This is a genomic window from Methylocystis sp. IM3 (assembly GCF_038070105.1).
Classification (GTDB): domain Bacteria; phylum Pseudomonadota; class Alphaproteobacteria; order Rhizobiales; family Beijerinckiaceae; genus Methylocystis.
The window spans coordinates 1-225742 of record NZ_JBBPBZ010000002.1 but is presented as its reverse complement, the minus strand read 5'-3'; the positions used below and the strand labels follow the sequence as shown (position 1 = coordinate 225742).

Genomic DNA, 225742 nt, shown 5'->3' with positions numbered 1-225742 from the left:
CGAGGCGATCCGAGAGCGTCTGCGCGTCGATCGCGCCAACCACGGCGATCTTGAGATCCTTGCGGGCGAAGAGGCGCTCGCGCATCGCGATGAGGTCGGTGCGCGACAGCGTCTCGATCGAGGAGAGGTCGCCGCGCACCGGGCGCCCATAGGGATGTCCGGGAAAGGCCGCCTCGCGGAAGGCCTTCGCGGCCATGGCGTCGGGATCGTTGGCGTCGCGCTTCAACTCGGCGACGAGCTGGCTGCGCACCCGCGCCACATCCGGCTCGGCGAGATGCGCCTCGGTGAGCGCCAGTTTCAGAAGTTCGAAGGCCTTGTCGGCGTTCTTCGACAGGGTTTGCAGATGGCCCGAGATCGAGTCGCGGTCGGCGCCGAAACCCAGGTGGATCGCAAGCTCGTCGATGGCGCGGTGAAAGCCGCGCGCGTCATAGGGGCCCGCGCCTTCGTCGAGCACAGAGGCGAGCAGCGTGGCGAGGCCCGGCTTGTCGGCCGGGTCCTGCGCGGCGCCGCCCCGCATCGAGAACTCGAGCGCGACGAGCGGCACCGCGTAGCTCTCGACCAGCCAGGCGGTGATCCCGCCGGGCGTGACGACCTTCTGCACATGCTCGGCGCGGGAGGCCATGGAAACGGCGGGGGCGTGGGCGGTCATGAGGCTTCCTGTGGCGTTCCTGGAAATAAATCGGGCCGGCGGCGGCGCCGGCCCCTTGGCGTTCGGGCGTCAGGCGTCGGCCGGCAGAAGAAAACCGGTCACGGCGCGGCGCTTGTCGAGCCATTTGCGCGCCGCGGCGGTCACGTCGGCGGCCGTCACCGCCTCCATGCGCGCGGGCCAGGCGGCCACATCCTCGATGGTGAGCCCTGTCGCCAGCGCCTCGCCATACCAGCGGGCGAGAGAGGCCTGGCTGTCCTGCGCGTAAATGGCGTCGGCGACGAGTCGCGTCCGGGCGCGCCGCAGGTGCTCCTCGTCGATCGGCTGCTCCATGAACCGCGCGAGCACGCGGTCGATCGCTTCGTCGAGCTCCTCGAGCGACACGCCCGACGCCGGCGTCGCATAGACCCAGAGCCGCGTGTCGTCGACGGCCGAGCCGAGATAATAGGCGCCCGCGCCCACGGCGTATTTCTCCTCGACGACCAGAGTCTCATAGAGCGCGCTGGTCGCGCCGCCGCCGAGCATGTGGGCGAGCGTCTCGAGCGCCTCGGCCTCGCCGGGCGCGGCGGTCTTGTAGGAGGGAACAAGGAAGACCCGCTCATGGGCGGGCTGCTCCACCTTCTCGTCGCAGAGCGAGACCAGGCGATGCGCGCGATGCGGCGGCTCCTTGGTCCGGTTGCGCCGCGGCGGCTCGGAGCGGGCCGGGATCCGGCCGTAGGTCTCCCGAGCGAGACGCGCGACCTCTTCGGCGTCGATGTCGCCCGCGACGATGAGGATTGCATTCTCCGGCGTGTAGAAGCGGTCGTAATAGGCGAGCGCGTCTTCGCGATTGAGGCTCTCGATCTCGTGATTCCAGCCGATGATGGGCGTGCCATAGGGGTGATGGGCGTAGAGCGCCGCCTGCACCGCCTCGTCGAGCTGGGCGGAGGGGTCGTTGTCGGTGCGCATGCGACGCTCTTCCAGCACCACGTCGCGCTCCGGCGCGACCACCTCGTCGGTCAGCACGAGATTGGTCATGCGGTCGGCCTCGAACTGCATCAGCGTGCCGAGGTGCTCCTTGCCGATCCGCTGGAAATAGGCCGTGTAGTCATAGCTCGTGAAGGCGTTTTCCTGGCCGCCCAGTTCCGCCACGAGATTGGAGAATTCGCCCTGCGGATGGCTCTTCGTGCCCTTGAACATCAGATGTTCGAGGAAATGGGCGATCCCGGACTTCCCGATCGGGTCGTCGGCCGAGCCGTTCTTGTACCAGATCATATGGGTGACGACGGGCGTACGGGCGTCAGGGATGACCACCACCTCGAGACCGTTGTCGAGCCTGAAATGCGAAACCTCGGCGCCGGCGTGCGCCGAACCGCCGGCCGCGCCCGGGGTGAGCGAGACGGTCGGCGGCAGGGTGGAAAACGACATGGACGGGCCTTTCTGGCGGCGCCCGGCCGCCCGAACCAAAAACCTCGTCACTATATAGGCCGAAATCCCCGCGGCCGGAACTCAATCCTTGTCCTTGTCCGGATCCTTGAGAACGAAGCGCGGCATGCGGAACCAGGAATCGGACTCGCCGCTCGACTGGCCGCCGGATTGCTTGGCCTGCTGCGCGGGGGTCGTCGCGCCCGGCTGCGCCACCGGATCCTTGTCGTCCTTATTGCCGAAATAGCCGAGAGGGTTCCACCAGCTCGACTTCTTCGCCTCCGCATCAGGAACCTTGTTGAGGTCCATCGACGGGCGGCGGTAGCCCGACGGCGGCTCCGTGAGCATGCGACGGCTCGGCTCTTCCGACGAAAGAGCGACGTCGGACCGCTTCTTGAGCAGCACGCGCTGGAAGAAGCCGGGTTCGTCGTCCGTGCCGGGCGCGGCGTCGGGCCGGGGGCCGCGCATGCGTTCGAGGAGCCCCGGCTTTTTCTCCGGCGGGGGCGCGTTGGGAACGCGCGCGTAACGGTCCGTGCTCCGGTTGCGATTGGTCGTCGTGTCGCTCGGCCAGTCGGCCGGGCGGTCGACCTTGTCGCGCGGCGCCGGCAACTCGCCGATCTTGGGCGGCAGCACGAGCTTCGGACGCTCGCGGTAATCGATGGAGGCGGCGGTCGGGTCCGACGAATAGCCGAAAAGCTCCATGACTGCGCTGACGGTGGATTTGTCGTCGGCCGCCCTGGCCGCCCCGCCGCAGACCGCCACGAGGCCAGCCAGCGCGAAAGCGGCGCGGCGCCGGGATCGTGCGAGCTTCATCATTCGAACTCCTTGGCCAAAACGAAGACATTGGGCGGACGCTGGGCGCGCGTTTGCCTGGCCGCCTGTCAAAAAAGCACCATGAGCGCGCCTTGGTGGCGATTTAGTGGCGAAACCCTTCAGGCTGCGCTTTCGGCCGGGGGCGGCGGCGGGAAAATGCTCTCGAAGAGAAGCAGCGCCACCCCGGCCGTAATGGCGACGTCCGCCACGTTGAAGACGTAGTTGGCGAGCGGCCCGACGGGAAGCGTCGTGTGCAGGTAGAAGAAATCGGCCACCGCTCCGCGCGCGACCCGATCGAGCGCATTGCCCAGCGCGCCTCCGACGACGAGCCCGAGCGCGAGCGCCGTCAGGCGGCTTCGGGCGCGCCACATCCAGGCGAGAAGGACGGCGACGATGACCGCCTGTCCGGCGAGCAGCAGCGCCCGGCCGGCGCCCTCGTGGGCGGGAAAGAGCGAATAGGAAACGCCGTAGTTCCAGGAGAGCGTCACGTCGAGAAAGGGCGCGAGCGTCACCGGCGGCCGGGACTCGATGCCGAAGACATGCAACATCCAGAACTTGTGGGTCTGATCGACGAGAGCGGCGATGAAGGCGGCGGCGAGGCCGGTGGCGCGGGGGGAAGCGGAAAAGGACAAGGGCTCATTCTCTGGCGCGGGCGTTGGCGGGCATTCTAGCCCCTGCCGGGCCCGCCGGGCTAGCCATCCGGAGCAGCTTCAATCTTGACATCGGGCCCCGCCCAACATATCTGCGTGTCGCTGCTGGCACTCGTCGAAAGAGAGTGCCAACAATTTCGCTTATGGCTTGCGACGGGCGGAGGCTTTCGTCCGAAGCGCAGAAAAGGAAGACATTGCAATGGCGTTCCGTCCCCTGCACGACCGGATCGTGGTCAAGCGCATTGAAGGCGAGGAAAAGACCAAGGGCGGGATCATCATCCCCGACACCGCCAAGGAAAAGCCCCAGGAGGGCAAAGTGGTTGCGGTTGGCCCTGGCGGCCGCGACGAGAGCGGCAAGCTCGTTCCCCTCGACGTCAAGGCCGGCGACCGCGTCCTGTTCGGCAAGTGGTCCGGCACCGAGGTCAAGATCGACGGCGAAGACCTGTTGATCATGAAGGAAAGCGACATCCTGGGCATCGTCGAATAACTCGGCCCCGCCCTCAACGCTTTCTAATCCCCCATTCAGGAGTTTCACATGGCTGCCAAAGACGTCCGTTTCTCCACCGACGCCCGTGACCGCATTCTGCGCGGCGTCGACATTCTCGCCAACGCCGTGAAGGTCACGCTGGGTCCCAAGGGCCGCAACGTCGTGATCGAGAAGAGCTTCGGCGCGCCGCGCATCACCAAGGACGGCGTGACCGTCGCCAAGGAGATCGAGCTCGCCGACAAGTTCGAGAACCTCGGCGCCCAGCTCGTCCGTGAGGTCGCCTCCAAGCAGAACGACACCGCCGGCGACGGCACCACGACCGCGACCGTTCTCGCCGCCGCGATCGCCAAGGAAGGCTCGAAGGCCGTCGCCGCCGGCCTCAACCCGATGGATCTGAAGCGCGGCATCGACCTCGCCGTCGACGCCATCGTCGCCGACCTCAAGACGCACTCGAAGAAGGTCACCTCCAACGACGAGATCGCCCAGGTCGGCACCATCTCGGCGAATGGCGACCGCTTCATCGGCGAAGAGATCGCCAAGGCGATGCAGAAGGTCGGCAATGAGGGTGTGATCACGGTCGAGGAGGCCAAGAGCCTCGAGACCGAGACCGACATCGTCGAGGGCATGCAGTTCGATCGCGGCTATCTCTCGCCCTACTTCATCACCAACGCCGAGAAGATGATCGCCGAGCTCGACGACGCTTACATTCTCATCCACGAGAAGAAGCTGTCGACGCTGCAGCCGCTGCTGCCGATCCTCGAGGCCGTCGTCCAGACCGGCAAGCCGCTCGTCATCGTCGCCGAGGACATCGAGGGCGAGGCGCTCGCCACGCTCGTCGTCAACAAGCTGCGCGGCGGTCTGAAGATCGCGGCCGTGAAGGCGCCGGGCTTCGGCGACCGCCGCAAGGCCATGCTCGAGGACATTGCGATCCTCACCGGCGGCCAGATGATCGCCGAGGACCTCGGCATCAAGCTCGAGAACGTGACGCTTCCCATGCTCGGCCGCGCCAAGCGCGTGCGCATCGAGAAGGAGAACACCACGATCATCGACGGCGCCGGCGACAAGAAGGACATCGAGGCCCGTATCTCCCAGATCAAGGGCCAGATCGAGGAGACGACCTCGGACTACGACCGTGAGAAGCTCCAGGAGCGTCTCGCCAAGCTCGCGGGCGGCGTCGCGGTGATCCGCGTCGGCGGCGCGACGGAAGTCGAGGTGAAGGAGAAGAAGGATCGCGTCGACGACGCCCTCAACGCCACCCGCGCGGCGGTCGAGGAAGGCGTGTCGCCGGGCGGCGGCGTCGCTCTGCTGCGCGCCATCTCGGTGCTCGACGGCGTCAAGGTCGCCAACTCCGACCAGAAGACCGGCGTCGAGATCGTGCGCAAGGCGATCCAGGCTCCGGCCCGCCAGATCGTCGACAACGCCGGCGGCGACGGCGCGGTCGTGGTCGGCAAGCTGCTCGAGTCGAAGGACTACGGCTTCGGCTTCGACGCCCAGAAGGGCGAGTATGGCGATCTGATCAAGCTCGGCATCATCGACCCGACCAAGGTCGTGCGCACCGCGCTGCAGGACGCCGCGTCGATCGCCGGCCTGATCGTCACCACCGAGGCGACGATCACCGAGGCGCCGAAGAAGGAAACCGCGCCGGCGATGCCGGCGGGCGGCATGGGCGGCATGGACTTCTAAGTCCAAAGCCTCTCCAAACGTTTCGAAGCCCCGGAGAAATCCGGGGCTTTTTTCGTGGGGCCGAGGCGCTCCCGGCGCCGTCCGCATCAGCGACGAAAACGCGCGGCGGCGGGCGTTGCGGGATGGGCGCCGCTCGGTTAGCATCGGCCCTGCGCGCGGCGGTTCTGTTCGCGCGTTCAAACCTCGAGATCGGGAGACCAAGAGATGGCGAGCACTCGCGGGTCGGCGTCCACGGACGCGGACTGGGCCGAACATATGAAAACCTATAACGGCTTCCTGTGGCTGCTGAAATTTTCCGCGGCGGCCTCGGCGGTGACATTGCTCGGCCTCTTCCTCCTCTTCGCGCGGTAAACGCCAATCGCCCCTCACGCCTAGCCGTCAGGGGCCACCATGACGGCGACGGTTTTCGTTTTCAAAACCGGAGTTCGTCATGCGCATCGCCGTATTGGCCGAAACGGACAAAGCAGAGCCGCGTGTCGCGGCGACGCCAGAAACCGTCAAGAAATTCATCAGTCTCGGCGCAGAGGTCGCAGTCCAGTCGGGGGCCGGCGCCGGGGCTGGCTTTTCCGATGAGGACTATGCCGCCGCCGGCGCGACCATCGCGCCGAACGCCGCCGCGGCGCTCGCGGGCGCCGATATCGTGCTGCGCGTGCGGCGTCCGGCCGCCGCCGAACTCGCCGGCGCCAAGCCCAATCTCGCCGTCATCTGCATCATGGATCCCTTCGGGAACGAGGCCGCGCTCGCCGATCTCGCCCGCGCCGGGGCCATTTCCTTCGCCATGGAGTTCATGCCGCGCATCACCCGCGCGCAATCCATGGACGTTCTCTCCTCCCAGGCCAATCTCGCGGGCTATCGCGCGGTGATCGACGCTGCGGCCGAATATGGCCGCTCCTTCCCCATGATGATGACGGCGGCCGGCACCGTGCCCGCCGCCAAGGTCTTCATCATGGGCGTCGGCGTCGCGGGCCTTCAGGCCATCGCCACGGCGCGCCGCCTCGGCGCCATCGTCACGGCGACCGACGTGCGCCCGGCGACGAAGGAGCAGGTCGAATCGCTCGGCGCGAAATTCCTCGCCGTCGAGAACGAGGAGTTCCAGCAGGCGCAGACGGCCGGCGGCTACGCCAAGGAAATGTCGAAGGAGTATCAGGCGGCGCAGGCGCAACTGACCGCGAGTCACATCGCCAAGCAGGATGTCGTCATCACCACGGCGCTCATTCCAGGGCGTCCGGCGCCGCGCCTCGTCTCCGCCGACATGGTCCGCTCCATGCGCGCAGGCTCGGTCATCGTCGATCTCGCCGCCGAGCGCGGCGGCAATTGCGAATTGACGCGCCCCGGCGAGACCGTCGTCGAAAATGGCGTGAAGATTGTCGGCGCGCTCAATCTGCCGGGCCGGATGGCCCCGACGGCCTCGAGCCTCTACGCGAGAAACCTCCTCGCTTTCGTCGAGACGCTGATCTCGAAGGAGACAAAGCAGCTCGCCATCAATTGGGACGACGAACTCGTGAAAGCGACCGCGCTCACGCGCGACGGCGTCGTCGCCGACGAACGTTTCAAGAAGGCCTGAACCTCGAAACATCCATAAATCACGAGAGGCGTCGAACCATGACCGACTCTACGCAGCAATTGCTCGAAAAGGCGCGGGCCGCGGCCGAGGCCGCGAAACAGCTCGCCGATCAGGCGCAGCATTATTCCGAGGAGATCGCGCAGACGGCCGCCGCCGCCGCCTCGCATGGGCTGGGCGGCGGCGCCATCGACCCGGTCGTCTTTCGCCTCGCCATCTTCGCCCTCGCCGTCTTCGTCGGCTATTACGTCGTCTGGTCCGTGACCCCGGCGCTGCATACGCCGCTGATGTCCGTCACCAACGCCATTTCCTCCGTCATCGTGGTCGGCGCGCTTCTCTCGGTGGGCGTCGAAGCGGCGAGCGTCACGGACAGCGGCTCCGACTGGGCGCGATGGCTCGGCTTCATCGCCCTCGTGCTCGCTTGCGTGAACATCTTCGGCGGCTTCCTCGTCACCGAACGCATGCTCGCCATGTACAAGAAGAAGGGCTGACCGCCATGAGCGCGAATATCGCAGCCCTTCTCTATCTCGTCGCCGGCGTGCTGTTCATTCTGGCGCTGCGCGGCCTCTCCTCGCCAGCGACCTCACGCGAGGGCAACCGCTATGGCATGATCGGCATGGCGGTCGCCGTGGCGACGACGCTGCTCCTGCATCTGCCGCCCTTCGCGGGGCTCGTGCTGATCCTGATCGGCGCGGGGGCGGGCGGCGGCGTCGGCGCCTATGTGGCGCAGCGCGTGCCGATGACGGCGATGCCGGAGCTCGTCGCCTTCTTCCATTCGCTCGTCGGCCTCGCCGCCGTGCTGGTGGCGGGCAGCGCCTTTTTCGCGCCGCACGCCTTCGGCATCGGCGCGCCGGGCCATATCGAGGGCGGAAGCCTCTTCGAGATGTCGCTTGGCGCCTCGATCGGCGCGATCACCTTCACCGGCTCGATCATCGCCTTTCTGAAGCTCTCCGAGCGCATGAGCGGCAAGCCGATCCTGCTTCCCGAGCGCCACACGATCAACATCCTGCTCGGCGTGAGCCTGCTGGCGCTGATCCTGCTCTTCGTGACGACGGAATCGGGCTTCTGGCTGCTGTTGCTGATCCTCGTCTCCTTCATGCTCGGCGTCACGCTCATCATTCCGATCGGCGGCGCCGACATGCCGGTCGTCGTCTCCATGCTCAACTCCTATTCGGGCTGGGCGGCGGCGGGCATCGGCTTCACGCTCGGCAATCTGGCGCTGATCATCACGGGCGCGCTGGTCGGCTCGTCGGGCGCGATCCTCTCCTACATCATGTGCAAGGGCATGAACCGCAGCTTCATTTCCGTCATCCTCGGCGGCTTCGGCGGAGAGACGGTTGTCGGAGGCGGCGCCAAGGAGACGCGCAACGTCAAGCAGGGCTCGGCAGAAGACGCCGCCTATATCATGCAGAACGCCGGCAAGATCATCATCGTGCCGGGTTACGGCATGGCGGTGGCGCAGGCGCAGCACGCGCTGCGCGAAATGGCCGACCTTCTCAAAAAGGAGGGCGTCGAGGTCAGCTATGCGATCCACCCTGTCGCGGGCCGCATGCCGGGCCACATGAACGTGCTGCTCGCCGAAGCCAATGTTCCTTATGACGAGGTCTTCGAACTCGAGGACATCAATTCGGAATTCGGCCAGGCGGACGTGGCCTTCGTCATCGGCGCCAATGACGTGACCAATCCGGCGGCGAAGACCGACAAATCCTCGGCGATCTACGGCATGCCGATTCTCGATGTGGAGAAGGCGAAGACTGTTCTCTTCCTCAAGCGCGGCATGGGCTCCGGCTATGCGGGCGTGGAGAACGAACTCTTCTTCCGCCCCAATACGATGATGCTCTTCGGCGACGCCAAGAAGACCGTCGAGGCCATCGTCAAGGCGCTGTCGCACTAGAGAAAGAACGTTCCGCGCAAAAACAAAGGCCCGGGAGTTTTGCTCCCGGGCCTTTTTTATCGAGCCTCGGCGGCTCAATCCCAGTTGAAGGCCACCGGTTGGAACCAGCTCGCAACATCCGGCAGGCCGGCCTCGTCGCCCGTGAAGAAGATGCCGGGGGCGCCCTTCTTGTCCCGTCCATATTCATATTTCGCGGCGAAATAATAGGTGCGCTGCGGGAAGGGATGGAACAGGAAATATTTGTAGTTGTTGACGTTGTCGATGCCGAAGTCGAAGGAGAACCGGTCGCTCCATTTGTAGTTGATCTTGGTGTCGACGACGAAGAAGGGATCGAAGGCGAAATAGATCCCATAGGCGCGGTCGTTGTTGGCCATGGTGCGCCACAGCTTGCTCTGATAGCGCCCCGCGACCGTGAAGGACCAGCGATCGTCCGGCCGATAGGTGAGCGCGAGCGTGCCGCGCCAGTTCGGCACGTTGGGCACGTTCTTGCCGGCGACCGAGGTCGCCCAGGGAAGTTCGGCGTTGGCGGCGGTCGGGATCCAGGTCGGATTGGCGATGATGCGCGAGTTCAGCCAGGTCGCGCTGCCCAGAACCTCGAGCCCACGCAGAAGGACATTGTCCTTCTGGAACGCCACCTCGACGCCGCTGTTGCGAATGCGCTGCACATTGGTCGGCGTGGTGGCCTGAATCGCCGTGCCAGGGACGAGCGTCACCTGGCTGATGATGGCGTCGCGGGTCTGCTCGTCGAACAGGGAGACGCGCGCCGTGCCGTCCTTGCCGATCTTGCGTTCGAAGGCGAGCTCGGAGCTGATCACGTTTTCGGGGCGCAGATTGGGATTGGGGTTGGTCACCTGTCCGGTGTTCGTGAGCGTCGTCAGATTATAAAGCTCACGAACGGTCGGGAAGCGGTTGGCCATGCCGATCGAGCCCCTGACGGTCCAGTGATCGTCGTAGAAATATTCGAGCGAGCCCTTGGGCGAGAAGCGCGTGCTGTACTGGTTGGGCTGATAGATTGGCAGCCTCGTGCTGACCGCGCCGGTCAAAGCGGTGCCGAAGGCGTTGGTGTTGGCGCCCTGATTATAGCCGTTTGAAGCCTGCCACACCTCGCCGCGGATGCCCGCCGTGAATTTGAGATTGTCGCGCAGCATCATCGCGTCCTGCGTCCAGAGCGCCTGCGTGCGCGTCGTGCCCTGCGCGATCGAGGCGGCGGTTCCCGTGTTAGCGGCGAGCCCCGACGCCCAATTGTAGGTCAGCCAAACCGGGTTGTTGAGATGAAACTGGTCGCCGTGGACGCCGAAGCTGATGTCGTGGCCCTGCAACGGACCTTCCGGGGGACGCGCGATGCCCTTGGCGTCGAAGAGGGTCCAATAAGTGCCGGTAAAGACCGAGTCGCGGCCGTTGAGCGTATAGCCGGCCGGCGGCGTCGCCGAGAAGGGCGAGACCTGGTCGGACTGTAGGTAGGTGAAGTTCGACGCCGAAATCTCGAAGTCGAAAGGTCCGCCGCTATTCGATTTGATCGCGGCGGCGTTGACCATGATCTTTTCCTGCACCCGGTAATAGGCGCTGGCGAAGTTCTGCAGCACGGACGTGCCCAGAAAATTGGTCGTCGGCCCCCAATTGGCGCCATAGCCCGGAACCAGGAAGTTTTCCGGATAGGAGGCGCCGTCATTGGACCAGAAGGCGAAGGTATAAGTGCCCCGGATCGTATTGGTGAAGTCGTAGGCAAGCTTGAGCTTGGCGTTGACCTGATCGTTGTTGAGATTGCCGCCAGAGCCCAGCACGTTCGCGAAGGTTGTGCCGTAGACATTGCTCATGATGTATGAGCCGGGGATCAGCGACGGCGTCGTCGTATAGGTCAGCGGCTGCTGCGAGCCGCGCTGCCAGTTGCCGGAGACCGTGTAGGAGAAATCGCCGATCCTGTTGCCGACGAACATGCTCGTCACATTGTTGACGAGGCTCTTGTTCGTGCCCCAGAGCGAGAAGTCCTGCACCGACACGGTGTCCTTGACGGAGACTTCGAGCTTCTCCGGCATGCGCGTCGTGATTTTCAGCACGCCGCCCATGGAGTTGCCGGGATATTGCGCGGCGAAGGGGCCGTAGAGGAAGTCGACGCGGTCGATTTCCTCGGGCGCGACGAGGCCCCAGCGCGGGGCGCCGATGGTGTTGTCGTTGCCGATGAGCGCCGTGAGCAGAAGATCGTCCGCATAGACGAGGCTGCGCGCCGAGGAGGCGACGCCCCAGGTGCGGGTCTGGAGCACCGCCTGGGTGTCGCCGTTGTTGCGTTTGCGCACGAAGAGGCTCGGCATGTAGCGCACGGCGTCTTCCGTATCGACGATATTGACCTGACGCTCGATCTGCTGGCGCGTGACGCTCGCGACCGTATTGGGAAGCTGCCATTTTTCGACGAAGGCGGGGCGGCCGTCGGGGAGCGTCGGCGACCAGCGCGAGACGACCGGCGAGGGCGCGACCGGCGCCGCCGGCTCCGGGCTGACGACGGCGGGCTGGGCGACGGCCGGGCCTGCCGGGCGCGCCGGTCCGCGATGAGCGGCGGCGCGGCGCTGGCCGCCGACGTCGATGGTCGGCAGGGTATGGGTCGCCATGGCGGGCGTGAGAACGACGAAAGACAATGCGCCGGCGGAAACGCCGCGCAACAGGAAATGACGGGACATTTTACTGGAATCCTTCCTCGGGCGTCGCCGGGCGACGCGTCTGATCCGGCGCTTTTGCGCCTTGTGTTTCGGGAGTCAGACCGTGGAAGGGGGCGCGCGCGCGGGCGCGTTCAGATTGAAGAGGAAGCGCGGCTCGGGAACATCCCGCTCGACGAAGGCGACGCGCCAGTGGAAACGGATCGCCTGGGCGGAGAAATGCGGCGGCTCGGCCCCGATGATGCTGAAGCTCAGCTGGCAGAGCGAGCAGGAGCCGTGATCATGCGCGAGCGGCGCGCCGGCGGGGGCGTTTTCGACTGGAAAGGTCGCCGCATCTTGCGTCTGCACGGCCACGATTTGCCGATTGCAGAAGACATGATCGTCGCGCGCCGCCGCCGCGCCCCAGAAGGACGCGCCGAGCTGCGTCAGCAAGGCGACGCAGACAATCAGCGATGCGAGCAATCTTCTCCGCATGAGACGCGCTCAATTCAGATCCAAGCATAAGCCACACACGTAACGGCGGGCATGGTAACTGTGGTCCTGGATCATCGAATGACTAATACAGGATTACGGTTACGCACAGCGTCAACCTCGCGTAAGGTTACAGTCGTTACAAGCCGCCCCGCGTTGTCAAAAATGAAAAAATCACTTAAGAGACTTTTATGTCACAGTTGCGCCACATCAGCCGGAGCGTCCGCGCCGTGATCGCGATCATCGCGGCCTTTGCGCTGATGTTCAGCGTGTCGGCGTCCGGGGCGGCGGCGGCCGACGCAACAGACATCGTCCTGAAAAACAACAGCTCCGCGAGCGCCGGACTTTTCGCCTGCTTCAAGCGGCACATGACGCAACGCGCGGATTCGGGCGCCGAGAAAACGACGCAGGAGCAGGGTCCGGCGAAGCATCATTGCCCCTGTTGCCTTGCCGCGCATTCGGCGGCGGCCGTTCTGCCGCCACGGCTCGCGACGCCGGCGGCGCCTCTTCGCGCGCCGATTCGTTTCTGCCTTCTCGCGGCGACGGCGCATGAGCCGGAAAGCGTCGCCTTTCACGCCGCCCACGGCGCGCGCGCGCCGCCCGTCTAATTTGGAAGCCTTCCGATCGGCGCGCTGTTGTGCTGGCCCAGCGGGCGCATACGGTTACAATGCCGGTCAGAGACGCCTTTCGCGTCCCGTTCATACTGAAAATCAAAGGAAGACGCCTGCTGTCGCATCCTAGCGCGCGCGTCTCGATAGAAGAACGAGTAAGTTCCATGGATCATACGTCGCTTTCCCCGCTCGCCATGTTTCTCAACGCCGGCCCTGTCGGCAAGGTCGTCATGGCGTCGCTGCTGCTCGCCTCGATCTGGACCTGGGTGCTGATCGTCGAGGCCACCACCGCCGTCCTGCGCATCGGAAAGGCGGCGCGTGAGGCGCGCGCCGGCCGGCCGATCGGCGTGCTCGAGCCGGTCGCCGAGGCGGGCCGCGAGGCTTTCGCCCTCGACATTCCCGACGAGACCGTGGGCGACAAGCGCGAACGCGTCGCCGAAAACATGAGCCGCGCGGCGCGCGAGTTTCTCACCAAGGCGGAAGGCGGCCTGCCCAATCTCGCCGTGATCTCTTCCGTCGCGCCCTTCGTCGGCCTCTTCGGAACGGTGTGGGGCATCATGACGAGCTTCGCGGGCATCGCCCAGTCGCAGGACACGAGCCTCGCGGTGGTCGCGCCCGGCATCGCGGAGGCGCTTGCCGCCACGGCCTATGGCCTCGCCGCCGCCATTCCGGCCTCGGTCGGCTACAACCGCATCGGCGCCTCCTTCGCCCGCGCCGGCCAGCAGGTCGCCCATTACATCGAGGACGAGGCGCTGCGCATGACGAGCATCGGCGCGGCCAATCGCGCCCGCTCGCAGAAGGAGGCCGCATAAATGGGCCTCCCCACGCGCTTCAAGAACAATAACGACCTCTATCAGCCGCTCGCCGACATCAACGTCACGCCGCTCGTCGACGTGATGCTGGTGCTACTCATCATCTTCATGGTGACGGCGCCGCTGCTCGCCAAGGGCGTGAAGGTCAATCTGCCGCAAGCCAGCGCGGCGCAGCCGATCAATCAGAAGGACCCGATCGTCGTCACCGTCGGCAAGGACGGCAAGGTCTCGCTCGGCGCCGATCCGGTCTCCGAGGACGCGCTGATCGACGGCATCCGCGCCATGATGGGCGACGACCACACGCGCGTCGTGCATGTGCGCGGCGACACCGAGGCGGTCTATGGCGAAGTCGTCGCGGTCATGGACAAGCTCGCGACCAATGGCATCACCCATATCGCGATCATGACCAACTCGCGCAGCAAGACCGGCCCGTCCGTCAAATCCGCCGCGCCGGCTGCGGCCCCTGCCCCTGCGGGAGGAGCGGCGAAATGACCGATTTCGCTCTGTCGCCCGGGCTTGCCGGCAAGCGGGATCAGGAGCCGGCGGGTCCTCCGCCGGTCAACCCGCCCTGGCTGCGCCCCGTCGCCACCACCGCGATCGTCGCGGTCCATCTCGCCGTCTTCGCCGCCTTCCTCTTCGCGCCCGCGCCGAAGTCGATCTCGCTCGACTCCCTCACAATGGACCTGGTGCAGGAAGGCGACTTCATCGAGCAGGAAGAGGTGAGCGCCGCCGAGGACACGCCGCCCCCTGTCGCGGTCGAGCAGCCAGAACTCGCACTGCCGCCGCCGGTGGTGATGGCCCCTGACGCCATTCCGCTCGCCATGAAGAAAGAGGACGTCGAAAAGACCGAGCGCAAGCAGGAAGAGCAGAAACAGGTCGAGCGCGCCGAACAGCGGCGCGAGGCGCAGGCGCGGCGCCGCGCCGGCGCGCCCGACGCCGGCGGCGGCTCGGGGGCCTCCCAGGCGTCCTGCCTCGCCCATGTGGCGGCCTCGCTGCGGCAGCACACGCCGGGCTCGACGAGCCTCGGCCCCGGCACCGCCCATGTGACCTTCCAGGTCAATGCGGGCGGCGGCATTTCGGGGGTCTCGGCCTCCGGCTCGACGCCGGCCCATGCGGCGCTGGCGCGGCGGATCGTCTCCTCGTCGCGCGGGCCCGGAAACTGCGGCTCGGCTTTCGTGAGCCAGGCTTTCGCCTTTCACTAGACGTTTCGGCGGCGGGCCTCGATGAGCCCGCCGTCGTTCTTTTCGACGGAAAGCAGAACCCATGAACGCCATCACCCGCTGGCGCGTCGCGCTTTTGTGCGCGCTCGCCTTTGGCGGCGTGGCGCGCGCCGAGCCACAAAAACCGGCGCCACCCGCGACCGCGCCCAAACCCGCCGCAGCCTCGGCGCCCGCCGCAGCCCCGGCCCCCACCTCGGCCCAGCCCCCCGCTCCCGCGCCGTCTGCGGCGCAAAAGCCCGCGCAGCCACCGCAGCCGCAGGCGGCGCCGGGCGGCATGTCGGAGAGCAAATATCTCAGCCTGCTCTATGCCGAGATCGCCCGGCATACGCCGGAGGACAACGCCGCCGGTCCGGGCGAAGTGGCGGCGAGCTTCATCGTGGGGCCTGCCGGCAGGGTCACCAAGGTGACGATCGACCGGACCTCGAGCCCCGCCCATGCCGAGATCGTGAAGAAAATTCTATCCCAGGTCGTGACCCCGCCGCCTCCCGGCGGCTCGATGGATGTGGGCCAGACTTTCAAATTCCGCTGAAAAAAGAATCTCAAGGGAGAACGCCAGTGTTTCTTTCCCGCCTCCTTCTCGCCCGCCTCCTTCTCGCCGGCGCGGCTGCGATCGGCGCCACGGGCCTCGCGCTTGCCGAAGAACCCGCCGCCGCGTCCGGCGCCGCCCCGGCTCCCGCGGCCGACGCCAAATCCGCGCCCGCCGCGGCGCCGATGAGCCATCACGCCGCGCCCGCCTGCAGCGAGCCGAAACCGGCCTGCGCCATGACCGCCAATCCCGCCTTCGACAAGAAGGGGACGCTCTGGGTCGCCTTCGCGGTCGGCAAATCGGTCTATGTCGCGAGCTCCACCGACGGCGGCAAGAGCTTTTCGGCGCCGGCGACCGTCGCGACGATCGGCGACGGCGTCGTCGACTCGCATGGCGACGCGCGCCCCAAGATCGTCCCGCTCGCGGACGGGTCGCTGCTCGCAAGTTACACGACACGGCCCGACAAGCAGATGATCGGCACGATCTTCACGGCGCGCTCGACAGACGGCGGCAAGAGCTTCTCCGCGCCGCAGCCGATGCTGACCGAAGGCGGCCAGCGCTTCGAGACCTTCGTCGTGACGCCGAAGGGCCGCATTTATGCGGGCTGGCTGGACAAGACCAATCTCCTCAAGGCCAAGGCCGAGGGCAAGGAATTCGAAGGCAGCGGCGTCGCCTTCGGCTGGTCGGATGACCAGGGCCAGACTTTCGAGGGCAAGAAGATCCTGCTCGATCACGCCTGCGAATGCTGCCGCATGTCCTCGGCGCTCGATCGCGACGGCCTGCCGGTGTTCATGTGGCGGCAGGTGTTCGAGGGCAATGTCCGCGATCATTACGCCGCGAAACTCTCCGCCGACGGTAAGACTCTGTCGGGCGGGCGCGTTTCCGACGACGATTGGGCGATCAATTCCTGCCCGCATCACGGACCCGGCCTCGCCATCGACGCCAATGGCGTCTGGCACGCCGTCTGGTTCACCAAGGGCAAGAAGCGCCAGGGCCTCTTCTACGCGCAAAGCGCCGACGGCGGCAAAAGCTTCTCGGCGCCCGAGAAATTCGGCGACGACGCCAAGGCGCCGGGCCATCCCGTCGCCATCGCCGTCAAGGGCCGCCTCTATCGCGTCTGGAAGGAGTTCGACGGAACCGCGACGACCATCGCGATGCAGATGTCGCGCGACGGCGGCAAGAGCTGGAGCGCGCCAAAAGTCATTGCCGAGACCGCCGACGCCTCGGATCATCCCGAGCTCGTCGCCGACAAAAAGACCGCCTATCTCTCCTGGGTCACGCACAAGGAGGGCTATCGTCTGCTGCCGCTCCCGCGCGACGAAAAGAGCGCCGCGAAATGAGGCGAGTCATCCACGGATTGGCGCTCGCCGTGACGGCGCTTCTTGCGCTCGGCGCGCCGGGGGCGTCGGCGCTCGACTTCAGGCCCTATGGCCGCGGCGCCTTTGCGCAAATCGCGAAGGCCCATGCGGGCCGGCCGCTCATCATCCATTTCTGGTCGGTGACCTGCCCGCCCTGCCTCGCCGAACTGCCGCAATGGGCCAGAATGCTCGAGGCGCAGAAGGGCGTCGACATCCTCTTCGTGAATACGGACGGCGAGGAGGACCGCGCCCGCGCCGAAGCCCGGCTGGAGAAGGCCGGGCTCGGCAAGGCGACGCATTACGGTTTCTCCGACGATTTCGTGGAGAAGCTCTATTTCGAAGCGGATTCGTCCTGGCGCGGCGAACTGCCCTTCACCGCGCTCGTCTCCCCCGACGGCAAGGTGACGGCGGTGACCGGCGCCGTCGACGACCCGCTCGTCGTCAGCTGGCTGGAGAAGCGCGCCAGATAGCGCGCTTTCCTCACCGCGTCGCGCCGGGCTTCCACAAAACGTCGCCCGTCTCTCGGTTCACGAAGCGCGAGGCGACGAAGAGGAAATCCGAGAGGCGGTTCACATAGGCCAGCGCGGTCGGCGACAGATCCTCGCCCTCCGTCTCCATCAGAGTCACCATCACGCGCTCGGCGCGGCGGCAGATGGTGCGCGCCATGTGCAGATGCGCGGCGGCCGCCGTGCCGCCGGGCAGCACGAAAGAGCGCAGCGGCGCGAGATCGCCGTTGAGCGCGTCGATCTCCTTTTCCAGACGCTCCACCTGGGTGGGCAGGATCGCAAGCCGCATGGCGGGGTCGAGCGGCTTTTCCGGATCGTTGGGCGTCGCGAGTTCGGCGCCGAGATCGAAGAGATCGTTCTGGATGCGCTCGAGCATCTGGTCGAGCGGGGCGTCGCGCGGTTCGATCGCGAGGCGCGCGACGCCGATCGCGGCGTTGGTCTCGTCGATCGCGCCATAGGCCTCGACGCGAATGTCGTCCTTGCGCCGGCGCGCGCCGGTCGCGAGTGAGGTCGCACCCTTGTCGCCGCCACGGGTGTAAATTCTGTCGAGCTTGACCACGTCGTCAATGTCCCCGGAAGTAAAGCACCGTCAGCGCGATGGCGAGCGCCAGAAATTGCAGGCCGACGCGCCAGCGCATGAGCGTCTGCGAACGTTGCGGCGCGCCCTCGCCGCCGCGAAACATGTTGAAGAAGCCCGCGAGCAGCACGAGAAACACAGCCGCCGCGGCGATGAACACCAAAAGATTGGACATTGCGCCCCCTTGACGAGCCGCTTGCGGCGCCGGGCTCCCCATTGTTGTTTGCCTGCTTCGCGCCCAGGCCGCCGGCGCCGGAAGACGCGCCCTTCGCCGCGCGGGTCCTTCTCAGGCAAGTAGAGAAGCGCCCGCGCGAGAGCAAGGCGCTTTATCGCGTCAGCAGCCTTTGCAGATAGTCGAGCTCCTCCGCCGGGCGCTCGGGCTGGCCGAGACGGCGGCGCAGCTCCTCCTGCACGCGGTGGGCGCGCTGGGCGGGCGGCAATCCGAGCGGGTCATATTTCGCCCGCGTGCTCGCCTGCCCTCCGGAGGAGCGGCCGAGCGGATCGCGGCCCTTGCCATGGCGGGCGCGGCGACCCTTGCCCTGTCCCTGCTGCCCGTCTTCGCCGGTCTCGCCGTCCTGCCCGCCCTGCATCTGCTGGGCGAGCTTGCCGGCCCCCTTGCGCAGCGCCTCGACGGCGCGGCCCTGCGCCTCGACCGCCTTGCCGCGTCCCTCGCCGCCGGGACCGAGCGCCTGCTCGGCCTGTTTCATCGCCTTGCGGGCCTCGTCGAGATCTTCCCCCGCCTCGCCGGCCTCGTCCTTGAGCGCATCCTGCTCGCGTTCGAGCTTCTGGCGCAAGGCTTCCTGGCGGCGGCGTTCGGCCTGCGCCCCGGCGGCGCCCTGTTTCTGTTCCCCGGCGAGCGGCGCGCGCTCGTCCTCGAGCGGGGTCTTGAGCCCCTGGAAGGTCTCGTCGCGCAGCTGCTGCTCCTCGCGTGAGAGCTGGTCGAGTTCGCCGAGCGCGCGCTGCATCTCGCGCCGGCGCGCCTTGCGGGCGGCGCTCGCCGCCTCGCTCGCCTCGCCGGTCTGGGCGTTCTCCATGATGTCCTGCAAATCGTCGAGGAGCTTTTGCGCCTGCGCCATGTCGCCGGATTTCGCCGCCTGTTCGATCTCGTCGAGCATGGATTGCAGATCGTCGGCCGTGACGCTGTCGGGATCGTCCGAGGCCTCCTGCGACTGGCCCGGCTGGGGCCGCGCGCCGACCTGCTCGAGAAACTTCTCGAGCGCCGCGCGCAACTCCTGCGTGCGCTTGGCGATCTCCGCCTCGCCGTCGCCGCGCGCCATGGCCTCGCGGAGCGCCTGCTCGGCCGCGCGCAATTCGCGCTCGGCGTCGGACGCGCCGCCGTCCTCGATCTCCAGCGCCATGGCCCAGAGCATGTCGGCGACGCCGCGCAGCTCGTCGTCGGTGCGCCGCCCTTCGAGGCTGCGACGCGCCGCGCGCAGGCCGAGATGAACGCCGGCCGGCGTCTCGAACGCTTCCGGCGCGAGGGACAGCGCCTCCAGCGCGGCGCGCACATTGGCGCGCGCCTCCGGATCGAGCGCGAGAATGCGCCGCTGCTCGACGAGCGCGCGCGCGAGCGGCTTGACGAAGCGCCGCTGCGGCAGAACGATTTCCACGGGGTCCGCGACGCCCTCGGCGCCCGCCGCGTCCTTCGCAACGAGCCGCATCGCGACCGCCGCGCCGGCATAGGGGCTGTCGGCGAGATCGAGCGTGGCGCGGCCGTCGCCGAGGCCGCCGGCGCCCGCCGGCAGATCGAGCGGCAGGCGCGGCGGCTCGTAGAGCGCGCGGGCCGCGCTCCTGCGGCTGAAGATCGCCTCGGCGCTTACGACGCCGTAATCGTCGTCGAGCCGATAGGCGAGCGTCATGGTGCCGCGCGCATTGTTGCGCGGCTCTCCGTCCAGCGCGATCCGCGGCGGAAGGTCGGGAATGGGCTCGACGTCGAAACGGCGGCCGTCGGGGAGATCGAGGCGCGCCGCGCCCTCGAGCCTGTAGGCGCGCTCCCCCGCGCCCTGCTCTTCCGACGCCGCGAGCGCGCCATCGACCGAAACGGCGGCGTCCGCGGGCCTCAGGCGCAGCAGGGAATTCACGGGCGCCGTGACGGCGCCGCTCTCCTGCGCCAGCACGATCGGCGGGCGCCCCGTATAGGCCGGCGGCTCGAACCAGGCGTCGACGCGCTGCGACGGCGCCAGCCGATGCGCCGCCCGCCAGTCGAAGGCGGCGGCAAGCCGTGCGCCCTTCTCGTCGGCGGCGACGAAGGCCGCGGCGACCGCCGCGACCAGGGCAAAGGCGCGCAGCGCGTAAGGATCGCGCTCGGGCAGGCGCGGGCGCGGGGCGAGAACCGGCGTTTCGGTGAGAGCCGCCTCCAGCCGCCTGCGATGCAGGGCCCAGAGCGCCGCCGTCGCCGGATCGGCCGCGCCGGCCGCGAGCGTGTCGTCGAGCGAGGCGGCGGGTTTGAGCGGGCCCGCCGCCGCGTCGTCGAGCCGGGCAGCCGCCGCGCGGCGGCGCGGCCAGCCGCGCCCGATCTCGCGCGCGACGAGGAACAGGGCGGCGAATCCAAAGAGCGTCACCCCCGCCATGCGCGCTTCGAGGGGAGCCGCCCGCCACAGGCCGAGCCAGGAGAGGGTCAGGAAAAACAGGGCGAGCGTCGCTAGCGCCGCGGCGAGCCTGAGCAACCGCTCGCCGAGGATCGCCAGCGCCGAGCGGCGCAGCGCCAGATCCAGCGCGCTCCTTGGCGGCCGCGACTTCTTATCGGGGGAATCGTCCATTCGCGCTCCGGCGAGACGGAAATTTCCGTCAGGTACGGTTTCATCTGATTATACAGGGGAAAGGACGCGTGCGAAGCGCCAAATCGTGGCCATTCGCCTTTTGCGGAGCGGCGGGCTTAAATACGGCATGACGCGCTCCCGCCCTTTGCCCGACATCGTCTCCGAACCCTCGACCGACGCCGCCGCGCTCCCCGCCCCGGTGCGGGCGATCCGCGACAAGATTCTCGCGGCGCTGGAGAAGAACGACGTCGAGGCGCTGCGCATCCCCATCGACTGGAACGAGGTGCGCCCGCTCTTCGCCAGGAGCGGCGCCTTTCCGGCCGGAACCGACCCGATCGCGATTCTGAAGACACTGTCCTTCGACGGGGTCGGGCGGGAGACGGTCGACATCGCCCGCGCCATTCTCGCTGAGCCCTATGTGAAGGTCACGCGCGGCCCGGTGACGCTCTACGAATGGCCCGCTTTCGCCCGAAGGTCCGCGCCGGCGGCGACGCAAGAGGAGGCGCGCGCCCGCTGGGCCTGCGTGCGGTTTCGCGATCTCGCGCGCAGCAATGCGGAAAAACGGCCCCGCGCGACGCGCATCGGCGTCGCGTCGGATGGCGTGTGGCATTACTTCTGGAGCGAGGATTAAATCTCGCGCGGCTGCTCGTGGGGCTTTGCGTGGGAGCGACCTTCCTCCTCGGCGCGCTTCAGGGCCTCGGCTTCTTCCGTTTCGAGCGCGTGTTCGGCGTCCTTCGCGGCGCGCTCGACCTTGCCGCTCTCGACGAATTTGCGCTGCGCCTCGTTGTATTGCTTCGCGGCGGTCCGATTGCCTTCGCCCTCGTTGCGCGGCGCGTCGTTGGGAGTGCTCATGACCTCTCTCCTTCCGGAAGACTGCCTCATCTAGGGCGATTGCGCCCGCTGGCGACTGCGGCCCGCAGCGCCTGCCTGCCGCAAAAACGAAAGGAACAAGCAAACCGGCCTCGCGTTGCAGGGGGTGGCGATGGGGCTTTGGCGGACAGGGACCCAGGAGATCGCAATGACGAATATGCGCAAAATGCTCACGGCCGCCGTGGCGGCCGCCATGCTTGCCGGCACGATGACCGTTTCGACGCCTGCCGACGCCTGGGTGCGCTACGGCCGCGGTTGGGGTCCTGGCTGGGGTCATTATGGCTGGGCCGGCGGATGGCGCCCGGGCTGGGGCTATGGCCGCTGGGGCTATGGCGGCCGCTGGGGCTATGGCGGCGGCTGGGGCTATGGCGGCGCGGCGACGGCCGGCCTGCTCGGCGGTCTGGCGCTCGGCACGATCGCCGGCGCGGCGACCTATCCCGGCTATGGTTATTGGGGCTATGGCGGCGGCTATCCTGGCTATTATGGCGCGGCCTATCCCTCCTATGGCTATGGCTGCAGCTGCTGACCGCCTGACATAGATTAGCCTCCAGGGCTCGCGATAGATCTGCGGCCGCAGTCAGCGGCCGCAGACGAAGGACAAAAGATGACGCTTCGCTGGGTGTTCTTGGCGCCGCTGGCGGCGTCTCCCGCATTGGCCGGGTCGGTCGCCTCTCCCAACTGGAACGTCCCCAACAAGGATGTCGCGCTCCACTGCGCGCCGCTCGCTTACGAGATCCACTGCTCCATTTCGCGCCTGGCCAATCCCGAATACAGCTCCTTTTGCTTCTATGTGGCGAACGACGGCCGCTCCTATCCCATGAAGCGCGACTATCGTTTCGGCTTCGCCAATCCCATCGTCGCCCTCAAGGTGAACAACGGCCTGCGCATCACCGCCGAGCTGACGGAACTGAGAACCGGCGCCCGCGCGCGCTGTTCCGAGTAATCAGCTTCCGCGAGAGATCACAGCGCCGCCTGGAAGCGCACCGGGCGGCCGGTCGCGGGCGTGACGAGCTCGCCCTCCCACATCACCTTGGCGCCGCGCACGAAGGTTCCCACTGGCCAGCCCGTGACCTCCATGCCGTCGAAGGGGGTCCAGCCGACGCGCGAGGCGATCCAGTCGTTGCGGATGGTCTGCCGGCGCTTCAGATCGACGATGGTTAGGTCGGCGTCATAGCCTTTCGCGACGCGGCCCTTGCCGGCCATGCCGAAGAGGCGCAAGGGGCCGGCGCTGGTCAGATCGACGAAACGGGCGAGCGTCAGCTTGCCGGCGTTCACCGCGTCGAGCAGCAGCGGCACGAGGGTCTGCACGCCCGTCATGCCGGAGGGGCTTTTGGGATAGGGCTGCGCCTTCTCCTCCAGCGTATGGGGCGCGTGGTCGGAGCCGATCACGTCGACGACGCCCTGCCGCAGGCCCTCCCACAGCGCGTCGCGATGGCGCGCCTCGCGAACCGGCGGGTTCATCTGCGCCAGCGTCCCCATGCGCTTATAAGCCTCGGCGTCGAGCACCAGGTGATTGGGGGTGACTTCGACGCTCGCCAGATCCTTGTGCGCGGCGAGCAGCTCGATCTCCTCGGCGGTCGTCACATGCAGCACATGGATGAGCGCGCGCTTTTCCCGCGCGATGGCGAGCAGGCGCCGCGTCGAGCGCAGCGCAGTCTCGACGTCGCGCCACACCGGATGGCTCGACGGATCGCCCTCGACGCGCAGGCTCTTGCGTTCGTTGAGCCGCGCCTCGTCCTCGCTGTGGAAGGCGGCGCGCCGTCTCGTATGGGACAGCACCTCTGCGACGCCCGCGTCGTCGGCGATGAGCAGCGAGCCGGTCGAGGAGCCCATGAAGACCTTGATGCCGACGGCCCCCGGCAGGCGCTCCAGCTCGGCGAGATCCTTGGCGTTCTCATGCGTGCCGCCGACCCAGAAGGCGAAGTCGCAATGCATCCGGCTGGTCCCGCGCGCCACCTTGTCGGCGAGCTCGGCCGCGCCGGCCGTGAGCGGATTGGTGTTCGGCATTTCGAAAACCGCCGTCACGCCGCCCATGACCGCGCTGCGCGAGCCCGATTCGAGATCTTCCTTGTGAGAAAGTCCCGGCTCGCGAAAATGCACCTGCGTGTCGACGACGCCGGGCAGAATGTGCAGGCCCGTGCAATCGATCGTCTCACCCGCCGACGCGCGGGAGAGGTCGCCGATCTCGGCGATCTTGCCGTCGCGCACGCCCAGGTCGCGCCGCCCTTCCCCGTCCTGGTTGACGAGCACGCCGCCGGAGAGGATGACATCGAAACTTTGCGGCATGAATGGCGCCTCGCTTTTCGGAATTCGATCTAGATAAGCACAAGTCGGCGGCGCGCCAAGCATGCGCGGCGCGCGTTCCTGGGAAAAGAAAGACATGACGACGGCGATAGTGCTGGCGGACCGCGGCGTGATCGAGGTCTCGGGCGAGGACGCGGCCAAGTTCCTCCACAATCTCGTGACGAACGACGTCACGGGGCTCGCGCCCGGCGAGGCGCGCTTCGCCGCCCTGCTTACCCCGCAGGGTAAGATCATTTGCGATTTTCTCGTTTTCTCGCTCGGCGGGGACCGCTTTCTGCTCGACTGTCCGCTCTCGCTTGCGGCCGATCTCCTGAAACGGCTGAACATGTACAAGCTGCGCGCCAAAGTGGCGCTCGCCGATCGAAGCGACAGCCTCGACTCGATCGCCTTTCCCGTTGCGACGGCGCGTCCGCCGATCGAGGCGCTGGCGCTCGCGCCCGATCCGCGCGCGGCGGCGCTCGGCTGGCGGGCGATCGCCGAAAAGGGGAAAATCGCCGCATCCGGCGCCCGCGCGGAATACGAGGCCCGCCGCATCGAGGCCGGCGCGCCCGAGGGCGGCGTCGACTTCTCCTACGGCGACGCGTTTCCGCACGAGGCCGACATGGATCTCTTCGCGGGCCTCGATTTCACCAAGGGCTGCTATGTCGGCCAGGAGGTGGTGTCACGCATGAAGCACCGCGCTCAGGTGCGAAAGCGCGTCGTCCCCTACCGCGCCGCCGGCCCCGCGCCGGCGCCCGGAGAAGCGATCCGCGCCGGCGATCTCGACATCGGGGTCACCGGCTCGGCCATTGGCGGCGCGGGCCTCGCCCTCATCCGCCTCGACCGCCTCGCCGACGCGAAGGAGAAAGGCGACGCGCCCATGGCCGGCGGCGTCGCCCTCGATTTCACCCCGCCCTAGCTAGACCGTGGCGACCGCGGGACGCGGCGCGGGCTGGGGTCTCGCCGGCGGACGTCCCTTGAAGACGAATGTCTCGCGCGCCCGGTGATAGGCCGGGTCCGGCCCGAAGAAATTCGCCTTCATGCGCGCGAGCTCCTCGGCCCGATAGGCGGCGAGCGGTTTCGCGCGCTCGTCGCGCACGCGCCTTTCATGCTTGTCGCGTAAGAGAGTCCAGAAATCGGGCCGCCGCGCGATGTCGACCGCCCGCGCCGTCGCCTCGCGCTGGAACCCGTCGGGGTCGCCCGCCACGACCTCGTCCACGAAGCCGATCGAAAGGGCTTCGCGCGCGCCCATCGGCCGGCACGCTTCGGTCAGCTCCCGCGCGCGGGCCGCGCCGACCCGCTGCGGCAGGACATAGGTCCAGTATTCCGAGCCGTAGAGCCCGCCCATGCTGCGATAATGGGGATTGAGCACGACGCCCTCACGCGCCACGACGCGATCCGCCGCCAGCGCCAGGATCGCCCCGCCGGCGCCGGCGTTGCCGCAGATCGCGGCGACGACGACATGGGACATGGTGTTGAGAATTTCATGCAGGAGATCGTCGATGGCGTTGATGTTGCGCCAGGATTCGAGCGCCGGATCGGCGGCCGCCTCGATGACATTGAGATGGATGCCGTTGGAGAAGAAATCCTTGCCGCCATGCAGGACGATCGCCCGCGTCGGCCGGCTGCGCGCGAAGAGAAAAGTGTCGCGCAGCCGGTAGCATTGCTGCGTGCACATCGCGCCATTGTAGAAGTCGAAATGGATGTGGCCGACGTCGTCGCGCTCGACGTAGCGAATTTCCCGATAGCTCCTGTGCTCGCTCGCATCCACGACCGGAAGCACCGACTCCGGGACGCCAGAGAGAAGCGGCCCGAGAATCTGCGTCGCCGGCAGCTTGACGCCCGAAACCGGGCAGAACGCCTCCGCGCAAAAGGCGCAGCCATGCGCCGGCGTGAAGAAGCGGCAATCGGTCTCGGGCGCGCCGCTCTTGAGTTTCAGATGGCTGATCCAGACGGCGCCGTCGACCGTCGCCCGGCAGATGGCGCCGTCGCGCCTGGCGACGACCTCGCCCGGCGCCCCTTTCAGCCGGTCTTCGCCATGCACGCCGTAAAGAAAGACCGGCAGGCCGAAGAGTTCGTCCAGCACGCCTGGAGCGCTGTCCGCCGCACGGATTTTGCGCAGGACCGTATCCGTGCGGTCGCGCGACCAGTCGATTGCGCGGTCCTTCTGAGTCATGGTCGGCCGCAGGCGCCCGCGCGTCTCGGGCCGGGAATAATCGAGAGGCTCGGGCCGGAACGCGCCGGAGCGAAATTTCTCGACCGCCTCCAGCACGGCGGCCGCGGCGGCTTCCGTCACGGCGTTGCGGTAAAGGCTGCCCTTGGCGTCGGCGACCGGCGGGAGGGGAAATTCGCGAGTCGCCCAGATCGGCCCCGCGTCCATTTCGGCGACCGCCTGCAGCACGGTGACGCCCCAGCGTTTTTCCCCTTCCATGATCGCCCAGTCGAGCGAGGACGGCCCGCGGTCGCCCACGATCCCCGGATGCACGATCAGACAGACGCGGCGCCGCCAGATCGCCTCCGGCACGGCCGCCTTGAGCATGGGCGCGACGATCAGATCGGGAGTTTCCCGCTTGGCCGCGTCGAGCATGGCCGCCTCGCTCTCCGCAAGGGCGACCGAAATGGCGTGCCCCCGGTCGGTCAGATCGATCAGCAGGCGCTGGCTCAGGCTGTTGTGCGCCGAAGTCAAAAATAAAATACGCATGGCTACCCCCATGGCTCGATGAAACTTGATTGAAAGCGATCGCGATATTCGAGCGGCCCCACGTCCAGGTGGCGCTTGAAGGCCCGCCGCAGGCGTTCCGGTGTGGCGAAACCGCAGGCCTGCGCAATGGCGCTCAAGGGGAGGTTCGACTGTTCGAGCCGGCAGCGCGCTGCTTCGACCCGCGCGCGCTCGACGAAGCGCGCCGGCGTCATTCCCGTCTCGGCGAGAAAGCGGCGCGCGAAATTGCGCGGGCTCATCGCCGCGTGGTCGGCCAGCCGCTCGACGGTGAGATCGAGGTGACAGTTGGCGACGACCCAGGCCTTGAGCTCTGCGATGTCCCGCCCGCCGGCGTTCGCGTCTTCCAGAAAGGGACTGAATTGCGCCTGTCCGCCGGGGCGGCGCAGGAACACCACCATCAGGCCCGCCACCTGACGGGGAATCTCGCGCCCGAGGTCTTCCTCGATCAGCGTCAGCGCCAGATCGATCCCCGCCGTGATGCCCCCCGAGGTGTAGACGCCGCCGTCGCGCACGAAGATGCGGTTGGGCTCGACGCGGAGCTTGGGATAGGCGCTCGCCAGCGCGTCGCAATACAGCCAGTGGGTCGTGACCTTGCGATGGTCGAGAAGTCCGGCGCTCGCGAGGAGGAAAGCGCCGGTGCAGATCGACGCCAGCCGCCGCGTGCGCGTCGCCATGCGCTTGATCCAGTCGATCAGTTCGTCGTCGGCGCTCGCCGCCATGGCGCCTTCGCCGCCGACGACGACAAGCGTATCCAGCCCCTCGACAATGTCGCCGCACGCCCATGGCGCCGCGACCTCGAGGCCGCATTTGGCGGCGACCATGCCTTTCGCCGCGGCGATGACGATCGTCTCATAGCCCGGTTCGCTTTCACGTCCCTTCAGGCACAGAACCCGGTCGGCGTAGTAAAAAGCGTCAAGAGGACCGGAAAGATCAAGAATTTCGAAGTCGGCGAAGATCAGGAAACCGATCTTGCGAACGCGCCTCGCGCTGTCTGGGCGCCTCTCTCTGGAAAGCAGATTTCGGTCGAATGGAATGTTATCAAAAGACATGCGCCCATCTTGTCGCCTGCGACAAATACGCACAATGACAAAAAAACGATGGTTTCTGCCAAGAAATCGAGCGTCTCTTTACGCGCGACTACGGCCGCAGTCAGAATTTGTATTTTATGCCTGATAGATAGGGGCAGTCTTCGCCGACTTACCGGTGGAGGACGTCGAGCGCGACGTCGAGCGCCCGCACGACGCCGACATTGGCGAAGACGATCGCCGCGACCGCGGCCAGAACCATCACGACGTCTCGCGAAGAGAGGCTCTTGGCCCCTGGGGCCGAAGCGCGGCGGTCAAAAGGATCGTCCATAACCATCCCCAAAAATCCAGGTCGCGGCGGCGCTAGAGCCCGTATCTGACACCCGTGTGACGGAGGTCTCAAATCTCCGTCTATAACGCCCCACGAGCCGCTTTCGTTTCGCGGCGAAGCCCGATAAGTTCCGCCCGCGCCGGCGGATTGACGCCTCCAGAAGTTAATGTGGCGAAAACAAGACCGGTAGAGCCACCGGGCGTTTCGAGGGAAGGACCACAAGTGAGCGCAAGCGAAAACTCAGGCCGCGTGACGGCCAGCGTGAACACTCTCGCGGGCGAGATCGTCGACCGGCTGGTCGCGGGCGCCGGGCGGTACCGCGTCGCCGTCTCGCACGGCAGCCTCGGGGAGTTGCTCATCGACGCGGGCGCCAAGGCGGCGGGCGGGATCGACGCCGGCCTGCTGCTCACCGAAATCTGCATGGGCGGGCTCGGCAAGGTCACGCTGTCGCCGGCGCCGGGCGCCTCGAAATGGCCGTTCTGGCTGACGGTTTCGAGCAATGATCCGGTCGTCGCCTGCCTCGCCAGCCAATATGCCGGCTGGAGCCTCCAGCACGAGAAGTTCTTTGCGCTCGGCTCCGGCCCCGGCCGCGCCCAGGCGCGCGTCGAGAAGCTCTTCGAGGAGCTCTCCTACAAGGACCGCGCCGACCGCGTGACCATCGTGCTCGAATCCGGCTCGCCGCCGCCGCGGGAAGTCGTCGAGAAGGTGGCGTCGAAATCCGACGTCTCGCCCGACAAGGTCGCCTTCGTCTATGCGCCGACGCAGTCGCTCGCGGGCAGCGTGCAGGTCGTCGGGCGGGTGCTGGAAGTCGCGCTGCACAAGGCGCATGAGCTGCACTTCCCGCTGGAGAACATCGTCGACGGCGTGGCGACCGCGCCGCTCTCTCCCCCGCATCCCGATTTCGTACAGGCGATGGGCCGCACCAATGACGCCATCATCTACGCCGGCCGCGCCCATCTCTTCGTGAAAGGTCCGGCCTCGGCGGCCAAGGAGCTCGCCGAAAAGCTGCCGAGCAGCAATTCTCGCGACTACGGCCAGCCTTTCGCGGAAATCTTCAAGGCCTACAAGGGCGACTTCTACAAGATCGACGGCAGCCTGTTTTCGCCCGCCGAGGCGCTGGTCACCGCGGTCGAGACCGGCGAGACCTTCCGCGCCGGCCGGATCGACGAGGCGCTGCTCGACAAGTCCTTCGGAGGCTGAGGCGCGCGCCGCCTCCACTTCAGCGTCATGGCCGGGCGCGTCCCGGCCATATTCGCGCCCATCTGGAATTGAGATGTCTCCAACAGGCCGCGCCGCCGCGGGCGCCCGGAAAACTTTCGCGGGAGCGCGGCGCGGACCCTTCCGGCGCGCAACGCCGGGACAAGCCCGGCCATGACCACGCGCGCGAGAGGCGCCGCGCGGGAAAAGCCGCGCGTCGCCATTTTCACCGACAAGCTCGACTGGCATGTCGAGCACACGCTTTCGGCCTTTCGCGCGCTGGGCGCGGCCCCTGTCGCCGTGCGGCTCGCCGCCTGCCGCATCGACACGACCCGCCCCCACGCCCTCGCCATCCCCGGCTTCCACGGTCTGCCCGACCTCGCCGTGGTGCGGGCCATCGGCGACGGCTCGCTCGAAGCCATCACCATGCGGCTCGGCGTGCTGCATGCGCTGGAGGCGCTCGGCGTCCCCCTCGTCAATGGCGCGCGCGCCATCGAGCGCTGCACCGACAAGAGCATGGCGAGCTTCCTGCTCGCGAAGGCCGGCGTCCCCGCGCCCGAGACCTTCGCCACCCAGTCGCTGGCGCAGGCGCGCGCGATCGCAAGACGCGAATGCGCGCGCGGCCCGCTGGTGATGAAGCCGCTGTTCGGCGCTCAGGGCTGGGGCCTGCGGCTCGTCGAAACGGAAGGCGACATCCCCTCCCTCGAAGAGGCGCGCGGCGTCTTCTACCTCCAGCGCTTCGTCGGTCCGGCGCGGCCGCCTTACGAGGACATGCGTCTTCTCGTCTCGGGCGGCGAGATCGTCGCCGCGATGAAACGGCGCTCCAGCCACTGGATCACCAATGTCCGGCAGGGCGCGAAGCCCGTCGCCGTCACGCCGACCCCGGCGGAGCGCGAGATGGCGCTCGCCGCCGCGCAGGCGATGGGAACCTTCGTCGCGGGCGTCGATCTCATCGCCGACGCGCAAGGGCGGCCCATGGCGCTCGAAGTCAACAGCATGCCCGGCTGGAGCGGGCTGCAACGGATCACGCCCTTTTCGATCGCCGAGCGGCTCGCCGCGGATGCGTTGTCCTGTTGCGCCTCGCGTCCGTCCACTCTCCCCGCAGGAACAGGGTAGGCCGTGATGGAGCAAACCGTCGCGCACGCCTTCATCGCCGCCTGCGAGGCGGAGCTCGCCGCGCCCAAGCCCGGCAATGTCCATCATTTTGCGCCGGGCCATGGCATGGAGGCGGAGGATTTCATTCGTAGCGCCCGCGCCGCCGCGCCGCACATCGCCGCCATAGGCGCAAGCGTCGGCGCGCGCATCCTGGGCGCGGTCGAAGCGACCTGGGCGGCCGTCGGCCAGAACACCAATCTCGGCATCGTGCTGCTCTGCGCGCCGCTCGCCGAAGCGGCGCTGACCGCAAGGAGCGCCGATCTCGCGCGCGAGACTGCCCGCGTGCTGGCCGCGCTCGACGTCGCCGACGCGCAAGCCGCGTTTCACGCCATCCTGCGCGCCAATCCGGCGGGGCTCGGCGAAGCGGAGGCGCACGACGTTTCCGGCCCGGCGCAAACCACTTTGCTCGAAGCGATGCGCGCCGCCGCGCCGCGCGACCGCATCGGCTATCAATACGCCCACGACTTCGCCGATGTTTTCGGCCTGGGCCTGGCCGCGCTCGAGCGCGCCCGCGCGCGCGGCCACGACGCGCCGCGCGCGACGCTCGAAGTTTATCTCGCCTTTCTCGCCGCCTTCCCAGACAGCCACATCGCGCGCAAATATGGGGACCAGACGGCCCGCGCCGTCTGCGCGGAGGCGGCGCGCAGACGGCGCGCCATCGAAGCGGCGGCGCCCGAAGAAGCCTTTGCACTGGCCCTGGATTTCGACCGCGAATTGAAGGAAAGTCGTTTCAATCCAGGCACGAGCGCGGACCTGACCGTCGCAGTGCTTTTTGCAGATTCTCTCCGGTCCATCTTGGCAAGCGCGCGCAAAAATGGTTGAGTCCGCGCCGCGCGGGGCAGTCTCGCGGCTATCTGGCCAACCGGTCGGGCGAATTTCAACGGAGCCCGACGCCGAAAACGAAGGATAGGAGCGTCGTGGCGGCGTGGCGCGCGGCGCTTTGGGGGAACTCGAAAGGAAACGCACATGGCTTTGATCAACAAGATGCTGGTCGGCGAGTCGCTCGTCGGCGAGGGCAACGAAGTCGCTCACATCGACCTCATCATGGGTCCGCGCGGCTCGGCCGCCGAGCTGGCTTTCGCCAATGCGCTCGTCAACAACAAGGACGGCTTCACGACGCTGCTCGCGGTCGTTGCGCCGAACCTGCTCTGCAAGCCGAACACGATCCTCTTCAACAAGGTCACCATCAAGGGCGCCAAGCAGGCCGTCCAGATGTTCGGCCCGGCCCAGCACGGCGTCGCCAAGGCCGTTGCGGATTCGGTCGCCGAGGGCGTGATCCCGGTTTCGGAAGCCGACGACCTGTTCATCTCGGTCGGCGTGTTCATCCACTGGGACGCCAACGACGACAAGAAGATCCAGGACTACAACTATCAGGCCACGAAGGAAGCCATCGCCCGCGCCGTTCGCGGCGAGCCGAAGGCCTCCGAAGTCGTCGCCAAGCGCAACGAAGCCAAGCACCCCTTCGCTCCGAACTGATTTCGGGCGTAATCGCCTCGTTTCGACACTATCGGGGAGCCCTCGCCGGCTCCCCGTTCAGCCGTACAGGACGCTTCGCTGAAACTCGGGCGTCCGCATAACAGGTGAGGCTCCGCGCGTGCGCTGACAAAAAACGCCGCTGGACGCGAACAGCACCGGGAGGGATGGAAAAAATGGCTTCTTTCTTCGAGAAGATTCTTGGCGCGCTGTTTCCCAAGCCGTCGAGCGGTTTCGGCGGCTCCTCGAGCGCCAAGACGGGTGTCGGCGAGTCGCTCGTCGGCGACGGCAATGAGGTCGCCCACATCGACCTGATCATGGGTCCCCGTGGGTCGGCGGCGGAAAAGGCCTTCGCCAACGGTCTCGTCAACAATAAGGACGGCTTCACGACGCTGCTCGCGGTCATCGCGCCGAACCTGCTCGTCAAGCCCTACACCATGATGTTCAACAAGGTGACCATCAAGAACGCCAAGCAGGCCGTTCAGATGTTCGGCCCGGCGCAGCATGGCGTCGCCAAGGCCGTCGCCGATTCGGTCGCCGAGGGCGTGATTCCGCTCGAGAAGGCCGAAGACCTGTTCATCTGCGTCGGCGTCTTCATCCATTGGGACGCGAATGACGATCAGAAGATTCAAGACTTCAACTATCAGGCCACGAAGGAAGCCATCGCGCGCGCGATGAAGGGCGACCCCAAGGCCCAGCGCGTCGTCCAGGAGCGCGTCACCGCCAAGCATCCTTTCGCCGCCAACTGATCCGGCGAAAATTCGAAAACGGCAAAAGGGGAGCCCGCGCGGCTCCCCTTTTATTTTGCGCCCATGCGCGCGAGGGTCGCGGCGCTCAGCCGGCCGTCGTGCAGCGCCGTCGCGACGAGCGCGCCGGCCACGCCCGCCTGCTCCAGGGCGCGCAGATCGTCCAGGCTCCGCACGCCGCCGGCGGCATAGACGCGCCGCCCCTGCGCCCGCATGGCGATGTCGCGCAGTCGCGGCAGATCCGGCCCCTTGCCGACGCCGACGCGCGCCAGCGTCATGACAACGACGCGCTCGGGCCAGAGCGAAACGTCCGAGAGAAGGCGCGGGTCGCCGAGGAAGCCCGTCTCTGTGAAGTCGAGCGACAGAATGAAACGGGACCGATCTTCTTGCAAAGCGGCGTCCTCGACGCGTGCGAGCGTCTCGCTTCCCAGCACGACATCGACATTGGCGGGCAAGGTCGCTCCCGACTGTCTTGCCTCGCGAAATCCGCCGTCGAGCCATACGCGCGCCGGCGCGATTGTTTCCGCAACCTCGGCGATTGCCGCAAGATTGTTTCCTCGCCCCTCGATCGCATCCAGATCGGCGATATAAAGCGCGCCGAAGGGGTGAAGCGCCATCAGGCCACGCGCCACATCCGGCGGGTCGCTCGTGGGCGAGAGCGGCGTCGCGAGCGGTCGATAATCGGCGCGACGGCCAGCGACCGCCCGCACGGCGGCGCCTTTGCGAATATCGATGACGGGGACGATCTCCATGAGGCATTATAGAACCATGCTCATGCCGAAAAAAATGGCCGCCCGCCTTTCTGTCCTTCTCGCCGCGGCTCTTTGGGTCGGCTCCACGGCTGCACAGACGCCGCCGGCCGACTGGCCCTGCAAGCAGGTGCGCGTGCCGGAGATTGCGCTCGGCGGCGTCTGGACTGGCCCGTCGCTCGACAAGGAGCGTCACGACTGGCGCAACGACCCGGCCGTCGTCGATCTCGTCGCGCGTATCGCGCCGCGCCGCACGCCGTTGGAGGACGCCGAGAACAGCATCGCGGATTTTGCGAAAGCGTCGGGCGGAGATCGCAAGGCGCGCCTCACGCTTCTCTTCGCCGGGCTCTATGAACGCATGAATGACGAGCGGCGCGAGGTGGTGAACGGTCTCGACCGCTTTGGCCGCCGCCTGAAGGACATGGCCGAGAAGACGCGCGAGGAGACGCAGGCGTTTTACGATCTGCAGAACCGCAAGCCGCCCGAGCCGGAGGCGATCAAAAAGGCCGCCGAGGCGCTGCAATGGCGGGTGCGCCTCTTCGAGGAGCAGCGCAAGATGGCGACCTATGTCTGCGAGAGTCCCGCGCTGATCGAGCAACGATTCGGCGCGTTGGCGCGCGCGATCATGACGGCGATGGAGTAAGCGGCGGCGCGGGCGTAATCAGTCCCGAGGCGCGGGGCGCGCCTCCTCGAGCGGATGTTGCGCCGCCGCCCAGCCGTCCGTTCCTTCCGGGTACCAGAAGACGCGAGTGTAGCCGAGCGTCAGGGCGCGCCTGGCGGCGTTCCACGACATCCAGCAATCCGCGAGGCAATAAAACACGAGCCGCCGCGCTTTGTCGCCCCCGCTCGCCTTGGCGAGGCCTTTCTCGAGATAAGCCGCCGTGGCCTCGGAGAGGGCGCCATAGCCCGTGTCCGGCAGCCAGATGCTTCCGGGAATATCGAATCGCGGCTGCTCGCGCCAGACGACGTTTTTCGGAAGACCTTCGGGCTTGGGCGCCCGCGGCAGGGCGTCGACGAACGCCGCCGTCCTGGCGCGCCACAGATCGAAAGCTTTCGCCGTGTCGATGACTGTCGCGCCCGTGAGCGTCGCCGGCACGGGCGCGCGATAGGCCTCCATCCGGTAGCCTTCGGGCTCAGCCGGCCGCGCCGTTTGCGCCTCCGCCGACGCGGCGAGGAGCAGCGCGCCGGCCGCGAGCGGCGCGCGGATCACGGCGTCGGCCGGACCGGCTGGCCGGCCTCGTCGATCACGGGCACGCCATAATCGGCCAGAATCTTGTCGATCTCGGCCTTGTTCTGCGCGATCAGCGTATTGAGTTCGCGCTTCCAGTTCTGGTCGGAATGGCGCACGCCGAAGGCGATGCGGAACGCCATGCGCGCGCCGGGCGTTTCCGGGATCGGCGTCACGATGAGCTTGCCGCCTGACTTTTTGGCGTAATAGCCCGCGATCGGGCCCCAGAGCAGAGCGATGTCGATGTCGCCCTTTTCGAGATCCTGTGTCATCTGCGCCGTCGAGGATTCGACCCGCGTATCGACCATCAACGCATAGGGCTTCACCAGGCCGATCATCCCGTTCCTGGCCAGAATATTGCCGGGCGGCGTATTGGCGATGAGGCCGATGCGGCCTTTCTTGTCCTTCAGGCGCGGATCGTCGAGGTTCTGGACGCCGTCGAGGTCGGAGCCCGCGCGCGTCGCCATCACATAGGTAGTGCGATAATAGGGGTTCGTCGGCTGGACGAGATCATTGCCCTGTGGGATGCCGAGGATCACGTCGCAGAGATGCGCATTGAGCGTATTGCGCACGAAGCCCGTCGCCCCGGGATAAAAGGCGTAAGCCAGATCCTTCCCGAGCTTGCGGGCCAGCAGTTCGGCGATCTTGTTCTCGAAACCCTCGCCCTTTTCATTGGAGAACGGCAGGTTGTTCGGGTCGGCGCACACCCGCAGCACTTTCGGGTCGATGAGCTCGATACCCCCGGAGTTGTCGGCGCCCTTTGCGCCGGCGTCGGGGCCCATATGCTGCGCAAAGCCCGACGCCGCCGCGAAAAGGATCGCGGCGGCGCCGACTGAAGACAAGAGCGCGGCAAGCCCGCGCCGATGTTTCCGGGAGACGATCATGCGATCGGCCTCTTTGCATTTCCCCATGAGAGCGCCCCTTGTGGGCGCTCGGGCTGATTGCCGTTGATGCTTATACTTGGGCGGCCGGTTACTTGGCGGCCGGTTACTTGGCGGCCATGCAGTCGGCTTCGGCCTTCTTGAAGGCTTCCGGAGCCGGCTCCTTCTTCTCCGGGCGGCCCGGCTGGACGGCGCCGGTCGACAGCGCGCGCAGATACACATAAAGGTCGTCGATGTAGCAGACGGCGTTCTTGTTGTCGGCGAAGGCCGGCATGACGCTGTTGCCGTTCTGACGGCCGCCGATGACGATGCCGGCGAATTCGGCGTAGTTGAAGCGCTTGACCGATTCCTTCAGCGCCGGAGCGTAGGTCGAGCCGCCGCCGTTCGGGCCGTGGCAGACGTGGCATTCGGCGTGATAACGGCGATAGCCGGAGAAGGTGTACCAGTCCACCGCGCCGTCGGCCGAGATATTATAGGTGGGGTCGCCCTTGGCGTCGAAATACTTGCCGTCGACCGATTTGACGGCCTTGGGGTCGCCGGGCGCCTCGGCCAGGGCGGAAGTGCCCACAAAACTCATGACGCCCAGGGCCAGCGCCCCGAAAAGCGACGATCTCATCACTCTCTCCCTGTGTTCTTTTTCAGCTTCTAAAAGACAGCGCCCGGCGACGCCCTTCAAGTCGAGGGTTCGCCGAGCGCCATTTTTGTCGAGATGCCGACCCTGCGCTCTGCTTAGTTCGGCAGCGCGAAGACGGTCAGCACGCCGCCGAGCGCCGTGTAATTGGCGAGCGAGGCGTAGTTGCCGACGGCGCCGAGGCCCTCGTTCGACTTGGAGAGGCCGGCCGCAAGGCCGATGCCCGCCCAGCCGCCGACGCCCGACAGCACCGCCACATACTGCTTGCCGCCCGCCTCATAGGTGATCACATTGCCGATGATGCCCGACGGGGTCTTATACTTGTAGAGCTCCTTGCCGGTCTTGGTGTCGACCGCCTTCAGATACCCCTCGAGCGTCCCGTAGAAGGTCACGCCGCCGTCCGTCGACGTCGCGCCGCCCCAAACCGAGAACTGCTCCTTGTTCGACCACACGATCTTGCCGACCTTGGCGTCCCAGGCAATGAAATTGCCCGTGTTGTTCGTGCCGTCGCCCAGCACCTTGCCCGCCGGATACATCTCCAGCGTCGCGCCGACATAGGGCTGGCCCGCCGTGTAGCTCACGCGGAACGGCTCATAGTCCATGCAGACATGGTTCGTCGGCACCAGGAACAGGCCCGTCGCCGCGTCATAGGACGCCGGCTGCTGGTCCTTCGAACCCAGAGCCGCCGGGCAGACGTTCTGCGTGTTCGTGTCCTCGCCATTGTGCTGGGTCGAATATTTGTCCACGACCAGCGGACGGCCGTAGGTCTTCGACGACTTGTCCATGTCGACCTTGGTCGCCCAGTTCACCGCCGGATCATACTTCTCGGCGACGAGCAGGTCGCCGTTGGTGCGGTCGAGCGTATAGGCGAAGCCGTTGCGGTCGAAGTGGACGAGCGTCTTGACCGTCTTGCCGCCGATCGGCTGGTCGGCCAAAACCATCTCGTTGATGCCGTCATAGTCCCACTCGTCGTGGGGCGTCATCTGATAGAGCCACTTGGTCTTGCCGGTGTCGAGGTCGCGCGCCCAGATGGTCATCGACCAGCGATTGTCGCCGGGACGCTGCACCGGGTTCCAGGTCGAGGGATTGCCCGAGCCGTAGTAGACGAGGTTCAGCTCCGGATCGTAGCTGTACCAGCCCCAGGTGGTGCCGCCGCCCGTCTGCCACTGGTCGCCCTGCCACGTGCTGATGCCCGAGTCCTTGCCGACCGGCTGGCCGAGATGGGTGGTCTTGTCGGGGTCGATCAGCGTGTCGGCGTCGGGGCCCATGGAGTAGCCGCGCCACACCTGCTTGCCGTCCTTCACCGAATAGGCGGTGATGTGGCCGCGCACGCCGAACTCGCCGCCGGCGATGCCGACGAGCACCTTGTCCTTGAAGACATGCGGCGCGGCGGTGGAGGTCTGGCCCTTCGACGGATCGCCGTTCTTCACCGACCAGACGAGCTTGCCGGTCTTGGCGTCGAGCGCGACGAGGGTGGTGTCGGCCTGGGCGAGGAAGATCTTGCCGTCGCCATAGGCGAGGCCGCGGTTGACCGTGTCGCAGCACATGACCGGCACGACCGACGGGTCCTGCTTGGGCTCATACTTCCACAGGATCTTGTGGTCCGGGTCCTTCAGGTCGAGGGCGTAGACGATATTCGGGAAGGGCGTGTGCAGGAACATCACGTCGCCCACGACCAGCGGCGCGCCTTCGTGGCCGCGCAGCACGCCGGTCGAAAACTGCCAGGCGGGAGCCAGCTTGCCGACGTTCTCCGCGGTGATCTGCTTGAGGCCCGAGTGGCGGACGTTAGCGTAGTCGCCCGTCGGCGAGACCCACTGCTTCGCGTCTTTCTGGAGCGTCAGCAGCTCGTCGTCGGCGTTCGCGGCGCCGGCTGCAAACAGCGCAAGAATACCGACTGAACTCGACAACAACAGCTTATGCATGAGCTTTTCCTCCTGACGACGCCGCGGGGCGCTTTTTCTTCTTTGCGCCGCCTCCGACGTCGCGCCTCTCAAGGGCGCCTCGACATTGGGAAGGCGTTTTCCGTTTCGGTCCCGCGCCGCGCGTGCAAATATCACCCTGCGGCGGCGAGCTGCTCCCGGTTCCCTTCCGGAAGACATTTTTAACTCGGAAACGGCGGGATAATATGTCTTGACCGGAGGAATCGCAATCCAAAAAACGGAGGCGTCGGCGTAGAGCCGGACTGCCCGGAACACCCCATGAGAAACAATCTCTTGCGTCTTTTGGGCGTTATCGCCCCGCTGCTCTTGGCCGCTCCGCTCGCGGCGCAGGGGAGCGCGTTTCATCTCGGCGAGATCGCGCCGGGCGTCTATGCGCATCAGGGCGAAACGGCGCTCATGACGCAGGGCAATCTCGGCGGCATCGCCAATCTCGGGGCGATCGTCGGCGACGAGGCGGTCGCGGTGATCGACACCGGCGGCAGCCTGCTGGAAGGCAAGGATTTCCTCGCGGCGTTGCGTGAAAAGACGCAAAAGCCCATCCGCTACGTCATCAATACCCACGCCCACCCCGACCATGTCTTCGGCAATGGCGCCTTCGAGGGCGGGGGCGCGATCTTCGTCGGCCACAAGAACCTGCCGCGCGCCCTCGCCGCGCGGGGGCCGCATTATCTCTCGTCGTTCCGCGATGCGATGGGGGACGCGCTCGACGGCGTCACCATCGTCGCGCCGTCGCTCACCGTCGCGGACACATTGACCCTCGATCTGGGGAGCCGCCCGATCGAGCTCAGCGCCTGGCGCACCGCGCATAGCGAGGCGGACCTCACGGTTCTGGACAAGAAGACGGGCACGCTCTTCGCCGGCGATCTGCTCTTCCTTCAGCATGTGCCTGTGGTCGACGGGAGCCTGCTCGGTTTTCTCGAGGTCGCGGACAGGCTCGCGGCCATACCGGCCGAACGCGTCGTGCCGGGACACGGGCCCATGGTCGCGCCCTGGCCCAAGGCGCTCGACGACGAGAGGGCCTATCTGTCGCGCCTCACCGCCGATCTGCGGGCGGCGATCAAGAAGGGCGAAACGGTCAAGGACGCCGCCGCCGAGGCCGCCGCGGGAGAGAAGACGAAGTGGCGGCTCTTCGAGGATTACAACGCCCGCAACGCAACGGCCGGCTTTGCGGAGCTCGAATGGGAGTGACTTTGTCGCTCCATCGCGCGCCGCGCCGCGCTAATGTCGCGAAAAACGACCGGAGGAACTCATGACACGGACAGTTCGGTTGGCGCTCGGCGCCGCCTGCCTCGCGGCCGCGCTCGTTTCTTCGGCGCGCGCCGAAAACGCGCCCGATCCCTGGCCGGGGCTGGTCACGGACCTCTTCCAGGGCCGCGAGATCGTGAAAGCCGACGGGACGCTTTCGCTCGACGCGCCCACGCGCGCCGAGGACGCCGCGATCGTGCCCATGACCCTGCGTTTCGCCGACCCGGCGAAGGTGAGGATCGCCACGCTGGTCATCGACCAGAATCCCATGCCCATGGCGGCGAGCTTCACGCTCGGCGACGCGGCCGGCGTCGATTTCATCGAGACGCGGGTCAGGGTGAATTCCTACACCAATGTCCACGCCGTGGCGGAGACGCGCGACGGCGCGCTGCATTCCGAGGTCAAATTCGTCAAGGCCTCGGGCGGCTGCTCGGCGCCCGCCGGCAAGGACCCCGACGAAGCGCGCGCCAATATGGGCAAGATGAAATATCGTGAGTTCAAAAGCGCCGTCGCCGGCAAGCGCGAGGCGCAGATCCTGATCCGCCACCCCAATAATTCGGGCCTGCAAATGGATCAGATCACCCGCACGTACACGCCGGCCCATTATGTGGACGCGGTCGAGGTCTGGCAGGGAGACGCGCTGATTTTCAAGATGGAGGGCGGCATTTCGCTGTCCGAAGACCCGAGCTTCCGTTTCACCTATGCGCCCAATGGCGCGAAGATCCTTCGGGTCGTCGCCCGGGACAATCAGGGCGGATCCTTCAAGGCCGAATGGCCGATCGCCGACGCCTCATGACCAAGCCGTGAAAAAGGGGGCTGCCGCCCCCTTTTTTCGTTTCGCCCCACCCGAGACTTATCACCCGAGAATTGTGACCGCCGCGCAAAAGGCCAGCGGCAGCGAGGCGAGGGCGCAAATCGCCGTTACGCACGCAACTCTTTCCAACGCAGGCGCCTCGTGGCGCATTTTCCTGACCAACGCCATTTGACCAACTCCCCAAGCAAACGCTTCCCTTTTCGGCGCGCTCGTTCACGATGGCGCGCATCCGTTAACGCGCGACGGGGAATTTGGTTTCAATTTTAAAAGCCCGCCCGTTTTTCCAGGCTACGCTTGTCGGAGCCTGTGAGCGCCCTAAGCGCGGGCCAGGGCGCGCGCCGGCTGGCGGCTCATCGGGAGCGACGGGGGAGCGGGACGGCCGGTCTCGCTGAAGAGCTCCGCGAGTTTCTCGGTCATGGCGCCGCCGAGCTCCTCGGCGTCCACGATGGTGACGGCGCGGCGGTAGTAACGCGTCACGTCATGGCCGATGCCGATGGCGATGAGCTCCACGGGCGACCTCGTCTCGATGTCGTGGATCACCTGCCGCAGATGGCGCTCGAGATAATTGCCGGGATTGACCGAAAGCGTCGAATCGTCGACCGGCGCGCCATCGGAAATCATCATCAGGATACGCCGCTGTTCGCCGCGCGCGAGCAGGCGCCGGTGCGCCCAGTCGAGCGCCTCGCCGTCGATGTTCTCCTTGAGGAGCCCTTCGCGCATCATCAGCCCCAGATTGCGGCGCGCGCGCCGCCAGGGGGCGTCGGCCGCCTTGTAGATGATGTGGCGGATGTCGTTCAGGCGGCCGGGATTGGGCTTCTTGCCCTCGTTGATCCAGAGCTCGCGGGACTGGCCCCCCTTCCAGGCGCGGGTCGTGAAGCCCAGGATCTCGACCTTCACGCCGCAGCGCTCCAGCGTGCGGGCGAGAATGTCGGCGCAGGTCGCGGCCACGGTGATCGGGCGCCCGCGCATGGAGCCCGAATTGTCGAGCAGCAGCGTCACCACCGTATCGCGGAAATCGGTGTCCTTCTCCCGCTTGAAGGAGAGCGGCTGCTGGGGATCGATGATGATGCGCGGCAGGCGCGCCGGATCGAGCATGCCCTCTTCGAGGTCGAACTCCCAGGAGCGGCTCTGCTGCGCCATCAGGCGCCGCTGGAGCCGGTTCGCCAGGCGGCCGACGACCGAGGACAGATGCAGAAGCTGCTTGTCCAGATAGGCGCGAAGGCGGTCGAGCTCCTCCGCGTCGCACAGCTCCTCGGCCCGGACGGTCTCATCGAAGCGGGTGGTGTAGGCGTGATAATCGGAGCCCGAGCGGTCGGCCGCCGTCGTCGAGGGCCGGCGCGCGTCAGAGGCCTCCTCGAGATCGCTCGTATCCGCCTCCTCGGCGGATTCGCCATAGGGCGCCTCGGCCGATTCGCTTTCCCCTTCCTGGTCGGAATCCTCGGCGGCGAGAGAGGTCTCCATCTCGGCCTGCGTCTTGGCCTGGTCCTCTTCCTGCTTCTGCTCCTCGCTCTCGTCCGGGTTTTGCGGGGGCTCCTCCAGATTGTCCTCGGCCTCGGTCTCTTCCGGCGCCTCGGCCCCGGCCATGTCCAGATGAGACAGCAATTCGCGCACGATCTGGGCGAAATGCTTCTGGTTTTCGACGGCCCCGACGAGCCGGTCGAGATCGGCGCCGGCGCGCTCCTCGATCACGCCGCGCCAGAAATCCACGATCTTCGCGCCATGGGGCGGGGGCTCGAGTCCGGTGAGGCGCTCGCGCGCCATCAGCGCCAGCGCGTCTTCGAGCGGCGCGTCGGCGCGGCTCGCGATCTTTTCGGAATGGCTGCGCGTGTAGCGGTCCTCGAGCATCGCGCCGATATTGGCGGCGACGCCGGCCATGCGTCTGGCTCCGACCGATTCGACGCGGGCCTGCTCCAGGGCGTCGAAGGCGGAGCGCGCCTCCATCGTCTCGGGCGCATAGCGGCGATGCAGCGCATCATCGTGGCAGGCGAGGCGCAGAGCAATCGAATCGGCCTGCCCGCGCACGATCGCGGCCTCCTTCGGCGTGAGCTTGCGCGGCGGCTCCGTGAGCCGCGCCTTGGCGCCCTCCTCGCCCGTGACGAGCGAAGGGCGCTCGGACGCATAGGACACGTCGAGCTTGGGCGTTCTGGCCATGGCGCGCATGGCGCCGGCGACGGCCCGCTTGAAGGGCTCCTGCGGGGCTTCCTTGGGTGAGGCGGGGCGGCGGTTCGTCGGGGCGGGAGGCATTCGGCACTATATGCGCAAGCGCGGGTGAAGGAGCAAGTCGGAGGAAAGCCGGCCGCCGGGGCCGGCTTTCGGGATCGGAAGGCTTTAAAGCTTCTCGAGCGTCGATTCGGCGCTTGAGACCGTCGCGAGGCTCGAATTCTCCTCGACGTTGATCCATTGCACGACCCCGTCATTGACGACGGCCGAGAAACGCTTGCCGCGCACGCCGAGGCCGAATTCCATCAGATCGAGTTCGAGGCCCAGCGCCCGGGCGAAAACGCCGGAGCCGTCGGCGAGCCCGTCGATCTTGCCCGCGGCGCCACGGTCCTTCAGCCAGGCGTCGAGGGTGAAAACGTCATTGACCGCCGTCACGGCGACGGCGTCGACGCCCTTCGACTTGATCTCGTCGTATCTCTCGACGAAGCCGGGGAGGTGCTTGGCGTGGCAGGTGGGCGTGAAGGCGCCCGGAACCGAGAACAGCGCGATTTTGCGGCCCTTGAAATACTCTGCGGTCTTGACCGGCTCGGGGCCGTTCTTGCCCATGATGGTGACGGTGACGTCGGGAATTCTGTCGCCAGCTTTAATGGTCATGCCTGTCTCGCTTCTTTAGTGAGGGCGGAAAAATCTTTTCTTACTTAGCGCGTTTCGGGTCCTTGTCGCCTGGCAAAGTTGCAGCCTTGCGAACGTGGCCTTTGCCGCCGACGCTTACCCTGACGACTCATGCTGCTTGTGGCCCGTGCGGATGCAATGCAACATGGGGCCTGGCGGCTCGAAACGCGAGCCTGCGCTTCTTGGAGATTTCTGAAATGGCCAATACCGAAGGACCGGGAGGGCAGCCGCCCGCGGCTTGGGTCTGGAGCGAGTATCGCGGCGTCCTACCGGCGGGGACCGAATCGACCGCCCCCGCGAAAGCCGCCGCCTCGACGCCGGCGGTCGCCGGCGCGGCGCCCGCCGCTGGGAAACACGGCCTGATCGGCCTCGGCCTTGCCGTCGCCGTGATCGTCATCGCCGGGCTGACCTGGCTCTTCACGACAAGGACGGCCTCTGACCCCGCCCCCGAGGCCGCGCCGCCCGCCGCGACCGAGAGCGCGCCGCAAAAGAGCGAGGCTGCGCCGCCTGCGGCCGAGCCCACGCCCGCCGCCGCGGAAGCGCCTGCCCCGGCTGCCCCGGCGCCCGCCGCGGAAGCGCCCAAGGCCGCGCCGCCCGCCGCCGCGCATCCGGGCGCCGATCACGGCAAGAAAAAGAAGAAGCATCAGGGCTGAAGCGGCCCTTCCTCTCTCCCTCCCCCCTCTCGGGGAGGGATGAGCCGCCTCACGCGGCCATCGGGGCGCGGGTCAGCGCCCCGCCGCCTCGATGGCCTTCGTCACCAGCGCGCGGCCGTCGGCCGAATGCCAGGCCGCCGGGCCGTTCATCAGCCCGATCTGGCAGCCCTCGGGGTCGATCAGCATGGTGACGGGCAGGCCCAGCGCCTTGCCCGACTGCTTGAGTTCGAAAAAGAGATTGGCCTTCGGGTCGGCGTAGAGCGTGAGCGCCTTCACGCCCGTCTCCTCGAAGAATTTCTTCGGGCGGTCGAGGCGCGACGTGTCGATGTTCACCGTCACGACCTGGAATTTGTCCGACCCCAGCTCCGCCTGAAGCTTGTCGAGCTCCGGCATTTCCGCGCGGCAGGGCACGCACCATGTCGCCCAGGCGTTGAAGAGGAGCGTCTTGCCCCGGAAGGAGGCCAGCGTCACGGGCTTGCCCTCGGGATCGTTGAAGGAATAATCGGCAAGCTTTTCGGGCGTCTTCGCGATCGTCATGGCGGCGACCTCGCCCCTGGCGAGATCCTTCACGGCGTCGGCGACCTTGGCTGCGGCCGCGCAATCGGCGGCGCGGGCTTCCTTGCCGCTCGGCCCGCCCGCGTATAGAAACCCGGCGCCGGCCGCGGCAAATATGAAAGTCGCGAGGCGAGAGGCGGCGGGCTTTTTCATCAGGCGCAGGCTCCGGGGTAAAAATGACGAGCAAGATATGGGGCGGTCGCTTTCAGAGCGCAACCGACGCGGTTCTGGAGGCCATCAACGTCTCCATCGATTTCGACAAGCGTCTCGGCCCCCAGGACATACAGGGTTCGCTCGCCCATGTCGCCATGCTCGCCGAGCAGGGAATCGTCTCCAGGGAAGACGCCGCGAAGATCGCGCAGGGCCTGACGCAGATCGCGGGCGAGATCGAGCGGGGCGAATTCCGGTTCTCCCGCGCGCTCGAAGACATTCACATGAACGCCGAGTCGCGGCTCGCCGAACTCATCGGCCCGGCGGCCGGGCGCCTGCATACGGCGCGCTCGCGCAACGATCAGGTCGCGACGGACTTCCGTCTCTACATCCGTGACGAGATCGACGCGCTCGACGCCGGGCTCGCCGATCTCCAGCGCGCCCTCGCCGAACGCGCCCTCGCGGAAGCCGCGACCGTCATGCCGGGCTTCACCCATCTGCAAAGCGCCCAGCCGGTGACCTTCGGCCATCATCTTCTCGCCTATGTCGAGATGATCGGTCGCGATCGCGGGCGCTTCCGCGACGCGCGCGCGCGGCTCAACGAATGTCCGCTCGGCGCCGCGGCGCTCGCCGGCACCTCCTTCCCCATCGACCGCGCGATGACGGCGAAGGCGCTGCGTTTCGACCGGCCGACGGCCAATTCCCTCGACAGCGTCTCCGACCGCGACTTCGTGCTGGAAACCCTCTCGGCGGCGGCGATCTGCGCGACGCATCTCTCCCGCTTCGCCGAAGAGATCGTCCTGTGGTCGACGCCACAATTCGCCTTCATCTCGCTCTCCGACAAATTCACCACCGGCTCGTCGATCATGCCGCAGAAGCGCAATCCGGACGCGGCGGAGCTGGTGCGCGGCAAGTCGGGGCGCATCATCGGGGCGCTGCAGGCGCTGCTCATCGTCATGAAGGGCCTGCCGCTCGCTTATTCGAAGGACATGCAGGAAGACAAGGAAGGCGCGTTCGACGCGATCGATTCGCTCGCCCTCTGCGTCGCCGCCATGGCCGGCATGGTCCGCGACATGACGGTCGACCGCGCCCGCATGAAGGCGGCCGCCGGCGCCGGCTTCGCCACCGCGACCGACCTCGCCGACTGGCTCGTGCGCCGGCTGAACCTGCCCTTCCGCGAGGCCCATCACGTCACGGGCCGCGTCGTGGCGCTCGCCGAAGGACGCGGCGCGGGCCTCGAAGAGCTGACGCTCGCCGATCTCCAGAGCGTCGAGCCGCGCATCACGCAGGAGGTGTTCGAGGTGCTGGGCGTCGAGAAATCCGTCGAGAGCCGCGTGAGCTATGGCGGCACGGCGCCCGAGAATGTGCGCCGGCAGGCGCAGGGCTGGCTCGACCGTCTGACGGAGGAGAAATGAGCGAGGACGGACCGCGCCTCTCTCTCGCGACGCCGCCGCTCGCGGACGCGCGCGACTTTCTCCCCGCGCTCGAAAGCGCCCTTTCGGCCGGGGACGTGGCCTCGCTCCTCGTCCGCTTCGCCTCCGACGATCCGCGCCGGAACGAAGAAATCTTGCGCGCGCTGGCGGCGCCGGCGCAGGAAAAGGGCGTTGCGGTTCTGGCCGAAGGCGCCCCCACGGTCGCGCTGCGCGCCAAGGCGGACGGCGCGCAAATCCTCGGCGCCGGCGCGGCGCTCGCGGAGGCGGTCGAGAAGCTCTCGCCCAAACATATCGTCGGCGCGGGCGGTCTCGCGCTGCGCGACGACGCCATGCGCGCGGGCGAATTGGGCGTGGATTACGTTCTCTTCGACGACGCTGATCTCGCGGCGCTCCTCGAGCGCGTGACCTGGTGGGCGGAGCTGTTCAACACGCCCTGCGTCGCCCGCGCGGAAACGCTCGCCGCGGTCGCGCCGCTCGCCGAAGCAGGCGCCGATTTCGTGCTGCTCGACGACGCCGTCTGGACCGACAGTCGCGGCCCCGCGGCCGCGGTCGCCGAGGCGCTGGCCGCGCTGCGACAGGGAGAGCCGGACGCATGAGCGGGAACATGAAGCGCGCCGCCGCGACGGCGCTGGCGATCATGGGCCTTCTTGGCCCCGCGCAGGCGAAGGAAGCGGCGTCGCAGGCGCCCGCCGCCGCGGCCGGGGCGCGCGACCTCGCCTTCGGCGCCTATCAGCGCGGCGATTACAAGGCCGCCATGACCGAAGCGAAGAAGCGCGTCGACGCCAATCCGAAGGACGCCGCCGCCTTGACCCTGATCGGCCGGCTCTATCTCGAAGGCGCGGGCGTCAAGCGCGACATGAAGCAGGCGATGGACTGGTTCCGGCGCGGGGGCGACGCCGGCGACGCCGAGGCCGCCTATCTCTATGGCGTCGCGACGCTCGAAGGAATCGACGTCCCCAAGGACCGCGCCCGCGCGCGCCTCTATCTCGATAAGGCGGGCGCGCATGAACATGCGGCGGCGCTGCATCTTCTCGGCGAGATGTCGCTGGAAAACGACGGCAAGGATCCGGACTTCAAACAGGCCATGGATTTCTTCCGCCGCGCCTCGGCGGCGGGCAGCGCCGACGCCGATTATGCGCTCGGCGTGCTCTACAAGACCGGCAAGGGCGTCGAGAAGGACGATCACGAGGCCGCGATCTGGTTCCGGCGCGCGTCAGACGTGGGCCTCGCGCCGGCGATGGTCGAATACGCCATCATGCAGTTCAACGGGACAGGCGCGCCCCGCGACAAGGTCGCCGCGGTCGATCTCCTGCGCAAGGCGGCGCTGAAGGGCAACGCCGTGGCGCAGAACCGGCTGGCGCATCTTTACGCGGAAGGGATCGGCGTTCCGGTCGACCTCGCGCAGGCGAAGGAATGGCGCGACCGGGCAAAGGAGGCCGGACTTTCCGACCCCTCGCTCGATTTCCTCTCCAACGCCGCGCCGCAAAAACCCGCCGAACCGAAAGCCCCGCCGGCGCCCGCCACGACGAAATGACGAGGCCGAGAGGAAGCGCTGCGGCCCGGCGCATGGCGGCCTTTTTGCGCCGCTTCGTCAAGCCGCGTCTGGAAACGCTCATCCGGCGGGCGCAGCGCGTGCAGAGATTCTCGACGCGCGCTCTCCCGCCGCGGCGGGCGCCCTTCGCGCCGCATGTCGTCGGCGACTGGATCGAGGCCGACGGCGCGCCGCGCGCGACGCTCGTCTATCTTCACGGCGGCGGCTTCCTCGTCGGCTCGCCACGCGCCTTCCGCTACGTGTCGAAGAGCTTCGCCCGCGCGGGCTTCGATGTTTTCGCCCCCGCCTATCGCCTCGCCCCCGCCCATGTCTTCCCGGCCGCGCTCGACGATGTTTTCGAAGCCTATCGGGCGCTTGTCGGCGCGCGGCCGGGGCCAGTCGTTCTCGTCGGCGATTCGGCCGGCGGCGGGCTCGCGGTCGCGCTGATGCTGAAGGCGCGCGACGCCGGCCTGCCCCTGCCGAAGGCGGCGGCGCTGTTCTCGCCCTGGGTCGATCTCGCCGTAACCGGCGCCTCGATCCGGGAGAACGAGGACAAGGACGCGCTGTTCACGCGGCGCCTGATCCAGCTCGGCGCGCGCATGGCGCTCGGCCGGACGAGCGCGAAAAACCCGCTGGCCTCGCCGCTCTACGCCGATCTCTCCGGCCTGCCGCCGCTCCGCGTGCACGCCGCCGCCGACGAGGCGCTTCGGGACGACGCCGTCCGCCTCGTCGCCCGCGCCCGCGCGGCCGGGGTCGAGGCGGAGCTCGAGCTCTGGCCCGACGCGCCCCACGGCTTCGAGCTGATGAGCTTCCTCCCCGAGGCGCGAGACTCACGCCAGAAGGCAATCAATTTTCTGAAGCGGCGGCTCGGCGGGGCCTGATCAGCCCCAGGGGCCTTGCGGATCGAGCGGATGGCGGCCGTCGCGCGGCAGAAAGGCGTTTTCGGGCGCGCTCCCGTCCGGCGGCGGGAACTCCCCCGCCGCCTGGTCCTCCTCGACGGGGAACGCCTCGGCGGAAGGCTCGATCGCCACGTCCCGCCCGCCGGCGAAATCGACGAGGGCGCGCACGCGCTCGTCGACGGTCGGATGGGTGGAGAACCAGCCGGATTCCTGGACCCGCGCCGGGCTTTCGATGAAGAAGGCGTGCATCCGCGACGGCATGGCGGGCATGACGGCGTGGGCCTCGATCTTGCGCAGCGCCGAGATCATCGCGTCGGGGTTCTTGGTGAGCTCCACCGAGCCGGCGTCGGCGAGAAATTCGCGCGAGCGCGACAGGGCGAAGCGGATCAGCACGGAGGCGCCCCAGCTCAGCGCGATGATCAGCAGGGCGATCAACACCGCGAGCCCGGCGCCGCTCTCGCGCCGGTTGTCTTCGCGCTCGGGCGGCCGGTGCGGCGAGAAGCCGAAGGGGAAGTCCCAGCGCCGGATCGTCAGATCGGCCACGAAGGCGAAGATGCCCGCAAAGATCACCGCGACCACCATGAGCTGCACGTCGCGGTTGCGGATATGCGTCAGCTCATGGGCCAGCACCGCCTCGATCTCGGCGTCGGTGAGCGCGACGACGAGGCCGCGCGTCACCGCGATCCGATATTCGCCTTCCTTGAGCCCCGAGGCGTAGGCGTTGAGCGCGTCGCTTTCGAGGATCTGGAGGGCTGGAATCGGCACGCCGCGCGAGATGCAGAGATTTTCGAGAAGATTGTAGAGGCGCGGATTTTCCGCCCGCGACGCCGCGCGGGCGCCCGTGGCGAAATCGATCATGCGCTGGTGGAAGAGATAGGCGATGGCGAACCAGGCGCCCGCCGCGGCGATCCCGACCGGCCAGTTGTGGAGAAAGTCGTTTTCCGCCCGCGCCAGAATGACGTCGAAAGGCTCCTCCCCGGAGGCGACGGCCTCGTAGAGCAGCGAGAAGGAAAACATCAGCGCGAGCAGCAGCGCGACGAAACCCGCCAGCAGGAAAAGAGACCGCAGCCGGTTGGCGCGGATATGGGAGTAGAGGCCATAGGCTTTGAACATTGGCGCGCGTTTCCGCTTGGCGGGAGGGCTTAGATGGGCGTGGCGCGGCGTTCTTCACGCCCCTGCCCCGCGCCGGCGCGGGAAAGGGGCAAGGCCGCGGTCAGAACTGCACCTTCGGCGCCGCTTCGATCGCCTTCTGCTCGCCGGCGTCGAGGTTGAAATAGTCCATCGGCTCGAAGCCGAAACGCCCGGCGATCAGGAAACCGGGGAAGCCCTCGCGGGTCGCGTTGTATTCGGCCACCGTATTGTTGAGGAAGCGCCGCGCCGCCGCGATCTTGTTCTCGATGTCGGCGAGCTCGCTCTGGAGCTGCTGGAAATTCTGGTTGGCCTTGAGGTCCGGATAGGCTTCCGAGAGCGCGATGAGACGGGAGAGCGCGCCGGTCAGCGCCCCCTCGGCCGCGCCTTTCGCGTCCGGGCCGGCGGCCGCGACCGCGGCGTTTCTGGCGCGGACCACGTCGTCGAGCGTGGTTTTCTCGTGGGTGGCGTAGCCCTTCACCGTCTCCACCAGATTGGGGACGAGGTCGTGGCGCTGTTTCAACTGGACATTGATGTCGGAGAAGGCCTGCCGGGACCGCTGCCGCAGATTGACGAGCCCGTTGTAGACGCCGACGAGCCACAAGCCGACGGCCGCCGCGAGACCCAGAAACACCAGTAACGCCATCGATCGACCCTCCCCTCGGCCCGCCCCGCGCAACCGCCTGCGGACGAACGCGCCCATGTTAGCCGTCCCGGCCTCTCCGGCAAAGACGATCCATTTGACGGAAAGGCCGACCGCGCCTATCTCTTGGCGTAACGCGCCGCGCCCAATGAGCCGGCTTTTTCGCAAAATCCCGCGACGAACACTCGAAGAAACGACAATGGCCGTTTTGCCGATCATCACCCTCCCCGATCCGCGCCTGCGCAAGATCTCCGAGCTTGTCGAGCGCGTGGACGCCGAAATCGTGAAGCTTCTCGACGACATGCTCGAGACCATGTACGCGGCTCCCGGCATCGGGCTCGCCGCCATTCAGGTCGCGGTGGCGAAGCGCATCGTCGTCGTCGACATCGGCAAATCGGAGGAGGAGCGCGACCCGCTCTGCCTCGTCAATCCGGAGATCGTCTGGGCCTCGGAGGAGCTTTCCTCCTACAATGAGGGCTGCCTGTCGGTGCCGGATTATTTCGACGACGTGAAGCGCCCCGCCATGGTGCGCGTCCGCCATCTCGACCGCGAGGGAAAGACGCGGGAATTCGACGCGGTCGGCCTGCTGGCGACGGTCGTGCAGCATGAGCTCGAACACCTCGAGGGCGGGCTTTTCATCGACAATCTCTCGCGGCTCAAGCGCGAGCGCGTGGTGAAGAAATTCACCAAGGCCGCCCGCCTGGACGAGATCGTGGCGCAGCGCCGCGCCGAGGCCGCCCGCGAGACGGAAGAAGCCGGGGCCTGACGGTTGCGCCTGATTTTCATGGGCACGCCGGACTTTGCGACGGCGCTGCTGAAAGAGTTGTGCGCCCGCGGCCATGAGGTCGCGGCCGTCTATTCCCAGCCGCCGCGTCCGGCCGGCCGGGGCATGTCGGAAAAGAAATCCAGCGTCCACCAGTTCGCCGAGAGCCGGGGCTTTCCCGTGCGCACGCCGAAAAGCCTGCGCGGGACCGAGGAACAGGAGGCGTTCCGGGCGCTCGGCGCCGATGTGGCGGTGGTCGCGGCCTATGGGCTTTTGCTGCCGCAGGCGATCCTGGACGCGCCGAAGCATGGCTGCCTCAATCTGCATGGCTCACTGCTGCCGCGCTGGCGCGGCGCGGCGCCGATCCAGCGCGCCATCATGGCGGGCGACACGGAAACCGGCGTCGAGGTGATGAAGATGGACGCCGGGCTCGACACCGGCCCGGTGGCGCTGTCCGCGAAGACGCCCATCGGCCCCGACACGACCGCCGGAGAGCTTCACGACCGGCTCGCCGCGCTGGGCGCGCCGCTGATGGCGGAGGCGCTCGATCTGCTTTCGAAAGGCGAGCTGCGCTTCACGCCGCAACGCGAGGACGGCGCCTGTTACGCGCAGAAGATCGACAAGGCGGAGGCGCGCATCGACTGGCGCCGGCCGGCCTCCGAGCTGCACGACCACGTGCGCGGCCTCGCGCCCTTTCCGGGCGCCTTTTTCGAGGCCGATCTCGGCCATGGCGTCGAGCGGGTGAAAGTGCTGCGCACCAGGATCGAAGACGGCCGGGGCGCGCCGGGAACGGCGCTCGACGACGAAGGGCTCATCGCCTGCGGCGTCGGCGCGCTGCGCCTGCTGCGCGTCCAGCGCGCCGGCAAGGGCGAGATGGGCATGGAGGAATTCCTGCGCGGGCGCAGGCTCGCAAGGGGCGCCGTGCTGGCATGAGAGAGACGCCGCCCGCTCGCGCGTCGCGCCCGAAACGGCTGGCTCATCGCCGCTGATGCCGCGCTACGCCCTCACCATCGAATATGACGGCCTGCCTTTCGTCGGCTGGCAGCGGCAGGCCAATGGCCTTTCCGTGCAGCAGCGGCTGGAGGAGGCGGTCCTCGCCATCAATGGGGGGCGCGCGGTCATTCACGGCGCCGGCCGCACCGACGCCGGCGTCCATGCGCTGGGCCAGGTCGCCCATGTCGATCTCGTCCGCGCCTGGCGGGAGGATCGGCTGCGCGACGCGCTCAATGCGCATTTGAAGCCCGATCCCGTCGCCGTGCTCGCCGCGCGGGCGGTCGACGAGACCTTCCAGGCGCGCTTTTCCGCGATCCGCCGCCATTACCGCTATGTGATCGACAATCGCCGCGCGCCGCTGACCGTGACGCTCGGCCGCGCCTGGCACGTCAAGCGCCCGCTCGACGCCGAGGCCATGCACGACGCTGCGCAACGACTCGTCGGCCGCTTCGATTTCACGACCTTCCGCGCGTCGGAATGTCAGGCCAATTCGCCGATCCGCACGCTGGAACGCCTCGACGTGCGCCGCGAGGGCGACCGCATCGAAATCCTCACCTGCGCGCGATCCTTCCTGCACAATCAGGTGCGCTCCATGGCCGGTTCGCTCGAGCACGTCGGGACCGGCAAATGGACCGCCGACGATCTCGCGGAGGCTCTCGCGGCGAAAGACCGTGCGCGCTGCGGACAGGTCGCGCCGCCGCACGGTCTCTATCTCGTCGCCGTCGATTATTGAGCGGCGTCGCCAGCTGCCGGAGGCGTCGTTGCGGCGTCCTTCACGACGTCGTGCCTGGCGTATTTCGCTGCAATGGGCTTGGCGATCGCCCTCTGAAGCCTTGCCGATTTTTCTTTCGCCAGCGCGCCATGCAATGGAATGACGCTCGCTGACAGGACCGCGGCAAGGATTCCATTAACGCAAGGTTCATTGTGGATCATTAAAATCCCCTCTCGTAATCGCCCCCGCGCGCCGGCGAATCGATCCGGCTTGGCCCAGACCCATGACGCCGCGGAACGTAGGAGATGTTACGCCAAGCGATTGACCTCGCGGCGTTTTTATTGCGGCGGCTTTCCGGCGGGCGCCCATCCTGGGTTGAAATTCACGCCATGAAGTACTGAATAGTTGAACGCCGTCTCACTCCGGCTCGGCCCGGCCGGTGACCATCGGGCGCAGCAGGCCCTTGACGCGCACGGCCTGCGCGACATGCATGACGATGAAAAGAACCAGCGCCGCCATGGCGAAGAAATGCAGGCGCCGCGCGCCCTCATAGCCGCCCATGACCGCGGCGAGCTCCTGAAGCTGCACCGGCTTCCAGACGGCGAGGCCGGAGACGATGGCGGCGAGGACGGCGAGGATCGCGAACACATAGGCGATGCGCTGCATGGCGTTGTAGCGCCCCGGGGCGCGCGGGGCCGGGGCGCCGCGCATATCGCGCCAGGCGCCTGACGGCGAGAGCGGCAGCAGGCGGCGGCGGAAATGGCCGGTGAGCAGACCATAAAGCAGATAGGCGAGGAGATTGGCGCCGAGCAGCCACATGGCGGCGAAATGCCAGGCGAGCGCACCGGCGAGCCAGCCCCCGAGCGTCAGGCCTCTGGGGAATTCGAAGTCCCAGATCGGCGCGGCGTCGTAGATGCGCCAACCGCTCAGGATCATGACGATCACGGCGACCGCATTGATCCAGTGCAGGACCCGCAAGGCGAGCGGGTGGATGACGCTATCCTCTTTTTCGTTCACGGGCGGCTCCGCTTGCCCCGTCGTTGACAGCCCGGCGACGATCGCCCAAGACGGGCCGGGGATCGCCCAAGACGGGCCGGGGATCGGCCCGCCCTTGAGTTGTAAGGCGACGCATGCGCGTTTTCATCACCGGCACGGCCGGATTCATCGGCTTTCATCTCGCGCGGCGGCTGCTGGCGGCGGGTCATACGGTCGACGGATTCGACGGCCTGACGCCCTATTACGATCCGCGGCTCAAGGACGCGCGGCGCGAAATTCTTCTCCAGCACGAGAACTACCACGACAATATCGCCGTGCTGGAGGACATGGCCGCGCTCACCGACGCCGCCGAGCAGAGCGCCCCGGACGTGATCATTCACCTCGCCGCCCAGGCCGGCGTGCGCTACAGCCTCGAAAATCCGCGCGCCTATGTCGAGTCCAATCTCGTCGGAACGTTCAACGTCATGGAGATCGCGCGCCTTCTGAAGCCGCGCCACCTGCTCATCGCCTCGACGAGCTCCGTCTATGGCGCCAATCCGACGGTCCCCTTCTACGAGGACGACCGCACCGACCATCCGCTGACCCTCTACGCCGCGAGCAAAAAGGCGGGCGAAGCCATGGCGCATTCCTATGCGCATCTGTGGTCCATCCCGACCACCATGTTTCGTTTCTTCACGGTCTATGGCCCCTGGGGCCGGCCGGACATGGCGCCCTTGAAATTCCTCGACGCCATCGAGAGCGGGCGCGCAATCGACATCTACAATCACGGAAACATGTCGCGCGACTTCACCTATGTCGGCGATCTGGTCGAGGCCGTCTCGCGGCTGATCGACTGCGTTCCGCAGCGCGACGCGGGCGACGACTCGGTTTCGCCCGTCGCGCCCTGGCGCGTCGTGAACATCGGCGGCGGCGCGCCCGTCAAGCTTCTCGATTTCATCGACACGCTCGAAAAGGTCGTCGGCAGGACGGCGATCCGCAATTATCTCGACATGCAGAAAGGCGACGTGCCGCGCACCTTCGCCTCGGCCGATCTGCTCGAAAGGCTCACGGGCTACCGGCCTTGCACCCCGGTCGAAGAAGGCGTGACGGCGCTCGTCGAATGGTACCGGGATTATCGCGCGCGTTACGGACCGCTCCAGATGTGAGTTGCGAGCCTCGCTCCGGGGCGCTTTCCCCGCCCGGGGAAGGGAGCCCCGCCACGGCGAAGCCCGTCAAACCCACTCCGGCACATGGTCCATCGCGATCAGCTCCGACACGCTCGGACGCGGGCGGATGATCGCGAAACGGTCGCCATCGACCAGAACCTCCGGGATCAGCGGGCGGGTGTTGTAGGTCCCCGCCTGCACCGCGCCATAGGCGCCGGAGGTGAGGATGGCGAGAAGCTCGCCCGGAAGCGCCTCGGGCAATCTGCGGTCGAGCGCCAAATAGTCCCCCGTCTCGCAGACCGGGCCAACCACATCGGCGACGATCTCCTTTCGGCCGACCGGCTCACGCACCGGGATGATGTCGTGCCAGGCGTCGTAAAGCGTCGGTCGGACGAGATCGTTCATACCCGTATCGACGATGAGAAAGGTCTTGGCCTCGCCCTGCTTCACATAGATGACGCGCGTGACCAGCACGCCGGCGTTGCCGACGATGAGGCGGCCCGGCTCGAAGACGAGCTTGCAGCCGAGGCCCCCGAAACGCCGGCGCACGATCTCCGCGTAGCGCTCGGGATGATAGGACTGGGGATCGTCGCCCTCGTGATAGGGAATGCCGAGCCCGCCGCCGAGATCGACATGGGAAATGTCGTGGCCGTCGGCGCGGAGATCCGTCACCAGTTCGGCGAGAAGCGAAAAGGCTTCGTCGAAAGGCTCCAGATCCGTGAGCTGCGAGCCGATATGCATGTCGGCGCCGCAGATCCTGATCCCGGAAAGCCTGGCGGCGCGGGCATAGACCTCACGGGCGCGCGAGAGCGGGACGCCGAATTTGTTCTCCGCCTTGCCCGTCGAAATCTTCTTGTGGGTGCGCGCGTCGACATCCGGATTGACGCGTAAAGACACGGGCGCCGCCACGCCCCGCGCGCCGGCGATGCGTGAGATCGCCTCGAGCTCGGGCTCGGACTCGACATTGAAGCAGAAGATGTTGGCGTCGAGCGCTGCGGCGATCTCCTCATCCGTCTTGCCGACGCCGGAGAAGGTGATCTTCGAGCCCGGGACGCCGGCGGCGATCGCGCGGGCGAGTTCGCCGCCCGAGACCACGTCCATGCCCGCCCCCTCCTTCGCGAGGAGGCGCAGCACGGCCTGATTCGAATTGGCCTTCATCGCATAGCAGACGAGCGCCTCGAGCCCCTGAAAGGCCTCCGCGAAGACGCGGAAGTGCCGGCGGATCGTCGCCGCCGAATAGACATAGAAGGGCGTGCCCGCGGCCGCGGCGATGTCGGACACGGCGACGTCCTCGGCGTAGAGCGCGCCGCCGCGGTAATCGAAATGGCGCATGTGTTCAGAGCAGCGGATCGAGAGGGAAGGGATAGTCCGCAGGCGGGCGATTGCCGATCGTGCCGGGGATGGGCGGCGGCGGCGGGGCGGGAACGGCCTGCCCCGGCGCGGGCTTCGGACCGGTCCTGGCCTGCGCGGCCTCCTGCTGCGCCCGCAGCGCCGCGCCGCGCGCCTGAACGTCGGGCGGTAGCTCCAGCGGCCCGCGACGACCGCAGGCGGAAAGGCCGGCCGTGGCGGCGGCGAGCAGCAAGATCAGGCGAAGGCGAGGAGGCGTCACGGCGAGGTCCGGCTAACGATTGAAACGGCGGCACTATAGCGATCCGTCCGCAAAAGGCGAGAGCGGCGCCTCAGCTCGGCTTTCGCTCGAGAACTCGGAGGGCGACGCGCTTGGCGAATTCCCTGATCCGCCGCCGCGTCCTTTCGCGTCGCAGCGCGGAGCCGAAGCCCTTGTCGTCGAGCGACACGGCGAGGTCGGCGATGGCGATGCGCTCGGGCCACAGCCGGTCGATCATCGGGTGGTTCGCGATGGCGCAGGAGTCCGTCAAGTCGATCTCCGGCCGCGCCAGCTGAAGCTCGGTCAGCGCGAAGGCGAGTTGAACGCCCGGCGCCTGCGCCCGCAACGCCTCGTCATATGCGATCTTCCAGAAATAGCTGCGGTTCTGGCTTTCCAGCAGAATCCCCATGGCGACCGCCCGCCCGTCGAGACGCAGCGCCGCGACCCGGCACAGGCCCTCGGCCGACAGGAGGCGCGTCGCGCTGCGCAGGAAGGTCGCGAGCGACGGCTCGGAAAGAAAGGCGCCCCGCCCGGCCTTCCAGCCCGAGGCCTCCAGCGCCAGAAACTCCTCGACGGCGGCCCGGACTGCCCGAGGCGCGGCGACGATCTCGACCTCCACCCGCCCGGACTCGGCCAGGCGGCGCCGCATCCTGCCGATCTCGTTCAGCCGCTTGCGCCCCCCGGCCTGCGCGCATTTCTCCTCCGCCGAGCCGCCCGACAGCAGCGCCGCGCGGGCGTAGCTCTCCAGAGTTTCGACGCGCCGGCCCCCAAGTCGCGCGGCTTCAATCAGCGCCGCGTGAAACGCGCCGCCCGGCATGATGCGTGGAAAGAGCGCGGCCGCGGCCGGGCTCGACCGGGCGGCCCAATCCAGAAAGGCGGCGAGCGCCTCCGGCGCCTGCGCGCGATCGACGAGCGGCGTCGCCAGCGCGGCGAGTTCGCCGCGCCACAGACGAAGCAGCCCGCCTTCGCCGGCAACGCCCGATGGCGCGAGCGGAAAGACTGCGGCAAGCGCCCCCTGCCGATTTCGAACCGCGATGAAGCGAGGCCGGTCGTCGGCCGGCGAATGCTGCGCCACGGCGAGCGCGAAGCCCGGCTCGAAAAAGGGGTTGGGCTCGAGCGCGCGGGCGGCGAGGGCGGCCCATTCCGCCCGCGCCGCGTCCATCGTCTCGAATGGAAGCTCGACCACATGCAACGCAGGCGTTTCCGGCAAGGACCATGCTCCCGTGGGACGAAGAGAGGCGCGGGCGTCCCCGCCGCTCCCTCCAGGGAGCGCGCGGACAAGGCGTTTCGCGTGCGGATGTGGCGCGAAGGTCTTCGAAAATGCGCGGCCCTGTCCCATCTTGACCCCTTGGAGGCTCGAAATCGGGACGCCCCCCCAGCGGCGCGCCCGATTCTCTCCTCGGGTTCAAGGCGGGCGCCACCGGCTTTACCGCGCGCCGGCCGCATGTTTTGGTCGCTTACATGAAAAAAACTGCGCTTGTGCTCATCGCCAGCCTGCTCGCCGCCAGCTCGAGCGAGGCGGCGATGCGCATTTCCATCGACCTTTCGCGGCAGCGCCTGACCGCCATGCGCGACGGAGCCGAGACGGTCGTCTGGAAGATATCGAGCGGCCGCACCGGATATGAGACGCCGACGGGCCGTTACTCCGTCATGCGGATGGAGGCGGATCACTATTCGGATGAATATGATCAGGCGCCCATGCCCTATGCGATCTTCTTCTCTCCCCGCGGTCTCGCGATCCACGGCAGCTTCGAGCGCGGCCTCGGTCGTCCGCGCTCCCATGGCTGCGTCCGCCTTGCGGTCAACAACGCCCAGAAGCTCTTCGAATGGGTCGAGGCCCATGGCGGCGCGACGATCGAGATCACGGGCGAGACGCCGGCCGCCGCCAGCCGCCGCGCCTCTGTCCGGCGGCGCGCGCCGCAGCTCCAGCCGGAAGTTGAGGTGGATCAACTCTATCGCTACTGAACGGGCGCCAGCGTTGCGCGCCGGCCACAGTCCAACGGGAATCCGCCAACCTCCGGGGCTAAGCGTTTGCCGCGCGGGGAGCGAGCGGATATGCCTAGAATTTATGTAATTTGCGGACAGACGAGAGTAAGCCTTTGACGACATCGAAGACCCCCCTTCTCGATCGGCTTCCGACGCCCGAGGAGCTTCGCAAGCTTCAGCCGAACCAGCTCAAGCAGGTCGCAGAGGAACTGCGCCGCGAGACGATCGACGCCGTCTCGGTGACGGGCGGCCATCTGGGCGCGGGGCTCGGCGTGGTCGAGCTGACGGTCGCGCTGCATTATGTCTTCGATACGCCGCGCGACCGCATCATCTGGGACGTCGGCCATCAGACCTATCCGCACAAAATTCTGACCGGGCGGCGGGACCGCATCCGCACGCTGCGCATGGGCGGGGGCCTCTCGGGCTTCACCAAGCGCGCCGAAAGCGAATATGACGCCTTCGGCGCCGGCCATTCCTCGACCTCCATCTCGGCCGGCCTCGGCATGGCCGTGGCGCGCGATCTCGCGCACGGCGACAATCACGTCGTCGCCGTCATCGGCGACAGCTCCATGTCCGCCGGCATGGCCTATGAGGCGATGAACAACGCTGGCGCGCTGGATTCGCGCCTCATCGTCATCCTCAACGACAATGACATGTCGATTGCGCCGCCGACCGGCGCCATGTCCGCCTATCTGGCCCGCCTCGTCTCGGGCGGCGCCTATCGCTCGATCCGCGACGCCGCGAAGCAGCTCGCCTCGCATCTGCCGCGTTTTATCTACGACAAGGCGCGCAAGGCCGAGGAATTCTCGCGGAGCTTCATCACCGGCGGGACGATGTTCGAGGAGCTCGGCTTCTATTATGTCGGGCCGATCGACGGGCACAATCTCGACCATCTGCTGCCCGTGCTGACGAATGTCCGCGACAAGGACGACGGCCCGGTGCTGGTTCACGTCGTGACGCAGAAGGGCAAGGGCTACGCGCCGGCCGAAGCGGCCGACGACAAATATCACGGCGTCGTCAAATTCGACGTGGAGACGGGCAAGCAGTTCAAGCCCAAGGCCAACGCCCCGTCCTATACGGGCGTCTTCGCCAAGGCGCTGGTGGCCGAGGCCGAGCACGACGACAAGATCGTCGCCATCACGGCCGCCATGCCGTCGGGCACCGGCCTCGACGCTTTCGGCAAGCACTTCCCGCAGCGCACCTTCGACGTCGCCATCGCCGAACAGCACGCCGTGACCTTCGCGGCCGGCCTCGCCTGCGAGGGCTACAAGCCCTTCTGCGCGCTTTATTCCACCTTCCTGCAGCGCGGCTACGATCAGGTCGTGCACGATGTCGCGATCCAGCATCTGCCGGTCCGCTTCGCCATCGACCGCGCCGGTCTCGTCGGCGCGGACGGGCCGACCCACGCCGGCGCCTTCGACATCGCCTATCTCGGCTGCCTGCCGGGCATGGTGGTGATGGCCTGCGCCGACGAGGCGGAGCTCATGCATATGGTCGCGACCGCGGTCGCCTATGACGAAGGCCCGATCGCCTTCCGCTATCCGCGCGGCGAAGGCGTGGGCGTCGAGCTTCCCGAGCGGGGCGAGGTTCTCGAGATCGGCAAGGGCCGCATTCTGCGCGAGGGCTCGAAAGTGGCGCTGCTCTCGCTCGGGACCCGTCTCGCCGAGGCGCTCAAGGCCGCCGAGGAGCTCGAAAATTACGGGGTCTCGACGACGGTCGCCGACGCGCGCTTCGCCAAGCCCGTGGACCGCGAGCTGATCCGCCGCCTCGCCGCCAATCACGAAGTGCTGATCGCCATCGAGGAAGGCTCGATCGGCGGCTTCGGCGCGCAGGTCTTCCAGGCGCTCTCCGACGACGGCCTGCTCGACGGCGCGCGCGGCGCCTTCAAGTTCCGCAGCATGACCCTGCCCGACGCCTATATCGACCATGACAAGCACGAGATCATGATTGCCAGGGCGATGCTGGACGGCAAGGCGATGGTCGCCAAGGCGCTGGAGCTGCTCGGCGACGAGAAGGGCGCGGCGCGCGTGATGATCGCTTAAAAAGCGCGGTCACTCCACCTCGTTGCCGTCGATCCTCACCCGCGGATAGCGTTTCGCGCCGGGCCTGGCGAGATCGCCGGGCAGGAAATCCATGCCCGCCGCGGCGATCGCCGCCGCCTTGCGGGCATGGATGCGGTTGCGCAAGATGGCCGCCTCGCCGGCGCCCTCGCCAGTGGTGAAGACCACGCCGTAATCGACGCCCGAGATCTCATTGTCCTCCGCGCGCAGATTCTCGCGCCAGCCGCCAAGCGCGACGCCGATCCAGCCGGGCCCCACGATCCGGTTGCCCGCGACGACGGCGTTTTTCTCCACGAGGACGCCGGTCAGCCAGAGCATCTGCGGGCCGAAGGCCGGGTCCGGCCTGGTCGGGCGCATGCCCAGAATGACGTTTCCCGAAACCAGCGCGCCGTCGGTTCCGTGGTCGGCGTTGGCGACGGCGATGCCCGCGCCGGCGTTTTCGATCCGGTTGTCCCGGAAGGTCGCATTCTTCGCGCCATATTCGGCGTACATCGCCTTTTCGCCGAAATCCCGGCAGTCATTGCCGATCACCTCCACGAAGCGGCCCGCGTTGTTACGGACGGCGCTATAGGCGCAGCGGCTGATCCGGTTGCGCTCGATGCGCGCCGAGCCCACGCCCCAGACCAGAACGCCATTGCCATAGGGGCCATCGCCGCCCGAGCGGTTGTGAATGTCCTCGATCACATTGTCGCGCACCCGCGCGCCGTCGGTGCGGCCCGCGACCGTCGCATGCAAGACGACCCCATTGTCGCCGCAGGGGCCGATCCGGTTGCCGTCGATCACCATGCCGAGCCCGTCCGACGCGTAGAAACCGGCGCCCTTCGCGCGCAGGATGTGGTTCTGCGCGAAAACCCCGCCGCAGCGCGCCAGGCTGACGCCGCGCGCGGCGCTGTCCCGGATGACGCAGCCCCGGATGGCGAGTTCGACCACATCCGCAAAATCGAAAAGCCCGGTCTCGCGCGCGAGGGAGCCGCCCGCCCCGTCGAGAACGAGGCCCTCGAGCGTGATGCGCCGCGCCATCCGGCCCGAGAGCAGCGGACCGAGGCCCGACAGCGCGAGAATGGTGCGGCCGGGGACGCCCGTGAGAATCGCCCCGTCCGGCAGATCGAGCCCCATGAGGTCGATCCTCCCCGCCGGCAAGGCGACCGCCGCCCCCTTGCGCGCCGCCTCCCGCAGGCGCAGGGCGAGATCGGCGGTCCGCGCTTGCGCGACGGGGTCGGGACGGCCGAGCGCGGCGCCCGCCGCGCCGCAGAAGAGCAGGGTCCGGCGGGAGAGGGACGGAGCGCGGCGCAGCATGGCTGGAGCATGGCCATTGCCGCGCGCTGCGTCGAGGCCGGCCTCCCTTGAAGGTTAATCTCCGATCCGCCCCCCGGCGACGCTTCCTTCGGCATGGGAAAATGCTAGGAAGACGGCCGAATCCCGCCTCCTGCGAGAGAGGCGCAGCGGAATGAGTTCGATGTCCAAAGACGAAATGAAAACCAAGGTCGAAGCGCGCGCGCCGCGCGGGCTCGCGGACCGCGAGGCCGGCGAGCTCGCCGCCACGGGCCGGATGCTCGACGTAATCCGCTCGGTTTACGAGCTTTACGGCTTCGAGGCGCTGGAGACGCCGGCCATCGAATATACGGACGCGCTCGGCAAGTTCCTTCCCGATCAGGACCGGCCGAACGAGGGGGTCTTTTCCTTCCAGGACGACGACGAGCAATGGCTGTCGCTGCGCTATGACCTGACCGCGCCGCTCGCCCGGTTCGTCGCGCAGAATTACGACCGCATCCCGAAACCCTACCGCTCCTATCGCTGCGGCCATGTCTATCGCAACGAGAAGCCGGGGCCGGGCCGTTTTCGCCAGTTCATGCAGTTCGACGCCGATACGGTGGGGTCGGCCTCTCCTGCCGCCGACGCCGAAATCTGCATGATGGCGGCCGACGCGCTGGAGCGGCTCGGCATTGCGCGCGGCGACTATGTCATCAAGATCAACAGCCGCAAGGTGCTCGACGGCGTGATGCAGGCCGTCGGCCTCGCGGGCGAGGAAAACGCCGGGCGGCGTCTCGTCGTGCTGCGCGCCATCGACAAGCTCGACCGGCTCGGCCCCGACGGCGTGCGCCAACTCCTCGGCGAGGGCCGCAAGGACGAAAGCGGCGACTTCACGAAAGGCGCCGGGCTTTCGCTGCCGGCGATCGACACGATCATGTCCTTCAGCCTCGGCGGCCAATACAAGGACGGCGCGCCGGCCTTCGATCTCTTCGGCCTGCTCGGCAAGAGCGAGATCGGCGCGCAGGGGGCGGAGGAGCTTCTCGAAATCGAGGATCTCGCGCGCGACGCGGGCTTCGGGCCGGACCGCATCCGCATCGATCCTTCCGTGGTGCGCGGGCTCGAATATTACACCGGCCCGGTGTTCGAGGCCGACCTCACCTTCGAGACGCGCGACGAGAAGGGGCGCCCCGTGCGCTTTGGTTCGGTCGGCGGCGGCGGGCGCTATGACGGGCTCGTCGGACGCTTCCGCTCGGAGAATACGCCCGCGACAGGCTTCTCCATCGGGGTCTCGCGCCTCTTCGCCGCCCTGAAGCTCGTCGGCAGCCCGATCGTCACGGCGCGGCCGCATGTCGGACCCGTGGTCGTGCTCGTGCTCGACCGCGACCGTCTCGCCGATTACCAGCGCATGGTTGCGCAATTGCGCGGCGCGGGCGTCGCCGCCGAGCTTTATCTCGGCGGAGCCGGCATGAAGGCGCAGATGAAATACGCCGACCGCCGCAACGCCCCGCTCGTCGTGATCCAGGGCTCGGACGAGAAGGCGAACGGCGAGGTCCAGATCAAGGATCTCGTGGCCGGCGCGAGGGCCGCCGCCGCCATTTCGACCAATGAGGAATGGAAGGCGGCGCGGCCCGCGCAGATTTCCATTCCTGAAAGCGCGCTCGTCGAAGAGGTGGCGAAGGCGCTGGCGGCGCAGGGGGAAGAGGCTTAAAGCCTTCGCGGCTCCAGCTTCTTCTTGCGTCGCGCTTTCTACCGCCAAACCGGCTCCCACTTCGGCGGAAAGCGCTCTAAATGACGCCTGCCGGGGCGGCTGCGACAAAGCTGCGCGCTAGGCGCGGCGCGCCCTTCGCGATAGGTTCAGGAAAAGGACCTGTGAAAGGAAACGCGACATGCTCGGCGAGCCGCCCAAATCCATCGTCCACCCGACCGACCTTTCCTTTGCGAGTCAGGACGCCTTCGCCCATGCGCTGCGCATCGTCGTCGCGACGCAGGGCGTTTTGCACATGCTGCATATCGAGGACGCCGAGGAAGACGATCCCGACAACTGGAATCGCTTTCCCCATGTGCGCGAAACGCTGGCGCGCTGGCGGATGATCGAGCCCGGCGCCTCGCGCCGGGAGGCCGCCGAAAAGCTCGGCGTCAAATTCATCAAGGCGGCGGTCGAATCCGAATCGCCCGTGCATGGCGTCGCGGCCTATGTGCACCGCCATCTGTGCGACCTCATGGTGCTGATGACGCACAATCGCACCGGGCTCGAACGCTGGCTCGAGGAGTCGGTCGCCGAGGAGGCCGCGCGCGAGACCCGCATTCCGGCGCTGTTCCTGCGGGACGATCACAAGGGCTTCGTCGATCGGGAGACGGGCGCGATTTCGCTCAATACGGTGCTGATGCCGGTCGAGGCGAGCGTGCCGCCGCTCGACGCCTTCCGCCATATTGCGGATTTCGCCCATGCGCTGAATCCGGCCGCCGATGTGATGCTGCTGCATGTCGGCGAGGACCTGCCGATCTTCGACGGGCTGCTGCCGCACATCGAACTGCGGCAGGGGCCGGTGATCGAGACGATCCTCTCCTATGCCGGGGAAATCGGCGCCGACATGATCGCCATGCCGACGCAGGGCCGCCGCGGCCTGCTCGACGCGCTGCGCGGCTCGACGACCGAGCGCATCCTGCGCGACGCGCCCTGCCCGGTCTATGCCGTGCCGGCGACGTAAGGGACAGCCCCCCGCAGCACGGCTCCGCGAGGCGGGGCCGTCACGAGGGGGAACGGCGCTCTCACAGCGAGCGCTGGAATTTCAGCACGCCGCCCTTGAAGCCCTTGAGGATGAGATCGTCGCCCTTGACGTCCCAATAGGGGCCGGAGAGCAGAACGCCCCAAAGGTCGCGCTCGATCCCGGCGAGCGAGCCGTCGCACTGGCGCTCGTTGACCGCTGGCATGGCCCTGGGACCGAGGCGGTCGGGGCCGATGATGAAGACGCCCGACCAGGTCTTGCAGCCGGAAAAGCCATTGGCGCGGCCGGTCGAGTCGATGTTGATCCAGATCTCGACGGGCGGCGTCTTGCCGTTGATTTCCTTGAGGACGAAGTTGCGGTTGTGCGGAAAGGGCACATAGCGGGGAATGCCCCCCGTCTCCTTGCTCCCCTCCTCCTGTTGCGGCTGCTCCTGCGTCTGGCTCTGGTCGGCGGCGGGCTTGGCGGCCTTCTTCGCCTGCGCCGGCGCGATCGTCGCGGCGCCGAGCGCGAGGGCGAGAGCGAGGATCGAAAACGGCTTGTTCATTCTTCAGGTCTCCCCCTGCGCGCCTTTTTTCCCGCAATTCCCCGGCGGCGAGCGCGCGTGATCGATTAGTGCATAGAACCGCTTTTTGGCGTCAATTGGCCGCAAAAGCGGGCGGCGCGGCCGCGTCACAACATGCTGGGCAGCACGCGGTCGGGCGGGCGGTGCCCGTCCATGAAGGTCTTGATGTTGATGATCACCTTTTCGCCCATGTCGACGCGGCCCTCGATCGTGGCCGAGCCCATATGCGGCAGGAGCGTGACCTTGCCCGACTGTGCGAGCTTCAGGAGCTTGGGCGAGACCGCCGGCTCGTGCTCGAAGACGTCGAGACCCGCCCCCGCCATCTCATTGGCCTCGAGCATGCGCACGAGCGCGTTTTCATCGACGATCTCGCCGCGCGCGGTGTTCACGAGAATGGCGTGCGAGCGCAGATGCTTGAGGCGGCGCGCCGACAGGAGGTGATAGGTCGCGGGCGTGTGCGGGCAGTGGATCGACACGATGTCGACGCGCGCCAGCATCTGGTCGAGCGACTCCCAATAGGTCGCCTCGAGCTGCTCCTCGATCTCGGCCGCCGCGCGGCGGCGGTTGTGGTAGTGGATCGACAGGCCGAAGGCCTTGGCGCGGCGCGCCAGCGCCTGGCCGATGCGGCCCATGCCGACGATGCCGAGGCGCTTGCCGGTGATGCGATGGCCGAGCATCCAGGTCGGCGACCAGCCGGACCAGGAGCCCTCTGGAATGGCGCGCGCGCCCTCGACGAGGCGGCGCGCCACCGAGAGAATGAGCGCCATCGTCATGTCGGCGGTGTCTTCGGTCAGAACGCCCGGCGTATTGGTCACGGTGATGGAGCGGCCGAGCGCCGACGCCACGTCGATATTGTCGACGCCATTGCCGAAATTGGCGATCAGCTTCATCTGCTCGCCGGCCTGGGCGATCAGGCTCGAATCGATTCGGTCGGTGATGGTCGGCACCAGCACTTCCGCTGTGCGCATCGCCTCGGCGAGTTCGTCGTGGGTGAGCGGCCGGTCGCTCTCGTTGAGCCGCGTGTCGAACAATTCGCACATGCGGGTCTCGATCACTTCGGGCAGTCGGCGCGTCACCACGACGAGCGGCTTTTTCTTAGGCATGTTGCGCCTCGTCCCTTCGGCTCGCACTTTTTTGGCGAAAATCCATAAACTTCGCTACAAGCTGACCATCGCCCCGGGCCGGCGTCGGTCGGGAAAGCTTTCCCTCAACCCGGTCTTAACGACGATGGGCGACAAAACCAATACGCCGCCCGGCGCTGCGTTTTTCGTTTCCTAGCAGATGGCGGGCCAAAGACAAGACGAGCGGCACCTTCCACCATGCGGCAATCCGACAGCAAGATTTCGACCGGCCCCGGCGCGGCTCTGGGGCTCTTTTTGCTCATTTTCATGGCGTCGGCTCAGGCGCAGGAGCCGCAGAAGGGGCCGGTGAGCAATCTGCCCATTCCGCGCTACGTCAGCCTCAAATCCGACCGCGTGAATGTGCGCGAAGGGCCGAGCAAGGAGCATCCCACCGTCTGGATCTATCAGCGGGCCGGCCTGCCGGTGGAAATCACCGCGGAATTCGAGACCTGGCGCAAGATCCGCGATTCGGAAGGCTCGGAGGGCTGGGTGCTGCACTCGCTGCTGTCGGGCCGGCGCACCGCGCTGGTCGCGCCCTGGAAAAAGGAGCCGCAGACGCTCTTCGCCGCCGACCATGCAACGCCCGTCGCGAAGCTCGCTCCAAATGTCGTCGGCTCGCTGCGCGGCTGCGACGGCAAATGGTGCCGGCTCGCGAGCAAGGAGTTCGACGGCTACATGCAGCAGGAAAATCTCTGGGGCGTCTATCCGGGCGAGAAGGTGGAGTAGGGGCTCTCACCCCTCCTCCCGCCGCAGTCTCACCACCACGTCAACCCTGTCGATGCGCAGGCCCTTTGGCGGCGTCGGCAGATTGGCGACAGTGACAGTCGAGCCGGGGATGTCACGGAGCTCGCCGTCTTCCTCGATGAGGAAATGGTGATGGTCCCTGACATTGGTGTCGAAATAGACGCGCGCCCCGTCGACCGCGATCTCGCGCAACAGGCCCGCGTCGGTGAACTGGTGCAGCGTATTGTAGACGGTGGCGAGAGAGACCGAGAGATTGGCGGCCACGGCCTCGTCGAAGAGGCGCTCGGCCGTCACATGCCGGTCGCAGCCGCGAAAGAGAAGTTCCCCCAGGGCGAGGCGCTGGCGGGTTGGGCGCAGGCCGGCCGCGACGAGCGTCTCGTGGACGGATTTCTGGCGCTCCGGCACATCTTGCGGGAGCGGTCGATTGGCGAAGGCGTCCATGGTCGGGCGGCTCATATGCCTTATGATTTATTTGACCTATACCAAAAAGCCGCGCACATCTCAACTTGCTGCGGCTTTCGGCGCCAAGGCCTCGGCTCGGGGAAGCGGGCGCTTCCGGCGCGCCGCGGGCTATGTTACGGATCGTCGGCCCGTCGCGCCGCCTGCCGATCAGTTGGACAGCCGGACGCGAACGACAAGCGGGCGTCGCGCCCTCCAGTCAAAAGAGAGCGGCGCGGGGGGATGGAAGAGGGCTTCGTAGAAAGCTCCAGCGGAGGCGGTGAGACCATGAGCGAACGGCGCTCGTCATTCGGCTATGAGGATTTGTTGGCCTGCGGGCGCGAAGAGCTGTTCGGCCCCGGCAATGCGCAACTGCCGCTGCCGCCGATGCTGATGTTCGACCGCATCACGGAAATCTTCGAGGAGGGCGGCGAGCACGGCAAGGGCTATATGCGCGCCGAATTCGACATCAAGCCGAGCCTCTGGTTCTTCGATTGCCATTTCAAGGGCAATCCGGTCATGCCCGGCTGCCTCGGCCTCGACGCGGTGTGGCAGATGCTCGGCTTCTACCTCGCCTGGCTCGGCAATCCCGGCCGCGGCATGGCGCTCGGAGTCGGCGAGGTGAAATTCTCCGGCCAGGTGCGTCCGACGGCGAAGCTCGTCACCTATGGCGTCGATCTCAAGCGGGTTCGCACCGGCAAGCTCGTGCTCGGTCTCGCGGACGGCTGGGTCGCCGTGGACGGCGAGCGCATCTATGAGGCCAAGGATCTCAAGGTCGGCCTCGCCAACGCGGCCGCCTGAGAAGCGGCTTCGTCCTGCGAGACGCCGCCCTCTGGCGGCTCCCGAGGATGAGGCTGCAACAATTTCGACGGCGCTCGCGTCCTCGAAACGGGGACACAGCCGAGCCGCCGTCTCGACGGGCTCGGGAAACGCCCGACGCAGAAAGAGCGGCGCGCGGCCGCCGACAGGGGAGAGAAGGATGAGACGGGTCGTCGTCACCGGCATGGGCATCGTATCGTCGATCGGCAATACGACGCAGGAAGTGGTCGCCTCCCTGCGCGAGGCGAAGTCGGGCATCGTGCGCGCCGAGAAATACGCCGAACTCGGCTTCCGCTCGCAGGTGCACGGCATGCCGACCCTCGATCCCTCGACGGTCGTGGACCGCCGCGCCATGCGCTTCCACGCCACCGGCACGGCCTGGAACCATGTCGCCATGGACCAGGCGATCCGCGACGCGGGCCTCTCCGAGGCCGACATCTCCAATGAGCGCACCGGCATCATCATGGGCTCGGGCGGCCCCTCGACCAAGACGATCGTCGAGGCCGCGGACACCACCCGCACCAAGGGCCCCAAGCGCGTCGGCCCCTTCGCCGTGCCGAAATGCATGTCCTCGACCGCGTCGGCGACGCTGGCCGTGTGGTTCAAGATCAAGGGCGTGAACTATTCCATCTCCTCGGCCTGCGCGACCTCGAACCACTGCATCGGCAACGCCTATGAGATGATCCAATACGGCAAGCAGGACATGATCTTCGCGGGGGGCTGCGAGGAACTGGAATGGGAGCTTTCCGTGCTCTTCGACGCCATGGGCGCCATGTCCTCGGCCTATAACGACCGTCCGGCGACGGCCTCCCGCGCCTATGACAAGAACCGCGACGGCTTCGTGATCGCGGGCGGCGCGGGCGTGCTGGTGCTCGAGGAATATGAACACGCCAAGGCCCGCGGCGCGAAGATCTACGCCGAGATCGCCGGCTATGGCGCAACATCCGACGGCTTCGACATGGTCGCGCCCTCGGGCGAGGGCGCCGTGCGCTGCATGCGCCAGGCGCTCTCGACCGTCAAATGCCCGATCGACTACATCAACCCGCATGCGACGGCGACGCCGGTGGGCGACGCCAAGGAGATCGAGGCGCTGCGCGAGGTCTTCGGCCGCGGGGACAAATGCCCGCCAATCGCGGCGACCAAGTCCCTGACCGGCCATTCGCTCGGCGCGACTGGCGTGCAGGAGGCGATCTATTCGCTTCTGATGATGCAGAACGGCTTCATCTGCGAGAGCGCCAATATCGAGGAGCTCGATCCCGAGTTCGCCGACATGCCGATTCTGCGCCAGCGCCGCGACAATGTGAAACTCGGCGCCGTTCTCTCGAACTCCTTCGGCTTCGGCGGCACCAACGCCACGCTGGTCTTCAAGCATCCCGACGCCTGACGAAAAGCATGGCGCCGCGCCCTCACGAGGGCGCGCGCCTTTTCGTGTTGCGAAAATACCGACGCATTTGATGGGGGCGTCCTACGGAAGGATCGGGGCGCCCGCCCGATAGAGAAAGCTTGTGATGACGGTTGCGACTGGTTTGATGCAGGGAAAGCGCGGGCTCGTGATGGGCGTCGCCAATGATCACTCGATCGCCTATGGAATCGCCCGCGTGCTGGCGCGCCATGGCGCGACGCTCGCCTTCACCTATCAGGGCGAGGCGCTCGGCAAGCGCGTGAAGCCGCTCGCCGCCGAACTGGGCTCCGAGCTCGTCCTGCCTTGCGACGTCGAGGACTTATCGACGGTCGATGCGGTTTTTTCGAGGCTCGAACAGGAATGGGGCGAGATGGACTTCCTCGTCCATTCCATCGCCTATTCCGACAAGAGCGAATTGAAGGGCCTCTACGCCGACACCTCGCGCGAGAATTTCGTCCGCACCATGGTCATTTCCTGCTTCTCCTTCACGGAGGCGGCGAAGCGCGCCGCGGCGATGATGAAGAACGGCGGCTCCATGGTGACGGTGAGCTTCGGCGGCGGCACCCATGTCATGCCGAATTACAATGTGATGGGCGTCGCCAAGGCCGCGCTCGATTCCTCGGTGCGTTATCTCGCGGCCGATTACGGCTGGCGCGGCATTCGGGTCAACGCCATCTCGCCGGGGCCGGTCCGCACCATGGCGGGCGCGGGCATCACCGGCGCGCGCGCCATGGGCGCCTTCCAGAAGCAGCATTGCCCGCTGCGGCGAATGATCACGCTCGATGAAATCGGCGGCTCGGCGCTTTATTTCCTGTCCGAACTCTCCGGCGGCGTCACGGGCGAGATTCACATGGTCGACGCCGGCTACAACGTCATGCTGCAGCCGCGCCCGGAGGATTTGAACGGGGCGGACTGATTTTTGAGAGGTGCGATCGGATGAGACTGGCTTTTCTGTCGATACTGGCGCTTCTCCCCTGCGCGCTGACGCCCGGCCTTTCCTCGGCCATGGCCCAGAGCGCCGACCCAGCCGCCGGCGCGCGCCTCTCCGAAGCAGACTGCGCCGCCTGCCACGCCGTCGGCGCCGATCCTCACGCCAAGAGCCCCGATCCGAGGGCGCCGCGTTTTCTCGACGTCGCCAGAATGCCCTCGACGACGGAACTGTCGATCAAGGTCTTCCTGCGCTCATCGCACCGGAACATGCCGAATTTCCTCCTGTCGCCGGAGGAGATCGATTCGGTCGCGTCCTATATCCTCTCGCTGAAGAAGAAGTAGGCGCCAGATTGGACCTCTGCGCGCGCCGCAGTTGGATCAAGGGATCGTGAAATGAAGACTGTCGCAATGGCCGCCGCTGGTCTCTCCCTGCTTGCGACGCCGGTCCCCGCGCGAGAAAATCCTGACGCTTTTTTCGACTCGCGTGTGAAGCCGCATCTTGCGGCCTACACGTCCTGCGCCAGACAGCACCTCGTTCAGAGCGCTCGAAAAGATCCGGCGAATTCCTTCGACCGCATCGAGGAATCCTTGCGCCCGGCTTGCGGCGCAAACATCGATCGGGCTCGGGCCGCGCTTTTTGAAGCTGGCCTGAGCCGAAGCCACGCCAATCGCGTTATCCGGACGGCGTATGACGCCCTTCAGCCCGAGTTGCGCTCGCTCTACGAAAAGACCGCCGCGTCTGAGCGGGAGCGGCGCCTGCCGGCAAGGGGAGAAGCCCTGCGGCAGGAATCGAAAGACGCCAATGTCGCTGAGAGGCAGCAAGTCCTGGAGGTGGAGAAAGAGCGAGAAAAACTGCTCAAGGAGGCGGCGAGCCAGCATGACGAATGCATATCGGCTCAAATGAAGGAGATTGTCCCTTTCTCGAATGAAAACGCCGAGACGCTTGCGCAAGTCATCATCGGCAAGTGCGAACAGGCCGAGAAAAGGTCTATCAGCCTCGGGGTCGCATTTTACGGCGCGTCGCAACCCGACATGTCAAAGGGCGTCAAGGACGCAATCGAAGAGCGCAAGAAGCGTATCGTTTCCGACATCGTCACGTTCCGGGCGCATGCCGCAAAAGAGCTGATGAACCAGAAAGGCGCGCCGGAAGAAAGGAAATCCGGCAACGGCATTTGATTGCCGCTGGAGAGAGCGCCGCCGCTCGCCAGGGTATCGCCAATGTGATCGCCAAGGCGGTCTGGCGCTTTTGGCCCGCAAGTTCCGGAATCGAACTCTTGCCATCAAGTCCCGGCTTGACTCTTTCCGTCATGAGAACAAATATCGAACGTCTCCGGCGACAACGTCCGGGGCCGCTCTCCAATTTGGAAATTTCGAGGGACCGATGTCGCACGGCGGCGTTTCGGAACGCATCGGCTTTTTGCGCCGCCGCATCGCCGCCATCGAGGCGCGCGACGGCGCCGCGTCCGCGCTCCCTGCCGGGCGCCTTGCCGACCTGAGCGCCGACCTGAGCGCGATGGGCGGCGGCGGAGCGTCGCTCGACGCGCTGCTTTCGGCCGGTCATGGAAATTTGAGCGAAGCCCTCCCCGCCCGGGCGCCGGATGCGCCGGCGGCGGCGGCCTTCGCCCTCGCCATGGCGCTTCGGGCGCGCGCCGCGCGCGGAGGGGGCGCGCTGGTCTTCATTCTGGAGGATCTCGGCGCGCGGGAATTCGGCCTGCCCTATGGGCGCGGCCTGGCGCAGGCGGGGCTGGACCTTTCCGGCTTCGCCCTGATCCGGACGCGCCGGCCGCGCGACACCCTCTGGGCGATGGAGGAGGCGCTGATAAGCCCGGCCTGCGCGGCCGTCGTCGCCGAGACCTTCCTGACCCCGAAGCTCTACGACCTTTCCGCCTCGCGTCGGCTGCTGCTGGCCGCGCGGCGCGGCGGCGCCCTCGGCCTTCTGGCGCCGCTCGCGCCGGCGCAGGGGGCGCGTTTTTCCAGCGCCGCCGGCCTGCGCGTGGAAATCGCCGCGGCGCCCCCGCCGGTCCTTCCCGCGCGCCCGCCGCTCTCTCCCGCCGCGCCCTTCTCCTGGCGGCTGCGCCTCATCAAGGCGCGCGCCGGCCCCTGGGGCGCGATCGATCCGGCGCAATGGCGCGACATCGTCTACGACCCTGAAAGAGCAGCGTTCCATCATGCGTTTCCTGAGCGTTTTCCTTCCCCGGCTTTCGACCGACCGGCTGCTGCGCCGGCGCGCCGCCGCGCCTGAGGCCTTCGCCCTCTATGCGCGGGCGAAGGGCGCGGAGCGGCTGACCGCCGTCGACGCCGGGGCGCGGCGGCTCGGACTGCTGCCGGGCATGGCGGTCGCCGACGCCCGCGCCCGCTGCCCCGCGCTGGAACTGGCCGAGGCGGACCCCAAGGCCGACGCCGCGCTTCTCGACGCGCTCGCCGACTGGAGCCGCCGCTTCACCCCGCTCGCCGCGCCGGACGCGCCCGACGGCCTGCTGCTCGACGTGACGGGCGCCGCCCATCTCTTCGGCGGCGAGGCGGCGCTTCTCGACGAGACCGAGGCCCGGCTCGGGGCGCAGGGTTTTTGCGCGCGCGCGGCGATCGCGCCGGGGCCGGCGCTGGCCCGGGCGCTCGCGCGTTTCTCTAGTCTGCGGCGCGTCGACGACGCCGCCCCGCAGGACGAGATCGACCGCCTCGCCGCGGCGCTTCCCGTCGAGGCGCTGGGCCTCGGGACGGAAGCCGTCGCCGGGCTGCGTCGCGCCGGGCTGCGCCGGATCGGCGATCTGCTCGACCGCCCCCGCGCGCCGCTCGCGGCGCGGTTCGGGCAAGCGGCGCTGACGCGGCTCGACGCCCTGACCTGCCGCCTGCGCGATCCCATCCGCCCGCGCTTCGAGGCGCCCGCCTTCATCGCCGAGCGCCGCTTTCCCGATGGGCTGACGCGGCGCGAGGACATCGAGGCGACCTTGAAGCGCCTCGCCGCCGATCTGGCTCCGCTGCTCGAGCGCGCAGGCGTGGGGGCGCGGCGGCTCGAGGCGGTCTTCTACCGGGTCGACGGCGCGGTGAAGCGCCTCGTCGCCGGGACGAGCCGCCCGCTGCGCGATCCGCCCCGCCTCGCCGCCCTTCTCGCCGAGCGCCTCGCGGCGGCGGCGGAGGAAGACGGGCTCGACGCGGGCTATGGCTTCGACGTGCTGCGCCTCTGCGCCACGGAAGTGGAGGAGACGACGCCGCCGCAGACCGCCTTCGTCGCGCGGCGGGAGGAGACGGCGGACGCCGATCTCGGCGACCTCCTCGACCGATTGGGGGCGCGGCTCGGCCTGCGCCGGGTGCTGCGCCTGCACGCGGAGGCCGCGCATCTGCCGGAATTCGCGGTCGCCGCCCTGCCGGCCGCGCAGGGAGCGCCGGCCGCCTTCCCGCCGCAGGAGGCGCCGCGGCCGCTGCGGCTCTTCGAGCGTCCGGAGTCGATCGAGGCGGTCGCGCTGTTCCCCGACGGCCCGCCGCTCAAGTTCCGCTGGCGGCGCGTGCTGCATGAAGTCGTCGCCTTCGAGGGACCGGAGCGCATCGCCCCGCCCTGGTGGACCCTTGCCGACGCTGGCCCGACGCGCGACTATTTCCACGCGCAGGATCGGGAGGGCCATCTGTTCTGGCTGTTTCGGGAAGGGCTCTACGGGCGCGAGACGGAGCGTCCGCGCTGGTTCGTGCACGGCCTGTCGTGAGCGCGGCTTGACTCTGCCGGTTTCCCTTCCAAGCTAGAAGGGACTAATCGTCATGCCGGCGTCATCTTCGATGCGGATGGAGTTTTGGCGCGCCCGCCCGTCCGGCGGCCGTGCGAGTGAGCGTCAATGCAGGAAGAAGAGGATTTAGCGATTTCTTCCCGGTCCCGCCTGCCTGTCGTCGTACGGCGCAAGAGCTTCTTCGAGGCGCTTCAGGAGCGTCTGCCGCATGGCGCGACCCATGTTCTGGGCGCGCTCGCAAGCGTCGCCCTCTTCGCCGTCGCGGCCTATATCCTCGCCAATGTTCTGTCCAACATCCGCCTCGTCGACGTCCTCGACGCCGTGAAGAGCACCAGCGCCGGCCAGATTTTCGCCGCGCTCTTCTTCACCGCCCTCTCCTATGTCGCCCTCACCGGCTACGACGTCGCCGCCCTGCGCCAGATCCGCCACCGGGCCCCCTATCGCGTCACGGCGCTCGCCTCCTTCGCGAGCTACGCCATCGCCTTCAATCTGGGCTTTCCGATCGTCACCGGCGCGGCCGTCCGCTACTGGATCTATTCGCGGGTGCAGATGACGGCGCTGCAGGTCGCCAACATCACGGTCATCACCGGCGTGACCTTCTGGCTCGGCATGACCGCCGTGATCGGCTTCACCCTCGTCAGGGCCGCCGAGCCGCTCTCGGCCCTCGACCATCTGCCCGCCCCCCTGCATGTGGTGGTGGGCGTCCTGGTGCTGGCGGGGGTCGCGGGCTACTGCGCCTGGGTCGCGCTCGAGCCGCGCCGCATCCGCCTGCGCGGCCATGTGCTGGAATTGCCCGGCCCCGGCTCGACGCTGGCGCAGCTCGTCGTCGGCGCCGCCGATCTCTGCGCCGCCGCCGCCGCGCTCTATGTCCTGCTGCCGCAGGGCGTCGATCTGCAATTCGAAGCTTTTCTCGCCGTCTATGTGCTGGCCTGCATCCTCGGCGTCGTCAGCCATGCGCCGGGCGGCATCGGCGTTTTCGAGGCGACGATGCTGCACGCCTTGCCCGGCCCGTCGCAAGGCAGCGTGCTCGCCTCGCTGCTGCTGTTCCGCATCGTCTATTATTTCGTCCCTTTCATCGCGGCGCTGGCCGTGCTCGGCGCCGACGAGGGGCGGCGGCGCTGGGGCTCGCTGCGCGAGGCCGTGGCGCGCATCATCGAAGAACGCGCGCCCTGAAGCCCTGGGAGAACCGACCGCCCCATGCCGCAGCCCAAATGGCCCGCCGAGGACATGCTCGGCCCGGTGATCGACGCTTTGCCCGAGCCCGTCTTCGTCATCGACGCCGAGACGCACGCCCTCGCCTTCAACGCCGCGGCCCAGGCGCTGGCGCCGGCGCTGCGCGTCGGCGAGCCCCTGTCGCGCAGCCTGCGCTCGCCCGACATGCTGGACGCGGCGATGCGCGTCGCCGCGGGGGGCGAGGCCGAGAAAGCCGCCTGGACCGAGCGCCTGCCGGTCGAACGCTGGTTCGAGGCCCATATCGCGCCGGTGCGCTTCGAGGGCTTTCGCACGGCGGCGATGATCAGCCTGCGCGACCTCACGGAAGCGCATCGCGTCGAACGAATGCGCGTCGATTTCGTGGCCAACGCCAGCCATGAGCTGCGCACGCCGCTCGCCTCGCTGCTGGGCTTCGTGGAAACCTTGCAGGGGCCGGCGAAAAACGACGCCGCGGCGCGCGAGCGTTTTCTGGGCATCATGCGCGAACAGGCGCAGCGCATGGCCCGCCTCATCGACGATCTGCTCTCCCTCTCGCGCATCGAGCAGCACATGCATGTGCGCCCGGTGGAGGCGGTCGATTTCACCGTGCTCGTCGCCCATATCGTCGACACGCTCACCCCCATGGCGGAGGAAAACGGCGTTCCGCTCGCCCTCGATCTGGAGCAGAACGTGATCGCGCCCGGCGACCGGGACGAACTGGCGCGGATCGTCGAGAATCTGATCGAGAACGCGCTGAAATACGGGGCCTGCGAGAACGAGCCCCGGCCCGTTGAAATCTCGCTTGCGCGGCAGGGGGGGAGCGTCGTTTTTTCCGTGCGCGACCACGGGCCGGGCATCGCGCCCGAGCATCTGCCGCGCCTCACCGAACGCTTTTACCGGGTCGACGCCGGCAAGAGCCGCGCCAAGGGCGGCACGGGGCTCGGGCTCGCCATCGTCAAACATATCGTGCTGCGCCATCGCGGGCGGCTGTCCGTCGAGTCCACGCCAGGGGCGGGGGCGCTTTTCCGCGTCACCCTGCCGGCGTCCGAGAGCCCGACGGCGAGAACCCAATCAAGACACTGATTTTTATAAGAATCGATTGTCATATTTCTGAGATGCGAGTGTCACAAAACTCTCTTGCCCGGCCGTTAGAACCGCGGCCGTGACGGGCGCAGGTCAAGCGCCTCTCCTCTTTTTTCTCGAGCTGAAAGCGATCTCGAATGATCTCGACGTTTTTCACGCGCGCCGCCGCCGCGGCGACCGCGCTCGCGGCGATGGCGGGCGCGGCCCTTGCGCTGGACATTTCCGGCGCCGGCGCGACCTTCCCCTATCCGATCTACGCCAAATGGGCGGACACGTACAAGAATGAGACCGGCAACGGCCTGAATTATCAGTCGATCGGCTCCGGCGGCGGCATCAAGCAGATCAAGGCCCGCACCGTGACCTTCGGCGCCTCCGACCAGCCGCTCAAGCCCGAGGATCTCCAGGCCGCCAATCTCATCCAGTGGCCGCAGGTCATCGGCGGCATCGTGCCGGTCGTCAATCTGGAAGGCGTCCAGCCGGGCGAGCTCGTGCTCGACGGTCCGACCCTCGCCAAGATCTTCATGGGCGAAATCGCGAGCTGGGACGACGCGTCGATCAAGAAGCTCAATCCGAAGGCGAAGCTCGCCGCGACCCCGATCGTCGTGGTGCATCGCTCGGACGGCTCGGGCACGACCTTCAACTTCACCAACTATCTTTCCAAGGTCTCGCAGGACTGGAAGACCAAGGTCGGCGAGAATTCGGCCGTGGAATGGCCGGTCGGCGTCGGCGCCAAGGGCAATGAGGGCGTCGCCAACAATGTCGCCAACACCAAGGGCGCCGTCGGCTATGTCGAATACGCCTACGCCAAGCAGAACAAGCTGACCCACGCCAAGATGGTCAACGCCGCCGGCAAGGTGGTCGCGCCGGGCCTCGAGAGCTTCCAGTCCGCCGCCGCGAGCGCCGACTGGGCGAAGTCGCCGGGCTTCTACCAGATCATCACCAATGAGCCGGGCGCGAAGTCCTGGCCGATCTCGGCCGCGACCTTCATCCTGCTGCCCAAGGACCCCAAGGACGAGGCGGCCGCCGCAGAGGCCCTGAAGTTCTTCGGCTGGGCCTTCGCCCATGGCGGCAAGGCCGCCGAGGAGCTGGATTACATCCCGATGCCCAAGACCGTCGTCGAGCTCGTCAAGAAGAGCTGGGCCGAGGTGAAGGGCGCCGACGGCAAGCCGCTCGCGCACTGACGAGCCGCGCGCCGGAAGCGTTGCGGCCGGCGCGCAGGCGGTCCAAAACGAAGACCGCCTCGAAAAAAAGACGCCGGTTCGAACCGGAGCCGGCGTCGGGAGCATCTCATGACGACGACCGGGCCGACGGGAAACGAATCTGGAGCGGCAGACATGACGGAGATCGCAATCGAAACCCGCGTGACGCGCGTCGCGGACCGCGCCAGGGCGCTTTCCGCCATCGCCGTCGCCGATCGCCTGTTTCATCTGACGACCCGCACGGCCGCGATCGTCGTGCTGATCATTCTGGGCGGCGTGATCGTCTCCCTCATCCATGGCTCCTTGCCCGCCTTGCGGGCCTTTGGCCTCGGCTTCCTCACCTCCCAGGCCTGGAACCCCGTCACCGATAATTTCGGCGCCCTCCCCGCGATCTACGGCACGGTCGTCACCTCGCTCATCGCCATGCTGATCGCCGTGCCGGTCGGTCTCGGGATCGCGACCTTCCTCACAGAGCTCTGCCCGCATCCGCTGCGACGCCCGATCAGCGTCGCCATCGAGCTTCTCGCCGGCATTCCCTCGATCATCTACGGCATCTGGGGCCTCTTCGTCCTCGCGCCCTTCGTGCAGGCGCATGTGCAGCCGGGGCTGATCTCGCTGTTCAAGGACATTCCCGTCCTCTCCACCCTCTTCGCCGGCCCGCCCTATGGCATCGGCGTGCTGACGGCGGGCGTCATTCTCGCGGTGATGGTGCTGCCCTTCATCGCCTCCATTTCCCGCGACGTCTTCGCGACCGTCCCGCCCGTCCTCAAGGAGGCCGCGACCGGGATCGGCTGCACGACATCGGAAATGATGCGCCATGTGGTGCTGCCCTATACGCGCGTCGGCGTGATCGGCGGCGTGATGCTCGCGCTCGGCCGCGCGCTCGGCGAGACGATGGCGGTCACTTTCGTCATCGGCAACGCCCACAAGGTGTCGCCCTCCCTGCTCGCGCCGGGCACGACGATCTCCGCGACCATCGCCAATGAATTCACCGAGGCGGTGGGCGACGTCTATACCTCCGCCCTGATCGGGCTCGGCCTCATCCTCTTCATCATCACCTTCGTGGTGCTCGCCATCGCGCGTTACATGCTGATGCGCATCGAGCAGAAATCGGCCTGAAAGGAGCGCTCACGTCATGTCGCTTTACGCCAAGCGCCGCCGACGCAACGCCATGGCGACGAGTCTCGCCTGGGCGGCGGCGCTGTTCGGGCTCTCCTGGCTCTTTCTCATTCTCGGCGCCCTTCTCTATGAAGGTCTGCGCGGCCTCTCGCCCGCCGTCTTCACGCAGATGACCCCGCCGCCCGGCAGCCGGGGCGGCCTCATGAACGCGATCGGCGGTTCGCTGTCGATGACGGCGATCGGCGTCGCCATCGGCGCGCCGCTCGGAATGCTCGCGGGAACCTACATGGCCGAATATGGCCGCAAGACGAAGCTCGCGACGGTGGTGCGCTTCGTCAACGACATTCTGCTCAGCGCGCCGTCGATCGTCATCGGCCTCTTCGTCTATACGATCATCGTCGCGCCGATGGGGCATTTCTCGGGAATTGCAGGCGCCGTGGCGCTGTCGCTCATCGTCATTCCGGTCGTGCTGCGCACCACGGAAGACATGCTGCTGCTCGTCCCCGGCTCGCTGCGCGAGGCGGCGGCCGCCCTCGGCGCGCCGCGCGCCGTGATCATCTCGCGCGTCTCCTATCGCGCCGCCAAGGCGGGCATCGTGACGGGCGTGCTGCTCGCGGTCGCCCGCGTCTCCGGCGAAACGGCGCCGCTGCTCTTCACCGCGCTCAACAATCAGTTCTGGTCGAGCGACCTCAACGCCCCGATGGCGAGCCTGCCGGTCGTCATCTTCCAGTTCGCGCTCTCACCCTACAAGGACTGGCAGCAGCTCGCCTGGACAGGCGCGCTGCTCATCACCGCCGCCGTTCTCACCCTTTCGATCATCGCCCGCGCGCTGAGCGCCGGCCGCAGGAAGTCCTGACATGAACGCCGCCGCTCAAACGCACGCCCCGGCCCCGAAGGTTTCGGTCAAGGGCCTCGATTTCTTCTACGGCAAGACCCGCGCGCTCAAAGACATCTCGCTCACGCTCACGACGAACCGGGTCACCGCCTTCATCGGTCCCTCGGGCTGCGGCAAGTCCACGCTGCTGCGCGTCCTGAACCGCATGTACGATCTCTACCCCGGCCAGCGCGCCGAGGGCGAGGTGCTGCTCGACGGCGAGAACATCCTCGATCCGGCGGTGGACGTGAACGCGCTGCGCGCGCGCGTCGGCATGGTGTTCCAGAAGCCGACGCCCTTTCCGATGACGATCTACGAAAACATCGCCTTCGGCATCCGCCTCTACGAAAAGCTGCCGCGCGCCGAGATGGACGATCGCGTCGAGGCGGCGTTGCGCGGCGCGGCGCTCTGGGACGAGGTGAAGGACAAGCTGCACACGAGCGGCCTCGGCCTCTCGGGCGGCCAGCAGCAGCGCCTCTGCATCGCGCGCAGCGTCGCGGTGCAGCCCGAGGTAATCCTCTTCGACGAGCCCTGCTCGGCGCTCGATCCAATCTCCACCGCGAAAGTCGAGGAGCTGATCGAGGAGCTCGCCGCCGATTACACGATCGCCATCGTCACCCACAACATGCAGCAGGCGGTGCGCGTTTCGGATTATACGGCCTTCATGTATCTCGGCGAGCTTGTCGAATTCGGCGACACCGACGAGGTCTTCAACAAGCCGCGCGAGAAGCGCACGCAGGATTACATCACCGGCCGGTTCGGTTGAGGAAGGGAACGCGATGAGCGAACATATCGTCAAGTCCTACGACCGCGACCTCGAGGCGCTCGGCCGCCGGATTTCGGAAATGGGCGGCGTCGCCGAGAAGATGCTGGCCGAGGCCATGGACGCCTTGTCCATGCTCGACGTGGAGCTCGCCCGGCGCGTCGTCGCCAGCGACGCGCGTCTCGACATTCTCCAGCGCGAGATCGAGGAGAACGCCGTGCTCACCATCGCGCGGCGCCAGCCGCTGGCGATCGACCTGCGCGAATGCATCGCGGCGATCCGCATCTCCGGCGACATTGAGCGGATCGGCGACCTCGCCAAGAACATCGCCAAGCGCACGCTGAAAATTGCGACTGAGGCGCGGCTGCCGCGCGCCATCGTCGGCCTGCGGTCGATGCACGAAGTCGCCGCGACGCAGCTCAAGGACGCGCTCGACGCCTATGCGCTGCGCGACGTGGAGCGCGCCCGCGCGGTCTGGGAGAACGACGCCGATCTCGACGCGCTCGAGGACAGCGTGTTTCGCGACCTCCTGACCTTCATGATGGAAGACCCGCGCAACATTTCCTTCTGCACGCATCTTCTCTTCTGCTCGAAGAACCTCGAGCGCATCGGAGACCACACGACGAATATCTCCGAGACGGTCGTCTATCTCGTCACCGGCGAAGCCATGCCGATGGAGCGTCCGAAATCCCGCAGCGGCTCCCTCGACGCCTCCCTGGCCGGCCCGGAGCAAGACATTCCGCAATGAACGACGCCGCCAGCCAGACCATCGCCCGCGAGGCCCGCGGCGACCGCCCGCCGCGCATTCTCGTCGTCGAGGACGAGATCCCGCTCGCGACGCTCCTCGTCTACAATCTCGAAGCCGAAGGCTATCAGGTCGAGCATGTCGACAATGGCGACGAGGCGGAGCTTCGCATCGCGGAGTCGCCGCCCGATCTCCTGTTGCTCGACTGGATGCTGCCGGGCGTCTCGGGTCTCGAAATCTGCCGGCGCCTGCGCGCGCGGGACGTCGCGCGCGACATGCCGATCATCATGCTGACGGCGCGCGGCGAAGAAGGCGAACGCGTGCGCGGCCTGTCCGTCGGCGCCGACGACTATGTCGTAAAGCCCTTCTCCACGCCCGAGCTGATGGCCCGCGTGCGCGCGCTGCTGCGTCGCGCCCGCCCCGAGCGCGTCGCCTCGAAACTGACGGCCGGCGACATCGACCTCGACCGCGAGACGCGGCGCGTGCGCCGCTCCGGCCGCGAGATCCATCTCGGTCCCACCGAGTTCCGGCTGCTCGAATATCTCATGGAGAAGCCGGGCCGGGTCTTCACCCGCGCGCAGCTTCTCGACAGCGTCTGGGGCATGTCGGCCGAAATCGACGAGCGCACTGTCGACGTTCATGTGGGACGCCTGCGCAAGGCGCTCATCCGCGGACGCGAGAAAGATCCGATCCGCACGGTGCGCGGCTCGGGCTATTCCTTCGACGAGACCTTCGGACGGGAATGAGGGACGGCGCCGCCTGTCCCTCGCAAAGGCTCACGCGAAGCGCGGCGCCCTGATCTGGGCGCGACGGCGATCCTGCGCCGGCTGATAGGCGACGCGGGAGTGATGCGCGCAATAGGGACCGGCGCCGATCGGCGACTTCGCGCCGCAGAAGCGGAATTCCGGCGTCGTCGGATCGCCCATTGGCCAGCGACACATCGATTCCCGCAGCTCCATGAGCGTCACGCGCTCCGACAGGGGAATGACGACATCTTCAGGGGCGACGCGCGCGACGACCATGGCCTGCGGCGCATAGGCGAGAGCCACATTGCCGTGAACGGCATGGCCGCCGGCGCGGGGCGCCGCAGCGGCGACGATCTGCGCGGGCGCCGGTTGACGAGCAGCGGCTCCCTTCACCGCCGAGCGGGGACGCGGGGCGGCCGCCGTCTTGGCGCGCTCCGCGAGGCCGAGCCGATGAATCTTGCCGATGACCGCGTTGCGTGTGATGCCGGGTCCAAGCTCCGCCGCCACCTGGCTCGCGCTCAGGCCGTCGCCCCAAAGCTTGCGCAACAGCTCGACCCGTTCCTCGGTCCAAGACATTTTTGACCTCCAAGCGGTCTGTTCGAAGCGGCCGTCAACGGAATCGACTATCCGTCGCTGCGCCGGGACAACCGGCGTCGATGAGACCCGCGTCGAAAACTCGAGAAGCGCCATGCGGGCGAAAAACGCGTCCCGCATCGGCAAAAACTGACGGTCCTTTTGAATCACGGGCGCGAGTCGCTGGCAAGCAGATGGGGGCGTTCTCAACAGGGTTTCGTGCGCTTTCCGGCGCGGGTGAGTCGCTGGAGCCACACCTGCAAGGCGTTTTTCACAAAGAGTTCGCCTGTGAAAGTCTACAGCGCGGCCGATCCAGGCGGCCTCGCGCCCCCGTGGCGGGATTTGACCGAAGGCGCTTGCGCGCATAGAATAAAGACTACAGTTTGCCGCCCTCAAAAAGGGCGGCGCTTTGTTTTTGGGGTCCGGCCGCGGGCCGCTCCCGTGGGCTTGGAGCTTGGTTTTGACTTCTGCGCTCTATCCGACCTATGCGCGGGCCGACATCGCCTTCACGCGGGGCGAAGGCGCCTGGCTTTTCGCCGAGAATGGCGACCGTTACCTGGATTTCGCCTCCGGCGTCGCGGTGCTCTCGCTTGGGCACGAGCATCCGCATCTCGTCGCGACGCTGAAGGCCGCGGCCGAAAAGCCCTGGCACGTCTCCAATCTCTTTCGCATTCCGCAGGCCGAGCGCCTCGCCGAGCGCCTCGTCGCGGCGACCTTCGCGGATGTGGTCTTCTTCGCCAATTCCGGCGCCGAGGCCGTCGAATGCGCGATCAAGACGGCGCGCAAATTTCACGCCGCCAATGGTGCGCCGGAACGCTACCGGCTCATTACCTTCGAGGGCGCCTTTCACGGCCGCACGCTCGCAACCATCGCCGCCGGCGGCAATCCGAAATATCTCGAAGGATTCGGCCCGCCGGTCGAGGGCTTCGACCAGCTTCCCTTCGCCGATCTCGACGCGGTCGAGGCCGCGATTACGGAAGAGACCGCCGGCGTGCTGCTCGAACCCATCCAGGGCGAGGGCGGGCTGCGCGTCTTCCCCGCCGAATTCCTGCGCGGCCTGCGCAGGCTGTGCGATGCGCGCGGCCTGCTTCTGGTTCTCGACGAGGTCCAGTGCGGCGTCGGCCGCACCGGCAAATTCCTCGCCTGCGAACATGCGGGCGTGACGCCGGATGTCGTTGCGCTCGCCAAGGGGCTCGGCGGCGGCTTCCCGCTCGGCGCCTGTCTCGCCACGCGCGACGCCGCCAAGGGCATGACGCTCGGCTCCCATGGCTCGACCTTCGGCGGCAATCCGCTGGCGGCGGCCGTCGGCGGCGCCGTGCTCGACGTGGTGCTGGCCGAGGGATTCCTTGAGCGCGTCGCGCGCCTCGGCGGGCTGCTGCGCCAGCGCCTCGCCGAACTCCACGACCGCCACCCCGACATCATCGAGACCGTGCGCGGCGAGGGGCTGATGTTCGGCCTCAAGACGCGCGGCCCCAATGGGGATTTCGCCGCCGCCGCCCGCGCGGAAGGGCTTCTCACCGTGCTTGCAGGCGACAATGTCGTGCGGCTCCTGCCGCCGCTGATCATCGACGAGAACGACATCCTCGAGGCGGCGGCGCGCCTCGACCGCGCCTGCGCGCGCCTTTCGGCGCCCGCCAAGCAGCTGGGAGCGGCCTGATGACCGCGCATATGAACGCGTCCGCCAAAAAGGCGCCGGCGAAGAACGCACAAACGGACACCGCGCCGAGCGGGACGCGGCCGCGCCATTTTCTCGACATCTGCGATTTCACCCGGGAGGAGCTGCGCAGCATCCTCGATCTCGCCCGTTCGCTGAAGGCGAAGCGCGTCAAGGGCGCGCCGCCCGCCGAGCGCCCGCTCGCCGGCAAATATCTGGCGATGATCTTCGACAAGCCCTCGACGCGGACCCGCGTCTCCTTCGACATCGCCATGCGCGACCTCGGCGGCGAGTCGATCATGCTGACGGGCGGCGAGATGCAGCTCGGCCGCGGCGAGAGCATCGCCGACACGGCGCGGGTGCTGTCGCGTTTCGCCGATGCGGTCATGATCCGCATTCTCTCGCACGACGATCTCGAGGAGCTCGCGCGCTTCGCCGCCATTCCCGTCATCAACGGCCTGACCAAGCGCTCGCATCCCTGCCAGATCATGGCGGACCTCCTGACCTTCGAGGAGCGGCTCGGGCCGATCGAGGGGCGCAGCGTGGCCTGGGTCGGCGACTCCAACAATGTGCTGGCGAGCTGGGTGCACGCCGCGGCGCGCTTCGGCTTTTCCATCAATGTGGCGACGCCCGCCGAACTCGCGCCGCCGCAGAGCCTCATCGACTGGGCGAAGGCCGAAGGCGCGGCGCTCACTGTGATGCGCGACCCGCGCGACGCCGTCGACGGCGCGCAGGCGGTCGTCACCGACTGCTGGGTCTCCATGGGCGACGCCGACGAGGACTTCCGCCGCCGCGTTCTCGCGCCATATCAGGTGAACGCCAAACTCATGCGCGCCGCCGCCAAGGACGCTGTCTTCATGCATTGCCTGCCCGCCCATCGCGGCGAGGAAGTCACCGACGAGGTGATGGACGGCCCGCAATCCGTCGTCTTCGACGAGGCCGAAAACCGCCTGCACGCGCAAAAGGGCGTGCTCGCCTGGTGTCTCGCGCCGGGTCTCGCCTGATGCAGGAGACGCCGAGCCGGCTGGTGTCCAAGGAGGCGCGGGACGACCGCGTCACGCCATTTGCCGTCGAGGCGCTGGATCTGCGCGGTCGCCTCGTGCGGCTCGGCCCGACGGCGGACGCCATCCTCTCCCATTACGACTATCCCCCGCAGGTCGCGCGGCTGCTGGGCGAGGCGCTGGCGCTCGCGGCGCTGCTCGGCTCGATCCTGGAGTCGCATGGCCGCTTCCAGCTCCAGACCCGCAGCGACGGCCCGGTCGACATGCTCGTCGTCGACTATGACGCGCCGGGGAAGCTGCGCGGCTTCGCCCGCTTCGACGCCGCGCGCCTCGCCGAGGTCCAGGATCCCGCGCCCGCGGCGCTGCTCGGGCGCGGCCATCTGGCGCTCACGATCGAGCGCGAGGAGGACGCCGCCCGCTATCAGGGCGTGGTCCCGCTCGAAGGCGAGAGCCTCGCGGAGGCGGCGCATATGTATTTCCGCCAGTCTGAGCAGATCCCCTCTTTCGTGCGCCTGGCCGTGGGCGAGGTCGTGACGCCGCAGGGCCGGAGCTGGCGCGCCGGCGGGCTCCTGCTGCAATATCTGCCGGTCGCCGGCGCCCGCCGCCCGGACCTGCCGGCAGGGGATGCGCCCGAAAGCAATGCCCCGGAGAGCGACGGGCAGGCCGATGAGGAAGACGACGCCTGGCTCGAGGGTCAGGCGCTCGCCGCCACCCTCGAAGACCATGAGCTGGTGGACCCCTCGCTCTCGGGCGAGCGGCTGCTGTTCCGCCTCTTTCACGAGCGCGGCGTCAAGGTTTTCACGGAGCGGCCGGTGGAGGAGTTCTGCCGCTGCTCCACTGAGCGCATCGAGCGTCTCCTGAAGAGCTTCACCGACGAGGAGCGGGCCGACATGGTCGGCGACGACGGCCGCATCGGCGTCACCTGCGAATTCTGCGCGACCTTCCGCAGCTTCGATCCCATAGAGCTCGACTGACGCCTGAAGGTCTCGCTTTCCACCGCTGAACCGGTACCCGCTTCGGCGGACAGCGAGCGCTCTAAGCGCCGCCCTCCCCAGGCGGAATGCTCTTGCATGTGCAGGCGCCGGCGCCCCGGCACGGAGAAAGCGGCGGCGGTCCGTCGAGGGCCTGCGCGCCGCGCGCCGCCGCCGCCTTCAGGCCGCAATCGCCGCAGCGGCATTGCGCGATCGAGGCGAGCGCCGTCGCGACGCCCGCGCGGATGACCGCGCGCCCCTTGTCGTCACGCACGTGGATGAAGGCGCCGGGACGGGCGCCGAAGCGCAGCGCCAGCGCTTCGACATGACACCAGAGCGCCGAGGCGAAGGGCACGTCGATGCGCTCGGAAAGAACCGGCGCCTCGCCGGGAACGGAATATTCAAAAGTGAAAAAAGTCATTCATAACCTTCGCAAATCACTGAGCCGCATATAGAGCACAGAACGGGCCGGATGTAATTCTGCAACGCAGCAAAGGAGTTTTGCGCCCGCGCCCTCACGGCCTTCGCGCGCTGTCCGCCGAAGCGGGAACCGGTTCGGCGGTAGAAAGCGACCGAACAATAAGCTGACGCATCCATCCGATTCCATCGGATCGGAAAAGGCTCTAGAAGCTGAGCCGACGCGACCAGGGCGCAGGCGCGCGCCCCGAGAGGAGGGTCAGACCCCATGCAGCCGCCCGAATTCGTCTTCCCGCCCCCGCCCCGCGCCGCCGTGGCCGTCGCCGGGGACGCCCGTCTCTTTCCGGTGCGCCGCATCTTCTGCGTGGCGCTGAACTATGCCGAGCACGCGCGCGAGATGGGCAAGGAGCCGGGGGCCGAACCGCCCTTCTTCTTCTCCAAGCCCGCCGACGCCGTCGTGGCGGACGGCGCGACGATCCCCTTCCCCAGCCTGACGCGCAATCTCCACCACGAAATCGAGCTGGTGGCGGCCCTGTGCGCGGGCGGCGCCGACATCCCCGCCGAGCGCGCGCTCGATTGCGTCTATGGCTACGCCGCCGGGATCGACCTCACGCGCCGCGACCTGCAAAGCGCGGCGCGCAACGCCGGCCGGCCCTGGGACATGTCCAAGGGCTTCGACAATTCCGCCCCCATCGGCGCGATCCGGCCGGCCTCGGCGATCGGCCATCCGACACGCGGGCGCATCGCGCTCTCGGTGAACGGCGCGCCCCGCCAGCAGGGCGATCTCTCGGACATGATCTTGAGCGTGCCGCACATCATCGCCGCGCTGTCCCGCGAGGTCGCGCTCGCGGCGGGCGATCTCATCTTCACCGGCACGCCGCCGGGCGTCGGCGCGCTCGCGCCCGGCGACGCGGCCGAGGGGGAGATCGAGGGCGTCGGCGCCGTCCGCGTCACGCTGGCGCGTTGACCGAGGTTGCGCGCCGAGGGCAAAGGCGGCTATTGGCAGTCCCGTTGAACCCGCCGGGAGACGCGCGGCGCATGCCCCACATCACCGCCTTTGCGCCGCCGCCCCGGCGCGCGAGCGCCGCGACATGACCGAACCGGTCGATCTCGACCCCGAAGACTGGGAGGCGTTTCGCGCCGAGAGCCATCGCGCGCTCGATTCCATGATCGATTATCTGCGCGGCCTGCGCAGCCGCCCGGTCTGGACGGCGCCGACCGAGGAGGCGAAGGCGCGCTTCAACCGCGAACTCCCGGCCGAGGGTCGCGCCTTTCCCGCCGTGCTCGAGGATTTCGACCGCTACATCAAGCCCTTCGCCACCGGCAACATTCATCCCATGTTCATGGGCTGGGTGCAGGGGGCGGGCACGCCCGTCGGCATGATCGCCGAAATGCTCGCCGCCGGCATGAACTCGAACTGCGGCGGGCGCAATCACATCGCCATCGACGTCGAGCGCCAGATCGCCCGATGGATGGCCGAGGCCTTCGGCTTCCCCAGGGACGCCTCCGGCATTTTCGTCACCGGCGCCTCCATGGCCAATTTCCTGTCGCTGCTCGTCGCCCGCGACCAGGCCTATGGCGACCGCGACGTGCGGCTCAACGGGCTCTGCGCCCAGAGCGGCCAGCTCATCGCCTACGCCTCCCGCGAGGCGCATAATTGCGTGCGGCAGGCCATGGAGCTCGCGGGCCTCGGCGCGCGGCATTTGCGGCTCATTCCGTCGGACGACAACCGCCGCATGAAGGTGAGCGCGCTGCGCCACGCCATCGCCGCAGATCGCGCGGCGGGCTTCCGGCCCTTCCTCGTCGTCGGCACGGCGGGGACGGTGGATGCGGGCGCGGTCGATCCGCTCGACCGCCTCGCCGACGTGGCCCACACCGAAGACATGTGGTTCCATGTCGACGGCGCCTTCGGGGCGCTGGCCGCCCTATCGCCGAAGCTCAAGCCGCTCGTCAAGGGGCTGGAGCGGGCCGACAGCATCGCCTTCGACTTCCACAAATGGCTGCATGTGCCCTATGACGCGGGCTTTTTCCTCGTCCGCGACCCTAAGGCCCACAAGCGCGCCTTCGCCGCCGACGCCGCCTATCTGTCGCGCGCCCCGCGTGGGCTCGCCGTCGGCGACACCTGGCCCTGCGACCTCGGCGCCGACCTCTCGCGTGGTTTTCGGGCGCTCAAGACCTGGATGACGATCGAGACCTTCGGGACGAAGAAGCTCGCCGCCTGCATGGAGCAATGCTGCCGCATGGCGAAGCGGCTCGAGAACTGGATCGAGACGTCGGAAAATTTCGTGATGCGCGCGCCGGTCGCGCTCAACATCGTCTGTTTCGGCGTGAGAGGGGACGACGACGGCTCGCTCGCCCGCGAGATCGTGATGGAGCTGCACGAGCGCGGCGAGGCCGCCCCGTCGCTCACCATTCTCGACGGCGTCCCGGCGATCCGCGCGGCGATCATCAATCACCGCACCCATGAGGAGGACATCGACGCCATGACGCTCTTCCTCGAGGCGGCGCTGCGCCGCGCCCGCAAGGAGCCCCACGACTTCGGCGCGCTCGTCGAGCCGCACGGGCCGGGGAAGACAAGGCTGTCGGAGGATTGAGGGCGGCCGCCACTCAGAGGCAAGCCACTGCCTTCTCTCCACGGTGGGAATGGCCGGGCGAGGATTCCGCAATCTCCCCGAGACGCCTCGGCGTGGATGGCCGGGACGAGCCCGGCCATGACGGACCGGGGAGATGTCGCAAAGGGGACAACCGACCCGCGCTCCTTTGCCCAAATCCTCGTTGCCGCGCCGTCGATTAATCGTCTCAGATGATGGCCCATTCACTGTGGCGCTTTAGCTACGGTGTTTCGGAATCTGATTGGCCTGGAGGCAGGCCTCTTGATTGATCTGGTTCTTTGCACCTGAATCTTGACAGTTGATCGCCTTTAGCGGAACCACTTATGCTGACTAGAATAGGGATTTGGGGCCTCAGTTTATCGCTGGCCGCCTGCGCTGGCGCACAAGTAACGCGCACATCGAAAAACACATTGCTGTCGCTACGTCATCACGGGCGGGATGGCGCAGAACAACGTGAGTGTTACGCAACTGCCAGGACAGTACAACACCTACGGAACCGCCTCTTACGGTGGTGGTTTCGGCGCTTATCAATCTCGAACCAGCTACACGCCGGGGCCGACGGTCGTGTCTGGCAGCCATGACAAGTCACTGACATTGGTGATGTTCAATCCCGGCGATCCGGGTTTTGACGCCGCGATCGACGCCAGGAAGAACTCGGCCAAGATTGGGCTGAGCTAGTTAAGTCAGGGGTCCATACATGTTTGTAGAGAAGAGGTCGCCATGACGCGCGAGACCTGGACCGCCTGCCAATTGATTTCCCCGCTGGACGCCCTCGACGCGGGGAGCTTCGAGAAAGCGTCAGCCATCTGACATGGTGGCGCACTGACATGGTGGCGCAAGGAACGAACCTTGCTTCCCTCTGCGCGACCATCGATCGCACGAGGACGCCCATGCCCCTCTACGCCTATGCCTGCGACGCCTGCGAGGCCGAATTCGAGCTTCTGGTGCGCGCGACCGACACGCCGGAATGCCCCGCCTGCGGGTCGCGCGACCTCACCCGGCAGGTCTCGCGCATCTGCAAGGAGATCAAATATCCCGCCATCGCCCGCTCCTGGCGCCGGCGCGCGGCGGCCGAGGGCGATCTCTCCAATTTCAGCAAGGCGGAACGCGCAAAACGATAGGCTCAGGCCGAGGCCTTTTGCGTCTTCTTTCCGGCGGCTTGCGCCGCGAGCCGCTCCTTGGCCTTTTTGACGACGCGCGCCTTCTCAGCCTCGGAGAGCTGCGACCAGGCCCCGATCTCGGCGCGCGAGCGGCCGCATCCGACGCAAACAGCCTCGGCGTTGAGCGTGCAAATCTTGTTGCAGGGACTTTGAACCATCGGCGCCCTCTCTCACGCCAGATGGCCGGGCGGGGGCGCGACTGTCAACCTCGCCCTCGACGCGGCGCGCAAAGGCGCCATAGTGACGGGATCAAGGAAAGGTCCCGCACGTGCTCACCCTCGCCGATTTTCGCGCCTCGGTTCAGGCCAGCGCCCCGCCGGCCGTCTCGGCTCCGCTGCGGGCGCTCTGGTTCGACGCCAAGGGCGATTGGGTCGCCGCGCACAAATGCGTGGATGTGCGCGACGACAAGGACAGCATGTGGGTCCACGCGTATCTCCATCGCAAGGAAGGCGATCTGTCGAATGCGCGCTACTGGTACGCGCGCGCCGGGCGCCCGCCGCGAGAGGCGTCGCTCGATCAGGAATGGGCGGACATCGCGACGGCGCTCCTGGCCGCCTTGCCCTGAAGGGAGACGCCATGACCCGCGTCGCATTTCTTTGCCTTGCCGTGCTCGCCGCGGCGCCCGCCCGCGCCTATGACGCGCCCTCGAAGGAAGACGTCGGCGCCGTCGCCGCCTGCCTGACGCTCGTGCGGGAAAATCAAAAGAAGGCGGGCGTCGAGAAGGAGGAGACGCCGGGACCCGCCGGACGTCTGGCGGCGGCCGCGCGGTCGGCGCCCCTCGATCCGACGAGCTGCGTCGGCGTTCTCGTGACGGCCTGCACGCAGAAGGAAGGGACCTCCAACGGCGCGCAGAGCGGCTGCGCGGAGCGCGAGGGCGCCGTGTGGGACCAGCGGCTCAACGCCGCCTATCGCAGGGCGCTCGACCATATGGAGAAAGAGGGCGCGGATAATCTGCGCAAGACGCAGCGCGCCTGGATCGCGCTGCGCGACGTCCGCTGCCAACAGGCCTGGGCGGCCTATCACGGCTCCATGGCCGGCCCCATCCAGGCCTGGTGCGAGATGGAGCTCACCGCGCGACAGGCGCTCTGGGTGGATTCGTGGAGCGAGTAGTTTTTGCGCAGCAAAATCTCGCCGCCGCGCGCGAATTGCTGCGCAGCAATTTCGGCTTTTCCGGTTTCCTCCCGGGTCAGGCCGAACCCGTTTCGGCGGTGCTCGCGGGCCGCGACGTGCTCGCCGTCATGCCGACGGGCTCGGGCAAATCCCTGCTCTATCAGCTCCCCGCCGCGGCGCAGCCCGGCCTCGTCGTCGTCGCCTCGCCGCTCATCGCGCTGATGCGCGACCAGTTGCGGGCGCTCGGCGACAGAGGCGTTCCCGCCGTGGCGCTGCATTCGGCGCAGGACGACGCCGAGGCCATGGCCGCTTTTGACGCCGTCTCGACGGGGCGGGCGCGCCTCCTCTACGCCGCGCCGGAGCGGCTGGCGCGAGAGGGGACGCAGAATTTGCTGCGCAAAAACCGCGTCAGCCTCTTCGCCGTGGACGAGGCGCATTGCGTCTCGCACTGGGGCCACGAGTTCCGCCCGGATTATCTCGAACTCGGCGCCATCGCCAAGAAGCTCGGCGCCCCCGTCCTCGCCGTCACCGCCACCGCCGGGCCGCGCACGCGCGAGGATATTCGCCGCCTGCTGTTCGCGCGCGAGCCCGAGATTTTCGTGCGCTCCTTCGCGCGGGCGAATCTCTCCCTCTCCTTCGCGCGCAAGCAGAAGGGGCTCGACCAGATCCGCCGCTTCATCGGCCGGGAGCGAGAAAGCGGGATCGTCTATTGCGGCTCGCGCCGCATGGCCGACGCGCTGGCGGCCGACCTCTCCCGCCTCGGCCTCGACGCGCTCCCCTATCATGCGGGCCTCGACGCCTGGACCCGCGCCGCGCATCAGGACGCCTTCTTCGCCCGCAAAGGAGTCGTCATGGTCGCGACCATCGCCTTCGGCATGGGCGTCGACAAGCCGGACGTGCGCTTCATCGCCCACGCCGATCTGCCGGGCTCGATCGAGGGCTACTATCAGGAGATCGGCCGCGCCGGCCGCGACGGCGCCCCGGCGCGGGCGCTCGCCCTCTACGACCCGCGCGAGCTCGCCCTGCGCTGGCGGACGCCGCGCGCCGTGGAGGATGAGCGGGCCGCGGGCGATTACGCGCGCCGCGGCGCCATGGCGCGGCTCTGTGCGACGGCGGGCTGCCGGTTTCAGGCCCTGCTCGCGGAATTCGGCGAAGCGAGCGGCCCCTGCGGCGCCTGCGACCATTGCCGGGGCGGGCCGCTCGCCTGGCCGCGCCGGCTCTCCGCCCGCGCGCTCGGCTGGCGCGCGGCGGCGGAAAGCCGGCTGCTGGATGTCTGGGGCGAGGGCCTCGGGGAGGCGGAGGAGGAGCCCGGCGCGCCGCCGGCGCCCGCCGTCGCTCCCCCTCCGGCGCAGGATGGTCCGCTCACGGTCGCCGAAATGCGGCTGCTGCGCGCGCTTCAGGCGGAACGGCTGACGATCGCCAGACGCCTGGGCGCGCCGCCGCGAGCCGTCGTCTCCGACGCGACCCTGCGCGCCCTCGCGCGCGCGAAGCCCGACCGCATCGACCACCCGCTCTTTGCGGACGTGCGCGAAGCCGGCGGATTTCTGGCTCTGATTGCGAACGACGGCCAAGCCTGATTTTTCTGTTGCGCGCGGGAGCGCGCGGGCGGGCGCGTCGTCGATCCATGGCGGGGGGGAGAGCCCGACCGACCCAAGCCGCGCGCGGCCATTTCCTGTTGCGCCCCGACCGGCTATGACGGGGCTCGGCAAAGGACATCCTCGACAAGATGAAAGACGACATACAACGGCCGCCCGCCGAAATGCGGCAGGTCATGGTGGGGCTCGGCCTCGCCATGCTGCTCTCGGCCATGGACCAGACCATCGTCGTCACCGCTTTGCCGACGATCGGCGTCGACCTCGGCGCGCCGCAAAATCTCCCCTGGATCGTCACCGCCTATCTCGTCGCCGCGACGGTCGTCACGCCGCTCTACGGCAAATTCGCGGATGTCTACGGGCGCCGCATCGTGCTGCTCGTGGGCGTCGCGACCTTCATCGTGGGCTCCGTCGCCTGCGCGCTCGCGCCGAGCATCGCCGCGCTCGCCGCCGCGCGTCTCGTGCAGGGCCTTGGCGGCGGCGGGCTGATCGCGCTGGCGCAAACCATCGTCGCCGATCTCGTCTCCCCGCTGGAGCGCGGCCGCTACCAGACCTATTTCGCCGCCGTCTTCGTCACCTCGAGCGTCGCGGGGCCGGCGCTCGGCGGGTTTTTTGCGCAATATCTGCACTGGTCGCTGATCTTCTGGATCAATCTGCCGCTCGGCCTCGCCGCGCTTCTCATCACCAATGCGCGGCTCAAGCGCCTGCCCGAGCGGCGCCATCCGCATCGCGTCGACTATCCGGGCGCGGCCTGCCTCGTCGTCGCCTCTGGCGCGCTGGTTCTGGCGCTGGGCTGGGGCGGGACGCGCTTCCCCTGGGCCTCGGCGCCGATTCTGGCGCTCCTCGCCCTCTCCGCCCTGTTCTGGACGCTCTTCGCCTGGCGCACCCGCACGGCGGAGGAGCCGCTCATCCCCATGCGCATCCTGAGCCTGCGCATCGTGCGCGACGCCATCGCCTCGAGCGCGCTCGGCCTCGGCGGCTTCGTGGGGCTCTCCGTCGTCATGCCCATCTATTACGAGGTGGCGGTCGGGCTCAGCGCCCACGACTCCGGCCTCGTCCTCATCCCGCTGATGATCGCCACGGTCGCGGGGGCGACCCTCTCGGGCCGGCTGATGGGCGCCGTCGCCCATTACAAGGTCATGCCGCTCATCGGACTGGGCGCCGGGGCGCTCGCCGCCGCCCTGGCCGCCTGGAAGATCGACAGCGTCTCTTTCGTGACGCTCAACGCCTTGCTGTTCGTCGTGAATTTCGGCGTCGGCGCGATGCTGCCGGTCGCCACCGTCTCGGTGCAGAACGCCGTGCAGGCCCGCGATCTGGGCACGGCGACGGCGACGACGCAATTCTTCCGCCAGCTCGGCTCGGCCGTGGTCGTGGCGCTTTTCGGGGCGCTGGCGCTCGGCGGCGGCCGCGCCGCTTATATAGAGGAAGCGCGGCTTTCGCCCGATGAGCTCCTGCGGCTTTCCGCGAGCTTCCGGCTGGTTTTCGCGGCGCTTTCGGTCGCCATGGCGGTCTCCTTCCTGTTCATGGCGCGCATGGAGGAGCGGCCGCTGCGTGGCGAGCGGCGCCACTGACCTATCTTTGTCGAAACGCGCCTTGTGCGCGTGGCACGGAATTTCCTAGAAAGGCGCGCTTTCGCCTTTCCGTCTTCAAGGACCTTTCCCATGACATCCGTCGATAGTTTCAAATCCCGCCAGAAGCTCGTCGTGGGGGACAAGACCTATGATTATTTCTCGCTGACGGCGGCGGAGGAGAACGGCCTGCCGGGCGTCTCGCGCCTGCCCTATTCGCTCAAGGTCGTGCTCGAAAACCTGCTGCGCAACGAGGATGGCCGCTGGGTCACGAAGGACACGATCCTCTCCTTCGCCAATTGGCTGACCGAGAAGGGCAAGACCGAGCGCGAGATCGCCTTCAGCCCGGCCCGCGTGCTGATGCAGGACTTCACCGGCGTCCCGGCCGTGGTCGATCTCGCGGCCATGCGCGACGCTTTCGTGGCGCTCGGCGGAAATCCGCAGAAGATCAACCCGCTGGTGCCGGTCGATCTCGTCATCGACCATTCGGTGATCGTCGACGAATTCGGAACCCCGAAAGCCTTCGCCCACAACGTCGATCTCGAATATGAGCGCAACGGCGAACGCTACCGCTTCCTCAAATGGGGCCAGTCGGCCTTCGACAATTTCCGCGTCGTGCCGCCGGGCACGGGCATCTGCCATCAGGTCAATCTCGAATATCTCGCCCAGACGGTCTGGACCCGGACCGAGACGGCCGATGGCGGCAGCGTCGAGGTCGCCTATCCGGACACGCTCGTCGGCACGGATTCGCACACCACCATGGTCAACGGCCTCGCCGTGCTCGGCTGGGGCGTCGGCGGCATCGAGGCGGAGGCGGCCATGCTCGGCCAGCCGCTCTCCATGCTCGCGCCGGAAGTCGTCGGCTTCAAGCTGACGGGCGCGCCGAAGGAGGGCGTAACGGCGACCGACGTGGTGCTCACCGTCACGCAAATGCTGCGCAAGAAGGGCGTCGTCGGCAAATTCGTCGAATTCTACGGCGAGGGCCTCAACCACCTCTCGCTCGCCGACCGCGCGACCATCGCCAATATGGCGCCGGAATATGGCGCGACCTGCGGCTTCTTCCCCATCGACGCCGAAACGCTCGCCTATCTCAATACGTCGGGCCGCGCCGCCGAGCGCATCGCGCTGATCGAGGCCTATGCGCAGGCGCAGGGCATGTTGCGCAGCGCCGCCTCGCCGGACCCCGAATTCACCGACACGCTCGCGCTCGATCTGGCAGATGTGACGCCGTCTCTCGCCGGGCCGAAGCGCCCTGAGGGGCGCGTGCCGCTCGAAGACATGGGCCGGACCTTCGAGACCGCGCTCGCCGGCGAATACAAGAAGGACGGCGGGCTCGGCCCGCGCCACAAGGTCGAGGGGACGAATTACGACCTCGGCCATGGCGACGTGGTGATCGCCGCCATCACCTCCTGCACCAACACCTCCAATCCGAGCGTGCTGATCGGCGCGGGCCTGCTCGCCCGCAACGCCGTCGCCAGGGGGCTGAAGGTCAAGCCCTGGGTCAAGACCTCGCTCGCGCCGGGAAGCCAGGTCGTCGGCCAGTATCTCGAACGCTCGGGCCTGCAGAAGTCGCTCGACGAACTGGGCTTCAATCTCGTGGGCTTCGGCTGCACCACCTGCATCGGCAATTCCGGCCCGCTGCCCGCGCCGATCTCGAAGACCATCAACGACCACGATCTCGTCGCCGCCTCGGTCCTCTCGGGGAACCGCAATTTCGAGGGGCGCGTCAATCCGGACGTGCAGGCGAATTATCTCGCCTCGCCGCCGCTCGTCGTCGCCTTCGCCATCGCGGGGACGGTCGCGATCGATCTGACGAAGGAGCCGCTGGGGACGGGATCGGACGGCAAGCCCGTCTTCCTGCGCGACATCTGGCCCCAGAACGCCGAGATCGACAGCTTCATTCGCGAGAATGTGACGCGCGACCTCTTCCGCTCGACCTACGCCAATGTCTTCGCCGGCGACGAACACTGGCGCGCGGTCGCGGCGCCCACGGGCGAGACCTACGGCTGGGACGACAAATCGACCTATGTGCGCAATCCGCCCTATTTCGTCGGCCTGACCAAAGAGCCCAAGCCGGTGAAGGACATTGTCGGCGCGCGCATTCTCGCGCTCTTCGGCGACAAGATCACCACCGACCATATTTCGCCGGCGGGGTCGATCAAGGCCTCGTCGCCGGCTGGCAAATGGCTGATCGAGCATGGAGTCGCGCCCGCCGATTTCAATCAATACGGCACGCGCCGCGGCAATCACGAAGTGATGATGCGCGGCACCTTCGCCAATATCCGCATCAAGAATCACATGATGAAGGGCGCCGACGGCGTCGTGCCGGAAGGGGGTCTGACCAAATATTACCCCGGCGGCGAGACGCTTTCGATCTACGACGCCGCCATGCGCTACCAGAAGGACGGCGCGCCGCTCGTCGTCTTCGCGGGGGCCGAATATGGCAATGGCTCGTCGCGCGACTGGGCGGCCAAGGGCACGGCGCTTCTCGGCGTGCGCGCGGTGATCGCCCAGAGCTTCGAGCGCATCCACCGCTCCAATCTCGTCGGCATGGGCGTTCTGCCCCTGACCTTCGAGACGGGGACGAATTGGTCGACGCTCGGCCTCACCGGCGAGGAGACGGTCGCCATCCGCGGATTGGAGTCGGGCCTCGCGCCCCGTCAGACGCTGGTTGCGGAAATCACCTTCCCGGACGGGAGTGTGGTCCGCACGCCGCTGCTGCTGCGCATCGATACGCTCGACGAACTGGAATACTTCCGCAACGGCGGCATTCTGCCTTACGTCCTGCGACATCTTGCCTCGTAACGCGCCAGTCCGGCGCGTTGACGGCCCAGCTTCCATGCGACATCTTCGTGACGCTCGAGCGTGAGCTCCCGCGCCGCCGACCGCGGTGGCGCATGCAGGCGGCGCAAGAAGCAAAACAAGAAAATTTGAGAAGATAGAGGGAACCTCAGGATGAAGAAATTCTCCATCGTCACGGCGATCGCTCTCCTTGCGGCGATGACCGCCCCGGCCTTCGCGAGCTGCGACACCCATGCGGAAGACGATCAGGCGGTCTGCGCGTCGAAGTGCGAAGACGCCTATCTGAAGGATCAGCAGGGCTGGACCGCCGACATGTCGAAAGTCAAGGAAAGCAAGAAAGCCTGTGACGAGAAGTGCGGCTGCCCGCAGAACTCGAAGGGCCTCTGAGGTCCTCGAACCTCTTCCAGACGCACTCCGGACGATGGGGCGCGCATCATGCGCGCCCCTATTTTTTTGTTCGGGCCTCAAGGCGCCAGGAGCGCGGCGCGCCCTGCCGCAAGCGACGGCCGGGCGCTGTTTCCAAATGAAATCAACGTCGGGCAACTGGATGCCGATGCGCCCCGCGCTGGCCCCTCGCCCCTCGCGCAGACTGGCCTGCGATTGACACAGGGCTTTTCTTCCCCCATCGTTCGCCCGCTTCGCGCGTCATGAGGGGCCGTTACTGTTTTCGGCGGGAGGGTTCTACGCCAGCGCAAGCAAACGCCTTAAAATTTGTGAAGAAGAGGAAGCGTCAAGATGAACAAATTCGCCTTTGTTGCGGCGGCGGCCCTGATTGCCGGCATGATGACCCCGGCTTTCGCTGACTGCGACACCCGCAAGGCCGATGACGACAAGCAGGCTGCGGCGGCGTCCAAGTGCTATGACGAGTATCTTGCCCGTTCGCAGAATTACGGCGCCAACAAGACCGAGCTCCGCGCCGCTTTCGAGGCCTGCAACGAGAAGGCCGGCTGCTCGCAGAACAACAGCCTGCTGAAGTAAGTCGAGCCGCGGCTTCGCCTCTCCGGAGAGGCCCAGACGAACAGGGCGCGCATTGATTGCGCGCCCCTATTTTTTACTGCGAATAGACGTTGCCGTCCGGACCCTTCCAGCCTTTGGGGTCCTCGTAGAAACGGTATTCCTCGTCGAAGAGCACGGTCTCGCCCGGCGCGACATATTGCCGGCCCTTGGGATCGGAGTTGCGCGGCGCGGTGACATAATGCTTGCTCGGCGAGCATCCTTCCTTGAACGCGCCGGCGTCGTCCGGCTTGCAGTCGAGATTGGCGCCGTCCGGGAACTGGACTTTGGCGTTGAAGAAAATCTCGTAGCCCTTTTCGCCGGTCGCGTGCATCTCCAGCCGCTCGGCCATGGTCTGCTTGAATTCGACCAGCTTGCCCGGCTTGTCGAAGCGCTGCTTGAGGAGATTTTCGAAAATCTGTTTGGCGTGATCCTCGGTGGGATCGCAGCCAAACATGCAATAGGCCTGCGCCGGACCGGCGAGCGGCGCCGCGGCGAGCGTTACGGCCAGAAATTTCAAGAACGCGCCTCGCATTGGGTTTCCTCTTGTGTTGGCGTCGCCTTTTCAAGGGCGATTGGCGCGGGAGAGTAAAACGCTTCGCGGTAAAAGTCTTCAGCGGCCGGCGTCGGGCGTGTCGATCCCGCCCCAGAGTCCCCTGACCTGCTCGAAATGGATGGCGGGATCATAGGGCGCACCGTCGAGCGCCAGCGTCTCGATCGAGAGCCGGCCCATGGCGGAGAGCACCGCATAGGAGGCGACGACTCTTTCACGCTGGGCAAAGAGCAGGCCGATGCGGGCGTTGAGCAGCTCCTGCTGGGCGTTGAGAATGTCGAGCGTCGTGCGCTGGCCCGCCTTGGCCTCCTCCCGCACGCCGTAAAGGGCGCGCTCCGCGGCGGCGATTTGCGCCTGCGCGGCGCTGATCTGGGTTTTGGCCGCCTGCAACGCCCCCCAATTGGCGCGAACGAGCGCGATGACGTCGGCGCGCGCCACTTCGGCGTCGAGGCGTCTCTGCCCCGCGACTTCCTTGGCCTCGCGCACCTGTGAGGAGGTGAGGCCGCCTTCGTAGAGCGGCACGTTGAGGCGCCCGCCGACATAGGCGCCGATGTTGCGATTGTAGATGCCCGACGTGTCCGTCTGGGTGAAGACATTGCCGACGACGGAAAGCCTCGGCATGAAATCCGCTTCGATCACCTTGATGTCGAGATCCGCAGCGTCGGCGTCATGCAGCGCCGCGAGAATGACGGGATGCTCCGCTTGCGCGATGCGCTCGACCTCCTCGCGCGTTTTCGGGAGGAGCCTGTCGACGGGCGCGCCGGGCGTGAGTTTCTTCGGCTCGTCGCCGATCGTCTGTCGATAGGCGCCGATCGCCGCGTCGAGCGCCGCGCGCGCCTGGCTGACGAGCGATTGCCCCGCGGCGAGGCGCGCTTCCGCCTGCGCGATGTCGGTCAGGGTGATCTGCCCGGCGAGATAGCGTTCGCGTGTCTGGCGCAGCTGTTCGCCGAGAACCGCGACATTGTTTTCCTGCAATCTCAGCGCCGCCGTATCGCGCAATACGTTCATATAGGCCGAGACGGCGTTGAACAGGACGCGCTGCTCGGTCAATCGCAGCCGCGCGCGCCCGGCGAAAACATTCGTCTCCGCCATGCGGCTGGCGTTCATCGTCTTGAATCCGTCGAAGACCGGCTGCTCGACGCTGAAATTCGCCGAGCGCGGAACGCTTCCGCCGCTCTGAATGCTCTTGACCGGTCCCTGCAGGGTCGAGTCCGTCAGCGGGATGTCCAGCTGCTTCGTGACCATCCGGTTTTCCTGCACGCCGAGAAAGGCCCCGGCGTTGGTGCGCGGCCGCATTCCCGAGAGCGCCTGCGGCACTTTCTCGTCGAGCGCGCGGACGCCGGCGCGGTTCGAATTGATGACCGGGCTCATATTGTAGGCGCGCGTGAGCGCGCCATTCAGCGTCTCGGCGCGCAGGCCGGGCGCGACGGCGCAAAAGGCCAGAAGAAGGGCGCCGCGCGCGCGTCTCAAGCGGCCTCCCTTTCCCGCGCCGCCGCGAGGGACGCCTGATCCTCGCCGAAGAAGGCGTAAAGCGCCGGCAGCACGATGAGGGTGAGCAGCGTCGCGCTGATCAGGCCGCCGATGACGACGGTGGCGATCGGCCGCTGCACTTCCGCCCCCGTCGATGTCGCAAGCGCCATGGGCACGAAGCCGAGCGAGGCGACGAGCGCGGTCATGACGACCGGGCGCAGACGCGTCATGGCGCCGCGGAAGATCGCCTCGCGCTCCGGCACGCCGCTCACCATCAGCTGATGGATATAGGTGCGCATGACGAGGCCGTTCAGCACGGCGACGCCGGAAAGCGCGATGAAGCCCACGGCCGCCGAGACCGACATGGGCATGCCGCGCAGCCACAGCGCCAGCACGCCGCCGACGAGCGCGAGCGGCACGGCCGTGAACACGAGAAGCGCGTCGCGCGCCGAGCCAAGCGCCGAATAGAGCAGCAAGAAGATCATGAAGAAGCAGATCGGCACCACGATCATCAGCCGCGCGCGCGCGGCCGCGAGGTTCTCGAACTGCCCGCCCCATTCGATCCAGTAACCCGGGGGGATATGCACTTTGGCGTCGACCCTGGCGCGCGCCTCGTTGACGACCGAGGCGATGTCGCGCCCGCGCACATTGGCGGAGACCACGACGCGCCGCTTGCCGTTCTCGCGCGAAATCTGGTTCTGGCCGTCGACCGTCGAGAAGCTCGCGACCTGTTTGAGCTGCACGGTCGAGATCCGCCCCTGCGCGTCCGGCGGCAGCGAAACGGGAATGGTTTCGAGCGCGCCCGCGTCCTCGCGCAGATTGTCGCGCAGGCGCACGAAGATCGGGAAACGCCGGTCGCCCTCGAAGATCATGCCGGCGGGCTCGCCGCCGATGGCCGCGCCGATCGTATCCTGCACGGCGCCGAGGCTCAGCCCGTAGCGGGCGATGGCGCCCTTGTCGACCTTGATGTCGAGAACCGGCAGGCCGGTCACCTGCTCGACCTTCACGTCGGTCGCCCCCGGCGTCGCGCGCAGGATCGCGGCGATCTGATTGGCGGCCTTCAGCATGGCGTCGAAGTCCTCGCCGAAGACCTTGACGGCGATGTCGCCGCGCACGCCTGCGAGCAATTCGTTGAAGCGCAGCTGGATCGGCTGCGAAAATTCATAGGCGTTGCCGGGAAGATCCGCGATCTTCTCCGAAATGTCGTCGATGAGCTTGTCCTTGGAGAGATGCGGATCGGGCCACTCTTTCTCCGGCTTCAGCATGATGAAAGTGTCGGTCAGATTGGGCGGCATGGGGTCGGTGGCGATATCCGCCGTGCCGGTCTTGGAGAAGACGTAATCCACCTGCGGCAGCTTGCGGATCGTGTTTTCGAGATCGAGCTGCATCGACTGTGATTGAGTGAGCGAGGCGCTCGGAATGCGATTCGCCTGCATGGCGAGGTTCTTCTCGTCGAGCTTCGGAATGAACTCCTGGCCGAGGTTCATGTAGAGGAGAACGGCGAAGACGAAGGAGCCCGCGCCGATCGCCATCACCTTCAGCGGCGCGTCCATCGCCCAGCGCAGCAGCGGCTCATAGCCCCGCTTCAGGGCGAGCACGATCCTGTTCTCCCCCTCCTCGCCCTGGCCCGACACGAAGAGCGCGATCATCGCCGGGAAGAAGGTCAGCGAGAGGAGAAATTCGGACAGAAGCGCGATGATGACCGTCATCGCCATGGGATGGAACATCTTCCCCTCGACCCCGGAGAAGCTCAGGATCGGCAGATAGACGAGGATGATGATCGACTGCCCGTAGACGGTGGGGCGGCGCATCTCCACCGCCGAATCGATCACCGTATCGAGCCGCTCGTCGGTCGTGAGCGGGCGCCCGGCGGCGTGCTGGCGCTCGGAGAGGCGACGCAGGCTGTTTTCTGCGACGATGATCGCGCCGTCGGCGATGAGGCCGAAATCGAGCGCGCCGAGGCTCATCAGATTGGCGCTGATCTTGAAGACATACATGCCGATCGCGAGGAACAGCATGGTGACGGGAATGACCGTCGCCGTCACCACCGCCGCCCGGAAATTCCCGAGCATGACGAAGAGCACGAGAATGACGAGCGCCGCGCCCTCGATCAGATTCTTGGCGACCGTCTTGATCGTTGCGTCGACGAGCAGCGTGCGGTTGAGGATCGTCTTGATCTCGACGCCCGGCGGCAGCGATCTGGCGATGACCTGCATCCTCTCGTCGACGGCGGCCGAGACGGTGCGGCTGTTGGCGCCGATCAGCATCAGCGCCGTGCCGATGACGACTTCCTCGCCGTTCATGCTCGCCGATCCGGTGCGCAGCTCCTTGCCGATGGAGACGGCGGCGATGTCGCGCACCCGAACGGGCACGCCGCCGCGCGTCGTCGCGACGACATTGCCGATGTCGTCCACCGTCTCGAGCCGCCCGCCGCTGCGAACGACGAGCCCCTCGCCGTTGCGCTCCACATAGCCGGCGCCGCGGCTCACATTGTTGCGCTGGATCGTCGCCGCGAGATCGCCGAAGGAGAGGCCGAGCGACATGAGTTTCGCCGGGTCCGGCTGCACATGGTACTGGCGCACATAGCCGCCGAGCGAATCGACGCCGGCGACGCCCGGCACGGTGCGCAGCTGCGGGCGGATGATCCAGTCCTGCACCGTGCGCAGATAGGACTCCTGCTCGACCTGCGTGCGCAGCATCATGCCTTCGGGCGTGAGATAGGCGCCGTCCTTCTGCCAGCCGGGCTCGCCGGGCGGACTCAGCTTGTGCGGCTCCTTGAAGCGCACGCTCCACATGTAGATTTCGGACAGGCCGGTCGCGATCGGCCCGAGGCGCAATTCGACGCTCGGCGGAAAATCCTCGCGCGCCTGGCCGATGCGCTCATTGACCTGCTGGCGCGCGAAATAAATGTCGACGCCGTCGGAGAAGACCGCCGTCACCTGCGCGAAGCCGTTGCGCGACAGGGAGCGCGTATAGTCGAGGCCCGGAATGCCGGCGAGCGCGTTCTCGATTGGATAGGTGACCTGTTTCTCCATCTCGAAGGCGGAGAGCGCCGGCGCGCGGGCGTTGATCTGCACCTGATTGTTGGTGATGTCCGGAACGGCGTCGATCGGAAGATGCGCGAGCGCATAAAGGCCGAACGCTCCGACGAGCGCGACCAGCAGGACGACCAGCCAGCGGCTGTGGACCGAAAAGGCGATGATCCGCTGCATCATGGGCGGGGCCCCGTCACTCCTCGGGAATTTCGCTCTTGCCGGCTTCGGCCTTGAGCACGAAACTGTTGGCGACAGCGATCGTCTCGCCGGCCTTGAGGCCCTTGACGATCTCCACCGAACGCTCGTCGCCGTCGCCAAGCTCCACGACGCGCTTCTCGAAGCCGTCTTTCACACGCACGAAAACCGTCGGCTCATTGTGGACGAGCTGAACGGCGGCGCGGGGAACGAGCACTTTCACCGGGCTCTGCTCGATGGCGATTTCGGCGTTGAGCAGAACGCCCGGCCGCAGGGCGCCATCCGGATTTTTGAAGGCGGCGATCACATGGCCGGTGCGCGTCTCTGGCGTGATCATGGCGTTGATTACCCGTACGGCGCCCTCGAAAGCGCGCCCGTCGGCGCCCTTGACCACGACCGGCTGGCCGACCCGCACTTCCGCAAGATTCGCGACGGGGACCGCGAGCTCCACCTCCACCTCCGACAGATCGGCCAGAGCATAGAGCTGGCTTTCAGCCGTCACCGGCAGGCCGATATTGGCGAGACGCTCGATGACGCGGCCCTTGATCGGCGCGCGAATCTCTTTTTCCCGCAGACGGGAGACGGGCTGCGAGGGAAGCGCGGCGATCTCGCTTTCGGAAAGATCCAGCGCTGCGAGCTTGCCGCGGGCGAGATCGAGCCTGAGCCGCGCCTCGGTATAGGTCGCCTTGGCCTTGAGGAAGAGCTGCTCCGCCGTGATCTTTTTCTCGAAGAGCCCCTTCTCGCGCTGATAGAGCTGCGACTGAAGCTCGTAATTCGTCATCGCCGCCAGATATTCGCTCTTGGCGTCCGCAACCTCGCGCGAATCGATGATCGCCACCGTCTCGCCCTTCTGCGCCTCGTCTCCGAGCTTCTTGCGCATCTCGGCGACGACGCCCGCGACCTTCGCCGCGACTCGGGCGAGATGATCCGGATCGGGCTTGACGGCGGCCGGCGCGACGATCTGGCGCCTGATCACGCCCGGCCCCGCCTTGGCCACGCCGATCTTCGCGGCCTCGATCTGCGCCGGCGTGAGCGGGATCACCCCTTCTTGCGCGGGCGCGGCGTTTTCGGCCGGCGCCGTCCCGGCCGGCGCGCCGGAGCCGTGAAATCTGGCGATCAGACCGGGCAGCGTCGCGCCCGCGGCGAGGCTCGCCACAACCGCGACAAGAAAGAGAAGCGTGCGTGACATTTTCAGCGGACGGGCTCCATGGCGCGGCGGCGCTTGCCCTTGAGGATGGTTAACACCGCCCCGGACGCGAAGCCATCGGGACGGGCGCGCGACAGAGGCTTATCCCCATCGTTGCATCGGCGTCTGTCTTAACAAGACCGACCCGCCGCGTCCATGGTCGCCACAGCGCCGCGCTTGCGACAAAGTCACACAGAATCAGACAGTAAAGCAAAAGAGCCCGGCGTTTCCGCCGGGCTCTCGAATCGCGCCATGCGCGGTTTTCAGTATTTGGCCAGAACCGGCGCGCTCGAGCCGAACGGATTGAAGTGCCAGTTCACGCCGGCGCGGACCGAGTTGAAGCGGGTGGACACGCGGTTCTGCGCAACCAGGACGGGTCCATTGGCCGGAATCGTGGAGATGCCGGCGATGTTGAGATTCGTCGAGCCAAGGTCCGTGTAGAGATACTCGACCTTCAGCGACCAGGCCGGGAAGGCCATCGGGGTCCACTCCACGCCGCCGCCCGCGGTCCAGCCGGTCGAGGTGTTGTCGTAGACGCCATTGCCGACCACGGAGGCGGTGCCGAGGGCGCCGACGTTGAAGCTATCCACGACGCTGACCGTCCGGTTCACGCCACCATAGGCGAAACCGCCCGTGCCGTAGACCATCAGATTCGGCCAGGACGGCAACGTCACGCCGACGCGGCCGCGAACCGTGCCCCACCAGTCGAGATAGTGGGCCGCATTGACGGCAATCGTATGCGTGCCGAAGAAGGGGTCGCCGATCGCCGCGCCGCCAGCGTTGCGGGAGTTGATGTCGGCCGCCTGGATGTCGGCCTCCACGCCCACGACGAGCCAGGGCGAGAACTGGTAGTTGTAGCCAATCTGGCCGCCGCCCGTCACGCCGTTGATGTTCGACGAGTTGGTGATCGCGGCGCCGGTCGGGATGACGCCCGGCAGGCCCCAGGCTCCGCCGTCGGACAGATAGCCCCAGCCGGTCGAGCTGGTGCCGCTCGCGCCGAAGCCGTAGCCGATGTTCACACCGCCGTAGAGGCCGGTCCAGCTGAAGGCCGGCGGCGGGGGAACGAAGGCCGGCGGCGGGGCCTTGCGGGAGGGGAGATCGGCCGCGATCGCAGAGCCGGCGACGAGAGCCAGCGCGACGCCGGCGAGAAGAGCAGATTTGGCCATTTTGACCCCCTGAGTCCCTTGAAACTTCACTTCGGTCCGGCGCAGGGCCGTCCCGCTGTCCCGAAAAGACTTACGGCCGGAGGTCGAAGGCGGTCAACGGAAAGGCGGCCTGATCAAGCCTTGTGCATTGCGTTTGCCGGCGCGCGTGACAAATGCGCAACAGATCAATCGGCTGAGCCCCGCGGAAAGCCTATTTACTGTTGCGTTCGCGCCGCAGTCTCTCCCAATAGTCGAGCCGCCTGGCCAGCTCGCGCTCGAATCCGCGCTCGACCGGCCGGTAAAAAGACTGGCGTTTCAGTGATTCGGGCCAGTAGCTCTGTCCCGAGAACGCGTCGGGCGCGTCGTGGTCATATTCGTAGCCCTCGCCATAGCCCTCCTCGCGCATCAGTTTCGTCGGCGCGTTGAGAATGATTCTCGGCGGCATGAGCGAACCCTTCTCCTGCGCGAGCCGCCGGGCCTTCTTGTAGGCCACATAAGCCGCGTTGGATTTGGGCGCGGTCGCCACATAGATGACCGCCTGCGCGAGGGCGAGCTCCCCTTCCGGCGAGCCGAGAAAATCGTAGGCGTCCTTTGCGGCGTTGGCGACGACGAGCGCCTGCGGATCGGCGAGGCCGATGTCCTCCACCGCCATGCGGACGAGTCGCCTTGCGAGAAACAGCGGATCCTCGCCCGCGTCGAGCATGCGCGCGAAATAATAGAGCGCGGCGTCGGGATCGGAGCCGCGCACGCATTTATGCAGCGCGCTGATCAGATTGTAATGACCCTCCTGCGCCTTGTCGTAGATCGGCGCGCGGCGCTGCACGATCTCGGCCAGCGCCGCGCGGTCGAAGACCTCGCCTTCCCGCGCCGCCCGCCAGATTTCTTCCGCGAGGGTCAGCGCCGCGCGGCCGTCTCCGTCCGCCATGGCGACGAGCGCGGCGCGGGCGTCGGCGTCGAGCGGCAGGGTCTTTCCTTCCGTCGCCTCGGCGCGCGCGAGAAGCTTCTCGATCGCGGCGGCGTCGAGGGGTCTGAACGTCATCACCCTGGCGCGCGAAAGCAGCGCGGCGTTCAGTTCGAAGGACGGATTCTCCGTGGTCGCGCCGATCAGCGTGATGGTGCCGTCCTCCATCACGGGCAGAAAACTGTCCTGCTGCGCGCGATTGAAGCGATGGATCTCGTCGACGAAGAGCAGCGTGCCCCGGCCCGCCGCGCGGCGCGCGCGCGCGGCTTCGAAGGTTTTCTTGAGATCGGCGACGCCGGAGAAGATCGCGGAGATTTGAACGAAAGCGAGGTCGGTCTCATGCGCGAGCAGACGCGCGACCGTCGTCTTGCCCGAGCCCGGCGGCCCCCAGAGGATGAGCGAGCCCAGCGCGCCGCCGCGCACGAGCCGCATCAGCGCGCCGTCGGGTCCGAGCAGATGGTCCTGCCCGACGACCTCGTCGAGGCGCGTCGGGCGCAGGCGGTCTGCGAGCGGCCGGGGCGCGTTTCTGTCGAGTCCGGCGGCTTCGAAGAGGTCGGTCATCGTCGGCTCGAGCCCATGAAACGCAATAATTGGAGACGTTTACTAATGATTACCACCTCGACGGCGCAATAATCAAAGATTACCCTTCTACAAGTAAATGATTCGGCTTGTTTCTTTTGCGTATCGCCGAAAACTTCGTTCAGTTTCGGCCTCGGGGCGCCAGGCCCGCGCAGGCGACAAACGGGTGCACTTCTCATGCGAACCATAGCTTTCGTTACGCAAAAGGGCGGCGCCGGCAAGAGCACGCTCGCGAGCGGCGTCGCCGTCGCCGCGCGCGCGGCGGGCGAGCGCGTCTTCGTCATCGACCTCGATCCGCTGCAGACGCTCGCCACCTGGGCGCGCTCGCGCGAAACCGCCGACCTCGGCGTGGAGCACGTGCCGCCCGGAAAACTCTCCAAGGCCATCGCCGCGCTCGAGAAGAAGGGCGTCACGCTTCTCGTGCTCGACGCGCCCGGCCAGGACGGCGAGGAGTCGGCCGCGGCGATTCGCGCCGCCGATCTCTGCATCATCCCCGCGCGCCCCAACGCCTTCGACCTCTGGGCCAGCGAGAAGACCCGCGCGCAGGTGAAGGAAGCAGGGTGCGACTACGCCTTCCTGCTCAACCAATGTCCGCCGTCGCAGCAAAGCGCGCGCGTCGATCTCGGCGTCAAGGCGCTGGAGGCGATCGGCGGCCTTCTGGCGCCCCTCGTTTCGGCCCGCGTCGATTATCAGGAGGCGGCGCGGCTCGGCCTCGGCGTCACGGAATACAATCCCGAGGGCGTCGCCGCGCAGGAGATGAAGGAACTCTGGGGCTCGATCAAGCGCCGCCTGAAACGCGCCGGCGCCAAGCCCGCGCCGAAAGCGAAGCCCGTAGAAAAGGACGCGCCGGCGCCGAAAGCGCAGGCGGCCGCAAAGTCCAAAGAGGCGCTGAAAGGCGCCGCCAGAAAAGCCGCGAAGGCCGCTTGAACCGGTCCGTCTGAGGCGAGGCCGCGCGAATCCGCGCGGCTGTCGCCCTCACCCGATCTCCACGATCCTGGCGCCGTGGTGCATGACCTCGACCCCGTCGCCGACGCTCTTGCCCATCAGCGCCTGCGCGAGCGGCGCGACATAGGGAATGAGCCCCTGCGCGGGATCGGCCTCGTCCTCGCCAACGAGCCGGAAGATGCGCGTCTCCCCGCCCTCGAGCTCCACGACGACACGATGGCCGAAGCGGACGTGGGAATGATCCGCGATCGGCCGAACCACCTCGGCGCTGGCGCGACGCGCCGCCCAGTAGCGTATATCGCGCTGCGCAATGGCGAGCGCATGGTTGTCGTCCGCGGCGGTCGCCCGTTCGACTTCGACATGGAGACGCGTGAGCGCGTCGTCGATCTGCTGCAAGCCTTCCGGCGTCACTAGATTGCGATGCGGACTCACCGGCCGATCGGGGAGATCCTCGCGGGGGTTGTCGTCTTCCTGTTCCTTCGTGAAAGCCGAACTCATGACCTCTACCTTTGGCGCCGCGCGGGCAAGAAAAAGCACACGGCCCCGCCGGGCCGAGCGCCGGTCATTACAACCGAGGCCGGCGCGAAAGTCGAGGATGCACACGCCGCGCCGCGACTCGCGGCGTCCGGCCGCCGGTTTCAGGGCATTTCGATGACGACGCGCCCTCTGATCTTTCCCGTCACGATCGAGCGCGCCCGCTCCAGCGCCTGATCGAAGGGGATAATTTCACACATGGCGTCGATCATCGCCGTGTCGAGACCGGCCGCGATACGCGCCCAGGCGGCGCGGCGCAGTTCGATCCTCGGCCGCACGCTCTCGACCCCGAGAAGCGACACGCCGCGCAGGATGAAGGGCGCGACGCTCGCCGGCAGATCCATGCCGCCGACATTGCCGCAGGCGGCGATGGCGCCGTCGAACCGGGTCTGCGACAGCAGATTGGCCAGCGTGACGCCGCCGACCGTATCGACGCCCGCGGCGAAGCGCTGCGGTTGCAGGGCCTTGCCGGGCGCCGAAAAATCGTCGCGGGAGAGGACTTCGGCGGCGCCAATGGATTTGAGGTAGGCCGCTTCGGCGGCGTGTCCGGTGATCGCCGCGACGCGCCATCCGGCCTGCGCGAGCAGGGCCACCGCGAAGGAGCCGACGCCGCCGGAGGCGCCCGAAACGACCGCGGGCCCGTCGGCAGGCGTCAGACCATGGCCCTCGAGCGCCAGCACGCAGAACATGGCGGTGAGGCCCGCTGTGCCCACCGCCATGGCGCGCGGCGGCGTGAGCGGCGCCGGCAGCTTCACCAGCCAATCGCCGGAAAGACGCGCCCTTTGCGCAAAGCCCCCGTAATGGGCTTCCCCCAGGCCGCAGCCCGTCGCCGCCACCACGTCGCCCACTGCGAAGCCCGGATGCGCGGCGCGCGTCACGCGCCCGACGAGATCGACGCCCGGCACCATGGGAAAGCGGCGCACGACCGGCCCCTTTCCGGTCACCGCGAGCCCGTCCTTGTAGTTGATGGCGGAGTAGAGCACGTCGAGATCGACGTCGCCCTCCATCAGCGCGTCGTCGCACATCTGAACGTAAGCAGCCTCGTAACCTTGCGAATTCTTGTCAACTCTGATCGCTCTAAACGAACTCATCCACTGATCCTTTCCTCCGCCCGTCGATCATTTTGTCCAGGCTGTTTTCAGACGCGCCGCGCGCAACCGGCCTCGAGCCGCCTGCGCCTTAGTCTGGAATGCGGGCCGCCTAAACTTGGGGTTGTTGGCGAGACCGCAGATGCTCATCAATCAAAACATGGAAAGATTCAGTCTCGCGGCCGGGAGGCGGGAATTTATCCTCCCTCAAATCTTGCTGGCCCGAAAAATCTGAGATAATTTAAGAAGTAATCTTCACTCGTTCGACGAAGCCCGTTCGGGATTCGCACCGCGCGGGCGCCGGCGGCGGTTACGCTCTGGTTGAAGATCGCCGTATCCCCGAGTTTCTTCGACGTCAACCCGCATGCAAACAGGCGCCTCAATGACCCTCAACAACAATATCGAGCTCGCAGCCGATATCGTCTCCGCCTATGTGAGTAATAATTCCGTGCCCGCCGGCGAATTGCCCAGCCTGATCAGCGAAGTCTACAACGCCCTGCTGCGGGTGGGCTCCGGCGCTCCCGTGGCGCCGGCCGAGCCGCCGAAACCCGCGGTGCCCGTCAAGCGGTCTGTCAATAACGACTACGTCATCTGTCTCGAGGACGGCAAGAAGTTCAAGTCGCTCAAGCGCCATCTGCGCACGCAGTACGGCCTGTCGCCCGAAGAGTACCGCGAAAAATGGGGGCTGCCGGCCGATTATCCGATGGTTGCGCCCAATTACGCCAAGGCGCGCTCCAATCTCGCAAAGCAGATGGGCCTCGGCCAGCAGCGCCGCCGCCGCGGCAAATAAAACGCGCACCCCGACAGGAAAAAACCCGCGACCCTTCGGGGTTCGCGGGTTTTTCGCGGTCTTTGCGCGCTCCCGCAGGAGCGCGCGGGCAGGGCGAGCGATCAGCCTTCGTCGTCGGTCTCTATGTCGCCGTCGATGAGGCCGGAAACGTCGTCGTCCTCGCCTTCCTCCGCCTCGAGGAAGGTGTCGTCGTCCGCATCGTCGCCGACGAGTTCCACATCGTCCTCGACGTCGATCGTCTCGGCGGCGTTTTCGCTCTCTTCGACCTCGTCGAGCGACACCGTGTCGACGCCCTCCTTCTCGACCTCGGTCTCTTCCTCCTCGACGCGGCCGGGGGCGCGGGCGAGGGCGGCGACCTGGAAGATCGTCCCGCATTTCGGGCAGACGATCGGGTCCTTGTTGAGATCGTAGAATTTCGTCGCGCAGGACTGGCATTGGCGCTTGGCGCCGAGTTGGGGTTTGGCCACGGTTCGTTGATCCCTCGAGAAAAGAAGCAGCGTCGGAACGCGCGCCTGAAGATGACCGTCGGGCGCTCGGGTTAGTTGGCTCCGGCGGCGCTGTCAAATGGATAAATGCGCTTTTCGCGGGCCCCCGATAGGCCATTGCAAAGCGCCGCGCGGCTTGGCATAGAAAAGGACGTGCGGGTGTAGCTCAATGGTAGAGCAGCAGCCTTCCAAGCTGAATACGAGGGTTCGATTCCCTTCACCCGCTCCAACAGTCTCCTTCAGCCATTGAGTCCGCGCCGTTTTTTCTGCGCCGCCGATGGCGCGCGGATCAGCGCGCGCCTTTTTGTTTCATTGCCGCGAGCAAGGCTTCGCCGAGCCCGCCGGGGCCGCCCGCGGGCTTGCCCCCCTGCGGGGCTTTCTGGGCGCCGCGCGGGCCGCCGGCGTCGCGGCCCTTGCCCGCGCCCTGCCCGCCCCGCGCCTGCTGGCCGGGCGCGTCGTCGAGCCGCATGGTGAGCGAAATGCGCTTGCGGGGCGCATCCACCTCCATGACCTTGACCCTCACGATGTCGCCCGGCTTCACCACGCTGCGCGGATCCTTGACGAATTCCTTGGAGAGCGCCGAAATGTGGACGAGGCCGTCCTGGTGCACGCCGATGTCGACGAAGGCGCCGAAGGCCGCGACATTGGTCACGACGCCTTCGAGCACCATGCCGGGCTTGAGATCGTTCAGCGTCTCGACGCCCTCCTGGAAGGTCGCGGTCTTGAAGGCGGGGCGCGGGTCGCGGCCGGGCTTCTCGAGCTCGGCGAGCACGTCGGTCACGGTCGGAACGCCGAAGGTCTCGTCGGCGAATTGCGCCGGCCGGAGCTTGCGCAGTTCCGCCGCATTGCCGATCAGCGAGCGGATGTCGGTTTTGGCCGCCTGGAGAATGCGCCGCACCAGCGGATAAGCCTCGGGATGCACGCCCGAGCGGTCGAGCGGATCGTCGCCATCGATGATGCGCAGGAAGCCCGCGCTCTGTTCGAACGCCTTGGGGCCGAGGCGCGGCACCTCCTTGAGCGCGGCGCGGGTGCGGAACGGCCCATTGGCGTCGCGATGGGCGACGATATTGGAGGCGAGCGTCTCGCCGAGGCCCGAGACGCGCGCGAGCAGCGGCGCCGAGGCCGTGTTCACGTCGACGCCCACGGCGTTCACGCAGTCCTCGACGACGGCGTCGAGCGCGCGAGAGAGCTTCGTCTCGGATACGTCGTGCTGATATTGGCCGACGCCGATCGATTTCGGCTCGATCTTCACGAGTTCGGCGAGCGGGTCCTGCAGACGGCGCGCGATCGAGGCGGCGCCGCGCAGCGACACGTCGAGATCGGGCAATTCTCTCGAAGCGTATTCCGATGCAGAATAGACCGAGGCGCCCGCCTCCGAGACGACGATCTTGGTGAGCTTCAGCTCGGGAAATTTCGACATCAGCTCGCCCGCGAGCTTGTCCGTCTCGCGCGACGCCGTGCCATTGCCGATGGCGACGAGCTCGATCTTGTGCTCGCGGGCGAGGCGCGCGAGCGTCGCGAGCGATTCGTCCCAGCGCCGCTGCGGCTCGTGCGGATAGATTGCGGTCGTCGAGACAATCTTGCCGGTGGCGTCGATCACCGCGACCTTCACGCCCGTGCGGAAACCGGGATCGAGCCCGATCGTCGGCCGCGCGCCGGCCGGCGCGGCGAGCAGGAGATCGCGCAGATTCTCCGCAAAGACGCGGATCGCCTCCTCCTCGGCGACGCGCCACAGCCTCGCGCGGGCGTCGACGGCAAGATGCAGCTCGATCTTGGTGCGCCAGGCCCAGCGCGCCGTATCGAGCAGCCATTTGTCGCCCGGCCGGCCGCGATCCTCGATCTGATAGCGCCGCGCGATCCGGCTCTCGTAGCCGCCGACGCTGGGCTCCGTCTCCGGCGCGAGTTCGAGCTCCAGCATTTCTTCCTTTTCGCCGCGGAAGAGCGCGAGGATGCGATGCGACGGCAATTTGGCGATCGGCTGCGAGAATTCGAAATAATCCGAGTATTTCGCGCCCGCCGCCTCCTTGCCCGCGCGGGGCTTCGATTTCAGCACGGCCTGCGACCAGTGCGTCTCGCGCAAGGCGCCGATGAGATCCGCGTCTTCCGCGAATCGCTCGACGAGAATGGCGCGCGCGCCCTCGAGCGCCGCCTCTACCGTCGCCACATTCTTTTCGGCGTCCACAAAGGGCGCGGCCTGCGCTTTGGGATCTTTCTCCGGCGAGGCGAGAAGCGCGTCGGCGAGCGGCGCGAGGCCGGCTTCGATCGCAATCTGCGCCTTGGTGCGGCGCTTGGGCTTGAAAGGCAGATAAATGTCTTCGAGGCGGGCCTTGTTGTCGGCCTCCATGATGACGCGACGCAGCGCGTCGTCGAGCTTCCCCTGCGAGTCGATCGACTCGAGGATCGCCTTGCGCCGCTCCTCGAGCTCCCGCAGATAGCGCAGCCGCTCCTCGAGCTTGCGCAATTGCACATCGTCGAGCTGGCCGGTGGCCTCCTTGCGGTATCGCGCGATGAAGGGAACCGTCGAACCGCCGTCGAGCAGGCCGATCGCCGCCTCCACCTGCCAGGGTTTCGCCGCAAGCTCGCCGCTCAGCCGCTCGACGATCGATGTCATTTCAATCCTCTCTCCAGTAAGGGAGCGAGGCTTTTAGCCAAGCGCGGGGGCGAAAGTCAAAGAGCCGCCGACGCTCCGCACAAGGAGGGCGCCCGTTTTTCAAAGACGCCCCTTGCGTGTCCCGGGCGACGCCAAAATGACCGATTCGACGCGATCACTTCTTGCGATCGTCGAGAAGCGGATGATCCGGCCAACATCTGCGCGTCTCGACCGTCAGCGGGGCGGGACCATCGCCGACAGAGATCAGCCAGGGCAGGACTTTTTCTTCCCGCGCCAGGTAATTCGTCGGAAACGCAAACCCGTCGGTTTTGCGCCAGGCCGTCATCATGTTGCAATCGCTGACGCCATAAGCCCCGCTGAAAGCGTTCTTGAGTTCGAGCAGGGGAGTGGCCGCCGAGATGAGAACGAGCGACGAGATCAGCGTCGGAAAGGCGCTGTTGTCGCGCGGCGTCAGGACGGCAATCCGCGCAAAGCTGAAAGCGAGCAGGAACAGCGCCGGGATCGACGCGCGCATGGCGAAGTCGTTGCTAGGCCCGAAACTATAAAGCGGGATGACGAGCAACAGCACGAGGGCGAGCACGAGCGGGCCCCGGTCAGGGCCGGCGATTTTCCGCCACGCATAGACGAGGACGGCCGCCTGCGGAATTTCCACGAACACGAACGAGAAATAGGTCCGGAGGAATCCGTCGCGGAACGCCAGCCATTCATGCGGAACGGCGCCTGCGTCCATCACGAGATAGAGCGCGACGGGCGCAAAGCAGAGGCCCGCCATCGCTGCAAGGACCATCTCGGCCGTCAAGAACCCGCGCCCCGGCGCGCGCAGCGCCAGCCAGGCGACGAACGGCGCCGCCCCCAGCATGGCGAGCGGCGACCAGAGGAGCAAGGGAAGGCAGGCGGCGAGGAGCGCCGAAAAGGCGATCTCGCCGCGCACGTGGAGAAGGACGATGAGCGCAAACCACCAGCCTGGCGCCATATGGTTCGGCACCCAGAAAAGCTGCGTGACGAAACTCGAATATTGTAAGGGGACCGGAGAAAAATAAGCGCTCCACCACTCGATATGGGAGAAGATCTTGAAAGGCTCGCCCTTGGCCGCCTCCACCGCCTCGGCGGCTAGGACGCCGAGAATATCGAGACCGCTGAACATGACCATGAGGAGGATGAACGGCGCCTTGCGGACTTCGGCGAGAGTCGAGGTCAAATACAGTATCGCGCCGACGATGACGGCGTTTTGCGCGAGCAGCGCGAGATGGGCCGCATAAAGGCCGAACATGCGCCCGACGACGGCCGGCGAGAGATACATCCCCAGCGGCGCCCGCAAGAGATAATCCTGGTCTCCGTATCGATAGATAACTTTCGTTCCGTTGCGAACGAGATCGGCGAGCACGGCGTCGCGAATGAGCCAGTCCGCCGTGCTGTAGAAGAAATGGCCTTCTCCGCCCAGGAGACAGAGCCCCACTCCCCCGGCGAGACAAAAGGCCAGCGAAACCGCGTCGACCGAGGCGCCGAGAACGCGGCTCTCCCGCGTCCCGCGCCACAGCAGCGCGAACGCGCCCGCCGAGGCGGCGACGACGATTACGCCCGGCAAGGGACGCAGCGCCGTGGCGAAAAGCAGGTTCGGCAGCAGGAAAAGAAAAGAAGCGAACAGAAAGACGTGGTAATTGCAGAGCGCGCCGAGCCGCAGCCGCGCAAGCCCGGCTCCACGCGATGGAACGGCAGGCGTCGCCTCTTGGAGAAACGTCGACTTCATAACCTTCCGCCTCCTTTAAAAATTGATCCTCTCGCGCTCGAAGACGACAGGCTTGCGCCGCACCTGCGCATAGATCGCAAGCACATATTCGGCGAGTACGCCGAGGGAGAAGAGTTGCACGCCGCCAAAGAAGAAGACCGCGGTGATGATCGTCATGACCCCCGGCGCGGCCATGCTGCGGTAATAGATCACGCCCAGCACCAGATTGAGGAAAGCATATCCGAGCGAAGCCGCCGCGATGGCGAAACCGAGGAACAGCAAGAGCCGCAGCGGCGCGAGCGTATTCGTGACGAGTCCGTTCATGCCCTGGTCGACGAGGCTCCCCAGCGAGTTGCCCGAAATCCCCCGGCGACGCTCCACCCATTTATAAGGGACGCCCACCGATTTGAACCCGCATTCGAAGGTCATCATCCGCATGAACGGATAGGCGTCTTCGATCTTTCGCATCGCCTCGACGACCTTGCGGTCGACGAGCTGAAAATCGCCGACGCCCGGCGGAAGCCGATGTTCCGAAAGGCCCGTGAGAAGCCGGTAATAAAGACGCCGCACTCCGCGCATCGTCGCGTTTTCCTCACGAATGCTGCAGACGCCATATACGACTTCGACGCCCTGCGCCCAAATCGACACGAGCTGCGGGATAATTTCGGGCGGGTCCTGCATGTCAGCGGGAAAGAACAGCAGCACGGCGTCGCCCGTCGCCGCCATCACGCCATTGTAGTTGGAGCGCATGGCGCCGAAGTTGCGCGCATTGAGAATGACCTTCACATCCTTGTCTGTCTCGGCAATCTCGCGCAAAATATCTGCAGTAGCGTCACTCGAGTCGTTGTCGCAAAAGACGTGCTCGCGCCGATAGTCTTTCAACTCCTTATCGAAGAGTTCGCGGATCGCCGCATGGCAGTCGCGAATGTTGACTTCCTCGTTGTAGCAGGGCGTGACGATCGAGATTGTTTTCATGTCTGACGGACTCCCTCCCTGTCGGGGAAGACGAGGGCGCGATTGAGCGCGTAGGACAAGAGGACGCAAGGCGGGGTCAGGAGCGCCTGCGCGGGGGCCGCCGCGAGGCCAAGACTTGAGGCGGCCTCGAGCAGCCCCGCATTGGCGACGAAAACAGCGCCATAGACGGCGCCGAAGCGCCACAGACGCGCCGCCTCGGCGCTTTTGAAGACGATGCGGCCCGTCGTGAAGAAATTGAAGACCACGCCGATCACGGTCGCGATCGCCAGCGCTGCGGTCGGCGCGCAGCCAATGTAAAGCAGCATATAAAACACGCTGTAGCCGAAGATCGTGTTGCCGGACCCCACCAGAAGAAAACGCGCGAAGGGCAGACGCCAGACGTGGGCGCCCCATCTCTCGAGGGTCGACGCCTTCTTCCGCATGTCAGCCGCCGAGGGCAAGGGCGTCGACGCCCGGATGCCGAGTCGGGTCGAGAAAGACGTAGGTGGTCTCACGCGTATCGTCGTCGACCCGTTCGATGGGCGTAAGCGTCGTTTCCGAGACGCCGTAGCAACGGTAGCCGAGCGCTCCGAAGAGATCGAGAACGTCGTTGGGATGATAGCCAAAGGCTGCCGACCATTTGCGCAGCAACTCGATGACCACCGCGGGACGGAAGCGCGCGAGCGATTTCTCGCCGCCTTTCAAGACGCGCAATTCGGCGCCCTCTACGTCACATTTCAGAAAATCGAGCCGCGTAATCGCGTGATCCTCGACGAACTGGTCGAGCGTGGTGAAATGGCAGGAAAAGCGTCGGCCGCCCTCGCCCGGATGGAGCTCGTTGAGCGAAGCGGCGGGAGAACCGGAGACCGCTGGCACGAACATGTCGAAGTCGCCGGGAGCGTCGGACAGGCCGTCGCCGATGGGCGCGACCCGCGCGCCGGCGCGGTTGCGGGAAAGATTGGCGACAAGGCGCGCATATGTCGTCGGCACGGGCTCGAATGCATAAACGCGCGCCTGCGGCTCCTGCTGGGCGATATGGAGGCTGTACCAGCCGATATTCGCGCCGATATCGAACACGACCTTCGCGCCCTGCGCGAGGCGCAGGATCAGGGCGCGCTCGAAGGTCTCGTATCCGCCCTGCGCGAGGACGATGTTGGGGGCCTCGCGCAGGGCCTGCGGGTCCAGCGTGAAGGCCAGGCCGTTATGCAAGGTCGCCGAGAGGCCGGAAGGCTCGATGGCCACCGCGGCGATCTCCGTTCCCTGTAATACGGATGCATGTTGCGCCAGCAGCGCATGCCGTTCGGCGAAATGCCTCCACAGATCGAGCCGGTCGAGAGCGCCGCTCTCGAAGGCGCGACGCCAGTCGATCGGCGTCTCCGGCGCGATGACGCGGGAAAGGGTTTGGGCAGTCATGCGCTGGCTCCGAGGCCGCCTCGGTTGAAGATATCGCGATAAAGGTCGATCGTGCGGCGAAAGCCGGCGCCTATATCTGTCCTTGGCCGCCAGCCAAGTCGTTCGAGGCGCGTGACGTCGGGCGCCGAACGCGACACGCGACTCGTGAGATAGGCCTCGGGCGGCCGCGCAAGGCGGAGGTTCAGGCCGCGCTCGGGATAAAGCGCCGCCAGCATTGTCGCCAAATCCCGAATCGAGATGACGGCCTGCGGATTGCCGACGTTGTAGGCGCGGCCTTTCTCTCCCTTCAGCAGCAGCGTGAAGAAGGCCTGCGTCGCGTCTGCAAGGTAGCAGAAGGCGCGCTGCGCCGCGCCATCGCTGTTGAGAACGATGTCCCGGCCTTCCACGACATCGCGCACGAAATCCGCAAAGACGCGGCCGTCGTCGAGACGCATGCCGGGGCCATAAGTATGGAATGGCCGCGCAATCACACAGTCGAGCCCGTATTGCGCGCCATAAGCGACGCAGAGCGTTTCGCCCATTCGTTTGGCTTCGGCGTAGCAGGCGCGCAGCGCCGCCGGATCGAGACCGCCGAACAGATTTTCCGAAATCAGTTCTTCTTGAACTGCCCCATAAACTTCGGAACTGGAAAAATACAGGAAGCGCGACGCGCGCTTGCGTACGGCGAGATCGAGAAGGCGCTGCGCGCCGATCACATTGGGAAACGCCGTGCCGACAGGATCGGCGCCATAAAAGCGCGGACTCGCCTGGCTTGCCGCATGAATGATCACATCCACGGGGCCATCGATATCGAAAGGCGCGCAGACGTCCGCGATTCTGATCGAGAGGGCGGGATGAGCGAGATAGGCGGCGAAGCGCCGCAACGCATTCTCACGCGAACGCGCCAGCGCAATGACCTTCATCCCCGGCGCCCGACCGCCGGAGGCGAGCGTCAGAAGCGTTTCGATCATCGCCGCGGGCAGGAAGCCATTTGCGCCCGCAACGAGAATCGTGCGACCCGAAAGAGCGTCCCAGGGGAGATCGGCGGCGAGGATCGATGCAAGATCCTCGCGCCACAGCGGATGGCGCGAGAGCGCGGCGCCGTCGGGGATTGCTTCCTGCATGTCAGACCACCGCCCTCATGGTCGTCATCCGGCAAAAATCCTTGATCGAGTCGACCATGTAGCCGACATGTTCGCGCGTAAGACCGGGATAGACGCCGATCCAGAAGGTGCGGTCGACGACGATGTCGGCGTTCTTCAGATCTCCGCTCACACGGAAATTCCGCCCCTTCATGTAAGGCTGGCGCACGAGATTGCCGCCGAAGAGCAGGCGCGTGCCTATCTTCTTCTGGTTGAGATGGACGACGAGTGCGTCGCGCGTGAAAGGCGCGCCCTCGCGCAACGTCAGCGGAAAACCGAACCAGGAGGGCTCCGACCCGGCGGTCGCCTCGGGCAGGATGAAATATTCCTCGAGCCCGGCGAGACCGGCTTTCAACAAATCGAAATTGCGGCGGCGCGCAGCGATGAAGCCCTCGAGATGATCCATCTGCGCGAGGCCCACGGCCGCCTGCATGTCGGTGATCTTCAGATTGAAGCCGAGATGCGAATAGACATATTTGTGGTCGTAGCCTTTGGGCAGGTCGCCGAGACGCCACCCGAAACGCTTGTTGCAGCTGTTGTCGCGGCCGGGCTCGCAATAGCAATCGCGACCCCAGTCGCGAAAGGACTCCATGGCTTTCGCGAGGTGATTGTCATTGGTGAAAACCGCGCCCCCCTCGCCCATCGTGATGTGATGCGCCGGATAAAAGGAGAGCGTGCCGATGTCGCCGAAGGCGCCGACATGCCGGCCGTCGATCTTCGCGCCCAGCGCGTCGCAGCAGTCTTCGATCAGCCACAGGCCATGGCGCGCGCAGAGCGCCTTGATGGCGAGCGCATCGAAAGGATTGCCGAGCGTGTGAGCGACCATGATCGCTTTCGTCTTGGGGGGGATGGCCGCCTCGACCGCCTCCACGTCGATGTTATAGGTGGGGATGTCCACGTCGACGAAGACGGGAACCATGCCCCAGAGCAGGATCGGATTGATCGTCGTCGGAAAACCCGTGGCGCAGGTGACGACTTCGTCGCCCGGCTGCAAGGCGCGCTGTCGCAACGTGTGCGAGGTCAGAGCCGAAAAGGCGACGAGATTGGCGGACGATCCGGAATTGACGGTGAGGGCCTTTCGCGCGCAGACATAGCGCGCGAGCCGCGTCTCGAACTCGGCGTTGAAGCGTCCCGTCGTCAGCCAGAAGTCGAGCGCCGAATCCACGAGCGCCTGCATGTCGCGCGCGTCGAAGACGCGGCCCGACACCGGCGCGGCCGAGTGGCCGGGCGTGAAGACCGGCGTCGGATGCGCAAGGCGATGGTACTCGCCCACAAGATCGAGGATCTGTGCGCGCAGCGCCTCAGCCGGCGACGATGCGTTGGTCATATTCCTGGTCCCTGGAAGCTTCCGCGAAGGGAGAAGTGAGCCGCACGCGGCTCCCGAGATAGCGGTCGATCTGTTGCAGCGTCGTTTCCGCCATATCGGCGCCGCCGGCGAAGGCGCGATACCATTGCGCCGTCCATTGCGTCGCCCCGCGGAAATCGAGAAGCGGCGTCCATTGCAAAAGCTCGCGCGCCTTGGCGGCGTCGAGCCGCAGCAGCCGCGCCTCGTGCGGATGGTCGTCGCCATCGCGCTCCCATTGCGCGGGCGCGCCCCAGGCGGAAATGAAGTGCGTCAGCAGTTCCTCGACGCTGCGCTCGGACTCGGAGCCAGGGCCGAAATTGAACGCGCCGTCGAGACTTTCGCCCGCGCCGGGCGCCGGCGTCAGCGCCTTTTCGATGAGCGCCAGATAGCCCGAGAGCGGCTCCAGCGCATGCTGCCAGGGCCGCACCGCCTTGGGATTGCGCACCTTCAGCGTTCGGCCAGAGACAAAGGCGCGATAGGCGTCGGGCAGGATGCGGTCGGCCGCGAAATCGCCGCCCCCGATGACATTGCCGGCGCGCGCCGAGAGGATATGAACGCCCTTCGCGCGGCAGAAGCTGTCGCGATAGGCGGCGGCGACGAGCTCGGCGCAGGCCTTGCTGCTCGAATAGGGATCATGTCCGCCGAGCGCGTCGGTCTCGCGGTAGCCCCAGACCCAGTCGCGGTTCTCGTAGCATTTGTCGGTGGTGACGACGAGAACCAGCCGCACGCTCTCCACCCTGCGCGCGGCTTCGAGCACATGCGCCGTGCCCATGACATTGGCGGCGTAGGTCCCGATCGGATCGGCGTAGGAGTCGCGCACGAGCGGCTGCGCCGCCATGTGGATCACGATCTCCGGCGCCGCCGCCCGCATGGCCCGCGTCACCGAGTCCAGATCTCGCACGTCGCCACGCAGGTCTTCGATATGATCCGAGGCCTTGGACAGGGCGAAGAGACTGGGCCGCGTCGGCGGCTCCAGCGCATAGCCCGTCGCGCGCGCGTTGAGGCGCGAGAGCATCAGCGCGAGCCACGATCCTTTGAAGCCCGTGTGGCCGGTGACGAAGACGCGCCGGCCGAGCCAGAATGACGATGTAATCACCATATCTTCCACTTCGCGCGGCCGCAGTTCCATTCTTCCTCGAGGAAGAGCTTGTCGCGCAGCGTATCCATCGGCCGCCAGAAGCCCTTGTGCTCGAAAGCGCGCAATTCGTCGTGTTCGGCGAGCCATCTCGCCGGCTCGTGCTCCCATACGGTCTCGTCGCCTTCGATGAGACCTTCGACCTTCGGCGAGAGCAGGAAAAAGCCGCCGTTGACGAAGGCGCTTTCGGCGACGGGCTTTTCGGCGAAGGTCGTGACGCGGTCGCCTTGAAGCGTCATGGCGCCGAAGCGCATTTCGGGACGGACCGTCGCGACAGTCGCCATTTTTCCATGCGCGCGGTGAAAAGCGAGTTCGGCGGTCAGATCGATGTCGGCGACGCCGTCGCCATAGGTCAGCGCGAAAACCTCGTCATCCTTTATGTAATCGATGACACGCTTCAGGCGCCCGCCGGTCTGCGTGGTGTCGCCCGTGTCGACGAGCGTGACGCGCCAGGGCTCCGCGGCGCCGCGATGCACTTCCATCTCGCGCGTGCGCATGTCGAAGGTGACGTCCGACATGTGCAGGTAATAGTTGGAGAAGAACTCCTTGATGCAATAGCCCTTGTAGCCGAGGCACAGCACGAATTCGTTGAAACCGTGCGCCGAATAGATCTTCATGATGTGCCAGAGAATCGGACGGCCGCCGATCTCGACCATGGGTTTGGGACGCACCGACGTCTCCTCAGCGAGACGCGTGCCCAGCCCCCCCGTCAGCACCACTACTTTCATGTCTCGACCGTCCGCGGGCGCCGGAATGGCTCCGGCCGCCGCCGTCGCGCCGCAGGTATCACCGCGAGCTTGGCCTTTAGACTATGCGTCGAGAATGGTTAACGTTTGACTTAAGCGTAGGGGTGAGCGGCTCCGCCCCCGCGCCGACGCCGTTAAGGATCATGGCGCGCCGCGTGGCGCCCGACTCACCACGGGGCTCGGCCTCGCTCGGCAGGCCGAAAGCCCCCCGGCCTGCGCGCCTGTTCCAAAAAGAAACGACCGTTAATCGAAAGTCCGCAAGGCAGGCGGTCGCGCCTGCTGCATGGGCGCGGCGCCCGTCCATATCTTGGGCCGACCGATCGGCGGAGGCGCAAGATAAGGGGGAACGCCACGCCAATCTGGCGCGGTCAGCGATTCGTGCCGGCTCCGTTCCCGATCGGCGCCCATCCTTAACAGGCGCCCCGCCATCGGCCCTCTTGCCAGAATGGAAGACGGCCTCGCCCCCCATCCAACGAGGCGGCGCCGCCCGCGCGCCCGCGCGCGCGCCTCGACCGACAAGGGCTGGGGTCAAAAACGAAAAATAGCCCCTATATCTTGAGTGAACAGAGCATGATTCGCCGCGCGTGAGCGATTCGGCCGTGATTCGTTCGCCGGCTGTTCAAAAGGTAAAGTCGCGCGGCGGCGAAAGTTCCGTTATGAGACGGTAGGCGCGAAAGGGCCGCGCCGAGAGAAAAAGAGAAAAAGAAAAGAAGCGACAGGACTCATGGCGCCGCTCCCGCCGGGCGCCCGCGCCGCCGCCCATGGGGTGACGGCGGTGCTCGGCCCCACCAACACCGGAAAGACCCACCACGCCATCGAGCGCATGCTCTCCTTTCCGAGCGGCGCGATCGGCCTGCCGCTGCGGCTTCTGGCGCGCGAGGTCTACAGCCGCGTCGTGGCCAAGGCGGGCGCGGCCAATGTCGCGCTGATCACGGGCGAGGAGAAGATCAAGCCGCGCGCGCCCGCCTATTGGATTTCGACCGTCGAGGCCATGCCGCGCGACATCGAGGTCGATTTTCTGGCGATCGACGAGATTCAGCTCGCCGCCGATCTCGACCGCGGCCACATCTTCACCGACCGGCTGCTGCGCTGGCGCGGGCGCCAGGAGACGCTGCTGATCGGCGCCGGCACCATGGCGCAGATGATCGGCGAGCTGTTCCCCGGCGCGCCGATTTTCTCCCGCCCGCGCCTCTCGCGGCTGAGCTTCGCCGGCGACAAGAAAATTTCGCGCCTGCCGCCGCGCGCCGCCATCGTCGCCTTTTCGGCCGAGGAAGTTTACGCCATCGCCGAATGGATCAAGCGGGCGCGGGGCGGCGCCGCCGTGGTGCTCGGCGCCTTGAGCCCGAGGACGCGCAACGCCCAGGTCGAGCTCTTCCAGTCCGGCGACGTGGATTACATCGTCGCGACCGACGCCATCGGGATGGGCCTCAATCTCGACGTGGACCATGTCGCCTTCGCCTCGGACCGCAAATTCGACGGCTGGCGCTACCGCCGCCTCACGCCCGCGGAATTCGGCCAGATCGCCGGGCGCGCCGGCCGCCACATGAGCGACGGCGCCTTTGGCGCGACCGGACGCTGCCCGCCTTTCGAGGAAGAGCTGATCGAGGCGCTCGAGGATCACCGCTTCGATCCGGTTCAGCTTCTCCAGTGGCGCAACAGCGATCTGGATTTTTCCTCTCCGCGCGCCCTGATGAATTCCCTGGAGAAGACGCCGGACCATCCCCGCTTCACCCGCGCGCCCATCGCCGTGGACCAGCTCGCGCTCGAGGCCGCGAGCCGCGACGAGGTCGCGCAAAAAAACGCCAAGACGCCCGCCGACGTGGCGCGGCTCTGGGAAGCCTGCCAGATCCCCGATTACCGCAAGACCTCGCCGCAGGCCCACGCCGAGCTGGCGCTGACCGTTTTCAGCTACATCGCCCGCAAGGGAAAGATCCCTCCCGACTGGATGGCCAGGCAAATCGACGCCGTGGACCGGGTCGACGGCGACATCGACGCCCTCTCCTACCGGCTCGCCCAGGTGCGCACGGTGAGCTTCATCGCGAACCGTTCCGGCTGGCTCGACGACGCCGAGCATTGGCAGAGCGTCGCGCGTCGGGTAGAGGACAGCCTGTCCGACGCGCTGCATCACCGGTTGACGCAGCGTTTCGTCGATCGCCGCACCAGCGTGCTGATGCGCCGCCTGAGAGAGAATGCGATGCTCGAAGCCGAAATTAACGCCGCCGGCGACGTTCTGGTCGAAGGCCAGCATGTCGGAAGCCTTCAGGGTTTCCGCTTCACGCCGGACCCGGGCGCCGCGGGTGAAGCCGCCAGGGCCCTGAACGCCGCCGCCCAGAAGGCCCTCGCCGGCGAGTTCGAGGCGCGGGCGACCCGCGTCTTCGACGCGGTCGACGACGCTTTCGTCCTCGGCAATGACGGCGTCATCCGCTGGCTCGGCGAGCCAGTGGCCAAGATCGCGGCCGGTCCGGCCGTGCTCTCCCCCACGACCCGCATTCTGGCCGACGAGCAACTGACCGGCGCCGCGCTGGAGAAGGTGCAGACCCGCCTCGATCTCTGGCTGGCCCAGCATGTCAAGAAGCTGCTCGGCCCGCTCGAGCAGCTCGAGAAGGGCGAGGGCCTCGAGGGCGTGACGCGCGGCGTCGCCTTCCAGCTCGCCGAGGAGCTCGGCGTCCTCGACCGCGCCCGCGTCGCCAAGGAAGTTAAAAGCTTCTCGCAGGAGGACCGCGGCGCGCTGCGCAAGCTCGGCGTGCGCTTCGGCGCCTATCACATCTATCTGCCGCTGCTCCTGAAGCCCGCGCCGCGCACGCTGGCCTCGCTGCTCTGGGCCCTCCAGCACGGCGGGCTCGACAATGTGAAGGGGCTGGACGAGGTGCCGCATCTCGCGGCCTCCGGGCGCACCTCCTTCGCGGCCGACGCCTCGATCCACAAGGGCTTCTATCGCGCCGCGGGCTTCCGCGTCTGTGGCGAGCGCGTCGTGCGCGTCGACATTCTGGAGCGCCTTGCCGATCTGATTCGGCCGGCGATCGCCTACAAGCCGGGCGTCACCGCCGGCGAGCCGCCGGCCGGCGCGGCGGATGGCGAGGGCTTCGTCGTCACCGTGGCCATGACCTCGCTCACCGGCTGCTCGGGCGAGGCTTTCGCCTCCATCCTGAAATCGCTCGGCTACGCCGCGACCCAGCGGCCCGGCCCCGCAATCACCGCGACGCTGATCCCGGCCGCCTCGACCGAGCCGATCGCGCCGAAGCCGGCTGACGGCGAAGCCGAGGCCGCGCCCGAATCGCCCGCCGAAAGCGCGGTCGTCGAGACCCCGGCGCCGGAAGCGGAAACGACCGAAGCTCCGGTCGCCGCCGAGGCGGCGCCCGAAGCGACGGAAACCCAAGCGGCGGAAACCGAAGCGACGGAAACCGAAGCCGAAGCCGCCGCCCCTGTCGAGCCGGCCCCCGAGGAAGCGCCGGCGCTCATCGAGGTCTGGGCGGCTCAGCGCCACGCCCATGCCGGCGGACCCCGCCGCCACGGACCGCCGCCGCAGCGCCGCGAGGACGGCGCCGAGGGCGAGCGCCGGCCGCCGCGCCGCGACAATCGGCCGCGTCACGCCGAAGGAGGCGCGGGCGCCGAAGGCCCGGCCCGCGACGCCGGCAAGCCGCGCTTCGACAAGAACCGCGCGGAGCGGGGCGGCCCCCGAGACGAGCGCCGCGATGACCGCCGCCCGCGGCCGGGCGGGGCGCCCCCGGAGAAGCGCGCGCGCCAGCCCGACCCCGATTCGCCCTTCGCCAAGCTCGCCGCCCTCAAGGCGGAGCTCGAGAAAAAGGGCAAGGGCTGACGCCCGCGCCCTCGCTTGGTCAAATTCTCGCCAAGAAACGGGCCGAATGGGATCTCGTTGGCTGAAGCCGGGCGCGCGGGGGCGCGCCCGCCCGCCCATTGCACCGGGCCGGCTCCTTCCGCCGGCGTTTTCGAAAGCGAATCATCCGGCGCGATTGCGAAAAGCTGCGGCCGCGCCGCGGCCCCTGTCCGCGAATCGCCGAGACGGGCTGGAAAGGGACTTGAGATGAGAAAAATCCTGCCGGTCATCATGTGCGGCGGCTCGGGCACGCGGGTCTGGCCGGAATCGCGCGAGACCCTGCCTAAGCAGTTCATCCCGCTCGTCGGCGAACGCTCGACCTTCCAGACGACCATCGCCATGCTGGCCGACCCGGCTTTCGAGAAGCCGATCGTCATCTCCAACATGGACTATCGTTTCCTCATCGCCGACCAGCTCCGCCAGATCGGCGCCGAGGCCGACATCGTGCTCGAACCCTCGCGCCGGGATTCCGGTCCCGCCGTCGCGGTGGCCGCCGGCCTCGCCGCGCGGCGCGCGCCCGACACGGTCGTCGTCGTCCTCGCCGCCGACCATGTCGTGCGCGACCGCGCCGGACTGGCGGAACTGTGCAAGAAGGCCGGCGAAGCGGCGGCGCAAGGCTATATCGTCACGCTCGGCGTCAAGCCGGACCATCCGGCGACGGGCTACGGCTATCTGCGGCCCGGCGCGCCTCTTCAGGCGGGCGGCGAGGTGCTCAAGCTCGACGCCTTCGTCGAGAAGCCCGACCGCGAGACGGCGCAGCGCTACATCGAGGCCGGCTACTACTGGAACAGCGGCAATTTCATCTTCCGCGCCGATGTGATGCAGGGCGAGATCGCCCATTTCGAGCCCGCCATCGCCGACGCCGCCGAGGCGGCGATCGAGGGCGCGACGAGAGATCTCGGCGCCTGCGTGCTCAACGCCGAGGCCTTCGCCCGCGCGCCCAAGAAATCCATCGATTACGCCGTGATGGAAAAAACCGAAAAGGCGGCGCTCATTCCCGCCGACATCGGCTGGTCGGACGTGGGAACCTGGCGCGCGGTCTGGGAGCTTTCCGAGCGCGACGCCTTCGGCAATTCGGTGCGTGGCCAGGGCGTGGTCATGGATGCGACGAATGTCCATGTGCGCTCCGAGGACACGCTCACCACCGTCGTTGGCGTCAATGACGTGATCGTCGTCACGACGCAGGACGCGGTGCTCGTGCTCAATCACGAGCATGGCGACCGGGTGAAGCAGCTCGTCGACGAATTGAAAACGCAGAACCGCCGCGAGGCCGGGGCGCACAAGCGCATCTTCCGGCCCTGGGGCTATTATCAGTCGATCGACGAGGGCCAGCGCTATCAGGTGAAGCGCATCGTCGTGAAGCCCGGCGAGCGCCTGTCGCTGCAAAAGCACTTCCACCGCGCCGAGCACTGGATCGTGGTGCGCGGCACGGCCGAGGTCGGCCGCGACGAGGAGCTGCATCTCGTCCACGAGAACGAGTCGATCTATCTCCCCATCGGCTGCAAGCACCGCCTCACCAATCCGGGAAAGATCGATCTGGAGCTGATCGAGGTGCAGACCGGCTCCTATCTCGGCGAGGACGACATCGTCCGCTTCGAGGACGCCTATAACCGGGGGTAGACGCCCTTCGTCATGGCCGGGCTCGACCCGGCCATACAGGACTCGCCGCAGGCGGCCCGGCGTGGATGGCCGCGACACGCGCGGCCATGACGTTCAAGCATGTCTGAGACACTCGTCAAAATCTGCGGTCTCTCCTCTCCCGAGACGCTGCTCGCCGCCATCTCCGCCGGCGCCGATCTGGCGGGCTTCGTTTTCTTTGAAAAGAGCCCGCGCCACATCGACCTCGAAACCGCCCGGACGCTCGGGCGCCTGGCCGAGGGGCGCATATCGCGGGTGGCGCTCACCGTCGACGCCGGCGACGCCGCGCTCGAGGAGATCGTCGGCGCGCTCGCGCCCGACATGCTCCAGCTCCATGGGCGGGAAAGCCCGGCGCGCGTCGCCGACGTGAAGGCGCGCTTTTCCCTTCCGGTCATCAAGGCCGTGGGCGTCGCGACGGCGGAAGACGTCGCCAAGGCCGCGGCCTATGCGGATGTCGCCGACGTGCTGCTCTACGACGCCAAGTCCGCGCCCGACGCCGCCGTTCCGGGCGGGGCGGGCGTCGCCTTCGACTGGGATTTGCTGACCGGCGTCGACGGCCAAAACTGGATGCTTTCGGGAGGACTCGACGCGGCAAACGTCGCCGAGGCGCTGCGCCGCACGAGAGCGCCGGCCGTCGACGTGTCGTCGGGCGTCGAGCGCGAAAGAGGCGTCAAGGACGCCGAAAAGATCAGAGCCTTCGTCGACGCCGTGCGATCGCTTTGATTTGGAGCCCGAAGGCTCTAAAGGTTCTCGACAGAAAGAGTCGCGTCTTTCGCCCCTTCCCGGCCCTCCCCCGCTGTGCGGGAAAGGGGGCAGGATGTGGCCTTCATCGGCGCCGCGGATCGCGCGGGTCCCCTCACCCGCTTGCGGGGGAGGAAAGGGAGGGGCGAAGAGCCAAAGAGGAATCCGTCCCTTGACCAAGCCGCTTCCCAATTCCTTCCGCGCCGGCCCGGACGAGAACGGCCGCTTCGGCATTTTCGGCGGTCGCTTCGTCGCCGAGACCTTGATGCCGCTGGTGCTCGATCTCGAAGCCGCCTATGCGGAAGCCAGAAACGACCCCGCCTTCCATGAGGAGCTCCAAGGGCTCCACAAACATTATGTCGGGCGCCCCTCGCCGCTCTATTTCGCCGAGCGCATCACCGAGCATGTGCGCGAGAAGGCCGAGCCCGGCAAGGGCGCCAAGGTCTATTTCAAGCGCGACGAGCTCAACCACACCGGCGCGCACAAGATCAACAATGTGCTGGGCCAGATCCTGCTCGCCCGCCGCATGGGCAAGAAGCGCATCATCGCCGAGACGGGCGCCGGCCAGCATGGCGTCGCCACCGCCACCGCCTGCGCGCGCTTCGGCCTGCAATGCGTCGTCTATATGGGCGCGGTCGACGTCGAGCGTCAGAAGCCCAACGTCTTCCGCATGAAGATGCTCGGCGCCGAGGTCGTGCCCGTGCAGTCCGGCGCGCGCACGCTCAAGGACGCGATGAACGAGGCGCTGCGCGACTGGGTGACCAATGTCGCCGACACGTTCTATTGCATCGGCACGGCGGCGGGGCCGCATCCCTATCCGGCCATGGTGCGCGACTTCCAGTCGATCATCGGCAATGAAACCCGCGTCCAGATGCAGGAGATGGAGGGGCGCCTGCCCGATTCGCTCGTCGCCTGCATCGGCGGCGGCTCCAACGCCATCGGCCTGTTCCATCCCTTCCTCGACGATCCCTCGGTCGAGATTTACGGCGTCGAGGCCGCGGGCCACGGCATCAATGTGAAGAACGGCCACGCCGCCTCGCTCACCGGCGGCAAGCCCGGCGTTCTGCACGGAAACCGCACCTATCTGCTGATGGACGACGACGGCCAGATTCTCGAAGGCCATTCGATCTCGGCGGGGCTCGATTATCCGGGCATCGGTCCCGAGCACAGCTGGCTGCACGACACGGGGCGCGTGACCTATATCAGCGCGACCGACAAGGAGGCCCTCGACGCCTTCCAGCTCTGTTCGAAGCTCGAGGGCATCATCCCGGCGCTCGAACCTTCGCACGCGCTCGCCAAGGTGCTGGAGCTCGCGCCGCAAAAGCCCGTCGATCACATCATGGTGATGAACATGTGCGGCCGCGGCGACAAGGACATCTTCACGGTCGCGGAGCATCTCGGCGGCATGTGAGCCTGTTCCACCGTCATGGCCGGGCTCGGCCCGGCCATCCTTCTGGATGCCCGCGACAGGCGCGGGCATGACGAGGAACGGGCGCTCTCGAGTCGGGCGCGCAGGTTAATTCCCCACGCAGCCTGCCGCGATTTCCTGCAATCGCCGCCCCCGTTCGGCGTCGTCGCGCGCGCCGGCGAAGGCCTTGTCGCGCTGCGCCTCTTCGGCCGTGCAGGCGCAGGCCTTTCTGCAGAACCCCCTCTCCGAGCCTTCCGCGACGCAGCCGCTCACACATTGGGCGACAAAGTCGCGCATGTCGTCCGCCGGCGGCGCGACCGCTATCAATGCGGTGAAGAGGCCGAACAGCAGCGGCTGATGCAGAAGATAGATCAGCAGGCTGTGGCGGCCGAGGCTATCGAGCCCCTTCACCCCGGCGCCGCCCTGGGGAAGCGCAAACGCCCGCGCCGCTCCCACGCCGAGGAGCATCGCTCCCGCCCAGGGAAAAAGCGGCCGCCAGTCCTGCGTCAGCGGCTCGACCGTGCCGAGGCCCAGCCATTGCAGCCAGGATGAATTGAAGACGGGCGACGCCGCGACGTGAGGCGCGGCAAGAAAGAGCGCGCCGGCCGCGAGCGCCGCGGGCCAGGGCAGGAGCAGGAATGGAGCCGAGAGCAGGCTCGCCGCCGCGATGCAATGGAGAATGCCGAAGAAGACGAAGGCGCTGGGGAAGACGATCCAGGTTCCCACGCTCACCAGCGCCGCCGCCCCGGCGACGATCCCGAAGCGGCGCCAGAAGGAGCCCCAGCGGATCCCCTTGCGATGGGCGAGGACGAGCGACACGCCGGCGATGAACAGAAAGGCGAAGGCGATCGAATGGCCGAAGGCCTTCACCGGCGCCGACCAGGGGATCGTGCGCTCGATATAGCCGAAATGAGCGAGGTCCCAGATCAGATGAAAGGCGACCATCGCCACAACGGCGAGGCCGCGCGCCGCGTCGAGGGCGCCCCAGCGCGCCGTCATCTGGCCGCCGCGCCCTGGAACTTCGAAAAGACCATGTCCGGCGCCGAGAGATTGTGGCGCGAGGGCAGATGGCGGCCGACCCAGACCTCGGTGGCGCTGGCGCCGGGAAAGTCGATGACGGGCGCCTCCTCCCAGCCCTTCCCGCGCTTGGAGCGCCAGGCGACGATCGCCGCGTCGCTCATCGTCTCCATGGCGTACATGGAGCGCAGCGCCGCGAAGGGCCGGCCGCCCGGCATGGCGTCGGTGAAGGAGACGTCGAGCGTCAGCCGCTCCTGATCCGCGCTTCTGAGCGCCAGCCGCGCCTCGCCGCCGCGCTTGAATTTCAGGGTGAAGCTGCGCGTTCCCGGATCGAAGGCGATCTCCTCCAGAGCGACGATCGGACGCTCCTGCGTCTCGACGGGACCGACGAGGAAGGAGGAGCCATAGGCGGTCCAGCGCATGTCCTCGAAGGGCAGCGGCCGCGCGCGCCAATAGCCGTCGGGCGGATAGAACACCATGATCTCCTCGGCGCGCTCGCGATACCACATCCAGAACTGCACCAAGTGGAACCCCTGCTCGACCGTGTCGCCGATACGGATCGGCACGTCATTGGGCCGCCAGAAGGAGGGGAAGGTGTAGCCGGTCATCCAGAATTCCGGCGTCTCCCAAAAGGTGCGCCGGCGCGCCTGGGAGAAGAATTTCGGATCATGCGAGAGATCGCAGCTCGACCAGTCCGGCGCCCAGCGGTCGGAAACGATGGTGTTGATATAGGACGGATGCACCGCCTGAATTTGAAGGCTGCGGATGCGCGGCGAGACGAAATCGAGCTCGATATTGTCCTTCTCCGCGCAAAGCTCCGGCACGGATTTGTTCTCGACGCGGATCTGGAGCTCGTCGGAAAGCTCCTGTGCGGAAGGCTGCGCAAGAGCCGGCGCGGCGGCGAGGGCGCCGGCGCCGAGGAGGAAGCGGCGGCGGTCGTAAATGTTCAAGGTTCGGTACCCTTCAAGAGGCGGCCTGATGCCGCCGCTTCTATTCCACGCGCCTCGGGGCGAAAACAAGGAGGGGCGCGCCTTGCGCCACACGTCGCTCCAGCCACGAGGGAGCCTCGCCGCGCGCGAGCATGGCCGCGAGGCCGGCAGGCGCGGCCTCGACCAGCGGCGAGGGGCCGTCGATCGCCGCGCACCAGACGATGAGCTCCGCCCCGGCCGCGCGCGCGATCTTCTCGGCCTCCTCGGGCGGCGCGAGGAAAACATCCGCGGCGATGCGGTTGCCGTGATTGTTGCGATGATAGGGTGCGGCGAAAACGCTGTGCGGCGTATGGGCGAGAATATGGCTGCCGAGACTGAAGGAGGCGAGCGCGCGGGACGGCGGAAAGGCCGCCAGCGGGGCGAGCGCCTGCGGCGTCAGGCAGGCGCGTTCTCCGGCGGCGCCTGCCGTCTCCTCGGGCGCGAGGAGGAGCGCGAGGCCGATCGGCGAGACGAGGGCGGCCCCGGCGCATGTCAGCGCGGCGCGCAGGGCCGGCGAGACGCGCAAGCGTGAGAAAAGCGCCACAAGGGCGGCGGCGAGCGGCGCCATGGCGAGAGGCGTGACGGAGGTGAAGACGCGTATCTGCCAGAGGCCGGCGGCGAAACCCGCGGCGATCGCCGCGCCGATGAGCAGCCAGCGCCGCCTCGAAACGCCGCGCGTAACGCGCACGAAGCCGAGCGCGGCGCAAAGCCCCAGTGCGACGGGAGCCGCGACGGCGATGGCGGCGGCGCGGTTTTCCGCAAGGAGGGCGGCGAGCGGCTTCGCCTCCGCGACATGGGCGAGCCAGAGGCCGCGCAGCAGGGGATCGAGCCCGACGAGCGGATCGCCGAGACAGCGCGGCGCGACAAGGGCCACGCAAGCGAGCGTCGCCGCGCCCGCCACCGCCGCCCCCAGAGCGCGCGCCCGCAGGTTCGTCAGCCGATCGGAGAGCAGCGCCAGCGCCGCAAGCGAGAGGGCGCCGGCGGCGATCGCCGCGAGATGCACGAAGGAGAAGGCGTCGCAGGCCGAGCGCAGATAGGCCCCAGGGGGGACCGTCGCGACATAGAGAACGAGGGCGGCGGCGAGCCCGCCGGCCGCGAAGGACAGAAGCTGCGCGCGCGAGGCTTCGCCGTCTCGGAGAAAGAGCAGGACCGGCGCGGCGGCCATGGCGATGAAGAAGGGCGCATTCTCCAGGCTGATCGCAAGCGAGAAGGCCATCAGCGCGGACGCCGCCGCGAGGCGCGGCGCAAGGCGCGGATCGAGGCCCTGGAGCAGCAAGCCCAGGGACGCCGCCAGCGCCACGATCTGCGGGGCGTGATGGTCGATGCGGCCGGGCGCGAATTGCAGGAACATCGGGCCCGACAGGAACGCAAGCCAGATCGCGGCCAGACGCGCCGCCGCGCCGGAAAGGATCGCGCCGAGCCAGCCGACGAGAGCCAGAAGGGCGGCGAGCAGCGCGGCGGGAAAGAGGAGCCTTGTGGCCCGCTCGGCGCGTTCCGGCGACAGAAAGGCCGAGAAAAAGAGATCCGAGGCGGCGAGCGGCAGGTCGACGATCCTCGACCAGTGCATCGCAAGCCCGGCCGGCGGATCGATCCGGCGGACGACGGAATCGAACCAGCCCTGTCCCGCGAGGAAGTCGCGCAGCTCGACGGCGCGCAGAGCGTCGTCGGAATCGAAAAAGGCGCCCGTGCGCCAGACGGCCTCGATCTGCCCCTGCGTCAGCAGGACAGCGAGTGCGAGGGAAAGAAGGAGCGTCGCTGCGACAGGCAGGCGCGGATGCCGGCGGCTCATTCGCGGCGCGCCCCGGAGAAGAGCAGCGCGCGCCGCGCGGTGAAGTTGAAAAGGAAGACCAGTCCCGAGGTCGGTATTTTGGAGAGCGGAACCGAAATCCCCGCCCCCTCGACGAAAAGCGTCATCAGCGCCTCGGTGAGCGCAAGGCCCGCGAGACCGGTGACAAGGAAACACGCGATTTCGGCGCGCGCCGGGCGGCGACGACGGCCGGGGAAGACGCAGGCGACGCTCAGGACGTAAATCAGCGCCAGGCCGGAGAGAAACCCGAGCGCCGCGGCGATGGCGGGGACGACGCCCAGCACGCGGTGAAGGAGCATCAACACGGCGACGTCGAGGGCCAGCGCCGCCGCGCTGGCCAGGCCATACTTCACGAGATCCGCAAGGACGCGCCCCGTGAGCGCGCTTGCGCGCGAAACGCCGGCGACGCTCATCGCGCGGCCGCCCGGCGCGGAACGAGGCGTTCGCTCGAGAGCGCCTCCTGCGCGCCGGAGACGCCGGCCTCGGAATATTCCGCGTCCTCGTTGACCTGCCAGACGTCGAAGACCGTTTCGCCGCGGATGACGTTCAGCGCGGCCAGCATGCCGGTCATCATCGCATGGTCCTGATTGTTGTATTTGTGCATGCCGTTGCGACCGATCGGATGGAGCGTCGGGAAACGCTCGGCGATCTCGCGGCGAATTGCGTCGACGTGATGGGCGTAATGCTCGTCATAGACGGGATAGGCCTTGGGCTGCCGCACGACGCAGGCGTCGGTGACGTCGTCGGGGTTCATCAGGCCGATCGCGCCGATCTCGCGCTCCGCCAGCGCGATCAGCTCCTCGTCGGGCGCGGACCAGAGTCCGTCGCCTTCGAAGCAGAAATATTCGAGGCCGAGGCAGGTGGAAACGCCGTCGGCGATCATCTCCGGCGACCAGCTGCGGAAATTCTGCACGCGCCCGACGGTCACGCCAGGATCGTGGATATAGACCCAATTGTCGGGCAATTCCTTCTGCGGGCGGCCGATCAGCACGACGGTGAGAAAATCGCGGTATTTGAGCGCGCGCGCATTGAAGAGGGTCAGGGGCGTCGGCGTGAGGGCGTTCATGAGGTCACGCATCGGCGCGGAGGACATCACATGCCGGGCCTCGTGGGTCTCTACGGTTCCGTCCGGCCCCCGCGCGCGCACGGTCCAGAGCCTCGCCCGCGCGTCATAGGAGAGCCCTTCGACCCGGCGGCCCATCAGCAGGCGCCCACCCCCCTCCTGCATCTTGCGGGCGCAGGCCTCCCACATCATGCCGGGACCCTTGCGCGGATAGAGAAAGGACTCGATCAGCGTTTTCGCGCCCGTCCCGGCGCGGCGCAGGCCGAGCGACCGGCGCAGGCCGTCGGCGATCGCCGCGCCGAGCGACAGGCCCTTGATCCGCTGCGCCGCCCAATCGGCCGAAATCTCGTCGCAGCCCATGCCCCAGACCTTTTCGGTGTAGGTCTTGAAGAAGATTCCGAAGAGCCGCTCGCCGAACTGATTGCGCACCCATTCGTGGAAGGTGCGCGGCGCTTTCACCGGAAACGCCTTCGCATAGCCGAAGGACGCCATGCAGAGGGCGCTTTCGACGAGGCCGAGATTCCTGAGCGCCTCGAAGGCTTTGAGCGGATATGCGTAGAACTTGCCCCGGTAATAGATGCGCGACAGGCGCGGCCGCTCGAGAAAATCGTCAGGGAGAATCTCGTTCCACAGATCGACGATCTCCTTCGACTTGGAGAAGAAGCGATGCCCGCCGATGTCGAAGAGAAAGCCCTTGTAGCTCGCCGTGCGGGAAATGCCGCCGACGTGAACGGGATCCTGCTCCAGCACGAGCGCCGTGCGGCCATGCCTGGCCAGCGTGTAGCCGGCGGTCAGGCCCGCCGGACCCGCGCCGATGATGATCGTCTCGATAATGTCGCCCATGCCGGCCCCGAGGGGACCCCGCGCCGCGCGCGGGGCCGCCGTTCCTTGGCGAAGCCACAATAGCTCCGCTCAAGTCTGGACTTTGCCGCGACACGGTTAAGGCAAGGTTTAAGCTCCAACCTGGAACGTGGGCGACGCTCCTCGTCAAAACAGCGACATCGGATCGGACTGCCAGCTGCGCACCGTCCGGCGCGGGTGATGGCGGACCGGCGCATAGGCGAGGGCGTGGCCATGATGGCCATGGCGCAGGCTGGCGTAATGCGCCGGATTGCGGCGGTGCGTCCCCGCGTAGCGCGTCGGGCTCGCCGGCGGGGCGCCGGTGATCGAGATGCTGCCGCCCTCGGCCTGAACGATCTCGTAGAGGCGCCTGGCGTTGGCCGGCGACAGGCGGACGCAGCCATGCGAGGCGGGGCGACCGAGCGCGCCCGTGGCGTAGGTGCCATGAATGGCGTAGCCGCCCCGAAAGAAGATCGAATAGGGCATCGGCGACATGTGATATTTGCGCGAGTAATGCATGAGCTGCATGCCCGTCGGGGCATAGGAGCCGCGCGGCGTGTAATAGCCCGCGCGCGCCGTCGACACCGGCCATGTGTAGCTGCCGGCGTCCGAATCGACGCGCATCGTCTGGGTCGAAAGATCGATGTGAATATTGGCGGTGGCGCGGGCGAGGCCGATGGAGGCCAGGAGCGACGCCAGCACGAAAAAGACAAGTTTCAAACGCATGAGAACCACTCCGACGCAACGCGTACCGCCAAGAGTGTCGCTGACGCTTGCGCAACCGGCAATATGAATGAAACGTTAAGGTTGACGCCCGAAGATGGCGGGGCGCCGCCCCGGCGGGGCCGGCAACCGCTCAACGGCGAAATCAACATGCGCGCATCGACACTTGCGATCTTGGCGGCGATGACCGGGCTTCTCGGCGCCGCGGCCTTCGCCCAGGAAAAGGGCACGCTCGATCCCAGGCCCCTCCCGCCGCTCGCCCACCCGTCCGACCCATCGACGCCCGCCAAGGAGCTTTTCGGACGCGCCCGCGAGAGCGCGCCGCTCGATCCCGATCCGATCGGCTTCTATTCGCGCGGCTGTCTTGCGGGGGGCGAGGAGCTGCCGGTCAATGGCGCGCATTGGCAGGTCATGCGGCTATCCCGCAACCGCAATTGGGGCCATCCGGCCCTCGTCAAATTCCTGGAGCATTTCTCCGCGAAGGCGGCGCAGGCCTCGGGCTGGCCCGGGCTTCTCATCGGCGACATGTCGCAGCCGCGCGGCGGCCCCATGCTCACCGGCCACGCCTCCCATCAAATCGGCCTCGACGCCGATATCTGGCTCACCCCAATGCCGGAGCGGGAACTCTCCCGCGCCGAGCGGGAGGAGATGTCGGCGACCGACGTGGTGCGGGAAGATCTTCTCGACATCCGGCCGGATGTGTGGACGCAGGGGCATGTCGCGGTGATCCGCGCCGCCGCCCTGGAGCCGAAAGTGCAGCGCATCTTCGTCAATCCCGCGATCAAGCGGGCCTTGTGCCGCGTCGCCGAGGGAGAGCCCTGGATGCGCAAGGTGCGCCCCATGTGGGGGCACAATTACCATTTCCACGTGCGGCTCTTCTGCCCCGACGGATCGAGTTGCCGAGATCAGGACCCGACCCCGGCGGGCGACGGTTGCGACCAGTCTCTCGCCTGGTGGTTCACCGACGAGGCGCTCCACCCGAAAAAGTCGGGGAAATCATGGCCGCCGATGACCATGGCCGCCCTGCCCGACGCCTGCCGGCAGGTGCTCAAGGCGCAGTGACGCCGCCCGCGGCCTTCAGGCCGCGCCCGTTCCGACCGGGCAGGAGACGCCCGTGCCGCCGAGCCCGCAATAGCCGCCGGGGTTCTTGGCGAGATACTGCTGGTGATAGGCCTCCGCGTAATAGAAGGGCGGCGCCTCTTTTATTTCCGTGGTGATCGGCCCACGGCCCGCCTGCGTCAATACGCGTTGGTACTCCGCGCGCGACGCCTCGGCGGCGGCGTATTGCTCCGGGCTGGAGACATGGACGACTGAGCGATATTGCGTGCCCACGTCATTGCCCTGGCGCATCCCCTGCGTCGGATCGTGATTCTCCCAGAAGAGCTTCAACAGGCGCTCGAAGGAGAGGACCGCAGGAAAAAAGACGACGCGCACCACTTCGGCATGGCCGGTGCGTCCGGTGCAGACGTCCTCATAGGTCGGGTTTTTCGTGGTCCCGCCGGCATAGCCCACCGCCGTGACATAGACGCCGTCGCCCGCCTGCCAGAATTTGCGCTCCGCGCCCCAGAAGCAGCCCATGCCGAACAGCGCCTCCTCGGCTCCGACCGGGAAGGGCGGATCGAGCGGATGGCCGTTCACGAAATGAAAGGCGCCGTGGGAAACGGGCGCGTCGCGATCCGGCAGGGGACCGAGGCGTCGGGCGAGGGAGAGCTTGTCGAAAAGAGACATGCCCCAAAGATAAGGCGCGGCTCAGCGGCGCCAATAGCGGCCGGCGGCTTCCTGCTTGTGGCTGAAGACAATCAGCAGCGCGCCGACGCCGCCGAGCGTGACGCTCACCGGCAGCAGCATCGCCGTCGACATCACCGTGTCCCACAGAAACGCGGATTTGGCTGCGATATCGGCCTCGAGCGCGCGGTAGAGCGCCGGCACGGTCTCGGAGAGGCCCTTTTTCAGCGTGGTGACGAGAAGCTGGCCCCCGGCGATCGAGCGCGTGCCGTCGACGATGAGGGCGATGAACCCTCCGGCGAGCAAAAGCAGACCGAGGAAACGGGTGAGCAGACGCAGCATGGTATGACGATAAGCGCACGCCGTCTGATTGTCTACGGCTTCCGGCGCAACCAGCTCGACCTTCGCTTTTTGGCGAAGCGTTAACCCTAATGGTTTTTGATCGCCCTGCGCGGCGGTCCGGCGACCCGCGTTCTGTCATGCGGGTCGATTCATGCGTTTTCGGGAGCATCAGCCTATCGTTCGGGAGCCGTGGGACCTCGTTGTCGAGGTCTCGCGCGGCCATCGGCGCCGCCGCTATCGCCTCACCTCTCGCGCCCTCGCCGCCGCCGGCGCGCTCGCCGCCCTGGCGGCGGCGACGCTCCTGTCCGCCGCGGCCTATCTGGCCTTTCACGACGAGCTGCTCGCGGGTCTCGTCGAGAGGCAGATGCGCATGCAATACGCCTATGAAGACCGCGTCGCGGCTCTGCGCCTGCGCCTCGATCAGCTGGCGAGCCGGCAATTCATCAACCAGAACGGCGTCGAGGGGAAGGTCCAGCGTCTCGTCCTGCGCCAGGCGCAGCTCGAGACGCGCGCCGCGGTCGTCGCCCGGCTCGTGGACGGCGCCGTCTCGGGCGAGGCGGGCGTGACCTCCATCGCCGCGAGCGCCCGCGCGGCGGAGAGGCCCGTGAAGTCCCGACCGCCCGCCCTCGCCGCCACCGTCGAAGAGAGCCAAAAGGCGCCGCCTCCCGCGCCGGCCGGGGCGCCCGAGCCGAAAGGGCTCGAGCTGCGGCTCGGCGACGACTCGAAGCCTGTTCCGCTGCCCTCGCCCGCCTCGGCGCCGCGCGAAGGGGCGCTCCCTGTCGACACGTCCCTCGCCGGACCGGAGGCGCCGCTCCCCCTGCGGCTCGAGCGCCTCGCCTTGTCGCTCGACCGGGTCGAACGCGAGCAGACCAAGGGGCTTTCCGCCATTCTGAGGCCGGCCATGACGGAGGCGGCGCGGTTGCGCGACGCCTTCGACATGGCGGGGCTTCCGGTGAGCCGCTTCGCCCGCGCGAGCGCGACGGCGCGCGGCGCGACCGCCGTCGGCGGACCCTTTGTCGCGGCCCCCGAGACGGGCGGCGACGCGCTCTTCGAACGCCAGCTCGCGGCCGCCCGGTCGGCGGTCTCCACGCTGGAAGGGCTGCGCCGCGCCCTTCCAATGGCGCCCCTGCGCAAGCCGCTTTCCGGCCCCCTGCAAATGACCTCCACCTTCGGCTATCGCGCCGATCCCTTTCTCGGACGACCCGCGCTGCACAGCGGCGTCGATCTGCGCGACGACTATGGCGCGCTGGTCCGGGCCACCGCCGCGGGGGTCGTCGCCTTCGCGGGTCCGCAGGGCGGCTATGGCAATCTCGTCGAGATCGACCATGGCGGCGGCGTGTCCACGCGCTACGGCCATCTCTCGGCAATCGACGTCGGGCCGGGTCAGCCGGTGGCGCCGGGGGCGGCGATCGGCCGGGTCGGCTCGACAGGGCGCTCCACCGGCCCGCATCTGCACTATGAGGTGAGGATGGATGGCGAGGCGGTGGATCCGGCGCGCTTTCTGAAAGCCGCCTCGGCGCTGGCTGGAATTATCCAGTAGTTACGGGTATTGACAGCGTAGCCGGCGGGTGGAACTCTGCCGTCATGGCGACGACGAAGGTGTTTCGATCCGGCAATAGTCTCGCAGTGCGCCTGCCGCGCGAGATCGCCTTTCCCGAAGGGGCGGAGGTGGTGGTGACGCGCCAGGGCGAGAGCCTTCTGGTTTCTCCCGCCCGGCTGGAGATGGCCACTCTCGTGGCGCGCCTCGGGCGCGGGCCGGCGCCGGGAGCGCTGGAGCGGCCGGCGTTCAAACCGCCCCGGCGCGACTGGCCGGCGGACGACTGATGGCCCGCTACCTCCTCGACGCCACGACGCTCTTCGCCGCGGCGAGCGGCGAGGCGGCGACGCTGGCCCGACTGGCGCGACTGCCGATCGGCGACGTCGCAATCCCGGCACTCGTTTACGCCGAATTGCTCGGCGCCGCCGCAGCCGCCGGCAAGACTGCGCGGATGGTGGAAAACCTCGAGCTGATCGCGCAGAATCTCGACATTCTGCCTTTCGACCGCAGGGCCGCCGAGGCCTATGAGGCCTTGTTGCGCCAGGTCGGCCCCAAGCGGCGGCGGATGCTCGACCGCCTGACCGCCGCCCAGGCCATGGCCGAGGGCCGCACGCTCGCCACCCTCGCGCCAGACGTTTTCGCCGACCTGCCCGGCCTGTCGCTCGAGAGCTGGGCCAGCTCCCGTCAGCCGTCCTAATCCACGTCCTCGACCTGCTCGGGTCCGCCGCCATAGATGCGCTGGGCGAGCGAGGCCTGCATAAAGTCGTCGAGATCGCCGTCGAGCACGTCGGCGGGGGTGCCGGACGTCACGCCGGTGCGCAGATCCTTCACCAGCTGATAAGGCTGGAGCACATAGGAGCGGATCTGGTGGCCCCAGCCGATGTCGGTCTTGCTGGCGGCAACCTTGTTGGCTTCCGCCTCGCGCTTCTCGAGCTCGAGCTCGTAGAGCCGCGCGCGCAGCATGTTCCAGGCCGTGGCCCGGTTCTTATGCTGCGACCGCTCGGCCTGACAGGCCACCACGATGCCAGTGGGCAGATGGGTGATGCGGATCGCCGAATCCGTCGTATTCACGTGCTGGCCGCCCGCGCCGGACGATCTATACGTGTCGATACGGCAGTCCGACTCGTTGATGTTGACCTCGATGCGATCGTCGACGACCGGATAGACCCAGACCGAGGCGAAGCTCGTATGGCGGCGGGCGTTGGAGTCGAAAGGCGAGATGCGCACCAGGCGATGCACGCCCGATTCGGTCTTGGCCCAGCCATGGGCGTTGTGGCCCTTGACCAGCAGCGTGCCCGATTTGATGCCCGCCTCTTCGCCGGCCGTCTCCTCGATCACCTCGACCTTGAACTTCTTGCGCTCGGCCCAGCGGGCGTACATGCGGAAAAGCATGCGCGCCCAGTCCTGGCTTTCGGTGCCGCCGGCGCCGGAGTGGATCTCGACGAAGGTGTCGTTGCCGTCCGCCTCGCCGGAGAACAGCGCCTCGACCTGGCGAAGCTGCGCCTCCTTGAGCACGGCCTTGAGGGCCTCGACGCCCTCTTTCTCGGTCGCGTCGTCGCCCGCTTCCTCGCCGAGTTCGACGAGCGTGAGCGCATCGTCGAGCTCGCGCGTCAGCTTGTCGATCGCGCCCATCTGCTCCTCGAGCTGGGTGCGTTCGCGCATGAGCTTTTGCGCTTCTTCGGGGTCGTTCCAGAAATTCGGGTCTTCGGCCTTGACGTTCAGTTCGGCGAGACGGCGGGTCGCAGTCTCGACGTCAAAGATGCCTCCTCAGCAGTCCCATGGACTGCTCGATCTGTTCCTTGAGCGCAAGCGGCTCGGCGCGCATGAGTTTTGTCTTTCAGGCTGAATCGGGGCGACGCCCCTCGGACCGGCGCGGAAATTAGGCCGCGCGGGCCCTTGTGTAAAGCGCGCTCTCGCCTTCAGGCGTCGGAAACCCCGACCTTCTGCTCGAGCCGTCGCACACGGCCCTCGAGATCGCTGATGAGCGCGCCATGGCCGAGCACGGCGGAGTGATATTCCACCACCGCCCGCCGCAGGCCGGCGACCTGTTCGCGCGTGGCCTTGTGCTCCGCCTCGTTCTTCGCCTGCATGGCGAGAAGATCCGACGCCACGTCGGCGCGCAGCGAATGCATGTCACCCTTCAATTCATCGCGCAGAAGAGTCATCTCGGCCCGAAGCTGCGTATGCGATTCGGCAATTTCCGCACGCATGACGCGCAGTTGCTGCAAGACGAGATTGTCGACTTCATCGGCCATGCGGCGCATCATGCAGACAAGGTCCCGCTAGGTCATCACCACATTCACCGCGCTCTCGGGCAGTTCCTTGCCGAAACACCGCTGATAGAACTCGGCGACCAGCGGCCGCTCCAGCTCGTCGCATTTGTTCAGGAAGGTCAGGCGGAAGGCGAAGCCGACATCGTTGAAGATGTCCGCGTTCTCGGCCCAGGTGATGACCGTGCGCGGGCTCATGACGGTCGAGAGATCGCCGGCCATGAAGGCGTTGCGGGTTAGATCGGCGACGCGGACCATCTTGTTGGCCACGTCGCGCGCCTCCTTGGAGGCCCCATAGGACTTCACCTTGGAGATGACGATATTCGTCTCGGCGTCGTGCGGCAGATAGTTGAGCGTCGTGACGATCGACCAGCGGTCCATCTGCGCCTGATTGATCTGCTGCACGCCGTGATAGAGACCCGACGTGTCGCCCAGTCCGACCGTATTGGCGGTGGCGAAGAGACGGAAGGCCGGATGCGGGCGGATGACGCGGTTCTGATCGAGAAGCGTCAGGCGGCCCGACACCTCCAGCACGCGCTGGATGACGAACATCACGTCCGGACGGCCGGCGTCATATTCGTCGAAGCAGAGCGCCACATTGTGCTGCACGGCCCATGGCAGGATGCCGTCGCGGAACTCCGTGACCTGCTTGCCGTCCTTGAGCACGATCGCGTCCTTGCCGACGAGGTCGATGCGCGAGATGTGGCTGTCGAGATTGACGCGCACGAAGGGCCAGTTGAGCCGCGCCGCCACCTGCTCGATGTGCGTCGATTTGCCGGTGCCGTGATAGCCCGTCACCATCACGCGGCGGTTGCGGGCGAAGCCTGCGAGAATGGCGAGCGTCGTCTGCCGGTCGAAGAGATAATCCGGATCGACCTCCGGCGCATGTTCGCTTCGCTCGGAGAAGGCGGGAACCACGAGATCCGTGTCGATTCCGAAAAGCTCGCGCGCCGAAACCTTGATGTCCGGCGTGCTCTCGAGGCCCGAGCCAGTGACTGTATCGACCAAAATCTTCCTCCGTCTGACGGGCGGCGATCGTCACGCCTCGCGACGCTGGCGCGTCAGGCTAATCGCGCGGCCCTCAGCGTCTTATAGGCATGAATGATTTCCCGCAATTTTTCCTCGCGGGAGCGGTCCCCGCCATTGGCGTCGGGGTGAAGCCGCTTGACGAGCTCCTTGTAGCGCGCCCGGACGACTTCGGGACCGGCCGCGTCGTCGAGCCCCAGCGCCGAAAAGGCCCGCATGGTGACCGGCGAATATCGCGGCTCGCGCGGTTCGGCGGCGCGGCGATGATGGCGGGCGCGATACATGCCGAGCGGATCGCCGGTCGGCCCGCCTTCCTCGCGAAAGCCCTTCGCCCCCCGCTGGGTTCCCATGGTCCAGGTCGGGCGGTGGCCGACTGTCGCGTCCTTGATGTAACGGGCGACGTCGGCGTCGTTCATCCCGTTGAAATAATTATAGTTCGAATTGTATTCGCGGACGTGGTCGAGGCAGAAGCAGAAATATTGCCCCTCCCGCAGCCGCCCCATCGGCGCGCGATAGGTCCCCTCCGCCTCGCAGCCCGGCGAATCGCATTTGATCGTCGTCGCCTCGCGCTTCTCCGTGCGCGGCTCCTGCTTCGTTCGGATGCGGTCGAAGAGAGGCGAGTTGAGGTTCATTTCATTCCATTATGATGGCGACGGGTCCGGCCGCAAGCGCGGACCGCGCCAATTTTTGAGCCCGCGTCCGATCTTGCAAGGAAGGCGACCGGGGCTTAGCTGGGACGGAAGACGAGGAGGAGACGATGGCGGATCAGGCGGGAGGCGCGGTCAAGACGCCCGTGGGGCCGGTGGCGGCGAGCATCGAGAAGAAACTCACCGAGGCGCTTGCGCCCGTTTCTCTGAATGTGATCGACGAGTCGCATCATCACGCGGGCCATGGCCACCCCGGCGACAAGCGCCACGGCCATGAAAGCCACTTCCGCGTGGAAGTGGTGAGCGCCGCCTTCGCCGGCAAGAGCCGGATCGACCGGCACCGGATGGTGAACGCCCTGCTCGCCCAGGAGCTGAAGGAGGGGCTGCATGCCCTCGCCGTGACGGCCAGGGCGCCGGACGAAGCCAGATAGGCCGCCCGGCCTCGCGGCGGCGGCGTCCTAGCCAAAATCTCCACCTCCTCGCCTTTCTCAAGCCGCTCGATGATGGCGCGGCAGGGCGGCGCGAGCTTCTTCTTGTTGCGGGTCAGGCAGGATTGCATGGGCGCGCCATAGCCCACGCCCTCGCAATAGGCCTTTCCGTCCGCCCCGCAGTCGCTGATGATCTGGCGCAGACCGACCGCGCCGGCGGGGCCGCAGCAGAGGGACGCCAGAGAGAGAAGGAGCAAGAGGCGGCCCATATGCGCGACGATCCTTTCCGGAGAGGGACGCCGGCGATCCTAGCCTCGAGCTGAGCGGCCTGCAAATCATCTCCGGTCCCGCCTGGCGAAGCCCTTGCCGCGCCGGCCTTGACGCTCGGGGAGACAAGGCGTAGCGCGGAGCGGTTTCGCGAGACGCGCGAGAGGACAGATGGCGACGCCCAGGCCCGGCGCCCGGCCGGCAAATCCGTGCTTCTCCTCCGGCCCCTGCGCCAAGCGGCCGGGCTGGTCGCTTGCGGCGCTCGCCGGCGCCACCGTCGGACGCTCGCATCGCTCGAAACCCGGCAAGGAGAAGCTCGGCCTCGCCATCGACCTCACGCGCGAACTGCTGCGCGTCCCCGCCGAGCACCGCATCGCCATCGTGCCCGCGTCTGACACCGGGGCCGTGGAAATCGCGCTCTGGTCGCTGCTCGGGCCGCGTGGCGTCGACATCGCCGCCTGGGAGAGCTTTTCCCTCGACTGGGTCACGGATGTGGTGAACGAGCTGCGGCTGCCCGCTGCGCGCGCGCTCACCGCGCCTTACGGCGAATTGCCGGATCTCTCGCAGATCGATTTCGAAAATGACGTGGTCTTCGCCTGGAACGGCACGACCTCGGGCGTGCGGGTTCCCGACGCCGCTTTCATCCCCGCCGACCGCAAGGGACTGACCCTCTGCGACGCGACCTCGGCCGCTTTCGCGCAGGACCTCGACTTCGCCAGGTTGGACGCCACGACCTTCAGCTGGCAGAAAGTCATGGGCGGCGAGGCGGCCCATGGGGTGCTCATCCTCTCGCCGCGCGCCGTGGAGCGGCTGGAGAGCCACAAGCCCGCCTGGCCCATGCCGAAGATTTTCCGGCTGACGAAGAACGGCCGGCTGAATGAGGGGATTTTCAGGGGCGAGACGATCAACACGCCCTCGATGCTCGCCGTGGAGGATTATCTCGACACGCTGCGCTGGGGCCTCTCGATCGGCGGCCTCGACGCGCTGCGGGCGCGCTGCAACGCCAGCGCCGGGGTCGTCGACGACTGGGTGGCGCGGACCGACTGGATCGACCATCTCGCCAGGGCCCCCGCGACGCGCTCCAATACGAGCGTCTGCCTCGTCTTCTCGCCATCCGCCGCCGCCGGAAGCGAAGAGGAGAAGGCTGCGCTCGCCAAGCGGATGGTGCAAATGATCGAGCGGGAGGGCGTCGCTTACGACTTCGGCGCCTATCGGGCGGCGCCGCCGGGCTTTCGCATCTGGTGCGGCGCGACAGTGGAGGCCGCCGACGTGGCGTTGCTCACGCAATGGCTCGACTGGGCCTATCTGGAGGCGACCGCCTGAGTCATTCGGGCGCCGCCATGGGAGCCGATTCATGAAGCCCCGCGTTCTCATCTCCGATTCGCTGTCCCCCGCCGCCGTCGAGATTTTTCGCCTGCGCGGCGTCGACGCCGATTTCGAGCCGGCGCTCGGCAAGGACAAGGAGAGGCTCGCCGCCGCAATGTCCGCCTATGACGGTCTGGCCATCCGCTCCACGACGCGGGTGACGGCGGAGCTTCTGGCCCGCGCCGACCGGCTGAAGGTCGTGGGCCGGGCGGGCATCGGCGTCGACAACGTCGATATCGGCGCGGCGACGGCCAGGGGCGTGATCGTGATGAACACGCCGTCGGGCAATTCGGTCACCACCGCCGAACACGCCCTCGCGCTGATGTTCGCGCTCGCCCGCGACATACCGGCCGCCGACGCCTCCACCAAGGCGGGCAAATGGGAGAAGAACCGCTTTCTCGGCGTCGAGATCGCCGGCAAGACGCTGGGCGTCATCGGCTGCGGCAATATCGGCGCGATCGTCGCGGACCGGGCGCTGGGCCTGAAGATGCGCGTTCTCGCCTACGACCCCTTTCTCACCCAGGAGCGGGCGGCGGCGATCGGCGTCGAGAAGGTCGATCTCGACGACCTCCTCGCCCGCGCGGATGTCATCTCGCTGCATACGCCGCTCAACGCCCAGACGCGCAACATCCTCTCCGCCGAGGCGCTCGCGAAGACGCGCCGGGGCGTGCGCATCGTCAATTGCGCGCGGGGCGGGCTCGTCGACGAAGCGGCGCTCTGCCGCGCCCTCGATGCGGGCCATGTCGCTGGCGCGGCGCTCGACGTGTTCGCCCAGGAGCCCGCGACCGACAATCCGCTCTTTGCGCGACCCAACGTCGTCTGCACGCCGCATCTCGGCGCCTCGACGGCGGAGGCGCAGGAGAAGGTCGCGCTCGAGATCGCCGAGCAGATGTCGGATTATCTGACGCGCGGCGCCGTCTCCAACGCCGTGAATTTTCCCGCGATCTCGGCCGAGGAGGCGCCGCGTCTCGCGCCCTTCGTCTCGCTTGCCGAAAAGCTCGGCCTGCTTGTGGGGCAACTCGCGCGCTGCGGCGTCGAGACGCTCTCGATTATTTACGAAGGCGCCGTCGCGGGGGAGAAAATCAGGGCGCTCACCGCCGCGGCGCTCGCCGGCCTGCTGCGGCCGATTCTGGACACGGTGAACCCGGTCTCGGCGCCGGCCATCGCCAGGGAGCGCGGCCTGCGGGTGGACGAGGTGAGCCGGGCTGCGCAGAGCGACTATGAATCCCTCGTCACCCTGGTCGCGACGACCGCCGAGGGCGAGATCAGGGTCGCCGGAACCGTGTTCCACGACGGCAAGCCGCGCCTGCTGCGCATCGGCGACATCAACGTCGACGCGGAATTCGCGCCCTCGATGATCTACACCGAGAACGAGGACCGCCCCGGCTACATCGGCCGCTTCGCCGGAACGCTGGGCGAGTCGCAGGTCAATATCGCAACCTTCGCGCTGGGGCGGGACCGGCCGGGCGGACGCGCCGTCGCGCTCGTTTCGATCGACGGCGCCCTGCCCGAGGCGACGCTTTTGCTGCTGCGCGCCCTGCCGGGCGTCAAACAGGCCACGACATTGAAGTTTTAGGCCGCAGACTGTTGCAGGAAGGCCACGCGGCCAGGGAAAAGAGCGCCCGGCGCGCTTCGCGCTTGCGAGGGCGCCCCTCCTGCGACTCTAATCGCGCAGTCGCCCCGTTCGCGCCGCATTTCCCGGCGCGGACCTTTCAGCCCTTCCTTCCAGCCATACGGGAATTCTTATGCGACGGCTTGTCCTTGCATCGCTCTGCTCTTTTGTCGCGGCCGCCGCGCTCATTTCGCCAGCCCATGCGCGCGGCGCCGCCGCGGCCCAGGACCTCGACCCGCTGAGCCTGCTCTTCGGCGGCGAGGCGGCGACCCCGGCGGCGCCGGTCGGTCCCGACGGACGCCCGCAGGCTGTCGCCATTCCTCGGGAGATCGTCCCCTTCGACGGCAAGGAGGCGCCGGGCACGGTCATCATCAACACGAGCGAGCGCCGGCTCTATTACGTGCTCGGCAATGGCCAGGCCATCCGCTATGGCGTGGGCGTGGGCCGTCCCGGCTTCGAATGGTCGGGCGTGCGCTTCATCTCCTCCAAGCGCGAATGGCCCGACTGGACGCCCCCCGCCCAGATGCTGCGCCGCCGCCCCGACCTGCCGCGCCACATGGAGGGCGGCATCAACAATCCGCTCGGCGCCCGCGCCATGTATCTCTCCGGCACGCTCTATCGCATCCACGGCTCGAACGAGCCGGAGTCGATCGGCCAGGCCGTGTCGTCCGGCTGCATCCGCATGACCAATGACGATGTGGTCGATCTCTACAGCCGCGTGAAGATCGGGACCAAGGTCGTGGTCACGCGGTAAAGCCGGCGTTCCGTCTCCGGGAGACGGCCCGCGCGCGCGGGCCGTCCGATTGGTGACGAGCGCATCTGCGCCTGGCTTCCACGCGGGAGGCAGAACGGCTTTCGTGTCCCGATCCGCTTTCCTGGAGCCCCACTTCGCACTAGCTTCGCATCAACTGCGAAGGATGTGATTCCATGGCCAGCATCGACGCCGTCCTCGATACGATCGACGCCAATCTCCCGGCGTCCACCCAGCGCCTTTTCGATCTGCTGAGCATCCCCTCCGTCTCGACCGATCCGGCCTATACGCAGCAATGTCTGCGCGCCGCCAACTGGCTCGCCGACGAGCTGAAAGGCTTGGGCTATACGGCGGAGGTGCGCGAGACGCCCGGCCATCCGATCGTCGTCGGCCACGCCAAAGCGAAGCGCAAGGATGCGCCGCATGTGCTCTTTTACGGCCATTACGACGTGCAGCCGCCGGACCCGCTGGACCTGTGGCGGAGCGAGCCCTTCGCGCCGACCCTCGTCGAAGGCAAGGACGGCAAGGAGATCGTCGCCCGCGGCGCCTCCGACGACAAGGGCCAGCTCATGACCTTCGTGGAGGCCTGCCGCGCCTTCGAGGCGAATGGCGGCCTGCCCTGCAGCGTCACCTTCCTCTTCGAGGGCGAAGAGGAGACGGGGTCGCCCTCGCTGCCGGGCTTCCTCGCAGCCCACAAGGCGGAGCTCTCCGAGCCGGCCATCGCTCTCGTCTGCGACACCGGCATGTGGAACGCGACCACCCCGGCCATCACCGTCATGCTGCGCGGCCTTGCGCAGGAAGAAGTGATCATCCGGGGGCCGAGCCATGACCTTCACTCCGGCATGTTCGGCGGGCCGGTCCCCAATCCGATTCACATTCTCGCGAAAATCGTCGCCGATCTGCACGACGAGACGGGCCGGGTGACGCTGCCGGGCTTCTACGCCGGGGCGCCGGAGCTGCCGGAGGATGTCGCCGAGCAGTGGCGCGGTCTCGACTTCGACGAGCGCGCCTTTCTCGCCGGCATCGGCCTCACCCAGGCCGCGGGCGAGAAGGGCTACGGGGTCATCGAGCAGATCTGGGCGCGACCGACCTGCGACGTGAACGGGATCGTCGGCGGCTACACGGGCAAGGGGTCGAAGACCGTGCTGCCCGCGGAGGCGTCGGCGAAATTCTCCTTCCGCCTCGTGGGGTCCCAGGACCCCAAGGCGATCATGGAGAGCTTCCGCGCCTTCGTGCGCGAACGCCTGCCGGCGGACGCCAAAGCCGAGTTCATCTCGCACGGCGCCTCGGGCGCCCTCCAGCTGCCCTTCGGCTCCGAGGCCCTGAGCCGCGCCCGCCGGGCGCTCGCCCAGGAATGGGGCAAGGACGCCGCCCTCGTCGGGTGCGGCGGCTCCATCCCCATCGTCGGCGCCTTCAAGCGCGATCTCGGCATGGACGCGCTGATGATCGGCTTCGCGCTGGAGGACGACCGCATCCACTCGCCCAATGAGAAATACAGCTATACCTCCTTCCACAAGGGGACGCGGAGCTGGGCGCGGGTGCTCGACGCGCTGGCGGGGTGACGCGCCGCCGTGAATGTTTTTGTTAACCGCGGCCGAGCTCCCCCGGCGGGCCGCGGCAAGGTTGGCGCAAGGCGGCTCGGATCTTTGGCGCGGCGGCGAAGGCGCTTGGTCGACAGACGCCCGTGACGCGCGACCGGGCAGAATTTCAACGTGCGGGCGAAGAGATAGGCGCTCGCGCGCCCTTCCGCCGGCTGCCGTGGCGCCATCGGGCGGCGCCCCTGCGGACGTGGCGTTTGGACGCAACACCCTGCTAATACGCGGCAATCCGTCGCTCGCAAATCGGTCCAGGATCGGCTATGTAGGAAATCGTCCAAACTGGCGAGCAGGCGGGACGGGGCCGCAGACCGGTGCGATGGGCGTCAACGATCGAGGGTTCCTTCCATGGTATATCGGCGATATTTCGAGGCGGCCGTTTCCCGTCTGAAGGACGAACGTCGTTACCGCGTCTTCGCCCATCTTGAGCGCGACGTCGACACCTTTCCCTTCGCCAGATGGCATCGCGACGACGGCTCCATTCAGGAGGTCACCGTCTGGTGCTCGAATGATTATCTCGGCATGGGCCAGCATCCGGAGGTGATCGCCGCCATGCTCGAGACGGCGGGCAAGGTCGGCGCCGGCGCGGGCGGCACGCGCAATATTTCCGGCACCAGCCACGCCATCGTCGAGCTCGAGCGCGAACTCGCCGACCTGCACGGCAAGGAGGCGGCGCTCGTCTTCACCTCGGGCTGGATTTCCAATCTCGCCGCCATCTCGACCATCGCCGATCTGCTGCCCAATTGCGTCATCCTCTCCGACGCCTCGAACCACAATTCGATGATCGAGGGCGTGAAGCGGTCGCGCGCCGAAAAGAAAATCTTCCGCCACAACGACCTCGCCCATCTCGAAGAGCTGCTGATCGACGCTGGCGACCGCCCCAAGCTCGTCGTCTTCGAGAGCCTCTACTCCATGAACGGCAATCTCGCGCCGGTCGCCGAGATCGCCGCGCTCGCCGAACGCTACGGCGCCATGACCTATGTCGACGAGGTTCACGCCGTCGGCATGTATGGCGCGCGCGGGGGCGGCGTCTGCGAACAGGCCGGCGTCATGGATCGCATCGACGTGATCGAAGGGACGCTCGCCAAGGGCTTCGGAACCATGGGCGGCTATGTCGCCGGCGACGCGGTCGTGATCGACGCAATCCGCTCCTATGCGGGCGCCTTCATCTTCACCACGGCGCTGCCGCCGTCGGTCGCCGCCGCCGCCGGCGCCGCCGTGCGGTTGCTGAAGCGCCGGCCGGATCTGCGCACCGCCCATCAGCGCGCCGCCCATATCACCAAGCACGCGCTCTCCGCCGCCGGCCTGCCGGTTCTGGAGAACGCCTCGCATATCGTGCCGGTGATGGTCCGCGACGCGGAATTGTGCAAGGCCGCGAGCGATCTGCTGCTCGCGCGCCATCACGTCTATATCCAGCCGATCAACTATCCGACCGTCGCCAAGGGCTCGGAGCGCCTGCGCATCACGCCCACGCCGCGCCACACGCAGGACCATATCGCCCATCTGGTCGAGGCGCTGGTCGATGTCTGGCACACGCTCGGCATCCCCTTCGTGGAGCCGCCGTCGCATCTGCATGTCGACGAAAAGAGCGCCGAACGCTGCGCCTATCCCGAGATCAAGCTCGCCGCGCAATAGCCGCGCGAGCCGTCGAGCGTCCTGAAATGGCCGGACGGGGGTTCCCGTACCGGCCATTTTCTTTGCCCTTCCGCCAGCGAGACGCCTTCGAACCGGCGCGCGCCGCCCTGTGCGTGACCGCACATCGGCCCGCAGATCGCCCGGTTATCTTCTCCTCATCGAAGGGCGAAGACGAACCGAAGGGAACATGCAACATGATGACGAAGCTTTATGGCGCGCTGATCGGCGCGGGCATTTTCTTCGCGGTCGGCACGGCTTTGGCCCATGCGCAGGCGCTCTGCGACGCTTGCTTCTGATCACGACACGGTGGAGGGAACCATGATCGAATGGGACTGAGCCAGCGTAAATCGAACCAGCCGCCAAAACCGCCGGACCAAGCCTCCCGGCGGTTTTGCTTCTTTCGCGGACCCGCTCGCGCGCTTTCCGCCGAAACGCGACGGAACGATAAGCTGAAGCCTCGATCCGATTCCATCGGATCGAAAAACTCTCTGACGCAAAGAGCCGGTCGGCTCGGCGTTGCTACCCCCCGATTCCGAAGGCTGCGATCGCCGCCATGTTGACGATCTCCGTGTCGGTCGCGCCGAGCTGGACGATCTGGATCGGCTTGTCGAGGCCGACGATCAGCGGGCCGAGCACCGTGGCGTCGCCGAGCTCCTGCAGCATCTTCGTCGAGATCGCCGCCGAGTGGAAGGCGGGCATGATCAGCACATTGGCCGTGTCCTTCAGCCGGCTGAAGGGATAGGCGCTCATCAGATCACGGTTGAGCGCAATGTCCGCGCCCATCTCGCCCTCATATTCGAAATCGACGCGGCGCTGGTCGAGCACGCGCACGGCCTGATGGACGCGGGCGGTGCGCTCGCCGGGCGGATAGCCGAAAGTCGAGAAGGCGAGCATGGCGACGCGCGGCGTGAGCCCGATGCGGCGCGCGACGCCCGCCGCTTCGATGGCGATTTCCGCAAGCTCTTCGGCCTCGGGCAATTCGGTGATGGCCGTGTCGGCGACGACCACCACCCGCCCTTTGGCGAGAATGAGCGAGACGCCGATCACCCGGTGGCCGGGCTTGTGATCGACGACGCGGCGCACCTCTTCGAGCGCATTGGAGAAATTGCGCGTGACGCCCGTGACCATGGCGTCGGCGTCGCCGCGCGCCACCATCGCCGCGGCGAAATGATTGCGGTCCTGATTGATCAGGCGCTGACAGTCGCGCAGCAGGAAGCCCTTGCGCTGGAGCCGTTCGAACAGGAACTGCGCATAGACGGCGTTTCGGCTCGAAAGCTTGGCGTTGTGAATCTCGATGCCCTCGACGAGCTCCACCCCGGCGTTGGCCGCGTTCTGGCGCACGCGGTCCTCGCGGCCGACGAGCACCGCCGTCCCGAGCCCCTGATTGACGAAAGCCAGAGCGGCGCGGATCACCTGCTGCTCCTCGCCCTCGGCGAAGACCACGCGCTTGGGCTCGCGGCGCACGCGTTCGTAGATCGTCTGCATGAGGCCGGCGATTGGGTCGCGCCGCGCCGAAAGCTCGTGACGATAGGCCTTCATGTCGACGATCGGGCGGCGCGCGACGCCCGAATCCATCGCCGCGCGCGCGACCGCGGGTGGCACCACCGAAATGAGACGCGGATCAAAGGGCGCCGGGATGAGATAATCGCGCCCGAAGCGCGGACGCGCGCCGCGATAGGCGTTGGCGACTTCGTCCGGCACGTCCTCGCGCGCGAGATCGGCGAGCGCATGAACGGCGGCGACCTTCATCTCCATGTTGATGGTCTTGGCCCGCACGTCGAGCGCGCCGCGGAAGATATAGGGAAAGCCCAGAACATTGTTGATCTGGTTTGGATAGTCCGAGCGCCCCGTTGCGACGATGGCGTCGGGCCGCGTCGAGCGCGCCTCTTCCGGCGTGATCTCGGGGTCCGGATTGGCCATGGCGAAGATGATGGGGTCCGCCGCCATGGCGTTCAGCATCTGCGGCGTCAGCGCCCCCTTCACCGAGAGCCCGTAGAAGATGTCCGCGCCCTCCAGCGCCTCGGCGAGCGTGCGCGCCGTCGTCTCGACGGCATGGGCGCTCTTCCACTGGTTCATGCCCTCTTCGCGGCCCCGGTAGACGACGCCCTTGGTGTCGCAGAGGACGACGTTGCGCGGATCGAAGCCGAGCGCCTTGGCGAGGTCGAGACAGGCGATGCCCGCCGCGCCCGCGCCGTTGCAGACGAGCTTCGCCGTCTTGATGTCGCGGCCCGTGAGCCGCAGCGCGTTGATGAGGCCGGCGGCCGAAATGATCGCCGTGCCGTGCTGGTCGTCGTGAAAGACAGGAATGTCCATGAGGTCGCGCAGGCGCTCCTCGATCACGAAACATTCCGGCGCCTTGATGTCTTCGAGATTGATGCCGCCGAAGGAGGGGCCGAGAAAACGCACGGCGTTGACGAAATCCTCGACGCTTTTGGCGTCGACCTCGAGATCGATCGAGTCGATGTCGGCGAAGCGCTTGAAGAGCGCAGCCTTGCCTTCCATGACGGGCTTCGCCGCGAGGGGCCCGAGGTCGCCGAGCCCCAGAATGGCGGTGCCATTGGTGATGACCGCGACCATATTGCCGCGCGTCGTATAGTCGAAGGCGAGCGAGGGGTCCTGCGCGATGGCGAGCACGGGCGCGGCGACGCCCGGCGAATAGGCGAGCGACAGGTCGCGCTGCGTCGCCATGGGCTTGGTCGCGACGACGGCGAGCTTGCCGGGCCGGCCGCGCGAATGAAAGAGCAGCGCCTCCTTGTCGGAGAAAATCGGGCGCTCCTGCCCCGTGGTCTTGTCTGTCGCCATTTTCCGTTGCCCTTCCGGCGCCTTTTCGCGCCGCAACATAGCGCCGAAGCGAGAAGCTTCACAAGGTTGGCGCGCCGCTCCCTGCCGCGCGCCGGAACATTCGCGCCCGCCCCGGGTTTTCTGCGTCTCGCGCGCGCCGCGAGCGACCGCGCGCCCAAAGGAGGCGACGATGAACAGCATCATCTATCTGGTCGGACTGGTCGTGATAGTCATGGCCATTCTGTCGCTGCTCGGTTTGCGCTAGGAGGGCTCGCCATGACGGACGTCATTCGGCCGGGCCTCTCCCCGGCGCCGACAGAGAGGCCGATAGAGAGCATGGGGCTTACGCGTCTGACCGCGGTCGACTGGGGCGCGATTCTCGCGGGCGTGGCGGTCGCGACCGCGATCACCTTCGTTCTGGCGGCTTTCGGCTCGGGGATCGGCCTGTCCCTCGCCTCTCCCTATGAAGGCGCGTCGCCCTTCACCCACGCGCTGGCGCTCGCCCTTTGGGTGCTCTGGGTCACGGTCGCGAGCTATGCGGCGGGCGGCTATGTCTGCGGGCGGCTGCGGGCGCGCAATCCCGGGATGCCGCGCGACGAGGCGGAAGTGCGCGACGGCGCGCATGGCCTCGTCGTCTGGGGCGTCTCCATTCTCATCATCGCCTTCGCGGCCGGCTCGTCCCTCTATGACCTCGGCAAGGCCGGGGTGAACGCGGCGACCCAGCAGGCTCAGAAAAGCGGCGTTTCGACGAGCCCCGTGGATTACCGCGTGGACTTGCTGATGCGCGGCGACGGCGCCGCTCCGGCGGCTCCCGCGGCGCGAGGCGGCGTCGGAGCCGGCGCGATGACCGGGGCCAATGTCGCAGACACCCGCCAGATCGTCTCGCGCATTGTCGCGCGCAGCGAGGCAAGCGGCGAGATCAGCAACGAGGACCGCGGTCTTCTGCAAAACGTGCTGTCCTCGGCCGGAGTCGCCCCGCAGGACGCCCGCGCCCGGGTGGACGGTCTCGCCCAGCAGGTTCGGGACGACAACGCCCGCGCCAAGGAGCTCGCCGACAAGGCGCGCAAGGCCGGAATCATCGGCAGCTTCATCGCCGCGGCGGCCATGCTGCTCGCCGCCGCCTCGGCCTGGGGCGGCGCGGCGCTCGGCGGACGCCACCGGGACGAGAACATCGGCCTCGCGCAACTGACGCGCTGGTAGGAGGAGGAAATGGGAATGGGTCGTTCAATCCTGCTCTGGCTGCTCGGCGTGCCGATCCCGATCATCATTCTCCTGGCGCTTTGGCGCTAGGCGCGCACAGCGCAATTTCGAGCGAAAGCCCCGACTTCCGGGGCTTTTTGCCGTCCTCGTCGACGCGCCGCTCCTGTTTTTTCGAATTTCCGCCGCAGGCTTCCGCTCATCCTTCGGCGGGCGGACGAGCGACCCGAGGGGAATCCCCATGAAATTCATCAAGACATTCTCGCTGAGAAATTTGGACGGCGCGGCCGACAAGGCCCTGGCGCGCTTCGCGCAGACCCGGGCCGAGCCTCCCAAGGGCGTCACTTTGCTCGGCCGCTGGTATTGCGCCGACATGAGCATGGGATTCGAGCTCCTCGAAAGCGACGACGTCGCGGCCCTGAACGAATTCGCGGCCAGATGGCTGGACGTGTTCGAAATGAGCATCGTTCCGGTCGTGGAGGACGCCGAGCTCGTCGAGGTCATGGGGCGTCTTAGAAACTAGGCCTCGAAACGCGCGGCGGGAGCCGGTAAGAAAGAGCCGCTTTTTTTCGAAAGCGGCTCTTTTGTCGCCTGCAAAATCGCGGGCGCCCCGCGGATGGCGCAGGGCCGAGAGAGAACCATCCGTTCGATTTTCAGTGACCAGAATGGCGCCATGACGCAGAAAGCCCTGGATCAGACACGCGCCGGCGAGGCCGTGCGCGCGACGCCGATGATCGCGCAATATATCGAGATCAAGGCGGCGAACAGCGACTGCCTGCTCTTCTACCGCATGGGCGATTTCTACGAATTGTTCTTCGACGACGCCGAGGTCGCGGCGCGCGCGCTCGGCATCATGCTCACTAAGCGCGGCAAGCATCTGGGCGAAGACATTCCCATGTGCGGCGTGCCGGTCGAGCGCGCCAACGACTATCTGCAAAAGCTCATCGCGCTCGGCCATCGCGTCGCCGTCTGCGAGCAGATCGAAGACCCCGCCGAGGCGCGAAAGCGCGGCGCGAAATCGGTTGTCCGCCGCGACGTGGTGCGTCTCGTGACGCCCGGCACCATCACTGAGGAGGCGCTGCTCGATCCCGCGCGCGCCAACGCCTTCGCCGCGGTGGCCCGCGCGCGCGGCGCGGACGGCGCCTGGCGCTATGGCGTCGCGAGCCTCGACATTTCGACGGGCGCCTTCACCGTTTGCGACTGCGCGACTCTGGAGCTTTCGTCCGTCCTCGCGCGTCTCGAACCGCGCGAGATCGTCGCCGCCGAGGCCCTGTGCCGCGAGGAGACGGCGGCCGGCGCCTTTGCGAGCGTCGCCGCGCCGGTCGCGCCGCTCGGCCGGGACGTGGCCGACGCCTCGCGCCGCCTCATGGCGTTCTACGGCGTCTCGACGCTCGAGGGCTTTGGCGCGCTGAGCGAGGCGGAGCTCGCCGCCGCGGCGACGGCGATCCTCTATGTGGAGCGCACGCAGAAGGGCGGCCGCCCGGCGCTGTCGCGGCCCGCGAGCCTGCGCGACAGCGCGACGCTCGACATGGACGCCGCGACGCGCGCCAATCTCGAAGTGGCGCGCACGCTCTCCGGCGCGCGCGAGGGCGCGCTGCTCGCCGTCGTCGACATGAGCGTGACCCCGGCCGGGGCGCGGCTCCTCGCCGAACGCCTCGCCGCGCCCTCGACCGATCCCGTGCTGATCGGCGAAAGACTGGACGCCATCGGCTTCTTTCTGGAGCGGCCCGAGAGCCGCGCCGCGCTGCGCGCGCGGCTTTCCCGTGCGCCGGACCTCGCCCGCGCCCTCTCGCGCCTCTCGCTGCAACGCGGCGGCCCGCGCGATCTCGCGAGCGTCGGGGCCGCGCTCGCGGCGGCGCGGGAGATCGCCGCGCTGTTCCCCGGCGCCGAGGCCCCCGCCGAGATCGCGCGCGAGGCGGAGGTCCTCGACAAGGCCGACATCGCCCTCGCCTCGCAGATCATGGCGAGCCTGTCCGACGCCCCGCCGCCCGACAAGCGCAACGGCGATTTCATTCGCGCGGGCTATGACGCGGACCTCGACGAGGCGCGCGGCCTGCGCGACGAGAGCCGCACCGTCATCGCCTCGCTCCAGGCGCGATACGCCGAGGAGACGGGGACGCGGCTCAAGATCAAGCACAACAACTTCCTGGGTTATTTTCTCGAGACGCCGGCGGCGCAGGGCGAGAAGCTGCTGCGCCCGCCCTTCGACGCGACCTTCACCCATCGCCAGACCATGGCCGACGCCATGCGCTTCTCGACGCGCGAACTCGTCGAGCTGCAAAGCCGGATCGCTTCCGCCGCGGACCGAGCGCTCGCCCGCGAACTCGCGATCTTCGAGCAGCTGGCGCAAGAGGTGCTCGCGCGCGCGGAGCCCTTGCAGACGCTCGCGCAGGCCTTCGCGCGGCTCGATCTGGCGAGCGCGCTCGCCGAGGTCGCGGAGAAGCGCAACTGGACGCGGCCCCATGTCGATCGCTCGCTCGATTTCGAGATCGTCGGCGGGCGCCACCCCGTGGTCGAGGCGGCGCTCGAAGCGCAGGGCCGGGCCTTCGCGGCGAACGACTGCGATCTCTCCGGCGAGAAGGCCGGCCGCATCGCCGTCGTCACCGGCCCGAACATGGCCGGCAAATCCACCTTTCTGCGCCAGAACGCGCTGATCGCGCTTCTGGCGCAGGCCGGCTCCTATGTGCCGGCCGCCGCCACCCGCATCGGCGTCGTCGATCGCCTCTTCTCGCGCGTCGGCGCCTCGGACGATCTCGCGCGCGGGCGCTCGACCTTCATGGTGGAGATGGTGGAGACGGCCGCGATCCTCAATTGCGCCACGCCGCGCTCGCTCGTCATCCTCGACGAGATCGGACGCGGCACGGCGACCTTCGACGGGCTCTCCATCGCCTGGGCGACGATCGAGCATCTGCACGAGGTCAACCGGTCGCGGGCGATCTTCGCCACGCATTTCCACGAGCTGACTCAGCTTGCGAGACGCATGAAGCGGCTCGTCAATCTCACCATGAAGGTGACGGATCACGCGGGCGAGGTCGTATTCCTGCACGAGGTCGTGCAGGGGGCGGCCGACCGGTCCTATGGCGTGCATGTGGCGCAGCTCGCCGGGCTCCCCGCGAGCGTGGTGGCGCGGGCGCACGACATCCTCGCCGAACTCGAAGCCGCCGACCGGCGCGCGCCGGTCGAGACGCTGATCGACGACCTGCCGCTCTTCAAGCGCGCCGCGGACGCCGCGCCCCCGAGGGACGCGCTGCGCGAGGCGCTCGCCGCCATCGACCCCGACCAGATGAGCCCGCGCGAGGCGCTGGCGGCGCTTTACGAGCTGAAATCGAAGGCCTGATTTCCCCCATCAGGCCCCATGTCGCGCGAAGAGAAACTGGGTGTCGCCGTAACGGCGCTCCTCTTCCGCCGTCAGCGCCGGGGGCAGGGCGATCTCCGCCCCGGCCGCTTCCTCGACGACGACGAGCGCGCCTTTCGCAAGCCAGCCGCCCTCCACCAGCGCCGCGAGCGCCGGGCCGGCGAGGCCTCTGCCATAGGGCGGATCGAGAAAAGCGAGCGAAAAGACTTCGCCCGGAGGCGCGAGGCCGAGCTTGGTCGCGTCCCGCCGGAAGATGCGGGTGACGCCGCCCAGACCGAGCGTCTCGATATTGGCGCGCAGAAGCGCGCGGGCCTCGGCGCCGTCGTCCACGAACAGCGCGCGGGCCGCGCCGCGCGACAAAGCCTCGAACCCCAGCGCGCCGGTGCCGGCGAAGAGGTCGATCACGGCCGCGCCCGACGCCGGATCGCCGAAGCGATGCGCCAGAATGTCGAAGACCGATTCCCGCAGCCGGTCCGAGGTCGGGCGGATGGCCTGCGATTTCGGAGCGGCAAGCGCGCGCCCGCGCAGGGCGCCGCCGACGATGCGCATCGACTACGCCCCGCGCGGCTTGCGCGGACCGCCGCGCGGCCCCTTCCCGGATCCTTTTCCAGGGCCTTTGCCGGGCCCTTTGCCTGGACCCCTGCCAAACCCCTCGCCCGATCCCTTTGGCGCGCCCCTCGCCGGGCCGCCGCGTCCTTTCGGCGGGCCGCTCCGGGGCGCCCCGCGCGAGTCGCGGCGCCCGCCTTCCGGCGCGCCGGCGTCGCGCGATCGGGGGCGCGGGGCTCTGTCAGGACGCTCCGCATCGAAGCGACGGCCTTCGCCGCGCCGCTCGAACGCCTCCGAACGGGCGCCCTCTTCGCGCGGCCGGCGCGGCGCGCGTCCCTCGCCGGGGGCGCCGCGCGGCGCTCCCCGACCTTCCGGCGCCTCCCGCCGGGGCGGCCGGCTTTCGAACCGGCGTTCCTCGCCGCCCTGCGGGCGGGAGCGCGGGGCTCTGTCCGCGCCGCTGCGCTCGGCGTCGAAACGACGGCCTTCGCCGCGCCGCTCAAACGTTTGCGAACGGGCGCCCTCTTCGCGCGGCCGGCGCGGCGCCCGTCCCTCGCTGGAGGCGCCGCGCGGCGCTCCCCGACCTTCCGGCGCCTCCCGCCGGGGCGGCCGGCTTTCGAACCGGCGTTCCTCGCCGCCCTGCGGGCGGGAGCGCGGGGCTCTGTCCGTGCCGCTGCGCTCGGCGTCGAAGCGACGGCCCTCGCCGCGCCGCTCGAACGTTTGCGAACGGGCGCCCTCTTCACGCGCCCGGCCGCGCGGCCGCTCCGTCGCCTCGGCCGCATCGCGGCGGGGCGGACGATCGCCCCCGCCGCGCATGGCGTCGAAGCGCCTGGCGTTGCGCGACGCCGGGGCCTCCTCCGCCGCCGCGGGCCGGCGCCGCGTCGGCGTTACGCGCTCGACCGCCACGGCGCGGCCCTTGCGGTCGGCCGTGGCGCCGCGCTCGATGCGCGCGCGCGGCCCCTTTTCGCTCTGTTCGTCCCGCTGCTTGCGCAGCACGGAGACATGTTTGCGCGCACGCTTGTCGATGCGCGCGCGCTGCTCCTGCTGCTCCGCCGGAGTCGTCTCGCGCAGGGGCGACGCGAAATCGACGCCCGCAAGCTCCGCGAGGCTCTTGCCGAGCTGGTCGCGCAGCACTTTGAGCTTGACTTCCTCGGCCGCGCCCTCGGCGATGTCCCCGAGCTGAAACGGCCCGTAGGAGACGCGGATGAGGCGCGTCACGTCGAGCCCGAGATGCTCCATCACGCGCTTGACTTCGCGATTTTTGCCCTCGGTCAGGCCCAGCGCGATCCAGGCGTTGGCGCCCTGCACGCGCTCGAGCCGCGCCTCGATCGGCGCATAGGTCACGTCCTCGATCGTCACGCCCTCGCGCAGCGCGTCGAGCCTCGCCTGATCGATGTCGCCATGGACGCGCACCCGGTAGCGCCGCGTCCAGCCGGTGGCGGGAAGCTCCAGCGTGCGCGCGAGGCCGCCGTCATTCGTGAGCAGCAGCAGCCCTTCCGTATTGATGTCGAGCCGGCCGACGCTGACGAGGCGCGGCAGATCGGGGAAACGCTCTTCGAGAAAGGCGAAGACCGTCGGCCGACCTTCCGGATCGCTCGCCGTGGTGACGAGCCCCTGCGGCTTGTGAAAGAGAAAGAGCCGCGTGCGCTCGCGCGCCTGCATCGGCGCGCCGTCGATCTCGATCCTGTCGCCCTCTCCGACATTGACGGCGGGGGAGGTCAGAACCGTTCCATTGACCGCGACGCGCCCCTCGCGAATCCAGTCCTCCGCGTCGCGGCGCGAGCAGACGCCCGCGCGCGCCATCGCCTTGGCGATGCGCTCGCCCTCGAAGGCGCTGGTCTTCTCGACAGGCGCCGGCGTCGGCCGCGCGCGCTTGCCCGCCCCGCGCGAAGCCGCGTCTTTCCCCTTCCCGGCGGGCTTCGCCGTCTTTGCCGGCCCGGGCTTTTCGGCTCTGGACTTGCCGAAGGGCGCGCCGGCGGCTTTCCTGCCGGGGGCGTCGTTCGAGGAGGGGCGGCGTCGCATGGGGCGATCGCCGTCGGGCGCGCGGGGGCGCTTGTCGGATTTCTTGTCGGCCATGATCTCTGATAGCAGGCGGGCGGATGGCTTTGAAGCGCGGATCAGGAAAATGACGCGGGCGGCATGATGCGCATCGACCCATTCGCCGCCGCTTTCGACGCGGCGCGCGCCGCTGGCGGCGCGGGAGAGGTGCCGGTCGGCGCGGCGATCCTGCGCGCGGGCCAGGTGATCGCCACGGCCGGCAATCGCACGCTCGTCGATCGCGACCCGACGGCGCATGCCGAGGTTCTGGCGATTCGCCATGCCTGCCGAATTCTCGGCAGCGAGCGGCTCGTCGGCTGCGACCTCTATGTCACGCTCGAACCCTGCGCCATGTGCGCGGCGGCGATCTCCTTCGCGCGCATCCGCCGGCTCTATTTTTCGGCGGAAGACCCCAAGGGCGGCGCCGTCGAGCACGGGCCGCGCTTCTTCTCGCAGCCGACCTGCCATCATGCCCCCGAAGTCTACGGCGGCCTGCGCGAGAGCGAAGCGGCGGCGATGCTGCGGGCGTTCTTTGCGCAAAGACGATAGGCGGCGGTCCCCGCCTTTCAGGCCCCGAGCCTCGCCGCCGCCCGCGCGAGCCCCTCGCGCAGCGCCTCCCGGCAGGCGTCGCCGGCCGAAAAGATGCGTTCGGCCTTGAAGAGATCGAGCGCGAGATACTGATGCACCGCCGGCGCGATCAGCACGTCCGGCGGATTGTCCTCGATCATGCGCGCGCTGATCGAATTGGTGAGAATCTGCGTTGCGACCATCATGGTCTGAAACGCCGTCGGCGCGCGCGTCTCGCTTTCGGCGCCAAAGTTGCCGGAGACGTTCACCGCGACGATGATGTCCGCCTTGCCGGCGAGATGGTCGTAAGGGAGCGGATTGACGAGGCCGCCGTCGACGAGATAGCCGGCCTCCGTCTTCGTCGCGCGCACGACGCCGGGAACCGACATGGAGCCGGCGATGGCGGGGCGCAGAAGTCCCTTCGTGAAGGCGACCTCGCAGCGGCGCCGGAAATCCGTCGCGACGACGGTGAGCGGTATTTGCAGATCCTCGAATCGCTCCGGCACGCCCTCGGGCCAGAAGGCGTCGAGAAATCTCTCGCCGTCGATGAGAAAGGGATGGCCGACGCCCTTGAACAGCCGCTTGCGCCCGCGCGCGCGCGCGTAGAGCAGACGGCGCGCGAGCTTCAAGCGATTGGCGAGCACCGCCTCCGTGTGTTCGCGCAGCGCCTCGCCGGAGAAGCCCGCCGCATAGGCCGCGCCGATGATCGCCCCGATGGAGGCGCCGGCGAGCGCGACCGGGCGCACGCCCATGTCGTCGAGCGCCTGCAGCACGCTGATATGGGCGAGTCCGCGTGCGCCGCCGCCGCCGAGCGCCACGGCGACGGTGCGGCCGCCGAGGACGCCGCGCTGCGGCATCAGAGGAAGCGGTCGAGCGCGGCGAGCGTCGCCTCCGGCGCCTCTTCCATGAGGTAGAGGCCGCTGTCGACGCTTTCAGTCGCAACGGACCCGCCCCATTCGCGCCAGGCGTCGGAAAGCGACGGCCCCTCGGCGGGGAAGCTCGTCTCGCCGTAAAGGACGAGAGTCGGAACGTCGAGCGTCTTGCCCGCCGCCCTGTCGGCGAGCGTCAGCTCGCGGTCGATCGTGGCGCCGGCGCGGTAATCCTCGCAAAAGGCGTGGATGCGCGAGGGCTCGTTGAAGGCGGCGCGGTAATGGGCGAGCGCCGCCGCGCCGAAGGCGTCGAGCGACTTCTCCTTCGTGGAGCTTTGCAGCGCGTCGTCGAGGAAGCCTTTCGGATCGAGGGCGATGAGCTCCTCCGGGCGCGGAGCCTCCATGGACAGAAGCCGCGCGCGCCCCATGCGCTGAAGATCCCCCGCGCCGAAGGCGTCGTCGACCGGCGCGATATTGAGAAGCGCCAGCTTCGTCAGCCGGCCGGGATGGTCGAGCCCCAGGCGAAAACCGACCCGCGCGCCGCGATCGTGGCCCGCGAGCGCGAATTGCACATGCCCGAGCGCCTCCATGACCTTCACCGCGTCGCCGGCCATTTCCCGCTTCGTATAGGCGTCGCCCTTCTCGCTGTCGGGCGCCGCCGACCAGCCATAGCCGCGCAGATCCATCGCCACGACGGAAAAACGCCCTGCGAGGGCCGGCGCGATTTTATGCCAGGCGACATGGGTCTCGCCGAAACCGTGCAGCAGCAGGAGCGCCGGCCCGGCGCCGTGAGCGCGCACGAAGATTTTTCCCGCCTGCGTGTCGATCCAATGCGCGGCGAAACCAGGGAAGAGATCGGGTAGCTCTGACATTCCTGTAAAGACCATGTTGAGGATGAGGGCCATGCGCCTTCGGCAGCGATGTTATATAGTAACGCGCAGGCGACGCGTCACGATATTTCTATCGTCGTCCGGTCAAGCGACTTTGTCACCAAAAGCATATTCTTACCTTGCTTGAAAAGCGTCTCGAAGCGTCAGAGACTTCGCCCCCTGGAAAGCGAAAAAGGAATCAATCGGCGCTTTCGGGGAGGAAACGAAAATGAGCAAGATCGTCGACGAGGTCATGGCGGCCAACGCGGCCTATGTTTCGGGGTTCGGCGCGAAGGGGGATCTCGCGCTGCCGCCGGCGCGGCGCTTCGCGATTCTCACCTGCATGGACGCACGTCTCGATCCGGCGAAATACGCCGGTCTCTCGGAAGGCGACGCGCATGTGATCCGCAACGCCGGCGCACGCGCCACGGACGACGCCATTCGTTCGCTGGTCATTTCCCACAAGCTGCTCGGCACGAATGAATGGTTCGTGATCCATCACACCAATTGCGGCATGGAGCTCTTCTGCGACGAGGTCATGGGCGATCTTCTCGAAGACAGCCTCGCGACCGCCGCGCTCGACATGCCGACGCTGAAATGGTCGAATCCGCAGCATGGCGGCGGCTGCGCGGCCGGCCATTTCATCAAATGGCACACGATCAAGAATCAGGAGGACAGCGTCGCGCAGGACGTGGCGCGCATTCGCTCGCATCCGCTCGTGCCGAAGAATGTTCCGATCTACGGCTATATCTACGACGTCAAGACCGGCAAGCTGATCGAAGTGCCCAAGGCGACGGCGATCGGCAAGGCGGCCTGACGAAAGCCTTCCCTCTCCCCGGACGCGGGGAGAGGGAAAGGCGCGTCTCCTTACGCGGACACCGCGCCGCCGCGGGCGCGCCAGCCGCCGGTGCCGGGCGCATAGTGGCGAACGTCCTTGCGGCCGGCTTCGATCGCCTTGGCCAGCGCCTTGGCCGAGCGGCCGCCCGCCTGACAGATGATGACGCACCGGCCCTGCGGCAATTGCGACGCATCGAACTGCGACAGCGGCAGATTCTTCGCGCCGGGCACATGGCCCGCCGCATATTCGTTTGGCTCGCGCACGTCTACGATGGCGCAGGACTTGTCCGACACCACGCGCTCGAAATCCTCGTGCTCGATCGTCGGCAGCGATCCGCCGCCGCCCGCAAGTTTCGACATCAGACCTGAGAACATTGCCTTCTTCCTTTCTTTCGCTTCAGCCGGCCTGGGACGACGCGGCTTTTTCGGCGTCGAACTGCGCGAAGGCGGCGAGCGCGTGGCTCGCATACATCACGGAGGGTCCAGCGCCCATATAGATCGCCATGCCGAGCGTCTCCATGACCTCCTCGCGCGTCGCGCCGCGTCCGGCGGCGGCCTTGGCGTGGAAGGCGATGCAGTCGTCGCAGCGCACGGCGACGCTCACCGCAAGAGCGATCAATTCCTTTGTCTTCGCGTCCAGCGCGCCGGCGGCGCCGGCCGACGTCGCCATGGCGCCGAACGCCTTCATCACATCCGGGGCGCCGAGGCGCAGATTGCGCAGATCGGCGCTGAGCGCCTTGGCGAGTTCGGGCCAGTCGTTCGTCATGCAATTCTCCCTGTGTCGGGCGCCGGAGGCGCCTCTGGACGTTCGTCGTCGCGCAGGACGACGTAGATCGCGGGGATCACGAGCAGCGTCAGCGCCGTCGAGGAGGCCAGGCCGAAGACGAGCGAAATCGCGAGCCCCTGGAAGATCGGGTCGGTGAGGATGAAGGCCGCGCCGATGATCGCCGCCGCCGCCGTGAGGAAGATCGGCTTGAAGCGCACCGCGCCCGCTTCCACCAAGGCCGCGCGCAGGGGCATGCCCTTCTCGCGCAAATGGCGGATGAAATCGACGAGCAGGATCGAATTGCGCACCACAATGCCCGCGAGCGCGATGAAGCCGATCATCGAGGTCGCCGTGAAAGCGGCGTTGAAGACGATATGCCCGAGCACGATGCCCGGCAGCGTCAGCGGCACCGGCGCCAGAATGACGAGCGGCAGCTTGAAGGAGCCGAACTGCGCGACGACCAGAAGATAGATGCCGAGCAGAGCGACCATGAAGGCCGCGCCCATGTCGCGGAAGGTGACATAGGTGACTTCCCATTCGCCGTCCCACAGGATCGTGGGCTGCGCGTCGTCGAGCGGCTGGCCGTGATATTTGACCGCGGGCGGGCCCGACGGCCCCCAATCGACGTTTTTCATCGCGTCCTCGACCGCGAACATGCCGTAGATCGGCGCCTCGAAGCGGCCGGCGACTTCGGCGCTCACCATTTCGGCGAAGCGGCCGTTGTGGCGGAAGATCGGATAGGAGCCGAGTTCGCGCGTCGCCTTCACCACGTCGCCAAGTTCGACATTGGCGCCCTGGCGCACCGTGCCGCCGGCGGGGAGCGGCGTCGAGAGAATGCGCTCGCCCGGCGTCATCTGCGAGCGCGGCAAAGCGACGGTCACGTCGATCGGCTTGGCGCCGCCGCCCCGCTGCGAGAAGCCGATCTTCACGCCGCCGACGAGCGCGCCGATCGTGTCATAGACGGCGCGCTCTTCGACGCCGTGATATTCGAGCGCGTCCTGATCGATCGCAAAGCGCAGCCGCTCGGCGCGCGCGCCGAAACTGTCGTCGGCGTCGACGACGAAATCCACCGACTCGAAAGCCTGCCGCAGCTTTTTCGCCAGTTCGCGCCGCGTCTCCGGGTCCGGTCCATAGACTTCGGCGAGCAGCGTCGAGAGCACCGGTGGACCGGGCGGCACCTCGACGACCTTGATCGCCGTATTCGGCGGCATGGAGAGGCCCTTGAGCTTCTCGCGGATTTCGAGCGCAATGGCGTGGCTCGCCCGCTTGCGCTCGTCCTTCGGCAGCAGATTGACGGCAAGCTCTCCCATCTCCGGGGCCATGCGCATGTAGTAATGGCGCACGAGCCCATTGAAGTTGAAGGGCGCCGCCGTCCCCGCATAGGACTGGATCGAGGTGAGTTCCGGAATGTCCTTCAACCGTTCGGCCGCCTCGGTCAGCACGCGGTCCGTCTCTTCGAGCGAGGCGCCGCGCGGCAGATCGACGACGACCGCGACTTCCGACTTGTTGTCGAAGGGCAGGAGTTTTACGCGCACGGTCTTTGTCGCAAAGAGCGCCATGCTGAGAAGCGTGGCGACGCCCACCGCCGTGAGGAAGCGCTGCGAACGCGTGCGGCCCTGAAGCAGGGGCTTGGCGATGCGCGCATAGAAATCGCCCATGACGCCGCGCTCATGGGCGTGATCGTGGCCCGCGCCGCCTTCCTGCGCGAAACGCTTTCCCGCGATCTTCAACAACAGCCAGGGCGTGATCGTCATGGCGACGAAGAAGGAGAACACCATGGCGAGCGAGGCATTGGCGGGAATGGGGCTCATATAGGGGCCCATCAGACCCGAGACGAACATCATCGGCAGCAGCGCCGCAATGATCGTCATGGTCGCGACGATGGTCGGATTGCCGACTTCCGCCACGGCCTCGACCGCCGCGTCGATCAGGCTGCGGTCGCCGCGCATCTGCCAGTGGCGCACGATGTTCTCGACGACGACGATGGCGTCGTCGACGAGAATGCCGATCGAGAAGATCAGCGCGAAGAGGCTGACGCGGTTGATGGTGTAACCCATCAGCCAGGAGGCGAAGAGGGTGAGAAGGATCGTCGTCGGAATGATGACGAAGACGACGACGCCCTCGCGCCAGCCCACCATGACGACGATGAGCAGGACGATGGAGACGGTCGCGAGCGCGAGATGGAAGAGAAGTTCGTTGGCTTTCTCCGTGGCCGTCTCGCCGTAATTGCGCGTCACCGTGATTTCGAGGTCTTCCGGCACGATGCGGCCGCGCACCGACTCGAGCCGTTTCAGCACGTCCTCGGCGACGATCACCGCATTGGCGCCCTTGCGCTTGGCGATGGCGATGCTCACCGCAGGCCGCTTCATCAGCGCGCCGTCTTTCTCCTTCGTCATCGTCCAGCTGCGCTTGTCGGGCTCGGCCGCGCCGACGACGACATCGGCCACGTCCTTCACATAGACAGGGCGGCCGTCGCGCGTCGTGAGCAGCAGAAGGCCGATGTCCGGCACACCCTGGAGCGTCTGGCCCGCGACGACGGGCACCGAGCGGTTGCCCTCGCGGAAGGCCCCGACCTGGAAGGAGCGGTTGGCGTTCGAAAGCTTGTCGATCAGCTGGTTGAGCGTCACGCCATATTGCGAGAGGCGCTCGGGATCGGGCTCGACGCGAATCTGGTTGGGGCTGCCGCCGACGATATAGCTCGTCCCGACATTCTCGACCTTGGTGAGATCGTGCTGAAGCTCTTCCGCGACCTGATAGAGCCCATTGTCGGTCCAGCCCTTCGCCTTGTCGGGCTTCGCGGAGAGCGTGAGCACGACGATCGCCACGTCGTCGATGCCGCGCCCGACGATCAGCGGCTCGGGGATGCCCTTGGGAAGGCCCGTGATATTGGCGCGGATCTTGTCGTGGACGCGCAGCACGGCGTTGTCCTGCGGCGTGCCGACGAAGAAGCGCGCCGTCACCATCACAGTGTCGTCGCGCGTCTGCGAATAGACGTGCTCGACGCCATTGACGCCCTTGATGATGTCCTCGAGCGGGCGGGTGATCAGCTCGATCGCGTCTTCCGCCTTGTAGCCGTTGGCCTGGACGATGATGTCGACCATCGGCACGGAAATCTGCGGCTCTTCCTCCCGCGGCAGCGCCTGAAGCGCGATCAGGCCGACGAGGATGGAGGCGAGCAGCAGGAGCGGCGTCAGCGGCGAATTGATGAAGATCCGCGTGAGCGTTCCGGATATGCCGGGATGGAAGTCGGGCTTTTCGGCGCTCATGGCGTTAGCACCACGTCGCCGTCATGCAGGCCGGAAAGAATCTCCACGGCGTCGCCGTGAGGGTCGCCGGTCTGCACGACCACCTCGGCGCCGGTGGCGAGCTTCACGAAATCGACGCCCGCGCGGCGGTAAACGGCGGATTTCGGCGCGAGAATGGCGTTGCGCTTGCCGGTCGTCAGATACACGCGCGCCCGTTCGCCGACGAAATAATTGTCGAGCCCCTTCACATCCACGTCGGCGATCACGCGGCCGCCCTGAATCTCGGGATAGACGATGCGCACGCGCCCTTCCTTGCGGGCGCCCGCGCCCGTATTGACGCCGCGCTCGCCGATCTCGACGCGGTCGCCCGCGCGCATGAAGCGCGCGTGGCGCTCGGGGAGCTGGAGACGCAGGATGTAATTGTCCTCGGCGAGCGTGGCGATGGTCTCGCCCGGCATGACGACGCGGCCGACCGAGACCGGGATCGTCAGAATACGGCCCGGCCCCGGCGCCTTCACCGAGCCTTCCGCGGCCTGCTGCTCGATGACGCTTCTGTCCGACTGGAGGGCGGAGAGCGTGCGCTCCGCCACGTCGAGCGCGGTCTTGGCCTGATCGAACATCACCTTGGTCGAGACGCCGCGGCGCAGCAGCTCCTGGGCCCGGTCGAAATCCGTCTTCGCCTTGTCGCGCTGCGCCTGCTGCGCGCGGATGCGCTGGTCGAGCGACTGCATTTGCAAGAAGAGCTTCTGGTCCGCGACGGCGGCGATCTCGGCGCCGGCCGTGACGATGTCGCCCTCCCTGATCTTGAGCGAGGTGACCGTGCCGCCGATGCGCGCGCGGGCGATGAGCTGATGGGCCGGCTCGACCGAGGCGACCACCGCCTTCATGTCGTCGATGGGCGCGACATGGACGGTCGTTTCCCCGGCGGCGGCCATCGGCGCCCACGCCAGAAAGGCCAAGGGAAGGATCAAACGGAAGCGGTTCATGAAATCTCCCAGCCGGCGGCGGCGCTCACTTGCGACGCTCGTCGTCGTCGTCGAGTTCGAGCCACATGGCGTTGAGGATGCCGAAGGCGCAGGCGAGGCCGAGGCCGAGGATCCAGGAAAAATACCACATGCCAGCCTTCCCTTTCTCAATAGTAATGCCCGTCGCTCTTTTCGATCGCCGCCGTCGTCACCGGGCCGCGCAGCACCCAATAGACCCATGAGGTGTAGGCGAGGATGATCGGCAGGAAGAGGATCACGGCGACGAGCATGAGGCCGAGCGTTCCCTGGCTGGAGGACGAATCCCACACGGTCAGGCTCTGATCGGGATGCGAGGAGGAGGGCAGCAGAAAGGGAAACAGGCTGAAGCCCGCCGTCGTCACGACGCCCGCCGTCGCGAGGCTCGAGGCGAGAAGCGCCGCGCGGTTGACGCCGGCCGCCAGCAGCACGGCGGCGGCGAGCGCGCCGAAGAGGCCCGCCGCCGGCGCAAAGGCGCTGATTGGATAACGCGCGTAGTTCAAAAGCCAGTCGCCGGTCCCCCGCGTCACCTCCTTGCCGAAAGGATTGGAGGGGCCGGAAAAATCGACCGTCGACGTGATGCGGTAGCCCTCGACGCCCGTCGCGATCCACAGGCCCGCCGCCAGAAACAGCGCGACCAGCGCCAGCGCCGCGAGCGCGCCGGCGCGCCTAGCGCGAACCGAGACCGCGCCCTCGGTCTTGCCGGCGAGCCAGGCCCCGCCCTGCATGAGCAGCATGACGACGCTCACCAGCCCGCAGAGCAGCGGGAAGGGCCGCAGGAGATTCGAGAAGCCGCCCTCGTGAACGAAGCGCAAGGTCTGGTCGAAGTGAAAGGGAACGCCGAGCAGCAGATTGCCGAAGGCGACGCCGAAGAGGAACGACGGCAATAAGCCCGAGACGAAGAACAGCCAGTCCCAGACCCGGCGCCAGAGCCGATGGTCGATCTTGCTGCGAAAGGCGATCGAGACCGGCCGCAGGATGAAGCCGACCAGCGCCAGCAGCATGGCGAGATAGAAGCCAGAGAAGGAGGCCGCGTAAAGCGGCGGCCAGGCGGCGAAGGCGGCGCCGCCGCCGAGGATGAACCAGACCTGATTGCCTTCCCACACCGGTCCGATGGCGTTGATCGAGACGCGCCGCTCGACATCCGTCTTCGCCACGAAGGGATGCAGCATGGCGACGCCGAGATCGAAGCCGTCCGTGATGGAGAAGCCGACGAGCAGCACGCCCAGCAGCGCCCACCAGATGAAGCGCAGCGTCATATAGTCGAACATTGCCGCTCTCCTCTAGCGTGAAGCGTCATAGGCGGGCTGCGCCTCGGGCAGCGCGCTCGCGCCCGGCGCATGCGCCTCTTCGCCATGCGGTCCCTTGCGGATGTATTTTGCGAGCAGCGCCACATCGACGACGGCGAGCGCCGTGTAGAAGACGACGAAGGCGAGAAGGCTCGCCAGCACATTGGAGGCCGGCACGCCGGAGACGCCGAGGAAGGTCGGCATCACGCCGTCGATGATCCAGGGCTGACGGCCATATTCCGCGACGATCCAGCCGAGCTCCGCCGCGATCCAGGGCAGCGGCAGGCTCAACATGCAAAGCCGCAGGAACCAGGGACGGCCGCAGCGGCGCCGGCTGGAGAGATAGAAGGCGACGGCGAAGAGCGCGATGAAATAGAAGCCGAGCGCCACCATGATGCGGAAGCTCCAGAACAGCACGGGGACGTCTGGAATGGTGGAGAGCGCGGCCTCGTGGATCTGCTGCGGCGTGGCGTTCTCGATGTCGCCGCGGATGCGCTTCAGCAGCAGCGCATAGCCGGCGTCGCGCATCGAATCCTCGAGCTCGGCGGGCACCCGCGCATTGGGCCGGCCGCCCTGTTCGGTCAGCCATTTATAGGCGGGCAAGCCGTGACGGATGCGCTCCTCGTTGCGCTCGACGAGCGGCTTGATTCCCTCGACGGGCTTGTCGAGGGAGCGCGTGGCGATGAGGCCCAGCACATAGGGCACCGTCACTTCATATTTCGTCGTCTGGGTCTTGAGATCGGGCAGGCCGAACAGCGTAAAGGAGGCGGGCGCGGGCTCGGTCTCCCACATGGCCTCGATGGCGGCGATCTTCATCTTCTGGTTCTCGCCCGCCGTATAGCCGCTCTCGTCGCCGAGCACGACGACCGAAAGCGCGGAGGCGAGGCCGAAGCTCGCGGCGACGGTGAGCGAGCGGCGGGCGATGTCCACATGGCGCTGGCGCAGAATGTAATAGGCGCCGACCGACATGACGAAGACGGCGCCCGTCACATAGCCGGCGCTCACCGTATGCACGAATTTGGACTGGGCGACGGGATTGAACATCACCTCGAGGAAGGAGGTCAGCTCCATGCGCATGGTCTGCGGATTGAAGGCGGCGCCGACCGGATTGCTCATCCAGGCGTTGGCGATCAAAATCCACAGCGCCGAGAAATTGGAGCCGAGCGCGACGCACCAGGTGACGATGAGATGCTGGACCTTGGTGAGCCGATCCCAGCCGAAGAAGAAGAGTCCGACGAAGGTCGCCTCGAGGAAAAAGGCCATGAGCCCTTCGATGGCGAGCGGAGCGCCGAAAATGTCGCCGACGTAATGGGAGTAATAGGCCCAATTGGTGCCGAACTGAAATTCCATGGTCACGCCGGTCGCGACGCCCATGACGAAATTGATGCCGAACAGCGTGCCCCAGAATTTCACCGCGTCGCGCCAGATCTCGCGGCCGGTCATCACATAGACGCTCTCCATGATCGCGATGATGAGCGAGAGGCCGAGGGTCAGCGGCACGAACAGGAAGTGATAGAGCGCGGTCAGCGCGAATTGCAGGCGGGAGAGCGTGACGACGTCGAGATGGTCGAACATGAGGCTCGCTTTCGAATGCTTAATGCGGCTGCGGCCCCCGGGCGAGGGCCGCGGCCATGTCCGCCGGCGTGACATGCACGCGTTGCGCCGGGCCGAAGAACCAGAACCAGAGCAGGAAGATCGCCGCGATCTTGAAGAAGATCGCCGCCGCGAGCTCCCGTCTCAGCCGTCTTCGCGCCATCTGATTCAAAACCTCCAAAAGAGCCCGGCGCCGGCGCTTGCTAGAGCGCGTTGCGCAGCCGCTCGATGCCGAGAAGCTTCATGATGTAACGCTCATAGACCGGCTCGCTCTGGCCCTTGCGCACCTTGCGCAGGAAGTATTTCTCATAGGCGACCTTGGCGAGATGCACCCAGCGCCCTTCGCTCGACCAGTTGACGTTGCGCGGCGGGATCTGCGGCTGCGCGACGAAGGCGACGCCGCGGTCGCCGAAGTCGGCGAGACAGACCGCGTTCCAGGTGCCTTCTTCCTTGGCTTCCTTGCCGTTGATCAGCGCCGCGATGTTGTGTGCGGTCGCCGTCACCATGGATTCGATCATATAGCCCGTCTTCGGCATGCCGGTCGGCACCGGGGTCGGTTCGGCGGGCGGTATCGCCACGCAGACCCCGACGCCGAACACATTCGGGAAGTTCGGATTGCGCTGGTTCTTGTCGATGAGCACGAAGCCGCGCGGATTGACGAGGCCCTCTATTCCCATCAGCGCGTCAATGCCCGTGAAGGCCGGCATCATCATCGCGAATTTGAACGGCAGCTCATGCGCCTTCTTCACCGAGCCGTCCTCGTTGAGCTCGTCGCATTTCAGCACGCCCGGCTCGACGGCGGTCGTCCTGGCGTTGGTGATCCATTTGATGTCGCGGTCGCGGAAGGCCGATTCGAGCATTCCCTTGGTGTCGCCCACGCCGCCAAGGCCCAGATGGCCGATATAGGGCTCGGCGGTGACGAAGGTCATCGGCACCTTGTGGCGGATGCCGCGTCGGCGCAGATCGGTCGAGACGATCATGGCGTATTCATAGGCCGGGCCAAAGCAGGAGACCGCCGGCGCCGCGCCGATCACGATGGGGCCCGGATCCTTGCAGAAGTCGTCCCAGGCCTTGGAGGCGACCTCGGCATGCTGCAAGGTGCAGATCGAATGAGTGTGTCCGCCATGCGGCCCCAGCCCCGGAATTTCACTGAAGGCGAGCTTGGGCCCCGTCGCGATCACCAGATAGTCGTAGGCGAGGCTCTCGCCATTGTTGAGCTCGATGCGGTTTTCCGCCGGATGCACCTTCTTCGCGCCCACATCGGTGAAACCGATGTTCTTCTTCTTGAAGACAGGCGCGAGCGGCACCTTCAGCTCATCGGGTTTGCGCCAGTTGACCGCGAGCCAGGGATTGGAGGGCGTGAACTGGAAGTTCGGCAGATCCGACACGACGGTGACTTTATGCTCTTTCTTCAGCCCGTCGCGCACTTCGATCGCCGCCGCCACGCCGCCAATGCCGGCGCCGAGAATTACAATATGAGCCATTCGGATATTCCTCCCAGGAGCCGCTGCCGTCGCCGCGGCGCTCCTTATATATTCAAATTATCTAAATTAGAAGATTATAACTGCGACTTAGTCACGCTCGGCGTCGCAGAGGGCGCGCAAAGCCCTGGCGTCGGTGATTTCGGCGCCGCCCCGCGACAATCTGACCCAGCCCGAACGCTCGAAACTCTTGAGCGTGCGGCCCACCACTTCGCGCGCCGTGCCGAGATCGGCGGCGAGCGCCTGCTGGGTGACGTTGATGCGGTTGTCTGCGCCCTTGAGCGCCAGCAGGCGCTCCGCCAGACGTACATTGATGCGCGTGCAGACGATTTCCTCGATGCGCGACATCAGCGTGGCGATGCGTTTGGAATAGCCGTCGAAGACGAGGGCGCGGAACGGCGCCGACATGTTCATCAGCGCGGCGAAACGCTCGGACGGGACGATATAGGCGGTCACGTCGGTCTCGGCGATTCCCTCCGCCGAATAGGCGTCGTCGGAGAGCAGCGAGGCCGTGGTGAGGATGCAGGTCTCGTTGTTCGAGACCCGGTAGAGGACGATTTCCCGCCCCGATTCGGTCACGCGCTGGACCCGCACCGTGCCGGCGGCGATCAGCGGGAAATGCACGCACTGATCGCCGGGACGAAACAGCACCGCGCCGCGCGGGATCTGCTTGCGGATCGCCGCCTCGCGCAGCTGCCCCTTCGCCGGCTCGTCCAGCCGGCTAAGGAGGGGAATATCCTCGATCCAATCCGGCATGAAGCCCATCGAAGCCCGTTTAGAAAGCTGCGCCCGGCCGGACGCCGAAACGCTTCAGCATCATCGCCAAAGGACAAAGCCCTGTAAAGGCTGCCTGAAACATGTTGAGGCCGACGAAGACGGCGAGCAGCAGCCACCAGGGAGAGACGAAATGCGCCAGCGTCACGCTGAGCAGCACCATCGCGCCCGCGAAAGCCATGACAATCTGATCGATGCTCATGTGGATTTTCCTTGTTCAGCCTTTGGCGACCGCCGCGCGCGGCTTCCTTTGCGGCGGCGCGTCGCATTCGCCTGCGCAGAAGAGCTCGTAGAGGAGGCCGATGATCCGCGAGACGTTCTCATTGGCGAGGGAATAATAGATCGTCTGGGATTCGCGCCGCGTCTTGACGAGCTTGTCCTCCCGCAGCCGCGCCAGATGCTGGGAGAGCGAGGATTGGCTCAGCCCCACCGCCTCCTGCAGACGGGTGACCGAATGCTCGCCCTTGTGCAATTCGCACAGCACCATCAGCCGGTGCCGGTTGGCGAGGGCCTTGAGGAAGCTCTCAGCCTCGGCGGCTTTGGGCGCGAGTTCGGCGAGACGCATATTCATGACCGCTAAATTATGATTTTCGAATATATAAGTCAAGCAGCGCGCCGTCGGCCTGCCTGGCTCGATTTGTCGCATTCTTGGGCGCGGCCGGCGCGCTTACATTAGACAAAGCGAATTAAAGACGCCGGCGCGGCGGTCGGCGTCGCTTTGGGCGGGGAGGTTCTCATGCGCAAAAGCGATCACGGACGGCGCGGCGTCCTCGCGCTCCTTGGCGCGACGGCTGTTTTTTCAGGGCTCGGCGCGTTTTTCGGCGCGGCCCCGGCGCGAGCCAAGACCAGCCAGTCGGCGGCCGCCTATCGCGCGTCGCCCAATGGGCGCCAGCGCTGCGCCAATTGCTCCTGGTTCGAGCCGCCGTCGGGCTGCGGCGTCATCAAGGGGCCGGTGAGCGCGCGCGGCTGGTGCAATCTTTGGGGCTAGCAGGCGTCCGAAGCGACAGCGCGCCGCAGGCGCTTTTGTGACAAAGTCCTTTGAGCCCTGCGCGGGAAGGCGCAACCTTTCGCCCCATCGGCACACATCATGAGGAGGGCAAGATGGAAGCCAATGTCGGCAGGACAGACAAGATGATCCGCATCGTCGCGGGCGTTCTTCTCCTCAGTCTTGTTTTCATCGGTCCGCAAAGCTGGTGGGGCCTCATCGGCCTTGTGCCGCTCGCGACGGCCTTCATCAATTTCTGCCCGGCCTACAAGCTGCTGGGCATGAACACGCTCGGCCGATAAGGCTGAAACGGCCAGCTCGGGCCAAAGCGCGTGAGCTGGCCGAAAGGCATGCGTCAAATCGTGGCGGTCGAGCAAACGTCGCGGTTTGCGCCCCAGAGCGTCCGACGAACATGTCGCGGCCGATCCCGACCAGCTTGGCCTCACCGTTCGTGGAAATTCCGCGCGTGCCGGTAAATCTTGGTCCACCATGCGCCCGGTGGCCCCAGACGACCGTCGACCACTGTTTTCCAGGCATGCCCCGCCATGTACCTCGCATAGACAAATTTCGGGTGTCTGGTCGCAAAAACAATCGATTTTAGAAAGGACGCGTCGACGTCGAGGCCGGCCTCCAGACCGAAATAGAGTTTCAGGATCGAAAAAAACTTTCGTGCGTCCGACATTCGACGCCCGGCGCGCAGGCGTTGGAAAAACTCATCCTTCGTGGACGTCTGAGAGGCAGCGAACCTCTCCAGAAAGTCGAGCGTTTTCGAAAAATGGGCGACGGCCGTCAGGCGGCGGTCGTCTGGCCTGTTCACGTCCGCGTGGAAACTGATGCATTGAAGGTAGCTGTTCATCAGCCGGTCGACGGCGCAGAGCTGGCCGATCTCCGTCCCCTCCCACGCGATCCACTCGACGCGATCGATTGCGCGTGCGCCGTCGAGAAGATCCTGGAACTTCAACTCGCAGGGGCTTTTGTGGAACTCGACCGAGGCAGGCCGCCCCTTCTTGTATCTCGGGGCAAAGTGGTGATGTTCGAGATGATTTTCCCCGGTATCGCCCTCACAGGTTTGGTAACCGTCGAGATCGAAGGTGGCGAGGATGTTGTCATAGGCCCGCTCGTCCTCGATCCAGAAGTCCAGATCGACCATCATGCGGGCGCTGGCGGCCCAATCCTCGTTCAGGAGCGTCGTCGCGCCTTTCAGCCAAACAGGTGCCACGCCGAGGCCGTTCAGCAAATGACTCAATTCCAGCATTTGCGCGCGGAGAGCACGGTTGCGCTCCCGATTCAGGAGATAGACTCCTTCCAGCGCCTCCCGCGCGTCGTCTGGCGGCTCCGTTTCCATCTTTTCCGCGACGAGCGCGCGATGGAGCGCCGGAAGAACAAGATGCCGGCTGCCGACGCCGATCAGGAAACGCCAGTCCTGCTCATCGCGAGGGATGTTCCGGCAAACCCAGTCCTTGTCTCCGTAAGGCGACAAGGCATGACCGAGCCATTTGAGCCTCGTCAATTCGGGATGAGCGACCTCAGGCATGACTCGGCCTCTTTAAGATCGGAATAGACCAAAGCGTATTTGGGCGTTTCGTGGATCATCGCGACGAATTTGCCCATTCCGCTCATCGAGATGTCCTTGCTGAGACAAATGCGCGCTTCGATCAGCCTCTGGAGCGCCTCGACGGTTCCGATCGTTTGCAGGTCGGTTTCGCTCCCTCGTGCGTATTTGAGAAACACGAACCCCGCCACCTTCAAATCTTCCGGTCCGTCGACCTGGCAAGGCAAAGGCAGATATTTCACTGTTTTGGCGCCGAACGCCAAAGCATCGAGGGTCGAGAGGCGCGGGTGCATGTCGGCGAGAATCGAAAAGCTGCCATCCTTCAGATTGGCGGAGGTCGGCAAGGGCATCACGGACGACTCGTCGTCGACGCCGATGACGTCGTCGCCGAAGTAGCGCCATCCCTGGCTGGAGAGATAAGCGGAAAGCGTGCTTTTGCCGGCGCCCGAAACCCCTGGCAGGATCAGCGCCTTGCCCAGCCCCACGGAGGCCGCGTGCAGCCCGGCGAGAAGCCTCCGCTCGGGATACGCCGTCTCACATATTTTCGACAGAAGCGCGGCGACCGCCTCGATGCTGTCGCTCCAGGCTGAAATCGAGCCGTTTCCTTCATTGACATAAACGGACGCGCTTCCAAAGATTGCCTCGAACGTCGTGGATGGCTCGTCGCGAGCCGCCGGAAAGCCCGCGAGCATCGCAACGAGCCGCGTCGCCTCCAACGGCGTGTCCATGCCGTCGGATTTGCTGACCTCGACCCGAAAGGCTGTATTCTGAAGTTGAAAGTCCTTCGAAAATATCTTTGTCCGATCGGGAACGTCGGACGGATGGCGATGGGAAACCGTTTCGACCGGAGAGCTTTCTGTCGCGGGCCTTATTCGGCCCTCCGCCCGACCCGTGATGATTTTGATCTCTTCCCATTCCGAGAGGAGCGCCTCGACATCGCGGTCTGCTCTGGCGCTGTCGATCCCGAACAGGCTCGCATAACGGTCAGCAAGCTCTGAGCGACTCTGGGGGCCTTCCGACAAGAGGAGCCACAAGCCCGCGGCAGTCGCGTTGTATAGTCTGAGCGCACGGTCTTCGAGCGAGGCGATCAACAGGTGATCGTCCAGGAACCAGGATTCGATCGAGCGACTGCGCATGTTCATCTGGAATCGCCGACCAGGCGTCTGGGCTCAAAAAAGCGTAATCGCAAACGTCCCGCCCTGTTCGCGCGATCAGCGATCAGGGTAGCGATCCCGCAGGGAAGCCGCGCGAACACTGCCAGCCCGATATACTGCGACCGACGTCCCGAACCGACTGCACGCTTGGTCCTGCGCTCGGAAACGAGCCCATACCGGCTCGAGCACATTTCACATACGCTGCTATGTATCGCCAGACGCCACAGGAATGCCCGCGCGCGCCGCGTCCGCCTTCAAGAGGCCGACCATCAAGGGAGCCGCATAGGCTGCGTAACGGCCAATCTTTTTCAGCGCCTCGCGACGCTCGACGTCGGAAAGAGAGGCGGCCTCCCTGACAGGCGTCGTCTGCGGTTTTTCCTCATCCATCATTTTGATTGCTCCGCTCGGAGGAAACCCACGAACCACACAGATTCCCGCGCGCGGGAACATCGACAAACCAACAGGAAACGGCGAGACCGGACTCACGAGCCGACTACGAGTCGAACGCGCCTCGGGAGTCGCCGCTAGCCAGGTGGGATCGATCCTGGAGGAATGTCCGCGCGCGCCTTGTCGGCCTTCAAGAGCCCGACCATCAAGGGGGACGCATAGACCGCGTAGCGGCCAATCTTCTTCAATGCTTCGCGACGCTCCGCGTCGGAAAGAAACGCGCCCCCCTTTTCGGGCTGGCGCAGTTCGTTTCCACCGACCTTCTCGTCTGCCATGGACACGCTCCGATTGCATTAAAAGAAACGCAACCTAGACAAGAATTCCGGCGGCGACAAGTTGCACTTTGTTGCATTTACCAAGTTTTTGGAGTTTTGCAACAGGACAAGGACCCCGCAAGGCGCGCGCTTTCGCAAATTGAACAGGTGAGGCGGTTTCTGCTTGAAAAGGATCGAAAAGGGGACGCGGGCCGCAAAAAGTCATAAAATCCGATCAATCGGATCGGCCGCCGCCCGGGCGACGGACTTTCTGGGGAAGGAAAACCCGAGACGTTGAGTAACGCAGAGACAAGCGGGACATGCGCCAGCGTCAGCTTGAGAGCCCGCGGCATGCACTGCCATGGATGCGAGCATGTCATCGAGGCGCGCCTGCGCAAGCTCGAAGGCGTTCGCCGCGCGACGGCCTGCTATCCGACCGAAACGGTCGTCGTCGACTATGATCCGGCGCGGGTCGATTGCGCCGTCATCCGCCGCAGCATCGAGGCGCTCGGCTATCGCGTCGAGGAGGAGAACCGGCCGCAGCGGCCGCTTGCCGCGCGTCTCGCGCTCGCGGCCGGCGCGCTGCTCCTGCTCGCCGCGCTCGTTTTCATCGATACGCGCTGGATCGGCGACAGCGGCGCGCCGGACGCCTCCCGGCGGATGAGCCTGTGGCTCATCTTCGTGCTGGGCCTCGTCACGGGCTTCCATTGCGTCGGCATGTGCGGCGCTTTCGTCGTCGGCTATTCGACGGCGGAGGCCAGGGCGGGGCGCGCCCCCGCGCTGGCCCATCTTTCCTTCGCGGCCGGCAAGACGCTCTCCTATACGGCCATCGGCGCGCTGTTCGGCGCGCTCGGCGCCGTCGTCGCCTTTACGCCGCTGCTGCGTGGCGCGGCGGGCGTGGCGGCGGGCCTGTTCCTCATCGTCTTCGGCCTCAACATGCTGGGGCTTTTCGCGCCGCTGCGGCGATTCCGGCTCGGCCTGCCGGCGCCGCTGCAGCGCTGGATCTTTCGGGAGGCGAGCGGACGCCATCGGCCCTTCGTCATTGGCCTCCTCAACGGGCTGATGATCGCCTGCGGCCCGCTTCAGGCCATGTATGTGATGGCGGCGGGAACGGGCAGCGCGGTCGAGGGCGCCAAGATGCTCTTCGCCTTCGGCCTCGGGACGCTGCCGGTGATGCTCGCCTTCGGCGCCGTCGCCTCGATGCTCTCGAGCGCGCTCACGCATCGACTGCTGCGCGCCTCGGGCGTCATCGTCGTGGCGCTCGGCGCGGTGATGATCAATCGCGGCCTCATCCTGACCGGCTCCGGCGCCGATCTCGCCTCGATCGCCGCGCGCATCCGGCGCGCCGAAGCCCCGGCCCCGCCGCCGGCGTCCGCCGTGCAGATCATCGAGATGGAGGCGAATGGACTGGGCTACCATCCGTCCCGCTTCACGCTGACGAGGGGCGCGCCGGTCAAATGGGTGATCGACGCCACGGAGCTCACGAGCTGCAACAACCGCATCGTCGTCCCCGCGCTGGGGCTCGAGTTCGATCTGAAGCCCGGCCTTCAGACGATCGAGTTCACGCCGACGCAAAGCGGCGTCATCCCCTGGAGCTGCTGGATGGGCATGATCCGCGGCGAGTTCGACGTGGTGGAGCCCGGCGAAGCGCCCGCGTCCGCGCCCGAGGCGGCCGCCGCCACGACGGCGGCGCCGCCGGCCGAGACGCGGCCGGCCGCCCCCGAGACGCCACGCCGCTACGTCGTGCGGCGCGGCGATACGCTCGCCAGCGTCGCGCGCCGGCTCTATGGCGACGCCGGGCGCTGGCGCGACATCGCCGCCGCCAATCCCGGCCTGCGCAAGGGCCGCGTGAAGGCGGGGCAGGTCTTGAAGGCAGGGCAGGTCTTGCGGCTGCCGCCGGGGCCGTGACGATCCGCCATGGCGCAAAGCGCGGGGCAGCGCGGTAGTCTGACGACGCTGGAAAAGGAGACTTCGACATGAAAAGAATTTTCGCCGCCGCCGTCTGCGCCCTCGCCGCCGTGGGCGCGGCGCTGGCCGAGGACGCCGGGCACGAGCGCATGCACATGTCGCAGATGATGAAGGACACGCGAATCGAGGTCGACGTTCCCGATCCGATGAAGGCGAAGATGCTCGCCAATATGCGCGCCCATCAGGAGGCCGTCGCGGAGATTCTCGCCGCGCTCGCCAAGGGCGACGGGGAGGCGGCCGCGAAAATCGCCGATGCGCGGCTCGGCGCGAATTCGCCGGGCGCGGCGGCGTGCAGACCCGACGCCAAATCCGGCGCGCACGGCGACATGCCCATGATGATGGCGAGCCACATGCCTCAGGACATGCGCGCGCTCGGCATGACCATGCACACTCAGGCGTCGAAATTCGCGGAAGAGGCCGCGAAGGTGAAACAGGGCGGCGATCTGCGGCCGGCGCTTGCCGAGCTCGGCCAGGTCGTGCAAGCCTGCAACGCCTGCCACGCCGCTTATCGGCTCGACTGATCTGCGGCGGCGGGCGCGCCCCCGCCATCCGCCCGGAGCCCCTCTTGCGCATCGCCACCTGGAATGTGAACTCGGTGCGGCAGCGGCTTGCGCCGCTGCTCGCCTTCCTCAAAGACACCGCGCCGGACGTGCTCTGCCTTCAGGAACTGAAATGCGAGGAAGCGGCCTTCCCGCGCATGGAGGTCGAAGACGCCGGCTATAATGTCGTCCTGCACGGGCAGAAGACGTTCAACGGCGTCGCCATCCTCTCCAAGAACCCGATCGCGGAATCGTTTTCGGGCCTTCCCGGCTTCGATCACGAGGGCCAGTCCCGTTACATCGAGGCGGTGATCTCCGACGGCGAAAGCGGCGCGGTCCGCGTCGCCTCGATCTATGCGCCGAACGGCAATCCGCCCGAGACGCCGAAATATCCCTACAAGCTCGCCTTCATGGAGGCGCTGACGGCCCATGCGGCGGGGCTGCTGCGGCTCGAGGAGGCGACCGTGCTGGCGGGGGATTACAACATCATCCCGCAGGCGCGCGACGTTCACGACCCCGCGGCCTGGGAAGGCGACGCGCTGTTCCTGCCGGAAAGCCGAAGGGCCTACCGGCGCCTCGTCAATCTCGGCTTCACCGACGCGCTGCGCGCCGTCACCGACGACGCCGGGCTCTACACCTTCTGGGACTATCAGGCGGGCGCCTGGCAGAAGAACAAAGGCATCCGCATCGACCATCTGCTGCTGTCGCCGCAGGCGGCGGACAGGCTCAAAAACGTCGAGATCGTGAAAAGCCTGCGCGCGGGCGACAAGCCCTCCGACCATGTGCCGGTCGTGGCGGAGATCGCCTGATCAGGCGAGCGCGGCGACGGCCCTGACGATCACATAGATCGCCACGACGACGACGATCCCGGCGAAGATCGCGGCGAGCGCGCCGCGTTTCGGCGCGAGGCGCCGCGCGGCCGCCGCGCCGAGGAGCGCGCCGCCGACGCCGCCGCCGAGGAGGCTCGTGGCGAGGGTCCAGTCGACGAAGCCCGAGCGGGCGTAATTCGCCGCCGTCGTCACGCCGAAGGCCGAAACCGAGACGAGCGAGGAGCCGATGGCGTTGATGATCGGCAGATCGGCCGCGTAGATCAGCCCCGGCACGATGAGAAAGCCGCCGCCGACGCCGAAAAAGCCCGAGAGCGCGCCGGTCGTGGCGCCCAGGCCGGCGAGGCGCGGGAAGTTCTCGCGATTGAGCCGCACCTGCGGAAAGCCGGCGCCGCCACGGCCCCTGAACATCAGCGCGCCGACGACGAGCATAAGCACGCCAAAGAGCGCCAGCAGCTTCTCCCCATTCATCAGCTTGCCCAGCGTCGAGCCCCCGAAGGCCCCGAGGACGCCGAAGAGGGCGAAGATCGCCGCGCAGCGCCATTTGATCGTTCCCGCGCGCGCGTAATGCGCCAGGCCGACCAGAGCGTTGGCGGCCACCGCCACGGCGCTGGAGCCGATGGCGATATGGGGGTCCGGCACGCCCACGAAATAGACGAGGAGCGGCACGGCCAGAACCGAGCCGCCGCCGCCGACGAGGCCGAGCGAAAAGCCGACCAAGACGCCGGAGAGGGCGCCGGCGGCGATCTTCAGGACGAAAGGCGTCAGCATGGCGGGAAGGGGCGCTCACTACATTAGAACTTGCTTATTTAGATAACCCGCATATATCTCCTGTGCAAGCGCCAAGGTCGGAATTCGGCCAGATGGAGGGAAGAACATGCCGAAGCCGGATATACGGGGCTTTTTCGACGAACCCACCTTCACCGTCACCTATCTCGTTTCCGATCCGGCGACCAAGAGAGCGGCCGTCATCGATCCCGTGCTCGACTTCGACTCCGGCGGCGGCGTCGCCGATTCCCGCTCGATCGACGTGGTTCTGGACGTCGCCCGCGCCGAGGGCCTGACGATCGACTGGGCGCTGGAGACCCACGCCCACGCCGATCATCTCTCGGGCGCCCAGATCGTCAAGGCGCGCACGGGCGCCAAGATCGGCATCGGCGAGCACATCACGAAAGTGCAGGACATCTTCCGGTCGAAGTTCCTCGCCGACGACATCGCTCCCGACGGCGCGGATTTCGACCGCCTGTTCGCGGACGGCGCGCATGTCCCGCTCGGGGAGCTCGACATCGAGGTTCTCTACACGCCGGGCCATACGCCGGCCTGCGTCTCCTACAGGATCGGCGACGCCGTCTTCGTCGGCGATACGCTGTTCATGCCGGACTATGGAACCGCGCGCGCCGACTTTCCCGGTGGCGACGCGCGCGACCTCTATCACTCGATCCGCCGCCTGCTGGCCCTGCCGCCCGAAACGCGCCTCTTCATGTGCCACGACTACAAGGCGCCGGGCCGCGACTTCTACGCCTGGGAGACGACCGTCGCCGAGGAGCGGGCCAAGAATGTGCAGATCAACGACGCCGTCGGCGAGGAGGAATTCATCGCCTCGCGCGAAGGCCGCGACAGGGGGCTCGCCGCGCCGCGTCTTCTCCTGCCATCGATCCAGGTGAACATTCGCGCCGGGCGCTTTCCGCCGCCGGGGCCGGATGGCGCGCGGCGCCTGCTGATCCCCGTGACCTTCAGGGGCGACGCTGCGCCGCGCGATTAGTTGCGGGCGCGCAGATAATCCTCGAGGAGGGCGACGGCCGCCCTTCGGTCGGCGTCGCTCGCCGAGGCCAGCGCCTTCGCCTGCGCGTCGATGATCCACTGCTCGCCGGCGCCGCCCGCGACCGCGTCGCGGGCCAAAGTCAGATACATCAGGCCCCGCGCCTTCTGCGCCGCGCCGCCGCCGGCCTCGCCACTATACATGAGGCCGCCGAGCACGGCCTGCGCCTGCGGATGGCCCTTGCGCGCGGCGAGCTCCAGCCAGCTCATGCCCTGCCGCAGATCCCTCTTCACGCCCGCGCCGTCGAGATACATGCGCGCCAGGTGATACTGCGCGTCGGCGTTGCGGAAATAGGTCGCGGCATAGCGGAAAAGTTCGAAAGCGCGATCGAGGTCGGGCTCGATCCTCGCAGAGGGGACGCCGTCCCTCAGATAAAGGCCCACGGCGACGAAGGCGTTCGCCGCCATCGAGCGCTCGCGCGGATCGGGGTCGGCCTCGGCGAAATGCTCGACGATGCGTGAGAAATATTCATAGGCCTTGGCGTCGTCGCGGCCGACGCCGTCGCCATCGGCGTACATTCGGCCGAGCTTCCACTGCGCAAGGGCTTCGCCGCCCTCGGCGGCGTAGCGCAGCGCGGCCACGGAGGCGCTCGCGTCGCCCGCATGATAGCTCTCGAGCCCGGCCCGCAACGCCGCGCGGGGATTCTTGAACATGGGCAAGGGAGACGTTTCGGGCGCGCGAACGGCGGGCGCGTCGAGCGCCGGCGCCGGATCTACGAAGGCCGTCACGAACATGGCGAAGCTCGCCGCGAACAGGCACGCGGGCAGCATGGCGCGCCCCGGCTTTTGCGATGCGGCGGAGATTGCGTTCTTATGCGCCCATGCAACCATCGTGCGACCCGACATCCCGAACCCCCGGCGCCTGGAAAACAGGCGACCCCCAACGCAAAATAAAACCGCTTCGCCCCACATCCAGAGGGTCTGGAGAAACAGACGCCCGTCCCCTGCGGCGACCGGCCGCCGGGCTGTCTTCCCGCACCTTGGATGAGCAAGTGACCAGGGGACCTTATCGTAGCTTTTATGGCTGAAAAGGGGCTTCTGGCCCGGCGGGAACCCGCCTGCCGCTTATGTTCCTGCGGTGTTGCAACAAGAGCACAATAACTGTTGCAAAATTGCACTAGCGGCGATCCGGCTTCGTGTTTCGCGCCTGCGAAGACGATCCGGAAGGTCCGGCGCAAGGCGCTTGTGAACGGGCGTGCGTGGCGGCAGGCGCGTCAGCGTTCCGCCAGCCCTCCAATTGTGCTTACATCGCGCCTCGCCGGGCGGCGAATCGCGGCGGCCGCCATGGCGCCAAAAAGGACAAAACGAATGGCTTCTGTTTCACGCGCCTCGATCCTTCTCGGCCTCGCCGGCGCCGCGGCGCTCATCGCCGTTCCGGCGGCAGCCGGGGACGCGCAAAAAGGCGCGGCGATCGCCAAGCGCTGGTGCGCGAGCTGCCACGTCGTCTCGAAGGACCAGAGCTCGGCCAACGCCGACGCGCCCTCCTTCTTCGATGTCGCCAAACGGCGCACGGACAGGAAGCAGCTCGGCAATTTCCTCATGGACCCGCATCCGCCGATGCCGGACATGCACCTGTCCCGGAAGGAAATTGAGGACATCGTTTCCTATATCCGCAGTCTCGACCCGCGCCCCCAGCCCAAGGGCGACCCCGACGGCAAGGACGAGGAATTGCCCAAGAACGGGTGAGAAGCGGCAAACGGGGGCGGGCGCAGGCGGCGGACTTCGGGCTTGCGCTGGACCTTCGGCCTGCGAAACGATAGAGCGGCCGCGCGCACAGGATCGCGCGGCGGGGCCGGAGCCATGGCCTATTCAGTCAAGGAAGCCTTCAAGACGCTACAGGGCGAGGGCCGGCACGCCGGCCGCGCCGCGGTCTTCTGCCGTTTCGCCGGCTGCAACCTCTGGAGCGGGCGCGAAGACGACCGCGCCGACGCGACCTGCCGCTTCTGCGACACGGATTTCATCGGGACCGACGGCGAAGCGGGCGGCAAATTCGCCGACGCCGAAACGCTGGCGAGGCGTCTCGCCGCGCTCTGGGGGCCGGAGCGGGAGGGGCGCTTCGCCGTCCTGACCGGGGGCGAGCCCATGCTTCAGATCGACGCACCCTTGATCGACGCCCTGCATCGCGAAGGGTTCGAGATCGCCGTCGAGACCAATGGCTCGATCGAGGCCCTGCCCGGCCTCGACTGGATCTGCGTCTCGCCGAAGGCCGGAGCGCCGCTCAGGCAGACCCGCGGCGACGAGCTCAAGCTCGTCTATCCGCAGGCGGGCGCCGACCCGTCGCTCTACGAGGGGCTGGACTTTGGCCATTTCCTGCTCCAGCCCATGGACGGCCCGGAGATTCTGCGCAATACGAGGGCCGCGGTCGACTATTGCCTCGCGCATCCGCGCTGGCGCCTGTCGCTGCAAACCCACAAGATGATCGGGGTGAAGTGAAGGTGGCGACGTTCGAAGTCTACCGCGAGTTCTATTTCGAGGCGGCGCACGCCCTTTACGATCCGGAAGCCAAGGACGGCGGCAAATACCGCAACCTGCACGGCCATTCCTTCCGCGTGCGCGTGAGCCTGCGCGGCGAGCGCCACCCCGAGGAGCAGTGGGTGATCGACCTCGGCAAGCTCGGCCGCCGCCTCGCGGTTCTGCGGGAAAAGCTCGACCATTCCTTCCTCAACGATCTGGACGGGCTCGGCAAGCCGACGCTCGAGAACCTCTGCCTCTATGTCTGGCGGGAGCTTGCGCCCGACGCGCCGGGCCTCTCCGAAGTCGGGATTTTCCGGGACAGCTGCTTCGAGGGCTGCGTCTATCGCGGCGACTAGCCTTCCTGCGGCATCGTCGCTATTGCGCTTTGTGTACGCGGTCTCTAGGCTCGCGCCCGTCATTTGAGCACAGGAACCGCCGGGCGGCGGCGCGAATGGGCGCCCGCGCAATCAAGAGCGGATTCGAGGGGAACCCAGAAGGACATGGCGAACAACAAGGTCATCAGCGCCGACGAGGCGATTGCGCTCATCCGCGACAACGACGTCGTCACCACCACGGGCTTCGTCCAGAGCTGTATCCCCGAGGCGCTGCACGCCGCCCTCGAGAAGCGTTTCGTCGAGTCGCAGCATCCGCGCGACCTCACCCTCATCATGACCGCCGGCGCGGGCGACTCCAAGGGCCTGGGCACCGGCCGCTTCCATCACGAGGGGCTGCTGAAGCGCGTGATCGCCGCTAATTTCGGCCGCATGCCGAAGGTCGCGCAGGCCGCCCAGGAAAACAAGATTCTGGGCTACAACCTGCCGCAGGGCGTCATTTCCCAGCTCTACCGCGCCTGCGCCGCCGGCCAACCGGGGCTCTTCTCCAAGGTCGGCCTCTACACCTACGTCGATCCGCGCTTCGGCGGCGGCAAGGTCAATGAGGTCACGACCGAGGACATCGTCAAATATCACAACATCCAGGGCGAGGAGTGGCTCTTCTATATCGCCACCAAGATCGACGTCGCCTTCATCCGCGGCACCTCGGCCGATCCCTCCGGCAACATCAGCATGGAGAAAGAGGCGCTCGTTCTCGACAATCTCGCCCAGGCCATGGCCGCCCACAACAATGGCGGCCTCGTCATCGCCCAGGTGGAGCGCATCGTCGAGCAGGGGTCGATCAAGCCGAAGGACGTTCATGTGCCGGGCATTCTGGTCTCGGCCGTCGTCGTCGCCGATCAGCCCGAAATGCACCGCATGAACTACGGCGTCATGTACAATGCCGCGCTCGCCGGCGAAGTGCGCGTCCCGGTCGAGAAGCTCGCCAAGATGCCGCTCGACGAGCGCAAGGTGATCGCCCGCCGCGCCGCCTTCGAGCTGCCGCCGAATGGCGTCGTCAATCTCGGCGTCGGCGCGCCGGAGGGCATCGCCGCCGTCGCCAATGAGGAAAAGCTCACCCCCTACATCACCCTGACCACCGAGGCCGGCGCCATCGGCGGCGTGCTGGCGTCCGGGTCGAGCTTCGGCGCGGCGATGAACGCCGACAGCATCATCCAGCAGAACCAGCAGTTCGATTTCTACGACGGCGGCGGTCTCGACATGACCTGCCTCGGCATGGCCGAATGCGACCTGCAGGGCAATGTCAACACGTCGAAATTCGGCGGGCGCCTGAACGGCTGCGGCGGCTTCATCAACATCAGCCAGAATGCGCGGCTCGTCGTCTTCGCCGGCACCTTCACCAATGGCGGCCTGCGCGTCGAGATCGCCGACGGCAAGGTCAACATCCTTCAGGAAGGCCGCAACAAGAAGTTTCTTAATTCCGTCGAGCAGATCACCTTCTCGGGCAAGTTCGCCCAGAAGCGCCGGCAGCCGGTCTATTACGTGACCGAGCGTTGCGTGTTCAAACTCGCCGACAAGGGGCTGGAGCTCGTCGAGATCGCGCCGGGCATAGACATCGAAAAGCACATTCTGCCCTTCATGGACTTCAAGCCGATCATCAATGAGCCGGATTTGATGGACCGGCGCATCTTCATCGACGAGCCGATGGGGCTGATCAACGATCTGCTCAATCTCAATCTCGATCAGCGCATCAGCTATGATCCGGCGCGCAACATCCTCTTCCTCAATCTCGAGGGCTGGAACGCGCGCACCAAGAAGGACATCGACGAGATGCGCAATGCGCTGGTCGCGGCGTGTCAGAAGGTCGGCAAGCGCGTCAATTCCGTCGTCAACCACGACGGCGCGCGGATCAACGAGGCGCTCTATGATGATTACGCCGAGATGATCGAATATCTGAGCCAGCATTATTATCTGACGACGACGCGCTACGCGACGAGCGCCTTCGCCCGCATGAAGATGAAGGAGGCCATGGCCAAGCGCGGCCTGCAGCCGCATGTCTTCGAGCGCCGCGAGGCGGCCGAGACCTTCCTTCAGGTCGTCGCCAGCGAGGAAGAGAAGGCCCCGGCGTAAAGGACCGGACCAGCGATAAAACCCCCTCCGGTCCCGGACCGGAGGGTTTTTTTTTGTCGCGAAGCCTGACCAATCCGAAGGGGGAGGGAAAAGCCCGTCTCGCGATGGATCATATTGGGGGGTGGCGCGCAGACGGCGCGTCTCGACGACCAAAGGCCCCGTCGCTAGAAGCGCACGGGGCCGAAGCTTCCTTGAGAAGCGGTCTGGGTGGTCCAGTCTCTACGTCGGGCCTGCCCGCTGCTTGGCCTTCGCGGCGGGCTACCCTGGTTAAGTTGCAGCTCTCTGGAGGGTTCGGTAGTCGTCAGGCAGCGCTGAGCCTGACTTCCCGATGTGACCGGAACGACACGCCGGTCACGCAATCTGACCCGGTGGCGTCATGCTCCTCTCAACCTTGCTTCCGACGGCTTCGCCGACGACAGGGGAGTTCGTCGGCGCTTCCTGATCGCGCTCGCCTCGAGGTCCCGCCCGAGGGGTCCCGCCTCGCCATGTGCTGGAGACGGGTGCGATGAGAGGAGGATGCGCCCGCTTCCAATTCCCGTCAAGCCACTAATTGCTCCGGTTTCCAGAACGCCGTTTCTCGTCCCGGCGGCGCTTGCCTCCCTCTCGATCAACGCATATAGATATCTTTATATCTTGACCGAGAAGCCCATGACCGCCCCGCATCGCCTCAGACTGGAGCCAGCGCTCGCGGCGCTCAACGCCGCCGCCGAAGAGACGCGGCTGCGTCTTCTCGCGCTTCTGGCGCAGTCCGAACTGACGGTCACCGAAGTGGTCGCCATTCTCGGCCAGTCGCAGCCGCGCGTCTCGCGGCATCTCAAGCTTCTGGTCGAAGCCGGGCTCGTCGAACGGCGGCGCGAAGGGGCCTGGGCCTTCTTCCGCCTCGCGCCCGGCGGCGACGCCGGGGCGCTGGCCCGCAATCTTTCCGCCTGGCTCGATCCGCGCGACCCCGTGCTCGCGGAGGATCAGGCCCGGCTCGCCGACATTCGCCACGCCCGCGCCGAAAACGCCGCCCGCTATTTCGCCGCCCACGCCGCCGAGTGGGACGACATCCGGTCCCTGCACGCGCCCGAGGCGCTCGTCGAAGCGGCGATGCGCGAGGCCGTCGGCGACAAGCCTCTGCGCTGCGTGCTCGATCTCGGTACGGGCGCCGGACGCATGCTGGAGCTCTTCGCGCCGCGCGCCGAGCGCGCCATCGGCGTCGATCTTTCCACCGCCATGCTCGCCGTGGCGCGCGGGCGGATGGAGGAGACGGGGCTGCGCAACATCGAGCTGCGGCAGGGCGACATGTACGCGCCGCCCGTCGAGCGCAACTCCGTCGATCTCGCCATCATGCATCAGGTGCTGCATTATCTCGACGACCCCGCCCGCGCCCTGCGCGAGGCGGCGCGCGCGCTGGCGCCGGGCGGCCGACTTCTCGTCGTGGATTTCGCGCCCCATCAGGAAGAGGCGCTGCGCGACAAGCACGCCCATCGCCGTCTTGGCTTTTCGAAAGAGGAGATCGCCGGGCTTCTCGCCCAGGCGGGGCTGGAGACGGTCCTGCACCGCGAACTCGCGCCGGACGTCCGGGAAGGGGCCAAGCTCACCGTTTCCCTCTGGCTCGCCCGCGACCCGCGCATCATCGCCGACAAGATTCCCGCGTCTTCCTATGAGATTGCCTGATGTTCAACGCGCTCCACCCCACCGCCGCCGGCAAGCGTTTCAAGATATCCTATGAGTTCTTTCCGCCGAAAAGCGCGGAAATGGAGAAACAGCTCTGGGAGTCGGTCAAGCGCCTCGAGGCGCTGAAGCCCCATTTCGTCTCCGTCACCTATGGGGCGGGCGGCTCGACGCGCGAGCGCACCCACGCCATCGTCGAGCGCATCGCCCGCGAAACGGCGATGAAGCCGGCCGCCCATCTGACCTGCGTCTCTTCCTCCGCAGCCGAGATCGAAGACATCCTGCGGGAATATTGGGCGGCGGGCGTGCGCCACATCGTTGCGCTGCGCGGCGATCCGCCGACGGGCGTCGGCACGAAATTCGAACCCAATCCCGAGGGCTACGCCAGCTCCTCCGATCTCGTGCGCGGCATCCGGCGCCTGCATGACTTCGAGATTTCCGTCTCCACCTATCCGGAGGGCCACCCCGAAAGCGCCTCGATCGAGCAGGACCTCGACGCGCTGGAGGCGAAGATCGACGCCGGCGCGACGCGCGCCATCACGCAGTTCTTCTTCGACAACGACATCTACTTCCGCTTCCTCGACAAGGCCCGCGCGCGGGGCATAAAAATCCCGATCGTTCCCGGCATCATGCCCATCCGCAATTTTCGCCAGGTGGCCAGTTTCGCGGCGAAGGCCGGCGCGAGCGTTCCGCGCTGGGTCGCCGAGCGCTTCGAGGGCCTCGACGACGACCCCGAGACCCGCGCGCTCGTCGCAGCCACCACCGCCGTCGAGCAGGTGATGGGCCTCGCCCGCGCCGGGGTCGACGAATTCCATTTCTACACCAACAATCGCGCCGATATGGTCTTCGCGATCTGCCATCTCCTCGGCGTCCGTCCCGTTCGCGAGAAAGTAAACGCATGACCCTCGACAAAGCTCACGGCCAGAACGTCCTCAAGGCGCTGGAGGAAGCCGCGCGAACGCGCATCCTCATCCTCGACGGCGCGATGGGGACGATGATCCAGCGCCACGCCTTCGAGGAAGCGGATTTCCGCGGCGACAGGTTCAAGAACCACGCAAAGGATCTGCGCGGCAACAACGACCTGCTGATCCTCACCCAGCCGGACGCGATCAAGGCGATTCACACCGCCTATCTCGAGGCGGGCGCCGACATCATCGAGACCAACACCTTCTCGTCGACGACGATCGCCCAGGCCGATTATGGGCTCGAATCTCTCGCCTATGAGCTCAATCTCGAGGGCGCCAGGCTGGCCCGCGCCGCAGCCGATGACGTCGCCGCCAGGACGGGCGTGCGCCGCTTCGTCGCCGGCTCGATCGGCCCGACGAACCGCACCGCCTCCATTTCGCCGGACGTCTCGAACCCCGGCTTTCGCGCCGTCACGTTCGACGAGCTGCGCGTCGCCTACAAGGAAGCCGCGCTCGGCCTCATCGCCGGCGGCGCCGACATCATGCTCGTCGAGACCATCTTCGACACGCTGAACGCCAAGGCGGCGATCTATGCGCTCGAAGACGCTTTCGACGAAGTGGGAACCCGCCTTCCCATCATGATCTCGGGCACGATCACCGATCTCTCGGGCCGCACGCTCTCCGGCCAGACCTCGATCGCCTTCTGGAATTCGCTCGCCCACGCGAAACCTTTCTCTATCGGCTTCAACTGCGCGCTCGGCGCGCGCGAGATGCGCCAGCACATCGCCGAGATCGGCCGCGTGGCGGATACGCGCGTCTGCGCCTTCCCCAATGCGGGCCTTCCCAATGAATTCGGCCTCTATGACGAGAGCCCGGAATATATGGCGGAGCTCGTCGGCGAATTCGCCGCCGCGGGCCTCGTCAACATTCTCGGCGGCTGCTGCGGCACCACGCCCGATCATATCCGCGCCATCGCCGAGAAGGTGAAGGGGCTCGCCCCGCGCGTCGTCCCGAAGATCGAGCCGCTGCTGCGGCTTTCCGGCCTCGAGCCCTTCGCGCTGACGAAGGACATTCCCTTCGTCAATGTCGGCGAGCGCACCAATGTCACGGGCTCGGCGAAGTTCCGCAAGCTCGTCACCAATGGCGATTACACCGCGGCGCTCGACGTCGCGCGCGATCAGGTGGCGAATGGCGCGCAGGTGATCGACGTCAATATGGACGAGGGCCTGCTCGACAGCGAGCGCGCCATGGTCGACTTCCTCAATCTGCTCGCCGCCGAGCCGGATATCGCCCGCGTGCCGGTAATGGTCGACTCCTCCAAGTTCGAGGTGATCGAGGCGGGGCTGAAATGCCTGCAGGGCAAGGGCGTGGTGAACTCGATCTCGCTCAAGGAAGGCGAGGAGAAATTCATCGCGGACGCGATGAAAGTGCGCCGCTATGGCGCGGCGGTCGTCGTCATGGCCTTCGACGAGAAGGGCCAGGCCGACACGCTCCAGCGCAAGGTCGAGATCTGCGCGCGCGCCTACAGGATCCTCACGCAGGAAGTCGGCTTCCCGCCGCAGGACATCATCTTCGACCCGAACATCTTCGCGGTGGCGACCGGCATCGAGGAGCATGAAAATTACGGCGTCGACTTCATCGAGGCGACGGGGGTCATCAAGCGCGATCTCGCGCATGCCCATGTCTCGGGCGGCGTCTCCAACCTCTCCTTCTCGTTCCGCGGCAATGAGCCCGTGCGCGAGGCGATGCATTCCGTCTTCCTTTACCACGCCATTCAGGCGGGCATGGACATGGGCATCGTCAACGCCGGGCAGCTCGCGGTCTATGCCGAGATCGACCCCGAGCTGCGCGAACTCTGCGAAGACGTGGTGCTGAACCGCCGCAAGGACGCAACCGAGCGACTGGTCGAGGCGGCGGAGAAATACAAGGGCGCGGGCGCCAAATCCGCCGAGAAGGACGCCGCCTGGCGCGAGCACGGCGTCGAGAAGCGGCTCGAATACGCCCTCGTCAACGGCATCACCGAATTTATCGAGACCGACGTGGAGGAGGCGCGACAGAAGGCGGCGCGTCCGCTCGACGTGATCGAAGGCCCGCTGATGGCCGGCATGAATGTCGTCGGCGATCTCTTCGGCGCCGGCAAGATGTTCCTGCCGCAGGTCGTCAAATCGGCGCGCGTGATGAAACAGGCTGTCGCCTATCTCATGCCCTTCATGGAGGCGGGCAAGGATGCGCGCTCCTCGGCCGGCAAGATTCTGCTCGCGACCGTCAAGGGCGACGTGCACGACATCGGCAAGAACATCGTCGGCGTGGTGCTGGGCTGCAACAATTTCGAGGTGATCGATCTCGGCGTCATGACGCCGGCCGCGAAGATTCTCGAAACGGCGAAGAAGGAGAAGGTCGATCTCATCGGCCTCTCGGGCCTCATCACGCCCTCGCTCGATGAGATGTGCTTCGTCGCCGCCGAAATGGAGCGCGAAGGTCTCGACGTGCCGCTTCTCATCGGCGGCGCGACGACGAGCCGCGTGCACACGGCGGTGAAGATCAGCCCCAACTACCGGCGCGGCCAGGCGGTCTATGTCACCGACGCAAGCCGCGCGGTGGGCGTGGCGCAGGCGCTCGTCTCCGAGAGGTCCCGCGACGGCTACATCGCCGAGACGCGCGCCGAATATGAGCGCGTCGCGGAGGCGCACGCGCGCGCCCAGGCCGACAAGCAGCGCGTCTCGCTGGCGCAGGCGCGGGCCAACGCCTACAGGATCGACTGGGGCGCCTATGCGCCCGTCAAGCCGGGCTTCATCGGCGCGCGCGCCTTTGCGAGCTACGATGTCGCCGAGCTCATCCCCTATATCGACTGGACGCCCTTCTTCCAGACCTGGGAATTCAAGGGCCGCTATCCGGCGCTGCTCGACGATCCCGAGCGCGGCGAGGCGGCGCGCCGTCTCTTCGAGGATGCGCAGGCGATGCTGAAACGCATCGTCGAGGAACGCTGGTTCACGCCCAAGGCCGTCATCGGCTTCTGGCCGGCGAACAGCGTCGAAGACGACATCGCGCTTTACACGGGCGAGTCGCGCAACGAGACGCTTGCGACCTTCTTCACTCTGCGCCAGCAGCTCGGCAAGCGCGACGGCCGGGCGAATATCGCACTTTCGGATTTTGTCGCGCCCAAGGAGAGCGGCAAGGCCGATTATGTCGGCGCCTTCGTCGTCACGGCCGGGGCCGAGGAAGAGAAGATCTCCGCGCGCTTCGCCCGGGCGAACGACGACTATGGCTCGATCATGGTGAAGGCGCTTGCCGACCGCATCGCCGAAGCCTTCGCGGAGCGCATGCACGAGCGCGTGCGGCGCGAATTCTGGGGGCACGCGAAGGAGGAATCCTTCTCGCCGCAGGAGCTCGCGGCCGAACCCTACGCCGGCATTCGCCCGGCGCCCGGCTATCCGGCGCAACCCGACCATACGGAGAAGGAAACGCTCTTCCGTCTGCTCGAGGTCGAGAAGCGCACGGGCGTGAAGCTCACCGAAAGCTTCGCCATGACGCCCGCCGCTTCGGTGAGCGGCCTCTATATCGCGCATCCGCAGGCGCATTATTTCGGCGTCGCCAAGGTGGAGCGCGATCAGGTTGAGGATTACGCGCGCCGCAAGGGCATGGCGGTTTCGGAGGTTGAACGCTGGCTTTCGCCGATCCTCAATTACGAACCGGCGGCGGCGGAGGCGGCGGAGTAAGCCTCTCGCGGTTGCGTGGATGGCCGGGCCGAGCCCGGCCATGACGGGGACAGGCAAGCGGAAATTGTAGACGCTCCTTGGCGCGAGCGTTTAGTTGAAGCGTAAAAACATCATTTCAAACGCCGCTCACCCTGCCCTTTCTCCACGCGCGGGAGAGGGCGGAATCGCCCAAGGCCCGAACATGTCCGATCACGCCAGAAAGCATCCGCTTGCCCTCGCCCCCTGGGCGCTTGTTTTCCTGCTCGCGCTTTACGCGCTCTATACGCTCGCGAACGCGCGCGGCGAGCCGGTCAACGCCATGTGGCTCGTCACCGCAGCGATCGGCGTTTACGCCATCGGCTACCGCTTCTATTCGCGCTTCATCGCGGACAGGGTGCTCGGCCTCGACGCGCGCCGCCGCACGCCCGCGCATCGGCGCAATGACGGGCTCGATTACGTGCCGACGGACAAGTGGGTGCTGTTCGGCCATCATTTCGCGGCGATCGCGGGCGCCGGCCCGCTCGTCGGCCCCGTGCTCGCGGCGCAGATGGGCTATCTGCCCGGCACGCTCTGGCTTCTCACCGGCGTGATTTTCGCCGGCGCCGTTCAGGATTTTCTCGTCCTCTTTATTTCGACGCGCCGCGACGGCCGTTCGCTCGGCGACCTCATCAAGACGGAGATGGGAGAGATCCCCGGCGTCATCGCCATGGTCGGCATTCTCTCGATCATGATCATCCTGCTCGCGGTGCTGGCGCTCGTCGTCGTCAAGGCGCTCGCGGACAGTCCCTGGGGCGCCTTCACCGTCTTCGCCACGCTGCCCATCGCCGTCTTCATGGGCGTTTACGGGCGTTACATCCGCCCCGGCCGCATCGGCGAAATGTCCGTCATCGGCTTCGCGCTGCTCATCGCCAGCATCGCTTTCGGGCGCACGGTCGCGGAGAGCGCGGCGCTCGCGCCGCTCTTCAGCTACAAGGGCGAGACGCTCGCCTTCATGCTGATCGCCTATGGCTTCGTCGCGTCGGTTCTGCCCGTGTGGCTCTTGCTCGCGCCGCGAGATTATCTCTCGACCTTCCTGAAGATCGGCACGATCCTGTCGCTCGCGCTCGGCATTTTCGTCGTCTGGCCCGATTTGCAGATGCCGGCGGTGAGCCGCTTCATCGACGGGACCGGCCCGGTCTTCGCGGGCAGCGTCTTTCCCTTCCTCTTCATCACCATCGCCTGCGGCGCGGTCTCGGGCTTCCATGCGCTGGTTTCTTCCGGCACGACCCCCAAGATGATCGCCGACGAGACGCAGACGCGCGTCATCGGCTACGGCGCCATGCTGATGGAGAGCTTCGTCGCCATCATGGCGCTGATCGCGGCGAGCGTGCTGGAGCCCGGCGTCTATTTCGCCATGAACAGCGCGCCCGCCGTCATCGGCGCGACGCCCGAGGCGGCGGCGGCGGCCATTTCCTCATGGGGTTTCGCCGTCGCGCCGGAAACGCTCGCGGGCGTCGCGCAGGAGGTGGGCGAGAAGACCATTCTCTCGCGCACCGGGGGCGCGCCGACGCTCGCCGTCGGCATGGCGAAGATTCTGTCTTCCGTCATCGGCGGCTCGACCGCCATGTCCTTCTGGTATCACTTCGCCATTCTCTTCGAGGCGCTGTTCATCCTCACCACCATCGACGCCGGCACGCGCGTCGCGCGCTTCATGATTCAGGATCTGATCGGGACCTTCGTCCCCGCCTTCAGGGAGACGCAGGCCTGGGGCCCCAATCTCGTCGCGACGGGCGTCGCGGTCACGGGCTGGGGCTATTTTCTTTATCAGGGCGTCATCGACCCGCTGGGCGGCATCAATACGTTGTGGCCGCTCTTCGGCATCGCCAATCAGATGCTCGCGGCGATGGCGCTCACGCTCTGCGTCGTGGTGCTCTATCGCATGAAACGGGAGCGTTACGCCTTTGTCGCGATCGTTCCGACGAGCTGGCTCTACATCTGCACCATGACGGCAGGACTGGAGAAGATCTTCCACGCGGATCCGCGCATCGGCTTTCTGGCGCATGCGCGCAAATTCGCCGCGGCGCTCGACAAGGGCCAGCTGCTCGCGCCGGCCAAGACGCTCGAGGAGATGCGCCGCGTGATCTTCAACGACTATGTCGACGCGACGCTCTGCGCGATCTACATCGTCCTGGTCCTCGCCATTCTCGGCTTTGCATTGCGAGCCATTCGCGCCGCGCGCGCGGCGCAGACCGTCACCACGCGGGAGAGCGAAGATGAATTGCTGCAGCCTGCCGGGGCTTGATCTCGCCAGACTCGCCGCGAAACTGCGCGACGGCGCGCGGCTGATGGTCGGACAGGGCGATTACGACGCCTATGTCGCCCATGCGCGCGCCGCGCATGAGAACCAGCCGGTCATGACGCGCGAGGAGTTTTTCCGGGCGCGCGAGGATGCGCGCTTCGGCGCGGGCGGCGCGCGGGCGTTTCGCTGCTGTTAGGCGGCGGGCCGGCGAGAGACGATCGGATTCGTCCTGGCGGACAAATCGGGGCGCCTTCCGGCGGCCCCGCGCTTGCTTTTTGTCGGGCGCGGGGCGAAAGCTGCGCCGCACATTGAAAATTCCAACAGTATGGAGTGGGATGCAGATGAAAAGATTGGCGACGATCGGGGCGGTTCTCACCCTCTCCGCCTGCGCGAGCATCGGGGCACAGGATACCGAAAACATGCTGGCCGCGGCGCAATTCAACATGAAGGTCGCGGACAGCCCGGCCAAACTCGCCAATCTCAAGGCGATGCCGCAGAACAAGCTCGTTCTGCACGTGAAGAACGGCAAGAACTTCTATGTCTATGCCGACGCCGCCGGATGCCAGTGCGTCTATGTCGGCAATGAGGCCGCCTTTCAGAATTACCAGCAGATGCGCATCGCCAAGAACATCGCCAGCGACCAGTTGATGGCGGCGGAAATGAACCAGCAGGCGATGATGGATTGGGGCGCCTGGGGTCCGTGGGGAGCCGGCTTCTATTGAGATCAAAAGAGAAGGCGCCCTCAAAAAATGATGGGCGCCGACGCCGTCTCGCAGCGCTTCGGGCGCCCGGCGAAACCGGGCGCCCTTCTTTTTAAACTTAGTTCGGCAGCGCGAACACGCTCAGCACGCCGCCGAGCGCCGTGTAATTGGCGAGCGAGGCGTAGTTGCCGACGGCGCCGAGGCCCTCGTTCGACTTGGAGAGGCCGGCCGCAAGGCCGATGCCCGCCCAGCCGCCGACGCCCGACAGCACCGCCACATACTGCTTGCCGCCCGCCTCATAGGTGATCACATTGCCGATGATGCCCGACGGGGTCTTATACTTGTAGAGCTCCTTGCCGGTCTTGGTGTCGACCGCCTTCAGATACCCCTCGAGCGTCCCGTAGAAGGTCACGCCGCCGTCCGTCGACGTCGCGCCGCCCCAAACCGAGAACTGCTCCTTGTTCGACCACACGATCTTGCCGACCTTGGCGTCCCAGGCAATGAAATTGCCCGTGTTGTTCGTGCCGTCGCCCAGCACCTTGCCCGCCGGATACATCTCCAGCGTCGCGCCGACATAGGGCTGGCCCGCCGTGTAGCTCACGCGGAACGGCTCATAGTCCATGCAGACATGGTTCGTCGGCACCAGGAACAGGCCCGTCGCCGCGTCATACGACGCCGGCTGCTGGTCCTTCGAACCCAGAGCCGCCGGGCAGACGTTCTGCGTGTTCGTGTCCTCGCCATTGTGCTGGGTCGAATATTTGTCCACGACCAGCGGACGGCCGTAGGTCTTCGACGACTTGTCCATGTCGACCTTGGTCGCCCAGTTCACCGCCGGATCATACTTCTCCGCGACGAGCAGGTCGCCGTTGGTGCGGTCGAGCGTATAGGCGAAGCCGTTGCGGTCGAAGTGGACGAGCGTCTTGACCGTCTTGCCGCCGATCGGCTGGTCGGCCAAAACCATCTCGTTGATGCCGTCATAGTCCCACTCGTCGTGGGGCGTCATCTGATAGAGCCACTTGGTCTTGCCGGTGTCGAGGTCGCGCGCCCAGATGGTCATCGACCAGCGATTGTCGCCGGGACGCTGCACCGGGTTCCAGGTCGAGGGATTGCCCGAGCCGTAGTAAACGAGGTTCAGCTCCGGATCGTAGCTGTACCAGCCCCAGGTGGTGCCGCCGCCCGTCTGCCACTGGTCGCCCTGCCACGTGCTGATGCCGGAGTCCTTGCCGACCGGCTGGCCGAGATGGGTGGTCTTGTCGGGGTCGATCAGCGTGTCGGCGTCGGGGCCCATGGAGTAGCCGCGCCACACCTGCTTGCCGTCCTTCACCGAATAGGCGGTGATGTGGCCGCGCACGCCGAACTCGCCGCCGGCGATGCCGACGAGCACCTTGTCCTTGAAGACATGCGGCGCGGCGGTGGAGGTCTGGCCCTTCGACGGATCGCCGTTCTTCACCGACCAGACGAGCTTGCCGGTCTTGGCGTCGAGCGCGACGAGGGTGGTGTCGGCCTGGGCGAGGAAGATCTTGCCGTCGCCGTAAGCGAGGCCGCGGTTGACCGTGTCGCAGCACATGACCGGCACGACCGACGGATCCTGCTTGGGCTCATACTTCCACAGGATCTTGTGGTCCGGATCCTTCAGGTCGAGGGCGTAGACGATATTCGGGAAGGGCGTGTGCAGGAACATCACGTCGCCCACGACCAGCGGCGCGCCCTCGTGGCCGCGCAGCACGCCGGTCGAAAACTGCCAGGCGAGCTGAAGCTTGCCGACATTGTCGCCGGTGATCTGCTTCAGGGCCGAGTGGCGGACATTGGCGTAGTCGCCCGTCGGCGACACCCACTGCTTCGCGTCCTTCTGCAGCGCGAGCAGTTCATCGGAGGACGACGAGGCGGCGGAAGCGGCCGGGGCGGCGGGAGCGGCCGCTTGCGGGGCGGGGGCGCTCGCCTGCTGGCTCGAGGCGAGCGTCGGCGCGCAGTCCGCGTCATTGTTCTCGAGCGTCGAGGGCGCCCGCGTGCTGAACAGGGACCCATCGACGAAGAACAGCCCCGCGCCGACGAGGCCGATGACCGCCGCCGCCGCGACGAGATTGGAATTGGCGCCGGCCCCACTCTTGGATGCGAAGCGGCCGTGGCGGGCTTGCGCGGCGGCGAGCCAGTCGTCGAAATCCTTCTTGCCGTCGGCGGTCTGGGTGACGAGGCGCACGACCACGCTTTGCGTCCCGGCGCCGTCGAGCTCCGCCTCGAATTCGTCGAGAGACAATTCGGTGGGCGTCATGCCGTATTCTTCGGTCTTCTTCACGGGGCCGAAATCGCGCTCGACGCTCGTTTCGAGCACCCAATAACCGCTTTCGACGCGCGGCTCGATCGTGAGGACCGCCGTCGATTTGACGAGGTCGAAGTCCGTGGCGTCGGCGAGGCCATAGGCCGCGGCGTCGAAATCCTCTTCGATCAGAAATTCCTTTTTCGCGGCCACGTTGAGTTCGGGCGCGCCCAGGGCCGCCTGCGTTTCCGCCCGCAACAGCCGCACAACCTCGGCCGGGGTCAATTTGAGTACAAAGACGCTCATTCGACAGTTCTCTCGTTTTCGCCGCCGCGTCTGGCAAACCCAAAAATGGACAGGAAGGCAAGCGGACGCTTTTATCCTAGCGCGGACATAACCTTGCCGCTAGGCCGGCCGCCTCCCGCCGGGAGCCGTTCGGAGAAGGCTCGATGACCAGAAGGAACTCGCCCGCGCTTATTGCTCCGCCGCCCTTCCGCGAGCGCGCGCCCTGGTTCGGCGCCGACCTTCAGACGATCCGCAACATGCTCGTCCCGAGGCCCGCGGAGCCGCCGGGAGCCGAGCGCCTGTTGCTGGCGGTCTCGGACGGCGACCGCCTGTCGGCGCGCCTTGACCGGCCGGCGGCGGTTGAAGAGAGGCCGCTGATCGTTCTGGTGCACGGCCTCACAGGCTCCGAGACGAGCATCAATGTCGTCGCGGCGGCGCGGCGTCTCATAAGCCAGGGCTGGCCCGTCCTGCGCCTGAATCTGCGCGGGTCGGCGCCGTCTCGGCCGACGTCGAAAGGGCGCTATCACGCGGGTCGCACCGAAGACCTCGCCGCCGCCCTGCATGCGCTTCCGACTCCCCTTATGCGACGCGGCGTCATCCTCGTCGGCCATTCGCTCGGGGGCAATCTCATTCTCAAATTCATGGGCGAGGGCGCATGGGATTTGCCGGTCGCCGGCGCCGCGGTCGTCTCGACGCCGCTCGATCTCGCCGCGACCTGCGCCCGCATGATGGAGCCGCGTAACTTCGTCTATCACCGCTATCTGCTCGCGGCGATGAAGCGCGAGGCGCTCGCGCCCGGCGCAGCGCTCACGACGGCGCAGCGCGCGGCCGTCGCGCAGGCGCGCAGCGTCTTCGAATTCGACGATCGATTCGTGGCGCCGCTCTTCGGCTATCGCGGCGCGGAGGAGTATTACCGATCCAATTCGTCTGCGGCTTTCCTCGCGGACATCGCGCTCCCGACCCTCGTGGTTCACGCCCTGGACGATCCCTGGATTCCGCGAGCATGCTATGACGCCATTGATTGGGCGCACCTCCCGGCGACAGAGACCGCGATGTCTCCGCATGGCGGGCATCTGGGTTTTCATGGCGTCGGCAGCCCTGTCCCCTGGCACGACCGCGTCGTGTCGGCGTGGCTGCGGCAAGGATTTGCAACGATGGAGTAGGCTGGCATGACCCAGGCGACAGCGAGAGGCCGTGTGGTTTTGATCACGGGGGCGTCGACGGGCATCGGCCGGCTGTGCGCGGAGCGGCTCGCGGCGCGAGGCTGGCGCGTTTTCGGCGCAGCGCGGACCCCCGTGGCGATCGACGGCGTCGAAGCGATCGAGATGGATGTGGACGACGACGCTTCGGTCGAGAGCGGCGTCGCACAACTCCTGGAGAAGGCCGGGCGTCTCGACGCGCTCGTCAACAACGCCGGCTATTCCATGCGGGGCTCTGTCGAGGATGTCTCCATGGCGGAAGCCAGGGCGATCTTCGAGACCAATTTCTTCGGCGCGCTGCGCCTCTGCCGCGCGGCGGCGCCCGCGCTGCGGGAGAGCCGCGGCGTCATCGTCAACATGAGCTCGCTCGCCGCCAGGATCGGACTGCCCTTCACAGCGCATTATTGCGCCAGCAAGGCGGCGCTCGAGGCGCTGAGCGAGGCCCTGCGCTTCGAGATGCGCCCCTTCGGCGTGCGCGTCGCGATCATCGAGCCCGGCGACTTCAAAACCGGGATTCACACGGCGCGGCGCCTCTCGCAGGCGACGAAAGAGGGCGTCTACGCAACAGCCTTCGATCTCTTCTTGCGCAAAAGGCGCGATTTCGAGGACAAGGCGACGACGGCGGAGCCCGTCGCGGCGGCGGTCGAGCGCATCCTCGACGAACCCGCCCCCGCCATGCGCGCCGTCGTCGCCATGCCGAGCCAGCGGCTCCTGCTTCTCGTCAATCGTTTTGCCCCGCAGCGCGTCTACGAGTGGTGCATGAGGAAGATTCTGGGTCAGTGACGCCGCTCAGTCGGCGCGCTCGATCCGCTCGATCACATAGCCCTTGGGCGATTTGCTCAGGGTGAACGTCACCTTCATGCCAGGCGCGAGCGCGCCCATGTCGACGCCCGGCCCGAGCTTGAAGGCCATGGTCATCGCGGGCCAGTCCAGCGCCTTGATCGCCTCATGGGCGATGCGGATCTGCCGGTCCTCCGTGTCGATGGCCTTGACGACGCCCTTGCCGGTCACGGTCTCGGCCGCAGGCGCGGCCGGCGCGGCGAGATTCTGGGCGGCGTTCTGGGCGGTGACCGTCGCAGGGCCAGAGAGCAGGAACAGGGCGGCGAAAGCAGTGAGCGCAAAAAAAATTCTTGCCACGAGCGTCTCCTCTCGAGCATGGGGACGCTCCTCTAAATAGGGCGCAGGCGGCAAGGGAGGCCCCTGCGCGGGCGGCCGGGCCTGTCCCGGCCATCCCCTTGCCTCAGGCGCGCGGCCCCGTGAGCATGTCGAAATAGAAGAGGACGAAGAATCCATAGGCCGCGCTCCAGAGCGCGCCGGCGAGCCAGAGGGCGGAGAGATAGGCCCCGCCGGCCAAGGGAGCAGCGATGGGCGCGATGAGGGGCGCGGCGATGCGCAGCACGGCGGCGAGGGTGATCGCCACATAGATCGCCACCGTTCTCCGGTCGGCGGTCAGCGGGCGGCCGGTGTGGCCGCGCGTGGCGCGGGTCATTACCGCGAGCGTCATCGTGCCGATGGCCCCCACGGTCAGCGCATGGAGCGGCGCCGTCGGCGGGGCGACGCCGAGAAGCCCATTGGCGCCCATCAGGAGCAGGCCGAGCGCGAGCCAGCCATAGCCCAGATGCAGGATGAAAAGCAGCGGCTCCGGGCCGGTCGCGGCGCCGCGCCAGCGTGCGAGTCGGAAGAACAGCGCCACGCCGGCCGCGATCTCCAGCAGGGCCGTCCCCCGGAATTCCGGCGCGGCGACGAAGGCGGCGAGGGCGACGAGCGTCGACAGCAGCGCCGCGCGGTCGACCGCGTCGAAGGGCGCGGGCGTCTCGGCGCCCGGCAGAGTCTTGACGAGCCAGTTGCGGGTGAAGCTCGGCGTGATGCGCCCGCCGATCAGGGCGACGAGCATGGAGAGCGTCGCGACGCCCATGCGCGCGCCGAGCGCCCCTGTCGCCGCGACGCCCATCGCCTCCAGATGGGTGAGCAGATTGCCGACGAGAAGCAGCGTCAGCGCCGCGAGCATCGGCAGATTGCGCCAGTTGCGCCCGGCGACGATCTCCCGGGCGACGACGAGGACGAAGACGAAAGGAAAGGCGAGGTCGAGCGCCGCCGCGACGCCGGCCGGCATGTCCGCCGAGAAGAAGACCGCCGCGCGGCCCGCGAGCCAGAGCAGGACGAGGCCGGCGAGCGGCGCGCCCTGCAGGGGCATGCGGCCGGTCCAGTTGGGGATCGCGGTGAGCAGAAATCCCGCCACCACCGCGCCGCCGAAGCCGAAGACCATCTCATGGGCGTGCCAGAGCGGCGGATCGAAGCGCGACGGCGGCGCGGCGGCGGCTTCGAGATAGGCGATGGCGAGGGGGAGGGCGAAAGCGGCCCAAAGGGCGGCGAAAAGGAAGAAGGGACGAAAGCCGGCGGAGAGAAAGTCCGCGAGGAAGCTCTCGCCCGAGCGGGCGCGGTAGCGGGGAATCGGAGCCATTTTGTAAAATCCTCTTCGGGATCTCTCCCTGATGAACGACGGGCGGCGCGGCGCTTCGCCGGACGGCGAAGATTTTTTCACTGCGCCGTCCAGCCCCCGTCCATGGGGAGAACGGCGCCGGTGATGGCGCGGGCCTCTTCCGAGGCGAGAAAGACGGCGAAGGCGGCGACTTCCTGCGGCGTGACGAAGCGGCGCGTCGGCTGCGCCGCGAGCAGCACCTTGTCGATCACCTCCTCGCGCGTCATGCCCCGCGCCGCCATGGTCGCCGGAATCTGGCGCTCCACGAGCTCGGTCCAGACATAGCCCGGCGCAATGGCGTTGACGGTGATCCCATGCGCCGCCGTCTCCAGCGCCGCCGTCCTGGCGAGGCCCGCGAGGCCGTGCTTCGCCGCGACATAGGCGCTCTTGAAGGGCGAGGCGACGGCGGAATGCGCCGAGGCGATGAGGATGATGCGCCCCCATTGGCGGGCCTTCATCTGCGGCAGCACGGCGCGCATGGCATAGAAGGCCGAGGAGAGATTGGTCTCGATCACCCGCCGCCATTGCTCGAGCGGGAAATCCTCGATCGCCGCGACATGCTGGACGCCGGCGTTGGCGACGAGAATGTCGACGCCGCCAAAGCGCGCGCAGGCCCCCGCGACCATGGCCGCGACCTCGACGGGATCGGAAACGTCCGCGCGCCAGGCCAGCGCCTCGACGCCGAATTCCCGCGCAATCTCCGCCGCAACCGCCTCGACGCGCGCGACGTCGCTCACGCCGTTGACGACGACATCCGCGCCCTTCGCCGCGAAGGCGCGCGCGGTTTCATAGCCGATGCCCCGCGTCGAACCCGTGACCAGCACGGTCTTGCCTTTGCACATCGCGCCTCCTTTGGCGCCGCCGCCCGAAAAGCGGCGCCGCTATCCGCCGCGCAGGCGATCGGCGCGGCGAATCTGCACATAGAGCGCGCCCTCGCCGCCATGATGGCGCGCCGCTTCCCCGAAGCCCACCACCACGTCGCGCAGATGCGGCGCCTGAAGCCACATGGGCACGACCCGGCGCAGCACGCCGCCCTCCTCGCGCGACAGGCCCTTGCCGGTGACGACGATGGCGACCTTGGCGCCGTCCGCCTGGGCGCGGCGCAGAAAGCCCGTGAGCGCCCGTTGCGCCTCGTCCTGCCGCATGCCGTGCAGATCGAGTCTCGCGCCGACATCGAGGCGCCCGCGCTTGATCTTGACGCGGGTGCGATGGTCGATTTCGACGAGCGGCGCGGGGGGCTTGGGGGCGGGCGGCCGGTCGCGATGGGCGACGGGCGCGGGCTTTTGCCCCATCTCGCGCAAGGGCTCCGCGGCAGGCGGCGCGGGCGACGGCTCGACAGGCGCAGGGCGGGCGTGGAAGGGACGCACATTCGCCGTGACGATGGTCCAGAGTTCCGCCTCGGCATGGGTCAGCCGGCGAATGTAGCGGGGTTTGTCGCTCATGGCGCTGACCGCTCGCGCGGCAGTAAAACGATGAAATCGGCCTCGTGGCGCACGCGGCCGGCGAGCGACCCCGCCCGGTCGCCCGCGCCAAAAAACAGATCCGCCCGCGCCGCTCCCAAAATCGCCGATCCCGTATCCTGCGCGATCATCAGCCGCCGAAACTGCGTCTCCGCCTCGTCCTCCCACGGGATCCGCGCGCTGATCCAGAAGGGAAGGCCGTAGCTCCAGATCGACCGGTCGACGGCGATGGAGCGCAGGGGCGTCAGGGAAACGCCTTCGCCTCCGATCGGCCCGCCTGTCCGGTCATCCGACTCGTCGATGCGGAAGAATACATAAGATCTGTTTTCCTGCATCAGCCTTCGGCCTGGCTGATGCGCGCCGACGCCCATTTCGCGCAGCCGCGCCTTGAGCCGCTCGAGCGACATCTCCCCCGGCGGCATGAGGCCCCGCTCGATCATCAGCCGGCCGACCGACGTATAGGGCCAGCCGTTGCGCCCGTCATAGGTGAGGGCGAGCCGGCGGCCGTCTGGCAGACGCAGTCGCGCGGAGCCCTGCACCTGCATCAGGAACAGTTCGACCGGATCGCGCACATAGGCGAGGGGCGCCGATCCTCCCGCCGCCCCCTCTTCCTCGATCGCGGCGCGTGTCGGGTAGGGCGCGAGGACGCCGTCGGGGAGGCGCCGCGCGCCCGACAGCGTCTCGCCCGATAAGAGAGGGAGCGGCTCGGCGTTGAGCGTGACGAGATCCGGCGGGCGGGACAGCACGGGGGTCGCAAAGCCCGGCTCGGGCGAAAGCCGCGCCTCGACCTCGGGCTCGTAATAGGCCGTGACGAAGCCCTTTACGGGCAGACCGAAAGCCGTGAACCAGCGGCGGAAGAAATCGGGGCCGGCGCTTTCGCCCTCGAGCGCGGCGCGCGCCGCCTCGATCAGGCCGGGTGGCGGCGGACAGGCGGATCGCTGCTCCGCCCCGCCGGCTGCGAGCCGGGCCGCCGAGCGGCGAAAGACGGAAAAGGCGGCGGCGAGGTCGTCGCCGCCGAGACCGGGGATCGCCTCGAAGGAAACAGGCGCGAGGGTCCCCGGCGGACGCAAGGGATCAGACGGGGCGGGTGGCGACGAGCTTCCAGTTCGGGTCCGTGGCGCGCGGATCGCGCGCGAAGGTCCACAGCTCCTCGACCGGCGTGGTATGGCCGCCTTCGATCGTCTCGCCGGCCTTGTCCTTGAGAACAGTCATGAGGCGCACGGCGAAACGCACCGTGATCTCGTTGAGGCGCGGCTCGGCGCGGGCCGAGTCGACCAATGCGGAGTCGATGGCGACGATCGCCATCTCCATCGTTTCGCCGGCCGCCTCGCGCCGGGCGATCTCGCCGGCGAAACCGTCGAAGACCCCCTTGGACAACAGCGGCCGCAGCGTGTCGCGGTCGCCCTTGGCGAAGGCGGTCACGATGATCTCATAGGCGCGGCGCGCGCCGTCGAGAAAAGCGCGGCCGTCGAAGCGCGGGTCGGCGGCTCCGATGGCGTCGAGGCCGGAGACGGCCCCGTCGCTGTCGGCGACGCCTTTCCAGCGGTCCTCGGGCCGAGGCGCGGGAAAGTCCGACGCCGGCGGCGCGCCGGGCAGGGGCGCGGCGGCGAGCGGCGAGCGGCGCGGCTGGAACTGCGCCGGCGGCGCCTCCTCGCGGTCGATGCGAACGCCGAGCACGGAGCGCAGTTTCCAGACGACGAAAATGGCGAGCGCCGCGAAAACGATCAGCGACGGGTCGAAGGGTTCGCCGGTCGGCGACATTGATCTCTCCCGGATCGAATAGTTCTGGGCTACCATGTCGCCGCTCGCATGTCACGAATCAAGGGCCGCGCGGATCGCCGCAGGCTTCGCGCCGGAAGGCGCGTGCGAAAAGCTCGCGGGAGAGCTCTTACGGAAGTGAACGAAAGGACCAAGCTCGTCGGCCTGGCGCTCGGCCTTTGGCTGGCGCTCGAAATTCTTGCCTTCGCCTTCGTGCTGCGCGCGGTGGGCCTGCTCGTCGCGATCGCGCTCGGCCTCGGGACGACTGCGCTGGGGCTTTCCGACGTGAAGCGCCTGATGACGGTCTGGCGCGAGCGCGGACGGCTGCGCGCCGACGGGGCCATGATCGACGGAGCCTTGCAGGCCCTCGCCTCTCTCCTGCTGATCCTGCCGGGCTTCGCGTCCGACATCGCCGGCCTCGCGCTGAAATCGCCTTCTGTCCGCACCGCTTTGCTCGCGCGCCTGCGCGGTCAAAGCCGGGACCGCCGCGCCGCCGACGGCCCGCAGACCATCGACCTCGCGCCGCACGAATGGAAGCATCTGACGCCGAGCGGCCGGCCAAAACGGAAAAGGCGCAAGAAGAGCGACGAGGCCGCAACTCCTTCGCCCTGAACGCATCTGCCTTGTTCACGGAAGGGAGACGTGTTAGGCGGGCGCGACTTTTTGTCTTGAATCAGCGCGAGGCTGGAGATCCCAATATGACCGACACCAATGGAAACGGCGCCCACGCCGAGGCGGGCGGCGCGCCGGCGCTCAATGCGCTCGTGCAATATCTGAAGGACTTTTCCTTCGAGAATCCGCACGCCCCGAATTCGCTCGGGCCGCAGCAGAAGGCGCCCGACATTTCCATTCAGGTCAACGTCAACGCCAAGCAGCTCGCGCCGACCGATTTCGAAGTGTCGCTGACGCTCGACGCCAAGGCGGGCGAGGGGCAGGGCCTCCTCTTCAAGCTCGATCTTGAATATGGCGGCGTCTTCCGCCTGATCAACATTCCCCAGGAGCAGGTCCATCCGATCGTCATGATCGAATGCCCGCGCCTGCTCTTCCCGTTCGTGCGCCAGATCGTGGCGGATGCGACGCGCAACGGCGGCTTCCCGCCCCTCTACATCGACCCGATCGATTTCGTCGCGCTCTATCAGCAGAAGGCCGCCGAAGCCGCCGGCCAGGCGCCCATCGCCCAGGCGTAACGCCGTAAAACTCTAGGCGGCGGTGGGCGACTGCTCGCCGCTGTCCTGTATCTGGGGCAGATATTTGTCCCACAGGGGCGCCTTGCCAAGCGCGGCGACGAAGGCGCGATGCGCCGCGTCCTCCTCGGCCGTCAGCCGGCTGTCGAGCGGCGCCGGACGCGCGCGGAGCAGATCGTTGCGCTCTGCGCGGCGCGTGACGCCCACGCTCGAAAGCGACAGCGCCGCCTGCCGTCCCCCACGCAATTCGGCATAGACTTCCGCCAGAAGCCCCGCGTCGAGCAAGGCGCCATGCTTCTCGCGGCGCGAGAGATCGACGCCGTAACGCTGGCAGAGGGCGTCGAGCGAGGCCGGGCTGCCCGGATGGAGCCGGCGCGCCATGGCGAGCGTGTCGACGATGCGCGCGGGCGCGAGCGGCGGCAGCTTCTGCATCGCGAATTCGGCGTTGAGGAAGCGCACGTCGAATTCGGCGTTGTGGGCGACGAGCGGGCTGTCCTCGATGAACGCGACGAACTCCGCCACGATCTCGCGAAACTTCCTGTGGCCCGCGAGAAACTCCCTCGAGAGGCCGTGAACGCGAAACGCCTCCTCCGGCATGTCGCGCTCGGGATCGATATAGACGTGGAAGACGCGGCCCGTCGGAATGAGGTTCAATACCTCCACCGCGCCGATTTCGACGACACGATGGCCCTGCGCCGGATCGAGACCGGTGGTTTCCGTATCGAAGACAATCTCGCGCATCAGGCTCTCGCTTCCAGAATTCTCAAGATTTCTTGCACCTGCGCGCGGGCGGCGTCGAGGCCCTGATCGGTGCGCACCACGAAATCGGCGCGGGCGCGCTTCTGCGAATCGGGGACCTGCTTGCCGAGAATGGCCGCGAATTTCTCTTCCGTCATGCCGGGGCGGGCCAGAACGCGGGCCTTTTGCACATCTTCCGGCGCGGACACGACGACGACGACGTCGACGCTTTTCTCGGCCCCCGTCTCGAAGAGCAGCGGCACGTCATAGACGACGACACGCGCGCCCTTTTCTTCCTGCTCCTTCAAAAAGGCGTCGCGCGCCGCCCAGACCAGCGGATGCACGATGCCCTCCAGCCGCTCTAGCGCCGCCGGATCTCCCAGCACCTTCTCGGCGAGCCGGCCGCGATCGACCGCGCCATCGACGACGACGCCCGGAAAGGCCGCCTCAATCGGCGCTGCGGCCGCGCCGCGATAGAGCTCGTGGACGATCCGGTCCGAATCGAGCACGGGCGCGCCCGCCTCGCGGAACATGTCGGCGGTCGTCGATTTGCCCATGCCGATGGAGCCGGTGAGGCCGATCTTCAACATGCGTTCACGCGACCAAAGCGCCGATACGGCGCAGGGCGTCGATGAGCGGCAGGAGGGGCAGGCCCATGATCGTCCAGTGGTCGCCCGACACTTGCTCGAAGAGATGCGCGCCGAGCCCCTCGACCTGATAGGCGCCGGCGGTGGTCAGCGCCGTCTCTCCCATGGCCGTGAGATAGGCCGCGATGAAAGTCTCGCTCAACGGCCGCATATCGAGATCAGCGTGGGCCACCGTCTCATGGACCAGCGCGCCGTCGCGCGCGAGCGAAATGGCCGAATGCAGCCTGTGGCGCCGGCCCGAGAGAAAGCGCAAAAGCTCCGCGGCCTTCTCCAGCGTCTCCGGCTTGCCGAAGAGGCGGTCGCCGCAGCTTGCGACCTGATCGGCCCCGATGACGAGCCGGCCCGGCGCCTCGGCGGAGATGGCGAGCGCCTTGGCGCGGGCGAGCGCCGCAGCCACGGCGTCGGCGCCCACATCCCCCAGCGCCTTCTCGATCGCCCGTTCGTCCACTTCGGCCGGACGCGATTCGAAAGGCAGGCCCGCCTGGGCCAGCACCTGCCGCCGGCCGGCGCTCCTGGAGGCGAGAATCAGCGGCGCGCCGGCGCGCCACAAGGGAAAGGACGGGTCTTCGCTCACGAAAAGGTTCATCCACAGCCGGGCGGGACAGATCTGAACAGCGGGGACGACGGACGCCTTCCGGCGCGGGCGCTGTCGACAGCTGGGCATATCCCCCGCCGGCTTTCAACAGGCAAGCGGTCGTCGGGAACGCGGCGGTGAATCCGCTGCTCAAGACTCATACACAGGAAGGCGCTGTTTCTTCCCCAGCCATGGAGCCCCGCAAGATGTTGAAGAGAATGCACTTTCTTCACTATCTCCGCTCTCCGGCGAAGGCCCGCCGGATTCGTCCCGGACGGATCAGGCTGTGGGAAAAAAGTTAACGAAAATTAACCACTGCGTCGCACTGGTTAAGAAAAAGTAAATCAATCCTTTTTTAAAGGATTTTAGTTTTTTGCGCTTTCAGGCTACCCAGAGGCGAGCTTGCGGCATGGGCCCGGGCAAGGCGGGGAGGTTTTTGGCTTTGAGCGATGAAAAGCGCCTGATTTCGGCCCTGCGCGGCGTGGCGCAGGACATTCCGCCATTGTGGCTCATGCGCCAGGCCGGACGCTACCTGCCGGAATATCGGGCGCTCCGGACTCAGGCGAAAAGCTTCCTCGACTTCTGCTACACGCCGGCCATGGCGGCGGAAGTCACGCTCCAGCCGATCCGGCGCTTCCACTTCGACGCCGCGATCCTGTTCTCGGACATTCTGGTCGTCCCTGACGCCATGGGGCAGGCGGTCTCCTTCGAGACCGGCGAGGGCCCGCGTCTGGCGCCGATCGAGACCCCGGAGGGCGTGGCCCGGCTCGGGGCCTTCGACGCCGAGAAGCTCTCGCCAGTCTTCGAGACCATCGACCGGGTGAAATCGCAATTGCCGTCCGACGTGGCGCTAATCGGCTTTTGCGGCGCGCCCTGGACGGTCGCGAGCTATATGATCGCCGGCAAAGGCACGCCGGATCAGGCGCCCGCCCGCCTCTTCGCCTTCCGCCACCCCGACGCGTTCCAGCAGTTGATCGACCGGCTGGTCGAGGCCTCGGTCGCGTATCTCATCCGCCAGATCGACGCCGGCGTGGAAGCGGTGCAGATTTTCGATAGCTGGGCGGGTGTTCTGCCGGCCAATGAATTCGAGGCCTGGTGCGCCCGGCCCATCGCCCGCATGGTCGCGGAGCTGAAAGCAAAGCGTCCGGCGACGCCGGTCATCGCCTTCGTGCGCGGGGCGGACGCGCAATTGCCGGGGCTGACACGCCGGCTCGGCGCCGCGGGCTATGGCCTCGACACCGCGCTCGATCCCAAATGGGCCGTCGCGGAGACCGCGAAGGACATCTGCCTGCAAGGCAATCTCGACCCGCTGGCGCTGATCGCCGGCGGCGCGGCGCTCGACCGGGAGATCGACACGATCCTCGACGCCTTCCGGGGCCGCCCGCATATCTTCAACCTCGGTCATGGCATCCTGCCGCAGACGCCCATCGAGCATGTCGAGCGCCTGGTCGCCAGGGTGAGACGCGGCTAAATAATTCGAACCTTTGGCGTGACCGTTCCTCTCCCCCTTGCGGGAGGGGCCGGGGATGGCGGCCGACGACCCCGGTCGCGACGCCACGGCGCAGGCGGGTTCCGCGCAGGAGCAAGAATGTATCTCTGGATCAAGGCCTTGCATGTCGTCGCCATCATCAGCTGGATGGCGGGGCTGCTCTATCTGCCGCGTCTCTTCGTCTATCATGCGGAGACCGGGCCCGGCCCGCAGTCGGAAACCTTCAAGATCATGGAGCGGCGGCTCTACCGCTACATCATGACCCCGGCGATGGTCGTCGCCTGGCTCACGGGACTGTATATGGCGGCGGACAGCGGGGCCTTCGCGCAGGGCTGGTTTCACGCGAAGGCGGCCCTCGTGCTGCTGCTCACGGCCGCGCATTTCTACGACCGGGCGCTGCTGGCTCGCTTCGCGGCCGACGCAAATCCCCATACTCCCCGTTTCTTCCGCATCATCAACGAGGCTCCGACCGTGCTGATGATCGGGATCGTCGTCATGGTCATCGTAAAGCCCTTTTGACAGCGCCTGCGAGCGCGCTTGCGCCGCGCGTAAAAAAGCTTTATGAGATAAATCCTCACCTCTGGCAGACAGTCGAAGCTCGACCGCCGACTTATCGTTCCGGCGCGCGGAATTCCCTTCCCGTTCCCCTGCCCGCTCTCCGAACGCTCGTCTCTCTTGAAGGCCCACATGCGGGAAATCAAACTTTCGGACTTGAAAGCGAAGTCCGCCGCCGAGCTTCTTGCTTTCGCCGAGGAGCATGAAGTCGAAAACGCCTCCCTGCTGCGCAAGCAGGAGCTGCTCTTCGCGATTTTGAAACAATTCGCCAGCCGCGACGTCGAGATTGTCGGCGAGGGCGTGGTGGAGGTGCTTCAGGACGGCTTCGGCTTCCTGCGCTCGCCGGACGCCAATTATCTCGCCGGTCCCGACGACATTTACGTGTCGCCGTCGCAGATTCGCAAATTCGGCCTGCGCACGGGCGACACGGTCGAGGGCATGATTCGCAGCCCCAAGGAGGGCGAGCGTTATTTCGCCCTTCTCAAGGTCAACACGATCAATTTCGAGGATCCGGAGAAGGTGCGCCACAAGGTGCCCTTCGACAATCTGACGCCGCTCTATCCCGATGAGCGCCTCAAACTGGAGATCGACGATCCGACCCGGAAGGATCTCTCGTCCCGCGTCATCGATCTGGTGGCGCCCATCGGCAAGGGCCAGCGCGCGCTCGTCGTCGCGCCGCCGCGCACCGGCAAGACGGTGCTACTGCAAAACATCGCCCAGTCGATCACGACGAACCATCCCGAGTGCTATCTCATCGTTCTTCTGATCGACGAGCGCCCGGAGGAAGTGACCGACATGCAGCGCAGCGTGCGCGGCGAAGTCGTTTCCTCGACCTTCGACGAACCGGCGGTGCGCCATGTGCAGGTCGCTGAAATGGTGATCGAAAAGGCCAAGCGCCTCGTCGAGCATCGCCGCGACGTGGTGATCCTGCTCGATTCGATCACGCGTCTCGGCCGCGCCTACAATACGGTGGTGCCGTCCTCCGGCAAGGTGCTCACGGGCGGCGTCGACGCCAACGCCCTGCAACGTCCCAAGCGCTTCTTCGGCGCCGCGCGCAATATCGAGGAAGGCGGCTCGCTCACCATCATCGCCACGGCGCTGATCGACACTGGTTCGCGCATGGACGAAGTCATCTTCGAAGAGTTCAAGGGCACCGGCAACAGCGAGATCATCCTCGATCGCAAGGTCGCGGACAAGCGCGTCTTCCCGGCCCTCGACATCACCCGCTCCGGCACCCGCAAGGAGGACCTGCTGGTCGCGCCGGACATCCTCAAGAAGATGTATGTGCTGCGCCGCATCCTCAACCCGATGGGCACGGTCGACGCCATCGAATTCCTGCTCGGCAAGCTGCGGGAAACGCCAAAGGGCAATCAGGCGTTCTTCGATTCGATGAATACCTGATAGAGCCGCTCTCATTGGGCTTTTAGGGGAAGCTCGGGAGGCCGGATGTTTGCTGATTTCGCCAATATCTGGACTCCCGTCTGCCTTTCCCGCGATCTGAGGCCCGGCAAGCCCCTCGCGCGCCGCATCGCCGGGGAGCGCGTCGTCTTCTTCCGCGACGCTGCCGGGAAGGCCTGCGCGCTCATCGACCGCTGCCCGCATCGCGGCGTGACGCTGTCGCTCGGCCGGGTGGTGAAGGGCGAACTCGAATGCCCCTTTCACGGATGGCGCTTCGATGGCGAGGGGCGCAATTGCGGCGTGCCCTGGAACCCTGATGCGAAGCGCGAACATCTCGGCGCCTGCGCCCTGCCCGTGCGCGAGATCGCCGGGCTTCTGTGGCTCCATACCGGCTTCGCGCCGCAGGCCGGCCCCCTGGTCTCCGAGACGCTCCTTGCGCCAGACATTGCCCTTTGCGCCCAGTCGGTCGTGTGGAACGCCCATTGGACGCGGGTGATGGAGAATATGCTCGACATGCCGCATCTGCCCTTCGTCCACCGCCGGACGATCGGCAAGGGCCTGAGCCGGCTGGTCGAGGGCGGCCGCCGCATGGATATTGATCTCGAAGAGCGACCCTATGGGGCGCATATGACGAACAGAATCGACGGCGTCGCGCGGCCGGGCGCGCTGGACTACCGCTTTCCCAACATCATGGAGCTGTCGATCGACCCGCCCGGCCGACTCCTACGCCTCATGGTCGCCTGCATTCCGGAAGATGAGGGCGCGACGCGGCTCCTGCTGCTGACGATCCGCAATTTCGCCCGCTCGACCCTGCTCGATCCGGTTTTTCGTCTCATGAACGGCCGGATCGCGGGGGAGGATCGCCGGATCGTCGAATCCTCCTCGCCCGGCGAAGTCCCGCCGCCCGGTGAAGAAAAGTCGGTCAGGACGGATGCGCCGACGCTCGCCTTCCGGCGCATCTATCGCGAGACGCTCCGCGGCAGTTCGGCGCGCCGTCCGGATGGCGTCGACAGGCTCCCGGCTTGACCATGGAAACGATCTTTGCCCTCGGCACCGGCGCGGGCCGCGCCGCCATCGCGGTGATCAGACTCTCGGGTCCTCACGTGGCCGGGCTTCTTCTGGATCTGACCGGCGCGACGGGCGCCCCCCGCCTTGCCCGTTTTGTCACCTTGCGTGACCCCGAGAGTGGCGAGGCGCTCGATCAGGGCCTCGCGCTGTTTTTCCCTGCGCCCCACTCCGCGACGGGCGACGATTACGCTGAATTGCACATTCACGGCGGCCGCGCCGTGATCGACGGCCTCCTGAAGACCCTTTCGCGCCGCCCCGGCCTGCGTCCGGCGGCGCCGGGCGAATTTGCGCGGCGCGGCTTTGCGAATGGCAAGCTCGATCTCTCCCAGGCGGAGGCGCTGGCCGATCTCATCGACGCGGAGACCGAAGGACAGCGGCGTCAGGCGCTGCGCATCGCGGGCGGGGCCTTGCGGCGGCAGATCGAAGGCTGGCGGGCGGCGCTCATCGACGCCTCCGCGCTCATCGAAGCCGAACTCGATTTCAGCGACGAGGCGGATGTCGGAGCCTTCGACCGGGAGGCCTTGCGGCGGCGGCTCGACCCTTTGCGCGCTGCGATGCAGGCGGCGCTTGCCGAGGCGCCGGCCTCGGAGCGGATGCGCGAAGGCTTTCTGGTCATGCTTCTCGGGAAGCCCAACGCCGGAAAGTCGACCCTGCTCAACGCCCTTGCCGGGCGCGATCTGGCCATCGTTTCCCCGACCCCCGGCACCACCCGAGACATGATCGAGGCCCATCTCGATCTCGACGGCCTTCCCGTCACCTTTGTGGATACAGCCGGCCTGCGAGAGGCCGCCGATGAAATCGAGCGGATTGGCGTCGACCGCGTGCTTCGGCGCGTCGAGACCGCCGATCTGGTTCTGTGGCTTTCTCCTGGCGGCGAGGCGGCGCCCGAACAGGTCCCGGTCGGAGCCGAGGTCCTCAAGGTCGCGGGTAAGGTCGATCTACTCCCTGCCCCTGAGGGCTGGCTCGGGGTTTCGGCGAAGAGCGGCGCGGGATTGGAGCCGTTTCTGAGAGAGATCGCCGAGCGGGCCAAGGCGCGGCTGGGCGACGGCGCCTCGGCCTTGCTGATCCGTGAACGGCATCGGTCGGCCGTGGCGTCGGCGCTCGAGAGCGTTGATGCTGCCCTTTCCAGCGAAAAAGACTTGGAATTTATCGCGGAGGATTTACGTTCCGCAGCGCGGGCGCTGGGGCGCATTGTCGGCGCGGTGGATGTCGAGCACGTGCTCGACGCCGTGTTTTCCCGTTTCTGTATCGGGAAATAGACAGGCTGTTTCACGTGAAACAGTGAGGCGGTTGGGAATAAGGATCAGCAGGGGCTGGGGACTGTGCAGGGGACTGTCAAAAGCTTCGATGTGGTTGTGATCGGCGGCGGCCATGCTGGCTGCGAAGCGGCTGCTGCATCCGCTCGACTCGGCGCGCGCACGGCGCTAATCACGCATTCCCGCCAGACGATCGGCGCCATGTCCTGCAATCCAGCCATTGGCGGGCTCGGAAAGGGTCAGCTTGTCCGCGAGATTGACGCGCTGGACGGCCTCATGGGGCGTATTGCGGACCTCGGCGGCATTCAGTTCCGAATGTTGAACCGCTCGAAGGGCCCCGCCGTGCGCGGGCCGCGCGCTCAGGCGGATCGCAAGCTCTACCGCGCCGGCATGTTGGCGGCGATCGAGGCGACGCCCAATCTTGACGTGATCGAAGCGTCGGTCGAGGATCTTCTCGTCGAAGGCGCCCGCGTGCGCGGCGTGGCGACCGCGGCCGGCGAGGAGATACGCGCCGAAGCGGTGGTGATCACGACCGGCACGTTCCTGGGCGGGGTGATCCACATTGGTGACGAACGCACGCCGGCCGGCCGCATGGGCGATCCGCCGGCGCTCGGCCTCGCCCGTCGCTTGCGCGCCGCGGGCTTTGCGGTCGGGCGGCTGAAGACGGGAACGCCGCCGCGTCTGGATGGCCGGACGATCCGTTGGGATGCGCTCGAAAAGCAGTTGGGCGACGAAACGCCCGAGCCCTTCTCTGCCTTGACCGCGCGCATCGAAAATCCGCAGGTCGCTTGCGCCATCACCCGAACCACGGCCCGGTCGCATGAGATCATCCGCGCCGATCTGCATCGCTCGCCGTTGAAAACAGGGGCGATTTCCGGTCCTGGCCCCCGCTATTGCCCGTCGATCGAGGATAAGGTGACCCGCTTCGGGGACCGCGATGGCCATCAGATATTCCTGGAGCCGGAAGGGCTCGACGACGATACTGTCTATCCGAATGGCGTCTCGACCTCCCTGCCCCTCGCGACGCAGGAGGCGTTCATCCGCGCCATTCCGGGGCTGGAGGAAGCCCGCATCCTGCGGCCCGGCTACGCCATCGAATATGATTATGTCGATCCGCGCGAACTGACGCCGGCGCTCGAAACGAAGCGCCTGAAGGGGCTTTTTTTGGCCGGCCAGATCAATGGAACGACCGGCTATGAGGAGGCGGCGGCGCAGGGACTCGTCGCCGGCCTCAACGCCGCGCGGCTGGCGGCGAGGCGGTCGCCGGTCATTTTCGACCGGGCCGAGGCTTATCTCGGCGTGATGATCGATGATCTCGTGACGCGTGGGGTTAGCGAGCCCTATCGCATGTTCACATCGCGGGCGGAATATCGTCTTTCCCTGCGCGCAGACAATGCCGATGAGCGCCTCACGCCGAAGGGGCTCGACCTCGGGTGCGTCGGGCCTGTACGGCGCGACATCTTCGCGGCGCGCGCCGTGAGCAGCGCCCGCGCCCGGGCATTGCTCGAGGGGGTGTCGCTCACATCCGCGGCCGCCCTCAAGCAGGGTCTCCCCGTCAATCAGGACGGGCAGCGGAGAAGCGGATTTGCCCTGCTGGCCCTGCCCGGCATGACCGTGGCGCGGTTGGGCGAGATTTGGCCTGAACTGAAGGAAATCGATGCGGCGACCGCCGAGCGCGTCGAGACCGACGCCCGTTACGCCGTTTATCTCGACCGGCAGCAAGCCGACATTGACGCGTTCCGGCGGGATGAGCAACTCGCCTTGCCGGATGCGCTTGACTATGAGTCGATCGCCGGTCTTTCGGCCGAGCTGCGCGGCAAGCTCGCCTATCTCAGGCCGCGCACCCTTGGTCAGGCGCAACGGATCGATGGCATGACGCCCTCCGCCCTCACCCTGCTCGCGGCGCGGGCGCGACGGGCGTGAGCGAGGCGCGCGCGCGAGCGTTGGCGCTTTGCCCCGCTCTTCGACCGATCGAGCGCGAGCTTGCCCTCTATGAGGAGCTGTTGAGGCGTTGGCAGGCCAAGATTAATCTCGTCGCACCCAATACGCTCGATGAGATTTGGCTTCGCCACTTCGCCGATTCGGCGCAGGTTCTCGCGGCTGCGCCGAATGCCTGCGTTTGGGCTGATCTGGGCTCTGGCGCGGGTTTTCCGGGTCTCGTCACCGCCCTTCTTCTGAAGGATCGACCTGGAGCGCATGTCCATTTGATCGAGAGTGATCAGCGCAAGGCCGCCTTTCTCCGGGCTGTTTCACGTGAAACAGGCGCGCCTGCGACGGTGCATGCCGAGCGAATCGAGTCGGCGCTGCCGCCGCTCGCGGAAAGGATTGACGCCGTCAGCGCCCGCGCATTGGCCCCGCTCGGGAAGCTTGTCGAACTGGCGCGCAAACCCTTGGAAAAAGGCGCGACGGCGGTGTTTTTGAAGGGGGAGGAGTGGCGGGACGAATTGACCGCTGCGTCCGGCATCGGTAGTTTCAGGGTCGACACAGTTCAGAGCCGCACACATCCGCGCGCCAGATTAATCGTCGTCAATTCACCGCCAGAGGCAGATTTTGACCGGACAGACTAGCGGGCCGCGCGTTCTGGTCCTCGCCAATCAGAAGGGCGGCGTCGGCAAGACCACGACGGCGATCAATCTCGGCACCGCCCTCGCCGCTGTCGGCGAGGAGGTGCTCGTCATCGACCTCGATCCGCAGGGCAACGCCTCGACAGGTCTCGGGGTTGATCGAAAAAGCCGCGAGCTCTCGACCTATGATGTGCTGGTTGGCGAGTCGAGCCTTGCCGAGGCCATCGTCGAGACGGTGGTGCCGCGCCTTTCCATCGCGCCCTCGACGCTCGATCTGCTCGGCGTCGAGCTTGAAATCGCCGGCGACAAGGATCGGGCCTTCCGCCTCAAGCGAGCGCTGGCCGAGCTGGCGGCTGCGGAGCTTCACGAGGGCAAACACTACAATTATATTCTGATCGACTGCCCGCCCTCGCTCAATCTCCTGACGATCAACGCGCTCGCCAGCGCCGACGCCGTTGTTGTTCCGCTGCAATGCGAGTTTTTCGCGCTCGAGGGCCTGTCGCAGCTTCTGTCGACCGTCGATCAGGTCACCCGGACGCTCAACCCGAAGCTGTCGATTCATGGCGTCGTTTTGACCATGTATGACCCGCGCAACAATCTGGCGACCCAGGTCGCCGCCGATGTGCGCCGTTTCATGGGCGACAAGGTCTATGAAACGATGATTCCGCGCAATGTCCGCGTGTCAGAGGCGCCCTCTCATGGCAAGCCGGTGCTGCTCTACGATCTGAAATGTCAGGGCAGCCAGGCCTATCTGAGGCTCGCCTCGGAAGTGATTCAGCGTGAAAAGCGTCTGCGCGCGGCGTGACGTCGCCCCGTTGGTCGAGACCAAAGCAGGAGAAATTTGAAGATGGCTGAAGAACCGCGCCGGCGGCTCGGCCGCGGCCTGGCCGCGCTTTTGGGCGATGCAGGCGAGGCGGCGCCTGGCGAGCGCCCGCGCGGCCAGCGCAAGGCGCCGATTGAATTTCTGCGGCCCAATCCGCGAAATCCACGCAGCCTTTTTCGCGAAGAAGATCTGGCGGATCTGACCAATTCGATTCGGGAGAAGGGGGTTATCCAGCCGATCGTCGTGCGCGCAATCGCTGGCGTCGCCGACGCCTATGAGATCATTGCGGGCGAAAGGCGCTGGCGCGCGGCGCAGGCGGCCGGATTGGCCGAGGTGCCGATTGTCATCCATGAGGCGGATGACAAGGAAGCGCTCGAAATCGCCATCATCGAGAATGTGCAGCGCGCGGACCTCAACGCCATCGAGGAAGCGAGAGGTTATGAACGCCTTGCCGCTGAATTCGGCTATGTACAAGGCGACATCGCCAAGATCATCGGCAAGAGCCGATCCCATGTCGCCAATACGCTGAGGCTGCTCAATCTCCCCGAGTCGGCCAAGGCTCTGGTGCGGGATGGGGCCATTTCCGCCGGCCACGCCCGCGCCCTGCTCGCCGTCGAGAACCCGGAGGCCGTCGCGCGGCGCATTGTCGAAGAAGGCTTGACTGTGCGCGACGTCGAGGCCCTTGCGCAGGAGCAGCAGGCGGCGGCCGCCTCGGGCGCTTCGCCGCCGGCCCGCAAGCCCAAGGCGGAAAAGGACGCGAATACGCGGGCGCTGGAGAAGACGCTCTGCGACGCGCTGGGCATGGCGGTCGAAATCAAGAATCAGGGCGAGCGCGGCGAACTTCGCATCCGCTATCAGACGCTCGATCAACTCGACGCCATCTGTCGCATGTTGAGCGAATAGGCGCAGGCCGCCGCCCGTAGAAGCCGTCTCATCTGGCGCGCCGCCGGCGGCGCAGGGTTGCTTAGACGCCATCAAAAAAGCCGGCCCCGCGAGGAGCCGGCTTTCTGTTATTTGCGATCCGGGGGAACCGGCTCAGAAGAGCTTCGGAACGCCCCAATCCGCGCCGAAGCGATAGGTCAGGCCGCCCGAGATGACGACCGGATTGATCTTCACGGCGAGGTTCAGCGGGACGAAGACCGGGCCGCAGTTGAAGCAGCCGCTGCCCACCGAGACGGGCGTCGTATTGGCGGCGGCCCAGACGTGAGCGGTCGGCTCCATCATGATGTATTTCACATCGACGTTCACGCCCCAGCGGTCGTTGAACATATAGTCGATGCCGGCCTGGCCCACGACGCCCCAGGAGGGGGTGATGCTTGCCGAATAGGCGGTCGTCCAGGCGGTGAAGCCCGGGACGGCGGCGTTGAGCGCGGGATTGGCGGACGCGATCGGCTGGGTCTGGTTGCCGGCGCGCGTGCCCCAGAAGGTCGTGAAGTTCACGCCGACGCCGAGGTAGGGCTGGAAAGCGCCGAAATTGGTGAAGTGATACTGCAGCATCAGGGACGGCGGGAAGACCCAGGTCTTGATGACGCTGGCGCCCTGAAGCGGACCCACGCCCGTCACGTGATGCGGGGTGACGCAGCAGATCGCCTCGATCGCCCAGTTCTTCGTCAGATAATAGGCGACGTCGATCATCGGAACGATCGAAGAGGAAATATTGGTGTTCGAACCAAAGAACTGGGTGCCCGGGCCGCCGCTGTAGCCGAGCGTGTTCAGCGCCGTCTGCGGCCACGGGTTGATGCCCCCGACGGCGAGATAGCTGCCGGTGCCGCGATCGGTGATGAAGGCCGAGCCTTCGGTCGGGATCACGCCGCCGACCTTGAGGCGGACCTGGAAGGGATGGAAGGGCTCGATAACCGGCGGCGGCGGCGCCAGCGGCTCCTTGATGCTCGCCAAATCAGCTGCGTGAGCGGAGACGGCGGCCGTCCCCATCGCAATCGCAGCGAAAGCGCCGCGAACAACATTCCTCATCGGAACCCCCATTGAAATCTTTTGGCAGACGGTCGACGCCGTCGCGCCGAGTCGAGCCGAAGGTTGCTCTTTTTTACGGCAATATCAATTGATAAAGATCAAAAAAAAGCCTGTGGACGGTTCATTCTTTCTTATTGTGACTCTTGCGCAACATCCCGGCGCTGTTGCCTTGCCGCACGACGGGCGCTAATCGAGATGGCGAGAAACGCCTGAGAACCTCAGGCAAACCGGCGCGCGACGCGCCGCATCGGCGCCAAAAAAAGCGCCGCCCCTGCGCAAGGCTCTGCTCCATTGACAGCCACCGCCATCAAAGCCGAACCCAAAGTCGACGCCGAACTCGCCGCCGCCCACGGGCTCAAACCCGATGAATATGCGCGCATCCTGTCGCTCATCGGCCGGACTCCGACCTTCACGGAGCTCGGCATCTTTTCGGCGATGTGGAACGAGCACTGTTCCTACAAATCTTCGCGCATCCATCTGCGCAAGCTCCCGACCAAGGCGCCCTGGGTCATTCGCGGTCCCGGCGAGAACGCCGGCGTGATCGACATCGGCGACGGCGACGCCTGCGTCTTCAAGATGGAGAGCCACAACCACCCGTCCTTCATCGAGCCCTATCAGGGGGCGGCGACCGGCGTCGGCGGCATTCTGCGCGACGTCTTCACCATGGGCGCGCGGCCGATCGCCTGCCTGAACCTGCTGCGCTTCGGACGACCCGGGCATCCCAAGACGCGCCATCTGGTGTCGGGCGTGGTCGCGGGCGTCGGCGGCTATGGCAACAGCTTCGGCGTGCCGACCGTCGGCGGCTCGACGGAATTCGATCCGTCCTATGACGGCAATATTCTCGTCAACGCCATGGCGGTCGGACTCGCCCGGGCCGATTCGATTTTCTATTCGGCCGCGGCCGGCGTCGGCAATCCGATCGTCTATCTCGGCTCCAAGACGGGCCGGGACGGCATCCATGGCGCCACCATGGCTTCGGCCTCCTTCGAGGCCGACGCCGAGGAGAAGCGCCCGACAGTGCAGGTCGGCGATCCCTTTTCGGAAAAGCTCCTGCTCGAGGCCTGTCTGGAGCTGATGGCGTCGGGCGCAGTCATCGCCATTCAGGACATGGGCGCCGCCGGCCTCACCTCCTCGGCCGTGGAGATGGGCGCCAAGGGCAATCTCGGCATCGAGCTCGATCTCGACGCTGTGCCCTGCCGCGAGGAGGGCATGACCGCCTATGAGATGATGCTCTCGGAGAGCCAGGAGCGCATGCTCATGGTGCTGAAGCCCGAGCTCGAGGAACAGGCCGAGGGCATTTTCCGCAAATGGGGCCTCGACTTCGCCATCGTCGGCAAGACGACCGACACGCTGCGCTTCGTCGTCAGGCACCAGGGCGAGATCAAATGCGACCTGCCGATCAAGGAACTGGGCGACGAGGCGCCGGTTTACGACCGGCCCTGGGTCGCGACGCCGAAACAGCCCGTCATCGACCCGGCGTCCGTGACGCCGCCGGTCTCGAATCGCGACGCCCTGCTGAAACTCCTCGCGACGCCGAACCTCTGCGCCAAGCGCTGGGTCTGGGAGCAATATGATCATCTCATTCTCGGCAACAGCGTGCGCCAGCCCGGCGGCGACGCGGCGGTGATTCGGGTGAAGGACGGCCCCAAGGGCCTCGCGGTCACGACCGACGTGACCGCGCGCTATTGCGCGGCCGATCCGGTCGAGGGCGGGAAGCAGGCGGTGGCGGAGGCCTGGCGCAACATCACCGTGCGCGGCGCGACGCCGCTCGCGCTCACCGACAATCTGAATTTCGGCAACCCTGAGCGGCCGGAATATATGGGCCAGTTCGTGGGCTGCCTGCAGGGGATCGGCGAGGCCGCGGCGGCGCTCGATTTCCCGATCGTCTCGGGCAATGTCTCGCTCTACAACGAGACACAAGGCGCAGGGATTCTGCCGACCCCGGCGATTGGCGGCGTCGGGGTGATCGCGGATGTCGCGACATCCGCGCCGACGGGTTTCGCGCGCGCCGGCGACATTCTGCTCCTGGTCGGCAAGACCGTCGGCTGGCTCGGACAAAGCGCTTATCTTGCCGATCTCTGCGGGCGCCGGGAGGGCGCGCCGCCGCCGGTCGATCTGGCCGCCGAGCGGTCGAACGGCGACTTCGTTCGGGCGCAGATTCTCGACGGCAGGGTTTCGGCCGCGCATGATCTCTCCGACGGCGGCCTCGCCGTGGCGCTCGCCGAAATGGCGCTGGCGGGCGGGATCGGCGCGACGCTCGACGTCTTGCCGAGAGGACCGGCCCATGCGGTTCTCTTCGGCGAGGATCAGAGCCGCTATCTCTTGGCCGCAGAGCCCGAAGCGGCGACGGCGATTCGGGCCGCCGCCGCGGCGCGGGGCGTGGCCGTCGAGGCCATTGGCGTCACAGGCGGGGAGTCTCTGAACCTTCCCGGCGAGGCCCCGATCGCGCTCGCCGAGCTGCGCCGCGCACATGAATCGCCGCTGCCGGCCTATATGGCCGGAGACGATGCGGCCTTTTCCACCGCTTCCTGACGTAAAAGGACGAATCGCATGCCGATGCCCGCCTCGGAAATCGAGAAGATCATCAAGGCCGCCTTGCCTGACGCCACGGTCGAACTGACTGCGCTCGCCAATGACGACGACCATTGGGCCGCGCTCGTCGTCTCGGAGTCGTTCCGCGGCCTTCCCCGCGTGCGCCAGCATCAGCTGGTCAACGCCGCTTTCGGGCCCCGCCTCGGCACGGAGCTGCATGCGCTGGCGCTGACGACCCGCGCGCCTTAAAACAAGCGAGCCGGCGGCGCCTTGAACGCCGCAAGAGAAGGAAAATCAAATGTCCGACATTATGAGCCGCATCAAGGGCGAGATCGAATCCTCCGACGTCGTGCTTTTCATGAAAGGCACGCCGCAGGCCCCGCAATGCGGCTTCTCCATGCAGGTGGTGCAGATTCTCAACCACCTCGGCGTGCCCTACAAGGCGATCAATGTGCTCGCCGACGGTGACATCCGCGAGGGCATAAAGACCTATTCGAACTGGCCGACGATCCCGCAGCTCTATGTGAAGAACGAGTTTATCGGCGGCTGCGACATCACCCGCGAGATGTTCCAGTCGGGCGAACTCCTGGAGCTCTTCGACAAGGAAGGCGTGCCGCACGCCTGAGGCCGGCAAGGCCCGAACGCGCTCTCCCCAACGAGTTCTCGCATCTCGTGCGCGCCGCCCAAACGGCGCGCATTTGTTTTTTCGATGCGTCGAAAGCCGCATTTTCCGACGGCGCCGCAGGCGCACAGCGACCCGAGAGGGGCGCAGCATCATACGCTTTATTGTGACAGTGAGATGAATAACACTTCTCCTCACATCCGAGCGCGCGGCCGAGAGAGCGGCGCGTCGGGGGCAAGGAGGAGAAAAATGTCTCTAAGAGTCATGCTCGCCGCGGCGGCGATCGGCGTCGCGCTGTCCTCGGGTTCGGCGGTCGCCTATGAGCGCCATTTCGATTTTGGAGAGGTCTGGAAACAGGCGGTCGACGTCCACCAGCGGGACGACGCCCTGAGCGCCAGTCCGCGGGACGTCATGCGGCGTTATCCCCGCCATGTCTTCCAGGGCCGCCCGCACGATCCCTCGGGCAACATCATTCTGGAAGGCGCCCAGTAGGGCGAGAATCGCCCCAAACGCGAGGCGCGCGACTCGAGCCCCGGCGGACCGCCGGGGCTCTTTCTTGTTCGAAGCAATGGCGCCGGGCCGCGCCTCGGAAAAAAATGTTTTTTTGCTGCGGCGCCGCAGGAATCGGCCTCCCCTCACGCGCCAGCCCGATCATCCGCCCTCGCCCGCCGCCTGCCGTCGCGAGCGCCCATAGGAAAAACCGATATTTCGGTTGTGTTTGATTTCCGGACCCGCATGGGCAAGTGTCGCGCCATGCAGAGACTAGAAACAGGCCGCCGCCACCCGTCGCCCTCGGGGGCTGCGCCGTGATCCTCCCTTTGGCCCTGACCCAGGGCGACCCGTCCGGCATCGGCCC

The 225742-nt window shown here is 67.0% G+C and carries 219 protein-coding genes, 1 tRNA gene and 2 pseudogenes (1 of these 222 cut by a window edge); 123 read left to right on the top strand and 99 right to left on the bottom strand.

All coding sequences use genetic code 11. From position 1 onward, the window contains the following. The 4 genes from WOC76_RS02860 to lspA all read right to left on the bottom strand — a co-directional run. On the bottom strand, positions 1–649 hold the 5' portion of the coding sequence (locus tag WOC76_RS02860) for a M16 family metallopeptidase (RefSeq protein WP_341104005.1). 635 nt of this gene lie to the left of the window's left edge; 649 of the gene's 1284 nt are visible here — the first part of the coding sequence; it begins with the start codon at positions 647–649; its stop codon lies beyond the left edge, outside the window. A 69-nt stretch (positions 650–718) separates the two neighbouring features. Next, positions 719–2053, bottom strand: a complete 1335-nt coding sequence (locus WOC76_RS02855) for a M16 family metallopeptidase (protein WP_341104007.1) — start codon at positions 2051–2053, stop codon at positions 719–721. A gap of 81 nt (positions 2054–2134) precedes the next feature. Continuing rightward, positions 2135–2863 carry a hypothetical protein gene (locus WOC76_RS02850; RefSeq protein ID WP_341431262.1) on the bottom strand — a complete coding sequence of 243 codons (729 nt, stop codon included), beginning with the start codon at positions 2861–2863 and terminating at the stop codon, positions 2135–2137. 119 nt (positions 2864–2982) lie between these two features. Beyond that, on the bottom strand, positions 2983–3495 hold the full coding sequence (gene lspA, locus WOC76_RS02845; protein WP_341431261.1) for a signal peptidase II: 513 nt from the start codon (positions 3493–3495) through the stop codon (positions 2983–2985). A 217-nt stretch (positions 3496–3712) separates the two neighbouring features. Here lspA and groES point away from each other — a divergent pair, with 217 nt between their 5' ends. The 6 genes from groES to WOC76_RS02815 all read left to right on the top strand — a co-directional run bounded on the left by groES (position 3713) and on the right by WOC76_RS02815 (position 9138). Then, positions 3713–4000, top strand: coding sequence for a co-chaperone GroES (groES, locus tag WOC76_RS02840; RefSeq protein ID WP_341104010.1), 288 nt, complete (start codon positions 3713–3715; stop codon positions 3998–4000). A gap of 48 nt (positions 4001–4048) precedes the next feature. Further along, the gene (gene groL / locus WOC76_RS02835) at positions 4049–5683 is read left to right on the top strand and encodes a chaperonin GroEL (RefSeq protein WP_341104012.1); all 1635 of its coding nucleotides are present in this window, start codon (positions 4049–4051) and stop codon (positions 5681–5683) included. A gap of 204 nt (positions 5684–5887) precedes the next feature. After that, entirely contained in the window at positions 5888–6034 is a 147-nt protein-coding gene (locus tag WOC76_RS02830; protein WP_341104013.1) for an aa3-type cytochrome c oxidase subunit IV, read from the top strand. A gap of 79 nt (positions 6035–6113) precedes the next feature. After that, entirely contained in the window at positions 6114–7247 is a 1134-nt protein-coding gene (locus WOC76_RS02825; protein ID WP_341104015.1) for a Re/Si-specific NAD(P)(+) transhydrogenase subunit alpha, read from the top strand. Between the two features lie 38 nt (positions 7248–7285). Next, on the top strand, positions 7286–7735 hold the full coding sequence (locus tag WOC76_RS02820; protein WP_341104016.1) for a proton-translocating transhydrogenase family protein: 450 nt from the start codon (positions 7286–7288) through the stop codon (positions 7733–7735). A gap of 5 nt (positions 7736–7740) precedes the next feature. After that, positions 7741–9138 (top strand): NAD(P)(+) transhydrogenase (Re/Si-specific) subunit beta, encoded by a 1398-nt coding sequence (locus WOC76_RS02815; RefSeq protein ID WP_341104018.1) that lies wholly within the window; start codon positions 7741–7743, stop codon positions 9136–9138. 74 nt (positions 9139–9212) lie between these two features. Here WOC76_RS02815 and WOC76_RS02810 read toward each other — a convergent pair whose 3' ends face one another. Both WOC76_RS02810 and WOC76_RS02805 read right to left on the bottom strand, forming a co-directional pair. After that, positions 9213–11807 (bottom strand): TonB-dependent receptor, encoded by a 2595-nt coding sequence (locus WOC76_RS02810; protein WP_341104019.1) that lies wholly within the window; start codon positions 11805–11807, stop codon positions 9213–9215. 75 nt (positions 11808–11882) lie between these two features. Then, the gene (locus tag WOC76_RS02805) at positions 11883–12257 is read right to left on the bottom strand and encodes a hypothetical protein (RefSeq protein WP_341389575.1); all 375 of its coding nucleotides are present in this window, start codon (positions 12255–12257) and stop codon (positions 11883–11885) included. 188 nt (positions 12258–12445) lie between these two features. Between WOC76_RS02805 and WOC76_RS02800 the strand changes: the two genes are divergently transcribed. The 7 genes from WOC76_RS02800 (at position 12446) to WOC76_RS02770 (ending at position 17251) form a co-directional block, all read left to right on the top strand. After that, on the top strand, positions 12446–12862 hold the full coding sequence (locus tag WOC76_RS02800) for a DUF2946 family protein (RefSeq protein WP_341104025.1): 417 nt from the start codon (positions 12446–12448) through the stop codon (positions 12860–12862). A gap of 167 nt (positions 12863–13029) precedes the next feature. Further along, entirely contained in the window at positions 13030–13677 is a 648-nt protein-coding gene (locus tag WOC76_RS02795; protein ID WP_341104026.1) for a MotA/TolQ/ExbB proton channel family protein, read from the top strand. Next, a complete protein-coding gene (locus WOC76_RS02790) occupies positions 13678–14169 on the top strand; it encodes an ExbD/TolR family protein (RefSeq protein ID WP_341431260.1) in 492 nt (163 codons plus the stop codon). Continuing rightward, positions 14166–14879, top strand: a complete 714-nt coding sequence (locus WOC76_RS02785) for an energy transducer TonB (protein ID WP_341104028.1) — start codon at positions 14166–14168, stop codon at positions 14877–14879. The genes WOC76_RS02790 and WOC76_RS02785 overlap by 4 nt, the downstream gene beginning before the upstream one ends. A gap of 61 nt (positions 14880–14940) precedes the next feature. After that, the gene (locus tag WOC76_RS02780) at positions 14941–15426 is read left to right on the top strand and encodes an energy transducer TonB (RefSeq protein ID WP_341431259.1); all 486 of its coding nucleotides are present in this window, start codon (positions 14941–14943) and stop codon (positions 15424–15426) included. A 26-nt stretch (positions 15427–15452) separates the two neighbouring features. Further along, positions 15453–16763: a sialidase family protein gene (locus WOC76_RS02775; RefSeq protein WP_341104032.1), complete on the top strand. Its 1311-nt coding sequence runs from the start codon at positions 15453–15455 to the stop codon at positions 16761–16763. Next, the gene (locus WOC76_RS02770) at positions 16760–17251 is read left to right on the top strand and encodes a TlpA family protein disulfide reductase (RefSeq protein WP_341104034.1); all 492 of its coding nucleotides are present in this window, start codon (positions 16760–16762) and stop codon (positions 17249–17251) included. Before WOC76_RS02775 ends, WOC76_RS02770 begins: the two co-directional genes overlap by 4 nt. 10 nt (positions 17252–17261) lie before the next feature. Here WOC76_RS02770 and WOC76_RS02765 read toward each other — a convergent pair whose 3' ends face one another. The 3 genes from WOC76_RS02765 to WOC76_RS02755 all read right to left on the bottom strand — a co-directional run bounded on the left by WOC76_RS02765 (position 17262) and on the right by WOC76_RS02755 (position 20623). Beyond that, positions 17262–17846: a cob(I)yrinic acid a,c-diamide adenosyltransferase gene (locus tag WOC76_RS02765; RefSeq protein ID WP_341104036.1), complete on the bottom strand. Its 585-nt coding sequence runs from the start codon at positions 17844–17846 to the stop codon at positions 17262–17264. 4 nt (positions 17847–17850) lie between these two features. Then, entirely contained in the window at positions 17851–18039 is a 189-nt protein-coding gene (locus WOC76_RS02760) for a twin transmembrane helix small protein (protein WP_341104038.1), read from the bottom strand. A 151-nt stretch (positions 18040–18190) separates the two neighbouring features. Beyond that, complete coding sequence (locus WOC76_RS02755; RefSeq protein ID WP_341389571.1) at positions 18191–20623, bottom strand: TIGR02302 family protein; 2433 nt, start codon at positions 20621–20623, stop codon at positions 18191–18193. A gap of 127 nt (positions 20624–20750) precedes the next feature. On the opposite strand from WOC76_RS02755, the gene WOC76_RS02750 reads away from it, so the two are divergent. Continuing rightward, positions 20751–21254: a hypothetical protein gene (locus WOC76_RS02750; RefSeq protein ID WP_341389569.1), complete on the top strand. Its 504-nt coding sequence runs from the start codon at positions 20751–20753 to the stop codon at positions 21252–21254. Here the strand turns inward: WOC76_RS02750 and WOC76_RS02745 are convergent. Continuing rightward, positions 21251–21475 (bottom strand): hypothetical protein, encoded by a 225-nt coding sequence (locus WOC76_RS02745; protein WP_341104042.1) that lies wholly within the window; start codon positions 21473–21475, stop codon positions 21251–21253. The two genes, WOC76_RS02750 and WOC76_RS02745, sit on opposite strands and share 4 nt — an antisense overlap. Before the next feature lie 166 nt (positions 21476–21641). Between WOC76_RS02745 and WOC76_RS02740 the strand changes: the two genes are divergently transcribed. Both WOC76_RS02740 and WOC76_RS02735 read left to right on the top strand, forming a co-directional pair. Beyond that, positions 21642–22019, top strand: a complete 378-nt coding sequence (locus WOC76_RS02740) for a hypothetical protein (RefSeq protein ID WP_341104043.1) — start codon at positions 21642–21644, stop codon at positions 22017–22019. Positions 22020–22097: 78 nt separating this feature from the next. Continuing rightward, positions 22098–22436 (top strand): hypothetical protein, encoded by a 339-nt coding sequence (locus WOC76_RS02735; protein WP_341104044.1) that lies wholly within the window; start codon positions 22098–22100, stop codon positions 22434–22436. A gap of 17 nt (positions 22437–22453) precedes the next feature. Here WOC76_RS02735 and WOC76_RS02730 read toward each other — a convergent pair whose 3' ends face one another. Continuing rightward, entirely contained in the window at positions 22454–23779 is a 1326-nt protein-coding gene (locus WOC76_RS02730) for a dihydroorotase (protein ID WP_341104046.1), read from the bottom strand. A gap of 94 nt (positions 23780–23873) precedes the next feature. On the opposite strand from WOC76_RS02730, the gene ygfZ reads away from it, so the two are divergent. Further along, positions 23874–24695: a CAF17-like 4Fe-4S cluster assembly/insertion protein YgfZ gene (ygfZ, locus tag WOC76_RS02725; protein WP_341104047.1), complete on the top strand. Its 822-nt coding sequence runs from the start codon at positions 23874–23876 to the stop codon at positions 24693–24695. Here the strand turns inward: ygfZ and WOC76_RS02720 are convergent, their stop codons facing one another. The 3 genes from WOC76_RS02720 to WOC76_RS02710 form a co-directional block, all read right to left on the bottom strand. Continuing rightward, entirely contained in the window at positions 24696–26477 is a 1782-nt protein-coding gene (locus tag WOC76_RS02720; RefSeq protein ID WP_341104048.1) for a hydrogenase maturation protein, read from the bottom strand. It abuts the gene before it with no gap. Between the two features lie 2 nt (positions 26478–26479). Further along, positions 26480–27544 carry a GlxA family transcriptional regulator gene (locus tag WOC76_RS02715; protein ID WP_341104049.1) on the bottom strand — a complete coding sequence of 355 codons (1065 nt, stop codon included), beginning with the start codon at positions 27542–27544 and terminating at the stop codon, positions 26480–26482. A 148-nt stretch (positions 27545–27692) separates the two neighbouring features. Continuing rightward, positions 27693–27851, bottom strand: a complete 159-nt coding sequence (locus tag WOC76_RS02710; protein ID WP_341104050.1) for a hypothetical protein — start codon at positions 27849–27851, stop codon at positions 27693–27695. Between the two features lie 222 nt (positions 27852–28073). Between WOC76_RS02710 and mch the strand changes: the two genes are divergently transcribed. The 5 genes from mch (at position 28074) to fae (WOC76_RS02685) (ending at position 32425) form a co-directional block, all read left to right on the top strand. Next, the gene (gene mch, locus WOC76_RS02705; protein WP_341389564.1) at positions 28074–29051 is read left to right on the top strand and encodes a methenyltetrahydromethanopterin cyclohydrolase; all 978 of its coding nucleotides are present in this window, start codon (positions 28074–28076) and stop codon (positions 29049–29051) included. Positions 29052–29222: 171 nt separating this feature from the next. Continuing rightward, positions 29223–30164, top strand: a complete 942-nt coding sequence (locus WOC76_RS02700; protein ID WP_341104052.1) for a RimK family alpha-L-glutamate ligase — start codon at positions 29223–29225, stop codon at positions 30162–30164. A 6-nt stretch (positions 30165–30170) separates the two neighbouring features. Then, positions 30171–31025 (top strand): triphosphoribosyl-dephospho-CoA synthase, encoded by an 855-nt coding sequence (locus WOC76_RS02695; RefSeq protein ID WP_341108708.1) that lies wholly within the window; start codon positions 30171–30173, stop codon positions 31023–31025. Positions 31026–31169: 144 nt separating this feature from the next. Continuing rightward, positions 31170–31679: a formaldehyde-activating enzyme gene (gene fae, locus WOC76_RS02690; protein WP_341104053.1), complete on the top strand. Its 510-nt coding sequence runs from the start codon at positions 31170–31172 to the stop codon at positions 31677–31679. 173 nt (positions 31680–31852) lie between these two features. Further along, positions 31853–32425 (top strand): formaldehyde-activating enzyme, encoded by a 573-nt coding sequence (gene fae, locus WOC76_RS02685; protein ID WP_341104055.1) that lies wholly within the window; start codon positions 31853–31855, stop codon positions 32423–32425. Between the two features lie 50 nt (positions 32426–32475). Here fae (WOC76_RS02685) and WOC76_RS02680 read toward each other — a convergent pair whose 3' ends face one another. Then, positions 32476–33174, bottom strand: a complete 699-nt coding sequence (locus WOC76_RS02680) for a HisA/HisF-related TIM barrel protein (RefSeq protein ID WP_341104056.1) — start codon at positions 33172–33174, stop codon at positions 32476–32478. Between WOC76_RS02680 and WOC76_RS02675 the strand changes: the two genes are divergently transcribed. Next, complete coding sequence (locus WOC76_RS02675; protein WP_341431258.1) at positions 33173–33814, top strand: hypothetical protein; 642 nt, start codon at positions 33173–33175, stop codon at positions 33812–33814. The two genes, WOC76_RS02680 and WOC76_RS02675, sit on opposite strands and share 2 nt — an antisense overlap. A gap of 18 nt (positions 33815–33832) precedes the next feature. On the opposite strand, the gene WOC76_RS02670 is transcribed toward WOC76_RS02675, so the two are convergent. The 4 genes from WOC76_RS02670 to xoxF5 all read right to left on the bottom strand — a co-directional run bounded on the left by WOC76_RS02670 (position 33833) and on the right by xoxF5 (position 37833). Continuing rightward, a complete protein-coding gene (locus tag WOC76_RS02670; RefSeq protein WP_341389885.1) occupies positions 33833–34378 on the bottom strand; it encodes a PQQ-dependent catabolism-associated CXXCW motif protein in 546 nt (181 codons plus the stop codon). Further along, complete coding sequence (locus WOC76_RS02665) at positions 34378–35283, bottom strand: substrate-binding domain-containing protein (protein ID WP_445730663.1); 906 nt, start codon at positions 35281–35283, stop codon at positions 34378–34380. Before WOC76_RS02665 ends, WOC76_RS02670 begins: the two co-directional genes overlap by 1 nt. A 103-nt stretch (positions 35284–35386) precedes the next feature. Further along, entirely contained in the window at positions 35387–35896 is a 510-nt protein-coding gene (locus WOC76_RS02660; RefSeq protein ID WP_341104059.1) for a c-type cytochrome, methanol metabolism-related, read from the bottom strand. A gap of 113 nt (positions 35897–36009) precedes the next feature. Continuing rightward, on the bottom strand, positions 36010–37833 hold the full coding sequence (xoxF5, locus tag WOC76_RS02655) for a lanthanide-dependent methanol dehydrogenase XoxF5 (protein WP_341104060.1): 1824 nt from the start codon (positions 37831–37833) through the stop codon (positions 36010–36012). Between the two features lie 276 nt (positions 37834–38109). Between xoxF5 and WOC76_RS02650 the strand changes: the two genes are divergently transcribed. After that, on the top strand, positions 38110–39039 hold the full coding sequence (locus WOC76_RS02650) for a quinoprotein relay system zinc metallohydrolase 2 (protein WP_341104061.1): 930 nt from the start codon (positions 38110–38112) through the stop codon (positions 39037–39039). Positions 39040–39100: 61 nt separating this feature from the next. Further along, positions 39101–39892 (top strand): quinoprotein dehydrogenase-associated SoxYZ-like carrier, encoded by a 792-nt coding sequence (locus WOC76_RS02645; RefSeq protein WP_341104062.1) that lies wholly within the window; start codon positions 39101–39103, stop codon positions 39890–39892. A 333-nt stretch (positions 39893–40225) separates the two neighbouring features. Here the strand turns inward: WOC76_RS02645 and cobT are convergent, their stop codons facing one another. Together cobT and WOC76_RS02635 are read right to left on the bottom strand one after the other, a co-directional pair. Then, on the bottom strand, positions 40226–42154 hold the full coding sequence (gene cobT, locus WOC76_RS02640; RefSeq protein WP_341389559.1) for a cobaltochelatase subunit CobT: 1929 nt from the start codon (positions 42152–42154) through the stop codon (positions 40226–40228). 84 nt (positions 42155–42238) lie between these two features. Beyond that, positions 42239–42724 carry a peroxiredoxin gene (locus tag WOC76_RS02635; RefSeq protein ID WP_341104063.1) on the bottom strand — a complete coding sequence of 162 codons (486 nt, stop codon included), beginning with the start codon at positions 42722–42724 and terminating at the stop codon, positions 42239–42241. Between the two features lie 215 nt (positions 42725–42939). Here WOC76_RS02635 and WOC76_RS02630 point away from each other — a divergent pair, with 215 nt between their 5' ends. Further along, positions 42940–43395, top strand: coding sequence for a hypothetical protein (locus tag WOC76_RS02630; RefSeq protein ID WP_341104064.1), 456 nt, complete (start codon positions 42940–42942; stop codon positions 43393–43395). 72 nt (positions 43396–43467) lie between these two features. On the opposite strand, the gene tlpA is transcribed toward WOC76_RS02630, so the two are convergent. After that, the gene (tlpA, locus tag WOC76_RS02625; protein ID WP_341104065.1) at positions 43468–44103 is read right to left on the bottom strand and encodes a thiol:disulfide interchange protein TlpA; all 636 of its coding nucleotides are present in this window, start codon (positions 44101–44103) and stop codon (positions 43468–43470) included. A gap of 23 nt (positions 44104–44126) precedes the next feature. On the opposite strand from tlpA, the gene argH reads away from it, so the two are divergent. From argH to WOC76_RS02605, 4 genes are read left to right on the top strand one after another with little or no spacing between them, the layout of a single operon-like run. Further along, positions 44127–45515 carry an argininosuccinate lyase gene (gene argH / locus WOC76_RS02620; protein WP_341104066.1) on the top strand — a complete coding sequence of 463 codons (1389 nt, stop codon included), beginning with the start codon at positions 44127–44129 and terminating at the stop codon, positions 45513–45515. Then, positions 45512–46129, top strand: a complete 618-nt coding sequence (locus tag WOC76_RS02615) for a thiamine phosphate synthase (protein ID WP_341104067.1) — start codon at positions 45512–45514, stop codon at positions 46127–46129. Before argH ends, WOC76_RS02615 begins: the two co-directional genes overlap by 4 nt. Then, on the top strand, positions 46126–47067 hold the full coding sequence (locus tag WOC76_RS02610) for a tetratricopeptide repeat protein (protein WP_341104068.1): 942 nt from the start codon (positions 46126–46128) through the stop codon (positions 47065–47067). The genes WOC76_RS02615 and WOC76_RS02610 overlap by 4 nt, the downstream gene beginning before the upstream one ends. A gap of 32 nt (positions 47068–47099) precedes the next feature. Beyond that, positions 47100–47945 (top strand): alpha/beta hydrolase, encoded by an 846-nt coding sequence (locus WOC76_RS02605; RefSeq protein ID WP_341104069.1) that lies wholly within the window; start codon positions 47100–47102, stop codon positions 47943–47945. Here WOC76_RS02605 and WOC76_RS02600 read toward each other — a convergent pair whose 3' ends face one another. Beyond that, positions 47946–49076 carry a M48 family metallopeptidase gene (locus WOC76_RS02600; RefSeq protein WP_341104070.1) on the bottom strand — a complete coding sequence of 377 codons (1131 nt, stop codon included), beginning with the start codon at positions 49074–49076 and terminating at the stop codon, positions 47946–47948. Between the two features lie 100 nt (positions 49077–49176). Next, a complete protein-coding gene (locus WOC76_RS02595) occupies positions 49177–49737 on the bottom strand; it encodes a LemA family protein (protein WP_341104071.1) in 561 nt (186 codons plus the stop codon). A 196-nt stretch (positions 49738–49933) separates the two neighbouring features. Here WOC76_RS02595 and def point away from each other — a divergent pair, with 196 nt between their 5' ends. The 3 genes from def to truA are packed head-to-tail and all read left to right on the top strand — an operon-like array spanning position 49934 to position 52223. Then, positions 49934–50500 (top strand): peptide deformylase, encoded by a 567-nt coding sequence (gene def / locus WOC76_RS02590; protein ID WP_341104072.1) that lies wholly within the window; start codon positions 49934–49936, stop codon positions 50498–50500. Positions 50501–50518: 18 nt separating this feature from the next. Continuing rightward, positions 50519–51430 (top strand): methionyl-tRNA formyltransferase, encoded by a 912-nt coding sequence (fmt, locus tag WOC76_RS02585; RefSeq protein ID WP_341108710.1) that lies wholly within the window; start codon positions 50519–50521, stop codon positions 51428–51430. Between the two features lie 55 nt (positions 51431–51485). After that, positions 51486–52223: a tRNA pseudouridine(38-40) synthase TruA gene (gene truA, locus WOC76_RS02580; protein WP_341104073.1), complete on the top strand. Its 738-nt coding sequence runs from the start codon at positions 51486–51488 to the stop codon at positions 52221–52223. Between the two features lie 396 nt (positions 52224–52619). Here truA and WOC76_RS02575 read toward each other — a convergent pair whose 3' ends face one another. After that, positions 52620–53219: a cytochrome b/b6 domain-containing protein gene (locus WOC76_RS02575; RefSeq protein WP_341104074.1), complete on the bottom strand. Its 600-nt coding sequence runs from the start codon at positions 53217–53219 to the stop codon at positions 52620–52622. 113 nt (positions 53220–53332) lie between these two features. On the opposite strand from WOC76_RS02575, the gene WOC76_RS02570 reads away from it, so the two are divergent. Then, complete coding sequence (locus WOC76_RS02570; RefSeq protein WP_341104075.1) at positions 53333–54343, top strand: NAD-dependent epimerase/dehydratase family protein; 1011 nt, start codon at positions 53333–53335, stop codon at positions 54341–54343. 66 nt (positions 54344–54409) lie between these two features. On the opposite strand, the gene lysA is transcribed toward WOC76_RS02570, so the two are convergent. The 3 genes from lysA to WOC76_RS02555 form a co-directional block, all read right to left on the bottom strand. Continuing rightward, on the bottom strand, positions 54410–55675 hold the full coding sequence (gene lysA, locus WOC76_RS02565) for a diaminopimelate decarboxylase (RefSeq protein WP_341104076.1): 1266 nt from the start codon (positions 55673–55675) through the stop codon (positions 54410–54412). 4 nt (positions 55676–55679) lie between these two features. Beyond that, a complete protein-coding gene (gene lptM / locus WOC76_RS02560; protein WP_341104077.1) occupies positions 55680–55952 on the bottom strand; it encodes an LPS translocon maturation chaperone LptM in 273 nt (90 codons plus the stop codon). Between the two features lie 70 nt (positions 55953–56022). Further along, positions 56023–57159: a GNAT family N-acetyltransferase gene (locus WOC76_RS02555; RefSeq protein WP_341389550.1), complete on the bottom strand. Its 1137-nt coding sequence runs from the start codon at positions 57157–57159 to the stop codon at positions 56023–56025. A gap of 251 nt (positions 57160–57410) precedes the next feature. Between WOC76_RS02555 and WOC76_RS02550 the strand changes: the two genes are divergently transcribed. Both WOC76_RS02550 and dxs read left to right on the top strand, forming a co-directional pair. Next, positions 57411–57914: a L,D-transpeptidase gene (locus WOC76_RS02550; RefSeq protein WP_341104080.1), complete on the top strand. Its 504-nt coding sequence runs from the start codon at positions 57411–57413 to the stop codon at positions 57912–57914. A 134-nt stretch (positions 57915–58048) separates the two neighbouring features. Continuing rightward, positions 58049–59977 (top strand): 1-deoxy-D-xylulose-5-phosphate synthase, encoded by a 1929-nt coding sequence (gene dxs / locus WOC76_RS02545; protein WP_341431257.1) that lies wholly within the window; start codon positions 58049–58051, stop codon positions 59975–59977. A gap of 9 nt (positions 59978–59986) precedes the next feature. Here the strand turns inward: dxs and WOC76_RS02540 are convergent, their stop codons facing one another. Next, positions 59987–61291 (bottom strand): TIGR03808 family TAT-translocated repetitive protein, encoded by a 1305-nt coding sequence (locus tag WOC76_RS02540; RefSeq protein ID WP_341104081.1) that lies wholly within the window; start codon positions 61289–61291, stop codon positions 59987–59989. A 160-nt stretch (positions 61292–61451) separates the two neighbouring features. On the opposite strand from WOC76_RS02540, the gene hisS reads away from it, so the two are divergent. Continuing rightward, a complete protein-coding gene (gene hisS / locus WOC76_RS02535; protein WP_341104082.1) occupies positions 61452–62954 on the top strand; it encodes a histidine--tRNA ligase in 1503 nt (500 codons plus the stop codon). 178 nt (positions 62955–63132) lie between these two features. Beyond that, positions 63133–63954: a universal stress protein gene (locus tag WOC76_RS02530; protein ID WP_341104083.1), complete on the top strand. Its 822-nt coding sequence runs from the start codon at positions 63133–63135 to the stop codon at positions 63952–63954. A 61-nt stretch (positions 63955–64015) separates the two neighbouring features. Here the strand turns inward: WOC76_RS02530 and WOC76_RS02525 are convergent, their stop codons facing one another. Both WOC76_RS02525 and WOC76_RS02520 read right to left on the bottom strand, forming a co-directional pair. Continuing rightward, a complete protein-coding gene (locus WOC76_RS02525; protein ID WP_341431256.1) occupies positions 64016–64516 on the bottom strand; it encodes an META domain-containing protein in 501 nt (166 codons plus the stop codon). Positions 64517–64641: 125 nt separating this feature from the next. After that, positions 64642–65637, bottom strand: a complete 996-nt coding sequence (locus tag WOC76_RS02520) for a 2-hydroxyacid dehydrogenase (RefSeq protein ID WP_341389546.1) — start codon at positions 65635–65637, stop codon at positions 64642–64644. A 216-nt stretch (positions 65638–65853) separates the two neighbouring features. Between WOC76_RS02520 and WOC76_RS02515 the strand changes: the two genes are divergently transcribed. Continuing rightward, entirely contained in the window at positions 65854–66381 is a 528-nt protein-coding gene (locus WOC76_RS02515; protein WP_445730597.1) for an SH3 domain-containing protein, read from the top strand. A gap of 6 nt (positions 66382–66387) precedes the next feature. On the opposite strand, the gene irrA is transcribed toward WOC76_RS02515, so the two are convergent. Beyond that, positions 66388–66840: an iron response transcriptional regulator IrrA gene (gene irrA / locus WOC76_RS02510; RefSeq protein WP_445730664.1), complete on the bottom strand. Its 453-nt coding sequence runs from the start codon at positions 66838–66840 to the stop codon at positions 66388–66390. A gap of 285 nt (positions 66841–67125) precedes the next feature. On the opposite strand from irrA, the gene fabA reads away from it, so the two are divergent. The 15 genes from fabA (at position 67126) to phoB (ending at position 81421) form a co-directional block, all read left to right on the top strand. Continuing rightward, positions 67126–67638, top strand: coding sequence for a 3-hydroxyacyl-[acyl-carrier-protein] dehydratase FabA (gene fabA / locus WOC76_RS02505; protein WP_341104086.1), 513 nt, complete (start codon positions 67126–67128; stop codon positions 67636–67638). Positions 67639–67816: 178 nt separating this feature from the next. After that, positions 67817–69040 (top strand): beta-ketoacyl-ACP synthase I, encoded by a 1224-nt coding sequence (fabB, locus tag WOC76_RS02500; RefSeq protein ID WP_341104087.1) that lies wholly within the window; start codon positions 67817–67819, stop codon positions 69038–69040. A gap of 124 nt (positions 69041–69164) precedes the next feature. Next, positions 69165–69974, top strand: a complete 810-nt coding sequence (gene fabI, locus WOC76_RS02495; protein WP_341104088.1) for an enoyl-ACP reductase FabI — start codon at positions 69165–69167, stop codon at positions 69972–69974. 20 nt (positions 69975–69994) lie between these two features. Then, complete coding sequence (locus WOC76_RS02490; RefSeq protein WP_341104089.1) at positions 69995–70330, top strand: cytochrome c; 336 nt, start codon at positions 69995–69997, stop codon at positions 70328–70330. Between the two features lie 51 nt (positions 70331–70381). Continuing rightward, positions 70382–71164 carry a hypothetical protein gene (locus tag WOC76_RS02485; protein WP_341104090.1) on the top strand — a complete coding sequence of 261 codons (783 nt, stop codon included), beginning with the start codon at positions 70382–70384 and terminating at the stop codon, positions 71162–71164. Positions 71165–71369: 205 nt separating this feature from the next. Next, the gene (locus WOC76_RS02480; protein ID WP_341389542.1) at positions 71370–72230 is read left to right on the top strand and encodes a hypothetical protein; all 861 of its coding nucleotides are present in this window, start codon (positions 71370–71372) and stop codon (positions 72228–72230) included. Beyond that, positions 72157–73683 (top strand): Y-family DNA polymerase, encoded by a 1527-nt coding sequence (locus tag WOC76_RS02475; RefSeq protein ID WP_341104096.1) that lies wholly within the window; start codon positions 72157–72159, stop codon positions 73681–73683. The genes WOC76_RS02480 and WOC76_RS02475 overlap by 74 nt, the downstream gene beginning before the upstream one ends. A 126-nt stretch (positions 73684–73809) precedes the next feature. Next, entirely contained in the window at positions 73810–74874 is a 1065-nt protein-coding gene (locus WOC76_RS02470; protein WP_341104097.1) for a lysylphosphatidylglycerol synthase domain-containing protein, read from the top strand. A gap of 24 nt (positions 74875–74898) precedes the next feature. Further along, entirely contained in the window at positions 74899–75975 is a 1077-nt protein-coding gene (locus WOC76_RS02465) for an ATP-binding protein (protein WP_341431255.1), read from the top strand. A gap of 137 nt (positions 75976–76112) precedes the next feature. Further along, positions 76113–77156, top strand: coding sequence for a phosphate ABC transporter substrate-binding protein PstS (pstS, locus tag WOC76_RS02460; RefSeq protein ID WP_341389540.1), 1044 nt, complete (start codon positions 76113–76115; stop codon positions 77154–77156). Between the two features lie 153 nt (positions 77157–77309). Then, entirely contained in the window at positions 77310–78293 is a 984-nt protein-coding gene (pstC, locus tag WOC76_RS02455) for a phosphate ABC transporter permease subunit PstC (RefSeq protein ID WP_341104101.1), read from the top strand. 16 nt (positions 78294–78309) lie between these two features. Next, positions 78310–79149 (top strand): phosphate ABC transporter permease PstA, encoded by an 840-nt coding sequence (gene pstA, locus WOC76_RS02450; RefSeq protein WP_341104103.1) that lies wholly within the window; start codon positions 78310–78312, stop codon positions 79147–79149. A gap of 1 nt (position 79150) precedes the next feature. Next, on the top strand, positions 79151–79933 hold the full coding sequence (gene pstB, locus WOC76_RS02445; RefSeq protein WP_341104105.1) for a phosphate ABC transporter ATP-binding protein PstB: 783 nt from the start codon (positions 79151–79153) through the stop codon (positions 79931–79933). A gap of 13 nt (positions 79934–79946) precedes the next feature. Next, the gene (gene phoU, locus WOC76_RS02440; protein WP_341389537.1) at positions 79947–80678 is read left to right on the top strand and encodes a phosphate signaling complex protein PhoU; all 732 of its coding nucleotides are present in this window, start codon (positions 79947–79949) and stop codon (positions 80676–80678) included. Continuing rightward, on the top strand, positions 80675–81421 hold the full coding sequence (phoB, locus tag WOC76_RS02435) for a phosphate regulon transcriptional regulator PhoB (protein ID WP_341104108.1): 747 nt from the start codon (positions 80675–80677) through the stop codon (positions 81419–81421). The genes phoU and phoB overlap by 4 nt, the downstream gene beginning before the upstream one ends. A gap of 30 nt (positions 81422–81451) precedes the next feature. Here phoB and WOC76_RS02430 read toward each other — a convergent pair whose 3' ends face one another. Then, a complete protein-coding gene (locus WOC76_RS02430) occupies positions 81452–81997 on the bottom strand; it encodes a GcrA family cell cycle regulator (protein WP_341431254.1) in 546 nt (181 codons plus the stop codon). Positions 81998–82454: 457 nt separating this feature from the next. On the opposite strand from WOC76_RS02430, the gene WOC76_RS02425 reads away from it, so the two are divergent. From WOC76_RS02425 to WOC76_RS02415, 3 genes are read left to right on the top strand one after another with little or no spacing between them, the layout of a single operon-like run. Continuing rightward, entirely contained in the window at positions 82455–83651 is a 1197-nt protein-coding gene (locus WOC76_RS02425) for an aspartate aminotransferase family protein (RefSeq protein ID WP_341104111.1), read from the top strand. Positions 83652–83662: 11 nt separating this feature from the next. Further along, a complete protein-coding gene (gene argF, locus WOC76_RS02420) occupies positions 83663–84652 on the top strand; it encodes an ornithine carbamoyltransferase (RefSeq protein WP_445730665.1) in 990 nt (329 codons plus the stop codon). Next, on the top strand, positions 84652–85623 hold the full coding sequence (locus WOC76_RS02415) for an Hsp33 family molecular chaperone (protein WP_341104115.1): 972 nt from the start codon (positions 84652–84654) through the stop codon (positions 85621–85623). The genes argF and WOC76_RS02415 overlap by 1 nt, the downstream gene beginning before the upstream one ends. Before the next feature lie 61 nt (positions 85624–85684). Here the strand turns inward: WOC76_RS02415 and WOC76_RS02410 are convergent, their stop codons facing one another. Next, on the bottom strand, positions 85685–86041 hold the full coding sequence (locus tag WOC76_RS02410; RefSeq protein ID WP_341104116.1) for a hypothetical protein: 357 nt from the start codon (positions 86039–86041) through the stop codon (positions 85685–85687). Between the two features lie 264 nt (positions 86042–86305). Between WOC76_RS02410 and WOC76_RS02405 the strand changes: the two genes are divergently transcribed. The 4 genes from WOC76_RS02405 to WOC76_RS02390 all read left to right on the top strand — a co-directional run bounded on the left by WOC76_RS02405 (position 86306) and on the right by WOC76_RS02390 (position 89770). Then, positions 86306–87004, top strand: coding sequence for a fumarylacetoacetate hydrolase family protein (locus WOC76_RS02405; RefSeq protein ID WP_341104117.1), 699 nt, complete (start codon positions 86306–86308; stop codon positions 87002–87004). A 124-nt stretch (positions 87005–87128) separates the two neighbouring features. Further along, the gene (locus WOC76_RS02400; protein WP_341104119.1) at positions 87129–88631 is read left to right on the top strand and encodes a pyridoxal phosphate-dependent decarboxylase family protein; all 1503 of its coding nucleotides are present in this window, start codon (positions 87129–87131) and stop codon (positions 88629–88631) included. 456 nt (positions 88632–89087) lie between these two features. Beyond that, complete coding sequence (locus tag WOC76_RS02395) at positions 89088–89327, top strand: hypothetical protein (protein WP_341104120.1); 240 nt, start codon at positions 89088–89090, stop codon at positions 89325–89327. Between the two features lie 212 nt (positions 89328–89539). Next, entirely contained in the window at positions 89540–89770 is a 231-nt protein-coding gene (locus WOC76_RS02390) for an FmdB family zinc ribbon protein (protein ID WP_341104122.1), read from the top strand. 2 nt (positions 89771–89772) lie between these two features. Here WOC76_RS02390 and WOC76_RS02385 read toward each other — a convergent pair whose 3' ends face one another. Then, positions 89773–89967, bottom strand: a complete 195-nt coding sequence (locus WOC76_RS02385) for a DUF1289 domain-containing protein (RefSeq protein WP_341104124.1) — start codon at positions 89965–89967, stop codon at positions 89773–89775. 110 nt (positions 89968–90077) lie between these two features. Here WOC76_RS02385 and WOC76_RS02380 point away from each other — a divergent pair, with 110 nt between their 5' ends. From WOC76_RS02380 to WOC76_RS02350, 7 genes are all read left to right on the top strand, one after another. Beyond that, positions 90078–90374: a hypothetical protein gene (locus WOC76_RS02380; protein ID WP_341104126.1), complete on the top strand. Its 297-nt coding sequence runs from the start codon at positions 90078–90080 to the stop codon at positions 90372–90374. 11 nt (positions 90375–90385) lie between these two features. Next, on the top strand, positions 90386–90919 hold the full coding sequence (locus WOC76_RS02375) for a lysozyme inhibitor LprI family protein (protein WP_341104127.1): 534 nt from the start codon (positions 90386–90388) through the stop codon (positions 90917–90919). Next, entirely contained in the window at positions 90907–92496 is a 1590-nt protein-coding gene (locus tag WOC76_RS02370; RefSeq protein WP_341104129.1) for a RecQ family ATP-dependent DNA helicase, read from the top strand. The genes WOC76_RS02375 and WOC76_RS02370 overlap by 13 nt, the downstream gene beginning before the upstream one ends. 149 nt (positions 92497–92645) lie before the next feature. Continuing rightward, positions 92646–94082: an MFS transporter gene (locus WOC76_RS02365; RefSeq protein ID WP_341104131.1), complete on the top strand. Its 1437-nt coding sequence runs from the start codon at positions 92646–92648 to the stop codon at positions 94080–94082. Between the two features lie 90 nt (positions 94083–94172). Beyond that, positions 94173–96884, top strand: coding sequence for an aconitate hydratase AcnA (acnA, locus tag WOC76_RS02360; protein ID WP_341104132.1), 2712 nt, complete (start codon positions 94173–94175; stop codon positions 96882–96884). A 150-nt stretch (positions 96885–97034) separates the two neighbouring features. Next, on the top strand, positions 97035–97268 hold the full coding sequence (locus WOC76_RS02355; protein ID WP_341104134.1) for a hypothetical protein: 234 nt from the start codon (positions 97035–97037) through the stop codon (positions 97266–97268). A 348-nt stretch (positions 97269–97616) separates the two neighbouring features. Continuing rightward, positions 97617–97859 carry a hypothetical protein gene (locus tag WOC76_RS02350; RefSeq protein ID WP_341104136.1) on the top strand — a complete coding sequence of 81 codons (243 nt, stop codon included), beginning with the start codon at positions 97617–97619 and terminating at the stop codon, positions 97857–97859. A 73-nt stretch (positions 97860–97932) separates the two neighbouring features. On the opposite strand, the gene WOC76_RS02345 is transcribed toward WOC76_RS02350, so the two are convergent. The 6 genes from WOC76_RS02345 to WOC76_RS02320 form a co-directional block, all read right to left on the bottom strand. Then, a complete protein-coding gene (locus WOC76_RS02345) occupies positions 97933–98394 on the bottom strand; it encodes a hypothetical protein (protein ID WP_341104138.1) in 462 nt (153 codons plus the stop codon). A gap of 93 nt (positions 98395–98487) precedes the next feature. Further along, positions 98488–99897 carry a TolC family outer membrane protein gene (locus WOC76_RS02340; protein WP_341104140.1) on the bottom strand — a complete coding sequence of 470 codons (1410 nt, stop codon included), beginning with the start codon at positions 99895–99897 and terminating at the stop codon, positions 98488–98490. Continuing rightward, positions 99894–103112 carry an efflux RND transporter permease subunit gene (locus WOC76_RS02335; RefSeq protein ID WP_341389531.1) on the bottom strand — a complete coding sequence of 1073 codons (3219 nt, stop codon included), beginning with the start codon at positions 103110–103112 and terminating at the stop codon, positions 99894–99896. The genes WOC76_RS02340 and WOC76_RS02335 overlap by 4 nt, the downstream gene beginning before the upstream one ends. A gap of 13 nt (positions 103113–103125) precedes the next feature. Further along, positions 103126–104316 carry an efflux RND transporter periplasmic adaptor subunit gene (locus WOC76_RS02330; protein ID WP_341389529.1) on the bottom strand — a complete coding sequence of 397 codons (1191 nt, stop codon included), beginning with the start codon at positions 104314–104316 and terminating at the stop codon, positions 103126–103128. A 260-nt stretch (positions 104317–104576) separates the two neighbouring features. Further along, a complete protein-coding gene (locus WOC76_RS02325; protein WP_341104144.1) occupies positions 104577–105479 on the bottom strand; it encodes an outer membrane protein in 903 nt (300 codons plus the stop codon). Between the two features lie 190 nt (positions 105480–105669). Continuing rightward, complete coding sequence (locus WOC76_RS02320; protein ID WP_341431253.1) at positions 105670–106980, bottom strand: replication-associated recombination protein A; 1311 nt, start codon at positions 106978–106980, stop codon at positions 105670–105672. Between the two features lie 195 nt (positions 106981–107175). On the opposite strand from WOC76_RS02320, the gene WOC76_RS02315 reads away from it, so the two are divergent. Beyond that, the gene (locus tag WOC76_RS02315; protein ID WP_341104145.1) at positions 107176–107925 is read left to right on the top strand and encodes a division plane positioning ATPase MipZ; all 750 of its coding nucleotides are present in this window, start codon (positions 107176–107178) and stop codon (positions 107923–107925) included. A gap of 48 nt (positions 107926–107973) precedes the next feature. Here the strand turns inward: WOC76_RS02315 and WOC76_RS02310 are convergent, their stop codons facing one another. Together WOC76_RS02310 and WOC76_RS02305 are read right to left on the bottom strand one after the other, a co-directional pair. Then, positions 107974–108441 carry a GreA/GreB family elongation factor gene (locus tag WOC76_RS02310; protein WP_341104147.1) on the bottom strand — a complete coding sequence of 156 codons (468 nt, stop codon included), beginning with the start codon at positions 108439–108441 and terminating at the stop codon, positions 107974–107976. A 140-nt stretch (positions 108442–108581) separates the two neighbouring features. Next, positions 108582–109568: an MDR family oxidoreductase gene (locus WOC76_RS02305; RefSeq protein ID WP_341104148.1), complete on the bottom strand. Its 987-nt coding sequence runs from the start codon at positions 109566–109568 to the stop codon at positions 108582–108584. 379 nt (positions 109569–109947) lie between these two features. Between WOC76_RS02305 and WOC76_RS02300 the strand changes: the two genes are divergently transcribed. Then, positions 109948–110355 carry a MucR family transcriptional regulator gene (locus WOC76_RS02300; RefSeq protein WP_341104149.1) on the top strand — a complete coding sequence of 136 codons (408 nt, stop codon included), beginning with the start codon at positions 109948–109950 and terminating at the stop codon, positions 110353–110355. A gap of 101 nt (positions 110356–110456) precedes the next feature. Here the strand turns inward: WOC76_RS02300 and WOC76_RS02295 are convergent, their stop codons facing one another. Continuing rightward, positions 110457–110822, bottom strand: coding sequence for a TIGR02300 family protein (locus WOC76_RS02295; RefSeq protein WP_341104150.1), 366 nt, complete (start codon positions 110820–110822; stop codon positions 110457–110459). A gap of 173 nt (positions 110823–110995) precedes the next feature. On the opposite strand from WOC76_RS02295, the gene WOC76_RS02290 reads away from it, so the two are divergent. Continuing rightward, positions 110996–111069 (top strand) — tRNA-Gly (locus WOC76_RS02290). Between the two features lie 60 nt (positions 111070–111129). Here WOC76_RS02290 and WOC76_RS02285 read toward each other — a convergent pair. From WOC76_RS02285 to rfbF, 9 genes are all read right to left on the bottom strand, one after another. Continuing rightward, positions 111130–113451, bottom strand: a complete 2322-nt coding sequence (locus WOC76_RS02285) for a Tex family protein (RefSeq protein ID WP_341389525.1) — start codon at positions 113449–113451, stop codon at positions 111130–111132. Between the two features lie 154 nt (positions 113452–113605). Then, positions 113606–115198, bottom strand: a complete 1593-nt coding sequence (locus WOC76_RS02280) for a hypothetical protein (RefSeq protein ID WP_341104152.1) — start codon at positions 115196–115198, stop codon at positions 113606–113608. 15 nt (positions 115199–115213) lie between these two features. Further along, a complete protein-coding gene (locus tag WOC76_RS02275; protein ID WP_341104153.1) occupies positions 115214–116152 on the bottom strand; it encodes a glycosyltransferase family 2 protein in 939 nt (312 codons plus the stop codon). Next, positions 116149–116574 (bottom strand): GtrA family protein, encoded by a 426-nt coding sequence (locus WOC76_RS02270; protein WP_341104155.1) that lies wholly within the window; start codon positions 116572–116574, stop codon positions 116149–116151. The genes WOC76_RS02275 and WOC76_RS02270 overlap by 4 nt, the downstream gene beginning before the upstream one ends. A gap of 1 nt (position 116575) precedes the next feature. Next, positions 116576–117544 carry an FkbM family methyltransferase gene (locus WOC76_RS02265; RefSeq protein ID WP_341104156.1) on the bottom strand — a complete coding sequence of 323 codons (969 nt, stop codon included), beginning with the start codon at positions 117542–117544 and terminating at the stop codon, positions 116576–116578. Continuing rightward, positions 117541–118647, bottom strand: a complete 1107-nt coding sequence (locus WOC76_RS02260; RefSeq protein WP_341104157.1) for an NAD-dependent epimerase/dehydratase family protein — start codon at positions 118645–118647, stop codon at positions 117541–117543. The genes WOC76_RS02265 and WOC76_RS02260 overlap by 4 nt, the downstream gene beginning before the upstream one ends. A 1-nt stretch (position 118648) precedes the next feature. Then, positions 118649–119992 carry a lipopolysaccharide biosynthesis protein RfbH gene (rfbH, locus tag WOC76_RS02255; protein ID WP_341104158.1) on the bottom strand — a complete coding sequence of 448 codons (1344 nt, stop codon included), beginning with the start codon at positions 119990–119992 and terminating at the stop codon, positions 118649–118651. Next, complete coding sequence (rfbG, locus tag WOC76_RS02250) at positions 119967–121139, bottom strand: CDP-glucose 4,6-dehydratase (protein WP_341104160.1); 1173 nt, start codon at positions 121137–121139, stop codon at positions 119967–119969. The genes rfbH and rfbG overlap by 26 nt, the downstream gene beginning before the upstream one ends. Next, entirely contained in the window at positions 121103–121873 is a 771-nt protein-coding gene (gene rfbF / locus WOC76_RS02245) for a glucose-1-phosphate cytidylyltransferase (RefSeq protein ID WP_341431252.1), read from the bottom strand. The genes rfbG and rfbF overlap by 37 nt, the downstream gene beginning before the upstream one ends. 742 nt (positions 121874–122615) lie before the next feature. On the opposite strand from rfbF, the gene WOC76_RS02240 reads away from it, so the two are divergent. From WOC76_RS02240 to trpB, 4 genes are all read left to right on the top strand, one after another. After that, on the top strand, positions 122616–125708 hold the full coding sequence (locus tag WOC76_RS02240; protein WP_341389520.1) for a helicase-related protein: 3093 nt from the start codon (positions 122616–122618) through the stop codon (positions 125706–125708). A 225-nt stretch (positions 125709–125933) separates the two neighbouring features. Then, entirely contained in the window at positions 125934–127346 is a 1413-nt protein-coding gene (locus tag WOC76_RS02235) for a mannose-1-phosphate guanylyltransferase/mannose-6-phosphate isomerase (protein WP_341104163.1), read from the top strand. 99 nt (positions 127347–127445) lie between these two features. Beyond that, positions 127446–128087 (top strand): phosphoribosylanthranilate isomerase, encoded by a 642-nt coding sequence (locus WOC76_RS02230; protein ID WP_341104165.1) that lies wholly within the window; start codon positions 127446–127448, stop codon positions 128085–128087. A 190-nt stretch (positions 128088–128277) separates the two neighbouring features. Further along, positions 128278–129516 carry a tryptophan synthase subunit beta gene (gene trpB, locus WOC76_RS02225; RefSeq protein WP_341104166.1) on the top strand — a complete coding sequence of 413 codons (1239 nt, stop codon included), beginning with the start codon at positions 128278–128280 and terminating at the stop codon, positions 129514–129516. 105 nt (positions 129517–129621) lie between these two features. On the opposite strand, the gene WOC76_RS02220 is transcribed toward trpB, so the two are convergent. The 6 genes from WOC76_RS02220 to WOC76_RS02195 form a co-directional block, all read right to left on the bottom strand. Further along, on the bottom strand, positions 129622–130512 hold the full coding sequence (locus WOC76_RS02220) for a heparan-alpha-glucosaminide N-acetyltransferase (protein WP_341389516.1): 891 nt from the start codon (positions 130510–130512) through the stop codon (positions 129622–129624). Further along, complete coding sequence (locus WOC76_RS02215; RefSeq protein ID WP_341108715.1) at positions 130509–131474, bottom strand: hypothetical protein; 966 nt, start codon at positions 131472–131474, stop codon at positions 130509–130511. The genes WOC76_RS02220 and WOC76_RS02215 overlap by 4 nt, the downstream gene beginning before the upstream one ends. A 46-nt stretch (positions 131475–131520) precedes the next feature. Beyond that, positions 131521–133287, bottom strand: coding sequence for a hypothetical protein (locus WOC76_RS02210; RefSeq protein ID WP_341104171.1), 1767 nt, complete (start codon positions 133285–133287; stop codon positions 131521–131523). Further along, entirely contained in the window at positions 133284–133718 is a 435-nt protein-coding gene (locus tag WOC76_RS02205) for a GtrA family protein (protein ID WP_341104173.1), read from the bottom strand. Before WOC76_RS02205 ends, WOC76_RS02210 begins: the two co-directional genes overlap by 4 nt. Further along, entirely contained in the window at positions 133715–135211 is a 1497-nt protein-coding gene (locus WOC76_RS02200; protein ID WP_341431251.1) for an NAD(P)/FAD-dependent oxidoreductase, read from the bottom strand. Before WOC76_RS02200 ends, WOC76_RS02205 begins: the two co-directional genes overlap by 4 nt. A 144-nt stretch (positions 135212–135355) precedes the next feature. Beyond that, positions 135356–135934: a L,D-transpeptidase gene (locus WOC76_RS02195; RefSeq protein WP_341104175.1), complete on the bottom strand. Its 579-nt coding sequence runs from the start codon at positions 135932–135934 to the stop codon at positions 135356–135358. A 147-nt stretch (positions 135935–136081) separates the two neighbouring features. On the opposite strand from WOC76_RS02195, the gene mepA reads away from it, so the two are divergent. After that, positions 136082–136993: a penicillin-insensitive murein endopeptidase gene (mepA, locus tag WOC76_RS02190; RefSeq protein ID WP_341104176.1), complete on the top strand. Its 912-nt coding sequence runs from the start codon at positions 136082–136084 to the stop codon at positions 136991–136993. Positions 136994–137008: 15 nt separating this feature from the next. Here mepA and msrA read toward each other — a convergent pair whose 3' ends face one another. Beyond that, positions 137009–137659: a peptide-methionine (S)-S-oxide reductase MsrA gene (gene msrA / locus WOC76_RS02185; protein WP_341389512.1), complete on the bottom strand. Its 651-nt coding sequence runs from the start codon at positions 137657–137659 to the stop codon at positions 137009–137011. A gap of 21 nt (positions 137660–137680) precedes the next feature. Then, positions 137681–137998, bottom strand: a complete 318-nt coding sequence (locus tag WOC76_RS02180; protein ID WP_341104178.1) for a hypothetical protein — start codon at positions 137996–137998, stop codon at positions 137681–137683. A 151-nt stretch (positions 137999–138149) separates the two neighbouring features. Between WOC76_RS02180 and WOC76_RS02175 the strand changes: the two genes are divergently transcribed. Genes WOC76_RS02175 through WOC76_RS02165 form a run of 3 tightly spaced genes read left to right on the top strand, consistent with a single transcriptional unit; the run spans position 138150 to position 140232 of the window. Then, a complete protein-coding gene (locus WOC76_RS02175) occupies positions 138150–139538 on the top strand; it encodes a M23 family metallopeptidase (RefSeq protein ID WP_341389510.1) in 1389 nt (462 codons plus the stop codon). 44 nt (positions 139539–139582) lie between these two features. Then, positions 139583–139822 (top strand): antitoxin, encoded by a 240-nt coding sequence (locus WOC76_RS02170; RefSeq protein ID WP_341104182.1) that lies wholly within the window; start codon positions 139583–139585, stop codon positions 139820–139822. Further along, a complete protein-coding gene (locus WOC76_RS02165) occupies positions 139822–140232 on the top strand; it encodes a PIN domain-containing protein (protein WP_341104184.1) in 411 nt (136 codons plus the stop codon). Before WOC76_RS02170 ends, WOC76_RS02165 begins: the two co-directional genes overlap by 1 nt. Here the strand turns inward: WOC76_RS02165 and prfB are convergent. The 4 genes from prfB to WOC76_RS02145 form a co-directional block, all read right to left on the bottom strand. After that, positions 140229–141360 (bottom strand): peptide chain release factor 2 gene (prfB, locus tag WOC76_RS02160; protein WP_341104187.1). Its coding sequence is split into 2 segments (ribosomal slippage): positions 140229–141290 and positions 141292–141360, totalling 1131 coding nucleotides; the frame shifts between segments, so codons are not numbered across the junction. The genes WOC76_RS02165 and prfB overlap by 4 nt on opposite strands. A 94-nt stretch (positions 141361–141454) precedes the next feature. Continuing rightward, positions 141455–141790 carry a hypothetical protein gene (locus WOC76_RS02155; protein ID WP_341104189.1) on the bottom strand — a complete coding sequence of 112 codons (336 nt, stop codon included), beginning with the start codon at positions 141788–141790 and terminating at the stop codon, positions 141455–141457. Between the two features lie 27 nt (positions 141791–141817). Next, positions 141818–142813, bottom strand: a complete 996-nt coding sequence (gene cobS / locus WOC76_RS02150; protein ID WP_445730599.1) for a cobaltochelatase subunit CobS — start codon at positions 142811–142813, stop codon at positions 141818–141820. A gap of 53 nt (positions 142814–142866) precedes the next feature. Next, positions 142867–143463 carry a J domain-containing protein gene (locus WOC76_RS02145; RefSeq protein WP_341104191.1) on the bottom strand — a complete coding sequence of 199 codons (597 nt, stop codon included), beginning with the start codon at positions 143461–143463 and terminating at the stop codon, positions 142867–142869. A gap of 125 nt (positions 143464–143588) precedes the next feature. Between WOC76_RS02145 and WOC76_RS02140 the strand changes: the two genes are divergently transcribed. The 6 genes from WOC76_RS02140 to hemA all read left to right on the top strand — a co-directional run bounded on the left by WOC76_RS02140 (position 143589) and on the right by hemA (position 151131). Continuing rightward, complete coding sequence (locus WOC76_RS02140; RefSeq protein ID WP_341104193.1) at positions 143589–143909, top strand: BolA family protein; 321 nt, start codon at positions 143589–143591, stop codon at positions 143907–143909. A gap of 435 nt (positions 143910–144344) precedes the next feature. Beyond that, complete coding sequence (locus WOC76_RS02135) at positions 144345–145496, top strand: phosphoserine transaminase (RefSeq protein WP_341104194.1); 1152 nt, start codon at positions 144345–144347, stop codon at positions 145494–145496. A gap of 31 nt (positions 145497–145527) precedes the next feature. Next, a complete protein-coding gene (gene serA / locus WOC76_RS02130; protein ID WP_341431250.1) occupies positions 145528–147114 on the top strand; it encodes a phosphoglycerate dehydrogenase in 1587 nt (528 codons plus the stop codon). Between the two features lie 169 nt (positions 147115–147283). After that, complete coding sequence (locus tag WOC76_RS02125; protein ID WP_341389504.1) at positions 147284–147904, top strand: L,D-transpeptidase; 621 nt, start codon at positions 147284–147286, stop codon at positions 147902–147904. A gap of 173 nt (positions 147905–148077) precedes the next feature. Continuing rightward, positions 148078–149463 (top strand): M20/M25/M40 family metallo-hydrolase, encoded by a 1386-nt coding sequence (locus tag WOC76_RS02120; protein WP_341104195.1) that lies wholly within the window; start codon positions 148078–148080, stop codon positions 149461–149463. Between the two features lie 381 nt (positions 149464–149844). Next, positions 149845–151131: a 5-aminolevulinate synthase gene (gene hemA / locus WOC76_RS02115; protein WP_341104198.1), complete on the top strand. Its 1287-nt coding sequence runs from the start codon at positions 149845–149847 to the stop codon at positions 151129–151131. A gap of 519 nt (positions 151132–151650) precedes the next feature. Here the strand turns inward: hemA and WOC76_RS02110 are convergent. Then, the gene (locus WOC76_RS02110; RefSeq protein WP_341431249.1) at positions 151651–153933 is read right to left on the bottom strand and encodes an NADP-dependent malic enzyme; all 2283 of its coding nucleotides are present in this window, start codon (positions 153931–153933) and stop codon (positions 151651–151653) included. 255 nt (positions 153934–154188) lie between these two features. On the opposite strand from WOC76_RS02110, the gene WOC76_RS02105 reads away from it, so the two are divergent. From WOC76_RS02105 to mutS, 3 genes are all read left to right on the top strand, one after another. Further along, a complete protein-coding gene (locus tag WOC76_RS02105) occupies positions 154189–155112 on the top strand; it encodes a hypothetical protein (protein WP_341104201.1) in 924 nt (307 codons plus the stop codon). 238 nt (positions 155113–155350) lie between these two features. Next, positions 155351–155632 (top strand): DUF3303 domain-containing protein, encoded by a 282-nt coding sequence (locus WOC76_RS02100; RefSeq protein WP_341104202.1) that lies wholly within the window; start codon positions 155351–155353, stop codon positions 155630–155632. Between the two features lie 150 nt (positions 155633–155782). Further along, positions 155783–158446, top strand: coding sequence for a DNA mismatch repair protein MutS (mutS, locus tag WOC76_RS02095; RefSeq protein WP_341104203.1), 2664 nt, complete (start codon positions 155783–155785; stop codon positions 158444–158446). A 9-nt stretch (positions 158447–158455) separates the two neighbouring features. On the opposite strand, the gene rsmD is transcribed toward mutS, so the two are convergent. Then, on the bottom strand, positions 158456–159013 hold the full coding sequence (rsmD, locus tag WOC76_RS02090; RefSeq protein WP_341104204.1) for a 16S rRNA (guanine(966)-N(2))-methyltransferase RsmD: 558 nt from the start codon (positions 159011–159013) through the stop codon (positions 158456–158458). Positions 159014–159016: 3 nt separating this feature from the next. Further along, positions 159017–161083 (bottom strand): pseudouridine synthase, encoded by a 2067-nt coding sequence (locus tag WOC76_RS02085; RefSeq protein ID WP_341104205.1) that lies wholly within the window; start codon positions 161081–161083, stop codon positions 159017–159019. Positions 161084–161146: 63 nt separating this feature from the next. On the opposite strand from WOC76_RS02085, the gene WOC76_RS02080 reads away from it, so the two are divergent. Further along, positions 161147–161593, top strand: a complete 447-nt coding sequence (locus WOC76_RS02080) for a nucleoside deaminase (RefSeq protein WP_341104207.1) — start codon at positions 161147–161149, stop codon at positions 161591–161593. Between the two features lie 17 nt (positions 161594–161610). Here WOC76_RS02080 and WOC76_RS02075 read toward each other — a convergent pair whose 3' ends face one another. Both WOC76_RS02075 and WOC76_RS02070 read right to left on the bottom strand, forming a co-directional pair. Beyond that, positions 161611–162468, bottom strand: coding sequence for a patatin-like phospholipase family protein (locus WOC76_RS02075; RefSeq protein WP_341104209.1), 858 nt, complete (start codon positions 162466–162468; stop codon positions 161611–161613). Further along, entirely contained in the window at positions 162468–163352 is an 885-nt protein-coding gene (locus tag WOC76_RS02070) for an alpha/beta fold hydrolase (RefSeq protein ID WP_341108717.1), read from the bottom strand. The genes WOC76_RS02075 and WOC76_RS02070 overlap by 1 nt, the downstream gene beginning before the upstream one ends. A gap of 226 nt (positions 163353–163578) precedes the next feature. Here WOC76_RS02070 and WOC76_RS02065 point away from each other — a divergent pair, with 226 nt between their 5' ends. After that, a complete protein-coding gene (locus tag WOC76_RS02065) occupies positions 163579–164166 on the top strand; it encodes a beta-class carbonic anhydrase (protein WP_341104210.1) in 588 nt (195 codons plus the stop codon). A 50-nt stretch (positions 164167–164216) separates the two neighbouring features. On the opposite strand, the gene WOC76_RS02060 is transcribed toward WOC76_RS02065, so the two are convergent. From WOC76_RS02060 to WOC76_RS02005, 12 genes are all read right to left on the bottom strand, one after another. Next, positions 164217–164561, bottom strand: a complete 345-nt coding sequence (locus WOC76_RS02060; RefSeq protein WP_341104211.1) for a rhodanese-like domain-containing protein — start codon at positions 164559–164561, stop codon at positions 164217–164219. A 22-nt stretch (positions 164562–164583) separates the two neighbouring features. Then, positions 164584–164952: a carboxymuconolactone decarboxylase family protein gene (locus WOC76_RS02055; RefSeq protein WP_341108718.1), complete on the bottom strand. Its 369-nt coding sequence runs from the start codon at positions 164950–164952 to the stop codon at positions 164584–164586. Then, complete coding sequence (locus WOC76_RS02050; protein ID WP_341389495.1) at positions 164949–168218, bottom strand: efflux RND transporter permease subunit; 3270 nt, start codon at positions 168216–168218, stop codon at positions 164949–164951. Before WOC76_RS02050 ends, WOC76_RS02055 begins: the two co-directional genes overlap by 4 nt. Continuing rightward, complete coding sequence (locus tag WOC76_RS02045) at positions 168215–169183, bottom strand: efflux RND transporter periplasmic adaptor subunit (protein WP_341104213.1); 969 nt, start codon at positions 169181–169183, stop codon at positions 168215–168217. The genes WOC76_RS02050 and WOC76_RS02045 overlap by 4 nt, the downstream gene beginning before the upstream one ends. Positions 169184–169208: 25 nt before the next feature. After that, positions 169209–169313 (bottom strand): cytochrome bd-I oxidase subunit CydX, encoded by a 105-nt coding sequence (cydX, locus tag WOC76_RS02040; protein WP_165049298.1) that lies wholly within the window; start codon positions 169311–169313, stop codon positions 169209–169211. A 16-nt stretch (positions 169314–169329) separates the two neighbouring features. Beyond that, positions 169330–170469, bottom strand: a complete 1140-nt coding sequence (gene cydB / locus WOC76_RS02035; protein ID WP_341389486.1) for a cytochrome d ubiquinol oxidase subunit II — start codon at positions 170467–170469, stop codon at positions 169330–169332. A gap of 12 nt (positions 170470–170481) precedes the next feature. Beyond that, positions 170482–172062, bottom strand: a complete 1581-nt coding sequence (locus WOC76_RS02030) for a cytochrome ubiquinol oxidase subunit I (RefSeq protein ID WP_341389484.1) — start codon at positions 172060–172062, stop codon at positions 170482–170484. Between the two features lie 19 nt (positions 172063–172081). After that, positions 172082–172243 (bottom strand): cytochrome oxidase putative small subunit CydP, encoded by a 162-nt coding sequence (gene cydP / locus WOC76_RS02025; protein ID WP_341389481.1) that lies wholly within the window; start codon positions 172241–172243, stop codon positions 172082–172084. Positions 172244–172283: 40 nt separating this feature from the next. Beyond that, positions 172284–173564 carry an NAD(P)/FAD-dependent oxidoreductase gene (locus WOC76_RS02020; RefSeq protein WP_341104218.1) on the bottom strand — a complete coding sequence of 427 codons (1281 nt, stop codon included), beginning with the start codon at positions 173562–173564 and terminating at the stop codon, positions 172284–172286. 87 nt (positions 173565–173651) lie between these two features. After that, on the bottom strand, positions 173652–174317 hold the full coding sequence (locus WOC76_RS02015) for a Crp/Fnr family transcriptional regulator (RefSeq protein ID WP_341104219.1): 666 nt from the start codon (positions 174315–174317) through the stop codon (positions 173652–173654). 19 nt (positions 174318–174336) lie between these two features. Next, complete coding sequence (locus WOC76_RS02010; RefSeq protein WP_341104220.1) at positions 174337–174537, bottom strand: YgaP family membrane protein; 201 nt, start codon at positions 174535–174537, stop codon at positions 174337–174339. Positions 174538–174552: 15 nt separating this feature from the next. Continuing rightward, positions 174553–174906 carry an ArsR/SmtB family transcription factor gene (locus tag WOC76_RS02005; protein WP_341104222.1) on the bottom strand — a complete coding sequence of 118 codons (354 nt, stop codon included), beginning with the start codon at positions 174904–174906 and terminating at the stop codon, positions 174553–174555. 165 nt (positions 174907–175071) lie between these two features. On the opposite strand from WOC76_RS02005, the gene WOC76_RS02000 reads away from it, so the two are divergent. Beyond that, the gene (locus WOC76_RS02000; RefSeq protein WP_341104223.1) at positions 175072–175323 is read left to right on the top strand and encodes a high-potential iron-sulfur protein; all 252 of its coding nucleotides are present in this window, start codon (positions 175072–175074) and stop codon (positions 175321–175323) included. A 113-nt stretch (positions 175324–175436) separates the two neighbouring features. Further along, positions 175437–175622 carry a YgaP family membrane protein gene (locus WOC76_RS01995; RefSeq protein WP_341104224.1) on the top strand — a complete coding sequence of 62 codons (186 nt, stop codon included), beginning with the start codon at positions 175437–175439 and terminating at the stop codon, positions 175620–175622. Positions 175623–175762: 140 nt separating this feature from the next. Here WOC76_RS01995 and WOC76_RS01990 read toward each other — a convergent pair whose 3' ends face one another. From WOC76_RS01990 to WOC76_RS01975, 4 genes are all read right to left on the bottom strand, one after another. Further along, positions 175763–176854 (bottom strand): nucleotidyltransferase family protein, encoded by a 1092-nt coding sequence (locus WOC76_RS01990; protein WP_341104226.1) that lies wholly within the window; start codon positions 176852–176854, stop codon positions 175763–175765. Continuing rightward, a complete protein-coding gene (locus WOC76_RS01985; protein ID WP_341104228.1) occupies positions 176827–178014 on the bottom strand; it encodes a PqqD family peptide modification chaperone in 1188 nt (395 codons plus the stop codon). The genes WOC76_RS01990 and WOC76_RS01985 overlap by 28 nt, the downstream gene beginning before the upstream one ends. Positions 178015–178230: 216 nt before the next feature. Then, positions 178231–178416 (bottom strand): hypothetical protein, encoded by a 186-nt coding sequence (locus WOC76_RS01980; RefSeq protein WP_341104230.1) that lies wholly within the window; start codon positions 178414–178416, stop codon positions 178231–178233. A 134-nt stretch (positions 178417–178550) separates the two neighbouring features. Beyond that, complete coding sequence (locus WOC76_RS01975) at positions 178551–178748, bottom strand: hypothetical protein (protein ID WP_341389476.1); 198 nt, start codon at positions 178746–178748, stop codon at positions 178551–178553. Between the two features lie 273 nt (positions 178749–179021). Between WOC76_RS01975 and WOC76_RS01970 the strand changes: the two genes are divergently transcribed. The 3 genes from WOC76_RS01970 to xth all read left to right on the top strand — a co-directional run bounded on the left by WOC76_RS01970 (position 179022) and on the right by xth (position 182043). Beyond that, on the top strand, positions 179022–180635 hold the full coding sequence (locus WOC76_RS01970; protein WP_341389474.1) for an urease accessory protein UreH domain-containing protein: 1614 nt from the start codon (positions 179022–179024) through the stop codon (positions 180633–180635). 68 nt (positions 180636–180703) lie between these two features. Further along, a complete protein-coding gene (locus tag WOC76_RS01965) occupies positions 180704–181216 on the top strand; it encodes a hypothetical protein (protein ID WP_341389472.1) in 513 nt (170 codons plus the stop codon). A 44-nt stretch (positions 181217–181260) separates the two neighbouring features. Further along, a complete protein-coding gene (gene xth / locus WOC76_RS01960; protein WP_341104234.1) occupies positions 181261–182043 on the top strand; it encodes an exodeoxyribonuclease III in 783 nt (260 codons plus the stop codon). Here the strand turns inward: xth and WOC76_RS01955 are convergent, their stop codons facing one another. Continuing rightward, positions 182044–182832: a sulfite exporter TauE/SafE family protein gene (locus tag WOC76_RS01955; protein WP_341104236.1), complete on the bottom strand. Its 789-nt coding sequence runs from the start codon at positions 182830–182832 to the stop codon at positions 182044–182046. A 106-nt stretch (positions 182833–182938) separates the two neighbouring features. Here WOC76_RS01955 and WOC76_RS01950 point away from each other — a divergent pair, with 106 nt between their 5' ends. Beyond that, complete coding sequence (locus WOC76_RS01950; RefSeq protein WP_341104238.1) at positions 182939–183823, top strand: MBL fold metallo-hydrolase; 885 nt, start codon at positions 182939–182941, stop codon at positions 183821–183823. On the opposite strand, the gene WOC76_RS01945 is transcribed toward WOC76_RS01950, so the two are convergent. Beyond that, positions 183820–184725, bottom strand: coding sequence for a tetratricopeptide repeat protein (locus WOC76_RS01945; RefSeq protein WP_341431248.1), 906 nt, complete (start codon positions 184723–184725; stop codon positions 183820–183822). The two genes, WOC76_RS01950 and WOC76_RS01945, sit on opposite strands and share 4 nt — an antisense overlap. Positions 184726–185187: 462 nt before the next feature. Here WOC76_RS01945 and WOC76_RS01940 point away from each other — a divergent pair, with 462 nt between their 5' ends. From WOC76_RS01940 to WOC76_RS01895, 10 genes are all read left to right on the top strand, one after another. Next, a complete protein-coding gene (locus tag WOC76_RS01940) occupies positions 185188–185565 on the top strand; it encodes a c-type cytochrome (RefSeq protein WP_341104241.1) in 378 nt (125 codons plus the stop codon). A 114-nt stretch (positions 185566–185679) separates the two neighbouring features. After that, entirely contained in the window at positions 185680–186312 is a 633-nt protein-coding gene (gene queE, locus WOC76_RS01935; RefSeq protein WP_341104242.1) for a 7-carboxy-7-deazaguanine synthase, read from the top strand. 2 nt (positions 186313–186314) lie between these two features. After that, positions 186315–186689, top strand: coding sequence for a 6-pyruvoyl trahydropterin synthase family protein (locus WOC76_RS01930; RefSeq protein WP_341104243.1), 375 nt, complete (start codon positions 186315–186317; stop codon positions 186687–186689). Positions 186690–186833: 144 nt separating this feature from the next. Continuing rightward, positions 186834–188795, top strand: a complete 1962-nt coding sequence (locus WOC76_RS01925; RefSeq protein WP_341104244.1) for an acyl CoA:acetate/3-ketoacid CoA transferase — start codon at positions 186834–186836, stop codon at positions 188793–188795. A 648-nt stretch (positions 188796–189443) separates the two neighbouring features. Beyond that, entirely contained in the window at positions 189444–190454 is a 1011-nt protein-coding gene (locus WOC76_RS01920) for an ArsR/SmtB family transcription factor (RefSeq protein WP_341104245.1), read from the top strand. Further along, positions 190454–191353, top strand: a complete 900-nt coding sequence (gene metF / locus WOC76_RS01915) for a methylenetetrahydrofolate reductase [NAD(P)H] (protein WP_341104246.1) — start codon at positions 190454–190456, stop codon at positions 191351–191353. The genes WOC76_RS01920 and metF overlap by 1 nt, the downstream gene beginning before the upstream one ends. Further along, a complete protein-coding gene (metH, locus tag WOC76_RS01910) occupies positions 191350–195072 on the top strand; it encodes a methionine synthase (RefSeq protein ID WP_341104247.1) in 3723 nt (1240 codons plus the stop codon). The genes metF and metH overlap by 4 nt, the downstream gene beginning before the upstream one ends. A gap of 181 nt (positions 195073–195253) precedes the next feature. Then, a complete protein-coding gene (locus tag WOC76_RS01905; RefSeq protein ID WP_341104249.1) occupies positions 195254–197332 on the top strand; it encodes a carbon starvation CstA family protein in 2079 nt (692 codons plus the stop codon). After that, positions 197304–197525, top strand: a complete 222-nt coding sequence (locus tag WOC76_RS01900; RefSeq protein ID WP_341104251.1) for a YbdD/YjiX family protein — start codon at positions 197304–197306, stop codon at positions 197523–197525. Before WOC76_RS01905 ends, WOC76_RS01900 begins: the two co-directional genes overlap by 29 nt. Before the next feature lie 145 nt (positions 197526–197670). Continuing rightward, the gene (locus tag WOC76_RS01895) at positions 197671–198051 is read left to right on the top strand and encodes a hypothetical protein (RefSeq protein ID WP_341104252.1); all 381 of its coding nucleotides are present in this window, start codon (positions 197671–197673) and stop codon (positions 198049–198051) included. Between the two features lie 97 nt (positions 198052–198148). Here WOC76_RS01895 and WOC76_RS01890 read toward each other — a convergent pair. Beyond that, positions 198149–199906 (bottom strand): annotated as a pseudogene (locus WOC76_RS01890) (methanol/ethanol family PQQ-dependent dehydrogenase); the annotation flags it as partial. Positions 199907–200733: 827 nt separating this feature from the next. Between WOC76_RS01890 and WOC76_RS01885 the strand changes: the two are divergent. Then, on the top strand, positions 200734–201732 hold the full coding sequence (locus WOC76_RS01885) for a YheT family hydrolase (protein ID WP_341104253.1): 999 nt from the start codon (positions 200734–200736) through the stop codon (positions 201730–201732). A 6-nt stretch (positions 201733–201738) separates the two neighbouring features. Beyond that, positions 201739–202551, top strand: coding sequence for an SDR family oxidoreductase (locus WOC76_RS01880; protein ID WP_341104255.1), 813 nt, complete (start codon positions 201739–201741; stop codon positions 202549–202551). Between the two features lie 6 nt (positions 202552–202557). Here the strand turns inward: WOC76_RS01880 and WOC76_RS01875 are convergent, their stop codons facing one another. The 6 genes from WOC76_RS01875 to WOC76_RS01850 form a co-directional block, all read right to left on the bottom strand. Beyond that, on the bottom strand, positions 202558–202905 hold the full coding sequence (locus WOC76_RS01875; protein WP_341431247.1) for a copper-binding protein: 348 nt from the start codon (positions 202903–202905) through the stop codon (positions 202558–202560). 103 nt (positions 202906–203008) lie between these two features. Further along, positions 203009–204229: an NnrS family protein gene (locus WOC76_RS01870; protein ID WP_341104258.1), complete on the bottom strand. Its 1221-nt coding sequence runs from the start codon at positions 204227–204229 to the stop codon at positions 203009–203011. A gap of 77 nt (positions 204230–204306) precedes the next feature. Beyond that, positions 204307–205089: a 3-hydroxybutyrate dehydrogenase gene (locus tag WOC76_RS01865; RefSeq protein WP_341104260.1), complete on the bottom strand. Its 783-nt coding sequence runs from the start codon at positions 205087–205089 to the stop codon at positions 204307–204309. A gap of 39 nt (positions 205090–205128) precedes the next feature. Then, the gene (locus tag WOC76_RS01860) at positions 205129–205689 is read right to left on the bottom strand and encodes a Smr/MutS family protein (RefSeq protein ID WP_341104262.1); all 561 of its coding nucleotides are present in this window, start codon (positions 205687–205689) and stop codon (positions 205129–205131) included. Beyond that, entirely contained in the window at positions 205686–206777 is a 1092-nt protein-coding gene (mltA, locus tag WOC76_RS01855; RefSeq protein WP_341104264.1) for a murein transglycosylase A, read from the bottom strand. The genes WOC76_RS01860 and mltA overlap by 4 nt, the downstream gene beginning before the upstream one ends. Before the next feature lie 4 nt (positions 206778–206781). Beyond that, on the bottom strand, positions 206782–207468 hold the full coding sequence (locus tag WOC76_RS01850) for a Tim44/TimA family putative adaptor protein (RefSeq protein WP_341104266.1): 687 nt from the start codon (positions 207466–207468) through the stop codon (positions 206782–206784). Between the two features lie 135 nt (positions 207469–207603). Here WOC76_RS01850 and WOC76_RS01845 point away from each other — a divergent pair, with 135 nt between their 5' ends. Together WOC76_RS01845 and secB are read left to right on the top strand one after the other, a co-directional pair. Beyond that, the gene (locus WOC76_RS01845; protein WP_341104268.1) at positions 207604–208077 is read left to right on the top strand and encodes an FxsA family protein; all 474 of its coding nucleotides are present in this window, start codon (positions 207604–207606) and stop codon (positions 208075–208077) included. 86 nt (positions 208078–208163) lie between these two features. Continuing rightward, positions 208164–208652, top strand: a complete 489-nt coding sequence (gene secB, locus WOC76_RS01840; protein WP_341104269.1) for a protein-export chaperone SecB — start codon at positions 208164–208166, stop codon at positions 208650–208652. Positions 208653–208664: 12 nt separating this feature from the next. On the opposite strand, the gene dnaQ is transcribed toward secB, so the two are convergent. The 3 genes from dnaQ to WOC76_RS01825 are packed head-to-tail and all read right to left on the bottom strand — an operon-like array spanning position 208665 to position 210620. Then, on the bottom strand, positions 208665–209390 hold the full coding sequence (gene dnaQ, locus WOC76_RS01835; RefSeq protein WP_341389463.1) for a DNA polymerase III subunit epsilon: 726 nt from the start codon (positions 209388–209390) through the stop codon (positions 208665–208667). Beyond that, on the bottom strand, positions 209390–209977 hold the full coding sequence (gene coaE, locus WOC76_RS01830; RefSeq protein WP_341104271.1) for a dephospho-CoA kinase: 588 nt from the start codon (positions 209975–209977) through the stop codon (positions 209390–209392). The genes dnaQ and coaE overlap by 1 nt, the downstream gene beginning before the upstream one ends. Before the next feature lie 4 nt (positions 209978–209981). After that, entirely contained in the window at positions 209982–210620 is a 639-nt protein-coding gene (locus WOC76_RS01825) for a Maf family protein (RefSeq protein ID WP_341389461.1), read from the bottom strand. Positions 210621–211050: 430 nt separating this feature from the next. Between WOC76_RS01825 and hemE the strand changes: the two genes are divergently transcribed. The 9 genes and pseudogenes from hemE to WOC76_RS01780 all read left to right on the top strand — a co-directional run bounded on the left by hemE (position 211051) and on the right by WOC76_RS01780 (position 220664). Then, on the top strand, positions 211051–212079 hold the full coding sequence (hemE, locus tag WOC76_RS01820) for a uroporphyrinogen decarboxylase (protein WP_341104275.1): 1029 nt from the start codon (positions 211051–211053) through the stop codon (positions 212077–212079). Between the two features lie 117 nt (positions 212080–212196). Next, complete coding sequence (gene hemJ, locus WOC76_RS01815; protein WP_341104277.1) at positions 212197–212616, top strand: protoporphyrinogen oxidase HemJ; 420 nt, start codon at positions 212197–212199, stop codon at positions 212614–212616. A gap of 168 nt (positions 212617–212784) precedes the next feature. Then, positions 212785–214053 (top strand): transcription termination factor Rho, encoded by a 1269-nt coding sequence (rho, locus tag WOC76_RS01810; RefSeq protein WP_341104279.1) that lies wholly within the window; start codon positions 212785–212787, stop codon positions 214051–214053. A 45-nt stretch (positions 214054–214098) separates the two neighbouring features. Then, positions 214099–215076, top strand: a complete 978-nt coding sequence (locus tag WOC76_RS01805; protein WP_341104281.1) for an aromatic ring-hydroxylating oxygenase subunit alpha — start codon at positions 214099–214101, stop codon at positions 215074–215076. Positions 215077–215078: 2 nt separating this feature from the next. After that, complete coding sequence (mnmE, locus tag WOC76_RS01800; RefSeq protein ID WP_341431246.1) at positions 215079–216377, top strand: tRNA uridine-5-carboxymethylaminomethyl(34) synthesis GTPase MnmE; 1299 nt, start codon at positions 215079–215081, stop codon at positions 216375–216377. A gap of 51 nt (positions 216378–216428) precedes the next feature. Continuing rightward, positions 216429–218297, top strand: a pseudogene (mnmG, locus tag WOC76_RS01795) (tRNA uridine-5-carboxymethylaminomethyl(34) synthesis enzyme MnmG); the annotation flags it as partial. Further along, a complete protein-coding gene (gene rsmG / locus WOC76_RS01790) occupies positions 218294–218941 on the top strand; it encodes a 16S rRNA (guanine(527)-N(7))-methyltransferase RsmG (protein WP_341104283.1) in 648 nt (215 codons plus the stop codon). The pseudogene mnmG and the gene rsmG, both read left to right, overlap by 4 nt. Beyond that, a complete protein-coding gene (locus WOC76_RS01785; RefSeq protein ID WP_341104285.1) occupies positions 218925–219743 on the top strand; it encodes a ParA family protein in 819 nt (272 codons plus the stop codon). The genes rsmG and WOC76_RS01785 overlap by 17 nt, the downstream gene beginning before the upstream one ends. A 42-nt stretch (positions 219744–219785) precedes the next feature. Continuing rightward, complete coding sequence (locus WOC76_RS01780; RefSeq protein WP_341104287.1) at positions 219786–220664, top strand: ParB/RepB/Spo0J family partition protein; 879 nt, start codon at positions 219786–219788, stop codon at positions 220662–220664. Positions 220665–220796: 132 nt separating this feature from the next. Here the strand turns inward: WOC76_RS01780 and WOC76_RS01775 are convergent, their stop codons facing one another. Continuing rightward, the gene (locus WOC76_RS01775) at positions 220797–221732 is read right to left on the bottom strand and encodes an OmpW/AlkL family protein (protein WP_341104289.1); all 936 of its coding nucleotides are present in this window, start codon (positions 221730–221732) and stop codon (positions 220797–220799) included. Between the two features lie 291 nt (positions 221733–222023). Between WOC76_RS01775 and purL the strand changes: the two genes are divergently transcribed. From purL to WOC76_RS01755, 4 genes are all read left to right on the top strand, one after another. Then, the gene (gene purL, locus WOC76_RS01770; protein ID WP_341104291.1) at positions 222024–224264 is read left to right on the top strand and encodes a phosphoribosylformylglycinamidine synthase subunit PurL; all 2241 of its coding nucleotides are present in this window, start codon (positions 222024–222026) and stop codon (positions 224262–224264) included. An 18-nt stretch (positions 224265–224282) separates the two neighbouring features. Next, a complete protein-coding gene (locus WOC76_RS01765) occupies positions 224283–224513 on the top strand; it encodes a BolA/IbaG family iron-sulfur metabolism protein (RefSeq protein ID WP_341104292.1) in 231 nt (76 codons plus the stop codon). A gap of 49 nt (positions 224514–224562) precedes the next feature. After that, entirely contained in the window at positions 224563–224889 is a 327-nt protein-coding gene (grxD, locus tag WOC76_RS01760) for a Grx4 family monothiol glutaredoxin (RefSeq protein WP_341104294.1), read from the top strand. 246 nt (positions 224890–225135) lie between these two features. Further along, positions 225136–225378 (top strand): hypothetical protein, encoded by a 243-nt coding sequence (locus WOC76_RS01755; protein ID WP_341104295.1) that lies wholly within the window; start codon positions 225136–225138, stop codon positions 225376–225378. Positions 225379–225742 lie beyond the last annotated feature (364 nt).

Coding starts and splice junctions, on each gene's coding strand:
- hemJ (WP_341104277.1), top strand. CDS start 212,197: ATGTATCTCTGGATCAAGGCCTTGCATGTCGTCGCCATCATCAGCTGG.
- serA (WP_341431250.1), top strand. CDS start 145,528: ATGAAGCCCCGCGTTCTCATCTCCGATTCGCTGTCCCCCGCCGCCGTC.
- cobT (WP_341389559.1), bottom strand. CDS start 42,154: ATGCCTCCCGCCCCGACGAACCGCCGCCCCGCCTCACCCAAGGAAGCC.
- WOC76_RS02820 (WP_341104016.1), top strand. CDS start 7,286: ATGACCGACTCTACGCAGCAATTGCTCGAAAAGGCGCGGGCCGCGGCC.
- WOC76_RS02240 (WP_341389520.1), top strand. CDS start 122,616: ATGGCGCCGCTCCCGCCGGGCGCCCGCGCCGCCGCCCATGGGGTGACG.
- WOC76_RS02320 (WP_341431253.1), bottom strand. CDS start 106,980: ATGACCGACCTCTTCGAAGCCGCCGGACTCGACAGAAACGCGCCCCGG.
- tlpA (WP_341104065.1), bottom strand. CDS start 44,103: ATGAAAAAGCCCGCCGCCTCTCGCCTCGCGACTTTCATATTTGCCGCG.
- WOC76_RS02120 (WP_341104195.1), top strand. CDS start 148,078: ATGGCCAGCATCGACGCCGTCCTCGATACGATCGACGCCAATCTCCCG.
- WOC76_RS02385 (WP_341104124.1), bottom strand. CDS start 89,967: ATGGTTCAAAGTCCCTGCAACAAGATTTGCACGCTCAACGCCGAGGCT.
- mutS (WP_341104203.1), top strand. CDS start 155,783: ATGACGCAGAAAGCCCTGGATCAGACACGCGCCGGCGAGGCCGTGCGC.
- WOC76_RS02430 (WP_341431254.1), bottom strand. CDS start 81,997: ATGTCTTGGACCGAGGAACGGGTCGAGCTGTTGCGCAAGCTTTGGGGC.
- metF (WP_341104246.1), top strand. CDS start 190,454: ATGTTCAACGCGCTCCACCCCACCGCCGCCGGCAAGCGTTTCAAGATA.
- WOC76_RS02770 (WP_341104034.1), top strand. CDS start 16,760: ATGAGGCGAGTCATCCACGGATTGGCGCTCGCCGTGACGGCGCTTCTT.
- WOC76_RS02010 (WP_341104220.1), bottom strand. CDS start 174,537: ATGAGCATCGATCAGATTGTCATGGCTTTCGCGGGCGCGATGGTGCTG.
- WOC76_RS02490 (WP_341104089.1), top strand. CDS start 69,995: ATGAGACTGGCTTTTCTGTCGATACTGGCGCTTCTCCCCTGCGCGCTG.
- cydX (WP_165049298.1), bottom strand. CDS start 169,313: ATGTGGTATTTTTCCTGGATCCTCGGCCTCGGCCTCGCCTGCGCCTTC.
- queE (WP_341104242.1), top strand. CDS start 185,680: ATGGCCTATTCAGTCAAGGAAGCCTTCAAGACGCTACAGGGCGAGGGC.
- grxD (WP_341104294.1), top strand. CDS start 224,563: ATGTCCGACATTATGAGCCGCATCAAGGGCGAGATCGAATCCTCCGAC.
- WOC76_RS02060 (WP_341104211.1), bottom strand. CDS start 164,561: ATGTTCTCAGGTCTGATGTCGAAACTTGCGGGCGGCGGCGGATCGCTG.
- rfbG (WP_341104160.1), bottom strand. CDS start 121,139: ATGGAACTGCGGCCGCGCGAAGTGGAAGATATGGTGATTACATCGTCA.
- WOC76_RS02050 (WP_341389495.1), bottom strand. CDS start 168,218: ATGAGCGCCGAAAAGCCCGACTTCCATCCCGGCATATCCGGAACGCTC.
- WOC76_RS02600 (WP_341104070.1), bottom strand. CDS start 49,076: ATGTTCAAAGCCTATGGCCTCTACTCCCATATCCGCGCCAACCGGCTG.
- WOC76_RS02270 (WP_341104155.1), bottom strand. CDS start 116,574: ATGCGGAAGAAGGCGTCGACCCTCGAGAGATGGGGCGCCCACGTCTGG.
- WOC76_RS02085 (WP_341104205.1), bottom strand. CDS start 161,083: ATGGCCGACAAGAAATCCGACAAGCGCCCCCGCGCGCCCGACGGCGAT.
- WOC76_RS02470 (WP_341104097.1), top strand. CDS start 73,810: ATGCAGGAAGAAGAGGATTTAGCGATTTCTTCCCGGTCCCGCCTGCCT.
- WOC76_RS02005 (WP_341104222.1), bottom strand. CDS start 174,906: ATGAATATGCGTCTCGCCGAACTCGCGCCCAAAGCCGCCGAGGCTGAG.
- WOC76_RS02755 (WP_341389571.1), bottom strand. CDS start 20,623: ATGGACGATTCCCCCGATAAGAAGTCGCGGCCGCCAAGGAGCGCGCTG.
- WOC76_RS02205 (WP_341104173.1), bottom strand. CDS start 133,718: ATGAGCGTCGCCGGCGTTTCGCGCGCAAGCGCGCTCACGGGGCGCGTC.
- WOC76_RS01765 (WP_341104292.1), top strand. CDS start 224,283: ATGCCGATGCCCGCCTCGGAAATCGAGAAGATCATCAAGGCCGCCTTG.
- WOC76_RS02220 (WP_341389516.1), bottom strand. CDS start 130,512: ATGACGGCGCGCTGGGGCGCCCTCGACGCGGCGCGCGGCCTCGCCGTT.
- hisS (WP_341104082.1), top strand. CDS start 61,452: ATGTCCAAAGACGAAATGAAAACCAAGGTCGAAGCGCGCGCGCCGCGC.
- argH (WP_341104066.1), top strand. CDS start 44,127: ATGACGAGCAAGATATGGGGCGGTCGCTTTCAGAGCGCAACCGACGCG.
- WOC76_RS02400 (WP_341104119.1), top strand. CDS start 87,129: ATGACCGAACCGGTCGATCTCGACCCCGAAGACTGGGAGGCGTTTCGC.
- cydB (WP_341389486.1), bottom strand. CDS start 170,469: ATGTTCGACTATATGACGCTGCGCTTCATCTGGTGGGCGCTGCTGGGC.
- WOC76_RS02530 (WP_341104083.1), top strand. CDS start 63,133: ATGCTCGGCGAGCCGCCCAAATCCATCGTCCACCCGACCGACCTTTCC.
- WOC76_RS02280 (WP_341104152.1), bottom strand. CDS start 115,198: ATGAAGTCGACGTTTCTCCAAGAGGCGACGCCTGCCGTTCCATCGCGT.
- WOC76_RS02760 (WP_341104038.1), bottom strand. CDS start 18,039: ATGTCCAATCTTTTGGTGTTCATCGCCGCGGCGGCTGTGTTTCTCGTG.
- WOC76_RS01920 (WP_341104245.1), top strand. CDS start 189,444: ATGACCGCCCCGCATCGCCTCAGACTGGAGCCAGCGCTCGCGGCGCTC.
- WOC76_RS02140 (WP_341104193.1), top strand. CDS start 143,589: ATGGCGGATCAGGCGGGAGGCGCGGTCAAGACGCCCGTGGGGCCGGTG.
- WOC76_RS02715 (WP_341104049.1), bottom strand. CDS start 27,544: ATGTCTTTTGATAACATTCCATTCGACCGAAATCTGCTTTCCAGAGAG.
- WOC76_RS02405 (WP_341104117.1), top strand. CDS start 86,306: ATGCAGCCGCCCGAATTCGTCTTCCCGCCCCCGCCCCGCGCCGCCGTG.
- fabA (WP_341104086.1), top strand. CDS start 67,126: ATGAGCGAACGGCGCTCGTCATTCGGCTATGAGGATTTGTTGGCCTGC.
- WOC76_RS01965 (WP_341389472.1), top strand. CDS start 180,704: ATGAAAAGAATTTTCGCCGCCGCCGTCTGCGCCCTCGCCGCCGTGGGC.
- WOC76_RS02660 (WP_341104059.1), bottom strand. CDS start 35,896: ATGAGATCGTCGCTTTTCGGGGCGCTGGCCCTGGGCGTCATGAGTTTT.
- WOC76_RS02525 (WP_341431256.1), bottom strand. CDS start 64,516: ATGAACAAGCCGTTTTCGATCCTCGCTCTCGCCCTCGCGCTCGGCGCC.
- WOC76_RS02065 (WP_341104210.1), top strand. CDS start 163,579: ATGAGCAAGATCGTCGACGAGGTCATGGCGGCCAACGCGGCCTATGTT.
- WOC76_RS02070 (WP_341108717.1), bottom strand. CDS start 163,352: ATGTCAGAGCTACCCGATCTCTTCCCTGGTTTCGCCGCGCATTGGATC.
- WOC76_RS02000 (WP_341104223.1), top strand. CDS start 175,072: ATGCGCAAAAGCGATCACGGACGGCGCGGCGTCCTCGCGCTCCTTGGC.
- WOC76_RS02300 (WP_341104149.1), top strand. CDS start 109,948: ATGACCCTCAACAACAATATCGAGCTCGCAGCCGATATCGTCTCCGCC.
- WOC76_RS02810 (WP_341104019.1), bottom strand. CDS start 11,807: ATGTCCCGTCATTTCCTGTTGCGCGGCGTTTCCGCCGGCGCATTGTCT.
- WOC76_RS02020 (WP_341104218.1), bottom strand. CDS start 173,564: ATGGCTCATATTGTAATTCTCGGCGCCGGCATTGGCGGCGTGGCGGCG.
- WOC76_RS01805 (WP_341104281.1), top strand. CDS start 214,099: ATGTTTGCTGATTTCGCCAATATCTGGACTCCCGTCTGCCTTTCCCGC.
- rho (WP_341104279.1), top strand. CDS start 212,785: ATGCGGGAAATCAAACTTTCGGACTTGAAAGCGAAGTCCGCCGCCGAG.
- msrA (WP_341389512.1), bottom strand. CDS start 137,659: ATGTCTCTTTTCGACAAGCTCTCCCTCGCCCGACGCCTCGGTCCCCTG.
- WOC76_RS02055 (WP_341108718.1), bottom strand. CDS start 164,952: ATGACGAACGACTGGCCCGAACTCGCCAAGGCGCTCAGCGCCGATCTG.
- WOC76_RS02045 (WP_341104213.1), bottom strand. CDS start 169,183: ATGAACCGCTTCCGTTTGATCCTTCCCTTGGCCTTTCTGGCGTGGGCG.
- WOC76_RS02645 (WP_341104062.1), top strand. CDS start 39,101: ATGACACGGACAGTTCGGTTGGCGCTCGGCGCCGCCTGCCTCGCGGCC.
- WOC76_RS02475 (WP_341104096.1), top strand. CDS start 72,157: ATGCGTTTCCTGAGCGTTTTCCTTCCCCGGCTTTCGACCGACCGGCTG.
- WOC76_RS02805 (WP_341389575.1), bottom strand. CDS start 12,257: ATGCGGAGAAGATTGCTCGCATCGCTGATTGTCTGCGTCGCCTTGCTG.
- WOC76_RS01980 (WP_341104230.1), bottom strand. CDS start 178,416: ATGATGGATGAGGAAAAACCGCAGACGACGCCTGTCAGGGAGGCCGCC.
- pstC (WP_341104101.1), top strand. CDS start 77,310: ATGACGGAGATCGCAATCGAAACCCGCGTGACGCGCGTCGCGGACCGC.
- WOC76_RS02650 (WP_341104061.1), top strand. CDS start 38,110: ATGAGAAACAATCTCTTGCGTCTTTTGGGCGTTATCGCCCCGCTGCTC.
- WOC76_RS02855 (WP_341104007.1), bottom strand. CDS start 2,053: ATGTCGTTTTCCACCCTGCCGCCGACCGTCTCGCTCACCCCGGGCGCG.
- WOC76_RS02750 (WP_341389569.1), top strand. CDS start 20,751: ATGACGCGCTCCCGCCCTTTGCCCGACATCGTCTCCGAACCCTCGACC.
- WOC76_RS02795 (WP_341104026.1), top strand. CDS start 13,030: ATGGATCATACGTCGCTTTCCCCGCTCGCCATGTTTCTCAACGCCGGC.
- WOC76_RS02030 (WP_341389484.1), bottom strand. CDS start 172,062: ATGTTCGACCATCTCGACGTCGTCACGCTCTCCCGCCTGCAATTCGCG.
- WOC76_RS01880 (WP_341104255.1), top strand. CDS start 201,739: ATGACCCAGGCGACAGCGAGAGGCCGTGTGGTTTTGATCACGGGGGCG.
- WOC76_RS02630 (WP_341104064.1), top strand. CDS start 42,940: ATGGCCAATACCGAAGGACCGGGAGGGCAGCCGCCCGCGGCTTGGGTC.
- WOC76_RS02815 (WP_341104018.1), top strand. CDS start 7,741: ATGAGCGCGAATATCGCAGCCCTTCTCTATCTCGTCGCCGGCGTGCTG.
- WOC76_RS02265 (WP_341104156.1), bottom strand. CDS start 117,544: ATGACTGCCCAAACCCTTTCCCGCGTCATCGCGCCGGAGACGCCGATC.
- WOC76_RS02570 (WP_341104075.1), top strand. CDS start 53,333: ATGCGCGTTTTCATCACCGGCACGGCCGGATTCATCGGCTTTCATCTC.
- WOC76_RS02330 (WP_341389529.1), bottom strand. CDS start 104,316: ATGTCACGCACGCTTCTCTTTCTTGTCGCGGTTGTGGCGAGCCTCGCC.
- xoxF5 (WP_341104060.1), bottom strand. CDS start 37,833: ATGCATAAGCTGTTGTTGTCGAGTTCAGTCGGTATTCTTGCGCTGTTT.
- WOC76_RS02825 (WP_341104015.1), top strand. CDS start 6,114: ATGCGCATCGCCGTATTGGCCGAAACGGACAAAGCAGAGCCGCGTGTC.
- WOC76_RS02740 (WP_341104043.1), top strand. CDS start 21,642: ATGACGAATATGCGCAAAATGCTCACGGCCGCCGTGGCGGCCGCCATG.
- WOC76_RS02790 (WP_341431260.1), top strand. CDS start 13,678: ATGGGCCTCCCCACGCGCTTCAAGAACAATAACGACCTCTATCAGCCG.
- WOC76_RS02800 (WP_341104025.1), top strand. CDS start 12,446: ATGTCACAGTTGCGCCACATCAGCCGGAGCGTCCGCGCCGTGATCGCG.
- WOC76_RS02480 (WP_341389542.1), top strand. CDS start 71,370: ATGTCGCACGGCGGCGTTTCGGAACGCATCGGCTTTTTGCGCCGCCGC.
- dnaQ (WP_341389463.1), bottom strand. CDS start 209,390: ATGCGCGAGATTGTCTTCGATACGGAAACCACCGGTCTCGATCCGGCG.
- WOC76_RS02595 (WP_341104071.1), bottom strand. CDS start 49,737: ATGGCGTTACTGGTGTTTCTGGGTCTCGCGGCGGCCGTCGGCTTGTGG.
- WOC76_RS01955 (WP_341104236.1), bottom strand. CDS start 182,832: ATGCTGACGCCTTTCGTCCTGAAGATCGCCGCCGGCGCCCTCTCCGGC.
- mepA (WP_341104176.1), top strand. CDS start 136,082: ATGCGCGCATCGACACTTGCGATCTTGGCGGCGATGACCGGGCTTCTC.
- WOC76_RS02610 (WP_341104068.1), top strand. CDS start 46,126: ATGAGCGGGAACATGAAGCGCGCCGCCGCGACGGCGCTGGCGATCATG.
- WOC76_RS02195 (WP_341104175.1), bottom strand. CDS start 135,934: ATGCGTTTGAAACTTGTCTTTTTCGTGCTGGCGTCGCTCCTGGCCTCC.
- WOC76_RS01900 (WP_341104251.1), top strand. CDS start 197,304: ATGAATTGCTGCAGCCTGCCGGGGCTTGATCTCGCCAGACTCGCCGCG.
- acnA (WP_341104132.1), top strand. CDS start 94,173: ATGACATCCGTCGATAGTTTCAAATCCCGCCAGAAGCTCGTCGTGGGG.
- WOC76_RS02520 (WP_341389546.1), bottom strand. CDS start 65,637: ATGCCTAAGAAAAAGCCGCTCGTCGTGGTGACGCGCCGACTGCCCGAA.
- WOC76_RS02110 (WP_341431249.1), bottom strand. CDS start 153,933: ATGGCGACAGACAAGACCACGGGGCAGGAGCGCCCGATTTTCTCCGAC.
- WOC76_RS02680 (WP_341104056.1), bottom strand. CDS start 33,174: ATGGAGATCGTCCCCGTCATCGATATTCGCAAAGGCGCCGCCGTGCGG.
- WOC76_RS02170 (WP_341104182.1), top strand. CDS start 139,583: ATGGCGACGACGAAGGTGTTTCGATCCGGCAATAGTCTCGCAGTGCGC.
- WOC76_RS02080 (WP_341104207.1), top strand. CDS start 161,147: ATGATGCGCATCGACCCATTCGCCGCCGCTTTCGACGCGGCGCGCGCC.
- WOC76_RS01945 (WP_341431248.1), bottom strand. CDS start 184,725: ATGTCGGGTCGCACGATGGTTGCATGGGCGCATAAGAACGCAATCTCC.
- coaE (WP_341104271.1), bottom strand. CDS start 209,977: ATGTTGAAGATCGGCCTCACCGGCTCCATCGGCATGGGCAAATCGACG.
- WOC76_RS02830 (WP_341104013.1), top strand. CDS start 5,888: ATGGCGAGCACTCGCGGGTCGGCGTCCACGGACGCGGACTGGGCCGAA.
- WOC76_RS01925 (WP_341104244.1), top strand. CDS start 186,834: ATGGCGAACAACAAGGTCATCAGCGCCGACGAGGCGATTGCGCTCATC.
- WOC76_RS02315 (WP_341104145.1), top strand. CDS start 107,176: ATGCGAACCATAGCTTTCGTTACGCAAAAGGGCGGCGCCGGCAAGAGC.
- lysA (WP_341104076.1), bottom strand. CDS start 55,675: ATGCGCCATTTCGATTACCGCGGCGGCGCGCTCTACGCCGAGGACGTC.
- WOC76_RS02200 (WP_341431251.1), bottom strand. CDS start 135,211: ATGGGCGACATTATCGAGACGATCATCATCGGCGCGGGTCCGGCGGGC.
- phoB (WP_341104108.1), top strand. CDS start 80,675: ATGAACGACGCCGCCAGCCAGACCATCGCCCGCGAGGCCCGCGGCGAC.
- phoU (WP_341389537.1), top strand. CDS start 79,947: ATGAGCGAACATATCGTCAAGTCCTACGACCGCGACCTCGAGGCGCTC.
- pstA (WP_341104103.1), top strand. CDS start 78,310: ATGTCGCTTTACGCCAAGCGCCGCCGACGCAACGCCATGGCGACGAGT.
- WOC76_RS01755 (WP_341104295.1), top strand. CDS start 225,136: ATGTCTCTAAGAGTCATGCTCGCCGCGGCGGCGATCGGCGTCGCGCTG.
- WOC76_RS02465 (WP_341431255.1), top strand. CDS start 74,899: ATGCCGCAGCCCAAATGGCCCGCCGAGGACATGCTCGGCCCGGTGATC.
- WOC76_RS02180 (WP_341104178.1), bottom strand. CDS start 137,998: ATGCTGCGTCTGCTCACCCGTTTCCTCGGTCTGCTTTTGCTCGCCGGA.
- def (WP_341104072.1), top strand. CDS start 49,934: ATGGCCGTTTTGCCGATCATCACCCTCCCCGATCCGCGCCTGCGCAAG.
- WOC76_RS02285 (WP_341389525.1), bottom strand. CDS start 113,451: ATGACATCGATCGTCGAGCGGCTGAGCGGCGAGCTTGCGGCGAAACCC.
- pstB (WP_341104105.1), top strand. CDS start 79,151: ATGAACGCCGCCGCTCAAACGCACGCCCCGGCCCCGAAGGTTTCGGTC.
- WOC76_RS02230 (WP_341104165.1), top strand. CDS start 127,446: ATGTCTGAGACACTCGTCAAAATCTGCGGTCTCTCCTCTCCCGAGACG.
- WOC76_RS02695 (WP_341108708.1), top strand. CDS start 30,171: ATGGAGCAAACCGTCGCGCACGCCTTCATCGCCGCCTGCGAGGCGGAG.
- WOC76_RS02390 (WP_341104122.1), top strand. CDS start 89,540: ATGCCCCTCTACGCCTATGCCTGCGACGCCTGCGAGGCCGAATTCGAG.
- WOC76_RS01865 (WP_341104260.1), bottom strand. CDS start 205,089: ATGTGCAAAGGCAAGACCGTGCTGGTCACGGGTTCGACGCGGGGCATC.
- WOC76_RS02015 (WP_341104219.1), bottom strand. CDS start 174,317: ATGCCGGATTGGATCGAGGATATTCCCCTCCTTAGCCGGCTGGACGAG.
- WOC76_RS02310 (WP_341104147.1), bottom strand. CDS start 108,441: ATGAGTTCGGCTTTCACGAAGGAACAGGAAGACGACAACCCCCGCGAG.
- WOC76_RS02635 (WP_341104063.1), bottom strand. CDS start 42,724: ATGACCATTAAAGCTGGCGACAGAATTCCCGACGTCACCGTCACCATC.
- WOC76_RS02325 (WP_341104144.1), bottom strand. CDS start 105,479: ATGGCCAAATCTGCTCTTCTCGCCGGCGTCGCGCTGGCTCTCGTCGCC.
- mnmE (WP_341431246.1), top strand. CDS start 215,079: ATGGAAACGATCTTTGCCCTCGGCACCGGCGCGGGCCGCGCCGCCATC.
- WOC76_RS02780 (WP_341431259.1), top strand. CDS start 14,941: ATGAACGCCATCACCCGCTGGCGCGTCGCGCTTTTGTGCGCGCTCGCC.
- truA (WP_341104073.1), top strand. CDS start 51,486: ATGCCGCGCTACGCCCTCACCATCGAATATGACGGCCTGCCTTTCGTC.
- WOC76_RS02700 (WP_341104052.1), top strand. CDS start 29,223: ATGACCACGCGCGCGAGAGGCGCCGCGCGGGAAAAGCCGCGCGTCGCC.
- fabI (WP_341104088.1), top strand. CDS start 69,165: ATGACGGTTGCGACTGGTTTGATGCAGGGAAAGCGCGGGCTCGTGATG.
- rfbH (WP_341104158.1), bottom strand. CDS start 119,992: ATGACCAACGCATCGTCGCCGGCTGAGGCGCTGCGCGCACAGATCCTC.
- WOC76_RS02720 (WP_341104048.1), bottom strand. CDS start 26,477: ATGCGTATTTTATTTTTGACTTCGGCGCACAACAGCCTGAGCCAGCGC.
- WOC76_RS02615 (WP_341104067.1), top strand. CDS start 45,512: ATGAGCGAGGACGGACCGCGCCTCTCTCTCGCGACGCCGCCGCTCGCG.
- WOC76_RS02410 (WP_341104116.1), bottom strand. CDS start 86,041: ATGACTTTTTTCACTTTTGAATATTCCGTTCCCGGCGAGGCGCCGGTT.
- WOC76_RS02275 (WP_341104153.1), bottom strand. CDS start 116,152: ATGAAAACAATCTCGATCGTCACGCCCTGCTACAACGAGGAAGTCAAC.
- WOC76_RS02850 (WP_341431262.1), bottom strand. CDS start 2,863: ATGAAGCTCGCACGATCCCGGCGCCGCGCCGCTTTCGCGCTGGCTGGC.
- WOC76_RS02350 (WP_341104136.1), top strand. CDS start 97,617: ATGAACAAATTCGCCTTTGTTGCGGCGGCGGCCCTGATTGCCGGCATG.
- WOC76_RS02175 (WP_341389510.1), top strand. CDS start 138,150: ATGCGTTTTCGGGAGCATCAGCCTATCGTTCGGGAGCCGTGGGACCTC.
- WOC76_RS02745 (WP_341104042.1), bottom strand. CDS start 21,475: ATGAGCACTCCCAACGACGCGCCGCGCAACGAGGGCGAAGGCAATCGG.
- WOC76_RS01860 (WP_341104262.1), bottom strand. CDS start 205,689: ATGAGCGACAAACCCCGCTACATTCGCCGGCTGACCCATGCCGAGGCG.
- groL (WP_341104012.1), top strand. CDS start 4,049: ATGGCTGCCAAAGACGTCCGTTTCTCCACCGACGCCCGTGACCGCATT.
- WOC76_RS01850 (WP_341104266.1), bottom strand. CDS start 207,468: ATGTCGCCGACCGGCGAACCCTTCGACCCGTCGCTGATCGTTTTCGCG.
- WOC76_RS01885 (WP_341104253.1), top strand. CDS start 200,734: ATGACCAGAAGGAACTCGCCCGCGCTTATTGCTCCGCCGCCCTTCCGC.
- WOC76_RS02100 (WP_341104202.1), top strand. CDS start 155,351: ATGAAATTCATCAAGACATTCTCGCTGAGAAATTTGGACGGCGCGGCC.
- WOC76_RS02125 (WP_341389504.1), top strand. CDS start 147,284: ATGCGACGGCTTGTCCTTGCATCGCTCTGCTCTTTTGTCGCGGCCGCC.
- WOC76_RS01995 (WP_341104224.1), top strand. CDS start 175,437: ATGGAAGCCAATGTCGGCAGGACAGACAAGATGATCCGCATCGTCGCG.
- WOC76_RS01990 (WP_341104226.1), bottom strand. CDS start 176,854: ATGCCTGAGGTCGCTCATCCCGAATTGACGAGGCTCAAATGGCTCGGT.
- WOC76_RS02210 (WP_341104171.1), bottom strand. CDS start 133,287: ATGAGCCGCCGGCATCCGCGCCTGCCTGTCGCAGCGACGCTCCTTCTT.
- WOC76_RS02135 (WP_341104194.1), top strand. CDS start 144,345: ATGGCGACGCCCAGGCCCGGCGCCCGGCCGGCAAATCCGTGCTTCTCC.
- WOC76_RS01870 (WP_341104258.1), bottom strand. CDS start 204,229: ATGGCTCCGATTCCCCGCTACCGCGCCCGCTCGGGCGAGAGCTTCCTC.
- WOC76_RS02485 (WP_341104090.1), top strand. CDS start 70,382: ATGAAGACTGTCGCAATGGCCGCCGCTGGTCTCTCCCTGCTTGCGACG.
- rsmD (WP_341104204.1), bottom strand. CDS start 159,013: ATGCGCATCGTCGGCGGCGCCCTGCGCGGGCGCGCGCTTGCCGCTCCG.
- WOC76_RS01950 (WP_341104238.1), top strand. CDS start 182,939: ATGCCGAAGCCGGATATACGGGGCTTTTTCGACGAACCCACCTTCACC.
- WOC76_RS02665 (WP_445730663.1), bottom strand. CDS start 35,283: ATGATCGTCTCCCGGAAACATCGGCGCGGGCTTGCCGCGCTCTTGTCT.
- ygfZ (WP_341104047.1), top strand. CDS start 23,874: ATGACGACGGCGATAGTGCTGGCGGACCGCGGCGTGATCGAGGTCTCG.
- groES (WP_341104010.1), top strand. CDS start 3,713: ATGGCGTTCCGTCCCCTGCACGACCGGATCGTGGTCAAGCGCATTGAA.
- WOC76_RS01825 (WP_341389461.1), bottom strand. CDS start 210,620: ATGAACCTTTTCGTGAGCGAAGACCCGTCCTTTCCCTTGTGGCGCGCC.
- irrA (WP_445730664.1), bottom strand. CDS start 66,840: ATGGACGCCTTCGCCAATCGACCGCTCCCGCAAGATGTGCCGGAGCGC.
- WOC76_RS01905 (WP_341104249.1), top strand. CDS start 195,254: ATGTCCGATCACGCCAGAAAGCATCCGCTTGCCCTCGCCCCCTGGGCG.
- WOC76_RS02375 (WP_341104127.1), top strand. CDS start 90,386: ATGACCCGCGTCGCATTTCTTTGCCTTGCCGTGCTCGCCGCGGCGCCC.
- WOC76_RS02730 (WP_341104046.1), bottom strand. CDS start 23,779: ATGCCGCAAAGTTTCGATGTCATCCTCTCCGGCGGCGTGCTCGTCAAC.
- cydP (WP_341389481.1), bottom strand. CDS start 172,243: ATGGCGCGAAGACGGCTGAGACGGGAGCTCGCGGCGGCGATCTTCTTC.
- WOC76_RS01895 (WP_341104252.1), top strand. CDS start 197,671: ATGAAAAGATTGGCGACGATCGGGGCGGTTCTCACCCTCTCCGCCTGC.
- WOC76_RS02355 (WP_341104134.1), top strand. CDS start 97,035: ATGAAGAAATTCTCCATCGTCACGGCGATCGCTCTCCTTGCGGCGATG.
- WOC76_RS02075 (WP_341104209.1), bottom strand. CDS start 162,468: ATGCCGCAGCGCGGCGTCCTCGGCGGCCGCACCGTCGCCGTGGCGCTC.
- metH (WP_341104247.1), top strand. CDS start 191,350: ATGACCCTCGACAAAGCTCACGGCCAGAACGTCCTCAAGGCGCTGGAG.
- WOC76_RS02710 (WP_341104050.1), bottom strand. CDS start 27,851: ATGGACGATCCTTTTGACCGCCGCGCTTCGGCCCCAGGGGCCAAGAGC.
- WOC76_RS02105 (WP_341104201.1), top strand. CDS start 154,189: ATGACGGACGTCATTCGGCCGGGCCTCTCCCCGGCGCCGACAGAGAGG.
- WOC76_RS01780 (WP_341104287.1), top strand. CDS start 219,786: ATGGCTGAAGAACCGCGCCGGCGGCTCGGCCGCGGCCTGGCCGCGCTT.
- WOC76_RS02675 (WP_341431258.1), top strand. CDS start 33,173: ATGAGGCATTATAGAACCATGCTCATGCCGAAAAAAATGGCCGCCCGC.
- rfbF (WP_341431252.1), bottom strand. CDS start 121,873: ATGAAAGTAGTGGTGCTGACGGGGGGGCTGGGCACGCGTCTCGCTGAG.
- WOC76_RS02785 (WP_341104028.1), top strand. CDS start 14,166: ATGACCGATTTCGCTCTGTCGCCCGGGCTTGCCGGCAAGCGGGATCAG.
- WOC76_RS02235 (WP_341104163.1), top strand. CDS start 125,934: ATGAGAAAAATCCTGCCGGTCATCATGTGCGGCGGCTCGGGCACGCGG.
- WOC76_RS02155 (WP_341104189.1), bottom strand. CDS start 141,790: ATGGCCGATGAAGTCGACAATCTCGTCTTGCAGCAACTGCGCGTCATG.
- WOC76_RS02165 (WP_341104184.1), top strand. CDS start 139,822: ATGGCCCGCTACCTCCTCGACGCCACGACGCTCTTCGCCGCGGCGAGC.
- WOC76_RS02395 (WP_341104120.1), top strand. CDS start 89,088: ATGGCGCAGAACAACGTGAGTGTTACGCAACTGCCAGGACAGTACAAC.
- WOC76_RS02415 (WP_341104115.1), top strand. CDS start 84,652: ATGCAGGAGACGCCGAGCCGGCTGGTGTCCAAGGAGGCGCGGGACGAC.
- fabB (WP_341104087.1), top strand. CDS start 67,817: ATGAGACGGGTCGTCGTCACCGGCATGGGCATCGTATCGTCGATCGGC.
- WOC76_RS02540 (WP_341104081.1), bottom strand. CDS start 61,291: ATGCTGCGCCGCGCTCCGTCCCTCTCCCGCCGGACCCTGCTCTTCTGC.
- WOC76_RS02335 (WP_341389531.1), bottom strand. CDS start 103,112: ATGATGCAGCGGATCATCGCCTTTTCGGTCCACAGCCGCTGGCTGGTC.
- WOC76_RS02145 (WP_341104191.1), bottom strand. CDS start 143,463: ATGAACCTCAACTCGCCTCTCTTCGACCGCATCCGAACGAAGCAGGAG.
- fae (WP_341104055.1), top strand. CDS start 31,853: ATGGCTTCTTTCTTCGAGAAGATTCTTGGCGCGCTGTTTCCCAAGCCG.
- WOC76_RS01775 (WP_341104289.1), bottom strand. CDS start 221,732: ATGAGGAATGTTGTTCGCGGCGCTTTCGCTGCGATTGCGATGGGGACG.
- secB (WP_341104269.1), top strand. CDS start 208,164: ATGACCGACACCAATGGAAACGGCGCCCACGCCGAGGCGGGCGGCGCG.
- WOC76_RS02365 (WP_341104131.1), top strand. CDS start 92,646: ATGAAAGACGACATACAACGGCCGCCCGCCGAAATGCGGCAGGTCATG.
- WOC76_RS02305 (WP_341104148.1), bottom strand. CDS start 109,568: ATGAGTTCGTTTAGAGCGATCAGAGTTGACAAGAATTCGCAAGGTTAC.
- WOC76_RS01985 (WP_341104228.1), bottom strand. CDS start 178,014: ATGAACATGCGCAGTCGCTCGATCGAATCCTGGTTCCTGGACGATCAC.
- WOC76_RS02605 (WP_341104069.1), top strand. CDS start 47,100: ATGGCGGCCTTTTTGCGCCGCTTCGTCAAGCCGCGTCTGGAAACGCTC.
- WOC76_RS02260 (WP_341104157.1), bottom strand. CDS start 118,647: ATGCAGGAAGCAATCCCCGACGGCGCCGCGCTCTCGCGCCATCCGCTG.
- hemA (WP_341104198.1), top strand. CDS start 149,845: ATGGTATATCGGCGATATTTCGAGGCGGCCGTTTCCCGTCTGAAGGAC.
- fmt (WP_341108710.1), top strand. CDS start 50,519: ATGGGCACGCCGGACTTTGCGACGGCGCTGCTGAAAGAGTTGTGCGCC.
- WOC76_RS01940 (WP_341104241.1), top strand. CDS start 185,188: ATGGCTTCTGTTTCACGCGCCTCGATCCTTCTCGGCCTCGCCGGCGCC.
- argF (WP_445730665.1), top strand. CDS start 83,663: ATGAACGCGTCCGCCAAAAAGGCGCCGGCGAAGAACGCACAAACGGAC.
- WOC76_RS02550 (WP_341104080.1), top strand. CDS start 57,411: ATGAAAAAAACTGCGCTTGTGCTCATCGCCAGCCTGCTCGCCGCCAGC.
- pstS (WP_341389540.1), top strand. CDS start 76,113: ATGATCTCGACGTTTTTCACGCGCGCCGCCGCCGCGGCGACCGCGCTC.
- WOC76_RS01975 (WP_341389476.1), bottom strand. CDS start 178,748: ATGGCAGACGAGAAGGTCGGTGGAAACGAACTGCGCCAGCCCGAAAAG.
- WOC76_RS02515 (WP_445730597.1), top strand. CDS start 65,854: ATGCGGCAATCCGACAGCAAGATTTCGACCGGCCCCGGCGCGGCTCTG.
- fae (WP_341104053.1), top strand. CDS start 31,170: ATGGCTTTGATCAACAAGATGCTGGTCGGCGAGTCGCTCGTCGGCGAG.
- WOC76_RS02735 (WP_341104044.1), top strand. CDS start 22,098: ATGACGCTTCGCTGGGTGTTCTTGGCGCCGCTGGCGGCGTCTCCCGCA.